The sequence below is a fragment of the Chitinophaga sp. XS-30 genome (genome assembly GCF_008086345.1).
In the GTDB taxonomy this organism is placed as follows: Bacteria; Bacteroidota; Bacteroidia; order Chitinophagales; family Chitinophagaceae; genus Chitinophaga.
Window position 1 is genome coordinate 5,478,793 of the sequence record NZ_CP043006.1, and the last position, 230,686, is coordinate 5,709,478.

The window sequence follows — 230,686 nt, forward strand, 5'->3', positions numbered from 1 at the left end:
GCTCATGTCCGTAAACGGAGGCGTGGGCCGGGTAATGGCATCCACCTTTGACCGCTGCTGCTTTTCCTTTTCCATGGCCGGGTACACGAATACCTCGAACTCATCCCAGGTCACTTCATGTTTACCGATCCAGAACGAATCCAGCATAACGGTATGCACCGGACCTTCATCTTTCCGGTGCCCGCTTTCCTTTTCCGTGCTGCCGATCAGCGCCTTGCCGCCTTTGATGGCTACCATACCGAAGCTGATCTTCGTTCCGGGAATGGTTTCCGTATAAGCGGCAAACAGCTGCTTTTGTGCCTGGCTTTCAGGCTGGTGCAGCGAAAGAAAGGAAAAGAAAGGCAAGATCAGTACGATGGCAATAAGCCTGAGATTCCGTTGCATCTGTTCATCATTTTTACGGGTCAGATGGAATGTTGTTATATTTTTCTACTCGCTCAGCAGATAGATGGCGATCACCGCCACCACCAGTCCGGCAATGATCAGGTAATGCGGGAATACGCTGTAGATCATTAAAGACAGCACGATCGTGATCACGGGCGAAAGGCCTGTCACCGGTATAACAATGATCGCTTTACCGTAACGCATGGCATATACAAGGGTCAGCGCGCCAACGGCATTCAGCACATGTACCAGCGTAGCCAGGTAAGGCCCTTTCAGCCCCCAGTTGATGTTCGCGGAAAAATCCGTCATCCCTATCGCCACCGGCGACAGCAGCACCCCGGAGAGCGCCATATAGAAAAAAATGCTTTCCGCTTTCATGATGTCATTGGAGAACTTCATGAAAAAACCCTGCACGCCCCATAAAAGAAAAACGATGATCGCCAGCACCAGCCAGCCATATCCGCCAGCATGCCCGTTATCCGGCTGCTGATAGGAAAGCAGCAGGATGGCGATAAGGGCCAGGACGATGCCCGTCCAGCTCCGCCGGGTGGTTGTTTCCTTTAAAAACAGGGCGGATAGCAGAATGGTCACGATCGGAAAGAGGGAAATGATCGGGAAAACAATATAGGCGGGGCCTTCCCGAACGGCCTGAAAAAGGATCAGCTGCCCTCCTGCTCCGGTGAGCCCTACCAGCATACCATACAAAACAGGCCTGATGCCGGTGTCCAGCTTCCAGTTTACAAGGTACAGCGCCACCAGTGCGCAGGGTATCATGGTGAGGGACCAGACCACATATCCAAGCGTTGCGGGAAACCCTGCTTTTTCCGGTATTTCGATGAACGCGCCCCAGATACCCCAGAACACGGTCGTAATAAGCGCCAGCAGCAGCCAGGGCTTCTTGTTGTCCCCCATTTTCCTGATTACATTTTAAACAATAATGACTTTTATACCGGCGCTCTCCAGTATCTTATGATCTTCCGGAGGTATGCCATCGTCTGTTACCAGCACATCTATCTCGTTCACCGGTGCAATGAACGCAAAACTCCGTTTATGGAACTTGCTGGAATCCGCTACCACGATCACCTGCTTGGAAATGGACATCATCACCCGGTTCAGATGGGCTTCCTCCACATTGGGCGTTGAAAGCCCAAAGGCAGCACTGAAGCCGTCCACCGCCAGAAATAACTTGTCGCAGAAATAGTTCTTGAAACTTTCCTCCGCGGTGGCGCCGATCAGCGAAAGCGAATTCTTTCTCAGGAAACCGCCCGGAATGATCACATTCACTTTCGGATGTTCCGCCAGCTGGTTCGCAATGTTCAGCGCATTGGTGATCACCGTCAGTTCCCCCATATTGGTGAGGTTCTTGGTGATCTCCATGGTGGTCGTACCGGAATCCAGTATGATCGTATCCCCCGTTTCGATCAGTTCGGCTGCGGCTTTCCCGATCCTTCTCTTCTGATCGTAATTCTGTTTGTTCTTGTCAGACAACGTAAAATCCATCCCCACCCGGTCTACTTTTATCGCCCCGCCCCTGGCGCGGATCAGCGCATTCTTCTGTTCAAGGCGCTTCAGATCGTTACGGATGGTCACTTCGCTCACTTTCAGCGCCTTGCTCAGGGAAACCACATCCACCTGCCCTTTCTCTTCCAGCTTCTCCAGGATGATCACACGGCGCTGAACGGTTGTCTTCTCTTTAGGTTTTCGCATATGATAAATTTTAAATACTTCGAAAGCTAATTGTTTTATACAGTGAAATAAGAATTCGAATGCAAAATAACATTATTAGCCCGTTTCTTTTTGATTCCCAAATGCGAAATTCTACAAATAACCCTTTCGAAAGCATAAAAATAAAATAAAAATTCCAAATTGAAAGGAAATAATTATTTTTGGTTCAACAAACGAAATGAAAAGAAAAATAAAATATGGATACTTTAAAAAATAACCCGTATCAAACTGCTCCCGAAACCCGCAATAAATACCTGGGCTTTTCCCAGGAAGACCTCAAACAAAAAGGAGCGCTGCATACCGCCAGGGAGATCGCCCAGCAACCTGACCTCTGGCTGAAGACCTGGGAACTGGTGAGCCAGCGAAAAGATGAACTGGCCGCGTTCCTGCAGGATGCATTCCGGCATCCTTCCCTTTCCGTGATCCTTACCGGAGCCGGCACTTCCGCTTTTATCGGCGATGTGCTGCAAGGCCCCTTTCACAAGAATACCCGCAAACAAACCGTAGCCATCCCTACAACCGACCTGATCTCCCATCCGGCACATTATTTCAATACAGAGGCTACGCTCCTTATATCATTCGCCCGCTCCGGCGACAGCCCGGAAAGTGTGGCCGCCCTTCACCTGGCCGACAAGTTCTGTGAAAAGGTATTTCACCTGATCATTACCTGCAACCCTGAAGGCAAACTGGCCCGCTCCATGGAAACGAACACCAATCCCACACTGGTATTCCTGTTGCCCAGGGAAGCGGATGACCAGAGCCTGGCCATGACGGGCAGCTTTACCTCCATGCTCCTGTCCGGCCTCCTGATATCGAGAATAAAAGAGATCGATACGCTGCGCGAACAGGTGGAACAGATCTCCCGGTACGCCCGCAACATCCTCGATAATTATCACAACAAACTAAAAGCTGCGGCCAGCCTGGATTTTCAGCGGGCCATCTTCCTGGGCTCGGGCCCGCTGCGCTCCGTTGCCAATGAATCCGACCTTAAAGTACAGGAGCTGACGGACGGAAAGGTGATCTGCAAATTCGATTCCTTCCTGGGTTTCCGCCACGGCCCCAAAGCCGTTATCAACTCCTCTACCCTGCTGGTGTACCTGTTCTCCAACAACCAATACGTTCATCAATATGAAAGCGACCTGGTGAAAGCCATCATATCCGGAGAAAAAGGGCTGTTCAGCATCGGCATCACAGAATCGGCTGACAAGGATTTTGAAGTGGACCTGCTCATTGAATTATCTACCGGCGGAAAAACTGTGGACGAAGAATTTTTGTCCGTATGCAGCGTACTGCCGGCACAGATCCTCGGATTCTATAAATCGCTCGAATTTGGCCTCATGCCGGATAACCCGAGTGAAAAAGCCACCATCACCCGTGTTGTAAAAGGGGTGATCATCTACCCGTTCAGCCCGGAGAACGGTAAAGCCTGAGAAAGAAACACCGCCAAAAGATGATCAAAAGGAAGAAACATGAAAAAAAATGACGTAATCGTAATCGGAGAACTGAATATCGACTTCATTCTTAATCACATCAGCGCACTCCCGCAGCTGGGCAAAGAGATCCTCTCCCGGGAGATGACCCTCACGCTCGGCAGCTCTTCCGCCATATTCGCCAGCAACCTGAGCGTACTCGGCGCCAATGTTGCCTTCACCGGCAAACTGGGAAAAGATGCCTTCGGGGATTTTATCTGTGATACTTTAACCGCAAAAGGCATTGATACTTCCGGCATCATCCGTCAGGCGGACCTGCATACCGGTGCTACGGTGGTATTGAATTATGGGGAAGACAGGGCCATGATCACCCATCCCGGCGCCATGGAAAGCCTGTCCGCCGCCGATATCAACTGGACGCAGGCGGAACAGGCCCGACATCTGCACATCTCTTCCTGCTTCATTCAACCGGCCCTGTGCAAAGACCTTCCCATGATCTTTCAGCGGGCCAGGCAAATGGGCCTTACCACCTCTTTTGATCCGCAGTGGGACCCCGGAGAAAAATGGGACATCCGTCTGCCGGACATCCTCCCGCATGTAGACGTGTTCCTGCCCAACGAAAAAGAACTGCTGCATATCACCCGCTGCAACGATATCACAGAAGCGCTGGCGCAGCTAAGCGGCTGCTGCCACACCATTGCCGTAAAACAGGGCAACAAGGGATCTACCTGCTTCAGCCAGGGGAGGTCCGTTTCACTGCCCGCTTTCCTGAATACCGCGGTGGTGGACGCTATCGGTGCGGGAGACAGCTTCAATGCCGGGTTTATTTACCAGTTCATCAGCAAACAACCGCCGGAAACCTGCCAGCGGTTCGGAAATATGATCGCCGCCCTTTCTACCACCGCAGCAGGCGGAACTGCAGCATTCTCCGACAGACAGGAAGTTTTTTCAATCCTAAAAGAAAGATACCGTTATGAAGACGATCAACCTGAAAGATAAACTGAAGCAGATGCAGCAGCAAAGATCCGCACTGCTGGCCACCAACTTCTACAACTATGAAACGCTTTGCGGTATCATGGAAGCGGCCTCCGCCATGAAGCAACCGGTTATCCTCCAGCTCACCAGGAGCTCTATCGAATACATGGGCATGGCCGTAGCGGTGAACATGGCAAAGACCGCACTGGAACAATACAATGTGGAAGGATGGCTGCATCTCGATCATTCGGATTCCTACGAGCTGGTAGCGCAATGCCTGGAAGCGGGATTTGATTCCGTGATGATAGATGCCAGCGAAAAACCACTGGAGGAGAACATCGCCATCACCCGGAAAGTGGTGGCCCTGGCCGCGAAATACAATGCCAATGTGGAAGCCGAACTGGGCTATGTGGCCAAGCTGGGCCAGTCCACCGAGATCACCGGTTTTACCGAACCGGAGGAAGCCCGCTACTTCGTTGCGCAAACGGGCGTGAACGCGCTGGCGGTAGCCATCGGTTCCGCACACGGCTTCTATAAAAAAGCGCCGGAACTGGATATCGAAAGACTGAAAGAAATTCACCGCCTCACGGACGTGGCGCTGGTACTGCATGGCGGCTCGGGCATTCCCGCAGCCAGCCTGAGAGAATCCATCAACAACGGTATCTGTAAAATCAACCTGGCAACCGAAATAAAAAATATCTTTATACGCACACTCGATAAATGCCTTTCCGCCAAAGAAGAAATTGACCTGCGAAAACTGTTCCCGCCGGCGATCAAGGCGGTATCGGACCTCGTTACGGAAAAACTTGAAATTGTTAAATAGCGCACCGATGAAGAAAAAAAATCATCCCGGCCTTCTGCTGATCTTAACCGGCGTACTGATGCAAAGCTGTATGGAAGTCAAAAAAAAGGAATCATTCTATGGAACGGAAGATTTTGCCCGTGTGAAAAAATACGATTCACATGTGCACATCAACACGTTTGACCCGGTGCTGATCAACTACGCCAGGTCGCAAAACTTCTATCTGCTGAGCCTGAACGTGGCGGCGCCGGATTACGTTCCCCTCCATGAACAGCAGGGATTCACCACTTTTCACCAGGAACGCTTCCCCGGCGCTTTCAACTATGTGACGAGCTTCAATATTGAAGGTATAGGAGAACCGGGCTGGCAGGAAAAGACCATCGCCTACCTGGACCAGTCGTTCAAACAGGGCGCACTGGGCGTTAAAGTGTGGAAGAACATCGGGATGGAATACAAGGATAAGGACGACAAATTTGTGATGATCGATGATCCCCGGCTGGACCCGGTGCTTGATTTCATTACGGAAAATAATAAAACACTCGTTGGCCACCTCGGTGAACCGAAGAACTGCTGGCTGCCGCTGGAGGAAATGACGGTGAAAAACGACCGGGAATATTTCAAACACCATCCGGAGTATCATATGTACCTGCACCCTGAATATCCTTCGTATGAAGATCAGGTGAATGCCCGGGACAATATGCTGAAGAAACATCCGGAAATGCGCTTCGTGGGCGCCCACCTCGCCAGCCTGGAATGGGATGTGGACGAGATCGCGGCGAGGCTGGACAAATACCCGAATATGGCGGTGGATATGGCGGAACGGGTGTCTCACCTCCAGTTCCAGGCCCAAAAGGATCATAAAAAAGTTTACGATTTCTTTGTCCGCTACCAGGACCGGCTGCTGTATTCTACAGACATCGTTATCGACAGCAGCATGGATTCTTCCGCAGTGCTGAAATACGCACATGATACGTGGACGGATCACTGGAAATTCTTTACCTCCGATGAAGAAATGACGGCTTCCGAAGTGGAAGGCCCTTTCCGCGGCCTGCATCTTCCGGTAACCGTAATTGATAAACTGTACCGGGAAAATGCCGAAAAATGGTTTCCCGGTCTTGGCCAAAAATAATCAGCGCATGGGAAGATCTTCATGGCATATCGCCGTCCTGATACTCCTGCTATCCTGCAGGAACATGCCGTCCGGCGACACGCAGGACAAGGTGGTGATCCGCAGGTCCGCCGACTTTGACATTACCGGTGACGGCTCCGCCGCCGAATGGCAGAAAACCGGCTGGATCAGCATCCCGCTGCTGGATACCGGTAAAAGTGGTTACGAAACAAAGGTCAAGCTGTTGTATTCCGCTACCGGCATCTACTGCCTTTACTTTTGTGAGGACAGGAAGCTCACGGCAACCATGCAGCAGGATTTCATGGATCTCTGGAATGAGGATGTCATCGAGATATTCCTGCAGCCGGATGAAAAAAAACCGGCCTACCTGGAATATGAACTTTCCCCGCTGAACTACGAACTGCCGCTGGTGATCTTTAATGAGGACGGCAAACTCAACAGCTGGATACCCTTCCACTATGACGGTCGCCGCAAAACCAGGCATGCCACATCCGTTCGCGGGGGAGAACGTAAAACGCATGCCGCTGCCGACAGCTGGACGGCCGAGTGCTTCATTCCCTATGACCTGATGAAACCCGTACTGGACAAACTCCCCGCTTCCGGCACTACCTGGAAAGGCAACCTGTACCGGATCGATTATGATCAGGGAGAAACCTTATGGGCCCTGAACAGGAACAGCGGGAATTTTCATGAATACAGGAATTTTGGAGACTTCTATTTTGAATAAAAAATGACGATATGAACAAGGACATCGAATCTGCCACAAACGGCCTGCGCGGCCGGCGCGACTTCCTGAAAGGTTCCGCTGCACTGGTTGGCGGAGCTTTGCTCAGCACGGCACTGCCCGCCGGCGCACGATCATGGCGCCTCCACAGTGATCCGATACGCATTGCGCTGATCGGATGCGGCAGCCGCGGCGCAGGCGCCGCCGTGAATGCTTTGAGAACGAAAGCCAATGTAGTGCTGGTAGCCATGGCGGACGTTTTCCGGGACAAGCTCGATGAAACCTGGCAGACGCTGATGCAGATAGACGGCGTCAAAGATGCCGTTAAAGTGCCGGAAGCCAACAAGTTCACCGGTCTTGATGCATATGAAAAAGCCATTGCCGCGGCGGATGCCGTATTGCTGGTAACACCGCCTGCCTTCCGTCCCCTTCATTTTGAAGCCTGCGTAAAAGCAGGGCGGCATGTGTTCATGGAAAAGCCCCTGGCCAGCGATGCGCCGGGCATTCGCAAAATACTCGCCACCGGAGAACAGGCTTCCCTGAAAAACCTCAAAGTGGTGGTGGGCCTGCAGAACCGCTATGATGCCGGATACCGGGAAATGGTGAAACAGCTGCAGGAAAATGCCATCGGAAAGATCGTTTCGGCAACGGACTATTACCTCATCGGCCCGGTACGCATGGTCCCGCGCCGGCAGGGACAGACAGAACTCGAATACCAGCTGCGCAACTGGCGTTATTTCAACTGGCTGTGGGCCGGATCACCGGCGGGATTGCAGATCCATAACACCGATGTGGTGAACTGGGTGAAAGGCGCTTACCCCGTGCGCGCGCAAGGCATGGGCGGCAGGTCTTCCCTCAGCGGTCCCGATACCGGCGATATCTTCGATCACTTTTTCATCGAATACGAATATGCGGACGGCATGAAACTGAACAGCCAGATCCGCCATATCAGCGGCACCTGGAACAAAGGCGGTGCCTACTTCCAGGGGACTAATGGCACCGCCAGCCTGCAATCCGGCATCCGGGACCTGAACGGTGAGAGAATATGGCGGAACAGCAACAAGGATTCGGAGAACGCATACCAGGTAGAACACGATGTATTCTTCGATGCCATCAGGAACAATACGCCGCTCAACGATACGGAATGGGGCGCCATGAGCACCATGACCACCATCATGGGCCGCATGGCCGCACACTCCGGGAAAATGGTGGAACTGGAAGATGCCCTGAAATCCGAACTCGTACTGGCGCCGGAGCATATGGACTGGAACAGTGAAGCGCCTGCAAAACCGGACAAGGACGGGAATTACCCGATACCGATGCCCGGCACGTCAAACATCATCTAGCGAATATATCATGAGATCAGTTTCCATTTTGCTGCTGCCTTTGCTGTGGCTCGGCAGCGCATGCCAATCCACCGGGAAAATTGCCAGGGACATCAGCTGGGTAAATGTGAATGAGGCGCCCGATACCTGGACGGCCGGGCCTGAAGGGATCGTATGCACCGGTAAAATACAAAGCACGCTACGGTCAGCACAGGTTTTCGGGAACTATGAGCTGGAATTTGAATGCCGGCGCGGGCCGGGTAGCGGAGATGCCGCTGTGATCCTACACGCTGCGGAACTGCCGTCTACCGGTTCCGCGATACCGGATGGCATCCGCTTCGGCATCGGAACGGAACAGGAAGGTTTTATTCCCGACAAATGGAATCATTATCGCATTAAAAGCAATAGCAAAGCAGTACAGCTGTCCGTCAACGGCGGACCGGCTACGGTCATCAGCGCAACGGAACAACGCAAAGGCCACATCACCTTTTCTTCCGGCGGGGTGGCTTACCAGGTGCGGAACATCCGCATCAAAGCAACCTCCGCTACCGCTATGGAAAAAAAATTCCGCCCGCTGTTCAACGGTGATGACCTTTCCCAATGGGAGATGAAGCCGGGGCATGCCGGGCACTGGACCGCCGGTAAAGGTGTGATCGATTACGACGGCAACAGCCGGGAAAAAGACAAATGCCTTTGGAGCAAAAAGGCCTTCCGGGATTTTGTACTGGTAGCCGATGTAAGGCTGACCAGACCGCCGGAGATGGCCCGTACGCCGGTCATCCTTCCCAATGGCGACAATGCCCTGAATGCCGATGGCTCCAACCAGGAAGTAGAGATGCTTTACAACGGCGATACCGGCATATATCTCAGGGGCGAATCCAAAAGCCAGGTGAACATCGGTAACCGCTATATCGGCTCGGGAGAGATATACGGTTACCGGGTGGACAAACGCCTGCCGCCTGAAATACGCGCCGGCGCAACGCCAAAGATCAAAGCCGATAATCCTCCCGGGGAATGGAACCGTTTTGTCATCACCATGAAAGGAGAACGTGTAACCGTTGAGGTGAATGGACAGACCGTTATCGACAACGCCCTTCTCCCCGACATTCCCGAACAGGGCCCGATCGCTCTGCAGGACGATCATGCCAGCGACAACCGCTGCCAGTTCGCCAACGTGTACATCATGGAAATCAACTGATATGAAAAAGCATTTATTAACAGGATTGCTGGCAACATTGCTGCTCGGCAGCGATACCGCTTTCTCCCAGACGACGGAAAGCAGGAAGATCGCCGCGATCGTACAACAGGAATACCGGGAACTGTTTGACCTGTACCGGCATATTCACGCCAACCCTGAACTGGCGCAGCAGGAAAAGAACACCGCTGCCCTGATGGCGGCGGAACTGAAGAAAGCAGGTTTTACGGTGACCGAAAATGTGGGCGGGTATGGTGTGGTAGGGATCATGAAAAACGGTCCCGGTCCTACGATCATGGTGCGTACCGATATGGATGCACTGCCCATCCGCGAACAGACCGGCGTGCCGTATGCCAGCACCGCCACACAAACCGGCGCAACAGGGGAACAGATCCCGCTGATGCACGCCTGCGGCCACGATATGCATATGGCCGTATGGACCGGCGTGGCCAGGGTGCTTTCGCAAATGAAAACAAACTGGTCCGGCACGGTGATGCTCATTGCACAACCCGCGGAAGAGAACGGAACAGGCGCCCGGGCGATGCTCGATGACGGACTCTTCTCCAGGTTCCCTGTGCCGGACTATGCCCTGGCCCTGCATGTGAACTCCAGCCTCGAAACAGGAAAGGTAGGTTATGTTCCGGGGTACAGCCTGGCGAACATTGATATGATCGACATCACGGTGAAAGGGAAAGGCGGCCATGGCGCCATGCCGCACTCCGCCATAGACCCGGTGGTGCTGGCGTCCAGGCTGGTGATGGACTTTCAGACGATCGTCAGCCGCGTGATCTCTCCCATGGAACCCGCGGTTGTTACCGTTGGCTCCATTCATGGCGGCACGACCGGCAACACCATTCCAACCGAAGTAAAAATGGAACTGGCGGTGCGTTCACTGAATGATGAAGTACAGCAGCAGATCATCGAACATATCAGAAAGATATGTGAAGGCGTGGCGGAATCCGCCGGCCTGTCCGGTAACGAGCTTCCATCCATCGTCATCAACCCGGGCGGAAGCCCTTCCGTGTACAACGATCCGCAGCTTTCGGAAAAACTTGCCGCGCACTTCACAACGGTCATCGGTAAAGAAAACGTGATCCGGCTGAATCCTGAAATGTATGGGGAAGATTTCGGCCGATACGGCAGAACCGGTGTGCCGGTACCCATCCTGTTATACTCGCTGGGCGTTGTGCCAAAGGAAAAAATGGAAGCGGCGATGCGGGAAAAGAAACCGCTGCCTTCCACACATTCCCCGCTCTTCATCCCGGAAACCACCACCGCCATGCAAACCGGCGTGCTTACCATGTCTTCCGCCGTTATGCATCTGCTCCGTACAAAAAAATGATATGAACTACCAGATAGCCAAAGCAGGCATCATCCTGCTGTTTTCATCCCTTTCCACGGGCTCCGCACAGCACAGGATCATCAGCCGACCGGTTGAATCGGAAAAAGTGCTGATCAACCCGGGGATCGGGTTTACCACTTTCCAGATGTTCAATGGCGATAACCTCCCCTACTACGATGTGATCAACGAAGCGGACATTCGTCAGTATGATAAAAATGAAACGCTGGAGAACGAGGCCCATCCGCCCACCTCGCTTGCCTATTTCAGGATACACTGGCATGTCATTGAGCCGGAGCAAGGCAAATACCGCTGGGATTTTATTGATGACCTGCTAAGGATCGCAAAGAAAAAACAGCAGAAACTCTGCCTGCGGATATCTCCCTATAAAGGCAAACCGGGCGAAGATGTACCGGCCTGGTACCGGGAAATGGTGGGAGAAAAGCGAACGTTCGCACATCCGAAATGGGTAGTAGATCCTGAAGATCCCCGGTACGCAAAATATTTCGGCGGCATGATACGCGCCCTGGCCGCGCGGTACGACGGACATCCGCAACTGGAGAATGTAGATCTTTCCATTGTCGGCTTTGCCGGAGAAGGCGGAGGAACAGAATTGCTGTCTGACGCAACGATGAAAACCCTCGTGGACGCCTATCTCGAAGGCTTCCAAAAAACACCGCTCATCGCCCTGCTGCACGGCAAAAAACAGATCGCATACATCAAGGAAAATGCGGCCACGCCGGTGGGCTGGCGGCAGGACTGCCTGGGCGACCTGGGCTTCTGGGCGGCGGAACAAAACGGATGGACGCATATGTTCGACTACTATCCGCAGACCATTATCGAATACGGGATGCAGGACGCCTGGAAAGAAGGGCATATAAGTTTCGAAATGTGCGGATTGTTCAGGAACTGGGATGTGAAAGAAGGTTATTCTGAAAAGCAGGTGCAATATATCATCGACCAGTCATTGAAATGGCATATTTCCTCCTTCAATGGCAAATCCTCACCGGTACCGGCTAAATGGAACAAACTGATGGACGCATGGCTGAAGAAAATGGGTTACCGTTTTGTGTTGCGGCGGTTCAGTTATCCTGCGTCCATCAAAGCAAATTCCCGGCTTGATGTGGAAACCTGGTAGGAGAACAAAGGCGTAGCGCCCTGTTATAACCGTTACACGTTCGCCATCCGGTTAAAGAACAATAAACACACCGAAACCTTTATGACGAACGCGGATATCCGGAAGTGGCTCCCCGGTGATATTGTGTTTAACGACGCCTGCTATCCGCAGCAGCTCCCGCCCGGCGAGTATGACATCGCTGTGGCCCTGCTTGATCCGCATCTGCTGACGCCTGCCGTACAATTGGCTATTGAGGGGAAACAGGAGGATGGATGGTATCCGATGGGAAAGATTACATTAACGCCGTGACTGGCCCTTTAACCACCGGTCACTGAAAACATCCGGTTTACGCAGCAATCCCTGCAGCCGTTTCACCTCCGCGGCACACTTCTTTTCCCGCGCAAGATTGACAAATTCACCGGGATCATTCCTGTGATCATACAACTCCGTACCTTCGTTACCGTTATCCCACTCCGTATAGCGCCAACGTTCCGTGCGCACGCTTCTGCCGAAAATACCGTTGCGTACCACTTCCGTATAGGCGGGATGTTTCCAGGCCGCCGCCGGATCTTTCAACAGCTTCGTCAGACTTCTGCCCTGCACATGTTCCGGCACCGGCAGATCGCAAAGCTCTGCCAGCGTGGGGTAAACGTCCAGCAATTCAACCGTTCTGCGGCAGGGCGTTCCTTTTGCGCCACCCGGAACGGCAATGATCAGCGGCACGCGCGCTGATGGCTCGAACAGACTTTGCTTTTTCCATTGTCCATGCTGGCCAAGGTTATAACCATGATCGCTCCACAATACAATGATGGTATTCTCCGCGAGACCAAGTTGTTCCAGCGCGTCCAGCAAACGGCCCACCTGGCCGTCCATAAAGGAAACGGCGGCATAGTATGCTCTCTGCGCATCGCGGCGGTCGCTTTCATTCAGCCCCCAGTGGGCGGGGCGCGTGAAAAGCGCTGCTTCGGGGATATCATCCATATCACCGGGCATCTCCTTGGCCAGCGGCACCGTTTCCTTCGGATAAAGATCGAAGTACTTTCCCGGCGCAACGTATGGCGCATGCGGCCTGAAATAACCTACTGCCAGAAAGAAAGGCTCGCCCTTCTTTTGCTGCGCCAGCAACCGGATGGCTTCAGTGGTCACCAACCCGTCCGTCTGCTCTTCATCCGTACCCTCAGACCGGTGCCAGGCCAATGCGGCGCCCAGACCGCGGGCCGGAGTAAGGTTCTTCACGAGATGCTCTTCCGTTTTATCCCGGCCTTTCGGATTCACAACGGTATCCCAGGATGCGGGATCGTCCAGCCCGTTAGTGCCTATTTGTCCGGGTACACCATAATGGAATATCTTGCCGACACGGGCGCTGAAATAATCCGCATTCCTGAACAATTGGGGAAGCGTGATCACATCGGGAAAATGCTTCCGGAAATGTGTTTCCAGATCGTAGATGCCTACTTTATCCGGCCGCATGCCGGTGAGCATGGAGCTGCGGCTGGGGCTGCACAGCGGGTACTGGTTGTATGCCGCATGGAACGCCACGCCGGAACGGGCAAGACGGTCTATCTGCGGCGATTGCACATACCTATTGCCATAACAGCCGAGATCGTTGTTGAGATCATCGGCTGCAATAAACAGCACATTGTACTTTTTCCCCTGCGGCTGTGCTGCGGCCTGCGTGAACAGGCCTGCAGCAAGCACGAGCAGAAGGAGCGGCTTTATTGCGAAAAGAGGTTTCATATCGTTCTATTGTTCAGCGCCCCATTTGTAAAAAGAACGGTGTCATACCCGGGATTTCCGGATATGACACAGCCAGGTAGTATGAGGTTAATAAATCTCGGGAGGAAAGGTCCCCTGCTTGGGATGTAAATACGGTAATCCGGGTTTCGCATCCCACCAGATCCTGCTGGTCATCTTGTCTCCCCCCTGCAGGCGCGAAGCGGCTTCTCTCACATTATTTTCGTTCAGTGAATATTCCGATTGAGGATAAGTGCCTCTTCTGGGAATGGTGCCGTTCGTACTGCCCAGGTCACCACCGGTCCATATTTCAGGATAACCCGTTCTGCGATATTCTGCCCAGCCTTCAGCCCCCATCCAGAAATTGGCGAGGTACTTCTGGATAATGATCTCTCTCAGCTGCTGTTCCTCCGTACCTGTCAGCGATCCGAACGTACCGGCGAGGTAGGTAGTGATATCCGGTTGTGCTACGCTATACTGCAACATGGATTGTTCAATGCCCGTTCTGTACAGCTGCGCTGCATTCTCACTGCTTAAGCCGGCCAATGCGGCTTCAGCGCGCAGAAAATACACTTCGGCCGCATTCATCACCACAATATCATAAGCCGCTACCCGGAAAGGCATAGGCAGGAATGCCGTGGTGTTTTCAGCATAAGGCTGCTTCTCGTCCGTAAACAGGCACATCGGCCGTCCACGGTGCCCTGAAACACCATCGTTTGCGGGGCTGGCGTATTTGGACAAACGGGGATCGCTTCTTTCGAGCAGGTTCTGGGTTACGGTGAAACCCACCCACAGAGGATAACCGTTGGAATTGACAAAACTGTTATACAGCGGGTTGCGGTTGGCAGCCTCGGCCCCATCGATCGTCCTCAGCTTTGCATTGAATGCATTATCATCTATCAGGGGTTTGCCTGCAAGATCAGCAATATGCTGCGCAGCAAGCGATTCATTCGCATAACGCACCCGTATGGCCAGCCGGTAACGGAGCGAGTTCCCGAAACGCACCCAGCGGTCCGCATTTCCGTTGAAAAGAAGGTCCGCACTACCGAAAGACGCCAGGGACGGCTCATTGGTCAGCTGCGCAACAGCTTCCTTCAACTCGTTGAGCATGTGGGTATAAATGGATTCCTGCGTGTCGTATTTCGGCTGGTTGATCACATCTTCAACATCCAGCAGGGATTCGCTGTACGGCACATCGCCAAATACATCCGTCAGCTGATGGAACTGCCAGACCTTCCATATCCTGGCCACGGCCTGCTGATTTTTCAGGGCCGGATCATTACCGGTAAGCCGGATCACTTCCGATATATTGATCAGGTTGCCGGTATAGCTGAAGGAACCGGACCAGTCCCTGTCCTGGAAAATGGTGCCGGAGCCCTGGTTGGAATAGTAGTTGGCGTATTCGTTGAAGGTTCCGGTATTATAGCTGTCGAAGATGGTGTTTTTCAGCACCAGCGTAAACAGCATGGATGGTTTGATGATATCTTTTGTGATCAGTACAGGATCTGTATTGATCTCTTTAAAATCCTTCGTGCAGGAACTTCCCGATAATATCAGAAAAGCCAGGGAAGTTACCTTTATCGCAGTTGCATATAATTTCATATCGCTCGGATTGATTGAATTAAAAAGTGAATGAAAGGTTGACACCGATGCTGCGGGTAGTAGGAACACCCTTTGCTTCGTAGCCCTGCGCCGATATGCTTGTATTGAAGGCGGTTTCAGGACTCAGGCCCATTGTTTTGAACTTCTCGTCCCGGTACAGATAGAACAGGTTCCTGCCTACGATGGAAGCACGGGCATTCCGGAGGAGCGTGTTCTTCAACAGACCAGCGGCGCCGAAGTTATATCCAATGCTGGCTTCACGCAAGGCTGCATAATCCGCATCGATGATCGCATTCGTTGCGATATCTCCCCACGGGCCGGCGCCGGCATAATAATCCTGTGCCAGCAGCACAATATCGCTGGGCGTATATTTTCCATCAGTGCCAAGGATCACCCCGTCAGCGATCAGGTTGGTCCGGTTCTCCGTAAACTTGCCGGTACCTTTGGCGCTCTGATCATCCCATGATTGCGAGAAGATCTGACCGCCTTTCCTGAAATCGATCAACGCGCTCAGCGTAAACCCTTTGTAGCTAAAGCTGTTGGTAAAACCGCCCAGCCAGTCCGGTTGTATATTGCCCAGTATCGTGGTCTCCGTGGCGCGCTGGTATTTACCCTGTTCGTTCAGTACTTTTTCCCCTGCTTCATTCCTCATGAAATCATATCCGATGATATTGCCAAAAGCTTCACCGGGCGTAGCCTGAATGGATGCCCGGGTAATGGTGAACATGCGAAAGGTCGAGATTCCCGGTGCAAGCGATACCACCCTGGATTTATTCCTGGAAAGGTTAAGCGTAAGGTCCCAGTTGAAGTTCTTGCTGCGCACCGGTGTGGCGGACAACAGTATTTCCACGCCTTGGTTCTCTATCTCGCCGGCATTGATGAGACGGGTAGCATAACCGGTGCTGGCGGATAAACCCACGGGCAGGATCTGGTTACGGGTGGAACCGGTGTACCAGGTGAAGTCCAGCCCCAGACGGTTATTCAGAAAGCGCAGTTCCGTTCCCACTTCAAAAGTCCGTGTCAGCTCGTTCTTCAGATCTGTCAGCGGCACACCGGAGCTGATGGCGGCATAAGGCTGGCCGTTATAGTTCTGGTTGGACAGGCTGTAACCGGCGGTTGTCATATATGGACTGGCATCATTGCCCGCTTCCGCATAAGACACTCTCAACTTTCCGTAGTCCAGCACACCCGGCTCTATCTTCAATGCATCCGTAAACACAAAGCTGGTGCTGATGGAGGGATAAAAGAAAGAGCTGTTATTTACGCCAAGTGTAGAGGACCAGTCATTACGGCCCGTAATGTCCAGGAAAAGATAATTGCGGTATCCCAGCTGACCGGTGAAATAAGCGGAGTTCATCACTTTTCTGATATCTGCATTCCGCGTAGCTTTCGTTCTGGCGTTATTGATATGATAGAGGTTAGGTATATTGAAACCTGTTCCGGTGAACCCGACCTGCGTCTGGCGCCTGTTCAGATGATTGGCGCCCACGGAAACGGAACCGGTAAAGTTTTTGGAGAGGTTGCCCGCTGCGGTAAGCAATACATCGCTGTTCTCTTCCTTAACATGATATTCATCATTGGCAATACTGCCATCAAGCGTGCCGGGCGTATTGATGCCCACGCGCACCATCCTTTGTTCGGTGTAAAAGTCCGTTCCCGTGCGGGCCTGTAATGTCAGCCAGTCTGTGAACCGGTACCTGGCCAGCACGTACCCGATCATCCTGTCCCGCCGGTCTTCGCTCAACAGTTCATTCAGCAGCCAGTAAGGGTTACTTGGGCTGCCGGCTTTGAAACCGTACATGGTGCCGTTCGGGCGTTTGTAATCCTTCTGCCAGTCCAGGTCGATGAAACGTGGTGTAGCCATCATACTGGCTATCGGCGAGGTCAGCAATCCGCCAACTTCCGGGCGGTTCTCTCCTTTCTGCCGGATGTAGTTCACTTTTGCTTCCACAGAGAGCCGTTTGGTCACATTCAGGGAAGCCAGCAGGTTGATGTTCTGCCTTTGAACGGAGTTGTTGGGAATGATGCCTTCATTCCGCATATCACCTACGGAAAGGCGGTAGGTTCCTTTTTCGGTACCGCCGGATACGGCGATGGTATTGGTAAATGTTTTGCCGGTGCGGAAGAATTCGCGCTGGTTGTCTTCCGGCTGCGGGTTATAGGGTTTCGGGCCAAGTTCAGGCCATGCGGTCAGCACAATATCCCTGCCATCCATTCTGCCCCCCCAGTTATCTACCAGCCATGTAGGCCAGGCGTCATATTCAACGCCATCTATCGTCATCTTTTCAAAGGAATCATAATTATCATCGTATCCGCCGCCCCATACGTTCTGAAAGGTGGGCATTACATTCGGTGATTCGAATGTGGTATTGGAAGTGATATCGATGGAGGTTTTACCGGCCTTGCCTTTTTTGGAGTTGATGAGAATAACGCCGTTAGCGCCCCTGGCGCCATAGAGCGCGGCAGCAGCAGGACCTTTCAGCACGGATACGCTTTCGATGTCATCCGGACTGATATTCCCGATACCATCGCCGAAATCGCGCTGGCCGCCGAAGGCGGAGGGATTGCCGAGGGTCTGGTTATCTATCGGCACACCATCCACCACATACAAAGGCTGATTATTACCGGTCAGTGAACTGGCGCCGCGGATGACCACAAAGCTGGAACCGGAAGCCCCGCCGGCGGAGGGGTTCACATGTATGCCCGCGATCTTTCCTTTCAGGGAATTGGCGACGTTCAGGTCCTTGTTCTCCGATAATTTCTCACCGGATATGGTTTGCATGGCATACCCCAGCGATTTTTTGTTACGTTCGATGCCCAGTGCGGTCACCACTACTTCAGACAGCTGTTTTTCATCTCCCTCCATCACAATATCTATAACGTTGCCCGCGCCTACCGGTACTTCCTGCGTTTTAAATCCGTAGAAGCTGAAAACAAGCACAGCCCCGTTCTGTGTGCGGAAGGAATATTTCCCGTCCGGTCCTGTTATTACGCCATTGGTCGTGCCCTTTTCTATAACAGACGCTCCGGGCAATGGCTGACCGGCCCCGTCCTTTACAATACCTGTAACAGATTTTGTCTGCCCCGTTGCCGCCACTCCCGTTAGCAGGAGAATACAGCAAAGCGGTACACGGGCGATCAAAGATTTAAGTTTCATTAATAGCGGATTTTGGATTGATAAATAAAGGTTATAAAAGGAAAATCGACAAGGTAAATTTCTTTTCTTTATTAAAAATAGATCAATTCCTTTATTTCTCCAAGTAATATTTTTTCATTTAGTTATAAAATTTCAGTTTTAGGGATGATATATTTTCGAAATCTTTCGGAAGCAGGCAGAAATACCGCCATCCCGGATACCGGCTGACAAAAAAGCGCCGGGGTGATACCCCGGCGCCTGGTCAATAGCAAGCGGCGTCTCCCGTTAATATTCATCAGAAACGGCAAAATCATTCTTCCTGTTCATCCACCGCCCACCGGTAAAATCAGGGAAATCCACCGTCTGGTTCCCGAGATCTATCGATGTTTCACTCAACGGCGTGATCGCACTCCAGCTGGCGGCATCATACACGTCCATTGGCGTCGGCTGCTGACGTTTTGCCGCTTCTATGAAAGCATGCAATACAAAGAAGTCAATACCGTCATGCCCTGTGCGCTTTGCACGCGTGCCCCATTTCTTCCACAGCGGATGCTCGTATTTATCGTACCAGGGATGCGCATCATCCCATTTTTCATGATCGTATTTGCTGATGCCTTCAATGAATATCCCGTTGTTCAGGTTCATCCAGATGCCATTGGTGCCCTGCACCCGGAACCCGAGGGAATAAGGCCTGGGCAGATTGGTATCGTGCTGCAGCAGGATGGTTTCACCATTGGCGCATTTGATCTGCGTGGTCACTACATCTCCCAGTTTAAACAGCTGCTTCGCATTAGGATGGTCCTTCCCGCCTTTTTTCACGATGTAATCGTGCAGGCCTCTTGCCTTGGTTGCAAATGAACTGAGGGACTCAAACCGGTTGCCCCTGTTGATATCTATCATCATAGCCATTGGCCCCACATCATGCGTAGGATACAGATCACCGTTGCGATGCACGGAGTGATTGGTACGCCAGCGGGCTTCTGAAAAACCCTTCTCCCCGAACTCCACCCCGCTATTGTACGGCGTAACACCATCATTGAACTTCACGCCGCGCAGATCATGCTGATAACCGGCCTGCAAATGCACCAGTTCCCCGAAAAGCCCTTTTCTCACCATATTCAGAATAGCGAGAATATCCCTGCGGTAACAGGCATTCTCCAGCATCATCACCTGCGCATTTTTTGCTTCCGCGGCACGTACCACTTCCCAGTGATCTTCCAGTGTTATACCCAACACCACTTCCGTGGCCACATATTTCAACCCGGCATGAATGCTGTCTACGATCATAGGCTTATGCCATTCCCAGGGCGTGGAAATGATCACGGCATCGATCTCCGACGGCTCCAGCATATCCCGGTAAGCGAGATCCCCGCCTTTCACGATCCGCGGCATGGGCTTGCCGGATTTTTGTATCAGCGCCTTGCTCATGCTTATCATCCTGTCATCAATATCACAGATCACTTTTATATCCACATCATCCCTTTCCAGGCACATCTGCAAATGGGATTGCCCGCGCAGCCCTACGCCAATAAATCCTATCCTGAGTTTTTTGTCGGGGAAAGCAGCGCCTGCGGCAAAGGGGCTCAGCAGGCCCAATCCCGCTGAAGCAAGGGATATGTTCTTTACGAAATCTCTTCTGGTAACTGACATTACAATACTTTTGAATGGTGATCAATGGTTATCGGCTCACCGGAAAACGTTCCCGGAAATACTGGTTGTACGCCTGAAGCTCCTGAAGGTATTGCTCCAGCCCAAGTTTCTCTTCATCATAAATGAGATAGTTCATGCCCGGCACTCTGCTGGCAAAGTGGCGCGTGCGCTCCTGCTCGAAGAAGTATTGCTTTTCGGGGGTGGACATCCCCTTCGGCAAACGCGTTTTCTCCCAAACCGCACAGAGGTCCGTAAACATCGCCTGACGTCGTGCAAGACTGGCCTTCACAATACCCTCCGCTTCCTGCAGATGATGATATGCTTTATCATAATCAAGGAAACGTTGCTGATGCGCATTTTTTATGGCCACTTCCAGCTTTGAAAGATCCAGGTACGTTAAGGCGGTATGACGGGCGAGGTTGCATAAGGTGCGGAATACTTCCACATCATACCGGTTACTGATATCTCCTGCCAGGTTTTTATCACAGATGGCGATAGCCGTATCCATTTTGGCAAGATATATCTTCGCTTCCTCCACCCGGTCTGCATACTCCGTGTTCCAGTAAGGATCATATTCCAATGCATCGCCTCTCGGCAGATCGGGCAGATGCGTTTTACCGATCTCCCCCCATGCCCATACCCGCCGTTCAAAACTTTCCATATAGAAGTAAGCGGCTTCATTCAGCAGGCGGTAAAGATCATGCATCCCTGTAGCCTGGCGGCCATACCGGTTAGCGTAAAAGGTCTGCAGGAATTCATCCATGGACAGTCCCGACACATTCCATGCATAAGCAGCAGTAGTCGCAAAACACAGCATCCAGGCCTGCATGGGCAAACCGGAATCATCCCAGGAAGTCCTGATCACCCCGTCAAACACGCCCTTGCCAAGATTGCTGACCAGGAAATCATACGATTGTTCCAGCGCTCCCGTCTCTTTACCCTTTTTACCTTTCACAAAAAAGTAAGGCAGGAACAGCTGCTCTATCCCCGGGTTGGGATCATAGGCATATACCGGATGGCCCAGCGCTTTCGCCTGTTTAGCGTAGGTAAGGTCTTCCGTTTCATAGTTATAGGATTCCGTAAGGATGATCCCTTTCTGCGGCACTACATTAAAATGTTCTTCCTTTTGCCCGCCATGATAAACGCCCAGCCGGCTCTTCGCCCAGCCCATCGGCGCTTCCCAGGTCATCACCCCTCTTCCGGAAGGTTGCAAAAGGCGGGCAGACCTGCCCAGGAACAAATGGAAAAGCCCGCTCTTGCCGATCTCCGTTGCTTTCTTTTTACACTGCTCACATGCCCCCAGCTCATATGTTTCATCTGATCCGATATGAATGAATGCCGATCCGGGCGTGGCTTCCATCGCGTCTTTCCAGAGATCCTCCAGCAGTTCGTAGCTGCCATCCTTAAGCGGACAAAACTCGAAATTCGAGGCCGGTATTTCCCGCAAATGTGCGAACTGCGGCCATTTGAGAATAAATCCCACATGCCCGAGGCCCTGCACCAGCGGCACGATCTGTACATGATATTGCTGCGCATACCGCGTCAGCTCCTGCATTTCCGCCATGGTAAACGCTCCGGGAGCGCCTATTTCAGGATGGCTGGGGTATGCGAACTTGTCTTCCCATTCCCAGATCAGCATATTCATTTTATATCCGGCCAGTTCGCGAATAAATGATTTTACATATGCTTTCGTATCCTGGTGGTGTTTGGTATCGTAATGCGCGGCGCGCTGGCGGGTATCCGGCCAGTCCCGTATCTGCATCCCCTTTACAGCAATGCCTTCCGCTGTCTGCTGAAAGAGCTGTTTGAGCGTCTGCACCCCGTAGAACAACCCTGCCTCCCCTCCGCCGGTGATCACCAGTTTTCCCTCGCCGGCCAGCAGCTCATATCCTTCTTTCCCCAGTTTTTTATCGTTACCCTTACGTTTCAGAAAAATGGCGGCGCCTGATGCTCCTTTGCCAATGACGGCTTTCATACCAAATGCATCGTTCAGGTAACTGATCAGGTCATTGGCAGCGAACCGGTCTTTTTCGGAAGCATTTCTATCCAATACAATTTCAGGTTGCGAAGGCAGTTTGAAATCACTACCTTTTATCAGCACTTCCCTCGGCTGAGGCAGTACCGCCAGCCCGATATCCGGCAAACCGGTTTGCTGCCCGGCCAGCAGGCAGGGCAAAAGCATAAAAACGAACAGTAAAAAGTGTTGCTGGAATACACCTTTCGAATAAGCGAATACGATCTTCATGAACGTCAGAATTTTGGAAAGAATAAAATTACGTAAGTAAGATTATCTTTCAAAATATTTCTTTATCTTGATTTAAACTTTCGTTACATTTCTAAACGCCTTTATCTTCGAGCGACATGGTACAGCTTATTTTTTCCGTTTTATATGGCATTCTGCAGGTAGCGGACATTCCCGCGGCTCCCTGTTTTACCTGTGCCGATGCGCCTGCCGGCACTATTTTCTGCGATGATTTCGAAAGCGAGGAGGATGTGAGCCTCCGGTATTTTGGTTATAATAATGATGATGGCGAGTTTATCCGCATCAAAGGCGTAGGGCGCGACAGCAGCGCGGGCATGCGGGTGAAATGGCAAAAAGGGGAAGTGGAAGCCGGCGGGCTGCAGAAATCCATTGGCCGGTCACCGGACCCGTACATGAAGAAAGCCGCTTTCCCGGAAAAGGATTTCAACGAGATCTACTGGCGCATCGATATTAAACATGAAGCAGGCTGGCAGGGCGGCGGAGGCGACAAACTATCCAGGGCCACCGTGATCGCAGGCAGAAAATGGCAACAGGGCATGATCGCGCACATCTGGTCTGGTGGCAGGAACCACAGCAGCAATCACCTTGTCATGGACCCGGCTACCGGCATCAGCGAGGATGGCAAACTGGTGACCGAAAGGTATAACGACTTCCGCAACCTGCGGTGGCTGGGCAACCAAAGCGGCCCCACCGACATCTTCAGTCCGGATAAAACCGGGGTATGGTATTGCATCGTTGCCCACGCCAAACTCAATACACCCGGAAAAGCAGATGGTGTATTCGAATTCTGGGTCAATGATACGCTGCAGGCAGCCCGGTATGATCTGAACTGGCATGCCGACTGGAACAATGATCCCGGAAGCTATATGATCAACGCTGTTTTCTTTGAAAATTACTGGAATAACGGATCGGTAAAAGACCAGGAGCGGTATTTCGATAACATTGTGATCTCAACAAAACCTATTCCCTGCGGATGCGGCAACTGACGCCGGTAATACCGCCATCACCCGGCAGTGCCCGCAGATCGCAACCGCCTTGCCTGAGTGAAAAGCATGCTGTTCAGAAAGCTCCTTTATGGTTGACCCTGTCCGCTCCTTTCGCCGCACCGGGCATTTCGCCCCGTGTTCCCTTTGCCGGCAATGGCGCTGAAGTGCGCCGGTCATACCAGTCGGGAGTAAGACCTCCCGGCGCAGTGTCCGCCGTTTGTTCCCGCCACAACATCAGTACCTGGCGCAGTGTATGCCGTTGTTGCCGGTAAGCAGGATCGTCAGCAAGGTTGTGTTGGTGAAGGGGATCATTTGCAAGATCATATAATTCTTCCGCTGGCCTGGGTTGAAGAAAAGGGTCACGCTGAAGGCTGGTGAGCGCTCCGGTTTGGGCGGCATTTTTCAAAGCTGTGGCAGCAGGACTTTGATTCACATCAATAGCACCGATGTTATTAAAATCAGGCCGCAGGTTAACCAGATACAGAAAATCCTTCGTGCGAACGGACCTTTCATACGCTTCGTAATCATGCCAGTTGTGTTCCGCAAAAACAAACTCCCGGAAAGCCTGTTCAGGTTTTTGAAGCAGCGACGCGAAGCTGCGCCCCTGGATGGATTCAGCGGGTACTACGCCTGCAAGCTCCAGTAATGTAGGCGCAATATCGATACTGCTGATCATGCTTTGGCAAACGGCGCCGCCCGCGATCACCGCCGGCCATTTGACCAGCATCGGCGTTTTGATGCCCCGGTCGTACAACCTCGTCTTGCTGCCAGGGAAAGGCCGTGCATTGTCGGATATAAAAATGATCATCGTATTGGAAGCAACCCCTTGCTGTTCCAGTGCGTTCATCAACAGGCCGAGGTAGTGGTCGATCCTTCCTATTTCGTTGTAGTAGGATGCGAGATCGCTGCGCGTCGCTTCCTCATCAACCAATGTGGGAGGCACCCACACACTGTCAGGATGATGCGGCCTGCCGAAACGGTCCGCTCCCCAATCGCGATGCGCATCGAACGGCGCCAGCCAGAAAAAGAACGGTTTGTTCACCGGCCGTTGGGCGAGCAGCCGCAACCATTGTTCCTCACCACCATTCCCGTTAAGCTGCTTTCCTGTCAGCAACGTATCGTAAGCGCTTGCGGTATTCGGCCCTTCGTGCCATTTCCCGGCCTGGGCAGTGTAATAACCGGCTGCTTTCAATTGCCCCGGAAAAGTGGCCAGGTGTGCGGGCAACGCGCTGTGCAGCTCTGCTGCGCCGGTATTGTGCGGATATCTTCCGGAGATAATGCTGCAGCGGCTTGGGCTGCAGGAGCTGGATGTTACAAAAGCATTGTTGAATTTCATGCCCTGCCGGGCCAGCAGATCGATGTTCGGTGTGCGGATGGCGGTATTGCCATAACAACCGATATCCTCCTGGCTGATATCGTCCCCGATAATGAAAATGATATTGGGCCGCTCCTGCGCTTTTGCAACCGGCAGCAGAAAAAAGATCAGTGCAGCAATACAACAAATGATATGACGCATCAGCTTCATGATTAATATTTTATCGGCCCGATATATTTTCTGGCCATGACGATGTTGCTGTACCTGATGTGATGCACTTCATTCAGCGGGCTTTCATCGTCATAGAACTCAATGCAAATGTAGGTGATCTTCAGCTCAGGGTCCGTACGCCAGCGAAATCCCGGAAAAGGCGCATCATCCGGATTGTTGAACCAGGAATCCTTCTCCCATCTCCCGTTGGGGAAACCCGGTCCCCAATGCCCCACCAGCACTCCATCCTGCCACACCTTCAACTCCCCGTTATACGCCGTTACCGGATCATTGAGTTTTACCATCATTTCCACGCACATCCATTTGTCCCACGGAAGCTCACGGGCAGTAGGACTTCCGTTCACCATATCATTTCCATAACAGCTGGTGCCGCCATTCCAGCTTTTCATATCGCCCCAATACAGGTACGTATCCATCGATGGTTCGTTTATTGGTTCGTAGGACATGGACATTCTTTTATCACCAAGACCGCATTTTCCGGCCTGCCCGAAATGATAGTCGCTCGGCGGGTTATGCCCGCCCATTCTTACGGATTCATGGTGAATATACCCTTTGGAACTTAAAGGATATTTAACGTAGTAACGGAGGAATATCGTGCCATCAAGACCGGGCGTAAATCTTTTGAACAGGTGGCCGCCATCATTCACGCCGCCCTTGTTGGTGATCATCAGCGAATGGCCGGCGCTTCTTTCCGGCACATCGGCAGCGGAGACGGACATCCCTTCGCCGTTCTTCACATCTGTGTAGCGGCTGAATATTTTCGGCAATCCGTCATCGAACATCTCGGCGAACAACACATCGGGGTCATCCGCTATTCCCGCGTCGCCGGGGTAACGGTCTGCGATCGTTGTGTGCTGCGCATGCGGCAATGGTTTCATCCAGTTGCCCCAGCAAAGGAAGGTAAAGCATAAGATCTTTAAAGCGTTCATAGCCATATCATTGATCAGTATTGAAAAATATCTGCGATACTTTTGATCGCCAGCCCTGTCAGCAGGCACAAGCCCAATATGGCCAGCACATTCTGCAGGCGCGAGTTGCGATACCTGCCCATGATCTGCCCGTCATTGGCGATGAAGAAAATGGCGAAGCCGATGAACGGCACCAGGAATATCGTGATACGCTGGGCGATGATCAGCAGTTCGATGGGCAGCCTTCCGAAAATGAAGGCCACCGCGGCGCCAAGGACCATGATAGCTGCGGTAAAGATACGCACCGGTTTGGCATTGAAATCGCTGCCATATCCCAACGCATCCGCCAGAAATATCCCGCCTACGGAAGCGTTGCCGATCAGCGATGAGAAGGAGGCACTGAACAGTCCGCTCAGGAACAACACGAATGCATACCGCCCGAAAACCGGTTCCAGGGCTTTAGCCATATCCGTGGCACTGGTTACGGCAATACCGCGGGGATACAAAACGGCCGCTGCGCATACCAGTACCGTAACGCTCATCAGGCCGAGGATCAATATACCGAAAAGACTGTCCCGCCCCTTCTGCGCCCCGGCCGGATCGATCCTGCGCCGTTGCTGCACCAGGTAGGCCTGATAACTTGCACCGACAATGGAAAAGCAGGAAGCCACGAACGCAATGCTCAGCCCTTCAGAACCCTGTGGCAGCGATGGCGTCAGTCCGGATGCGATTTCAGCCACTCCCGCCTCCACCATCAGCATAGTGGTCAAAAAGGCAGTCAGCATAAGAACGATCATCAGGATCATGACCTTCTCCAGCACTTTATAAAAAGAGCGAAAGAACAGCAGGCTGATGGACAGCAATGAGCAAATCAGTATCCAGGGTTTTACCGGCGTACCGGTCAATTCCGATAACGATATGCCTACACCCACCGCATTGCCGGCCTGGAACGAAGCAGTCACGAGAAAGACCGCCACACCCGTTGCCACCGCCGTTCTTTTGCCCATTTTTTTCCTGACCGTGCCGATCAGCGACTGGTCCGAAGCGATGCCTATGCGGGTAGCCAGCATGGTGAACACCGCCATAAAGAAAACCGCCACCACCACGATCCAGATCAGCGAGAAACCATACTCGGCGCCCATCTTTGAAGTGATCGTGATCTTGCTCGGCCCGAATACGAGGGCAGCCGTGATGATCCCCGGCCCCAGGGGGCGCAGCGTCCGTGCTATCCAGCCCTCTTTTTTTGCTATCATGTTATTGGTCGTTTCATGGCCGTGTGAGGTTATTCCGCTGCAAAAAAGCCCGCACAAATGCATCATCCATATGTTCCGGATACGCGCGGCATATCCTGTCTATTTCCTCCAGCTGCCCCGGGGACAGTTTCTCTTGCGGGCTGAGGCACCAGATGCCTTCCATCAGCCCCTGCCGCCGCAGCACTTCATGTACACCGGCGATGGAACCTTTGTAGGCGTTGGCGGCATCAAAAATGGCGGCGTTCATATCCGTGACAATGGTGTTGAGCGTTAGCAGACGGTCAACATCTGCATAAGCATTGCCGATGCACTGTTTAACTTCGGCCAGATACTGCACCGCCTTGCCCGTCCAAACCGCCCAGTGGCCAAGTAATCCGCCGGTAAAGCGTTTTTCCGTTACTTTCCCGTTGACAACAAACCGGTATGGCGTCAGCAGGTCGATGATAATGTTATCATCATTACCCGTGTACAGCGCTATCTCCCCGCTTCTGCCGGAATCACATACAGCCCTGACCACGTCAATGGTCTGATACCGGTTAAAGGCAGCGACCTTGATAGCGTGAACATTGGGGATCGATGCGAACTCCCGCCAGAAATCATAGCTCAGGCGGCGGCCGCCTACGGCGGGCTGGAGATAGAACCCGAACAACGGAATGATATCCGCTACCGCCTTCGCCCGTTCGATCAATGCTTTCTCCGAAAGTTCCGCCAGTCCGCCCGTGCTTAGCAGGCCAAGGTGATACCCGTATTTCCGGGCCAGTTCTGCATCCTTCAATGCGGCGTCAACCGGACCGCTGATGCCGGCCACTTTTATAAAAGGGCGTTCCGGCCCGGCTTTGTCGATCTCCTCCGCGGCCAGCCGCAGCACCGGTTCCAGGAGATTGAACGCGGGATCGCGGATCTCGAACTGCGTGGTATGTACGCCTACGGCAACACCTCCCGCGCCGCTGGCCATGTAGTATCGTGTCAATGCCCGCTGCCGCTCCTCGTTCAACATCAGGTCCCTGTCCAGCGCAAGCGGATGCGCCGGGATCACTGTGCCTTCGTGCAGCAGGGAATAAATTCCTTGATTCATATTGTATCAGAATTGCCCTTTCCGCTGCTGGAAATGGGTGGGTTTATTGATGATTTTGCCGCCTTCGGACAGCCAGCGTGCGATGATATCGATCATCACTTTCAGCATCACCTTCGGATAGCCGAAAAGGTGAAAAGCTTCTGCGGCATTGCTGAGCAATGCGGTGGGCTGTTCTTCACCCGTGAACACCGGGCTTTGGCCGAGCCTTTTGCCGAACTCCTCCGCGATCCAGCGGACAGGTATTGTTTCCGGACCGGTGACGTTCAATATTTTCGCAGGAAACGAACAGTGGTGCAGCGCCCTGATGGCCATCTCATTCGCATCGCCCTGCCATATCACATTTACATGCCCCATCGCCAGGTCTATTGCCCTGCCTTCTTTTACAGACTTTGCTATCTCCAGCAATACGCCATAACTCACGTCATTGGCATAATTGAGCCGGAACATCAGCAACGGCGTTTGAAAAAGTGATGAATGATACTGGAAGATGCGTTCACGCCCGAGGCAGGACTGTGCATATTCGCCAATGGGGCCTGTCGCCTCCGTTTCATCCAGTCCGCCCTGAGCTACGGGACTTAGCGGGTACACGTTCCCGGTGGAGAAAACAACGATCCTTGCATCCCGGTATTTCTCCGCCACCTTCCCGGGGAGATAAGTGTTCATGGCCCAGGTGAAGGGTGCGTTGCCGGCGGTGCCGAACTTCGTACCGGCGAGATAAAGGACGTTGGGCACATCCGGCAGCGCTTTCAACTGATCTCCCTTTAAGAGATCGGCCGCAATCGTTTCAATGCCGCAGGCCTGAAGGTCTTCCGCCAGTCCGGCTTCGGAGAACCGCGAAGCGGCAATCACCTTTTTACCGGTTCCTGATTTGTCTATGGCCTGTTTGGCCAGCTTCGCCATGGCCGGGCCCATCTTGCCGCCTGCGCCGAGGATGAGGATATCCCCTTCCAGTCGCGCTACATCATTGATGAGCGCTTCCGAAGGCGTTAACAGGCTGTCTACAATTTGTTCGATATGCTTCATGCCAGATTGATTTATGACAACTATCCGGAAATTATTTTCGTTTCCTGATGATTCAGGTTTAAAAATAATAAAATGATCCGAATTAGTAAGGAAATAAAAATGAATTTATATTTCGTAACATTATTTATCACATGCACGGAGGAACATTTCATTGAATCACCATATGCATACCAAGAACAATCGGTTGTTCCACGGCAACGCACAGATAACCGCTAAAAAACAGGCTTAAACCTTCTTTATTTTCAGCATGAGGCGTTTTTGTTCCAATTATTTCATGCAATCGGTTCCATTTTTACGTTTTTTGTTCGATATTAGCTGGAACAGGGAGCGTATTCCTGGCAAACCCAAAACGAATCGATCACATTCCACATATGAAATATCTTTTTTGCATACTGATAACCGCTTTCGCCTTTACGGCATCCCGCGCGCAAAGAATAGCGGAATTGACCGTTCATACAAACGGGTCAATGCCGGGCACGGATATTCCCGTTAGTATAAACCTGGACGGGATAACGCTTTTGCCCGAAACCGCGATCACACTGGTGGAAGTGAAAAACGGGAAACGGCTGCCGGTGGCCTGCCAGATCGAAAACAAAGGCAGGCGGACCTTGTACTGGATCATTCACCGGGACGATCCAAAGACTTCAAAACGGGTATTTGAATTGGTGAAAGGAACGCCCAGAGAAACGGCCCCATCGGTACAGGTTACAAAAGAAACGGGTGCATTGGTGATCAGCGCCGGTCAAAAAAAATTACTGCAATACAATTACAAAACGCATTATCCCCCTGCGGGAGCAGACACGGCCTTTAAACGCAGCGGGTTTATTCATCCGCTGTGGACACCGCACGGACAGGCTCTGACGCGCATCAATCCCCCCGATCATTATCACCACTACGGATTATGGAACCCATGGACAAAGGTGCTGTTCGAAGGCGAGACGGTTGATTTCTGGAACCTGAAGGATAAAAAAGGGACGGTTCGTTTTGCGGATTTTGTATCTCTCGAACAGGGTGCGGTGTACGGCGGTTACCAGGTCTTGCATCAGCATGTTGTATTTAAAAAGGACGGGAGTGAAAAAATAGCCATCAATGAGCTGCAGTCCGTCCGTATTTATCAGCCTTCAGCTTTTCAGGATTATTACCTGGCCGATGTTACCATACAGCTTAACTGTGCTGCCGGCAGCCCGGTTGTTCTGCAGGAATACCGCTATGGCGGGTTAGGATGGCGGGCCACAGCGGACTGGAACAAGCACAACAGTGAAATGCTCACCTCTGAAGGAAATACCCGTAAAGATGCAGATGGTTCAAAGGCCCGTTGGGTGATCGTTCAGGGAAGCCTCGGCCAGGATTATGGCGGAGCGGTAATGATGTCATATCCCGTCAACTACAATTATCCCGAACCACTTCGGATATGGCCCGAGAATATCATGCCCGATGGCGATGTTTACGCAAATTTTTCGCCTACAAAGGATATGGACTGGACATTGGAACCGGGACATGACTACGTTCTGAAATATCGCTTCCTGGTATTTAATGGCAAATTCGATCAGAAAAAGGCAGAAGCGGCATGGCAATATTTTGCCCATCCTCCTGAAATATCAGTGAAGCAATAGCATCCGTTCACGTATAAAAATTCTGTTACGTTATGAGAAAGCCCGACAAATCAGCCTGCAACCGCAGGGATTTCCTTAAAACAGCTGCAAAAAGCGCATTGGCCGGAACGGTTGCCATAAGCGGATTTCCTGCCATTGTACCTTCGACGGTATTCGGCAAAACGGCGCCCAGCAACAAGATCAATATCGGACAGATAGGCTGCGGCCGGATCGCGAGAGGACATGATCTGCCCGAAACGTTTAAACATGACGCCGCCCGCATTATTGCCGTCAGTGATGTGGATAGCCACCGGCAGGCATCATGTAAAAAACTGATCGAAGGCTGGTACGAAAAGAAAACAGGCAAATCAGATTATATAGCTGTCAAAGCGTATGATGATTACCATGATCTGCTGGCCAATAAGGACATAGATGCGGTGATCATCAGCACACCTGACCACTGGCATGCGCAACCCGCTATTGAAGCCGCACTGGCCGGCAAGCATATTTATTTGCAAAAACCCACTTCTCTCACCATTGAGGAAGGACGGATGATGAGTGATATCGTGCGCAAAACAGGTGTGACCTTTCAGCTTGGCAGCCAGCAACGGTCAGTACAACCCTGGCCCCAGTTCAAAAAAGCCTGCGAGCTCGTAAGGAACGGTCATATCGGGGAATTGCATACCGTCCGGATCGGCCTTCCTTTTGACCCTCCCGGAGGCGATACTACGGAAATGCCGGTTCCGGGGCATCTGCATTACGACAGGTGGCTGGGATCTACGCCTTATATCTATTATACCAGGGACCGTGTGCATCCCGACAATGTAAACGGGCGGGGAGGCTGGCTGCGATGCGAACAGTTTGGCGCAGGAATGATCACCGGCTGGGGCGTTCATCATATAGATATCGCACACTGGGGAATGGATACAGAATACACCGGGCCGATCGAAATAGAAGCCACCGCCGAATTTCCCGAAACAGGATTGTGGAATGTGCATGGCAGGTACGAAGTAAACGCGTTGTATGCAACCGGAGTGAAGATGCAGATCGGAGGAGATAACCCGAACGGGGTCCGTTTTGAAGGCAGCAAAGGATGGATATTTGTAACCAGGGGAAACGTAGGCGTAACCGCAACCGATCCGGGAAGCGGGGATAACAACAAACCTTTCCAGGCAAGCGATCCCGGGATTTTACAGGCAGAAACCGGGCCGAAAGACATCCGGCTTTACAGCAGCGCTGAACAGCATGCCAACTGGCTGGATTGCATCCAGAACAAAAAACAGACGATCAGTCCCGCCGAGGTAGCTCACCGCTCATGCAGCGCCTGCCTTGTAGCGCATATTGCCATGAAAGTGCCGGGCAAGTTGTATTGGGACCCGGAGAAGGAAACGTTCAGGAACAACACAGAAGCCAACAAATGGCTATCCCGGCCGCAGCGCTACCCATATGGCACAAATTATATCCTGCATACGTAACAAGCTATTCTCCCCAGACCGTGATCACCAGCTTCCTTCTGCCGCCATGATCGCGGTGCTCGCATAAATAAACGCCCTGCCACATCCCCAGCGCCAGGCGGCCGTTACGCACCGGTATCATTACCGAGCTTCCCAGTAAAGCCGCCTTGAGATGCGCCGGCATATCATCCGGCCCCTCATCGTTATGCACATAATCGGGATCATTTTCCGGGACCGATTTGGAAAAGTAGGTTTCAAAATCTTTTCTGACGGTGGGGTCTGCATTCTCATTGATCGTCAGCGAAGCGGAAGTATGCTGGATAAATACCTGGCAGATGCCGGTTTTGAATGCGGCGATCTGGGGTATTGCCTGGATGATCTCTGTAGTGATCAGGTGGAAACCTCTGGGCCTTGGGTTCAGTTCAAGTGTTTGCTGATGTATTTTCATGGGCTGCTTTTTAGGAAGCGATCGTGCCGCAATAAATTACGCTGCGTGAAAGGAGAGTCAACCGCCTGCAAAGAAAAAGGCTGAAACACTTATCAGAGCGCTTCAGCCTTGTTGCCTCACCAGGATTCGAACCTAGACAAACAGAACCAAAATCTGTCGTACTACCATTATACTATGAGGCAATCATTCAATTGGGATTGCAAAAGTAGAACTTTTTTCATTTTTGCAAAATAAACTTACGACTTTTTTGCGAAAAACCCTGAGTCTCAATCCCATGGCTACTCAGCGCAGTCCCAGTACAGCTGCGGCACGCTCCGTCACCCGTTCGGGAGCAAGTTGCTCCATACAGGCATGATCTCCACGAAAACAGGGTTTATTGCCGAATACCGAACACGGCCGGCAATACAGATCGATCTGCACAGCATTTTCCTCCGGCTGCCCGAACCCCATAAATCCCGCATAAGGATGCGTAGCGCCCCAAATGGATACAACCGGCACACCAGACAGCGATGCCAGGTGCATATTGGCGGAATCCATACTGACCATCAGGTCCAGCCCGCTGATAATGGCCAGCTCTTCCGCAAGGCTGTAACGGCCCGCCACCACTTCCAGCCGGGGATATTTCCCGGCCAGCGCGGTCAGTTGGGCGGTCTCCTGTTTTCCGCCGCCGAAAAGGCTGATATCCACATCCGGATATTCCAGCAGCCGGCGGATCACGGCTTCCATTTTTGCCAGCGGATAGGTTTTCTCGCGATAGGTAGCAAACGGCGCGATGCCTATCTTCCGGCGGCCGGTAAGGTGCTGTTCCCGCTGCGGCACACGGTCCGAAGGAGCGTATCCCAATAACCGGAACACGTTGCGGTAACGTTGTACTGTTGTTGTGAGCGGCCTCAACACTTTATTGTCCTTGCTTGTCAGTTGTTTCTTCGATGCCCTGCCCTTGTCGATCACCGCCACAGGGATACCTGCCATCCGGTAGAAACTGCGCAGTATGCGGGAACGCAGCACATGATGCAGGTCCGCCACTGCCGATATTCCCGGGTGCGCTTTGCGCAGGGCGGTAAACAGGCGGTACAGTCCAGGCACACCTTTATGAACGCCTTTGAGGTCTGCCGGGTAAAAGATCAGCCGGGGAATACCCTCGCAAAGCGCTTCCCAGTTCCGGTTGGTCACAAACACGATGGTCAGCTCCGGATGGGCTTCCAGCACCTGTTTCATGACGGGAATGGTCATGGCTACATCTCCGAAAGCGGAAAAACGGATGGCCAGGATGGTATGGGCGTTATGGCTTTTGCCCATAGAGTACGGGGTTAAGCGAGGGATCGTTGTACATTTTCATCTGCCGGTACACCTTCATGTACTTGCGGCCCTGGCTGATGTCTTCCAGCAGCTCTTCGATGGCCCGGGAGAGATCGGTCTGCTGGTCCAGCAGAATATCCAGTTTCGCCTGACAGGCAGCGCGGTGTTCCGGTGTGGCATCCGGACGCTGTGCCTCTTCCCGCATATGGTAGATCTTGAGACTGAGAATGGACAGGCGGTCGATTGCCCAGGCGGGGCTTTCCGTATTGATAGAAGCTTCCGGCAGGGGCTTCACTTCTTTATACTTTTCAAGGAAATAACTGTCGATATACTCCACCATATCGGTACGTTCCTGGTTGGAGCGGTCTATCCAGCGTTTGAGCTTCAGCGCTTCCACAGGGTCTATCTCCGGGTCCCGCACCACATCCTCCAGATGCCATTGCACGGTATCGATCCAGTTCTTGGCATACAGCAGATGCTCGATCTTGTTGCCTTCATAAGGATTTTCAATGGGCCGGTAAATGTCATTATTCACATGATAGTCCCGGATGCTCTGTTCGAAAACGTTCTTGGATAGTGCGGTAAACATGCAGCAAAAGTAAAAAAAAAGCACACTGTAGATACAATGTGCCGGGCATAAATCATGTGAATGTTCGAGAATGCAATTGTGTAGGCTTCTAATGGTTCTCTAAAAAGAGGGCTTTTCAAAAACTTTTGCCATTACAACTGGTACAGGCCGTTTCCAGCCAGCAAATATTTTATATATGTAAACAATAAAAACCTTGCGAAGGAATCATTGTCTTTTATGGTCAGGTGTTTGTTCTTGGAATTTCGGGTCACATAGTCATACAGGGTAAGAGGCCGGATTGTTGGCATTACTTAAGCTAAATCTGGTTGTAAATTACAACAGGCAACTGAGATAATTTCGCAGTGGGGGGATTTTTTGACAATTACGAAAAATCCGTTTGCAAGTGCTTAAGAATCAAAAAGGAAGGGACTGTGCGGACAGGCAATTCGGATATCCCGGATACCGGCCGGGCACAAAATCGCGCCCGCGAGCCGGTAAAACAAGGTGAATTACGATCAGCAGCGTCCCTTCCTTTGGGGGTTATTCAGTTCAGCATTATCGCTTCCGGGTCATCTGCAACACGGCTACCACGGGCAAGTGATCGGATGCCAGCTTGCCGGTCACCGGGCCATAACTGATCACCCGGAAGTCTGCGGCAGACCGGTACATGATATAATCGATCGTTCTGTCCGGCTTGTCTGAAGGGAACGTGAAGGCGCAGCTGAGGCATCCGGGGGTAAAAGCCTGTTTGAGCGTGCTGATCGTCCCGCTGGCCGGCAGTGCATTCAGGTCCCCGGCAATGATCAGCGGCCCGGTGATCTGCGGCACTACGGTGTTCACGATCTCGCCGGCTTGCAGCAAACGGTTTTCCTCCCGGGCAAGATGGTCAAGATGGGTGGATGCAAAATGGATGCGCATACCCTCCTTTTCCACGGTCACCATGGCAACGGAACGCAGTTCCGAGCCGGGTATGGCCACGGGCAGGGCGTACCGGGCAGAGTCGAGAAGCGGCAGGCGGGACAGTACGGCATCGCCATATTCACCCCCATCATGTGCGATGGCCCTGGTGAAATAGTGGTACATGCCCGTCAGCCGCCCCAGTTCCTTTGCCTGGTCCACCGTAACGCCGCTGCGCCGGGTGTACCGGTCCACTTCCGAAAGCGCTACCAGGTCCGGCTGAATGGCATTGATCACATCCGCCGTACCCTGCAGGTCAATTTCCGTGCTGTTCATCGGTATGCCGCGCCGGATATTGTAGCTCATCACTTTGATATTCACTTTTACGGAAGCTCCCGTGGTATCCGGCCCCGCAGGGCCCGGCGTTCCGCCCTTTCCTTTGCTGCAGGCAGCTGCCAGCACGGCAACCAGCAATAAACAGGTCATTCTCATCTTAAAAACATTCAGTTGTTCAATAATAGATCTGCATCCGGGAAATAACAGGCAGGTGATCGCTGGTGGAAGCGCCGCCCACTTTGTTCTCTACGATCCTGAATCGCTCCGCGGGTGCATAAATGATGTAATCGGTGTGACTGGAAGGATTGCTTGCCGGGTAGTTGAATGCACAGCCCTCCGTACAAATGAGTGAAAACCTGGTTTTCAGCTGCAGATAGGTATCCCCTGCCAGCTGGTCATTGAAGTTGCCGCCTACGATCAGCGGGCCTTCCACATCTTTCAGGAATTCCAGCAATTGCGCCGGCTGCCCTTCCCTGCGTGCGGCATTGGCGTTGAAGTGTGTACCGGCGAATGTCAGCGTCTGGCCTTCTTTCACCTGTACTTTGATCACAGCCAGCGGGCCGGGCTCGCCTGAGGGAACGGTAAGGATATACCGGGCGCTGTCAATGATCGGGTAACGGGAAAGCACGGCCGTGCCATACTCTCCGCCATCGTAGTTCATGGCCTTTGCAAAGAATTGTTGCATGCCGAGTTTCTCCGCGATCTCGGCGGGCATATCCACGTATCCGCTGCGTTTCGTATTCTTGTCGATCTCACGGATCACGATCAGGTCTGCATTCAGCGGACGCAATACCTCCACCACCGCATTCACGTCCATCACGGAAGATTTCTTGCCAAAGGATACCGCCCGGATATCCAGGCCCTCGCGTTGCGCTTCCACCAGGAAGTAGGCCGTACGGAGGGATTCGTTCACCGGCAGATTCCCGCTCACCTGGTCTATGGACACCGGCAACAGATACTGCTTCAGGGATTCCAGCACGCCGGCTGTTTTCAGCTCAAGTTGCAGCGGCGCCGTGCTTTGCCGGCCTTTGCCGATGGTGCCGCTGGTCTGCAGCAACTCATAACTGCCGGCAGGCAGCGGGTCATACGATGTCCCATGCTGCTGGTTGAATGCTGCTATCAACCCGTTATCTACCTTGAATTTCACCTCGATGTCGCTGCCGGGGGACACGGGGCCGCCGTATGCCGCGCCAAAGATGACCGTCTGCGGCGTGTCCGCCATCACCAGCGATACCTTCGCCGGCATATCCACCGCCTGCGGCATGTAGATCTTCACATACTTTTCCGGCTCGGCTATACCCTGGTCGTATTTGCAGGCAGAGAGGAAAAGCATGATGTTAAGTATGCTGATCAAATATTTCATATCGTCTTGATTTGTCTTTGTGAATGTGTTCTTTTACCAGCCGGTGTTCTGCACGATATTCCTGTCTTTATCCAGTTCATCCTGCGGTATGGGAAACAGGTAATAGTTCTTCCGGAACACCCGTGTTTCGAATACTGTTCTGCGATAGAAGGCCGGGGGATCGGCATCTACGTTCATGCCCCAGAAAGCGCCGTGGTCCGTTTGTTCCGCGATCTTCCACCTGCGTGTATCGAAATAGCGGAGGTATTCGAATGCCAGCTCGATCTGCCGTTCGTGACGGATGGCTTCGCGCATGGCGGCCTGGCCTGATGGTACGGGCAGTGGTGAGGCTCCCGCGCCATATTGCGGCACACCGGCCCTTTCACGGATCATGTTGAGATAGCGGAGAATATCGGAGTGGCCCGGTTCTGCTTCATTCAATGCTTCCACATAATTGAGCAGCACTTCCCCGAAGCGGAATACCACATAAGCCCGTTCTGCATACTTGTTCAGGCGCGGATTGGTCAGCGGAGATACATTCTTGCGGTTGAGATAACCGGTGCGGGAATGGTCCCAGGAACCCTTCTTCCCGGATTCACCGGAGAACCAGGTCTGGATGACCTTGTTGCCTTCGCTGGTATTGATCCAGTAGGAACCGGGGTAGGATACGGTTACATAAAACCGCGGCTCCCTGTTCACATACATATTGGAAACGCCGTTAGGATGGTATTTTCCGGCGGAGGTGGCAAAGCCTGTTTCCCGGTAGCCGGATGCCGGATTAATGATGGGGGAGCCATCTGAATTGTAGCCGGTGATGGGACGCAGACCATTATCCATTTCAAACTGGTCCACCAGTTGCTGTGTGGGACCGGTAGCAGAGAAGCCTGCCGCTATGCCCCGTGGCGTAGCTGTGCGCTCCCATGCTGAAATGGAGCTTTTTGCGCGGGCGAATATCCATTCACTGTTCCAGGTATCGAGGAAAAGATCGCGGCATGAAGCCAGGGGATCGATATTCCCGCTGCCATCGTATTTTTTGTACAGGGAGAAAAGGCCTTCATCAATCAGTGCTTTGGAAGCATCGGCCGCGCGCCGCCACTTGTCCGGGTCCGTAGTCTGACTGATCAGCTGCTTGCCGTCTGCATTCTGCAACCCGGCATAGTCTCTGTTGCCATTGAACAGCGGGCTGGCGGCATACAGCAACAATCTCGCTTTTACGGCCATTGCAGCGGCTTTGGTGGCCCTTCCGTAGTCAAGTTCCGGCTGCACGGTAAAATGATCCGGCAGTTCTGTGGCTGCCTGATCCAGCTCCGCTACCACGTATGCCACACATTCATCAAAAGAACTGCGCGGAAGGTTCATGCGCGGATCACTGGCCGGTACATCGCCGGGGATCAGTTCATCTCCGGCCAGCACAACGGGCCCATACTGCTGCATCAGCAGGAAATAGGCATAGGCCCGCAGGAACCGGGCTTCGCCCGTGTACTGACGGACCAGTTCTTCTCCGTTGCTTTCAAGCAGTATCTGCGGATTGGAACCTACATGCGCCATGAAATAGGTGGCGGACCGGATGCCCTGGTAGTAGGCTGTCCAGAAATTATAATAATTGGAAGATGCATTCCAGTTACCGAGATTCATCTTGTAAGAATTGTAATCCGGCCGGTCGTAGGAAACATCACCTTCATCGGATGAACCGATCCAGGGGATACCGGCTGTTACGCCTGCAGGGTCTTTCATCACCACATTGTAAATGTTGGCGAGATATTGCTCCGTGAGGTCCCTCCGGGAAAATACCTGCTCCATGGACAGCCGGTCATCCGGCACCTGGTCCAGAAAACCTTTCTGGCAGGCCGTGAAGGATAATATTGTCAGCAGAAAAAGGATACCGCCTATGCTGTTCATATACATCATATTTTTAGAAAGTAAAATCAATACCGGCGCTGTATGTTTTGATCATCGGAAATGCAGCGCCGCTGCCATTCCCCAACTCTACATCCCATAATTTGAAAGGCGACATGGTGAACAGGTTCATCCCTTCCAGGAATATCTGCGCATTCCTGATCTTTGCCCTGCCCAGCAGGGATTTCGGCATGTTGTAAGCCAGCTGCGCATTTTTCAGGCGCATATAGCGGCCGTTGCGCAGCCAGAACGTGCTTTGCGCGTAGTTGTCGTTGATGGTGCCGGGCGTGAGCCTTGGATAGAAGGCATCGGGATTGGGGTTTTCGAGTGACCAGCGGTCATCTATGTTGCTGTAGAGGTTGCCTCTTGTCAGCCCCTGCTGGAAAGGGATCATACCTTCTCCGCTGAGATAGATGTCCACATTCCCGATGCCCTGAAATAACCCGGACAGGGAAAATGATTTATAGGAAAAGGTAAAGCCGATGCCATAGATGATCTCCGGTATCTGCCCGTAGCCGATGGCCTTTCTGTCCATCGCATCGATCTTGCCGTCTCCGTTCAGATCTTTGTATTTGATATCCCCCGCACGGGTATCGCCGGTTTGTTTCGGGCTATTGGCCACTTCATGATCGCTTTCAAAAAGACCGAGTGCCACATAACCGAAGGTCTGCTCTACTTTGTATCCTCTTTCTTCAAGCCAGGGATAGGCCCGCGGAGGTTCATCGTTCTCGATCACCTTGTTGCGGGTGAACGTGAAATTCCCGAGCAGCTGGAACCGGAAGTCCTTCCCGATATTACTGTTCCAGGTAACGGAACCGTCAATGCCCTTGTTCTCCACAATACCCACGTTGCCGAATGGCGCCTTGCGGAGCCCTACGTATGCAGGCACGGACACTTTCCGGAGAAAGATACCTTCCCTTCGCTCTCTGAATATGTCCGCCTGAATGCTGATGCCTTTCAGCAGCTGCATATCGATGCCGAGATTGGTCTTGGCAGAGGTCTCCCAGGTCACGTCTGCGGCATATTCTCCAATATCTTTCCCGCCGTAGGTATTGTTCATGTTCCTGCCAAACGTATAACCTGTCGGGGATTCCACCGTTGCGATGTAGGCAAAGCGGCGGCCGTCTATCGTGCTGCTGCCTACAATGCCGTGCGAGAAACGCACCTTCGCCATCTGTACAATATGCTTGAAGCCCTGGAAGAATTTCTCTTCCGACAACAGCCAGCCCGCGCCGATGGAAGGGAAAAAGCCGAAGCGGTTCTCCGGTGCAAAGTTCTCGGAACCGTTATAACCGAAGTTGGCTTCCAGGAAATATTTGTCAGCATAACCATAGGTGGCGCGCCCGCTGACACCCCTGAAACGCTGCGGCAGGGAGATCAGCAGATCATCGGTCTGCGTATCGATCTTGTCGCTTTGGTTATAGATTACCATTGCACCGATGGCATGTTTACCGAATTCATTCATATAGTTGATCGAAGCCTCGTTGTACAAGGAGCGGTTTCCGATCTTGTTGGTGCTGTATCCCAGGTAGTCATCACCCCGCACCACTTCCTGGTAGATTAGGTTGCCGTCCGCATCCCGGCCGGTTGCCCTCCAGGTATTGGGTTTCTTGGTACGGCGCTGGCTCAGGTAATTATAGGCATCAAAGGAGAACATGGCATTGATGGAGAGCCCCTTTGTGATGAAGTCCAGATCCTGCCGCACCTGCAGATTGGAGTACAGCTGGTTGCGCCATTGATTGGCGTATCCCGTTTGCGTAAGCATGGCCCAGGGATTGCTGAGCGCATTGGTGCCTGCGGGAATGTCCGGTATCTTCCCGTCTTTGTACATCACGGGATAGGTGATAGGCGACAGAAAGAAAGCCTTCTCGAATATTTCTTTCGCGCCGGCGCCGGGATAGTTCACATTGGCCAGCCAGCCCTGCAACCCAAGTTTGACATTCGTTGTACGGGTGGGTTGCAGGGTGAGGTTGGAGGTCACGTTGTACCGCTTGAAAGCGATCTCGGAATTGTACGTGGTGAGGGCATCTGTTTTATACATGCCCACTTCATCAAAATAAGTAGCACCTACATAGTAAGTGGCCTTTTCACTGCCGCCGTTGATATTCATGTTCACACGGCGGGTGCGGCCGTATTTATTGAATAGTTCCTTGAACCAGTTAACATCGGGGTAAAGCTCGGGATCGGCCTGCGTACGGGTCATTTCGATCGCCTCATCTGAATAGATGGGTGTTCCGCCGCGGGTCTCCAGCGCTTCATTGGAGGCTTTCATATATGCCACGCCGTCCGCAAAATCAGGGATGCGGGTGAGGCTGGTGATGCCCTCATTATATCTCAGGCGGACCTGCGGTTTGCCCAGCCTGCCGGTCTTGGTGGTGATCAGCACTACCCCGTTTGCACCGCGTACACCATATACGGCTGTTGCGGATGCATCTTTCAGGATGGCGAAGCTCGCCACATCTTCCGGATCTACGTTGTTCATATCGCGCGGCACGCCATCCACGAGGATCAGCGGTTTGCTGAGCGAGCTTTTGAAGGTGGATACGCCCCTGATCCAGATATCCGCCCCCGCGCCGATCTCCCCGTTGCGCTGCACGGAGATGACGCCGGACAAACGGCCACCGATCACGGTGCTGAGGTTCGCGGTGGGAAGTTGCAGCTCCGAGGGTTTTACGGAAGATTGCGCCCCTATGAGGCTGATCTTCTTCTGCTGACCGAAACCGATCACCACCACTTCATTCAGGCCGCCTTCCACTGCTTCCATCACCACATTGATCTCCTCCCTGTTCCGGACGGCGATCACCTGCTGTTTGTATCCGATGTAGGAAAATTCCAGCGAATCCTTAGGCTCGGCGCTGATGGCATACATGCCTTTATCATCCGTCACGGCGCCGGTTGCCTTCCCTTTCACGCGTACGGAAACGCCCGGCAGGCTGTTGCCCATACCGTCTTTCACAAAGCCTTTGATCTCCATGGCAAAACGGGGAGCCGCCGCAGCTGAAGGCTGCAATGGGCCGGAGTTGTAGGCATTACGGATCACAATGGTCTGCCCCACTACTTCCCAGCTCAGTTTTGCCGGCTCCAGCAGATCTTTCAGCACTTCGCCCAGTTTCCTGTCTTTCACAGACAGGTTCACATTGTCTGACAATGCGGAATGGGTGCTGTAAACAAAATCCACATTGACCCGGTTGCCAAGCATTTGCAGCGTGGTTTCCAGCGTTTCATTCCTGACCTGCAGGCGTACCTTTCGGTCTAATACGGTTTGACCTTCCGCGCTGCGCGAAAATGCCAGCTGCAGCGACATCAGTACAAACACAAATCCAATGGCTGATCCTCTCATGATGACAAGGATTGAGTGTTTAGAGAACCGGTAAAAATCCATACATTTGATTGTTTTTAGGAACATTAAACATGGCCCCCATGTGCAGGTTGGCGCTCGCACGGGGGGCTTTTCTTTTATGATAACAGGATGCCCGTTCAGGCATACGTATATGTCTGTCCTTGATCTGTTGCTATGTTGTTATGGAAACTGTCAGTTGCAGGGGCGGTCATTATGAATGACGACCTCATTCCCCTCAATAGTGCATTCCGCGTTAATTGATATACAGATGATTTTTATAATGTCAGCCGGTGTTTGGTTGACGTGGAACCGGCCGTTGATCTCGCATTCGTTTTCATAACTGTTGAGTATCCTGATCCGGATCCCGAAAGTGCGCTCCAGCGCTGCCGTTACATCGCTGAGCGGAGTACGGTAAAAGTTAAGCTGACCTTCCATCCAGGCATTATAAAGCGTATCCTTCGTTCCTTCATGGCTGATCCTGTTTTTTTGCCGGTCATATACGCCCACCTCTCCGGATGCCACCAATACTTTATCTGCTTCCGTTGTTTCTTCCCGGCTGATCTTGTCCTCCTGCCGGTCGTACACCGCCTTTTCTCCGGATGTGACCAGTAATTTATCCCCTGATCTCAACTTGCTGAGCTCCACTTTTCCCGTCATAACGCCAACGCTTATACGCTTATCTCCGGGATATGCCGATATGTTGAAATTTGTGCCCAGCACCCGTGTCTGCAATTCTCCGCTTTTGATCACAAAGGGATGTTCGGGACTGGCCTGCACTTCAAAATAGGCTTCGCCTTCCAGCCGCACTTCCCGGTCTTTCCAGTTTTCCGCATAACTTAACCGGCTGCCGCTGTTCAGCACCACCACGGAGCTGTCCGGCAGCACAATTCTTTTTGTTTCCCGGTATGCCGTGGTCACCGTGTGAAGCTGCTGCGGCATCAGGCTGCCGCGGAAAAGGTAAAGCAGCGTTGCCCCCAGCACAACAAGCAGCACCGCCGCGATGCGCAGCCCGGCATACCAGCCGCGCCTCCGGGCCTTCATGTGAATGACGGCTGTTTCTTCCCCGCCGGCATGTTGCACCCCCTCATCTTTCCCTATCGTCTGTTTCACGTCATGAAACAACCCGGCTAGGTATTCCTGCTGCGCTGCAGCGGACATCGCTTTCCATTCCCCGTCCTGCTGCGGCCTGCTGTCCAGCCAGTGCTGCACCGCCCGCTCTTCTTCAGGTGTACAATTCCCCGCGAGGTATTTATCCAGCAGTTTGCTGATTTGCGCTTGCTCCATGAGTGGACTTTACATATATATTGTCGAATGAAGAAATGTTGTGGTACTATAAACGGAGGAAAAAAATTCAGAAAAGAAAGAACAGCAACTTTTTCAGGGAAAAACGCAAGTGCTTCAATACGGTTGTGAGCTGGTTCTTTACGGTTTGCGAAGAAATATTCAGGGTACTGGCAATTTCATTGACACTCATGTGTTGCTGGCGGCTCAGGCGGTAAATTTCGCGGGCCCGGGGCGGCATCCGGTCCAGTTCGGCGGTGATGGCATTATCCAGGTCCCGGTACACGATCAGCTGACCCGTAGTGTTATCTATTTCCTTTTCAGCCGTATGCATGGCCTCCTTATAATCCTCCCGCAGCATATTCCTGCGCAGGTGATCGATCACACGGAAACGTACGGCCTGCATCAGGTAAGCACGCAGGGACTGGTTCACATGCAACTGCTCCCGCTTCGCCCACAGCTCTACCAGCAGATCATGGATGATATCCCGTGCTTCTTCCAGGGAAACCAGCTTTCCTGCAGCAAAGTCCATCATCTCTTTTGCGTACCGGTTATAGAGCCATTCGAATGCCTCCATATCCCCTGTTCTGAAACGGAGTATCCATGCTGATTCCTCTATGTTAGCTGTACCGTTCATGTTTTCGTAATGGTAAAGGTAGGATGGTCGTTAAATTAGCCAAAAATAGTTAACTATCAAATATTCGCCGGTTTATTGCGCTTTAGCTAATTGTTAACAAATGAAAAGGAGGAATGCAGCGGTTGCATTCCTCCTTTCACATGCAGCATAAAGCCGTTATTTTTTACGCAATGCGATAAAATACAATGGAATACCCAACAGTATGATCCCTAACCCGGGAATAGCATAATTGGGTTCATAGATGAGCAGCAGCACGGCCAGCGCAAACGCCACGAGCATATAAATGGCCGGCAGCACCGGGTAGCCGAATGCCTTGTAGCTTCTGGGCGCATCGGGTTGTTTCTTCCGCAGGATGAAAATGCCGAGGATGGTCAGCACATAGAATATCAGCACGCCGAAGATCACCATAGCCAGCAGATCACCATAGCTGCCGGAGAGGCATAACAGCGACGCCCATACGCATTGTATCCAGAGGCCGTTCCCCGGTACGCTGAAACGGTTCAGGTCACCTACCTTTTTAAAGAACAGCCCGTCCTGCGCCATCGTGTAATAGATGCGTGCGCCGGAAAGTATAAGCCCATTGTTGCATCCGAAAGTGGAGATGATGATCATGGCGGCAATAGCGGCTGCGCCGATGCCGGTACCGAAGATCCTTTCCGCCGCGGCCATCCCTACCCTGCCTTCTTTTGCAAAAGCGATCTCCTGAAAAGGCACTACGGCCAGGTACATAAAATTGGCCGCAAGATAGATGATGGTAACAATAAATGTTCCCAGGAACAGCGCACGGCCGATGTTCTTTTGCGGATTGCGGATCTCCCCGGCAATAAAGGTCACGTTATTCCAGGCATCGCTGGAAAAAAGCGTGCCTTTCATGGAAACGGCCATAGCACCAAACAGGGCCAGGCCGCTGAGCATAACGGGTACGGAAAGCTCCGTTCCGCCACCGGTACCGATCTGCATCGGCACCCAGGCTTGCTGCCAGTTGGCGTCCCATATTTCCTGCCGCGCGCCGATAAGGAAACCGAAAATGATCAGGGCGAACAGGGAAAATATCTTTGTAAAGGTGAATACGGTCTGAATGATCTTCCCGTTTCTTACTCCGCGGGTATTGATATAGGTCAGCAGGATGATCGACGCTATGGCGATCAGCTGGGCCACGGATACATGGAAGCTTCCCAGGGTTAGCACATAACTGCTTTCGCTCAGCGCAGGCTCAAAATACCCGATGTATTTCGCAAAGGCCATGGCTACCGCGGCAATGGTGCCCGTCTGTATCACACCGAACTGCGTCCACCCGAAAAGAAAGGCCACAAAAGGGTTGTATGCCTCTCGCAGGTACACATATTGCCCGCCTGCCCTAGGATACATGCCCGATAATTCTCCATAGCTGAGCGCGGCGATCAGCGTGACCACGCCGGCCAGCAGCCACATGGCCATCATCCACCCGGCGGAGCCCACCATCTGCGCTACTTCTGCGGATACAATAAAAATACCGGAACCAATCATGGAACCGGCTACGATCATGGTGGCATCCACCAAGCCCAGACTGGGCTTAAATGCGTTTTCCTGGTTGACTGACATGCGAGGTTGATGTGAGGTTGATATAATGGTATGGCAAAAAAAATCCCGGTAACTGCGTACCGGGATTAAATGTAGTTATTTTTTTGCGGCAGCGGTGGCATTCAGTTCCCTGATCACCTCCCTGGTGACATCATAGGCTTCATCCTTGTACAGGATATTGCTGGCGCCGCTGCGGTAAGAAAAGATGAAGGAATATTCCTTATCGGCATTGAATTTCCGGATGCACTCGTCCAGCCGCTTCTGCAGATCTTCGTTGAATTGCGCTTCCTGGGTCTGCAGCTGAGCGAACAGATTCTGGCGGTACACTTCATGTTCCTGCGCTTTCTTCTGCAGGCTGGCTTCCGCGGCCTGGCCTTCGGACTGCGTCATGGTAGGGGCTCTCTGCGCCAGTGAATTGTATTCGTTCTGCAGCTTTCTCTCCCTTCCGCTAAGATCATTCTGGGCTCCCTCTTTCTTCTTTTCCAGCTCTGCTTTCTTTTCTTTGAAATAATCGTAGTATGCCTCAAGTGTATCAATATCTACATAGGCCAGCTTTTGGCTAACTGCTGCGATGGATTGTTCTTCGGTCGATTTGTTGTTTCCGGAATTGTTGGCGGCAGTTTTATCATTTTGCTGGCAGGCAGTGAATACTCCGGCTACCGCCGCCAGAAAAAGACCATTTTTCACAAAAAGTTGACGAGTGTACATGTTGATCGGTAGTTTTTTTAACCCTTGAATGTAATAAAATGCTTATGGCGGCTAAAATAAGGTTTTTGAGATGAAAAAAAACGTTAAAATGGGAATATGGAAAGAAAGTATGGGTAAGGCTTTGCGGTCAAAACTTATCAGGTAAACCGCTCTGCGGCGCACAGGGTTTAGCAGTAAAAGCAACCTGACGGCTGAGCCTCTGACCAGGCGCCGGAATAAAAAAGGGACTGCACCAATCACCTGATACAGCCCTTTCCCGGTTCCTTTAGCGGAACAAGTGCCTATTTTACTTTTTCCAGCAATATTTCCGGTTCATTGGTGGTCAGATAATCCACCCCGGCTTTCAGGTACCTGTCCATATCCGCAGGGTCGTTGACCGTCCAGATATTGGTGGTAACACCGGCCTTCTTTGCCGCCTGCAGGATGCTGATATCCTTGTCGATGACCTTGAAGCTGTAGTCCAGTCCCCATATATGATCAGCTTTCAGCTCCGCGGGGCTTTTATCTCCGTTGAGATAAGCTACTTTGGCGAAGGGGTCCAGTTCCACCAGTTTTTTGCAGATATTGTAATCGAAGCTGATGTACAGCATCCAGGCCTGGCACTGATATTTGCGGACCAGATCATAACAGGCCTGCGTCAGTTCAATGGCGCGGCCTGTCTTCGACGGTTTCAGTTCCAGTACCATCCGGGTATTATTCTGTTTCATGGCTTCCAGGATATATTCTTCGAAAGTCGGTACCCGGTCTCCGTTCTTCAGCTTGATCTGCTGGAGTTCCGCCAGCGGCGTTTCCTCCACGGATTTGCCGCCGATGTGCGGATCATGCGACAATACCGGCACGCCATCGGCAGACAACCAGACATCAAACTCTGAACCTTCACAGCCGATACGGATGGCATCTTTGAGAGAGGTCAGCGAATTCTCGCTGCCCGCGTTATTCTTGAATGCGCCACGATGCGCTACGACCTTGTTGCGGTGAAAATCATCCCTTACGAGCGTAAAACGCTCCCGGCTGTTTCCGTTCAGTACGGTAACGGTATACTGGAATCCCGGAGCATCTGCGGGAATGGACTGTTTCTTCCGGAGCCGCAGCTCCCCTTTTTTACTGATCATGAACAGGCCGGAAGTATCTTCCAGCATTGGCCGACGGCTTAGTACGCCGTATTGATCATGTAATTTGCCCACCAGGGCGCCTTTTTTCGCCACGGGGACCGTATAATTATCCAGATGCAGATTGCGGGATTGACCCAAAGCCGCTACAGCAGCTAACATGGCAGGGAGCATGATCAGACTTTTCGTAAGTCGATAACGTACACGCATGGTTTGATATTTTCTGATTGAGATGATAACGCTTACCTTATGTTACAAATGAAGTTTTATAAGATTACAAAATACTTACAGTTACTTACATTTCAAAATCCAGGCAAGGTAAAACGAAACTTTGGATATCGGGAGCGGGCGGAATTAAATTAATATTAAAACAGGCTTTCCGGGAAGGGCTTGCAAAAAGTAAAAGGGGAACACCGCAGCGTTCCCCCTTCTCTATCATTACTGGTTTGATACTACTATTCTTCTTCATCGAACTGGAACACCTCTTTGGAAGATGCCAGGATATCGTATTCTTCTTTGGAACCAACGATCATGTTTTCGAACTCTCTGAGACCAGTACCGGCCGGGATCAGGTGACCTGTGATCACGTTCTCTTTCAGGCCGAGCATGTCATCTGTTTTACCGTTGATGGCTGCAGAAGACAGTACTTTGGTGGTTTCCTGGAAGGATGCGGCGGAGATCCAGCTGTGCGTACCCAGTGATGCTTTGGTGATACCGAGCAACAGCGGGCTGGAGGTGGCAGGATTGGCATCGCGGTATTCCACGAGCTTCTTGTCCGACCGGCGCAGCAGGGAATTCTCTTCACGCACCTGGCGGAGGGTCACGATCTGACCTGCTTTCAGGTTGGCGGATTCTCCTTCTTCAGTGACTACCTTCTTGTCGAAAATATTATCGTTCTCTTCGAAGAATTCAAACTTGTCCGTGGTATCGCCTTCGAGGAAGCGGGTATCTCCCGGATCTTCGATGGTTACCTTGCGCATCATCTGGCGTACGATCACTTCGATGTGTTTGTCGTTGATCTTCACACCCTGGAGGCGGTACACTTCCTGTATCTCGTTCACCAGGTATTCCTGTACGGCGAACGGACCTTTAATGGAGAGGATATCTGCCGGGGTGATGGAACCGTCGGACAATGCAGTACCTGCTTTCACAAAGTCGCCGTCCTGTACCAGGATGTGGCGGGTCAGCGGAACGAGGTACTTCTTGATCTGGCTCTCGCGGCTTTCGATGATGATCTCGCGGTTACCACGTTTGATGTTGCCAAAGGCTACCACACCATCGATCTCGGATACGATCGCGGGGTTGCTCGGGTTACGGGCTTCAAACAGCTCGGTAACACGGGGCAGACCACCGGTGATGTCACGCAGCTTGCCGATCACGCGGGGGATCTTCACGATCACCTGTCCCGCTTTCACGGTTTCGCCTTCTTCAATCACGATGTGCGAGCCAACCGGAAGGTTGTATGATTTGCTTTCCTTGTTCCCGTCGAGGATAAGGGAAGGTATCTTGTTCTTGTCTTTTGTTTCGATAACCACTTTCTCGCGGTGACCGGTCTGCTCGTCAGCTTCTTCGCGGTAGGTGATACCTTCCACGATGCTGTCGAACCGGATCTTGCCGGCGATCTCTGAAACGATAACGGCGTTGAACGGATCCCATGTGCAGATCACATCGCCTTTGGTCACCTTCTGTCCGTCTTTCACGTTCAGCGTAGAACCATAAGGTACGTTGTTGGTGATCAGCAGGCGGTCGTTCTTCACATCCATGATCCTGAGCTCACCGGTACGGCCGATAACCACCTGTACTTTCTCGCCTTCGTTATTTTCGTAAGTCGTGGTACGGAGACCGTCGAACTGAACGGTACCGTCGAACTTGGCGTTGAGGGTAGACTCTACGGAAGCAGAGCCGGCCACACCACCTACGTGGAAGGTACGGAGTGTCAGCTGTGTACCCGGTTCACCGATGGACTGCGCTGCGATGATACCTACGGCATCACCCCGCTGTGCAGTGTACCCGGTAGCCAGGTTCTTGCCGTAACACCTTACGCAAACGCCTCTGCGGCTTTCGCAGGTGAGTACGGAACGGATCTCTACGGTTTCTATCGTGCTGTCTTCGATATGTTTCGCAATTTCTTCCGTGATCTGCTGACCGGCTGCAACGATCAGCTCTTCGGAGAGCGGATCGAATACATCGTGCAGGGAAGTACGGCCCAGGATACGGTCGTACAGCGGTTCTACCACTTCCTCGTTGTCTTTCAGCGCTGAAGTTGCAATACCGCGGAGTGTGCCGCAATCCTCTTCTGTGATCACTACATCCTGCGCCACGTCAACGAGACGACGGGTCAGGTAACCCGCATCCGCCGTTTTCAGTGCCGTATCCGCAAGACCCTTACGGGCACCGTGCGTAGAGATGAAGTATTCCAGTACGTTCAGACCGTCCTTGAAGTTGGAAAGGATGGGGTTCTCGATGATCTCGGAACCGGAGGAACCGCTTTTACGCGGTTTCGCCATCAAACCTCTCAGACCGGCCAGCTGTTTGATCTGCTGTTTGGAACCACGGGCGCCGGAGTCCAGCATCATGTACACGGAGTTGAAGCCCTGCTTGTCGGTAGCCAGTTCACGGATCAGTGTTTCCGTTACTTTGGTATCCACACGGCTCCAGATGTCGATGATCTGGTTATAGCGCTCGTTGTTGGTGATCAGACCCATGTTGTAGTTATCCCACACTTCATCTACCTCACCGGAAGCACCGTCGATCATGAGTTGCTTCGCATCGGGGATGATCAGGTCATTGATATTGAAGGACAGACCGCCGCGGAAGGCTGTACGGAAACCAAGGGTCTTGATATCGTCCAGGAACTTCGCTGTTTTCGGAATGTCTGTAGCTTTAATAATGTCTCCGATGATCTCCCGCAGTGATTTCTTGGTCAGCAGCGCGTTTACAAAACCTGCTTCCCTGGGAACGAACTGGTTGAAGATCACACGGCCTACCGTTGTTTCGATCAGCTTGCGTTCCAGTGTACCGTCAGCCTTGCGCAGATCTGCTTTTACGCGGATTTGCGCGTGCAGGTCCACACGGCCTTCATTATGCGCGATGATCACTTCTTCTGCGGAGTAGAAGGCTTTGCCCTCTCCTTTCACAATTTCCGTCTCGGTAGATTTTTTACCCTTGGAGATGTAGTAAAGACCGAGTACCATGTCCTGTGAAGGCAGGGTGATCGGCGTACCGTTCTGCGGGTTGAGGATGTTGTGGGAAGACAGCATCAGCAGCTGGGCTTCCAGGATCGCGGCGTTGCTCAAAGGCACGTGTACCGCCATCTGGTCACCGTCAAAGTCCGCGTTGAACGCAGAGCACACGAGCGGGTGCAGCTGTATCGCCTTACCTTCTATCAGCCTCGGCTGGAAGGCCTGGATGGACAGACGGTGGAGGGTCGGCGCACGGTTGAGCATTACCGGGTGGCCTTTCAGCACATTCTCCAGGATATCCCAAACCACGGCTTCTTTTCTATCTACGAGCTTTTTAGCTGATTTAACTGTTTTTACAATGCCTCTTTCGATGAGCTTGCGGATGATGAACGGTTTGAACAGTTCCGCAGCCATGTCTTTAGGCAGACCGCATTCATGCAGCTTCAGTTCGGGGCCTACCACGATCACGGAACGGCCGGAGTAGTCCACACGTTTACCGAGGAGGTTCTGACGGAAACGGCCCTGCTTGCCTTTCAGCACATCCGAGAGGGATTTGAGGGCGCGGCCGCCTTCTGCTTTCACGGCATTGGACTTCCTGGAGTTGTCGAACAGGGAATCCACCGCTTCCTGCAACATACGTTTCTCATTTCGCAGGATCACCTCAGGTGCCTTGATCTCGATCAGGCGTTTGAGACGATTGTTACGGATGATCACCCGGCGGTACAGGTCGTTCAGATCGGAAGATGCAAAACGGCCGCCGTCCAAAGGCACAAGCGGACGTAATTCCGGCGGTACCACGGGGATATATTGCATCACCATCCATTCGGGACGGTTATCCACACGGCCGTTGGCTTCGCGGAACGCTTCCACAACACTAAGGCGTTTCAGCGCCTCGGCTTTACGTTGCTGGGATGTTTCTGTGGCAGCCTGGTTACGGAGCTGGTAAGAAAGACCGTCAAGGTCGATACGTGCCAGCATCATCTCTACTGCTTCAGCGCCCATTTTAGCGATGAACTTGTTGGGATCTTCATCCGGCAACAGCTGATTGTCTTTCGGAAGCGTGTCCAGGATATCCAGATACTCTTCTTCTGTCAGCAGATCACCGTAATTCAGCCCCTTTTCCTGTTTCACGCCGCTCTGGATGATCACGTATCTTTCATAATACACGATCGTTTCCAGTTTCTTGGACGACATGCCAAGCAGGTAACCGATCTTATTGGGTAATGATTTGAAATACCAAATATGTACAACAGGCACTACCAGACGAATATGCCCCATTCTTTCACGACGCACTTTCTTCTCGGTCACTTCAACACCACAACGGTCGCACACAATGCCTTTATAACGGATACGCTTGTATTTTCCGCAGTAACATTCGTAGTCCTTAACGGGACCGAATATCCTTTCGCAGAACAAACCATCACGTTCCGGCTTGTAAGTACGGTAGTTGATGGTTTCGGGTTTCAGCACCTCTCCATAAGAACGCTCCAGGATGGTATCCGGAGAAGCGAGACTGATGGTGATGCTGCTAAAATTTGATTTGGGACGATTTTCTTTCTTGATGGCCATTGTATGTTTTTTAAAGAAAACTCACTGTCATAGAAGTGAAGTCCTGCGATTCCCGGGGGCAGCGCCCGAACATTCACTTTAATTTGCTGAATCCTGCATGCTTCAACAGCACTATAAAAAGCAGTACCCGGTCAGCAACACGGGTACTGCATAATTATGTTTAATCGAATTTCAGGTCCAGACCAAGACCGCGAAGCTCATGGATCAATACATTGAAGGATTCAGGCACACCGGCTTTCGGGATGTTGTCTCCTTTCACGATGGATTCGTATGCTTTTGCACGGCCGACGATGTCATCGGACTTGATGGTCAGCAGTTCCTGCAGGATGTTGGATGCACCGTATGCTTCGAGTGCCCATACCTCCATCTCACCAAAACGCTGGCCACCGAACTGGGCTTTACCACCCAGCGGCTGTTGCGTGATGAGAGAGTATGGTCCGATAGAACGGGCGTGCATCTTGTCATCCACCATGTGGCTGAGTTTCAGCATGTAGATGATCCCTACCGTTGCTTTCTGGTGGAAACGTTCACCGGTTTCACCATCGCTCAGGTAAGTGTGGCCGAAGCTTGGCAGCTTGGCTTCATCGATATATGCTGCGATCTCTTCGGTGCTGGCACCATCGAAGATCGGTGTGGCAAATCTTACACCCAGTTTCTGGCCGGCCCAACCGAGCACGGTTTCGTAGATCTGTCCGAGGTTCATACGGGAAGGTACGCCCAGCGGGTTCAGTACGATATCTACCGGTGTTCCGTCTTCCAGGAACGGCATGTCCTCGTCACGTACGATCTTGGCAACAATACCCTTGTTACCGTGACGGCCTGCCATCTTGTCCCCTACTTTCAGCTTACGTTTGCTGGCCAGGTACACTTTCGCCAGTTTCAGCACGCCTGCGGGCAGTTCGTCCCCGATGGAGATATTGAACTTCTCGCGTTTGTAGCGGCCCAGCTCCTCGTTGTACTTGATATTGTAGTTGTGGAGCAGGGTATTGATCTGGTCGTTGGTATCCTGGTCGGTCGTCCAGCCCAGCGGGTTCACATTCTGGAAGTCCACATTCGCCAGGTTCTTGTTGGAGAACTTGGAGCCTTTGGAGATCAGCACTTCACCGTAAGTGTTGGTAATGCCGGCGGAGGTTTTGTCCTTCAGCAATGTCAACAGCTTGCTCATCAGCACTTCCATCAGGTCTTCCTCATTCTTCTGGTGTATTTTTTCCAGTTTTTCCAGGGCCGCTTTTTCGCGGGTCTTGGAATTCTTGTCTTTCTTCGCACGGGAGAACAGCTTCTTGTCGATCACCACACCTTCGGTAGAGGGGGGGGCTTTCAGGGAAGCGTCTTTCGCATCGGAGGCTTTATCCCCGAAGATCGCTCTGAGGAGCTTTTCTTCCGGAGAAGGATCGGATTCACCGCGGGGGGTGATCTTGCCGATCAGGATATCGCCTTCCTTGATATGTGCGCCGATACGGATGATACCGTTCTGATCCAGGTCCTTCGTGGCTTCTTCGCTCACGTTGGGGATATCCGGGGTCAGTTCTTCCTCACCCAGTTTGGTATCGCGTACTTCAAGTTCGTATTCATCAATATGAATGGAGGTGAACCAGTCTTCCTTGGCTACACGTTCGGAGATCACGATGGCATCCTCGAAGTTGTAACCTTTCCAGGGCATGAACGCCACTTTCAGGTTGCGGCCCAGTGCCAGTTCCCCGGCGCGGGTAGCATAACCTTCGGTGAGGAAGTCCCCGTCTACTACCCTTTGCCCTTTCTTCACGGCGGGGCGCAGGTTGATACAGGTGCTCTGGTTGGTCTTGACGAATTTGGTCAGCTGGTAGATCACCAGGTCATCCTCGAAGCTCACCAGTTTCTGCATTTCATCACGCTCGTAGCGGACGTGGATCTCGTTTGCATCAACAAACTCCACCACACCTTTTCCGTTTGCGGTGATCTGCAGGCGGGAGTCCCGTGCAGCCTTTCCTTCCAGACCGGTACCTACGATCGGCACCTGCGGTGCGATCAGGGGAACGGCCTGACGTTGCATGTTCGATCCCATCAACGCACGGTTGGCGTCATCATGCTCCAGGAAGGGGATCAGGGAGGCGCTCAGACCCACGATCTGGTTCGGGGCTACGTCCATATACTCCACCTCTCCCGGTTCCAGGATGGGGAAATCACCGGTTTCGCGGGATTTCACTTTATCGTTCACAAACTGTCCTTTATCATCCAAAGGAGCGTTTGCCTGTGCGATCTTTACAGAATCTTCTTCTTCGGCGCTCAGGTATTCGATCTTGTTCATATCCACTTTACCGTCTTTTACTTTGCGGTAAGGTGTTTCAATGAAGCCCATCTCATTCACCATGGCGTGAACGCACAGGGTGGAGATCAGACCGATGTTCGGTCCTTCCGGGGTTTCGATCGTACAGAGACGGCCGTAGTGGGAATAGTGTACGTCACGTACCTCAAAGCCTGCCCTTTCACGGCTCAGGCCACCGGGCCCGAGTGCGGAGATCCTGCGTTTGTGCGTGATCTCGGACAGCGGGTTGGTCTGGTCAAGGAACTGTGACAACTGCGAGGTACCAAAGAAGGAGTTGATCACGGAAGAGAGGGTCCTCGCATTGATCAGGTCTACCGGTGTGAATACCTCGTTATCCCTTACGTTCATTCTTTCACGGATGGTACGGGCCATACGTGCGAGGCCTACGCCGAACTGGGCGTAGAGCTGCTCTCCTACGGTACGTACACGACGGTTGGACAGGTGGTCGATATCGTCGATCTCCGCTTTACCGTTGGTCAGTTGTACCAGGTATTTGATGATCGAGATAATGTCCGCCTTGGTCAGCACCTTCATATCCAGCGGAGTAGGCAGACCGAGCTTACGGTTGATCTTGTAGCGGCCCACGTCCCCGAGGTCGTAACGCTTGTCGGAGAAGAACAGTTTATCGATGATGCCCCTTGCTGTTTCATCATCCGGCGCATCGGCACCGCGCAACTGGCGGTAGATATGCTGAACGGCTTCCAGCTCGGAGTTGGAGGTGTCTTTGTTGAGGGTGTTATAGATGATGGCAAAGTCGCCGCTCACCTCTTCTTTCTGTACAAATACGGATTTCACGCCCATATCGGTGATCATCTCGATGTTCGCTTCGTCCAGGATGCTGTCGCGCTCCAGTACGATCTCGTTCCTTTCGATGCTCACTACCTCACCGGTATCCTCATCCACGAAATCTTCCACCCAGCTGCGTAAAACGCGGGCGGCCAGCTTTTTGCCGGCGTATTTGTCCAGGGACTTCTTGTCTGCTTTCACTTCGTCAGCCATGCCAAACAGTTCCAGGATGTCCTTGTCCGTTTCGTAGCCGATGGCACGTAACAGGGTGGTAACCGGGAACTTCTTCTTACGGTCGATGTAGGCGTACATCACGTTGTTGATGTCCGTCGCAAACTCCATCCAGGCGCCTTTGAACGGGATCACCCTTGCGGAGTAGATCTTGGTGCCGTTGGGATGGACAGATTGACCAAAGAACACACCAGGCGAACGGTGGAGCTGTGAAACAACTACACGTTCAGCGCCGTTGATAACGAAGGTACCTCTGGGGGTCATATAAGGGATGTTTCCGAGGAATACATCCTGTACAATGGTCTGGAAATCTACGTGCTCCTCATCGTTACAGCTCAGGCGGAGTTTTGCCTTGAGCGGCACGGAGTACGTAAGCCCCCGCTCAATACACTCTTCGATGGTATAACGCGGAGGGTCTACGAAATAATCCAGGAATTCCAGATTAAAGATGTTACGGGTATCCGTAATCGGGAAGTTCTCCTTGAATACTTTAAAAAGGCCTTCGTTGTTTCGCTTGTCTGGTGTGGTTTCTAATTGGAAGAAATCCTTGAAAGATTGGATTTGGATAGCCAACAGATCCGGTGTCTCAGCAACTTGTTTGATCTTTCCAAAATTTACTCTTTCGTTAGTTTGGGCTTTTTTTAGAGACATATTCGAAGTTAGCAGTTAATATGACTTGTAAGAATAGGGGAAATTAAGGATTCTTTGCCAAAATACATCCAATTTATTGTGTTCCAGTCTCAAAGCCAACTCACTTTCCAGTGATTTCCCCATTTATTGACCTTTAAAAAAGACACGTTCCCAAAGGGCTAAGGTCAAAAGTGAAATTTCACTTTTGACCTTAAAAAGATGTATCGTAAACAAAGAATTACTGAATCTCTATTTCAGCACCAGCTTCAGTGAGCTTAGCTTTCAGATCTTCTGCCTCTGCCTTGCTTACGCCTTCTTTAATGGCTTTCGGCGCACCGTCAACCAGTTCTTTGGCTTCTTTCAGACCGAGACCGGTAAGGTCTTTCACTATTTTCACTACGTTCAGTTTGCTGGCGCCTGCAGCTTTCAGAATTACGTTAAATGCAGTTTTTTCCTCAGCAGCAGCGGCACCACCACCACCGTCAGCAGCTACAACAACTGCAGCAGCAGCAGGTTCGATACCGTATTCATTTTTCAGTACGTCTGCGAGTTCCTGAACTTCTTTAACTGTAAGACCTACTAATTGTTCAGCCAATGCTTTTACGTCTGCCATTGTATGATATTTTTGTAATGTGTTTTAAAAATTGTGTGTTTATGTTGTGACTTGGAAGCCTGTTTTGTGTTCCGGACAATATCCGGAATAAAGATGATTACTCGGCTGCAGGAGCTTCTGCAACTTCGCCACCTTCTTTGTTCGCCTTTTCCAGTAAAGCAGCAATAACGCGTTTTGCGGGAGATTGCAGCAGACCGATAACTTCGCCGATAAGCTCGTTCTTGGTCTTGATCTTCACCAGGTTAGCCAGCTGGTTATCGCCCAGGTACACTTCATCAGCAACAAATGCCGCCTTCAGTACGGGTTTTTCCAGTTTTGCATTTTCCTTGCGGAAAGTTGAGATGATCAATGCAGGCTCTTTCGGGCTGTCAGAGAACATCAGGGCCGTTACACCATTGAGGGCTTCGTACACGCCTGCATATTTCTCGTTGTCCAGGCTTTCAAGCGCCTTTTTGATGAGGGTGTTCTTGGCCACCTTCATTTCCACATTCTTGTCGAAACACACCCTTCTGAGGTGGTTCACCTGCGCTACCGACAGAGACTCTGTATTGGTGATGTAGAAGTTGCTGTATTGAGAGAACTTGCCTTTCAGCAGTTCAATTACCTCATTTTTTTGCTCTTTGTTCATTGCTTTTTGTTTGGCATTGATAACTTGTAATCCTACAGGCCTATCAATTAGTTTTGAACAGATTTAGTGTCAATTACAATGCCCGGGCTCATTGTGCTGGCCATAGACAAACCTCTCAGGTAAATACCTTTTGCGGTAGAAGGTTTCAGCTTGATGATCGCGTTGATCAGTTCCTGTGAATTCTGTTCGATCTTTTCAGGAGCGAAAGAAATACGGCCGATAGACGCATGGATGATACCAGCTTTATCTACTTTAAAGGTGATCTTGCCGCCTTTTACCTCATTCACCGCTGCTGCTACATCATTGGTAACAGTACCGGTCTTCGGGTTAGGCATCAGGTTACGGGGACCAAGGATCTTGCCCAGTTTACCGATCTTCGGCATTACGGCCGGTGTAGCGATGATCACATCGATATCCGTCCAGCCGCTTTCGATCTTCTGGATAAATTCATCCAGCCCTACATGGTCAGCACCGGCTTCTTTCGCAGCGGCCTCTTTATCGGGCGTGCAAAGCACCAGCACTTTCTTGGTCTTGCCGGTTCCGTGGGGAAGCGTTACAGATCCACGGATAGCCTGGTCAGCCTTCTTGGGATCAACGCCCAAGCGGATATGTAAATCGACGGAAGAGTCGAATTTAGTGCAGTTAATGTCTTTAACGAGGGTGGAAGCCTCTTTCAGGCTGTAAGATTTGTTTTTGTCCACCTTAACGTCAGCCACCTTTCTATTCTTAGTTGCCATTTGTGAAATGATTTAAAAGTTAACCTGCTTGCACAGGGTGAACAAATTAGTTTTCCCAGGGAGCTTTACCATCTACGGTAATACCCATGCTGCGGGCGGTTCCGGCAACCATTCTCATGGCGCTTTCTACCGTAAAGCAGTTCAGGTCGGGCATTTTGTCTTTTGCAATAGCCTCAACCTGTTCCCAGGTAACTTTACCCACCTTGTTGCGGTTAGGTTCTTTAGAACCACCTTGCACTTTGGCTGCTTCCAGCAACTGTACGGGAGCCGGAGGCGTTTTAATTACAAAGTCAAAGGATTTGTCAGTGTAAACGGTCAGCAAAACAGGCAATACCTTACCCATCTTGTCCTGGGTACGGGCATTGAACTGTTTGCAGAACTCCATGATGTTCACACCTTTGGAACCCAAAGCGGGACCAATCGGAGGTGCAGGGTTGGCTTGGCCGCCTTTCACCTGCAATTTCACGTACGTTGCGATCTCTTTTGCCATGATGTCTGTTTTAATTTGGTGAAACGTTCCCTCCCGTATGACCGGGAAAAAACTCCCAAAACTCAAAAGTCTTTAAAAGACCCTTTAAGGGGGATGCAAAGGTAGGTAAATAATAAATTAATAGCAAAAAATGTTTGGAGTTCGGCATTTTTTTTGCTATTATCCGTGGATTCTGAACAAAAATAATGGATAACGGATTAAAAAAGAATTGATTGTATGAAATCCCGGATCAAACTGACAGCTGTTTTCTACCGCGCCCCTCTCCGATAAATCAGCCGGCCGCAAATTTACGGAATAATCCGGTTCCCGCAACGGCAACACTGCGTCCGTTGATTATGAAACTCAGCCCCTTACGGGCATTAACACTTCCGCAACATTCCCCCATTTTGAAAAACCCCGCAGATGTAGTACTTTTTACATTGCCTAATCCTACATACTTATGCGTAATACTCTTATCCTCCTAAGCATGATGGCAACCGCTCTCCCTGACAGCCTTACAGCGCAACAACCTGCTGATTCCCTCGTCACTTACCTGCTTACCGGCACTTATACGGACACCGGCAGTGAAGGCATCTATGTCTACAGATTCGATCCCGCCACCGGCGAACTCGTTCACATCAGCACCGCTTCCGGGCTGGAGAACCCATCATTCCTGGTGGTTGCGCCGGATCGCAAACATGTATATGCGGTGAGCGAATCCGGCGAGAACGGCAGAGCCTATGCCTTCAGTTTTGATCCGGCTACCGGCCTGCTGTCCCTCCTCAATGAACAGCCTTCCGGAGGGGCAGGGCCCTGCTATATCAATATCGACAGCGCCTCCAAAAACGTACTCGTGGGCAATTATGGCGGCGGCAGCCTGTCCGTGCTGCCTGTAAAGGAAGATGGCAGCCTCGCCGCTCCGGTGCAGACCATACAGCATACCGGCTCCAGCATCGTGGAGTCCCGCCAGCAGGAGCCGCACATTCATGCCGCGGTCTTCTCTCCTGACGGCTGTCAGCTGTTTGTAACGGATCTGGGGATCGACAAGATCGTAGTATATAATTACAACTATGAGAATGCGTTCCAGCCGCTCATGCCCGGCACCCCTCCTGCTGTGGGCATACGCCCCGGAGGGGGCCCGCGCCATTTCGTCTTCCATCCCAACGGCCAGTATGCCTACGTGGTACATGAGATCAGCGGGCATATCACCTGTTTCGATTACGCTACGGGCAAACTCGTTCCTTTCCAGCTGGTAGCTTCCACTCCGGCCTCCTATAAAGGCAACAACGCCAGCGGGGCGGATATCCATATTTCGCCGGACGGCAAATTCCTCTATATGAGCAACCGTGGCGATCTGAATAACCTTGCCATCTTCCGGATCGATGCCCGTAGCGGGAAACTGAGCCTGGTCGGCCATCAGTCCACCAAAGGGAAATCCCCGCGAAACTTCATGATCGACCCCTCGGGCAGTTATCTGCTGGTAGCGAACCAGGACAGCAACAATATCGTGGTCTTCAAACGGAATAAGACCACGGGCCGGCTTACAGCCACGGGCCACGAGGTCAGCGTACCCAAACCGGTTTGCCTGAAGATGGTGGAGTGGGAACCGGATCACCGGATCCAGCCTTCTTCCCCGCCGTTGTAACGTACAAGGTAGTAGTCATCATACGCTCCCAGCACCGCCACTGTTTCCCCGGCAGATAATATGGCCTTCCGGGCGGACAGGGTGTCCGGTATTTCCCACAGCGGTGATGCTGCAGTCAGCCTCCGGTTGCGCACCGGCTTGTCCAGTTCCGTTACCGCCGTGCTGCTGATATAGCCGGTTTGCCTGTCCGGCAGCTGTACCCTCAACCAGTTCCCTGTGGCGGCTTCTACCCTTAAAGGCGTGTATCTGGACAAGGAAATGGACGTTGTATCTGTTTTTGGGGCAGGGTATATCCCCGCTTTTGCGGACAGGATGCGCACGGTCTTCCCGGCAAGGCCTTCCGGGGCCCTGATAGCCGGAGGGTCCTTTATCACAGGGTTCACAAAAGCCAGCGGGTCTACCGCCCCGCCCTGCATATAAATACCGAAGTGCAGATGCGGGGGCGTAGTCCGGGCATTCCCGGTATTGCCCATCAGGCCCAGCGTATCCCCGGCCTTTACCCGCTGCCCCTGTTGTACCAGTTGTTCATCAAGATGCGCATAATAGAGGACAAATGATTTCCCCGCCGGGCGCAACCAAACGGTTTTCCCGCCCAGGTTGCTTTCTCCGACATTGGTCACGGTTCCATCGGCTGCGGCCACCACCGGCGTGCGGAACTTCGCAAAAAGGTCGATCCCCTCATGCCTGCGCGCACCCGCATCGCGCGAAGCGCCCCAATAACTCTGGATATGATTCTTCCCCGGCGCACGGATCGGGTAGGCCAGTGACGGGCCCGTGCGGATGCTGAGCGTATATTCCCCGCTTTCCAGCAACTCCGGCTGAATGCGCAGCAACAGGGAATGATTGCCATCGGCCTCGTATTCAAGGCTGCGGGAAGAGGTATCTGCAGCAGCCAGCAGCTTCAGTTCACTCGTATTGCCATCCACCCGCCAGAGGTCCATATAAATGGTGAAACCGGCCGAAGGCACGGTTTCCAGGCTTATCTGCAGTTTCTCCCCTCTTCTGGCCGGAAAACGCAGGCCGACAGCTCCGGGACGGTCGGCGGCGAAATAGCCGTTCTCACTGTAGGGCGCCGTCACCACGGAGGGCTGGCTCAGGCTTCGGCTGGCGGCCTCCAGCCAGTGACGGCCCAGGGTGGTCCCGTCCAGCCCCGCTGCGCTGAGCCGCGCCGTGTATGCCTCGTGCGGTGTGCGCTTTCCGAAAACGCCGGAAACGGGCGTTTTACAGCCGGCGAGGAAACCTAGCAGCAGCCATACCGCTCCTGTCTGAAAAAGTAGCTGTCTCATACCCAACGGTCATCAAAATATGCGCCACAGCCGCCTGCCGCGACCAAACGCAGGAAATTAGATGTCGCACCGCACAAAAAGCGGCAAAATCATCTATTCCGTAACTTCGTTCCCTCAAAATCACCCCATTATGAAACATACATTGTTCTTTTTGATCTCCATTCTTTGCTCATCCACCGCTGTATTGGCGCAGGACGAGGCGGCGGAAAAAGCCTGGATGGATTACATGACACCCGGCTCCATGCATAAAATGCTGGCTTTGGGCGACGGGGAATGGAAATCTGAAATGAAGTTCTGGATGGCGCCCGGCGCTCCACCCAGCACTCAATCCGGCACCTGTACCAACAAAATGATCCTCGGCGGCCGCTATCAGGAATCCCGGCATGTCAGCAGCTTTGCGGGACAGCCTTTTGAGGGCATCAGCACACTCGGTTATGATAACGCGAAGAAGGTGTTCCAGAGCACCTGGGTGGACAATATGGGTTCCGGTATCATGTTCCTGGAAGGGAAATGGGATGATGCCACCCGGTCCATTACCTTCACCGGCAAAACAACCGATCCGGTTTCCGGCAAGGAACAACTGGTCAGGGAGGTGTTTAAATGGGTAGATGATAATACCCAGTTCATGGAAATGTATATGATGACGGATGGAACAGAATTCAAATCCATGGAGATGACACTCACCCGCAAATAACCGTTCAACCTGACAAAAAAAGCCGCAAACATTACTGCTTGCGGCTTTTTCCAGTTATATGCACAGCGTTAGCTGATCTTTTCTACCTGCATGAAGTTCAGCTCTACCGGGGTGGCGCGGCCGAAGATCTTCACGGTCACTTTCAGTTTCTTCTTGTCTTCCAGCACTTCTTCGATCACACCGTTAAAGTCGTTGAACGGTCCATCGATGATCTTGATGGTTTCGCCAATGATATACGGTTCGCTCATGGTGAGGCCCTGATCGGATATCTCGTCCACTTTACCAAGCATTTTATTGACTTCGGACTTGCGGAGCGCGATGGGCTTTTCCTTTCCGAGGAAGTGGATCACACCGGAAACCTGGCGGATGGACTGGATCACTTCATCGGTCATTTTACCGTCGATGGCTTCGATCATCACGTAACCGGGATAGAAGTTCTTTTCGCGCATCACTTTTTTACCGGCCTGCACTTTATATACCTTCTCCACCGGCAGGAAAATCTGGGTAATGACATTGCCCCAGTCACTGCGGCGGACTTCAATATCCAGGTATTCCTTTACTTTCTTCTCTTTGCCGCTCACTACCCGCAGTACGTACCATTTCGTTTCCTGGGCGGGAGCCTGGGCTTCTTCCTTGTGGATTTCCTCCATTATTGAAACAGTTTATAGTATTGCGTTAATACCAGGTGAGACAGGGTATCCATGCCCCAAACCATCAATGTGATGATAATGGTGGCGATGAGAACGACCATCGTAGATGATTGCAGCTCCCGCCAGGTGGGCCAGGATACTTTATGAACCAGCTCGTGATAGGATTCTCTGAAATAATTCGTGATTTTGTTCATCGTAATAAGTTATCCTGATATGAACGATAAAAATTGCCGTGCGGCTGAATTGTTTGTTGCTGATGACAAAATGCAAACAATTCAAGCTTCCGGCAATTCATTTTTCAGCACGGGTACTAGGATTCGAACCCAGATCAAAGGTTTTGGAGACCCGTATGCTACCGTTGCACCATACCCGTGTGTGTTGTGATGAAAAAACCATTAACTATGGCAGTTCCTCTTTAGCAAAGATAGCTTTCTATTGATTAACCGCCGCCCGGTTAATGGTTTTTTTCAGCTCACAACTATTGTTCAGTATTGCTACTGATTATTTCAGGATCTCGGTAACCTGACCAGCGCCTACGGTACGGCCACCTTCGCGGATCGCGAATTTCAGACCTTTTTCCATAGCGATCGGCTGGATCAGTTTAACGGTCAGGCCGATGTTATCACCAGGCATAACCATTTCAACGCCTGCAGGCAGTTCAACCTCACCGGTAACGTCAGTCGTACGGAAGTAGAACTGAGGACGGTATTTCTGGAAGAACGGCGTGTGACGGCCACCTTCTTCTTTGCTCAGTACATAAACTTCACATTTGAAGTCGGTGTGCGGAGTGATGGAACCGGGCTGGCAGATAACCATACCGCGACGGATCTGGGTTTTTTCAATACCGCGGAGGAGCAGACCGGCGTTGTCACCAGCTTCACCTTCGTCCAGCAGTTTTTTGAACATTTCCACACCAGTGCAGGTAGATTTCAGTGACTCGGGGATCAGACCTACGATCTCAACGTTCTCACCTACTTTGATACGACCGCGCTCGATACGACCGGTGGCAACAGTACCACGACCGGTGATAGAGAACACGTCTTCCACTGACATCAGGAACGGTTGGTCAACCGGACGCGGAGGCATCGGAATGTAAGTATCAACGGCTTCCATCAGTTCGTCGATCTTTGCAACCCATTTTTCGTCGCCGGCGAGAGCACCGGTAGCAGAACCCTGGATGATGGGCACATTATCACCATCGAAACCATAGGAAGACAGCAGGTCGCGGATCTCGATCTCAACGAGTTCCAGCAGTTCCGGATCGTCTACCAGGTCTACTTTGTTCATGAATACTACGATACGGGGTACACCTACCTGGCGGGCCAGGAGGATGTGTTCCTTGGTTTGCGGCATAGGACCATCAGTAGCGGCAACCACCAGGATAGCACCGTCCATCTGCGCAGCACCAGTGATCATGTTCTTCACATAGTCAGCGTGACCAGGGCAGTCAACGTGCGCATAGTGACGTGCAGAAGTCTGGTACTCTACGTGGGCTGTATTGATAGTAATACCTCTTTCTTTTTCTTCAGGAGCCGCATCGATCTCGTCATATCCTCTTTTCTCAGCCAAGCCCTTGTTTGCCAGAATTGTCGTAATGGCAGCAGTCAAGGTAGTTTTACCGTGGTCCACGTGACCGATGGTACCAATGTTAACGTGGGGTTTATCCCGCTTAAAGGTTTCTTTTGCCATTGTATTTTTTTTTAAGATGGTTTGTAAAGATTGTATTATAGTTGTTAAAAAACGTTTTACAAACTTGAGCCCGTCACAGGGATTGAACCCGCTCCTTTCCGCTTACTGGCGAAACGCTCATCCATTGAGCTTACCGGCTTAGTTAAACTTCAAATTTCGGACACCGTACACCGCTTTACCGGTGACCTGTATCCGAAACCTTCGGGATCCGCCGGGAGAACACTTCTCCGGAAATCCCCGAGCTTTTAAACGGGAACCGCTGCTGCAAAACCCTTTTTTAAAATCTCTTTGAGCTGTTGATGAGAATTGAACTCACGACCTCTTCCTTACCAAGGAAGTGCTCTACCCCTGAGCTACAACAGCAGTGGTTCTTTTAGAGCGGGAGACGAGGTTCGAACCCGCGACCTACAGCTTGGAAGGCTGTCGCTCTACCAACTGAGCTACTCCCGCATATGAAAACACTGTACACTTCCTCATTCATCCCCCCCTCCTCATTTTCTTGCACAAGTTTGTTCCGCCCCTGTTGAACAAAAGCGGAACAAAATAAGTTTTGTGGGCAGGACAGGATTCGAACCTGTGAAGTCGAAAGACAGCGGATTTACAGTCCGCCCCATTTGGCCGCTCTGGAACCTGCCCAACTAAAAAAACTTTGCCCGGACCCGTCCGGAACGCCTGAGCCAGCAGAGGGATTCGAACCCCCGACCCACTGATTACAAATCAGTAGCTCTGGCCAACTGAGCTATGCTGGCGCTTTTCTGTCAAGAAAAAGTTTAACAACCTCTCAAAAGGAAGCGCAAAATAAATGGTAATCTTTTTAAGAAACAAATATTTTTTCACTTCAGGACCACAAACTTTTTTACTGATAAAAGTCGGCTAAAATGCCCTACAGTAAAGAACTTTACTACCCTCACCAATCCCTTTTTGAATCGGGATGGCAAAGGTAGTAAAGAGATAATTAATTCCAAAATATTTTTAGGAAATTAATGTAAATTCTTCTCCTTCCGGCGTTTGATCTGGGTAACAAGCGAGTCAAATGCGAGGTCTATTGACTCTTCGAAGGATTTGGATTCGTGCTTTACAAAGAAATCGTGGCGGGGAATGTGTACCTTAATCTCGGCAATCTTGTCCTTGATCTGATGGGCTAACTGATCCAGCTTCAAAAAAACTTCAACGGTAACAATACGGTCATAAAACGTGGAGAGCTTCTGGATCCTTTTGTTCACATGATCAATGAGTTTGGCGTCAGCATCAAAACGCACAGTTTGGATTTGAACATTCATAGCACTTAGTTTTAACTTTTAACAATCTGATTTAAAGTTAGTAACGAACATTCATAGGCTATTTTTTAGATGAGTGTCTCGGCTTTACTAATTTACTGAACTTTCCCACCTTTTTCGATTTCCGCCGGAAAAATTTTGTTAAAATGTATAATACCACAAGGTTACCCCTTCTTCCCGCTTTAACAAATGAGCGCCGTCAACACCGGCACTGTCTTTCGTCAGGAATAATTGTAAATGTTTATATTGATATAATAGAGAGATACTGCAGGCTTGTCAGGGATTTGGGGAACTGATGCCTTACCATATGTAAACTGCCGCGGAAATCACCGGGCTTTGGGGTGTGCCTGCTGATGCACCTTCTTCAGCTTCTCGATCGTGTTATGGGTATAAACCTGTGTGGCGGCGAGACTGGAATGCCCCAGCAATTCCTTGACGGCATTAAGGTCGGCCCCATTATTCATCAGATGAGTGGCAAAGGTGTGACGGAGGATGTGGGGACTTTTCTTCCGGATCGTGGTGACCTGGCTGAGAGCGGCTTTCACCACTTTGTAAACATAGGATTCGTCAAGGGGTTTGCCGTTTGGCTTCACCAGCAGACGTTCGAGGTCTGGACTCCCTATCTCCCGCCGTTTCCGCGCTTCATACGCGGCTATCTGCTCCAGGAGCGGGGAACTTACCGGAACAAAACGTTCCTTGTTGCCCTTGCCCAGTATTTTCAGCTGCCGGTTACCGGTATCCACCTGCTGCATTTTAAGGCCTATCAGCTCCGCACGGCGCATACCGGTCTGATACAACAGGTCCAGGATCAGCCGGGCGGTAGCGCCCTTGAAATCATCGCTAAAAACGGGCTTGCCTGCAGCTGCATTCTCTTCCAGCTGCTGCATGCCTTTCTCTTCCACGAACACCGGCAGGCGCTTGCGGATTTTCGGGCTATTCACCTTGGCCATGGGGCTTTGCTCCAGCAGCTGCTTGCGGACGGCGTATTTGAAAAAGGATTTCAGGGTGGAGATCTTGCGGCGGATCGTGACGGCTGTAGCTGATTTCCCTCCCGGGGCAAGGCCGGTGACCAGCCAGGACTGGATATGGAAATACCGGATATCTTTCAGGGAAATATCCCCGTAAGTGTTTTCCAGATATCCGAAGAACTGCTCCAGATCTACCCTGTAAGCCAGCACAGTGTGCGGGGAATAACGCTTCTCCAGCTCCAGGTAAGCCAGAAAAGCTTGTGCAAAGGCAGGTAGCGGCTGTTCTTCTTTCATAACCAACACAAAAAAATTGATGACTGTAAAGTTATCGAAAACCTTACAATCATCAATCTTATGTATTAGATTTAATGCTGATCGTGATTATACATCAAACTTGCCGGTAGCTACCTGCTGTTTGTACACAGCTTTCAGTACCTGGGTCCGGCGACGGATAGATGGCTTTGTAAATGACTGACGCGCTCTCAGTTGCAGCAGTATTTTCGCTTTCTCAAATTTCTTTTTATACTTTTTGAGCGCCTTGTCAATGTTTTCGCAATCTTTAGAATCGATAATTAACATATTTCTCCTTTATTTTTACGGACGGCAAAGATACATCTAAATTCTCAAAATCCAAATAAAAGTCACTTCTCTTTATCTCCGTCTGTAATTGACTAATTTTGGACCTCAAATATTAAGCAAGAATATGTTTACCGGCATTATAGAAACAATGGGCACGGTCACGGCGGCGGAAAGAACGGGAGGTAACCTGGAGATCACCATCCGCGCTGTGATAGCACCGGAACTGAAGGTTGACCAGAGCGTATCGCATAATGGCGTCTGCCTGACGGTTACCCGGGTGGATGGTCAGCAATATACCACCGTGGCAGTGGCGGAAACCCTGCAGAAATCCAATATAGGGCTTGTCCGCCAGGGCTATTCCGTAAACCTGGAAAGGGCTATGGTCCTCAACAGCCGGGTAGACGGCCACCTGGTGCAGGGGCATGTGGATGGAACGGGCACCTGTGAGTCTGTGACGGAGCAGGACGGCAGCTGGCTTTACCGCATCCGTTTTCAATCGCAGTTTGCGGGATTGATCGTGGAAAAGGGCTCCATCTGCCTGAACGGCATCAGCCTGACGGTGTTCGACATCACGGAAGATGCCTTTTCGGTAGCGGTGATCCCCTACACTTACCAGCATACCAATATCCAATATCTCAAACCCGGCGACACCGTGAACCTGGAATTTGACATCCTGGGCAAATACGTGGCGCGGCAACTGAACCGCTCACCCATCAAATAGATCCGCATTGAACCAGACACTTTTACAGACCCTGGGCATTAAACACCCGCTCATCATGGCGCCCATGTTCCTCGTGAGCAATGAGCCGATGATGCTGGCCGCCATCCGCAGCGGCATTGCCGGCACTTTCCCTTCGCTCAATTACCGCAAGGAAGGCGAACTGCCTGCCCTCCTGGAAAGGCTCAACCAGGCCAAGGCCGGCCATCCGCAAGGCACATACGGGGTCAATCTGATCGTCCAGAAAACAAATCCGCTCTATAAAAAACACCTGGATGCCTGTGTAACGGCCAAAGTGCCGTTTTACATCACCTCCCTCGGAAATCCCCGGGATGTGATCGAGGCGGCGCACAGCTACGGCGCCAGGGTCCTCTGCGACGTGACCAATCTGCAGCATGCGGAAAAAGCGGCCCAGAACGGAGCCGACGGCTTCATTGCCGTATGTGCGGGGGCAGGCGGCCATGCAGGCCCCTACCCTATGCATGTGCTGGTACCGGCCCTGAAAAAAGCCTTCCCGGATATGACCGTCACCGCCGCAGGCGCCATCGCCACCGGTCAGCAGATCGCCAGTGCCATGGTGCTGGGGGCGGACAGCGTGTCCATCGGCACCCGGTTCATTGCCAGCCGGGAAGCCACCGTCAGCGATGAATACAAGAACGCCATTATCAGCCATGGCATGGAAGATATTGTGCTGACCGAGAAACTCTCCGGAACGCCCTGCAATATCATCAACACCCCCGCGGCGCAAAAAATGGGCTACCGGCAAAGCGGATTCGAAAAATGGCTGTCCCGCAACCCGCGTACCCGCAAATACTTCAAGATGATGGTGCAGATGAAAGGCATGAAAAAACTGGAAAAGGCCATCAAACCCAATCATTACAACCAGCTGTGGAGCGCCGGACAAAGCGTGGAAATGGTAGATGAGATACTGAGCGTAGAGGAGATCGTGCAGCGGCTCATGCAGGAATACCAGGAAAGCGTACGGGCATTGCGGTGAACCGGATGGCTCGCGTGCTACACGGAAGACGCGTTGCTGGCATTGCGGTAAACCGGATGGCTCCCTTGCTACGCGGAAGACACCTTGCAGGCATTGCGGTAAACCGGATGCCCTGTACCGGATGGCTCCCACGTTTCGCGAAAGACACCTTGCAGGCATTGCGGCAAACCGGATGCCTGATGATAACGCTCACGACTAAACGGAAGGAAAAATAATATCTTTGCAACATGTCTTTACCCAATAATTACCAGGAAGGCGCTGTGCTGTTGATCAACAAACCGCTGACATGGACTTCCTTTGATGTGGTCCGCAAGATCCGTAATACCACCAAGGCGAAAATAGGCCATGCCGGCACACTGGACCCCCTGGCCACCGGCCTCCTCATCTGCTGCACCGGCAAAATGACGAAGAAAATAAACGAATACCAGGCCCAGGAAAAGGAATACACCGGAACATTCACCCTAGGCGCTACCACACCAACGTACGACCTGGAATCCACCCCCGAGAACCATCAGCCCGTACCCGAACTGGACAAAGCGGCATTACAGGCGTATGCCGACCGGTTCACCGGTGAATTGCAGCAGCTGCCTCCCATCCACTCCGCGATCAAACAAAACGGGAAACCCATTTACCATCTCGCCCGCAAAGGCGTGGACGTGAAGGTGGAGCCACGCAACATTACCATATATGCTTTCGAGATCACTGAGGTGGCCTTACCCATCGTACATTTCAGGGTGCAGTGCAGCACCGGTACCTATATCCGCTCCCTCGCGCACGATTTCGGTGCGGCCATAGGTTGCGGAGCGCATCTGAGCAGCCTCTGCCGCACGAGAATAGGCCTTTTCAAACTGGAAGATGCCATGGAGGTAACGGATTTCATCGAGCAGTATAAACAGGCACATCAGAACGGGTAACCGATCGCTATGTTCCAGATGATGTTCTCCCTGCGCCAGCGCACATCGCCCAGCGCCCATTGGTTCAGGAACCAGCCGCTTTTGTTCTTTTCTGTGGGATAGGGCTTCTTGAGCGGAATGCCCCAGTCGAAACGGATCAGGAAGTAGGTGAAGTCCAGCCGCAACCCCGCGCCGGTACCAATGGCCAGATCATTATACAGATTGTCAAAACGAAAATCCGCACCGGCTCTCAAAGTATCCTGTTTGAGCATCCAGATATTCCCGAAGTCAAGGAATGTGGCGCCTTTCAGGTTCATGCTCCCGCCAAATAAACGGAACAGGTTGAAACGGTACTCCACGTTACCTTCCAGCTTCAGGTCGCCGGTCTGGTCCGGGAATATCTCGGCAATGGAAGAAGTATCCCGGAAAGAACCGGGCCCCAGTGTACGCAGGCGCCAGGCGCGGAGACTGTTGGGGCCGCCGGACGTGAACTGCCGGATGTAAGGCAATACATCGCTTTGCCCGTAAGGGATGCCCACACCTGCGTATGCACGCGTAGCCACGGAGGATTTGCTGTAATTCCAGTAATGCCGGTAATCCAGCTCCAGCCGGAGGAACTGCGAAATATTTACGGTGGACAGGGTCTCCAGGCTTTCCCGGCCGCTGGTCACCCAGTTGGTCAACCCGTTGATCCCTTTCAGCCATAACCCTGATTCTTCAAAGTTGATGCGGAAATAGGAGTTCTGACGTTTATGAAAGATATCGTTATTGCTGAAAGTATAGGTGATCCCCTCTCCGCCAATGAAAGCCGGCTCAAAACTGCGCCGCAGGTAAGGGTTCGGGGTTACGACAGAATCCTGGAATTCCTTCGTCAGCGCCACTCCTACATAATTCAGCATGAACGGCTTCACGATCCATCGTTTGTACAGCGATTCATTCCATTCATATCCCAGCGAAGCTGTCAGCTGCCGGATATCGAACTTCCTGATACGGGTAAGGTTGCTCCAGCCGGCAGAGATACGGGTCCTCGCCGTGGAACGGTAGTTCTGGCGCAGGCGGAAAGGCAACATGAAACGCGGCAGCACCAGGTCCGCATTCACACCATACTCCCGGGCCTGCAGGTCGAACCTGTCGTTTCGCGCAACTTCCAGGCCTCCCTTCAGGGTAATATGCAGCTCATTCGCCGAGCGGCTGACATTGTAATGCCGGTATCCAAGCGTCACGCCGCTACCTACAAGATAATCGTTACTCGTTGTTACATCAATATTGGCGCTCAGTTCCTGCTTCTTCCTGGGCGTGAGCAGCACATAGGCATCCAGCTTCTGCACCGTATCCGTCCGCTCGCGGTATTGTACCGTAACGAACTGCCAGAGATTAAGGTCATACAGCCGGTTAACGGTATTGTTGTAATTCTGGATGGAATATCTTTCGTTCTTCCTGAGCTGTATGGCGCGGGCCAGCACTCTGGGGCGGATGATGTCCTCATGATACTTCACCGTCAGTATCCTTCCCGAGAAGGTTTTGTAGGTGGTATCGTTTACATTCCCGTTGGGTGAAAAGTCAGGATAGATGAAGATATCATGCAGATAGAAAAGTTTGGTAAGATCGGTGGCGGAGTCCTCCGGGTTCCGGATCACCACATCGATCTCCATGGTGGGCTTCTGGTCTGCACTCAATACAGAGGGCATGCTGGAGAAGGGGTTCAGCGGATCGATGAAGAGTGATTTGTTCAGGGTATCTACGGTAAACGTGATCAGGTCGCGGTTGAACTTGAAATACCCTGCATCCCGGATCAATCTGGTCAGCCTTTCGCGTTCGCCATTGAGGTTTTCGGCTTTGTAGGGTTCGCTTACCTTCAGCAGGGAGAACTTCTCTCCTTCCCTGACGATATGGCGAAGGGCTGTATCGGGAATATCGTAATTGATCTTTTTGATGACGAAGTTCTTGCCGGTAGTCACCTCATAGGTAACATCCGTCTTCCTGTTCCGGGTATCCACCTTATGATCTACGGTAGCATAGAAATAGCCCTGGTTATTGAGGTAAGACACCATTCTTGAAACGGATTCGGCCGTCCGCACCGAGTCATAGATCACCGGGGCCTCCAGGTTACGCTCTGCAAGAATGAGGTTCCAGAACCAGTTGCTCTTCTTTTCGTATGACTTCTGGTTGTACAGCCATACTTTCAGGCGGGAGCCCAGCAGCTTGGAATTCGGCTGTTGCAGCATCAGGGATTTGGAGGAGAGGTCGCTTTTCAGGTCTGATTTTTCGGAAGAAGACAATGTGCCGTCGATAACAACGTTCGTTTTGGTCAGCAGCGTCTGGTCCTGCTGCAGATAACGGGTGTTGGAGCAGGCATTTAACAACAGGCATACCATCAGCAACGCGGGCAGCAGCGGCAGAGATGTATATGACGGGTATGACTTTTTCTTCACTTGATTCCTGAATTAACGGGTATTGCCTGCTTGGCCGAATGCCGGATTTCTTGTAGGTTTGATCCTATGTTGTCAAAGGCGCAAATTAAATATATTCAATCATTACAGCACAAAAAATACCGTCAAAAATTTGGCCAGTTTATAGCGGAAGGAGACAAGATCGTGCAGGAACTGCTGGCAGACCGGCGAAGCGTACAAGCCGTCTATGCCACAAGAGAATGGTTACTTGATCATCGTGCGCTGGCTGAAAGCGCTGCTGGTATTGACATTCAGGAAATAGCGCCTCCCGTGCTCAAACAGCTATCCTCCCTGTCTACCCCACATCAGGCCCTTGCACTGGTCAATATTCCTCCCCCTTCCGAGCCGGTGCTGCAGGGGCATGTAACCCTGGTACTGGAAACGATCCAGGACCCCGGCAACCTGGGCACCATCATTCGTATAGCCGACTGGTTTGGTATCCGCCAGATCATCTGCTCACCGGATTGTGTGGATGCGTGGAATGCCAAGACCATCCAGTCTACCATGGGCAGCGCCATGCGTGTACCTGTTATCGTGAAAGACATTCCCGGCCTTCTGACCGCCAATGAGCATATCCCCGCCTATGCCGCCACCCTGCATGGAGAGAATATCGTCCAGACCCCGAAGATCACCGAAGGCCTGATCCTCATCGGCAACGAATCCCGGGGATTGAGCGAAGCTGTATTGAAACTTTGCCACCATCATATCACCATCCCCCGCATCGGCCAGGCAGAATCCCTTAACGCCGCTGTGGCAACCGGTATTATCTGCGGCAGGTTATTGCTATAAAATTCCCGCCCTACGTTCTTCCCGCCCATACGTCCCCTTCAACATGTTATTTGAACTGAATGGCCTTTACCGGCAGGATGTTTCTGGTCAACAGGGTAGGGATCAGGAGGATCAGCAGGCAGATACCGAGCGTAACGGCGTTGATCATCAGCACTTTCCACCATTGCATGGCAATAGGCGCCACGGTCATGTAATACGATTCCTCGGGCAGCTTGAAGAAACCGGTTTGCTGCTGGAGCAGCGCCAGGCCTATTCCCAGGATATTCCCGATAATGATGCCGGCCAGCACGATATAGCCGGCCTGGTAGATGAAAATGCCCTGTATGGCGCTGTTGCGCATGCCGAGGGCTTTCAGGATGCCTACCATGTTGGTACGCTCAAGGATAAGGATGAGAATGGCGGTGGTCATGTTGATGATGGCCACAATGGTCATAATGATCAGGATGATGGCCTCGTTCTTGTTCTGCAAACCCAGCCAGTCGAAGATATTGGGGTATATCTCCTGCATGCTGCGAACGGTCAGCTCATCCGGAAGCCGCTCACCGATGTGGTTACGGGCGCTGTCCATCAGGCGGTAATCGTCCAGGAAAACCTCATAGCCCCCGATCTCCTTTGGCTCCCAGTCATTCAGCCGCCTGACAAGATTGATATCCCCGATGATATAAGCCTTGTCATATTCCTCGATACCGGTCTTGTAAATGCCGCAAACGGTGAGTTTACGCACACGTGGCGGCAGGCCGTCCCCCCGGACAAAATACACGATAACCCCGTCATTCAACTTCAGCTGCAACAACGCGGCCGTGTTTTCTGAAATGATCATTTCGGATGCATACCCGCTGTCTGAAAAGCGGAGCGGGCGCCCTTCCGTCAGGAAACCCAACTGTGAATCCCGGTCTATTCCCTTGAAGATCATGCCCTCGGTTTCCTTTTCCGTTTTTACGATCACCGATTTGGTGGCGAATTTGTTGACGGAGGTGATATGGGGATATTGCAAAAAGCCCGCTTCCAGTGCGGAATCCGCCGTAAAAGGCGTCTGCTCCGTCAAAGGCCCCGCATTCACCTGGAACTGCGTGATATGCAAATGCCCCCAGAAGCTGAAGATCTTGTCCGAGATCACCTGCTGGAAACCGCTGATCAATGCCGTAGCCAGGATCATGACCGCCACACTGAATGCCGTGGCGATCATGGCAATGTTGATAATGAACTTGGAAAAGGAAGAAAAACGGTTAAATGCAATCCTCCCGGCAATAAACATCGATACGCGCATGCCGCTAATTTATGGAATTTAGAAATTCATTGTAAATTACACTTATGAGGAAAGTATTCACCGTGATAGCGTTATTATCTTTTTTCAACGCCCAGGCACAGGAAAACAGGATTTCGCAGGATCACGTCTACAGCCCCACGATCAAGACCGTCAAACTTAATCCCACCGGCGAACCCCTGGCACTCCCCATTGTCACGCTCAACAGCGGAGAGAAACTGGAACTGAACTTCGATGACATGCAATACGAAGTGCGGAACTATTTTTATACCATTCAGCTGTGTAATGCGGACTGGACACCGGTCATGATCAATACCATCCAGTACCTGAGAGGTTATTCCGAGAACCAGATCAGGGATTACCGCTTTTCCGCGGTGGCCTTGCAGAAATATGTGCATTATCACCTGGATTTCCCGAACCAGAACTGCACCCCTACCCTTCCCGGCAATTATGTGCTGAAGGTGTATCTGGACGGGGATACGTCGCAGCTCGCGTTCACCCGCCGCTTTATGGTCATCCAGCAGAAAGCCTCCCTTGGCGGTTATATTTCGCAGCCCACCAACCCGAAGCTCTTCCGCAATTCCCAAAAGATCAATCTTTCGGTGGATACGAAAGGCCTCAATATCCAGAACCCGTTCGATCAGGTGAAGATCGTGATCATGCAGAATTCCCGTTGGGACAATGCCATTACCGGCATCAAGCCCAGGTTCATAAAAGGGGATGTGCTGGAATATAATGCGGAGCAGGACTGCATTTTCCCGGGAATGAAGGAATGGCGGTGGCTGGACCTCCGCAGTCTGCGCCTGCAGACGGAAAGAGTGGAGAGATCGGAGTACGGCCGCACCACGACCGATGTGTATGTATTACCTGACTTTCCGCGGGACAATACGGTATATCAGTATATCAAGGATATTAACGGGCGGTTCATCCCTTCCACGCTGGATGATTACGATCCCAACTTTGAAGGGGACTATGCCAGGGTACATTTTGTCTTTCCCGCAAAGGAGCCTTATGCGGGATATGACCTGTATATCTTCGGGGAACTGACCAGCTACGAATGCAATACCAGCAACAAACTCACCTACAACGGGCCCCGCCAGGCATACGAAGGAACGCTGTTCCTCAAACAGGGCTTTTACAACTATATCTACGCCCTGATAGACCGTACCAATGATCAGTTCAGCACGGAATACACGGAAGGGAATTCCTGGGAAACCGAGAACGACTATACCGTACTGGTGTATTACAAGGCATTGGGCGGGCGGCACGATGAGCTGATCGGAAGGATGCAGCTTAATTCCCTGACGAGCCGCCGCTGATCAGGGTGTCATCAGCGCATCCGTCTGGTTAACGGTTTGCCCCAGTTTTACAATATTGGCAGCGCCCCGTTTAATGATAATGCGTGTGCCGCGGTCGTAGGTAAAGTAACGGTAGAACCAGTTGATGAATACGACCAGCTTGTTACGGAAGCCCATCAGGTTCAGCAGATGGACGATCATCCAGGCCACCCAGGCAATATAACCGCTTAAACGGATACTGCTGAATTCCGCGACCGCCCTGTTCCTCCCTATCGTAGCCATACTGCCCAGATCTGTGTACCGGAACGGCTGCAGTGGTTTCCCTTTCAGCTCATTCGCAATATTCTTCCCCAATTGCTTGCCCTGTTGCATGGCTACCTGCGCCACCATCGGGTAACCTTTGGGGAAACGGCTGTCATTCACCTGCTGCGCAATATCCCCGATCAAGAAGATATTGGAAGCGCCCTGCATGCGGTTCACCTCGTCTACTACTACACGGCCATTGGGAAGGATCAGGTCTTCCGGCAGCCCCTTGAGCGGAAACCCTTTCACACCGGCGGCCCAGAGCAGGGATTGCGTGGCGATGGTTTCCCCGTTGCTGAGCGTGAGCGTACGCCCGTCATAATCCTTCACGGCCGTATTGGTCAGCACTTTTACTTCCAGGAATTTGAGCCCCTCCAGCGTTTTTTGGCTGGATTGTTCGCTCATGGAAGCCAGCACTTTGGGGCCGGCCTCTACCAGGTAGATGTTCATGAGGTGCAGCGGCAGTTCAGGATAGTCTTTCGGCAGGATGTATTTCCGCAGTTCCGCGAAAGCGCCGGCCAGTTCCACGCCCGTGGGGCCGCCGCCCACCATTACAAAATTGAGCTTCGCGCGGATAGCCATTTCATCGTTCATCAGCAAAGATTCCTCAAACTGCTTCAGCACATAATTGCGTATCTGCACAGCTTCGATAAGCGATTTCATACCAATGGCATGCTCCTCGATGACCTTGTTGCCAAAGAAATTGGTATTGCTGCCGGTAGCCACCACCAGGTAGTTATAGCGGATATCGCCGATGTTCGTATGCAGGATATTGTCCGCCGCGTTCACCCCTTTCACGTCCGCCATGCGGAAATAGAAGTTCTTTTGCCGTTTGAAAATGCCTCTGAGCGGGAACGCGATGCTGTCCGGTTCCAGCCCCGCGGTAGCCACCTGGTAAAGCAGGGGCTGAAAAAGATGGTAATTGTTCCTGTCCAGCAGTACTACCTGTACCCGGGCGTGCCTTAAAGCTTTCGCCAGGTTGATGCCTGCAAATCCTCCTCCAACGATCACTACCCTGGGCCGGTCTGTTTCCGGAATGTTCGGTTGTATCATGATTGCAAATTTAAATGCTACGGCATTGAGGCCTCAAATGCCATACCATTGTTAATTATTATCAAAAGTACAAAACTTTCAGGAAAAAATGAAAGATAAGGATAAAATAAAGGCGGCAGTACAAAGTGTAGCACAGCCGCCCTTATCAGATCAGTACTTTTCCGGGTCATCTCCCGCCCGTCAGTGGAAAAAGTGGGCTTTCAACATGCGCCTGCTGCATGTACTGTTCCATTTTTTTAACAATATCCGGATGCCGGGCTGCAATATCCTGCTGCTCACCGGGATCCTCCTGCAAATCATAAAGTTCCAGCGGTTTGTCCGGATCGTTCTTCAGTTGAAGCCGTACAGCTTTCCATTTGCCTGCACGTACAGCCTGACGGCCGCCGCTTTCATGGAACTCCCAGTATAAATACCGATGCTCTTTCTGTCTGCCTTTGCCCAATAGCGTTGGCAGAATGGAAATACCGTCTGTAATGCCTGCCGGCGGTGCACCTGCAATCTCAAGGAAGGTTGGCATCAGGTCCCAAAAAGCGGCCGGGTGCGCCGTTTCCGAGCCTGCCTTTACCTTTCCAGGCCATTTTACAACAAAAGGCACCCGGATGCCGCCTTCATAAAGGTCCCGCTTTACACCACGGAAACCTCCGCTGCTGTTAAAGAATCCGGGATCAGCTCCGCCTTCCTCATGCGGGCCGTTATCACTGCTGAACATGACAATAGTGTTGTCTGACAACCCCAATTCCTCCAGTTTGTCCAGCACCTGCCCCACATAAACATCGAGCCGGCTTACCATAGCGGCAAACGTAGCGCGAGGTTTTGTGACGGAGGCATATCCGGCCACCAATGCTTCAGGGCCATAATCATTCCCCCGATGCGGCGTTTCGCTGAAGCGGTGCTCATACATGCGATACCAGGCATCCTCCGGCCCCTGCAGCTCCGCATGCGGCAGCACAGAAGGTATGAAAAGAAAGAAGGGCCGGTCTTTATTCGTCTCGATAAAAGCCAGCGTTCTTTCCTGTATAAGCGCGGGCGCATAAACCTTTTTTTCATTCAGGTCATTGCCTTCCAATACAACTTTATCGTTGTTGTCCCAAAGATGTGTAGGGTAATAGCGATGGGACTGCCGTTGGCAATTATAGCCAAAGAAGGTATCGAACCCTTTTTTGTCCGGCGCTCCGCTGGTGCCAACCATGCCCAGTCCCCACTTGCCAAAGGCGCCGGTAGCATAACCGGCCCGCTGCAGCATCAGCGCATAACTCTGTACCGAATCAGCCAGCGGTTCCTGTCCTTCAGGCTGTATTTCTTTGTTCCCCCGGATATACGTATGCCCCGTGTGCAATCCGGTCAGCAATGAAGACCGGGAAGGCGCACAAACTGTAGCGCCGGAATAAAAGGAAGTAAAGCGCATTCCCTGTGCCGCAAGACGGTCCAGATTCGGAGTTTTGATCTTTTGTTGCCCGTATGCACCGATATCTCCGTATCCGAGGTCATCTGCAAGAATGAATACGATATTCGGTTTTTGTTGTGCATTTGCGATCGTGCTGCAATTGATGCACAAAAAGAGCATAAGTAATTGTTTCATATATTAGTTTTTTACCATCCTGTATTCTGCTTTATCATGCCACCACTGGCGGTTACTTCCTGATACGGTATCGGATAAAGATATTGTTTGGCTGCAAAGGAAACATAGTCCACCTGCTGATAGCCGTATGTAAAGGTTCCATCGGCATTCCTGGTGATCCTGACACCTGAAACCTGTTTGTTCAGCATTTGCTCCGCTACTTTCCAGCGCCGGAGGTCCCAATACCGGTGTTCTTCAAAAGCCAGTTCCAGCCTTCTTTCCAATCGAATGGCCTCCCTCATTTCCATTTTGTTCATGTTCGCTTTCAGCCCGTAGAGGCCATCTGCTCCTTCCTCCAGGCCTGCTCTCCTGCGAATACTCATCAGCTGTGTATATGCTGCATCACGATCGTCCGTTTCGTTGGCGGCCTCTGCATAATTAAGCAATATTTCTGCGTAACGAAAGATCGGGAAGTTATGGTCCTGGTTGGAATAATCGCTGGCGGTGCCGAAATTCCCCAGGAACTTGCGCAGGTAATATCCCGTCCGCGTACGGCGGGATACACGCACTTCAGCGGCCGGATTATCCAGTCCGCCTTCAAATGTTTCCACAGCACGGCCCAGCCACATCATTCCATTATAAAAAACGGTGGCAGACAGGCGCGGATCACGATTCGCATAGGGATTGGCCGGGTCATAGCCGGCACCCGCATCCGTAATAGCGCTGCCGTTCAGCATGGGAAATGCATCCACCAGTTGTTGTGTAGGGCTAACATATCCCTGGCTCACGTTGGGTTCCACATACCCGATCGGAGCGTTCTGCCGTTCAAGGTTGGAATGCTGTACAGCCTGATAAGCAAGTATCACTTCCGGGCTTTTCCTGTTCGTAAATATTCCGTTGAAATTGGCCGCCAGAGAATATTTGCCAAGGCTGATCACATCCCGCGCAGCCGTAGCGGCGGCCAGCCACCTGGCGCGGTCATCAGCGGGATTATTGAGCGGGCTTGCTGCAAGCAGCAATACCCTGCTTTTCAGTGCCAGCGCTGCGGCCTGCGTGATCCGTCCAAGATTGGTATTATCTATCGGGTCACTACGCAGCGACGGAAAGATGGCATCACATTCCTGAACGATATAAGCCACTACCTCATCAAACGTGTTCCTTGTAAGCCGGATAGGCTCCTCCAGCGAAAAGTACCTGCTCCCGAGAAGCGGTACTCCCCCGTAACGGCGGACCAGTTCAAAATAGCTCATCGCCCTGATAAAACGCACTTCAGCTTTCCAGTATGCTTTGGTAGTTTCATCACGAGGCACTACATCTACCTTGGCAAGAAAAAGATTGGCCCTGCGGATGGCCTCATAGGAAAAGGCCCATTTGTCATCCGGATTGTTGACCGCCGTGAGCCTTGATTTGCCCAATACTTCAATATCATTGCCATAGCCTGAAGCAACGGCATCATCGGTTGCCGCATCCAGTACTACATTATCGATCCGGTTATACCCATTGGGCAGGAAGGCGTAGATGCCGTTAACGACCCATTCCGCATAAGTACCGTTCTTGTCCAGCGAATCATACACAATGTTGTCGGTGATCCGCTCAACAGGATAGGTTTCGTACTTCCGGCAGGAGAATGCGAAAACAACAGCCGCGATCGCCAATATATATATTCTGATATTCATGAGCTTGCAATTAGAATTTGATCGATATTCCTCCGTTTAAAATGCGCTGAAGCGGATAACCCATACTTCTGCTCTCGGGATCAAACCGGTCCTGTCCGCTGAATGTAAGGAGGTTGTAGCCGCTGGCAAATACCCGGCAGCCTTTGATCTTCCAGCGGTCCAGCATACCGCCGCGAAAAGTATATCCCAGGGCCACCGTTTTCAGCCGGAGGAAATCCGCAGATGATAACCAAAAAGAAGAATTTACGTGGTTATTGGGATTGAACCCTGCCGTTAAACGCGGATAAGTAGCGTTGGAAGCTGTTTCCGCTGTCCAGCGGCCATAATGATGCGGAAAAGCTGGTCCTCTTCCTTCGTTCTGGAACTCCCATTCGCCTGTACCTGTAAGGCTGATCGTTCTGTTAGCCAGGCCTGCCAGCTGGAGGGACAAGTCAAACCCCTCCCATGTAAAACCTGCATTGATACCGTAGTATATTTCCGGATCATCGGGACCGATCCTTGTTACATCGTAGAAATTAATCACACCATCCCCATTCAGGTCCCGGTATTTCAGATCTCCCGGTGCCGAGCGGTATCCCTCTACTACAGGCCCTTCTCCTGCAGTGGTCACGAATCCATCAGCAATGTATCCATATAACTGCCCGATGCGGTTGCCCGCAGTTTCCATCCAGGGGTATGCCTGTGCAGGCTGGTCATTATGGGTAATGCGGCCACGTTGTACAGCGATGTTAGCGGCAATGAAATAATTAAAGTTGTTCCCTCCGTCCGCCCAATGTGCAGTAGCTTCCAGGCCGGTGTACAAGCTCTTGCCCAGGTTCTCTGCGGGATATGGTGCACCCAGCATCGCGGAATTGCTCCCCCGCTGTTGCAGGAGATCAAAGAATCTGTTCCGGTAATAGTCTGCCGAAAGTGTAAAACGCTCGTTCAGCATGCTGAGATCCACCCCCAGGTTCCACTTCAGCGCTTTTTCGGTAGTGCGTACATAGGGCAGCTGGCTTTCCGCTGTTCCCTGTACGCCGCCTGCTCCGGTACCAATATAGTAGGCAGACCCATAATTGGAGTAGGTGTACAGATAGCTGAAATAGTTAGCGTCTATACGGCCTGTGAGGCCATAGTTGGTGCGCAGTTTCAGGCGGTCCAGAAAACCCTCGCGGGGGAAGAAGCTTTCGTTGTGCACATTCCAGCCGATACCCGCTGAAGGATATAGTTGGTATTGATGGCCGGGTTTGTACCAGTTATTGCCGCTGTACGAGGTAACCATGTCAAAAATATAGCGGTCGCTCATGCGGTATTGTGCACGAAGGATACCATTTTTGATGACAAAAGGCAGCTGGCTTCCGTAGCGGGCGCTGCTTCGCTGATACTGCACGGCAACATCAAGGTGATGGCTGTCCCAGCTTTTGGAAACTCCGGTGGAAAGGTCTATGAACAGGGAACCATTACGCACGCTTACGTCCGATGCGTTGGCCTGCTCTCCGATGCTCCCGAACTGCCGGTAAGTAGTATCATGAGCGCCTGTTACTTTCATTTCGTATGTGGCGAAATTCTTGTTGCGGATGAGATTATGAATGATCTCCATGGTATAGGACGCCGTTGCCTTTACCCACCATCCTTTCCAGACATCTCCCATATCTCTTTCCAGTAACAGATCAGCGAGTCCATCGTTCATATTGATCTGGGAATATCCGGAACCGGTAGACTGGCCCCGGATATTGTTCGAGAACAGTTGGTTGCCACCGAAAGAACCATCCGGATTGAATACAGGGTAAGCATTTGCCGGCGTATTAAGCATGCTGTTGAAGAGTCCGGATATGCTCCCGGTTGAAATATCCAGCCGGCCGGTGTTGGGCGCAAAACTCAGGGAAGCGGCCCCTCCGGGCGCATTCCTCCGGCGGCTGGAACCATGGATGTTGAGGGACAATATTGTACGGGGAGAAAGATCAATGCTAACGTTCCCGCGAAAACCGAAACGCCGGTAGTCCACATTGGTGCTGTAGCTGTTGAGCGCGCTCTGCGTTAAAAGACCACCCTGTTTGAGGTAGTCAATGGAAAGAAAATAGCCCATGGCATTCGTCTTTCCGTCCGCGCTCAGCACATACCGCTGATATGGCGCCTGCTTTTCCATGATCTGCCCGTACCAGTCATTGTCAGGATGAGTATAGGGCGCACTGCCATCCCTGTATTTTGCGATATCGTCCATGGTGTAAAGCGGTGGTCTGCCATCGTTTATCAAAGCTTCATTGTACAGTTCAGCATAGGCGGCAGAAGACAACTGTTCCCGCAGCTTCAGTGGCTGCGCAATACCTGTATTAACGGAAAAGTCCATATTATGCCCTGGCTGCGCGGCCTGCTTGCGGGTCGTGATCATGATCACTCCGTCCGCTCCTCTCAACCCAAGCGCTGCGGCGGACAATGCATCTTTTAATACCGTGATGGATTCCACCTGCTCGGGCAAAATGGCGTATATATTCCTGGGAATACCGTCTACCAGCACAAGCGGCGTTCTTCCTCTCAGTAAAAAGAAAGGCTGGTCATTGCCGGGCTCACCATTTTCCTGGAAGGTGGCCAGTCCGGGTACTTTCCCGGAAAGCGCATTGCCGATACCGGTCAGGGGCACTGCACCAAGTGTTTTTCCTTCTACAAAACCGACAGCTTCCACCAGATGGTTTTTCGGCTTTTGTGTAAAAAATAAAGGATAAAGGCTGTCCTGCTGCACTATCTGCTTCAGGCTATCCTGGAGGAACGGGCCTTTCTGATGCGCAACTGCCGGAACAGCGGACAATATCAGGAAGAACAGGCTAAATATGATCTTTATATAGTTGTTCATGCTACTCGTTTTTTAATCCGTAGATAAGGGATTACCATCCCGGATTTTGCTTGATGTTACGGTTTACCGCGATCTCTGTTTGCGGGATCGGGAACAGATAGCTGTTGGCCTTGAAGTAACGCGGGCTTCTCACATTGAATCGCGTTTGGCTGAAAGAACCGTCAGAATTGGACGTAATACGGATCCCCTCAATAAACTTTCCATCGTAACGGTCCCCGATACGCCAGCGTCTGAGGTCCCAGTAGCGGTGTTCTTCAAATGCCAGCTCTATGAAGCGTTCATTATGGACCAATTCGCGGGCCTCTTCGGGGCCGGGGTTTGCGGGAAGGCCATAGAAACCATCTGCCCCCGGTTCTATGCCGGCCCTTTTCCTTAATTCAACAAGCTGCATTCTTGCCCTCGGCCAGTCTCCCGTTTCAACCGCAGCTTCCGCGAGATTCAGCATGATCTCGGCATACCTCAAAATGGGCGGGCAGCGGAGGGTATTCGCAGAGCTGGCGGCGCTGAGATTTTCGTCCGCAGCTTTTCTCACATAATAGCCGGTATTCGTACCCGTATTGTTGGAGGCCGGTTTGAGGCCGTCAAGGTTTGCCCCCTGGTAAGTATAAACGGGTGAGGCAGCATTCGTCCTGTGATCAAAATATAACGCGCCATTGTAGACAACCGTGAAGTAAAAACGGGGATCGCGGTTGGCATACATATCATTTTCATTATAACCCGAACCAGGTTCGCTGATGACTTTGCCATTTTTCATCGGGAAGGCATCTACCAGTTGCTGCGACGGGTAACGCAGGAAATTGCCGTTGCGGGAGGGCGGGTTGCAGGCTGCTTCAATGATCTTGTTAGCTCCGACCATTTCCGCAAGAATGTACTCATTGTTCACTCTTTCCAGAAAGAGCTGGTAGAATCCATTGCCTGGACGTGTGGTATTGTCTGTGTGGAGGGAATACCTGTTCATCTCCATTACATCCTGCGCAGCCTGCAGCGCTTTGCCCCACCGGCTTTCGTCCGCAGAGGGATATGCGGTGAGCGATATCACTTCCGGGTCTGTAGCGAAGCTGCCGCCATTGAATAATGGGCTGGCTGCAAACAGGAGCACGCGGGATTTTAGCGCAAGCGCAGCACCGCGGGTGATTCTTCCATAATTGATGCCGTTGTAATTTAAAGGAAGTGGCAGGGCAATAGCGTCTAATTCGGAAACAATATAGTCCACACACTCGGCATATGTATTTCTGCCCGCCTCATTCGGCGCATCAAGGGCGAAGACCTCATCCCCCACCAGCACCACTCCGCCCCAGTATTTTATGAGATTGTGATAGAAGTATGCTCGCAGAAAACGTGCCTCCAGTGCCGTTCTGGCTTTGAGTTGAGGAGAAAGCGGCATATTCGGCAGGTTTTTCAGATAGATATTCACATGCCGGATGCCGGTATAAAGGTAACTCCATGAGTTATCCGTTTTGGCATAGAAATTTGGCCCGAAGGTTCCGCCGAATATCTGGTTGGGCACATTATGCGCCCCTGGCCAGCGGGTTTCCGCTTCATCAGTGCATTCACTGAATCCGGCTCCTACCGTATTCACTTCCTTACCTGCGTTGTTCCCAAACTCCAGGCGGCTGTAAATGCCTGAAAGAAAATCCATGGTACGTGCACTGTCTATAAAAACGGCAGCTTCGTTCAGTTCATTCGTGGACTTCGGGTCCAGGAAATCCCTGGCATCCCTGCAACTGAAAATACAGGTCAGCATGCAGGCAGACAGGATGTATAATATCGTAGTGTATTTGTACATAGCTGGTTGATAATTTAGATGAAGACTGATATCAAAGGCTGATGCTGACGCCTGCATTGAATATCCTGGTAACGGGATATACATAGGTGCCGATATTGGCGGCAACTTCCGGATCGTACTGGTATTTATTGAAAAAACTGGACCAGGTGAAGAGATTGTAACCGTTCGCAAACAGTCTTAACGAAGACAGTTTTAACCGCTGTGCGATGTGAGACGGGAAAGTGTACCCCATTTCCACCGAGCGAAGGCGGATGTAGTCTGTGCTTTGCGTCCAGAAGGTAGACAGGTTGCCGTTCGGATTCATATAGGTACCCACAAAATTGGATGTCAATGCGGGGAATTCTGCCGTAGCAGCGGTTTCCGGTGTCCATCGTTTCAGATGTAACGGCTGCAGCGCTGCTTTGAAAGGTACAGCCATGTCAAAACTGGTATGTGAATCTGCTCCGAGATTAGACTGGAAGAGCGCAGCAATATTGAACCCTTTATAATTGGCTCCGAGCGTAATGCCCAACACGGTGTTTGGAAGATTGGGCCGGCCGGTATAGGCCATATCGTCTACATTGATAATTCCGTCCCCGTTCAGATCTTTATACCTGAGGAAGCCTTCACGTACGGTCCCCGCAGGTTTGGGCACATCCGGCTTATTAAGGTCGTCCGCAGAATAGAACGCCCCTTCCCAAATGTACTGGCGGTTGGTGCCAATGGGCATTCCAGTACGGTCTTGCCAGGGATAGAGTGCCGGTGGGTCATCACGGAAAATCACCTTGTTTTTCGCAAAGGTCATCATACCGCCGATGTTGTATCCAACTTTTCCTATCGTGCCATTGTGCCGGATATTCAGCTCGTATCCCGCGTTCTCCACTTCCCCGAGGTTCACATAAGGAAGTGTGGCTGTTTGCACACCGAAGGAACGGGGAATGGTCTGCCGCCTTGTAAGGATATCATAGCGGTAATTGTGAAAGTAATCTGCGGTAACATTGAGCTTGTTATTGAACAAAGCCAGATCAATCCCGAAATTCCACTTCCTTTCGGTCTCCCAACTTACATCATCATTCCCCTGATCGCTTTCAATAATAGCCGTGACGGCATTCGGTGTTTCTCCGAATGCATATCCACCACTCCGCACATATCTCTCTTCAAAAAAATACTGGTTAACACTTCCAATGTTGTCATTACCCACAATGCCCACAGAACCGCGAAACTTCAATTGCTGTACAAAAGGCAGTTTATCTTTGAAAAAGTTTTCGTTGTGTGCATTCCATGCCAATGCAAAAGCGGGGAAAAGATTAAAGCGCTTCTGTGTAACAAAACGGTCTGAGCCGTTGTATGCGCCAGAAGCACTGAACACATAACGTTCCTTGTAATTGTAACCGAAACGATAGGTGTACCCCCGGAAATTAAAAGGCAACGCTGCTCCCTCGAAATAACTTGTCTGGTTGTAGAGCAACAGCACATTAACGTTATGTCCGCCACCATAATTACCGTTGTAATTTACGCTTGCCTGCAGGTTGAGCCGGTGGTTGGGCGTTCCGCCGTTGTATCCCAGCGTATAAGGCGCAACACGGTAGATATTGACATCACGCGGTGTGTAGGAGCCGTCCTCCGGATTGTAATAATAAGCTGGAATACCGCTACGGGTCTGGGAGCGCGTAGCTGTATTCGCATAGGAATAAGTGGCCATTCCCTTGACAGACAGCCCTTTCAGCATCGAACTCAACTGCTGTTCCGCAGTAAAGCCTGCATTCATGAAATTGTTGTAGTCACGGGAGTACCCTCCCAGCGACATCAGCCCTGCAATATTGTTGAATTTGTCCCTTGGCTGGTACAAGGCCGCGTCCGGATACCCGAAACTGCCATCCGGATTATAAACCGGGTAGCCGTAAGACCGGGTAAAATCATACTGAAATACCTGGAATGCGACACTGGGTGAAGGTTGATTGGTTTCTGCAAAAGTGCCGGTCAGATCAAGTTTTACTTTCAGCGATCTGGTTACATCAATATCCAGGTTGGAGCGGAACTTGTAGCGATGGAGGTAGTAGTTATTATTGACCTTGCTGCTATTCGGCTCCGGTTCCCTGCCTTTATAGGGAATGTCTTTCAGCAGGCCGCCCTGGTTCAGGTATCCCATGGACAGGAAATAGCGTACCCGGTTACTGCCGCCTGAAAAATTCAGATTTGTCTGGGTCATGGGCGCCAGGTCCCGGTAAATAGTTTTGTACCAATCCACATCCGGATGCCCGTACGGGTCCGCGCCGGTGCGATACAATTCCAGGTCCTCATCGTCAAACAAACGAGCCAGGCCATCGTTTACCAGGGCCTCATTAGTGAGCACGGCTGCATCGTAAGCGCCCAAGGTCCGCAATGTTCTTACCGGCACCTGTACTCCCGCTTCCGAGCGGATCTCTATGGAAGGTTTCCCCGTCCTGCCGCGTTTTGTAGTAACCAGTATCACACCGTTCGCTCCTTTTACGCCATAGATGGCCGTAGCTTCCGCATCTTTCAGGATGGAGATAGACGATACTTCATCCACATTGATAAACTGGAATTGTCCAAGATTATATTCCACATCATCTACCAATATCAGCGGGGATACGCCACCGTTGTAGGTAGCTACACCCCGAATGGTCATTTCGGCGGCATCGCCTCCCGGTTGGCCGCTGCGCTGCTGTGAAAAATAGCCGCTTACTTTGCCTGTGAGCAGATTCTGCAAGCTGGCGCCCGGTGTCTCCCGGATGGTTTTCTGATCAACCGTACTGATGGCAGCGGTGACGAGCGATTTCTTCTGGGTACCGTATCCGACTACGACCACTTCATCAAGCCCCTCGCTCTGCTCCCGCAATACTACATTCCATGCAGAACGCCCGTCCAGCCGTACCTCCAGCGTGGAATACCCGATATAGTTGAACATGAGCGTGTCCGCTTTTTCCGGAACGTTAAGCGTGAAATTCCCATTCTCATCCGTTGTGGTACCAAGCGCAGTGCCTTTTATCCTTACAGTCACGCCGGGCAGCGTTTCACCTCTGGAATTAACGACCCTGCCTTTTATGATTTTCTGCTGGGGTGGCCCCGGTTCCTCAAGCAGTGGCGGCGGCTGCAACCTGACGGTGATAAGTATGATCCTGTTTTCCAGCCGGTAGCTAAGCGGCTGGCCTTGCAGCGCAGCTTTCAGCGCTTGTTCCAAACTGGCGTTTTGCATGCGCAGTGTCACCGGATAGGTTCCTTCCAGCATTTCGGTACTGTAAAGCACCTGATAACCCGTCTGCTTCCTGATCTCGGAAAATACCTTGCGTAAAGAAGCATTTTCAAGATCAAGGCTGATTTGCTGGAGATAAGCTGCACTTGAGATCTGTACAAGAAAAATGGTGAGCAACATCGCTATCAGCTTCATAACCCGGAAGATTTTAGTTAGATTCTGGTAGGGGAACAGGATTCCCTTGCATCGAATGATGAAATTCATACATTTGCACAATTAGGTTAAGGAAATAAGTTATCCGAACGGCCTGTTTTGATAACCGAAAAATTGACCTGTAGAACCGGTTACGTGGCTGCGTAACCGGTCATTTTTTTGGTTGAATGAGATTTGCTTGTTTTTCAGTGTTTTATTGTAATTGTATTATTCACCAGGTGGAATTTTATGTTGCCTGTTTCCTCCAGCATTTTCAGTACATCGGAAAGTTGCATGGAACGCGGGATACCTCCGTTATAGCGGATACGCGGAATGTCTTTTTCAATTACCTCTACATCGTACCAGCGGGATAATTGTTTCATAATATCAGGTAAATAGGTATCGTTAAACAAAAAATTGCCATGCTTCCAGGCCATGACCTGCTCAATATCTGCTTTGGTTTTGTATATGGAGCCGGAGCGCATGTTCAGCTGCGATTGCTCACCCGGCATCAGTTTATTACTGTTCTTCTCTCCATGCACCAGTACGCTCCCTTCCAGCAAGGTCGTTCGCACCAGGCCGTCGTCAGCGTAAGCATTAATATTAAAATGCGTACCCAGTACCTGTATCGTTTGTCCGGATGATTTCACAAGAAAAGGATGGGCCTTGTTTTCCGCCACTTCAAAATACCCTTCACCTGTCAGTTCTACTTTTCTTTCAAGTCCGTCAAAAAAGGTGGGGAATCTTAGCGAAGAAGCGGAGTTGAGCCAGACCTTTGTGCCGTCCGGCAAACGTATCTGGAACTGCCCTCCTCTTGGTGTAGTGATCGTATTAAATACGATCGCCGGTATATCTTTTCCCGTGGCGGGCGGCGCTGACTCATACACGATCTCGTTACCGGCAGACTTTCTGATGCGGGCACCTCCCTGCAAAGCAAGGTTGCCCGCTGCCGCATCATCCAGCGCAATCTTCCGTCCGCCACCAAGCGTCAATACAGCCCGGTTGCTCCCTGGTGCTTTGTCTTCAGCCAAGGCTGCGACCTGTGAAGAATGGTCGCCTTTATTGCCGGTGAACAATAACCAGGTCAACGCAATGCCTGTGAGCAATGCTGCGGCGGCCATCGAAGCCAGTACCAACCGTCTCCTCCGGCGACGCAGGAAAAGCCGGTCATTAATCCTCCGCTTGATTTCCCTGCCGGTATTCTCCTGTACCATTTTTATCTCTGCTTTTGCCGCAATCGCGTCAAGATATGCGTTATACCATGCGATTTCCTCATCGGAAGCCGTACCATCGCTAATTCTGCCAGCCAGTTTAATAAAATCCGAGTCGTTCATGTACCAGGTGTGTACATATAAGGCACTTAAAAAAGAAGATACCCCCTATGCCTTATAAAAAAATTCAGAAAAAGATCAGCAGGGAAGAGAGGTTGCCAAGTTTCATCCGGAGGCGTTTCAGGGCGGTAGTGATCTGATTTTCCACTGTTTTTTCAGAAATGCCGAGCTTTTGCGCAATTTGCCGGTTAGAAAGGTATTCGTTCCTGCTTAACAGAAAAATTTCTTTGCAACGTCCGGGCAGGCCTTCTGTAAAATGGATGACGAGTGCTTTCAGTTCTTTCAGTTCAACAGACAACTCGCCCTCGGCTGGAACTGGTGAGGGTACTGTCACTTGTCCGTAAAAAGCTCTTTGCTGGTTCAGACGGCGAATGTAGTTCGACACTTTGTATTTAACAGCCATCGTAAGATAGCCGCGCACAGAGGTTAGCACAAGGTGTTCGTGATGTTCCCATAGCCAGACAAATATGTCCTGCAGAATATCCATGCAGGCGTTTTCATCGCGCAATATGTAATAAGCAGTCTGGTAAAGGGCTTTCCAATGGCGGTTATACAATTCATCGAAAGCGCGGTTATCGCCGGCCTTCAACAAGTCCAGCAATACAGTATCAGCATATGTGGAATACTCCGTCATTCATTAACCGTGGAAGGGGCAGTTGAAGATAAAGATAGTCAAAAAATAAAAAAGGCAATCTCCTCATACCAGAGACTGCCTTTATACTTATCAACAAACGTACTTACTTTAATGCCAGGTGCAAAGCGGCCGCCAGCAAAGCGCCGATTATCGGCCCCACTATGGGTATCCAGGCATATCCCCAGTCGCTGTCCCTTTTCCCTTTGATGGGCAATATAAAATGGGCAATACGGGGGCCGAGGTCACGGGCGGGGTTGATGGCGTAACCGGTAGGCCCACCCAGGGAAAGCCCGATGGCCAGTACCAGCAAGGCTACAGGCAGTGCATCCACTGCACCCAGACCTACTTCTGCCTTGGCAATATAAAACACGCCGAAGATCAGCACAAACGTACCGATGATCTCCGTCAACAGGTTGGGTATTGTGCTGCGGATAGCCGGGCCGGTGCAGAATATAGCCAGTTTGCCATCGGGATCGTCCGTGGCATCGAAATGCTGTTTGTAGGCGACCCATACCAGGCACGCGCCCAGGAAAGCGCCCAGCATCTGCGCCGAGATGTATGTGGGCACCTGCGCCCATTCAATACTGCCGGCAGTAGCCAGTGCAATGGTCACCGCGGAATTCAGGTGAGCGCCGCTGTAAGCGCCTACGGCAAATACGCCGACAAATACGGCCATGGCCCAGCCCATGGTGATCACGATCCATCCGCCGTTCTGCCCTTTGCTTTTATTCAATATACAGTTGGCCACAACGCCATCCCCAAGAAGGACGAGCAATGCGGTACCGATCATTTCTGCCAGGAATGTGGACATCTTTATATCAGTTTTTTAGTAGCGTGTAGATGGATTATTGTTCGGCCCAGACTTTGGCAGCGCGGATGGCGCGTTCCCAGCCTTTTGTGAGTTGCTCCCGTTTGGAGGTTTCCATTTCCGGTGCGAAACGCGCATCCTCCTTCCACTGGCTGCGGATGGTCTCAATGCTGTCCCAGAACCCGGTGGCCAGGCCGGCGAGGTAAGCCGCGCCAAGAGCGGTCGTTTCCGTCACCTTCGGGCGTACCACGTTGGTTTCCATAATATCTGCCTGGAACTGCATCAGCAGGTTGTTGGCCGTTGCCCCGCCATCTACGCGAAGTTCCGCGATCTTCATCCCGGCATCGGCTTCCATCGCTTTTAAAACATCCATGGTCTGATAAGCGATGCTGTCCAGCGCTGCACGGGCTATGTGAGCATCCTTTGTGCCCCGTGTCATCCCAACAATGGTGCCCCGCGCATACTGGTTCCAATGCGGCGCTCCAAGGCCGGCAAAGGCAGGCACCAGGTACACCCCGTCCGTATCTTTGACTGACAGCGCCAATGCTTCCACATCAGCGGAATGGCGGATAATGCCCAGACCGTCCCGCAGCCATTGCACTACGGCGCCGCCGATGAAAATGCTGCCTTCAAGCGCGTATTGGGTTTTACCATCGATGCGCCAGGCGATAGTCGTCAGCAGATTGTTGCCGGACTCAATGGCTTTATCACCGGTATTCAGCATCATAAAGCAACCGGTACCATAGGTGTTTTTTACCATGCCCGGCTCAATGCACATCTGGCCGAACAATGCTGCCTGCTGATCCCCGGCAATGCCCGCAATGGGAATCTCATAAGGGGTAAGCGTAGCTTCCGTATGGCCATATATCTCGCTGGATGCGCGTACTTCCGGCAGCATGCTGGCCGGAATGCCCATCAGTTCAAGGAGGCTTTCGTCCCATTGCTGGGTATGAATATTATACAACATGGTACGGGAGGCATTGCTCACATCGGTGATATGCAATTTCCCTTTGGTAAAGTTCCAGATGAGCCAGGTGTCTACCGTGCCGAATGCCAGTTCCCCGGCTTCAGCGCGCTGGCGGGCGCCTTCCACATTATCGAGTATCCATTTCACTTTGGTGCCGGAAAAATAAGCATCCAGTATCAGCCCGGTACGGGAACGGATGTCCTCCGCCAGCCCCCGGTTGCGCAGTTCGTCACAGAAGGCAGCCGTACGCCTGTCCTGCCACACGATAGCATTATATAAAGGTTTGCCTGTTTTACGGTCCCATACAATAGTGGTTTCCCGCTGGTTGGTAATGCCGATGGCCGCGATATTGTCCCCGCTGGTACCGGCTTTTACGATCACTTCGGCGGCAACGCCTGCCTGGGTGGACCAGATCTCGTTGGGATCATGCTCTACCCATCCCGGTTCAGGGAAGATCTGTCTGAACTCCTTCTGGGCTACGGCTACAATGTTTCCTTCCTTGTCAAAAATGATCGCCCGGGAGCTGGTGGTTCCCTGGTCCAGGGCCATAATGAATTGTGCTTCCATTCGTACTTATATTGTTTAACGTGGTACCTAGGTTTACGAGGTAGTAAGATAGGGAAGAAAATGTAAAAAATAAAAAATTAAAAGTAAAAAAGAAATGCGGAACGGGCGTCAATGGTGGAAAAAATACCGTGGCCACGGGGGCACGGCACTATAAAAAGAGGGCTGCCCCGGTCTTTTGGTGCAGCCCTCTTATATCTTTTCCTGTTGTTTCGTTTACATTTTCTTGGCATCTTCCAGGAACTTGGCCAGGCCAATGTCCGTCAGGGGATGTTTCAGCAGGCCGAGGATGGAGTCCAGCGGGCAGGTACATACATCGGCGCCAACTTCCGCACATTTTACAATGTGGAGGGCATTGCGGATGGAAGCTGCAAGGATCTCCGTTTTGAAGCCCTGAACGCTGTAGATCTGTGCGATCTGCGCGATGAGTTCCACACCATCCCAGCTGCCGTCGTCAATACGCCCGATGAACGGCGATACGTAGGATGCGCCGGCTTTTGCCGCCAGAATGGCCTGACCTGCGGAGAACACAAGCGTACAGTTGGTACGGATACCGTTGTCAGTAAACCATTTGATGGCTTTCACGCCGTCTTTTATCATGGGCACCTTCACCACGATGTTCGGGTGAATGGCTGCAAGTTTCTTCCCTTCTTCCACCATGCTGGCGTAATCGGTGGAGAGCACTTCAGCGCTCACATCGCCACCTTCTACCACTTCGCAGATGGCTTCATAATGTTTCATGATGGCAGCTTCACCTTTAATACCTTCCTTCGCCATGAGAGAAGGGTTGGTCGTAACACCGTCGAGGATACCAAGGTCGTGCGCTTCCTTTATCTGCGCAAGGTTTGCTGTATCTATAAAGAATTTCATAAAGAGAGATTAAGTATTGTTTAAGTTCAAAAACGTGCATTTGTACCCCTGGTCCGAAAGAAGCTCCGGGCAATTTAAACAAACATCAAACTGGTTCTGAAAAAAAGGGGGAAGAACTTTCGGCCATTCATAAAATAAAAAATGGCAAGTTACTTATATCGCACCGCTTCAACCGCCTACCCTTGCTACATTCCTGTCCTGGGGGAGTTCAGCAGGAGCTGGTCGTATAAGACTTGCCACTGCAAAGGTATATCAATGGATATTAATTTGCAAATATTATAGTTGAATTGTTGATTTTGCAAGCGGGGCCTGGGTCTAAAGGAGTAAGTCGCAGACGCGCGTGGCGATCTTCCGCTATTCCTTTCGCTTCTTTTTGGCCGGTTTCCGGTAAAGGTCCTTTTCATTCTCGATAATGAGCGATTCGTCATCCGCACCCTGCTTCACGGGGATGACGGACGCCGCATTGATCTCCCGGTTGCCACGGTACACGGCACTGACGGAAATAGCTTTGGTAACACTGTCTTCCTGCGGTATCAGCAGGTCCTGCCCGATGATCCGTCCCTCGCTGGCGTATAAACGCACCCGGGTGGTATCCAGCGGGTAGATCTTCCCTGTATTGTAGATCCCTTCCACATTCAGGTAAAAATGAATGCCGCGTTTCAGGCTGTCCGTATAATGCCGGAAGCGGATAGCAGTGAGGAACGGCAACTGCAGGTCAACTTCGTGCTGCTTGTTTCCCGGCTCGTCCTGCAGGCTTACCAGCAGGCGGATACGGTAATTGTCCGGCCGGATATTGTTCCTGGAAAAACGCAGTACCCCGTTGCGGCATTCGCCGTCCGGCGATTCAACCTTTATCCTGCTCCAGCTGTAATCTCCCTTTAAAAGCCCGCTGGTCCGGCGGACACTGCTGTCCGTGTACCTGATCTCCAGACCGATGGGTGTACTGCTGTACAACTCCGCAACCGCGGCGGAATCAAATACTGCTGTTATCCGCGCCACTTCCTTCTGCTGCGCCAGGGCAGGCAGGGAACACAACATCAACATCATCCATTTTACCATGATCTTCATTTTGCTAAAACTGTTCCAAATTTAACGATTGCCGGCCGCGAATGCGGACACTTGAAAAAAATTTCTATTTTCACGGAATTTTCAGAACCATATGTCACTACCACAACATTCGGATGCCACCCTTCGCTACCAACAGCAGGTAGAGAATTCCAGGAATTACGTTTTGCCCTTCATTGCGCAGGAATTCCCGGATATGAACGGACTGCGCGTAATGGAGATCGGTTGCGGCGAAGGCGGGGTACTGACGCCTTTCCTGGAAAAAGGCTGCCATTGTGTGGGTGTTGACCTGTTCCCGGAACGCATCGCGCTCGCCACCGGTTTTCTGGGTGACTATGTCAATAATGGCCAATTGCAGCTGATCGCCAAAAACATCTACGATGTGGATTTCTTCGGCGAGTTTCAGCATGCCTTTGATCTCATCATCCTGAAAGATGCCATTGAGCACATTCCGGAGCAGGACAAGCTGGTCGCCTACCTGAAGAATCTGCTTTCCCCGCGCGGACAGGTGTATTTCGGTTTCCCGCCCTGGTATATGCCGCACGGCGGGCACCAGCAGATCTGCCAGAGCAAGGTGCTGAGCTTCCTGCCGTACATCCACCTTCTCCCCCGCCCGCTGTACCGCGGCCTGCTGAAGGCCTTCGGGGAGCATGAGGGAACGGTCAGGGAGCTGATGGAGCTGGTGGATACAGGCATTTCCATCGAGCGGTTCGAGAAGGTCGTGAAAGCGGCGGGATTCGATATCACCCAGCGTAAATATTATCTCATCAACCCCATCTACAAATATAAATTCAAGCTGCAGCCCAGGGAGCAATTCGGATGGATGAAAGGCATTCCTTTTGTGCGGAATTTCTTTACGACGTGCATGTACTATATGATCCGGCCGGAAGCGGAGAGATAAAAGTGGTTGCTGATCTACCCTTCATTCCATATCTCCCAGGATGCCTCCGCCTGCAGCACCAGCATCTCATGCCCGTTCTTCACCGCCGCGCCACGCGCAGCGCCGTGCTGCAAAAACTGTGTTTCAGCCGGATTGTAGATGAGGTCGTACAGCAAATGATCTTTACTGATCAGATCGTAAGGGATCGGCGGAGCATCGGCAATATCCGGGTACATGCCGAGGGGGGTGGTATTGACGATCAGGGAGTGGGTTTTCATGATCTCCGGGGTAACGGCCTCATAGCCAATGGTGCCATCTGTGTATTTGCGGCTCACTTCGGTATAGGTAATGCCCAGTTGCCGCAGTGCGAACTTTACAGCTTTTGCGGCGCCGCCCGCACCCAGGATCAGGGCTTTGGTATGATGAGGGCGCAACAGGGGCTCCAGCGACCGCCGGAAACCGATCACATCGGTGTTATATCCTTTCAGGCGGCCATGCTGCCGGCGGATGCAGTTCACGGCCCCGATCTCCTTTACGGCTTCGCTGAGCTCATCCAGGAAAGGGATCACTGCCTGCTTGTATGGAATAGTGACGTTCAGGCCTTCAAGGCCCGGGGTTTCTTCCCATAAGCGGGGAAACTGTTCGATCTCCGGAATGGGAAAGTTTTCATAACGGCATCCTGTGATGCCTTCTTTTTCAAACTTCTCTGTAAAGAAGCCTTTTGAAAAAGAATGGGAAAGCGGAAAGCCGATGAGACCGAATAATCGCATGGTGTGCTGTTACAGGCGGAACACAGGGCGCATATCCCCGGTGTTCCGCCGGATGGATATATTATGCTTTGTCCAGGAAGAGGTGGAAGGTATCGCCGCGAAGGCCTACCCTCATGGCTTCCAGGGAAATGATCTCATTCGGGGCCAGGTTGCCGAGGTTGGCGTTGCAGCCTACCAGTTCCAGGAAATAGAGTTGCTGATCTTTCTGCGGCGCTTCCCAGATGATCTTTTCAGCGGGGATCTGTGTGAGTATCTCCTGCACCAGGCCTTCCCTTACTTCACCCGAACCGCGGTAAATACCTACGTTACCGCCTTCGCGGGCTTCGGCGATTACATAAGTGGCGCCGGCGGCAAGTTCTGCACGCATCAGCTCGATCCATTTATAGGGGGGAATGATATGCTCCGCATCTTTTGAACCTACTTCACTGAGCACCAGTCCATGTTTGGTCAGCTTTTCGATGTACCCGCATTTTTCAGCATGCGGAATGGTGATAGAGCCGTCGGATACTTCCATGTAGCTGATCCCGTAATCCTTTATCGTTTTTACGTATTCATCGAACTGGTTGCGGATCAGGAAGGCTTCAAACAAAGTACCGCCAAAGTAAACAGGGATGTTGGCCGACTGGTACAATTCGATTTTCTGACGGAGGTTGGGCGTTACGAACGAGGTGCCGAAGCCCAGCTTGATAATGTCTACGTGAGGCGATGAAGCAGATAAAAAGTTCTTTGCTTCTTCTACGCTCAAGCCTTTGTCCATGACCATGGTCAATCCATGAGCCCGGGGCTTGGTGGTCCTTTCAGGAATTTGCGTCAGATTAAAATTCATTTTGCACGGTTTTATTCTTCTTAATGGTCATTTCCACCAAACTAACATACAAAGCTATGCCTACCTGTAATCGGATTGGTTAAGTTGGCCTTTTTTTTAAAATGTTGAACAATTTAGAAAACCGCCGCAAAAATAAGAAGTAATCTTTTAGAAAGTGAATTTTAACGTTTCCGTCTGTACCGGCTGATCAGTTCCACCACGCTGGTATGCTGAAGGATGGACGGATCAAGGTCCACCAGCTTCTTCACCTGCCTGGGATGCAGTTGCAGCGCGGTTTCCAGGTGAAGCAGCCCTTCTTTTGTCCTGCCCATGGCTATCAGCATGGCGGCCCTGTAGAAAATAAATACCGGCTTCCGCCCGATCTTGGCTTCCGCAGCTTCCAGCTGGGTGAGGGCTTCTTCCACATGCCCGGCCACATAGAGGCCGCGGACCAGTTCTTTCCATGCCTGGGCGCTGCTGGGACGCAGCCGCACGGCATTCAGGAAATACACCAGCGCTTCCTTGTCGCTCCCAACCTGGAGGTAGCACTGGCCAATGGTTACATTGTATTCCACACTTTGCTTGTTGATGCGGAGCGCGGACTGGAGGGACTTGATAGCGCATTCCCAGTTCTCTTCCGTCATATACGCCTTCGCGATCTTGAGGTAAAGCTTGTCGTCATTCGGACTGAGGTGGGATGCCTTGCGGTAGTAGTAACGGGCCTGTGTGAACTTGCGCATTTTTTCGTAGCAATGCCCGATGGCCTCATAGATCACATCTTCCGGCTTGGCTACTTCCAGGTGCCTTTGCAGCACTTCAATAGCTTCGTTGTACTTGCGCAGGTGAATATACGCATCGCCCATATTGCGATAGGCGTAATCGAATTTTTCATCGATCACTACGGCATACTGGTAGGCGTCAACGGCCTTTTCATAGAGTTTCAGGCCCTGATATGCCGTACCCAGATTGAACCAGGCCAGCTGATTATAAGGATGTTCATTGATGATCCGGGTATGCAGCCGGATGCTTTCCTCATTTCTGCCGGTAAATTCCGTCCAGAAACAGATCTTGTGCAGGGCTTCCTCGTTATTTGCATCATAATCCAGCAACATCTTCAGGCAATCGAACACCTTTTCGAACTCCTCCCAGTCGTCATATACATCCGCCAGTTCCAGCAGCAGGTCTGTACGGTCCTCCCCTTCAAACATGCCGATCTGCTCTTCCAGCAGCGCCGCCGCCTTTTCATGCTGGTTCATGGCCAGGTACACATCTGTTTTGAGTATGTAGAGATTGATATCGTTGCTATCCAGGAGCGCGGCCTTTTCCAGTAAGGCCAGGGCCTCCCGGTATTTCTTTGTCTCAATAAGCAACGCTGATTTCTTGAGGAGCAGGGCGGAGGAGAAGGGGAACTGCTCAATGGCGATCTCCACCGCCTGAAGAGCATTGTTCAGTTCATCATGCTCATCATAATAGTCGATGATCTGTTCAAAGGAATCCTCATCCAGAAAGGAATGAGAGCGTCCCTCCTTTAGATTCTCAAATTGCTGAAGCAAGTCCCTCAAATCTTCAAAATCCTCGTTAAACTCATTAAATGATGGGAAGTCGTGATTCATTACTGTAAATATATGGGATTTTAGGGCTGTCACCAAACCGCCACCCGCTTACCGTTTATGTATTTTTTAACATTTTATTAAGAGAAGTTTGTATTTTGCATTAAGATTCCGTTATGATAGATAATTTTTTCGTATATTTGCAGTACAATGAAGAAGATAAATAACATAAAACGAAGATTTTCATTGTCTTGCCTCATGGTAAGTGCTTTATTCGTGCTTGCATTGAGCGTGAAAGCCAATGATCCGGGCTTTAGTGTTGATGATAATAATGATGACAAGGTTAAAAAAACGGAAAACCGTTTCAACCTTACCACCAATACCACAATGCCCAAGACAAACCTGAGCCTTGATGCCGGGTTTATTGCCAGCGGTGTATTGAAGACCTCCTTCAACCTGAGTTCCAAAAATACCGTAAATGTCAAGTCTGTAATGACTTACAAGAAAGGTAACGTTACTTACGTTGTTCCTTACAACGTTAATGTACGTGTTCAGACGCCTGAGCCCACCATGCGGTATCACCAGGTGCAGATCAAATTGCCCTTCAGAAAAGGTTAATTATAGTTTGAAAAGAGATTTTTTGTAAAGAGCGCCTTGAATGGGCGCTTTTTTATTGGAAAAACAACAACACCAGGCAGGTCGTCAGGTCCGTAAGCCCAACCCGCAATATCTTCAGCGCTTTCGTGATATGGTTTTCCACGGTTTTTTCAGAGATCCCCATAATAGCGGCAATCTCTTTATTACTCTTATAGGCTTTCCGGCTTAATTCGAATGCTTCCCGGCATTTGGTTGGCAGCTGTCTCACACTTCTCTCGTAACTGGAGCGGAGGTCTTTGACCATCACGGTTTCTTCAGCGGAATTATCGTAGTCTTTAGCCGTCACTTTCAGGGCCGATCTATAGCTGTTCCTGACCATCTCCCTGCGGATCTGGCTGATCACCAGGTAACGGATGGAGGTATGCATGTAAGCCTTCAGTGAAGTATGCACTTTCAGGGTATGCCGGTTGCTCCACATGCTGGTAAAAAAATCCTGCACGGTCTCTTCCGCACCCTCCCTGGCCCCCAGCCTCTTGTAAGCCGCAGCAAAACATTCTGCCCAATAGCGGTTATATATTTCCTCGAACGCAGAAATATCACCCTGACCCATCAGTTCCAGTAGCGCTTCATCCGAAATTTTGTAACGGTTCCGCATAACAGCTTTAGTTTCTGTGGAATTTCAAAACTAGCGGTTAACCACAATATTTTCAATTTCATCCTGCCGGACAAGGTGAAATTAACAATTAATTGATGTGCGCACTAATCATTTTTCCCATAGTAGGGGTTCGCGGTATTTATGCCGACTCTATTCATGTAAACTGTCTGAAGAACATGAAAAAGGAAATATCCCCTGCGCTCCTGGAAAAATATCTGAATGGAGCCTGTGACCCCGAAGAAGAAGCCTTCATACTTGCCTGGTACGATTCCTTTGAGGAAAAAAGCGGGTTGTTGGAGGAGCTGCCGCATGCCAGTCAGCAACAGGTAAAGCAGCAGATGATGAACCGCATCCGGTCGCGCATCACGGACTCCCGCAGGAGCCGGGGCCGCCGTATCCGCATTTTTGCATATGCCGCAGCAGCAGCCGTGTTATTATTGGGGATTGTAAGATTTGCAGGGCTGTACCAGGTCAGCCCCCCAGGTATAGAAACGATCCGTGTACAGGCCCCGCTGATGGTGACCAATCTCACGAAGTCTATCCGTTACCTCTCCCTGCCGGACGGCAGCAGCGTTTGGCTGAGCCCCGGATCCCGGCTGGAATATGACAGCGCATTCACCCAAAGGGAGATCAGCATGAGCGGGGAAGCTTTCTTTGACGTAAGCCCGGATCCCGACCGGCCATTCGTGATCTACAGCAGCGAAACCGTAACCCGGGTACTTGGCACCAGCTTCCGCATCAGGGCGCATGACAACGCACCCGCTACGGAAGTAACGGTAGCCACCGGTAAAGTATCCGTGGAAACCCGCCGGAAAAACGGCTCCCCGGGCATTACACTGCTGCCTAACCAGCAGGCCGTTTATCTGAAAGAAACCAAAGAACTGAAAAAAACGGAAAACAGGCAGGCTGAACTGCGCATCTGGCAAAAGGCCAGCCTGTCATTCGATAATGCATCCATGCGTGAAGTCATGGCTGCCCTGAACAAACATTTCGGGGTGAAGGTCCGCACCGCGGACCCCGGCCTGAACGACTATCTGCTCAAAGCGGATTTTACAGACCAGAATCTCCCGGCTATTCTTGAAATGCTGGAAAAGTCCCTGAATATCAGCTACGAGATAGACGATGAAAACATCCTTTTAAAACTGCAATAAATGAAACCGTTATGAATGATTAATCGATCCATGCTCCGCTAAAAAAAGATTAGAAGTGGTCGCGCACTTCTAATCCGGGTAACTCCCCCTGGTAAGGTCATCTGTAAACAGATGATACGGGGGTGTATTGTCTCATTTTCTCAAAAGAAACAAACCTAATTTATGAAATTTTATTTACAAACCTCTATTGACTGGCGTAAAATTATGAGGATCACAATAAGTCAGTTGTTTTTAAGCGTAATGCTGACAGGGGTTGTTTGCGCAGAATCGGGCAAAGCGCAATCGGTATTGAACCGCCCTGTTGACATGTCTTTACGGCAACTACGGCTCCAGGATGCCCTGGACGCACTGGAGAAAAAGGCGGATGTGAAATTCGTCTACAGTAAAAGTATTATTGAAACCGGGCAGCTGGTGGTCATCCGGGCGCAGCAGGACAAGCTTTCCGCTGTGCTGGACAGGTTGCTGACGCCGATCGGCATCTCTTATGCGGTGGTGGATGACCGCATTGTGTTGAACCGGGCACGGGACGCTATCCGAAGTGTACCGGAGATATTGCGGGAATTGCCGTCGAAGGTTACGGAAACACCCGAGCCCAGGCTGACCGTCACGGGGCGGGTAACCACTGCCGCAGGTGAGCCGCTGACCGGTGTTACCGTAAAGCTGAAAGGCACAAATGTAGGCACGGCCACGGACGAAGACGGCAGGTATGCCCTGACCCTGCCCGACGAAGGCGGCATACTGGAATTCTCTTTCATCGGATTTACCACACAGGAAGCGGCAGTGGAAGGCCGTAGGGTGATCAACATCACCATGAGCGAAAGCAATGATTCGCTCGATGAAGTAGTCGTAGTGGCGTACGGCACACAGAAAAAAGCGACCATGACGGGCGCCGTTTCCGCCATCAATGCAAAGGAACTCAAAACATCCACCCAGTCCAACCTCACCAATATGCTCGCCGGCAAATTACCCGGCCTGCGCGTGGTTCAGCGCACCAGCGAACCGGGGAACTACGAATCCTATTTCGACATCCGGGGCATGGGCAGCCCGCTGATCGTAGTGGATGGCGTGGTACGGACGGACTTCAACAAGATAGATCCGAACGAGATCGAAAGCATCTCCGTGCTGAAAGACGCATCCGCCGCCATATACGGCGTAAAATCCGCCAACGGTGTGATACTGGTGACCACCAAAAAAGGCCTTGCCGGGAAGACGGAGATCTCCTACTCCGGCGTGTACGGATGGGCCAATGTAACCAGCACGCCCGAAGTAGGCAATGCGGTGGACTGGATGACGCTCACCAATGAAAATGTGCAACTGAACAATATCATCAACAACCGCAGCGATGCCCTTCCCTTCTCCGATGCCGATATCAATGAATATGCCAGCGGCGCAAAGCAGAGCACGGACTGGCAGGGACTGGCGCTGCAGGAATTTGCCCCCCAGCAGCAGCATAACCTCAACCTCCGCGGCGGCACCGAAAAAACAAAATACTTCGTATCCCTGGGGTATTTCGATGAGATGGGCATCTGGAAATCAGGCGACCTGAACTACAAACGGTACAACTTCCGCTCCAACCTCTCCGTGCAGATCCGGAAAGACCTGGAAGCGGAACTGCATGTAGACGGGATCTTTGATGAAAAGAACGAGCCGGGCGGTACGCAGGACAGGGTACTGATGTTCAAATCCATGTGGATGCAAATCCCTACCCTTTCTGTTTATGCCAACGACAACCCGGAATACCTGAACGCCGCAGTGGCCGATGGCACGCACCCGCTGGCGATCACATCTACCGCCATGTCCGGCTACATCCGTACACAGAACAGGGCATTCCAGGGTTCTTTTGCGCTGAACTATACACCGGAATACCTTCCCGGCCTGAGAGCCAGATTCCTGTACAGCCACTACAACCTGGCGCGGAACGTAAAAACCTACAAAAAGAAATATCCGCTGTACACATACGACCAGGTGAATGATACCTATACGCCAACGTACATGCAAAGCCCCTCGTATCTCCGCCAGGAATACGGGCTGAACTACAAACACCTGGTGCAGACCTCCCTCAACTACGAACGCAATTTCAATAAACACGGCGTAAAGGGATTGCTGATGTACGAGCTGCGGACCGATGCCGGTGATAATTTTGCGGCCCGCCGCGATCTTGTGCTGGAGGTTGACCAGCTTTATGCCGGCGATCCCTCCACACAACAGGCCACGGCCAATGCAGGCGCCATCATTGATGATGCGAACCTCGGCCTCATAGGCAGGCTGAACTACGATTATGACGGGCGTTATCTGCTGGAATATGCATTCCGTTACGATGGTTCCTCCAAGTTCATGGCCGGCAGCCGCTGGGGCTTTTTCCCCTCCGTTTCCGCAGGCTGGCGTATATCGGAGGAGAAATTCTTCCGGGACAACATAACCTTTGTAGACAACCTGAAGCTGCGCGCTTCCTGGGGCAAGATGGGTGACGATGCGGCATCCAGCTTCCAGTTCGTGGACGGGTTCTCCTATCCCAGCGGCTACTATTATTTCAACAACGGCCTTGTTTCCGGGCTCGGATTCCAGCGCCTGCCGAACTACCATCTCACCTGGTTCGAAGCAACCACTACGGACATCGGGCTGGAAGGCAGCCTCTGGAAGAATAAACTGCGCTTCGAGTTCGATGTATTCCAGCGACACCGTACCGGCCTCCTGGCCACCCGTAACCTCACACTGCCAGGCACTGTAGGCGCAGGGCTGCCGCAGGAAAACCTGAACAGCGACCTTACCCGCGGTTACGAACTGACGCTGGGCCATTCGGGCAAGATCCGCGATGTGCAGCTAAGCATAACCGGGAATGTGGCCTATGCGCGCACAAAGAACCGTTATATAGAAAGAGCGCTGCCGGGGAATGCATACGACAACTGGCGCGGCAATCCCAACGAAAGATGGAACAATATCATCTGGGGCTACCGCGTGATCGGCCGTTTCCAGACAATGGACGAGATCTACAATGCTCCCGTGCAGGATGGCAACGGCAACCGCTACCTCCTCCCCGGCGACCTGAAATACCTGGATGTGAATAATGATGGCGTGATAGACAGCGGCGATGAAACGCCCATCGGTCGCGGTACCACCGCCACCTCCGGTTACGCCAGCCCGAACCGTTTCCCGGAATACACCTTCGGCCTCACGCTGAATGCGGGCTACAAGGGATTCGATCTTTCCATACTGATGCAGGGTGCGGCCAACTTCGATGTGATATACGGCGGCGCCCTTCAGACGCCGCTCCGCTGGGGCAGGAACAGCCTGGCCATATTCAACGACAGATGGCATCTTGCCGATATGAATGACAAGAACAGCGAATGGGTGCCCGGAAAATACCCGGCTTACCGCACCACCACCAATTCCAACTACAAGGTATCCGATTTCTGGCTGCAGGATGCTTCCTTCCTCCGCCTGAAAAGTGTGGAGGCCGGATATACCTTCCCGCAGCGCATCCTGGGCAGAACAGGCATCCGGAACCTGCGCGTGTATGTGAACGGCTTCAACCTGCATACCTGGACGAAGATCAAATTCATCGACCCGGAACAAACGCCGCAGGACAACAGTTCCCTGTATCCGATCACCCGGAACTTCAATTTTGGTGTAAACATTTCACTCTGAGGGCGCGATCACGGAGGCTCTGTATGACAAACATCCGAGGCTCCATCCGACCCGAAAAAAAATAAAAAATAAACGGATGAAAAATAAAACAAGACTGGCAGGCTTCACACTGCTGCTTTGCATAGTGTTCCAGTCATGCCTGAAAATACTGGACAAAAGTCCGTTCAACATTCTGCCGGAAGATGAGATACTGTTAAGTGAATCCGGTGTGGAAGCCTATATGGCAAGCCTGTACAACCTGTTGCCGGTTGAGGACTTCAACTTCAGCCCCCGGGCGGGTTTCAACGTATGGAACTCCGGTACTTTCCTGAGCCACCTTACGGAAGAGGCACTGGCCAGTTCCGGTGATGCGCAGACCACCATCGGGAATGGTGAATGGCTATCCTACTGGCCTTACAATGGTGTGCGCAACGTCAACAACCTGATCTCCAAACTGCCATCCGCCAACCTTTCCACCACCGCCAAAAACACCTTCATGGGCGAAGCGAAGTTCGTGCGCGCCTACTACTATTTCGGCATGGTAAAACGTTATGGCGGTATTCCCCTGATCACACAGGTACAACAATTCACGCCGGGCGACATTGCATCTTTACAGGTGCCGCGCAATACGGAAAAGGAGATCTATGATTTTATTGCGAAGGAACTGGATGAAGCCGCGGAACTGCTGCCTGCCGTGAATGGAAAAGGTAAAGCCAACAAAACCACGGCATGGGCGCTGAAATCCCGGGCCATGATCTATGCGGCATCTATTGCAAAATACGGAACTCCGGACCTGGATGGCCTTGTAGGTATTCCGCCGGGTGACGCCAACACTTACTGGACAGCCGCCTTCAATGCCGCGGAAAAAGTACTGGAAGACACCCGCTACGCACTTTACAACGGCCGGCCGGACAAAGCGGAGAATTTCCAGCAGCTTTTCCTGGACCAGAATAACAGTGAAGTGATCTTTGCCAAATACTTCGTATATCCTGAAAAAGCGCATTCTTACGACCTGTGGAGACTGCCCTTTGCGGTCCGTTCACCTGACGGCTACGGCTCCAGGGAAGGCCCCACACTGGAAATGTGCGAAGCTTTCGAATATGTGGATGGTACGCCCGGCACCCTGAAGCTTGTGGACAACAGCGGTAATCCCATTCACTATGCCAACCCCGTGGATATCTTCGCAAACAAAGACCCGCGTTTCTTCGCCACCATCCTGCATCCGTTCGCGGACTGGCGCGGAACCGCCATCGAAGTGCGGGCCGGCCTGATCGACGGCGGCGCGGAAGTGACGGCGGGAAATTACAACACGCTTTACAATCCTGCTACCCACCAGATCGATAACGTGAACGGCACCATCCATATCATCGGGCTGAACGGCATTGGTGGCGGAACGGAGCTGTCGCAAACAGGGTTCTACATCAAAAAATACATGAACCCGGCCTATGAACGCTCTACCGTTCGTGGCTGGACCTCCACCCAGGCCTTTATCGATCTCCGGCTGGGCGAAGTGCTGCTGAATTATGCAGAAGCGGCCATTGAACTGAATGACGTTCCTTCCGCCAAATGGGCCGTTAACGAGATCCGGGACAGGGCCGGCATCCGGCTGCTCAACGATGCAGAAGTGACACGCGACAGGGTGCGGCATGAAAGGATGGTAGAGCTGGCCTTTGAGAGCCACCGCTACTGGGACCTGCGCCGCTGGAGACTGGCAGACCAGGTACTGAACAACACCTCTTTTTCCGCCATACTCCCTTACCTTGACCTGGATGCGAACGCCTACATCTTCCGCAGAAAACCCGTGGGCTACGCCAAAACGTTCCACGCAAGGATGTACTATGAAAAGATCAGCAACGGGGAAAGAGAAAAAAACCCAAACCTGGAGCAGAATCCGAATTATTAAACCGTCAGCAGATCATCAGGATGAAACTTGGCATGATACATTTTATCACACCGAATCATGTTAATGCGAGGTTTATCTCGAGTATGTTTAAATCTTATTGGGCTCGATGCATCTTCGATGTCATCTGACCCGTAAAAAAATAAAATATTAACGGATGAAAACAGGAATATTTGCTTTGATAACATGCGGGATATGGATGCTGCTCGGCGCATGCTCCGACCTGGACAATTACGACCCGCCCACCGGCACCATTTACGGCCGGCTGATAGACGAGACCAGCGATGAACCGTTCGAAACGGAACAACCGAACGGTTTCCGCATCCGCTACATAGAACAGGATTATATCAATCCCAACGTTGCTGTACAGAATTTTCACGGCAAACCGGACGGCAGTTTTGAACGGGGTTATGTTTTCCCCGCTACCTACAAGGTGATGCCGATAGAAGGGGCTTTCTTCCCGCTGACCGATACGGCCACCGTGACCGTTTCCGGCAGAACGGAAGTGAACTTCAATATCATTCCCTACCTTCACCTGAACGCTACGGCAGAAGCATATAACGGCAACAATATCATCGTGCGGTACAAGATCTCCCGCAGCCTCGCCGGGCCGAAGATCATGGAAAGAAAAGCCCTCTGCTCCCATATCCCTACCGTGAACAACACGGTATGGCTGAAACAGGCGGCTACAAACCTTTCCCCGCTCAGTGATGAAGCAATACTGGCGGAAAATTATATTGATACCATCAAAGCGCTGGAAACCGGCAAGACCTATTACATCCGAGCTGCGGCCAGAACGGCCAATGCCAATAACCGGTTCAACTACAGCAAAACCATTACCATCACGCTTCCATAGTTTGCAAACGATAGATATGATCCAACAGTTTCCAAAAAGCATAACCCGGGCAAAAAAAAGCCCGGGCTATGCTTTACTTCTCCTTCCGCTTTTCATCATGTTTTCCGGCTGCGCCGCGAAACCTTTCCGCCTTGTATTGCTGCCGGATACACAAAGCTACAGCCGCGCTTATCCTGCCATCTTTCATGCCCAAACGGAATGGATCGCGCGGCAGGCGGACAGTATCGCCTTCGTGCTGCACCAGGGAGATATCACCGATGACAATGTACCCGCCCAATGGGAAGTAGCCCGCGCCGCCATGCAAAAAATGGACGGCAAGGTGCCTTATTCCTTCGTGCCGGGCAATCACGACCTCGGCCGCAATTCAGACGTGCGGGATTCGGAGCTGCTGAACCGGTATTTCCCCTATGATCATTACAGTCGCTTGCCCCACTTCGGCGGTGCATTCGAACCCGGGAAAACGGACAATACCTGGCATACTTTCTCCGGCGGCGGAAAAAAATGGCTGGTATTATCACTCGAATTCGGGCCACGCAACGAAGTGCTGGAATGGGCCGATACTGTTATAGCCGCACATCCGCGCCACCTGGTGATCATCAACACCCATGCGTACATGTATTCTGACAGTACGAGAATGGGAGAAGGAGACAGCTGGCTGCCGCAGGGTTACGGGCTGGGGAAAGACACCGGGGCCAAAGCCCCGAATAACGGTGAACAGATGTGGGAAAAGCTGGTCAGCCGCCACCCTGGCGTGTTGATGGTCTTCAGCGGCCACGTATTGCATGGCGGAACGGGTACGCTGATCAGTGAAGGCAAACATGGGAATAAAGTGTACCAGATGCTGGCGAACTACCAGCAGGGCGTAAAAGGGTCGGAGAACGGCGGGAACGGATTTCTGCGGATACTGACGGTGGATGTAAAAAGGAAAGAGATCAGGGTACAAACCTATTCTCCCTATCTGGACCGTTTTATGACGGATGCCGGGCAATCATTTATTTTTCGGGAATGTTCGATTCAGGTAAAAACAAAACTGCCTCAAATTGTGCCGCTGATCCGCTAATGGCGTTACAATGCGTTACGCCAGATGGGATACCGGTCAATTTGAGGCAGTTTGTTTTTATATTTTTAACCCCTGATCTTTTTCAATTCCTCCGCGGTGATCTCCTTATACCCGCCCGGCACATCAAATACCGATGCGGGAACGGGGCTCAGGTCCACTTTCGTAGCCACCGCCCTCATTTTGGAGCCAGCCCGCATAACGATCTCATATTCCAGGGGAATGCCCTTTAAATTCACAAACCGGCTGTTATAGCCTCTGTTCTCCGGCACCAGGTCGATGGTATAGAATACTTCGAAGGTTGTGCCGTCTTCCATTTTACCGATAGCCTTGCGGCATTTGTAGCCGGCTATTTCGCGGACCTCTTCCTGGTCGGTAAACTGCGTGGCCTCATATTTTTTCATCTCCGCTTTATACGCTTTACGGTCGCTGCGGATCAGGTATTTGTCGCCATGGATATCCATCAGTGTGATGACGGACTGCTCCCTGGCATTAATGAGATAGATGTAGTTCACCACATTGAAAGTCATGTCAATTCTGCTGCGGTCTCCCCGGATGTACTGCACCATATGGCTGCCGGCAAGCATAGCTTCCATCTGGAGCTGCTCAGGCGGCATTTCGATGGTATAGGTGATCCGGGCATCCGAAACGGTACGCTGGGCCAATAGCGGCGCTCTAAGGCCTGTTAAAAGCACCATCAGCCATCCCCCTGTTCTTAACAATTTTCGCATAATGGTTTCAGTTAATTCATAGGTATGTGTGAAAATTCTGTGCCAAATGTGCTAAATCCGCTACCACGCTGGTTTTGACTTGCCCAAAAAGGCGCCAATTCCCTTGCGGCAGTCCGGGTGCTGCCGGGTTTCCGCATTGATGCGTGCTGCTGATTCCAGTGCTTCCGTCAGGGACTGATCCAGTGCGGTGCGAACCAGTTGCTTGGTGACTTTCAGGGAGTTGGCGGATGCATCCCGGCAAAGGTCATTCGCCAGACCGTCCACAAAAGCCCGGATATCTCCGGCGGGAACAATCCCGTTGATCAATCCGTACGCCGCAGCCTGTTCCGCCGTGATCAGCCCGCCGGTCAGCAGCAATTCCCTGGCCCTTCCCTCGCCTGTTTTCCTCACCAGGAAAACGCTCACCAGCGCCGGCACAAACCCTATCCTCACTTCGGTATAACCAAACTTTGCCGTGGGTACGGCATAACTGAGGTCCGCTACGGTGGCCAGCCCGCAACCTCCGGCAATGGCATCCCCTTCTATCTGCGCGATCACGACCTTTTCCAGGGTATAGATCTCCTGCATCAGCAGCATCAGCTCCCGTGAATCGGCCAGGTTCTCCTCAAAATTGTTTTGCTGCAACTGTTGCAGGTATTCCAGGTCCGCCCCTGCGCAAAAGGCTTTGCCATTCGCTGCCAGCACAATCACTTTTACGTTTTCATCCGCCTCCGCTTTTGCAAAAGCTTCCCGTAATGCGCGCACCACCTCGCCGTTGAGCGCATTGCGCTTGTCCGGCCGGTTAAGGGTGATGGTGGCGATCCTGTTCCCGGTATGATACGTTACAGCAGACATCATCCAAATGTAAGTGAATTATTTTTATTGCATAAAGCCCTGCGCAAGTGTCTGTAAACTAGCGGCTGATCAAAAAGAAAAATGAAGACTTTGAGGATTGCCTGAACGGAGACAGGTCTTCATCAGGCACCCGAATAAATCAGGGGCTGACCAAAAAATAATGGCCAGCCCCTGACAAGTATTATTCCGTGCAATTATTTGGTTATTTCTTCGATCACATGACCAACGTTGCCATTAGGCATTTGTATGCGAAGCATCGCCGCAATGGTGGGCGCAATATCCGTCATCCCCATGGTGCGGTTGGATTTGCCTTTCTGAATGCCCCAGCCCATCCATACCAGCGGGATATGTGAATCATAGGGATTCCAGAGGCCGTGCGTGGTGCCTGTGGCGCCGCCATCCAGCCACCCGGGGTGGAGCACCACCATAATATCGCCGCAGCGCATCGGGTAATAGCCATTCGTTACCATGGTTTTCTGCGGCTCAGGTAAAGCCTGAGCGCCCAGTTTCTGCAGGTCGAACGCATTGGACACGCCGGGATATTTCAGGCATTCCTCGATGATGAGCGCCTTGATCTCTTCGGCCTTGCCGGAAGCTTTCAGCTTCTGCTGATCGAAGGTGAACTGATAATTATATGCAGCGGTGAGGACTTTTTCCACACCGAACTCCTTTTGTACTGCTTCATTCAGCGTTTTCATCATGCCGCTGCCTTTCCAGATGCCGTTCGGGAATTTTTTCTCTTCCAGGAAACCCGGCACATGGCCCACGCCATGGTCCGCCGTGATGAAGAAAAGCCATTGCCCTTTGCCCACATGCTGGTCCAGGTAACTGAAAAAACCCGCCAGGTCCTTGTCCAGCCGGAGATAAGTATCTTCTATCTCGATGGAATTAGGGCCGTGCTGATGACCGATATAATCTGTGGAAGACAGGCTCACCGCCAGGAAATCCGTGAAGTCGCCTTTTCCGAGCGCATAGTTATCCAGCGCCTTTTTGGCAAATTCCAGCGTAAAGGTGTTCCCGTAAGGGGAAGAAGCGAGCACACCGAAACCGTCGCCCATGGTGCCTGCCAGCACATGCGGGAAAGCGGCGTTTTTCGCCCCTCTGAAGCGGCCTTCATAGGGTTTATCGTCCTCCGTGCTTTGCTTGTATGTTTCAATGGGATACAGGGTATTCCAGGGTTGCGACAGGTATTTTGCCGGCAGCCGCTGTGCATTGAAATCGCTCACCCAGGAAGGCAGTTCTTTCATGTAATAGTCGCTGGTAACGAAGTTACCCGTAGATCCGTCATACCAGTAAGCAGCATTGGCGCTATGGCCTGCAGGCAGAATGGCGCCGCGGTCTTTGATCGCAATCCCCACCACTTTGCTGCGGAAATTGGTGGCCAGGCGCAGTTCATCCCCGATGGTGGACACATGCATGTTGCGCGGGCTCATTTTTCCGGCGGAGGATGGCGTTCCCACGGAACGGGCGCTGGTATCTTCCGTGCAGTACATGCTGCGGCCCAGCAATTTGTCGTACCAGTTATTACCGGTGATCCCGTGAACAGCGGGAACGGAGCCGGTGTATACGCAGGTGTGGCCGCAGGCGGTGTAAGTAGGCATGTAATTGATGAAAGTGTTCTCACAGGAAAATCCTTCATTCAAAAGACGTTTGAACCCGTTACTGGTGTAACGGTCAGCGTAGCGGTAAAGATAATCCCATCTCATCTGATCTACGACCATTCCCACCACCAGTTTGGGGCGGCTGATCGCCTGTGCGCCCTTTCCGTTGGCAGATCCGGCTTTTTGTGCAAAAGCGGCAGATCCCAACATCAGTAAGGTGACAGTCAGAAATTTAATACGGCTCATATAAACTATTGGTTTGTTCCTTAATTTACATTCTCTTTCAAGACAGAAAAAAAAGATCGGTAAAAGTAACCTAAGTTTACAAAAAATAATATTTTAATACCTTTGTGGGCAAATTTTAATTTCATTTTAATTATCACATGGACATATTCGAGAAACTGCTGAAGCATATGGGTCCGATCGGGGAACACTCCAACAGGGCTCACGGTTACTTCGCTTTCCCAAAGCTGGAAGGCGAGATCGGCCCCCGCATGACATTCCGGGGCAAAGAAAAGATCGTCTGGAGCCTGAACAACTACCTGGGGTTGGCGAACCACCCCGAAGTACGATCGACCGATGCGAAGGCCGCGGCGGACTTCGGACTGGCTGCACCCATGGGCGCCCGCATGATGAGCGGTAATACCAATTATCATGAGCAACTCGAAAAGGAGCTGAGCGACTACATGCAGAAAGAAGACACTACCCTCCTGAACTATGGTTATCAGGGTATTATGAGCGCTATAGATGCCATTTGCAACCGCCGGGATGTGATCGTCTATGATGCCGAATGCCACGCCTCCATCATCGATGGCCTGCGGCTCCACCAGGGGCACCGCTATGTGTTCAAGCACAACGATATCGATGACTGTGAAAAACAGCTCAAACGCGCCGTTGAACTGACTAAAACCACCGGTGGCGGCATTCTCGTCGTAACCGAAGGTGTATTTGGCATGGCCGGGGACCAGGGCAAACTCAAAGAGATCGCCGCGCTGAAAGACCGGTACGAATTCCGCTTCCTGGTAGACGATGCCCACGGTTTCGGCACAATGGGCAAAACCGGCGCCGGTACAGGGGAAGAACAGGGCGTTCAGGACAAGATCGACCTGCTGTTCAACACCTTTGCCAAATCCGGGGCCTCCATCGGAGCCTTCATGAGCGGCGAAAAAGCGATCATCAATTACCTGCGCTACAACATGCGCTCCCAGATCTTCGCCAAATCCATCCCCCTGCCCATCGTGATCGGCCACCTCAAACGGGTGCAGCTGATGCGCCAGCAGCCGGAAATGAAAGCAAAACTCTGGGAAAATGTCAATAAACTGCAGCAAGGCCTCCGCGAAAGAGGCTTCAACATCGGCAAAACCAACTCACCGGTAACGCCCATCTACCTGCAGGGAGATATTCCCGAAGCCACTGCCATGTGCCTGGACCTGCGCGAGAACTATCATATCTTCTGCTCCATCGTGGTGTATCCCGTGATACCCAAAGGACAGATCATCTACCGCCTGATCCCCACTGCCGCGCATTCGGACGAAGAAATAGCACTGACGCTGCAGGCATTCACAGAAACAAAAGCAAAACTGGACCAGAAAGTTTACGCCGTAGCGGAAATTCCTATGGTATAAGTTTTTTATTAGAGCATGGGCGTATCGAAATGATCGATACGCCCATGCCATATATTCGCCCCGCCATCCCGGTTCAACCGGTTTTCCCCGGTACTGCCACCCCCGCCCTCCGTTGCGATATCAGCAACCCGGTCAGTATCAATATGCCGGAAATAATATGAAAACCTTCTATTTCTATTCCGAACATCATCCCCGTTACCGCCGTTGAAAGGGGAACCATATTCATAAAAACCCCGGCCCTGCCGGCACCAAACTCTCCAACTCCTTTATTCCATAAAGCATAGGTCAATGCTGTTCCGGCAAATCCGAGGACGATCGCAGCTATCCAGAACCTCTTGCCGTAATCCGCAGCGTGGAAACCAGTAAAAAAAGGGGAAACGATCATAAAAGCAACCAGGCACACCAGGCTGGTCAGCAACGTAAAGTGACCATTGGGCAACTTTGAAGCGTACTTATTTACCCAAATATGATAAGATGCGGACAGAAGCATGGCTGACAACACCAGCAGATCTCCTTTGGAGAAAATAATATTCTTCACGGCTGTTAAATTACCCCCTGCAAGCAGGTATAGTACGCCGATCATTCCAAAACACGCTCCCCATGCCTGCCGGGAATTTATTTTTTCTCCGAGGAAAATATACGCCAGGCCTAGGGTAGCCAAGGGGCTCAGGCTAACGATCAACGATGCGTTCATGGATGAAGTGAATTTCATTCCCCAAAACAACAGTACATTAAAACTGAATAACCCCAGCACACCAACTGTTAAAATGCCGCTGCAATTTTGCACAAAACCTTTCCAGGTCAACCCTGCTTTTCTTACACATATGAATAAAGCTCCTGCTCCAAACAAATAGCGCCAGAACCCGGCTTCGATAAAATGCACATCAGCCAGCAGTATTTTCAATAAATGGAAATTAAGTCCCCACATGAACGCTGGCAATAGAAGATATGCTATCGCTTTCATCCCGCTTTATGTTCATGATAAATTTTCGAAACGATCTTCCATTCGCCACCTATCCTGATCAGCAGCAGAAAATCCGTGTACACGACCTTCCCGTCAAGCAGCAATTCAAGCATCACATGAGCCTTGTCTCCGGCAATTGCCACGGTTTTAAATACGGGTACAAATGCAACGGAAGAATAGTCAAAGTCCTTGTTTTCCAGCCTTTGTTTCAGCACCTCCTCCCACATATCCCGCGTGAACCTGAAGAACGACCCGTCTTCCTGAATGTTGATAATGGAAAAATCGGGATGGAAAATGCTATTGAATGCCTCCAGATCAGTTTCATTAAACGCTCCATGGACATATTTTTCACTGATGACTTTCTTTAATGCTGTTGTTCCCATTTTATTGTTTTGAACAAAGGGTTAAAAGTTAATATCAGGGTTTATTGATAATATTCGGGAGAAAGCTTCAGGGTATCAAAGCGCGCTTTGTCGTGCTGTATCCACAACTGAGCCTGGTAGAGTTCCACCAGCTTCCCGACTTTTTCAATTGATGCCAGACTGTCCTCCTTATTGGTGTTGAACACAGGGACGCCTTTTTTCTGATAGTTGTCCGCATAGTAACTTATATCCCCGGAGATCAGTACATAACCGGTTTCCTTTAATTTCAGCAGCAGGGATTGATGGCCGGGTGTGTGACCGGGAGTGGAAATAAACCGTATGGCGCCATCGCCAAACAAATCGAAATCACCATTGAGTTTGATGGCCTCCGATTGTTTCAACACTTCGTAATCACCAAAATTATGCGGCTTTTTTTCCTGATGAAATGCGAGGTCGTACTCCTTTTCCTGCATTATCAGCCTGGCCGATTTAAAGTAACGGGCATTTCCGGTATGGTCATTATGCACATGCGAGAAAGCAAAATAATCGATATCATCAGGCGCTACTCCCAGTTCGTGCAATTGCTCCAGCACCGTTCTTTTCATCTTTAAATGAAATATCCAGGCCTCTACCCCTTCGGGACGGTGCACCAATTCATCGGATAATCCCGCATCCCACAGGAGCCAGCCTTTGGGATGTTGTACCAGGAAAACAGGGTTTGCCAATTCGATCTCTCCTTTATCCGGAAAACCATCATTGAGTTGGGAAATATCCCTGCAAATGATATCTCCGGCATATAAAACGTATAATTTCATCTTGATCTTTTTATAAGAATTTTTAACCGCGTATCAGAATCCGTAGGCTTTCATCTGCTGCTGCGCCAGTGCTGACAGGTCATCCGCTACTTTCCGGGCAAAAACTTCCCCGGATATCTGATCTACAGGGTTTCTCAACGGGCGGGTCCCTTTTTCCATGTCAATAAGCTGAATGATCTTGCCCACTACAGCCCGGGGATCAGGCTTTTTCTCCTGGATGGCCTGATAGACCGCATTATTGGCATATTCCGCCATCTGTTCCGCCATTCCATTATACGCGCGGGTTACCTCGGGCAGATCCGCCTTTATTCCGGCTTTTTGATAGAGTTCCGTGGGGAATGAACCTGGTTCAACCAGTATATTTTCCACCCCTTGCTGAATAAGCTCGGCATATGATCCTGTCACCAAAGCCTCCAGTGCAAATTTTGAGGCGCAATACACGGCGTTTAACGGGATGGAGAAGAAGCCCAGCATACTGGAGAGGTTGATAATCAACCCTTCCTGCTGCTTCCTCATAGCGGGCAAAACAGCCTTCATCAAACGCAGGGGAGCATACACATTGGTATTGAACAGCTTTTGGACCTGTGCTATGCTATGCGCTTCCAGCAATCCGCCGCCGAAAACACCGGCATTGTTAACCAGGATATCGATCGATTGGTATTGCTCCAATATCCGGCTGGTGATGCTATCGACCTGTTCATCGCTGGTGACATCAAGCTCCGCCAGTGAAACATTGGGAAGTCCCGCGAGGTGGGCCTCTACCCCATGGCCGAGATCGCCGATGCTGCGCACTGACGCGATAATGTTATACGCTGATCGGGCGGAAAGCTGTTCTGTGAGGAGTTTTCCAAAACCGGAGCCGGCCCCGGTGATTAAAATAGTCTTCATACCTGAATACATTTTTGATTCCGGCATAAAGCTATGGAGAAAGGGTACGGGGGCTTTGTCTGGAAAGTCTTATTTACTTGTCTGTAAGGACTTGCTGAGCGTTGATGGATTAACTCCGAATTGGCTTTTGAACGATTTGCTGAAGTGCGCCAGATCTTCAAATCCGCTTTCTATGTAAACTTCCGAGGCTTTGCGCCGGGTAGTGCTCAACAACCGGTAAGCATGCTCCAATCGTCTATTTTTCAACCATTTGGCAGGGGTGGTATTAAAGGTGGACCTGAAATCCTTTTTAAAAGCGGAAATGCTCCTCCCGGATCCTCTGGCAAACTCGGCCAGCGGTTTGTTTTCCAGGTAATGGAAATTCATGTACTGAAACAGGTCCGCATTGCTCTTGACGGAGAAATGCGCCAACTGGTGCGCCAGTGCCGCATCTGCCTGAATGACGCCTATCAGCGCTTCCGTTGTCTTTAACCGGGCCAGTTGGCTGTCCATTTCCAGTTCCGCTTCAAAGAACGGCTGTAATGACCGGATGAAATGGTTTAAAACCGGGTTGGGCGCTATACCGATGATGTTTTCAGAGAGCGGTCCCTGGTTGGCAGCGGATGGGTATCGAAGGTGATGCAGCGCATCGGTAACGATGTCCTCCTGGAAAGTAAAAACAATGCTCGAAAATTTAAGATCTCCGTTGTCCCAGGTTTTTGTAATGGTCGCGGGGGTATATTTTTTGAAGAGAACAAACTCCCCTTTTTTGAAACAGTTCCCGGCATTGCCCTGCTTTACTTTTAACATGCCTTCCCTGATATAGGTGAGAAGGTGGTTTGAGGGATATATGTCCAGTATCACCTTTTTCTCTCTTTCGTGGGAGAGGATGATCCTGTTGTTGTTGTATGAAATGATCTGGTTATTCATTTGTACAGATTACCTGGCCCTCAAATATACGAAACGCGCATGGTGGCATCCGGTAAATGCTGGCAGGTTTTGCGGAAAAATTACAGACGGGAGGTACCCTGGCGGGCCGGAAAAGGATATATAAAAAAAGAGGGCTGATGGTTAGTCAGCCCTGGCAAACAAATCGTTCTTTCACTAGGTGTAATACATGATCTCAGAATCGATCGTTCAGTAGGACATGGTAATCTAAAAAGTTAAGGTCATCATAGAACATGGAATACCATGATTCCACAAATACCTTTATATCAGTCAGTTTTAATAAATGTCGTAAGGGGATTCAAAGATAGCGCCTGCTCACAGCGCCTGCTTTTCTCGAAACAATATTCTCGTTATTCAATGTTAACCAAAAGTAACGTAGTTCTACGTATCTGCCATCACACTAATGTTGTATTTTGTTAACGCGGTGTTAAAATACATTGAAAAGCTTCGATACGATCATGCTGTCCACTTTCCCGGGGGGCATTGATCCTGCCCGATTTAGCTTAATTCGCGAATGGAAGCAAAGCGAAAAAATAGCACTATCGTGACTTTCCGGCGATATCGTTCATTAACAATTTCGGGCACGGATTCACACAATCCATTAACAATTGAAATAGCCGCTCCGCACATTCTTTCACAAAAGTTATCCACACTGCTTTGATTTTCACCGTAAACGCCATTACGGGGACGGAAACAACCGGTTCAACATGCACGTAAGGGTTATTGCATGCATAAAAAAAAGCAGCCGGAAGGGGCTGCTTTTGCTATTTACAGTGATCTGATCACAGGTGATTCTCCAATGCGGTATCATATTTACCTTTCCATTCTTCCACAGCGCCCCAATCCTCACCGTCCACCACGAGGGTTTCGGTAGTGACGGTACCTATTCTTTCGTACCGCACGGAATGGTCTGATGCATCTACAAGGCCATGCAGCAGTGCCTCGAATTTCTCCTGGTCTGCCGGATTAACGCTCACCACCACGCGGCTTTGCGCTTCTCCGAACAGGTAGGCATCCTTGCGGAATGCGCTGTTGGTGGTCACGTCAAAACCGGTTTTGCCGGCCATGGCGCTTTCCAGCAGGGTAATGAACAGGCCGCCCTCGCTAACGTCGTGGGCGGACTGGATAAGGCCGGCCTTTATCAGTTTCGTAATGGCTTGCTGCAGCTGGAACTCTTCTTCCATGCTGAAGTGCGGAGCGGGGCTGTATTCCACTCCCAGCAGCTTGTGAAGGTATTCGGAGCTGCTGATATCGTTATAGCTGCGGCCAACGAGATAAATGATATCTCCCTTCTGCCGGAAGCCGAGGGTCATGCGCTGGTCCATGGAATCCAGCACGCCCAGCATGCCGATGGTCGGCGTGGGATACACCGGGCCGTCAGGGGACTGGTTGTAGAAACTCACATTACCGCCGGTAACCGGGGTATTGAACTTGCGGCAGGCTTCTCCCATGCCTTTGATGGCATGTACGAACTGGAAGTACACTTCGGGGTCGTAGGGATTGCCGAAATTCAGGCAGTTGGTGATGGCTACCGGTTCGCCGCCGCTGCACACGATGTTGCGGGCGGCCTCGGCTACGGCTATCTGCCCCCCCGCATGCGGGTCGGCATATACATAACGGGAGTTGCAATCTGTTGTAACAGCCAGGGCCTTGCGGGTGCCTTTCACGAGCACAATGGCCGCATCGCTGGGGGCATTCGTGCTGGCATTGGCGGTACCTACCATACTGTCGTATTGCGTGTACACCCAGCGTTTGGAGGCTATATTCGGCAGTTGGGCGATCTTTTCCGCGATGACCTTTGCCTGGGTGATATCCGGATAGTCCTGGATATCGTATGCCTTTATCTTCCCGAAATATTTCGGCTCAACATAGGCGCGGTGGTACTGGGGAGCGCCGCCGCCCAATACCAGGCTTTCCGCCGGCACTTCAGCTTCCAGTTCCCCGTTCATATAAAAACGCAGTACGGGTTCTTTGGTAACTTCCCCGATCTGCACGCAGTGCAGGTCCCATTTATCGAAAATGTCCAGCACTTCTTTCTCGCGGCCTTTATGCACCACTATGAGCATGCGCTCCTGGCTTTCGGACAGCAGCATTTCCCATCCTTTCATGTTCGCCTGGCGGGTGGGCACTTTATCCAGGTGGATATTCATGCCATGTTCGCCTTTGGCGCTCATTTCCGCGGTGGAGCAGGTGATGCCTGCAGCGCCCATGTCCTGCATGCCTACCAGTGCACCGGTCGTTACCACTTCGAGGCAGGCTTCCAGCAGTTTCTTTTCCTGGAAGGGGTCACCTACCTGAACGGCCGGCAGGTCCTTCGCGCTTTCTTCCGTGATGTCGGCCGAAGCAAAGGAAGCGCCGCCGATACCGTCTTTACCGGTAGCGGAACCAACGATGAACACCGGGTTACCGGGACCGTATGATGTGGCGGACACCATGGTGCCGACCTTCAGCACGCCAACGCTCATGGCGTTCACCAGGGGATTGGTGCTGTAGCAGTCCTCGAAATATACTTCGCCGCCAACGGTGGGCACACCAAAGCAGTTGCCGTAGTGGCCAATGCCGTTTACCACACCTTTCAGCAGATGCTGTGTTTTTTTGTCCTTGATATTACCGAAGCGCAAAGAGTTCAGCGCTGCAATGGGACGGGCGCCCATGGTAAATATATCGCGGTGGATGCCACCCACCCCCGTGGCCGCTCCCTGAAAAGGCTCCAGCGCGGAAGGGTGGTTGTGCGATTCGATCTTGAATACACAGGCCCAGCCATCACCGATATCTACAAGGCCGGCATTCTCCTCTCCCGCTTTTACCAGCAGCCGGCCACCTTCGCGGGGCAGGCTCTTCAACCATACTATGGAGTTCTTGTAGCTGCAATGCTCACTCCACATAACTGAGTACATGCTGAGTTCTGTAAAATTGGGCGTGCGGCCCAGGATGGTCTTTATACGTTCGAATTCGTCTGCGGTGAGTCCTAACTGCTCGGCGGTTTCAACTGTAGTTTGCATGTATCGATGAAGGTTTAAAAAGAAGATGCAAAACTACATAGTTTTCTATCAATTGACAAGAACGGAAAAGATATGCCGATATACGTATTAGTTTATTTTAAATACATCAGATTTCCGACCTTCAAGTCATCGATATTTACTCAAAAATTAAAAATATCAGGTTTTTTCGGGCCAAATGGAATATTTTGACCAAAAACAACAAAAGATGTTGCATTTTCCCTCAAACTGGCGTTCTTTTGTAAAAAATTTTCCACATCATGCAATCGTTACGCTTTCAAGCGCTGGAGAAAGTTACCGGCGTAGATTTCAAAGTTAAGCCCGAACTGAATGGTAAGATCACTGACGTGTTCGGGAGCAATGTGTTCAATGGCAAGGTAATGCGTGAACACCTGAGTGATGAGGCTTACAAGAGCCTGATGAACTCTATCAAGGGCGGTAATAAGATCGAGCGTAAGATGGCCGATCAGATCGCTTCAGGCCTGAAATCCTGGGCCATGAAAAAGGGCGTAACCCACTATACCCACTGGTTCCAACCCCTTACCGGCACTACTGCTGAAAAACATGACTCCTTCTTCACGATTAAAAGTGATGGTTCCAGCATCGAAACCTTCGACGGTGACGCGCTGGTACAACAGGAGCCGGATGCTTCCAGCTTCCCTAACGGTGGTATCCGCGCTACTTTCGAAGCACGCGGTTATACTGCATGGGATCCCTCCTCTCCTGCTTTCATTATTGATCAGGGCGCGGGCAAAACGCTTTGCATCCCTACTATCTTTGTTGCTTACACCGGCGAATCCCTGGATTACAAGGCGCCCCTGCTGAAAGCATTGTCCGCACTGGACAAAGCGGCAGTTGACGTGTGCAACTATTTCGACAAGAATGTTACCAAAGTTACTGCTACCCTTGGATGGGAACAGGAATATTTCATGATCGACGAAGGTCTGGCTAACGCCCGTCCTGACCTGGTGCTTGCCGGCCGTACCGTTGTTGGCCACGCTCCCGCCAAAGGTCAGCAACTGGAAGACCACTACTTCGGTGCGATCCCCGAGCGCGTATATGCATTTATGCGCGACTTCGAAGAAGAATCCTACAAACTGGGCATTCCTTTAAGGACCCGTCATAATGAAGTGGCGCCTGCACAGTTCGAGTGCGCTCCCATCTTCGAAGAAGTGAACATTGCAGTGGATCACAACTCCCTGCTGATGGACGTGATGAGCAAAGTGGCCAAACGCCACAAACTGAAAGTGCTGCTGCATGAGAAACCTTTTGCCGGCATCAACGGTTCAGGTAAACACAACAACTGGTCACTGGCTACCGATACCGGCGTTAACCTGCTGGCTCCCGGTAAAACACCGAAGACCAACCTGATGTTCCTCACTTTCTTTGTGAACACCATCAAGGCCGTACATGATTATGCCGATCTGATGCGTGCTTCCATTGCTTCTCCGAGCAACGACTTCCGCCTGGGCGCCAACGAAGCGCCCCCGGCTATCATCTCCGTATTTACCGGCAAATACCTGTATGAAGTACTGCAGGAAGTAAAAAGCCGTGTGAATAACAAATTCGACGAGCAGGACGAAGCGATCCTGAAACTGGACCTGCACCGCCATATTCCGGAGCTGCTGCTGGACAATACCGACCGTAACCGTACCTCTCCGTTCGCCTTCACCGGCAACAAGTTCGAGTTCCGCGCCGTAGGTTCCTCCGCAAACTGCGCTTCCGCAATGACCGTACTGAACTCCATCATGGCCAAAACACTGGCTGAGTTCAAGAAAGAAGTGGACGGCCTGATCGAAAAAGGCGAAAAGAAAGAGATCGCTATCATGCAGACGCTCCGCAAATACATCGTTGATTCCGAGAAGATCCTCTTCGAAGGCGACGGTTACAGCGAAGAGTGGACCAAGGAAGCGGAAAAACGCGGCCTCCCGAACGTGAAAACCACACCGAAGGCCCTGGACGCCATGGTGAGCAAAAAAGCGACCGAACTGTTTACCAGCACCGGCGTTTACAACGAAAAAGAACTGCATGCCCGTCACGAGATCCTGCTGGAAGACTACGTGAAAAAAGTGCAGATCGAAGCCCGCGTGATCGGCGACCTGGCTACCAACCATGTGCTGCCCGCTGCCGTTAAATATCAGAACGAGCTGCTGACCAACATTAAAGGTCTGAAAGAAGTAGGACTGAAAGAAGATGCGTATAAAGCGCAACTGCAAATTGCCACTAAGATATCTGAACATATCAATGTCATCAGTGAGAACGTACAGGCTATGATCGAAGCGCGTAAAGTAGCGAACAAGCTGGAAGACAGCCGTCAGAAAGCGATCGACTACTGCGAGAAGATCAAAGAACCGTACTTTGATGTGATCCGTTACCACTCCGACAAACTGGAGTTCCTGGTAGATGACAAAATCTGGGGTCTCCCCAAGTACAGAGAGCTGCTTTTCTTGCGATAAAAACCGTAAGATTGTTTTGGTGTATGATGGCCCCCGGTATTCACCGGGGGTTTTTTATTTTTGCCCTCCGTTAAACCCTGGATATTTCCGCCAGTCTATCTTCTAAACAGATATTTATGAAAAGGATCTTAATGTTGTTTTTCCTGACCGGCGCGCTCAGTACAGCATTTGCCCAGGAAAAGAAGAAAGTGAAGCCGCTGGAGGATCTGCAACTGACGGAACAGCAGGATAAACAGGTAAAAGAGATAAACAGATCCTATATGACCGGCATGCAGGACATCCGCAAGGATCAGGCACTGAGCCGGGAAGACAGGAAAAGCAAACTGGATGCCCTGAGCACCGAACGTACCGAAAAGCTCAAATCCGTGCTGGATGCGGAACAGTTCGCCAAACTGCAGCATAACCGCACCGCCGCCGCTGAACGGATGAAACATGGCCATAAAAGGGGCATGCACAAGAAAAATGGCAGTGACGCGTTAAAAGAGATCGGGCTGAGCGAAACGGAAGGCAAAGAACTGATGTCCATTAACAAAGATTTCAAGTCCAAAGCCGTAGCTTTAAGAAGCAATAGCGGAATGACGAAGGAACAGCGGACGGAAGAAATGAAGAAACTCAACGATGAAAGGCTGACAAAGATCAGGACAACATTAGGGGAAGAGAAATATGCCCGCTACGATGAATGGAAGAAGAAGGAAAGGGAGCAGATCAGGGCCATGCGCAAGCACAAAGCCGATAAAAAATCGATCCAATAGTTTTTCATTAGCATACATACCATAATTTTTCAAGGTTTTAAGGTTTACAGGTCGCTTTTCCAGGCGGCCTGTTTTTGTATTATTTTACCGGCTTTCGCTAAACGTTTAGCTTGTGTTCTCCTTGTGTCAGACCTTTGGGTGAATATGGCATAAGCAAAGCCTCCGGGGGTACCGGAGGCTTTGCGTTATTGTAAAGTATTTTGTCATCGTTGCTGATCGCAGTTCAGCCTTACGCTGCACTGAAATGTTACTGCAATTTAAATGTTTCCGTGAATTTGGTGGTGAAATTCCCTTTCCTGAAATTCTCATCCTGCATCAGCTGCTGGTGGAACGGAATAGTGGTTTTCACGCCTTCGATCACGAACTCGCTCAGTGCCCTTTCCATGGTATTGATGGCTTCTTCCCGGGTTTGCGCTACTGCAATGACCTTGGAGACCATGGAATCGTAGTACGGCGGGATCACATAGCCGGCATAGATATGCGAATCCACACGCACGCCATGACCGCCGGGGGTGTGCAGCACCGTAATGCGGCCCGGGGACGGGCGGAAGTCGTTATAAGGGTCTTCCGCATTGATGCGGCACTCGATGGCATGCATCTGCGGTGTATAGTTCTTCCCGGAAATGGGGATACCGGCGGCGATCTTGATTTGTTCCTTGATCAGGTCGAAATTGATCACCTCTTCGGTTACACCGTGCTCCACCTGGATGCGGGTGTTCATTTCCATGAAATAGAAGTTGCGGTGTTTGTCTACCAGGAACTCGATGGTGCCTACGCTTTCATAATTGATGGCACTGGCTGCCTTGATGGCGGCTTCCCCCATTTTTTCCCGCAGTTCGGGCGTCATGAAAGGAGAAGGTGATTCTTCCACCAGTTTCTGATGACGGCGCTGAATGGAGCAGTCCCGCTCACTGAGGTGGCAGACTTTCCCATACTGGTCTCCCGCGATCTGGATTTCAATATGCCGGGGCTCTTCCACGAATTTTTCCATGTAAATGCCATCGTTGCTGAAAGCAGCTTTGGCTTCTGTTTTGGCCATGGTATAGGCGTTCTCGATCTCGTTCTCGTCCCATACCACGCGCATGCCTTTACCGCCGCCGCCGGCAGTGGCTTTCATGATAACGGGCAGGCCCATTTCCTTTGCCAGGGTTTTGGCCTGTTCCACGCTTTCCAGCAGGCCTTCGGAGCCGGGGATCACGGGTACGCCGGCTTTGATCATGGTTTCCTTGGCGGTCATTTTATCGCCCATTCTGCGGATCATTTCCGGAGTGGGGCCGATGAATTTGATGCCGTGCTCGCCGCAGATCTCTGCAAAACGGGCATTTTCCGCCAGGAAGCCGTAACCGGGATGGATCGCGTCTGCATTGGTGATCTCTGCAGCCGCCATCAGGTGCGGGATATTCAGGTAGGAATCTGAGCTCTGCGGTTTTCCAATACATACGGCCTCGTCTGCAAAACGGACGTGCAAACTGTCCTTATCCGCTGTAGAATATACTGCCACCGTTTTGATGCCCATTTCCTTACAGGTACGGATGATCCGCAGGGCAATCTCGCCACGGTTGGCGATCAGTATCTTTTTGAACATGTTTTTCTTATAGGTTAAAGAAACTAAAGGAAAAAGGTTGCAAGCAACCTTACAACCTTACCCTGTCAAAGTGTTTACGGTTCTACCAGGAATAGCGGCTGATCGTATTCCACAGGAGAAGCGTCATCTACCAGCACCTTCACGATCTTTCCACTCACTTCGCTCTCTATCTCGTTGAACAGCTTCATGGCTTCAATGATACATACCACCTTGCCCGATGTTACATCATCGCCCACATTTACGAACGGCGGCTTATCCGGGCCCGCGCTGCGGTAGAAAGTGCCGATCATGGGGGATTTGATGGTAAGCAGGTTGCTGGCAACGGGAGCAGCAGGAGCAGCTGCGGGGGCAGCGGCTTGTGCAACGGGCTGGGGAGCTGCCACTACTGGCTGAACCGCAGTTACTGCCGGTACTGTTACGATCTGCTGTACTTCGTTTTCCTTCTGTTTTATTGTAATCTTGAACTTGTCCTGCTCAATGCTCAGTTCGCTGATATTGGATTTGTTGACCATCTTAATCAGCTCCTGAATCTGTTTAAAGTCCATGTAGACAGTTTTTGGTTTTAGAAATTGCTGGTTCTCGGTGATAGAAAAGAAAGTATATGGTTATTCTTTTACGCGTTCGATGTATTCACCTGTTTTGGTGTTCACACGGATCAGTTCTCCCTCATTCACGAACAGGGGCACCATGACTGTAGCGCCGCCTTCAACAGTGGCAGGTTTCAGGGTACGGGTGGCAGTATCGCCTTTCATACCGGGCTCGGAGTAGGTTACTTTCAGCACGATCTTGTCCGGCAGCTCAACGCCCATGGGCAATTCGGTTTCCGTATTGATGGAAATGGACACTTCATCCCCGTCTTTCAGGAACTGGGGGGAATCTATCAGCTGCTCGCTGACAACGATCTGCTCGAAGCTCTCCTTGTCCATAAAGTTATATCCGCTTTCATCCTTGTACAGGAACTGGAAAGCTTTTTTCTCCACGCGCACGGGGTAAATGGTATCGCCGGAGTTCCAGGTATGCTCTATTGAACGGCTATTGTCAACCCCTTTCAATTTTGCCCATACTTTGGCCGCGGCACGGGCGGTTTTATTCTGACCAAACTCTACAACAGAATACAAGCTGTTATCCAGCTTAATGATCAATCCTGTTCTGATATCTGCAGTGGAAGCCATAAAAGGTCAATTGATTTAAAGTTAAAAATTTACATTAGGATTGCAAAAGTAAAAATTTTCGCATATGAACAAACAAAACTTACCGGATTTCCTTTAAAAGCGGTATAATTTTAGCTGAACAATGGCGACCTGCATATCACTTTAACGAATAAAAAATATAATGATGAGAAGATGGATGTTCCTGTTTTTATGCCTGCCTGCCTTGCTGAAGGCCCAGTCCAACACCAATTCCACCACAGCTGTTCCTCCGTACAAGCAATATTCGATCATCTCCCCCGCCCCGCTCACTTTGTATGACGGCCATGTCATCACCAAAAATGATCTTCCCCGCAACCGGCCCGTGATCGTTTTCCTGTTCAGCGTGGAATGCGATCACTGCGCTCATATGACGGAGGAGATCCTTCAGAACATCGACAAATTCAAACAGGCTACCCTGCTGATGGTCACCCCTTTCAAGCCGGACCGGATGAAGGCCTGGTACGACCAGTACAACATCGGAAAGTACCCCGGGATCATCATGGCAGCCGAGCCAACCCGCCAGATCGTGTACTATTACGACCTGGAAAACTTCCCCGGCGTGTACATCTATGATAAAAAGCACAAACTGGTGGCAGACTACGAAGGTACCGTTAAACTCGAAACTTTGTTAAAGCACTTGTAAATTTCTGGCCGGCCTCCGGCAAAACCGGAATTTTTACGGGAATATCGGAAAATTCACGATCCGATATCCTACTTTTGTTTTCCAAATAATTCTTCACCTTATTAAAATATTCAGATACGATGAAAGTTACTGTTGTAGGAGCCGGCAATGTAGGTGCAACTTGCGCTAACGTACTGGCCCACAGGGATTTCCTGCAGGAAGTGGTGTTACTTGACATCAAGGAAGGCACTGCGGAAGGAAAGGCATTGGACACATGGCAGCAGGCGCCGATTGACTATTACAGCACCAAGGTTACCGGTGTAACGAACGATTACGCCAAAACCGCCGGCAGCGACGTAGTGGTGATCACTTCCGGCCTGCCCCGCAAACCGGGCATGAGCCGTGACGACCTGATCTCTACCAATGCCAACATCGTGAAATCCGTAACGGAGAACGTCACCAAATACTCCCCGGACGCAATCATCATCGTAGTATCCAACCCGCTGGACGTAATGACCTACTGCGCATTCCTGAATGCAAAGAAGGACAGCAGCAAAGTGTTCGGCATGGCCGGCATCCTGGATACCGCCCGTTACCGCGCATTTCTGGCAGACGAGATCGGCTGCTCCCCGAAAGACATCCAGGCCATCCTCATGGGCGGCCACGGCGATACCATGGTTCCCCTCCCCCGCTTCACCACCGTTGCCGGTATTCCGGTGACAGACCTGGTAGCGAAAGACAAACTGGAAGCCATCATCCAGCGTACCAAAGTAGGTGGTGGCGAGATCGTGAACCTGCTGGGTACCTCCGCATGGTATGCTCCCGGCGCTGCCGCCGCTCAAATGGTGGAAGCCATCCTGAAAGATGAAAAACGCATTTTCCCGGTTTGCGCATGGCTCACCGGAGAATACGGCCTGAAAGACATCTATCTCGGCGTACCCGTTGTACTCGGCAAGAACGGTATCGAAAAGATCATCGAGCTGAACCTGAACAGCGATGAAAAGGCACTCCTCGCTACTTCCGCCACACATGTGAAAGAAGTAATGGAAGTACTGGACAATATGAAAACACCCGCCTAAGGGAATACCGATATGTACAAAGGGGGCGCACCAGTCAAACGGTACGCCCCCTTCTTTCGCCAATACCTTCCCTGTCAACCCCGGAAATCCCCTGAAATTCAGTACAATTAATTTTAATATATCTGGAAATTCTCTATATTAGATATTAAGTATTAATTCGAAGACGCATGCCATTCTACCTTAAATATGCCTTTACCTACAAACTTCCGGATGATTCGGGTTTCTCCGCTATTGTGAATGCGGACAAATACCCTTCGTTTGTAAAACGGGACTGGCATTTTAATGACCTGAAGCAGCATTTTACCGAGGCCATGAACAACGAAACCCTCATCATCTGGGGCACCGGCATGGAAGGCGACTGGTCGGTTAAATTCGTGGAGCAGCCTTCCCCGCAGCAGGCCTTCCGTGAATTTCAGAAGATCATCCGCGTAACCACCGGCGGATTGTACCTCACCAATTATGAAGACCTTACCCTGGCGGCCCAGTTTGAGGACCGCAAGATACCCGCCATGCACCGGTCGGACCTCTTTGTGCCCATGAACAACGGCCGGTACAATCTCACCATCCGCCAGATGTTCCACCCCGGCAGCAGCTATGCCGCCCTGGCCGGGCAGATCAACTTTGAAGTAGTGGTACAGAAAGCGCCCGAGAACGGCGTGCAGAAAGTAGAATCCATCTTCTGGTGCGAACAGTAGCGAACAATGCGCTGAAGGGAGTGACACAACGGCGGCCGGGCCAGCAGCCGGATGCCGGCTAAAAAATATTCGCCTTACAACCGGGTTGACCTTTTTATATGGCGGTTCTTCGTAACTTTATCATCGTGTAGAGCTAACAGTTTGTCAATCACACCGCTGGAACGGAGCATTGCTGTATTACATCTCATCCCAAAAAACCATATCATGAAAACGCTACTGCTGGCGGCATGGATATGCAGCCCCCTGAGCGTGAGCGCACAGGCAGCAACATGGAAGGTAGACAGGGATCACTCATCCGTTAATTTTTCAGTAGAACACCTGGTGATCTCGGAAGTAGATGGCAGTTTCAGGAATTTTGATGGCACGATCATTTCCTCCAGACCGGATTTTTCAGATGCCCGTGTCAATTTTACCATAGTGGTATCCAGCATCAATACAGGCAACGATCCGAGGGACAACCACCTGCGATCGGACGATTTTTTCAATGCGGAGCAATACCCTGAAATGACCTTTAAAAGCACGGCGCTGACCAGGACCGCAGACGGCAAATACCTGATGGAAGGAGACCTGACGATCCGTGACGTAACCAAAAGCATAAAATTCAACGTTGCGTACGGCGGCACGGCAAAAGACAGCGAAGGCCGCCAACGGGCAGGCTTCAAAGCCAACACCTACCTTAACCGGTTTGACTACGGCCTGAAGTGGGACAAAATGACCGAAGCCGGCGGCATGGTAGTGGACAAAATGGTGAACATCGAGCTGAAACTGGAGTTTATCAAACAATAACCGCAACAGCATGAATACGTTGCAGGGTGTTTAATATGATCTTATCACGTAAATTGCGCAATATTTCTTACCATTTATGTCTAACATCGAAAAGCTGATTTCCATTAAAACGTTTACCAGTGAGCACCACAAAGGCCTGATCAGCCTCATTTTCGTCGGTAACTGGATCATATCAAAACACCAGCAGTTCTTTAAACAATATGACATCACGATGCAGCAGTTCAATATCCTGCGCATCCTCCGCGGTCAGCATCCGAAAGCCGCCAGTATCAACACGCTGAAGGAAAGGATGCTGGACAAGATGAGCGATGTCTCCCGCCTTGTGGAAAGACTGCGCAAGGCCGGGCTTGTAGAGCGGAAAAACAGTGAAATGGACCGCCGCGCGGTAGACGTGATGATCACCGCAAAGGGGCTGGAGTTGCTGCGTGTTATTGACGACCAGATCGGCATACTGGAAAGCACCCTGAAAGACAACCTGAACGAAAAAGAAGTTGTGCAGCTGAACCGCCTGCTGGACAAGATGCTGGATGCCTACTGACCCGGGCTTTCTTCCACATAATCGAGGTCCTTGCCAAAAGTTTCCGTCATCATGAACGCAGCCGCAAAGGCCAGGCAGATACAAAGGATACCGGTAACAAACCCGCTTTGCAGATAGCTGAGTCCGAAAGCCGTCTGCAGGCCGCCGAATACGATAGATATCAGGGGAAGCAGGCCCCGCGCAAAATTGGGGACTGTTGTAGCGGCAGTGGCCCTGAGATTGGTGCCGAACTGTTCCGCCGCTACCGTCACGAATATCGCCCAGAAACCCACGCTGAAACCTATCAGTCCGCATATCGTGTAAAACGCCGCCGCGCTAACGCCGTGCGCATTGAAGTACAGGACCACCGCGCCGCACAGCAGCGTGTAAAATATATATAACACCTTTTTCCGGCTTCGTATCAGCTGGCTGAGATACCCGCTGGCAAAATCCCCCACCGTCAGCGCCGCATAACAGATCATAATAGCTTTGCCCGGATCGATGTTTCCCTGTACGCCCATCTTTGTTGCGAACGCATTGGAAAAGGTCACCAGGATGCCTACGGCATACCAGGTAGGCAGGCCGATGAGAATGCATTTCAGATAACGGAAGAACCGCTCCCGGCTGGTAAAGAACAGGAGGTAATTTCCCCGGCTCACGTTGCGTTCTTTTATGGTATTGAACATGCCGGACTCCGCCACACTCACCCGCAGGATCAGCAAGGCCAGGCCCAGCGCGCCGCCGATATAATAACATACCCGCCAGTTGTCCCCAAAGTATTCCGACACGAAGTAGGCCGCTACGGCGCCGGAGATGCCCACACTGGCCACGATCATGGTGCCCAGGCCGCGTTTCTCCTTCGGAAGGATCTCGGATACCAGCGTAATGCCCGCGCCCAGCTCTCCTGCAAGCCCAAGCCCCGCCACAAAACGCCAGATCATATACCAGCCGATGGCATTGTCTCCGCTGATCATCCCGTTGGCAATATTGGCCACCGAGTACAGCAGAATGGAACCGAACAGCACAGACAGGCGCCCTTTTTTGTCGCCCAGCACCCCCCAGATAACACCGCCGATCAGCATACCCGTCATCTGGATATTGATGAGCCACATGCCCACGGTATCGATCTCCTGGCCGCTGAGACCAAGTGATGTCAGGCTTTTGATACGGATAATGCCGAATAGCAGCAGGTCGTAAATGTCAACGAAGTAACCCAGTGATGCTACGATCACGGCTGCGTTCAGCAGTTTGACGGGCTTTGTGGAATTCATGGGTGCCAGACAGTTTGGTTGATACGGAAAAGAGACGCCTTTCGTGCGTCTCTTCCTAAAAATATGAAAATAAATCTATGATTCTTTTTCTTCCTGTTTGACCGGTTGCTCTATCGGGTTGCCGAACTCGTCAAAATGAGAGTGAATGGTGGATTTCCCGAAGATAAATTTGGCCGCCACCGGTATAGTGGTAATCACCACGATGATAACAATGATCCACTCCAGGTGGTCTTTCAGGGTGGGGAAAGCTTTGTCCAGATAATGCCCCGCCAGCATCATGGAAAATACCCAGGAAAAGGAGCCGATGATGTTCCAGAACATGAACTTCTTCCTTTCCATGGCCACGATACCTGCTACGATCGGCGCAAAGGTACGTACCACAGGTAAAAAACGGGCAACGAAAATAGCGCCGCCGCCATATTTGTCATATACTTCCTTCGCCTGCCAGAGATGCTTTTTCTTGAAGAAGAAAGTATCCTTTCGTTTGAACAGGATAGGACCGGATTTCCGGCCGAACCAGTAGCCCACCATATTCCCGAGCACACCGGTGGTGGCGATCAGGGTCATGATGACCAGCAGGGGCATATTGAAAAAACTCTCGCCCAGCTTTTCCCCGTAAATGCCGGCAATGAAAAGTAAAGAATCTCCGGGCAGAAAAAAGCCTACGAATAACCCGGTTTCTGCAAAGATGATAGCCAGGATCAGGTAAAATCCGCCATTGTTAATAATCCACTCGGGGTTGATTAAATGCTTGAAAAACTCAATAATTTGATCCATGCTGTTGTGAAATGAAAAATTAGAACGCCTAAAAATAGGCCATTATATGTCAAGACGAAGTTAAATATTTGATAAACCCTTGCTAGGCCTTTGTTTCAGGCGGAAGGGCTTTAAAATCCACTTCCCCTTCCCATTTGCCGATCACGGCTGTAGCCAGGCAGTTGCCGATCACATTAATGGAAGTACGGGCCATGTCCATCAGCTCATCGATGCCGAGGATGAGGAACACCGGCCATACGGGTAGATGGAAAGAAGCTACGGTGCCCAGGATGATCACCAGCGTGGCTCTCGGTACGCCGGCTACGCCCTTGCTGGTCAGCATCAGGGTAAACACCATTAAAAGCTGCTCCCAGATGGAAAGCTGTATCCCGGCGGCCTGTGCCACGAAAACGGAGGCCAGCGCGAGGTAGAGTGTAGACCCGTCGAGATTGAAGCTATATCCGGTAGGCATCACAAAAGCGATCACCTTACGCGGAACGCCCATTCTTTCCATCGCTTCCATGGCTTTGGGGAGGGCGGATTCAGAACTGGTGGTAGCAAAAGCGATCGATACGGGCTCGGATATCTCCTTGATAAAACGACGGATCGGCAGGCCGATGATCAGTGCTACCGGTACGAATACCAGCAATACGAATACAAACAGGGCAACATATAAGGTGATCAATAACTGCAGCAGGTTCCCCAGTACGGAAAGGCCGCCGTGGCCAACGGTATAGGCAATGGCCGCCCCCACCCCCACCGGCGCGAAATACATGACGATATTGGTGAACTTGAACATGACCTCGGAAAGGCTCTCGCAGAAACCCAGCATAGGCCCCCTGAACTTGTCTTTCACCAGCAGCAATGCTATCCCGAAAATCACGCTGAATACCACGATGGGCAATATCTCGCCATGATAGATGGATTTGGCGATATTTTCCGGAAATATGTGCAGTATAACATCCTGCCAGCTCTGCGGTTTTGTTTCCGGCAGCTTCTCATGCAGCGCTTCCGGCGGCATGGGAATACCTTCTCCCGCTTTGCTGATATTGATGGCGGCCAGACCGATGAACAGGGCGATGGTGGTAACGATCTCGAAATATAATAACGACTTCCAGCCCATCCGGCCTACCTGCTTGATATCGGAGTGACCGGCGATACCCACTACCAGCGTGGCGAAAAGCAACGGCGCGATCACGGTTTTGATCAGTTGGAGGAAAACCTTGCTGAGTACCTGGAACTGTACGGCAATACCCGGATAGTCATGCCCCAGTTCACCGCCGATCACCATGCTTACCAGTATCCAGGTAGTAAGCGACCTTTTCTTTACCGCAAACCAGACCACCCCGGCAACCGCTATCCAGCGGGCTACCATCAGCACAGGACCGGCAATACCCACCAGGTTAAAGTGATCGAGTGTATGAAGGATAGCTACTAAAGTAAAGAGAATGAGGGCAATAAGGGCAGCCTGCTTTTTAGTCATAGCGGTGGTTTAGTTAAATGAAAGGCAGGGAACAATACCAGCCCTGGTCCTCCCTGTGTAAAAAATCGCTCAAAAATAAGGTTCTCGCTGCAAAATCCGCAGAATTCTTGATCAAAACCGGTCATAATTACGTCACTGCCCAATAGCAGCAGGCATTTAGCGCGCTCTTCACTGGTAAAATAAAACATATGCCTTTCCGATATAGATACTATATTTGACGATCTGTAAAATCTAAACAACGCTTAATATCAACCACAACCTTATCATCGTATGAGTAGACTCTTCGCAAAAAAATCTCTGTCGATATTATTAAATGAAGCATCTGATTCAGAAAAGGGATTAAAAAGGACGTTAAGCTCTCCGGCATTGGTGGCACTTGGCATTGGCGCCATCATCGGGGCCGGTCTGTTTTCACTGACGGGTATTGCCGCGGCGGAAAATGCCGGGCCGGCAGTGACCATCTCCTTTGTGCTTGCCGCTGTAGGCTGTGCCTTTGCCGGCCTGTGTTACGCGGAATTTGCCTCCATGATCCCCGTGGCCGGCAGTGCTTATACCTACTCCTACGCCACCATGGGCGAGTTCATTGCCTGGATCATCGGGTGGGACCTGGTACTGGAATACGCCCTCGGCGCCGCTACCGTTGCCGTAAGCTGGTCCCGCTACCTGATGGAGTTCCTGCAAAAATTCGACATCCATATCCCTCATCAGCTGGCGGTATCCCCCTGGGAAACCGTTACCATGAGCAATGGCACCGTGGTTGAAGGCGGCATATTCAATCTGCCCGCCGTGATCATCGTACTGCTGCTGTCATTGCTGCTGATCAAAGGCACCAGGGAATCCGCCGGGATGAACAACTTCCTGGTGATCCTGAAAGTAGCCGTAGTACTGGTTTTCATCATTCTGGGCTGGAGCCATATAGACCCTGCCAACTACGAACCTTACATTCCTGCCAACACCGGTCAATACGAGCACTTCGGTTGGACGGGCATTGCCTCGGGCGCAGCTGTTGTGTTCTTTGCCTTCATTGGGTTCGATGCGGTTTCCACTGCCGCGCAGGAAGCCAAAAACCCGCAAAAAGGCATGCCCATCGGTATCCTCGGCTCACTGGTGGTCTGCACCATATTATATGTGCTGTTCGCCCATGTGATGACGGGGCTGCTCAATTATAAACTGTTTGCCGGAGATGCCAAACCGGTAGCCACCGCATTCGCACAAACGGGATACGATTTCCTGCAAACGGGGCTGATCGTGGCCATCCTGGCGGGATATACTTCGGTAATGCTGGTGATGCTGATGGGGCAAAGCCGTGTATTCTATTCCATGAGCCGCGACGGGCTGCTACCGAAATTCTTCAGCGATGTGCATCCCAAGTTCCGCACTCCCTGGAAAACCAATATTTTCTTCATGGTATTCGTGAGCCTCTTTGCGGGCCTCGTGCCGGTAAGCGACCTCGGGCATATGGTGAGCATCGGCACCCTGTTCGCGTTCTCGCTGGTGTGCATCGGCGTGATCATCATGCGCAAGAAAATGCCGGAGATTCCCCGGGCTTTCAAAACGCCTTTTGTACCGGTAGTACCGATCCTGGGTGTTGTTGTCTGCGTGTACCTCATGTACTCCCTGCCTAATGAAAGCTGGCTGCGGCTGGCGGTATGGCTGGCGCTGGGGCTGCTGATCTACTTTACGTACAGCCGGAAGAACAGCAAGCTGAATAAAGAAAAATAATACCTGATCACATCGTATAACGGGGCTGACCAAAAAGTAATGGTCAGCCCTGATTTATGCTGGTACCTGATGGAGACCTGTTATCGTTTCAGCCATCCTCAAAGCCTTCGTTTTTCTTTTGGGTCTCCCCCTTTTGTTTACAGAATAACGCGATGATCGGCAGAATTTAATATTTTTGCACCCGAATTGACGGATACTGCTGTCCGTCGTGACAATTTGCAATTCATTATGGGACGTATATTCGAAGTAAGAAAACATACCATGTTCGCCCGCTGGGACCGCATGGCCAAACAATTCACCCGCATCGGGAAAGAAATAGCGATCGCCGTTAAACAAGGCGGCCCTGATCCCGACAATAACCCTGCCCTGCGCCGCTGCTATCAGAACGCCAAAGGAGTGAACATGCCGAAGGACCGTGTGGAGGCCGCCATCAAACGTGCCATGGGCAAGGATATAACCAATTATGAAGAAGTCGTGTACGAAGGATATGCGCCGCATGGCGTAGCCGTGATGGTAGAGACGGCAACGGACAATCCCACCCGTACCGTTGCCAATGTTCGCATGCACTTCAACAAATGCGGCGGCAGCCTCGGCAACAGCGGCTCGGTAGGCTTCATGTTCAACCGCCTCGGTGTGTTCAAGATCAAAAATGAGGGGCAGAACCTGGAGGAACTGGAACTGGAGCTGATCGATTTCGGTCTGGAAGAGATCGGGGAAGATAGTGAAGGGAATATTATCATCCGCGCCACTTTCACGGAATTCGGCAATATGGCGAAAGCGCTGGAAGACAAAGGTATCACCCCCATCAGTGCAGATCTGCAGAGAATACCCGCCACAACCGTGGAACTGGGTGAAGAGCAGGCCAAAGAAGTACTGGAGCTGATCGACAGGCTGGAGCAGGACGAAGACGTGCAGCAGGTGTTCCACAATCTGAAATAATTACCGGCAACATATAAAAAAGCGGATGGGCATCAATGTCCATCCGCTTTTTTTGCCTGTATCTGCCAGGCTTGCTTGTCCATTCAGCGGTTGACCACATTCTCCGGCCGGCCGTCCAGGAACGCTTTCAGGTTGCTGACCAGTTTATCCATCAGTCTTTTCCGGGCGTCGATGGTGGCCCAGGCAATATGCGGAGTGATCAGGCAGTGCTTTGCGGTGAGCAAGGGATTGTCCGCGTCCGGCGGTTCAACGGAAAGCACATCGAGCCCCGCACCTGCTATTACGCCGTTATTCAGCGCGGCGGCCAGGTCTGCTTCCCGGACGAGGGGGCCGCGGCTGGTATTGATAAGAAATGCGGAAGGTTTCATAGTAGCCAGCAAGGCAGTGTTGACAAATTCCCTGTTCTGTTCGTTGAGGGGGCAATGCAGGGAAACGATATCCGATTCCCGGAAACAGCTGGCCTGGTCTGTAAATCTCACACCCTCCATCCTGTCCCGCTCCGGGGTGTTTATGGCTGACGATCACCTGCATGCCAAAGGCCAGTGCGATGCGGGCGACTGCCTTCCCTATCTGCCCGAAACCGATAATGCCCAGCGTTTTGTCATTTAATTCATTCAGCGGCATTTTCCAGTAGCTGAAATCTTTGCTGGCGGCCCATTCACCGTTCCTGACGCTTTCCGCATGCAGGCCAACGCCCTGGCATAATTCCAGGATCAGTGCAAATGTGAGCTGGGCAACAGAAGCAGTGCTGTATGCGGGAACATTGGTGACTACGATACGCTGGTCAGTGGCTGTTTTGACATCCACAACATTGTAGCCGGTAGCCATTACCCCGATGTATTGCAGGGATGGGGAGCCGAGGATGGCGTCCGCATTCACGATGGCTTTGTTGGTGAGGATGATGGCGGCGTCCCTGATACGTTCCGCGACCTGTTCCGGAGGTGTCCGGTCATATATCTCCACCTGGCCAAGTGCTTTTAAAGGCTCCCAGCTGAGGTCACCGGGATTAAGGGCGAAGCCGTCAAGTACAACTATTTTCATGGGTCTGAAGATGATAAGGGATAAATTTACAGGATTCGGCCAGATATGCAATGCCTGTTCAACAGGCATGTTGTTTTATATCTGCGTTAAGGCCGTGCTTTTCCTTATCCCGCCGGCATCTCCGGAGCGGCACCCGCAAACATCATGAGCTGTCACTGCAATGCCTGTTGTCAGTACGCTGTAGCAACTCTTTGAAGGCGGCACCCGCAAACATCATGAGCGTAGCACCGTTGCCATTACGCCGTATCAGCCTTTGAGGAATGCCGCCGGAATACCCATGGAAGTCCCCTATGACATATCCACCCGTTTAAAGGTATTGTTCACCCTGTCTATGATAAAATTACCGTACACAGAACGGTAAGTCCCATAACACAATTTCCCGTTCAGCTCTATGTTATGTTCCTTGCCGAGCGGATGCATACCTTCTATCAAACGGATGAACCGCATCCGCTGTAATTGTCCGCCGCACTTGCAGCGTGTCTCGGAAATCTTTTTGTGTGAATGCACAATGTTGCTGCATCTGATACATCTTGTTTCCATAATAGGCTCTTTAACGCTATACAGAATTAATTAGACAATGGCGCGCAGTTGCACTTTTATGTTTCAAATGTCTAATGCATGCATATATCTATGGCGGGTGGCCTGAGGCCGGGCTAACGGTTTGAATATGGAAAGCTAACAGGAGAATGAAAACAGGAACCAAAGCTGAACCTGATTGAACGGATAATGGTAAACTCCGTTACGCAAATTTACATGATCTCTATCTCAAAGAAAAAAATATCTGCCATGATATTATACATCGTAATGGTAAACTGAAGAGGCCGCCTCACTGAGAACGGCCTCCATTTTCAGCCTATTTGAACCGTCTAAGCAATTTTATTCCTTGTTAATGTATCATGGATACAACTGCAAGATATACCATAACCTTTTCGGGTACAACCAGGCATGCATAATGAACAGGAAATGAACAGAACAGAAAAATGAACAAACAAGTGGTTAAAAAACAATTATTTACATTGTTAAATGAACAGACATATCTATAGCGGCAGTTGTATTGAACTGCCGCGGGCTTTCATTGCGACCTGTTAACGGGCTGTTATGACGACTTCCTCATCTTCGATAAACGGGTAAACAATTGCAACTCTTCCTCCGACAGGTTTTGAGGCACCGTAATGCGTACCCTGACGTAGAGATCCCCGGCCGCTTCCCCGCTGCCTTCCGGCGCCGGCAGGCCCTTCCCTTTGAGGCGGAACAACCGGCCGCCATCCGTTCCTGCGGGGATGCTCAGCTGCAAAGTACTGCCCGGTACCGCCACCGGGAGCTTTCCGCCAAGTACAGCGGTATAGAGATCCAGCGGCAATTCCAGGTGCACATCCTTTCCCTTCAGTTCATACCTCGGATCAGCTGCGATACCTATCTCCAGCAGCAGATCTCCGGCTTCTCCACCGTTTCTCCCGAGATATCCCTTGCCTTTGAGCCTTAACACCTGCCCCTGGTAGGTACCGGGCTTTATTTTGAGATTGAGGCGCTGACCGTTGACCTCTATCTGTTTCGTGGCGCCGGTGAATACATCTTCCAACGCCACCTGCATGCTGGCATGCAGGTCTGCCCCCTTGCGGTTGCGCGCACGCCCCTGCTGTTGTCCGCTCCTCCGGAAACCGCCGCCAAACAGATGCTCAAAGAAATCAGAGAACTGTCCTCCTTCACCGAATACATCCTCATACTGCTGCTGACCACCGCCCTGCCCACGCCAGCGGCTCCAGTCAAAATCACCTGTGTTTTGGCCGGCCTGTTCGTAATACTTCCAGTTTTCGCCAAACTCATCGTATTTCTTCCGTTTTTCTTCATCACCCAGCACTTCATAGGCTTCGTTCAGCTCCTTGAACTTTTCTTCGGCCAGCTTGTCATCCGGATTTTTATCCGGATGGTATTTTACGGCCAGCTTGCGGTATGCTTTCTTGATATCTGCGGCGCTGGCTTTCTTGTCCACGCCAAGTATCTTGTAATAATCCTTGTATTCCATATATGTCTTATGATCGCTAAAACAACACACCCCCTGTAATGCATACAGGGGGCGCTCCTTGATTAAAAATTCGCTGAGGAGGCTACTCCCTGATCATGTCTGCTACCAGCTTCACAACATCCTCCACATTAGGTTTGGAAAAATAGTCCCCGTCTGTTCCATACGCCGGCCGGTGCGCCTGTGCCGCCAGTGTACGCGGAGCTACATCCAGCCAGCGATAACCGCCCTGCACTTCCATCACCTGCTGGAACATATATGCTGTTCCGCCACCCGGTACATCTTCATCCACAAAGAGGATCCGGTTGGTCTTCTTCAGCGATTCCAGTATGGCATGATGAATATCAAAAGGCAACAGCGTCTGTACATCTATCAGTTCACAGGAAATATTCATCTGCTCGAGCGTTTCCATTGCCTCTTCAATGATCCGTAAAGTGGACCCGTAGGAAACGATGGTGATATCTGAGCCGCTGTGCAGCACTTCCGGGATGCCCAGCGGTACGGTGAAATCTTTCAGGTTCTGCGGCTGCCGCTCTTTCAGGCGGTAACCGTTAAGCGATTCAATCACGATAGCCGGTTCTTTTTGCCTGCAACAGGGTATTGTACATGCCCGCGGCCTGTACCATGTTCCGCGGCACACAAACATGCAGCCCCCGCAGGGAGTTGATGATCATGCCCATCGGTGAGCCGGAGTGCCAGATGCCTTCCAGCCGGTGACCACGGGTACGGACGATAATGGGGCAGAATTGCGTGCCTTTGGTGCGGTATTGCAGCGATGCTACATCATCGCTGAGCGGCTGCAGCCCGTAAAGCAGATAGTCCAGATACTGGATCTCGGCGATAGGCCGGAGCCCGCGCAAGGCCATACCGATCCCCCTGTCCCATGATGGTCAGCTCCCGGATACCGGTATCGGCTATACGTGTTTTTCCATGTTTCTGCTGCAAACCGGCAAACCCCTGGTTCACATCCCCTATTTTGCCTACATCTTCGCCAAATGCGAACACCAGCGGATGATCGCTGAAAAGCTGGTCGAAATACCGGTTCAATATTTCGTATCCGTTCATTACCGGCGCATCATCCGCATATATAGCGGGCACTTCCGGCACTTCGAGTGCGGAATTCGGGCCGGTGGCATGAAGGAAAGTATTGTAATTCTCTTTTTCCGCGGCCAGCTGCTGGTCGTAATAAACCTGCAAACCGTCCATCGCTTCGGAAAAGTTGCGCGGATGTTTGAACAGAATGCCTGCGGCGGCCTTCAGTATATCCCGGCGCTGCGGCTCGCGGTTGGCGGCCAGTTCGCGCATTTGCTGCGCTACATATTCCGTGTCTCCCCGCCCTTCGTCTAAAATGGACTGGCAAACAGCCGTGAATGCCTGCACCTGCTCCCGGATGGGCGCAATATATTTATCCCAGGCCTTTTTGCGACTTTCCTGTGCGATCACTTTGGCTTCCACTTCAATGGCCCGGAGCTCCGACTCTTCGGCCAGCGCGTTTTCCAGCAGCCACTGGCGCATTTTTACATTGCAGTCGAATTCCTTTTCCCAGGCCAGGCGCTCCTTGCTTTTATACCGTTCATGCGAACCGGAGGTGGAGTGGCCCTGGGGCTGCGTGATCTCCTCCACATGAAAAAGTACCGGTACATGGTTTTCCCTTGCCTTGCGGATACCTTCTTCGAAAGTCTCGCACAGCCCGGCGTAATCCCATCCCTTTACATTATATATCTCTATGCCGTTGGAATGCCCGTTTTTTCTGAACCCTTCCAGCGCTTCGCTGATAGAGCCTTTTGTGGTTTGATATTTCCGGGGAACAGAGATCCCGTACCCATCATCCCAGACAAATATGGCCAATGGCACCTGCAGAACGCCGGCGGCATTGACGGTTTCCCAGAAATGCCCTTCGCTCGTAGAGGCATCACCGATAGTAGCGAAACACACCTCGTTGCCGTGGTTGGAAAGATGGCTGTACTGCTCAAGCTCCGGCAGTTCCCGGAAAAGCTTTGACGCATAGGCCAGTCCCAGCGCCCGGGGCATCTGTGCCGCGGTGGGCGCCATGTCCGCCGCCGTATTCTTCATACCGGCGATATTCAGCCAGTTACCCTCCATATCCACATTGGGCGTGGCAAAATGCGCATTCATCTGCCGCCCGGCGGAAAACGGATCGTTCGTAATATCCGGATCAGCGTATAACTGAGAAAAAAACTGCTCCACAGTAGCAATGCCGCTGGCGAAAGCAAAGGTCTGGTCCCGGTAATATCCCGAACGGAAGTCACCCGGTTTGAAATACTTGGCCATCGCGATCTGCGCCACTTCCTTTCCATCACCAAAAATGCCAAACTTTGCCTTGCCGGTCAATACTTCCCGGCGACCCAGCAAGCTTACTTCCCTGCTGATACAGGCTTGCCTGAAATCACTTAAAACTTCCTTCCGGAACTCTTCAAATGATAACTGGCTCTGCATATTCATAGCTAATTCGTTGTTTTCGATCATGCTGTACCTGGTTAAAGCACAAATGTAGGGGAAAATGATGAATGGGTAAATCCCAATACCGTTTCCGGAAATAAATTAAGTTTTTAAGAATTTTTTAATATCTTAATACCTCCGGCTCGGATTTTGGCCGTAAATTTGTTTGTAAACTGGCAGGAAGCCGATATGATTAAGATTGCCATTAATAAGACCGCGAAATGATCATTTTAATCATCGAAAGCTCCACCTGACCCGTAAAAATTAAATTTGAACAGTTGACCATACTGTTTTAACCAAATCGTTTTAAAACCAAATTATACAAAGATGAAAAAGTTTATCTTATCCCTATTTGCAAGTTTGCTGATAACCACTGCCGTTTGGGCACAGGCCCAGGGTTCAGGTTCAACCAATGCCGTTGATCTGAAAGTGAAGTTCAAACAAGAAACCGTTGATTTTGGCACCACCAAATTCAACAAACCTGTTACGGTAACATTTGAGTTCACCAACATATCCAAGGCGCCCGTACTGATCGAATCGGCGAAAGCCAGCTGCGGCTGTACTGTGCCCAATTGGACAGTAGAGCCGGTATTGCCGGGCAAATCGGGCAAGATCACCGCCACTTATAGCGCGAATGCGGTGGGCAAACCGACCAAAACGGTATATCTCAAATTGAAAGGAGTAGACCAGGAAAAAGAATTGATCCTCACCGGTACGGTAGAGAACTAATTATAAAAGCTTAAAAAAAGCCTCCTGATCAGCGGTCAGGAGGCTTTTTTTGTTGTAATGCACTCACTTGCCTTACCTTTGCTTCGCAAAAATCAACTAACCAAATGCCCAACATCAGTCAACGCGGACAGGTTATGCCGCCCTCTCCCATCCGGAAGCTGGTACCCTATGCGGAAGCCGCAAAAAAGAAAGGAGTAAAAGTCTACCATCTCAATATCGGCCAGCCGGATATTGAAACGCCCAGGCCTGTACTGGACGCGGTAAGGCAATCCGAATTCACCATACTGGAATACAGCCACAGCGCCGGTAATGAAAGCTACCGCCGCAAGCTGACCGGTTACTACAAAAAATTCGATATCACGGTAGACCACACGGAGATCATTGTTACCACCGGCGGTTCCGAAGCCATCCTGTTTGGCCTTATGGCCTGCCTGGACCCGGGCGACGAGGTGATCATCCCGGAACCTTTCTATGCCAATTACAACGGCTTTGCCGTGGAAGCCGGCGTAAAAGTAGTGCCGGTGACCGCCACCATCGATAACGGTTTTGCACTGCCGCCGATCGGGGATTTTGAAAAGCTCATCACCCCCCGCACCAGGGCCATCCTGATCTGCAATCCCAATAACCCTACCGGCTACCTGTACAGTCCAGCCGAAATGGAAATACTGAAAGATATCTGCCTCAAACATAACCTCTTTCTCTTTTCAGATGAAGCTTACCGGGAATTCTGCTACGATGGCCAGAATATTTCCGCGCTGAACCTGAGCGGAATGGAAAACCATGTGGTGATATTCGATACTATCTCCAAGCGGTACAGCGCCTGTGGCGGCCGTATCGGCGCTATTGTGACCCATAACCGCGCCATACTGGATTCCGTCATGAAGTTCGCCCAGGCGCGCCTCAGCCCGCCCAGCTTTGCACAGATCGCTGCTGAAGCGGCGGTAGATCTTCCGGATGATTATTTCGACGGGATCAAGGCTGAATACCAGAGCCGCCGCGACCTGCTGGTAGATCTGCTGAACAAGATCCCGGGCGTGTACTGCCCCAATCCGGGCGGCGCATTCTACGCCATTGCGCGTTTGCCTATCGATGATGCCGACAGGTTCTGCCAATGGTTGCTGGAATCCTTTGTTTATGAGCAGCAGACCGTTATGCTGTCTCCCGCTACCGGCTTTTATGCCACTCCCGGGCTTGGACTGCAGGAAGTACGGCTGGCCTATGTGCTGAACAGGGAAAGCATTGCCAGCGCCATGGAGGTACTGGCAAAAGCGCTGGAGGTGTACCCCGGCAAACAATAGCGGCTCCACGTTTTTTCTGCGGCTGATCCGGCGCAATGCGGCCATGAAGTGCTATGGCGATGACCGCTGGCGAGAGCGCTTTTATTCATCTGAATGCAATACATTTTATGAGCGCTCCTGCTGATACGGCAGGGAACCGTGGAAAACGCCTCCGTATACGTCTTATGACGCGAGTTCGCTGATACAGCCGGTTAAAAATATCTGTTCATCTAAAAGTAACACCCGGAGAACAATAAAGAAGGGCGTGATAACGCTTATAACACGACAATGTTTTTTCTGCAGCATTGTATTTTTCGCGGAATATTAATACTGTAGCGGGTTTACCCTAAGAGATGCCCACACTGGCGGCCATACTGATGCAGAATTGCTATAGTTGTTGAAATTCGTACCTGGCAGAAAACAGCAGATCCCGATGCTCTTTTTGTTAAAATCAGGCAGTGAATAGCAGAAAACGGGAAAGGTTGTTATATCAATTCAGCAAAAAACCGACAAATTCATGTTAAAAAAACATTACCCTTTAAAAACATGACAAAAATCATATTTCAAAAAAGATCGGCCGTAAGCCTTGTCAATACCCGATATTTGCATTAAAATAAATTCTATATGAGTTATTTTAACCGTAAACCGCATTTTTTAATGAAATAGAGTTTTGAAATTTAAATTTATTCCCTACTTTTACTGTGTAATTGATACGCAAAGGAACTGAAAAGAATAAATAGTAAAAATTACAATACATGTTGAACAAAATTCTAAACCTGCTTAGCAAAAATTTAACTTGTATAATTTTGACAAATGGGAAAATGGCGCGACCTTTGCATTATAAACATCAGATAAAAAGACGGCGACAAACTAAAACGTTTTAGCTAAATAACATATTTTTGTATCAGTTTTTCATAACGTGGAATTTATAAAGGCAAACGGCTCTGTTCACAGAGCCGTATTTTTTTTTCCTGATCTCCCAACTTCTTCCCCACTCCAACCGATTGCAGGTTGATCGCCTGCATATTACGGGAAAATTTCCCGAAGATGCCGGCAGTTGACAATCCATTTTTTTCCTAATATTGCTTTGTAATGAAAAGACAAGGGTGGGGTATTGTGTTTGCAATACCTTAACGCTAGTTTTCATAACGTGGAATTTTAAAATGCAAACGGTCCCGATTCCTCGGGACCGTTCCTTATTTATAAGAAGATCAGAGAACAGGATCAGGCGGTTGCTGCCTTCTCTTTCACTTTTTTCATGTCTGCCTTTATCATTGTAAAGAAATCATCGAATAGATAGCGGGAATCGTGGGGGCCGGGTGTTGATTCCGGATGGTATTGTACGGAGAACGCCGGCTTACCTTTAATACGGATGCCTTCCACCGAATTGTCATTCAGATTGATATGCGTTACCTCCACGTTCTGCGATGCCGCCACCGCTTTTGCATCAATGGCGAAACCGTGATTCTGGGTAGTTACCTCACATTTGCCGGTCAGCAGATTTTTCACGGGATGATTCAACCCGCGGTGCCCGTGGTGCATTTTATAAGTGGGAATACCGTTGGCCATGGCCAGCAGCTGATGCCCGAGACAGATGCCGAATAAAGGCCGCTCCGCATCCAGTACTTTTTTAATGGTATCTACCGCATAGGCCAGCGGCGCCGGGTCACCGGGACCGTTGGAAATGAAATAAGCATGCGGCTGAAAGGTTTCGCACTCCTCAAAGGAAGTAGCTGTCGGGTGTACTTTCAGGTACGCTCCTTTCTCAGAGAGGCATTTCAGCATATTGCGCTTTACGCCATTGTCCAGCACCGCTATCCTGATATCGGCATTGGGATCACCCACGAAATAGGGTTCCTTTGTAGACACTTCCGCACAAAGCGCAAGCCCTTCCATAGACGGCACTTTGTTCAGCCTGGCTTTCAGTTCAGCCTCATCCAGTATCTCGGAAGAAATAATACAATTCATAGCTCCTTTGCTGCGGATGTGCGATACCAGCGCACGGGTATCCACCTCGTGGATAGCCACCAGGTTATTCCCGGCTAAAAACTGCTCCAGGGATTCATCCGCCATTTTGCGGGAATAATTGTATGCGATGTTTTTACAGATCAGTCCGCTGATCTTCACATCACTACTTTCCACATCCTCTTTTTTTGTTCCGTAGTTACCCACGTAACAATTGTTCATGATCAGCACCTGGCCTTTATAGGAAGGATCCGTAAAAACTTCCTGGTAGCCGGTCATACCCGTATTGAAACAAAGCTCACCGGCTGCGGTGCCTATTTTCCCGAACGCTTTACCATGAAAAACGGTGCCATCTTCTAACAACAGTATGGCTGGCTGTGTGGATCTGGTGGTTTGCGGCATTTCTTCTTACCCTTTCTTTTTTTATGTTCCCGGAGAAACGGTTAAAACTGTGCAAAGTTAGGGCATGAAGATGAATTTTGAGCAGAAAATTATGATCAATTCAAACGGGCGGACTGCATGACCTTCCCGGCCACCTCCCTCCCGTTCCGGTCCTGCCCCCGATGGGTCACCAGTACCTGTACTCTTGTTCCGCCCTTTACTACCACCAGGCTGTTGAACTCCATTTCCACGGTTTGCTGATAGACATAAGTGCCGTGCTGCCAGATGGCGCGCTGGCCGGAGACATCCAACAGTTGTTCTTTCATCGTGAAACGGGAGGTATTGGGGAGATTGCTCAGCATTTCCGCCAGTTCACCGGCAGCAGACGCCAGCTCGATGTCGGGATCAGAAAGATGAACGGCTTCCTGCATCTGGATGACCAGGCCATCCGCCCTTGAGCCTCCTTTGAACGTCTTGATCCGCATGCCCGGCGTTTCCCGGGCATTGACCGGGGAAAGCGAGAAGGGGGTCTGCAGTCTGATCACATTCCCCCGGAAGGTCCGCCAGTTGGAGGCTTCCAGCAATGCCGGCGAAACGGCGGGCTCCCGCAGCATTTTGACGAGCGCGGGGCCATAATAAGCACCCAATGCACTGAACGTCAGCAACACCACCAGGCCCGTGATCAATGCAGCTGTCTTCCGCATATCAAAAGCCCTGCGGTACTGCTTCTTCATAATGGCTTGGTATTCAGCGGCGGAGATACCCTCCGCTTTCCGGAAGGCGTCAAAATCCTCACGGGGATGCCGTGCTTTCCAGTCGGCATACGAAACCGGCAGTTTTTTCCCGCAATGGTCGCAAAAAGTAATGTATTCAGATTTTAATGAGCTGTAAGCTGCGCAATGGCCGCATTTGAGGTAATACATAGGATACAGGCTTGGTGACTATATCGCTAAATTATAATTTTATTTTATATATTCTTCAACTTGACCGAATTAATTATCCGTTCGGCGACTTTTTCCGCCACGGCATCCTTCGCAGCATATATTACCACCACCTGCACAAGATGCTGCTCTTTCAGAATATAAATGCTTCTGAAAAAACAACGCTGGAAAAGCCGTACCCTGTATTTCCCTGACTGGCGAATCGCCTTTTGCCCTGATATTTCTACATCCACCTCCTCATAATCAAAATCGCTTATCCCCGGTTTATTCCGGGCAGCGTTGATCCCACCGTCAGCGCCCCCTTGCAGGGATACCTGGACTTCCGGCCGGTACTCAAGTTCACTGGCGAGAACTTGTATTGGCATGGATGAATCTGATTGGCAAGATTCCGCCCATGCCAGAAATTGTGCCGCTTCCGGCGGGAAAGGCAACGTGAAGGATTTCAATTCAATGGGGATCAGGAATTCCGCGATGCCCCGGGGTGTGCTGAAAGGCTTCCATTCCCGGGTCATCCATTCCTCCGGAACTTTCCCGCCAAACATCTTTACACTTCTTTCTACCAGCAGACCTGCAATGGACGATACCAATATAGCGGCTACCCCGATCACCACTTTCCGGCGATCCCAGTAAAACCGCTTCTTTTTCACCGACTTTCCCCCGGCCGCTTCATTTGCAGTGACACCCACTGCTTCGCAATAGGATGCAAAATCTCCGGCGGGATTCCGCAGTTTCCAGTCGGAATAGTTATTGGCCATTTTCTTTGAACAGGATGCGCAAAAGGTGACGTATTCGGACTTCAGGGCGTTGGCATGGCCGCAGTGGTTACATTTCAGGGAGTACATGTTCCGGGTTTACAGGGATAAAAAAAGGGATAGCGCTTGGCACGCCATCCCTCAAATATAATCAGTTTTGGAAAACTATTCAGCAGCAGGAACTTCTCCGGCAGCGGGTGCCTCGGGAGCTGCAGCTTCAGTTTTTTCTTCTGCTTTCTTCTTGCCACCACCTGCACGGCGTGTTTTCTTAGCCGGTGCTTTCTCTTCGGTAGCGGATTTACCGTAGATCTCGTTGAAATCCACCAGTTCGATCAGGGCTACTTCAGCATTGTCACCAACACGTTTGCCCAGTTTGATGATACGGGTGTAACCACCGGGACGGCTGGCGATCTTTTCAGAGATCACGCCGAACAATTCCTTGATGGCCTCTTTATCCTGCAGGTAGCTGAATACGATACGACGGTTGTGGGTATCGTCAGTTTTAGCGCGGGTCAACAGCGGTTCGATGTAAACGCGCAGTGCTTTTGCTTTTGCGAGGGTGGTTTGAATACGTTTGTGGCTGATCAGTTCAATCGCGAGATTGCTCATCAGGCTTTTACGGTGAGCGGAAGTACGGCTCAGCCTGTTTAATTTTACTCCGTGACGCATGACTATGTTTGTTTGTGTTCCCTTGCACCGTGTCAGGAATTACAAGGTACTTGTTATAAAATACAAATCACGGGAGCATGCCGCCGCCGTGATTTGAGTTATACTGTTACTATTCTTCGTCCAGTTTCAGTTTGGACAGGTCCATACCGAAGTGCAGACCTCTTTCGCCGAGCACCTGTTCGATCTCGCTGAGTGACTTCTGGCCGAAGTTCCTGAATTTCATCAGTTCCTCCTGTTCATACTGTACCAGTTCGCTCAGGGAGTTGATCTTGGCGGCTTTCAGACAGTTGAATGCGCGTACGCTCAGGTCCAGATCTTCCAGCGGGGTTTTCAGGATCTTGCGCAGCTGCAGGGTCTGTTCGTCCACTACATCTTCTTTCTCGGTGTCTTTGGTATCGAAGCTGATATTTTCATCGGTGATGATCATCAGGTGCTGGATCAGGATACGGGATGCCTGTTTCACGGCTTCTTCCGGATGGATGGTACCATCGGTGATCACTTCCATGATCAGTTTCTCGTAATCCGTTTTCTGTTCAACACGGGTATTTTCGATGCTATACTTTACGTTCTTGATGGGTGTAAATACAGAGTCGATGGCGATGTAACCAAAGATCGCATCCTTGGGCCTGTTCTCTTCAGCCGGAACATAACCGCGGCCTTTGCCGATGGTCAGTTCGATATCCAGCTTTGCAGAGGGGTCAAGGGTGCAGATCAGCAGTTCAGGGTTCATGATCTGGAAAGAGTTGGTCGCTTTCTCGATCATGTCCGCACGAAACTCTGTTTTACCTTTGATAGAGATCTGGATCTTTTCGCTGCCTACTTCCTGCTCAACGATCTTCTTGAAACGTACTTGTTTCAGGTTGAGGATGATCTCGGTAACGTCTTCCGTAATCCCTTTCAATGTAGCAAACTCGTGATCGGCGCCTTCAATCTTTATTCCCACAATGGCATAGCCCTCCAGAGAAGACAACAGTACACGGCGGAGCGCGTTACCAATTGTCACACCGTAACCTGGTTCTAATGGACGGAATTCGAATTGAGCTTCAAAGTCTGTTGACTTCTGCAAAACGATCTTGTCAGGCTTTTGGAAATTAAGAATTGCCATTGATATGCTTGATTTATGAGTTTTAACTAATGTTTAGTTATATGGTTATAGCCACCGGCTGGTGGCTATAATGTATTACTTGGAGTACAATTCTACGATCAGCTGTTCCTTGATGTTCTCCGGAACGCTTTCCCTTTCGGGATATGCAATGAACACGCCTTTCATATCTTTCTCATTCCAGTCCAGCCAGCTGAACTTCGGATTCTTTCCGCGGATGTTGCTGGTCAGGGAAGTATTACCGGCAGTCTTGTCTTTCAGGCCGATAACATCACCCGGTTGCAACTGGTAAGAGGGGATGTTCACTACCACACCGTTCACGGTCACATGTTTATGTGCCACCAGCTGACGGGCAGCGGGGCGGGACGGAGCGATACCCATGCGGAACACGGTATTGTCCAGACGGGCTTCGAGCAGTTTGATCAGTACCTCACCGGTAACGCCTTTTCTGCGGTTCGCTTCATCGAACAGGTTGCGGAATTGTTTTTCCAGCAGACCGTAAGTGTATTTCGCCTTTTGCTTTTCTCTCAGCTGCAGCGCATACTCACCCAGTTGTTTACGCTTGCGCTGTGCGCCATGCTGACCGGGAGGGTTGCTGTTCTTGCCTAAATACTTTCCGTTGCCTAAAATCGGCTCTCCAAAGATTCTGGAGATCTTGGTCTTTGGACCTGTGTACCTTGCCATGTTATCTGGTTCAGATTTTTAAGTTCCGGTGTACGCTCATTTAAAAATCTTAAAATTCGATCGTACACCCACTCGTGAATAATAAATATATCAAAATATACATTACAAATACGAATTATCCCATACAAATGTTTAATTGTAAGGACAATTCGTACGATAAATGCGTTGACTATACCCTTCTTTTCTTGGGAGGACGGCAACCGTTGTGGGGCAGCGGCGTCACATCTTTGATCAGGGTTACCTCGATGCCGGAGTTAGAGATGGCGCGGATAGCGCTCTCACGGCCGGCGCCGGGACCTTTTACAAATACGTCTGCTCTTTTCAGACCAGCGTCAAAAGCAGTTTTGGCAGCATCGGAAGCGGCCAGCTGAGCTGCATAAGGCGTGTTCTTCTTGGAACCCTTGAAGCCCATTTTACCGGCGGAAGACCAGGAAATAACCTGTCCCTGTTTGTTCGTAATGCTGATAATGATGTTGTTGAAACTGGCGGAGATGTGTACATCCCCGTAGTTATCTACCTTTACTACCCTCTTTTTAGCGGCAGCTTTTGTATTAGTTGCTTTTGCCATAATTCGTTATAATTCCAACTATGAAATTCCAAATCCCTGTTGATATAAAAACCCTTTATGCTGCCTGTTCCCGGATCTGGATGAAGGGATACCTGCAAAGGGAATTTACTATTTCTTCGGCGCCTTCTTCTTGCCGGCAACCGTTTTACGCTTACCTTTCCTGGTACGGCTGTTGGTACGGGTACGCTGACCTCTAACCGGCAGACCTTTCCTGTGGCGAAGACCACGGTAGCAGGCGATATCCAGCAAACGCTTGATGTTCATCTGAACCTCGGAACGCAGCTGACCTTCTACTTTGAATTCGCTGTTGATGATATTCCGGATGGCGGCCTGTTCGTCGTCGTTCCAGTCTTTCACTTTTTTATTAAGATCTATGCCTGCTTTCTCCAGGATATACTGTGAGGTAGAGTGACCAATACCGAAGATATAAGTCAGACCAATTTCACCTCTTTTGTTTTTAGGAAGATCAATACCGGCTATACGTGCCATATCAATTGTTTAATTTATAATTCTTAAATGTGTAAAATGCAGATTAACCCTGGCGTTGCTTGAAACGGGGATTCTTTTTGTTGATCACCAGCAGTTTACCTTTGCGGCGAACAATTTTGCAGTCTGCACTTCTTTTCTTGATGGAAGCTCTTACTTTCATGAGTCAAATGTTATAAATCTGTCAGCGTTTTTGGCTTATTTGTACCTGAAAATTATACGACCCCTGCTCAAATCATAAGGGCTCATCTCAACCCCCACCTTGTCACCGGGCAGAATGCGGATATAGTGCATTCTCATTTTCCCAGAAATGGTCGCCAGAATCTCGTGACCGTTTTCCAGCTTTACCCGGAACATCGCATTTGATAAGGCTTCTAGAATAATACCATCCTGTTTAATGAGTGCCTGTTTCGCCATAAAAATTTTTAGGAATGCAAAGATACCACAAAAGTTTATTAAACTGAAAAAATTACGTCAAATTATCTTTGAAAAAGCACAATGATGTGGATAACTTTCGAAAATCACCAAGCGGCCTTTCGAAAGCGCCTCATTATCAAAACTTTACAAAGTGAATTATTTTGAAATTCCGATACAGGGAAATTCTCCGGGTAACTCAGTTTTTTCAAGTAGAATGCAAAGATAGGCATTTTACCCCGGAAATCCGCGCCCTTTACAAAGCTGCTGTCAGGTTCGGGTTCTCCCGTTCTGCCGCTTCGATAGGCTCAAAGGTGGACAATATATCCGGCTTCCCTTTCGCTACCGCCACATTATGCTCGAAATGCACGGACACCTTGCGGTCCCTCGTCACTACGGTCCAGTTATCCTCCAGGTACTCCACTTCCCGGGTACCGAGGTTCACCATCGGCTCTATGGCTATCACCAGCCCTTCTTTCAATACCGCCCCGCTGCCGCGGCGCCCGTAGTTAGGGACCTGGGGGTCCTCATGCAGGTTACGGCCCAGGCCATGCCCTACCAGCTCCCGTACAACACCATATCCCCTTTCTTTTTCCACATACTCCTGTATGGCATAGGCGATGTCTCCGATCCTGTTGCCCACCACGGCCTTTTCCACACCTTTAAGCAGGGCGGTCTTCGTAGCGGCAATCAGTTTCTGCACATGCGCCGGCACCTCCCCTACTGCAAATGTATATGCGCTGTCACCATGAAAGCCGTTGCTATACACCCCCACATCAACAGAAACAAGATCTCCTTCCTTGATGATATATTGGTCAGGAATACCATGTACGATGGCTTCATTTACGGAAATGCAGCATGTGGCGGGAAAGCCCTTGTAATTTTTGAAGGAGGGCACCGCTCCGTGATCACGAATGAAGGTTTCGGCTATGGCATCCACCTGCAGGGTACTCATGCCCGGTTTCAGCTGCCGGGCCACTTCCGCCAGTGTGGCACTGACCAGTTGAGCGCTCTGGCGGATCAGCTCTATTTCCTCTTTTGTTTTATAATGGATCATAACCTGCGAAATTAATAAATCCGGATGACTCTACTGCCATTTAAGGCAACAGCCATCAGGAGGCTGTCCCGATGGCTGTTGCAATGAATTTATTGAATGTTGTTCTACTAAGCGTTTGCGGGGGTGGTCCTGCCTTTGATACGGCCGGAGCTCATGAGGCCATCGTAATGGCGCATCAGCAACTGGCTTTCTATCTGTTGCAGGGTATCCAGGATCACACCTACCATGATAAGCAGTGAAGTACCGCCGAAGAAGGTGGCAAAAGCACTGTTGATACCTGCTGCGGCAGCGATACCGGGAAGGATGCCGACCAGGGCGAGGAACATCGCGCCGGGAAGGGTGATACGGTCCATTACGGCGCCGATATAATCAGCGGTAGCCTTTCCGGGTTTTACACCGGGGATAAAGCCGTTATTCCGTTTCATCTCGTCCGCCATCTGCGTAGGATTGAAGATCAATGCGGTATAGAAGAACGTGAACACGACTACCAGCACCGCGTAGATCACATTATAATACGGGTTGGTATGGTCGCTGAATATGCGGATGAACCCGGAGGCCCCTTCGCTTTGTGTGGCGAATCCGATAGCCGTTGCCGGAATGAACATGATGGCCTGGGCGAAGATGATAGGCATTACACCGGCTGCATTCACCTTGAGGGGAATGAACTGGCGCACACCGCCATATTGCTTGTTGCCGACGATGCGTTTGGCGTAGTTCACCGGTATCTTGCGGGTACCCTGTACCAGCAGGATAAGGCCGATGGTGATCAGGATAAAGAATGCGATCTCTATCAGGAAGAGGAGCAATCCGCCGCCGGCACCTGTTGTTTTGAGCGAAAGCTCCTGCAGCAGGGATTCGGGAAGACGGGCGAGGATCCCCATCATGATGATGATGGAAGTACCGTTGCCTATACCTTTGTCTGTGATCTTTTCACCGAGCCACATCACGAACAAAGTACCTGCGGTGAGCACTACGGTGGTGGAGAGCCAGAACATGAAATTACCATATTCAGGGATCAATGCACCGCCTGACTGCCCTCTGAGATAGGCCACATAGGCGCTCGCCTGGAAGGCGGTAACCACAACTGTGAGCAGACGGGTGTACTGGTTGATCTTTTTGCGGCCGCTATCACCTTCCTTTTGTAATTTCTGGAAATAGGGAACTGCGATCGTCAGCAGCTGAATGGCGATGGACGCCGAGATATAGGGCATGATACCCAGGGCGAAAATGGATGCGCGGGAGAACGAACCACCGGCAAACATATTAAACAGGCCAAGGATACCTTGCTGGGAAGTCTCGGAGAAATTAGCCAGGGCATTGGGATCGAGACCGGGAAGGGTGATATAGGAACCGACGCGGTACACCAGTACCAGCAGCAACGTGGTGATAATGCGTTTACGCAGGTCCTCGATGCTCCAGATGTTCTTTATGGTTTCGATAAATTTCTTCACAGGAAGACAAGAGTTTAATAGAGCGTGTAAAATCCGAAAAGACGCACTACTCCGTAGGCGCCTTTTCTATCGTAATTTCTTAAACCAGTTCTACTGATCCACCAGCTGCTTCGATAGCCTGCTTTGCCTTTTCACTGATCGCGTTTACCTTGAGCGCTACTTTGCTTTTCAGTTCACCATGACCCAGTACTTTCACCTTGGCAGTTTTGCTGATCAGGCCGTTCATGTAGAGGTTCTCCAGGGAGAACTCCTGCAGCCCGTATTTTTCTATGATCTGATCCAGCTGACCAACGTTGAATACTTTATATTCAGTACGGTCGATCGGAATGAACCCGCGTTTGGGCAGACGGCGCTGAATTGGCATCTGACCGCCTTCATGACCTCTTTTGCTGGAATAGCCGGTATTGGACTGAGCACCTTTGTTACCTTTCGTAGCGGTACCACCTTTACCGGATGCTTCACCGCGGCCAAGACGTTTTTCTTTATGTACGGCGCCTTTTGCGGGCCTTAAATTCTGTAAGTTCATAGCTTTGAATTGTTTTACTTACGCGGAAATCAACCGCTCGCTTTACAATGATAATTCAAAAATGTAAGATGCCAAATGTAAAAATAATATTTCTACATTATGCATTTACTTCTTCCACTTTTACCAGGTGGTTCACGGCGCGCACCATACCCAGTACCTGGGGGGTCGCTTCTACTTCTACGGAAGCATTCATCTTCTTCAGACCAAGGGCCTTCAGCGTCAGTTTCTGCTTTTCCGGACGATCGATACCGCTTTTTACCTGAGTGACTTTAATCTTTGCCATTTTGCTTTATATATTTCCAATTAGGAATACCGTGCCCCGGCGCGAAGCACCGGAACGGGGATTTGGAACCAGGTGCTTAACCGTTGAATACTTTCTTCATAGACACGCTGCGTGTCCTTGCGATCTGGATCGGCTCGCGCAACATGCCCAAAGCTTTGAATGTAGCTTTAACCACGTTGTGCGGGTTAGCGGAACCCAGGGATTTTGCCAGCACGTCGGTGATACCGGCGCTTTCCAGCACTGCGCGCATGGAACCACCAGCGATCACACCGGTACCATGAGCAGCCGGTTTGATCAGCACCTTGGCTGCACCTTCCTTGGCCAGCTGGTCGTGAGGAATAGTACCTTGATGAACAGGAACCTTGATCAGGTTCTTCTTGGCATCATCGATACCTTTGGTAATGGCTTCCTGCACTTCCTTGGCTTTACCCAGGCCGTGACCAACGACGCCGTTTTCATTACCTACCACAACCAGAGCGGAGAAACTGAAGGTACGTCCGCCTTTGGTAGTTTTGGTAACCCTGTTGATCGTTACAACCTTTTCTTTCAGTTCCAGATCACCAGCTTTTACTTTATTGAATGAATTCTTTGCCATTTTTATTTAATAAGAATTACGATATCAGATTGTTTATATGCCCAATCCCCCGGGATCAGAATTGCAGTCCGCCTTCGCGTGCGCCATCGGCAGCTGCTTTTACGCGGCCGTGGTACAGGTAACCACTTCTGTCGAATACGCAGGTAGTGATGCCCAGCGCGGCGGCCTTCACAGCCAGCGCTGCACCTACGAGCTTTGATTTCTCGCTCTTGGTACCTTGCTGCGCTGCAATATCCTTCTGACGGGAAGAAGCGGAGGCCAGGGTGGTGCCATTGGTATCGTCAATCAGTTGCACATAGATGTCACCATTGCTGCGATATACGGCCAGCCTTGGTTTTTGTGCAGTTCCGCTGATCTTTTTACGGATACGGAAGCGGATATTCTGTCTTCTGTCTGTTCTTGTACTCATTACTAAGTGTATTTAAGGTCCCGATGCTGCCGGGACTATATTCAGGATAAAGACCCTGTGTTATTTACTAATCCGGTTTCAGTTCAGCCCGGGCCATCAGGCGGCCCGGAATAACCTGTTATTATTTACCGGCAGATTTACCTGCTTTCTTGCGTACCACTTCATCGCTGTAGCGAACACCTTTACCTTTGTACGGCTCCGGTTTGCGCAGGCTGCGGATCTTGGCGGCTACCTGGCCGAGCAGCTGGTTGTCGATACCTTCCAGCATGATCTTCGGATTCTGGCCTTTTTCAGTAACCGTGGCTACTTTCAGCTCTTTGGGCACTTCGAAGATGATGTTGTGCGAATATCCCAAAGATAAGTCCAGCAACTGCCCCTGGTTCGCAGCCTTGTAACCTACACCTACGAGCTCAAGCTGTTTTTTGAACCCCTCGGTCACACCGGTCACCATATTTGCTATCAATGCGCGGTACAGACCGTGCATGGCGCGATGGCGGATCTGGTCGGTAGGGCGGCTGACAATCAGTTCACCATCCTTTGTTTCCACTTTGATATCGCGGTCGATCATCTGTTTCAGTTCACCCTTGGGGCCCTTTACCGTGATCTCGTTAGCCGGGGATACGCTGATGGTAACACCGCTGGCCAATTTAATAGGAGCTCTTCCTATACGTGACATAATCAGTCAGTTTAATTGTTGTGATTCCGGTACTCCGTGTTCAGCGCCGTATAGAACGCTTAATTGTCAGATATACCATAATCCCGCCTTTATGCAAGGCGGGATAAAAATTTATTAATAAACGAAGCAAACTACTTCGCCACCTACATTCTGCACTTTAGCTTCCTTATCGGTCATTACACCTTTGGAAGTGGAGATGATAGCGATGCCCAAACCGTTCTTCACGCGGGGGAATCCGTCAGGCCTTGAATACTGGCGCAGACCGGGACGGCTGATGCGCTGCAGGTCCTGGATGGCCGGTACCTTTGTTTGCGGATCGTATTTCAACGCTATCTTGATGAGGCCCTGTTTCTTGTCCTCTTCGAATTTGTACTTCAGGATATAACCTTTGTCGTACAAGATCTCGGTAATGCGTTTCTTCAGTTTTGAAGCGGGGATTTCCACGATCCTGTGATTTGCCATCTGGGCGTTACGGATGCGTGTTAAAAAATCTGCTATTGGATCAGTAACCATTGTTTAAAAAAATTTGCTAAATGAGTACAATGCGATATCCAATCGATATAGAAAGGAATCAATTAAATGTCTGCCTGCCGGACCTGTTCTTACCAGCTGGCTTTTCTTACACCAGGGATCTTGCCTGCCAGTGCCATGTCGCGGAACATGTTACGGCACATGCCGAACTGACGGATATATCCTTTAGGACGACCGGACAGTTGACATCTGTTATGCAGGCGAACGGGAGAAGCGTTCTTGGGCAGTTTGTCCAGTTCAGCATAGTTGCCTTCTGCTTTCAGCGCAGCGCGCTTTTCAGCAAATTTGGCTACCATGGCTTCTCTCTTTCTTTGTCTGGCTTTTACGGATTCTTTTGCCATAATTGATGATAGATATTAATATTAGTTTTCTTTTCTGATATTCTTGAAAGGCATGCCCATTTCCTTCAGCAACTCATAAGCCTCTTCATTGGTAGAGGCGGTGGTTACGAAAGTGATATCCATACCGGTGATGCGGGTCACTTTATCGATATCGATCTCCGGGAAGATGATCTGCTCTGTAACGCCCAGGGTATAGTTGCCACGGCCGTCGAAAGCTTTTTCACTGATGCCTTTGAAGTCACGCACACGGGGCAGGGATACGGAGATCAGCCTGTCCAGGAACTCGTACATGTTCACGCCACGCAGGGTCACACGCGCACCGATGGGCATGTTCTTACGCAGTTTGAAGTTGGAGATATCCTTCTTTGACATGGTGGCAATAGCTTTCTGACCGGCAATACGGGTCATTTCGTCTACTGCGATATCCACCAGCTTTTTATCACCAACCGCACCGTTGATGCCCTGGTTCAGGCAAATTTTGGTGAGGCGGGGCACCTGCATGGTGCTTTTATAGTTGAATTTCTTTTGCAAAGCAGCCACCACTTCATTGCGGTATTTGGATTGCAGTCTGGGTTGATATGTTGTGTTTGCCATTATTTGATTACCTCCCCTGATTTTTTAGCGATACGAACTACTTTACCGTTTTCTCTCTGGCGTCCTACGCGCGTAGCTTTGCCAGCCTTTGCATCCCACAACATCACGTTGGAGATAGCGATAGGCGCTTCCTGCTTGACAATACCGCCTTTGGTATTCTGGGCAGAAGGTTTGGTGTGCTTGGTGATGATATTAACGCCTTCCACTAATACACGGGACTTGTCGATAATCACCTCCAATACCTTGCGGGGCTTGGTCCGGTCTTTGTCATCACCGGCAATTACCACAACCAGGTCGCCTTTCTTAATGTTGAACTTAGGCTTAAATCTAGTTTTCATCTGTTTGTTTATTTAAAACGCCAAGCGAAAACCCTTTTCGCTTGATTATTATTTTATGTCGTTTTTAAAACGGGCTGCAAAGATACGCTTAAAAAGCAAAAAACTAAAAAGTAAATATTGAAAGGCGTTTCCGGTTACTTTTCATCTCCATCACTCCTTTCAATTATCTAATTTCTTAATCTTTTACTTCTTACGTTTCACTACCTTAAAGCACTTCAGGTGCCAGGGAGATGATCTTCATGTATCCTTTATCGCGAAGCTCACGGGCAACCGGACCGAAAATACGGGTACCGCGGGGCTCATCAGCGTTATTCAGCAATACAACGGCATTGTCATCGAAGCGGATGTAAGAACCGTCACGGCGACGGAGTTTCTTCTTTGTTCTTACAATAACAGCTTTGGTTACCGTACCTTTCTTCATACCACCACCGGGGATGGCATCTTTCACCGTCACCACAATCTTGTCGCCCACACCTGCATAGTCCTGGCCGGAGTTACCGAGTACGCGGATGCAGAGCACTTCCTTGGCACCACTGTTATCAGCTACGTTCAGCCTTGATTCTTGTTGTATCATCGTAATACGTTTGTTAATTGTTTTAGCAGCGGCTGCAGGTCATTATAATTACCGGCAGCTTGAAACAAATGAATAATTACTTTACTTTTTCGATCACTTCCACCATACGCCAGCATTTGTTTTTGCTCAGGGGGCGTGTTTCCATGATCCTTACGGTATCACCAATGCTGCACTCGTTCTTTTCATCGTGTGCCATGAACTTGGTGGTCTTTTTTACGAACTTACCATAGATCGGGTGTTTCACCTTACGTTCAACGTTTACGGTAACTGTCTTATCCATTTTATTGCTGGATACGACGCCGATCCTGATTTTTCTTAATTTTCTTTCGGTCATTTTGAAAGTTATTTTACTTCCGGGCCTCCGGACCGGAGGCTATTGAATTGTTTATTGAATTGCTGGCGACAGCTTCATTACGCTCCCTTTCCTTGTTGAGGGATCAGAATCCCAGCTCTCTTTTGCGCAGTTCAGTCTGAATGCGGGCGATCTCCCTTCTCATGAAGCGGATGCTCATGGGATTTTCGATCGGTGTTACCGCGTGGCTGAACGTGATCTTTTTCAGGCGCAGTTGCTCTTCAGACAGTTTGTCTTTGAGATCCTGATCATTCAGGCCTTTAAGATCCAGTTTTGCTTTAGGCATTTGTTTAAGTTTTGTTCTGGTTATCAGGTTTTGTTAAATTCCGCGAAGCGGCTGTTAAGCAACGTAATCGCGGCGCACTATGAATTTCACCTTGATCGGCAGTTTCTGTGCGGCCAGTTCCATAGCTTCTTTGGCTACTTGCATGGATACACCGTCTGCTTCGAACAGGATGCGACCGGGCTTTACAACGGCTGCCCAATGGTCTGGAGCACCTTTACCTTTACCCATCCTCACTTCCAACGGCTTAGCAGTGATCGGTTTGTCGGGGAAAATACGGATCCACACGTTACCTTCACGCTTCATATGCCTGGTCAGCGCCACCCGTGCAGCTTCTATCTGACGGTCCGTGATCCACTTAGGTTCCAATGCTTTAAGGCCGAATGAACCGAAAGAAAGGGTTGCGCCTCTCTTTGCGTTACCTTTGATGCGGCCTTTGTGCATCTTCCTGTGTTTCGTTCTCTTGGGCTGTAACATCGTTTATGTTGTTAAAAAGTTTGTTTAAATGATATTTTCAAGGGCTGAGTGATTATTTACGGGGACCACGGTCTCCACCGCCTCTTCTGTCTCCGCCACCACGGTTATCCCTTCTATCTCCACCACGATCGCCACGATGATCACCGCCACGGCCACCGCCGGTACGTCCTTCACCTTCCTTGCCGGAAACGGCGTTCGGGTTCAGATCACGTTTACCCAGCACTTCACCTTTACAGATCCACACCTTGATACCGATCTTGCCGTAAACGGTCAATGCGAACAGGGATGCGTAATCGATATCCATACGGTAAGTATGCAGGGGCACACGGCCTTGTTTCATTTCCTCTGAACGGGCGATCTCGGCACCACCCAAACGGCCGCCTACTTTCACCTTGATCCCTTCCGCACCCATACGCAGCGCGGTAGCGATCGCCATCTTGATCGCACGTTTATAGTTGATACGGCTTTCGATCTGCTTTGCGATCGTTTCCGCAACGATAGTGGCATCTATTTCCGGACGGCGGATCTCCAGGATATTGATCTGTACATCCTCCTTACCGGTCAGCTTCTTCAGTTCTTCCTTGATGCGATCCACTTCGTTACCGCCTTTACCTATGATGATACCAGGTTTGGAGGTATGAATGGTAATGATGAGCTTACCGAGCGTCCTTTCGATCACTACACGTGAAATGCCGCCTTTGTTGATACGTGCATTCAGGTAAGTCCTGATCTTGTTATCCTCGATCAGCTTGGCTGCATAGTCTTTCTTGCTGCCATACCAATTAGAGTCCCATCCTCTGATGATACCTAACCTGTTACCAATAGGATTTGTTTTCTGACCCATGTTCTGGTTTTATTTGTCTATGAGTTTAAATATATTTTTTTCCTGCAGTTCGTTCGTTTATTGCTGAGGGGCTTCAGTGCGGCCATCTACAACAATGGTGACGTGATTGCTTCTTTTGCGCACACGGTAACCTCTACCTTGCGGAGCAGGGCGCATCCTTTTGAGAACACGGCCGCCGTCTACAAAAACGGTTTTGACGAACAGGTTGGCATCTTCTACCCTGGCTCCTTCGTTCTTCACTTTCCAGTTAGCCACTGCGGAGAGCAGCAATTTCTCCAGCGGAGTGCTCGGGTGTTTGGGATGGAATTTCAAAATATTCAAAGCTTTCTCTACTTCCATGCCGCGGATCAGGTCTGCAAGCAAACGCATTTTGCGGGTGGAGGTAGGATTATTGTTCAGCTTAGCTACTGCTTCCATTGTTATTTGTTTCTGTGTTATATAAGTTTCTTGTTACAGTTTCCGGTCCTGCTGTTTCCAACGTACTTCCGATGTTCTCTTTCCTGAACCGAAAACGGGAAACTTTAAAACGGATGACTACATTTTCTTGTTAGCGTGTCCTTTAAAGTTACGGGTAGGTGCAAACTCTCCCAGTTTGTGACCCACCATGAACTCGGTTACGTAAACCGGGATGAACTTGTTACCGTTATGCACAGCAAAAGTATGGCCCACAAAGTCGGGAGTAATGGTAGAGCGGCGGCTCCAGGTTTTGATAACCGTACGCTTGGTGCCCTCATTCTGTTTTTCTACCTTCTTCTCTAATTTGAAGTCTACGTAAGGACCTTTTTTAATGGAACGACCCATATTCTTGTTTATTTAAGATTTCAACCCCGGTATCAACGGGAAAGAAACTTGTTAAGCGTTATTATATTTTCTTACCGTTTTTCCGCGTAATGATCAGTTTATCCGAGCTCTTATGCGATTTCCTGGTTTTCAGACCTTTCGCATATTTGCCAGTTCTTGATCTCGGGTGACCACCGGAAGAACGGCCTTCACCACCACCCATCGGGTGATCTACAGGGTTCATCGCTACACCGCGGTTGCGGGGGCGAATACCTCTCCAGCGATTGGCTCCGGCCTTACCGATGGACTGCAGTGCGTGATCAGAGTTGGAAATGGTCCCTACGGTTGCCATACAAGTGCTCAGCACTTTGCGCAATTCGCCGGAGGGCATTTTCAGTACTGCGTATTTTTCTTCCTTGTTGCTCAGCTGTGCATAGGTACCGGCACTGCGTGCGATAGCGCCGCCTTTACCCGGCTGCAGCTCGATATTATGTACAACAGTACCCAAAGGCATGTTTCTCAGCGGTAATGCATTACCCAGTTCAGGCGCAACTTCGGGACCGCTGATAACAGTGGTGCCAACCTGCAGGCCCTGGGGGGCAAGGATGTAACGTTTTTCACCATCTGCATAGCTCAGCAGGCAGATGAATGCGCTGCGGTTCGGATCGTATTCGATCGTTTTAACCGTAGCCGGGATGTTTATCTTGTCCCGTTTGAAGTCGATGATACGGTATTGCTTCTTGTGTCCGCCGCCGATATAGCGCATGGACCTTCTACCCTGCACGTTCCTGCCGCCGGTTCTTGGAGCGGGGGCCAGCAGGCCCTTCTCCGGGGTGTCGGTGGTCAGCTCTGCGAACGCATTGCCGATTTTCCAACGGGTACCGGCTGTCATCGGTTTGTACTTTTTCAGTGCCATTTTCTACTTAATTCAAAATGATTTAATAGACTATTTATAAGTTGATCTGCATATACATCCAGGTTAACGGCTTACACCGCTAACGGCACTTATATGTTAGCATACAGATCAATGGTTTCTCCTGCAGCCAGTGTGATCACGGCTTTCTTGTAGGAAGGCTTGCGGCCGGAAATAAAGCCTGCTTTGGTAAAGCGGGTCTTGTTCTTGCCGGGCATCACCTGTGTATTCACTTCCGCAACGGTTACGCCGTAGAAGTCTTCCACTGCCTTTTTGATCTCCAGTTTGTTGGCTTTCTTGTCAACAATGAAGTAAAAACGGTTGAACTTTTCAGTTGCCTTGTTTACTTTCTCTGAAATCACCGGCTTGATTAAAACATCAGACAGTTTCATCTTAATTAATATTTGTTACGGGATCCGATCCAACATCCCCCGCATGCATTTTAAATTTGTTACGCTTCAACTACGTCAGCAGGCTCTTCTGTAAAGATCTTTGCTGCGCTTTCCGTGAAAATCACGTAGTTGCTGTTCATGATCTCGTAAGTGTTCACATCGCTCAGCACCGTACCGTCAACGGTAGGGATATTGCGGAGGGACAGATAAACGTTATCATTATATTCGGGCAGTACCACAAGGGTTTTCTTGCCGGCTACGTTGATATTCAGTTTACCGAGGATGCTCTCGAAAGTTTTGGTTTTAGGAGTATCCAGGTTGATATCCTCAACGATGATGATACTGTTTTCCTTTGCTTTCGCAGACAGTGCGGAGATCTTGGCCAGGTCCTTCACTTTACGGTTCAGTTTGATGTCGTAAGCGTGGGGCTTGGGGCCGAAGATGGTACCACCGCCTTTATACAGCGGGTTACGGATGTTACCTTTACGGGAACCGCCGGTACCTTTTTGTTTGTGCAGTTTACGGGAAGCACCTTTCACTTCAGCACGGGTCTTTACCTTGTGCGTACCCTGACGTTGTGCAGCCAGGTATTGCTTTACAGCGAGGTAGATCACGTGATTGTTCGGTTCAACACCAAAGATCTCTTCAGGAAGCTCGATGGTCCTGCCGGTTTTCTTACCTTCTATATTTAAAATATCTAGTTGCATACTATTTCTGGATTAAAACGATTGAACCAATGTGGCCGGGAACGGAACCACTTACCAGGATGTAATTCTTCTCAGGGAATATTTTCAGCACTTTCAGCCCTTTCACTTTCACTCTTTCGTTACCCATCTGACCGGCCATGCGCATACCTTTGAAAACACGGGAAGGATAAGATGAACCGCCAACGGAACCGGGCGCTCTCTGACGGTCATGCTGACCGTGGGTAGCTTCACCCACACCACTGAACCCGTGACGTTTTACAACACCCTGGAAGCCCTTACCTTTGGAAGTGCCTACAATGTCAACAACCTCACCTTCAGCGAAGATCTCGCAGGTGATGGTTTCACCGAGGGCTTTAGCCACGGCAGCGTCAGGATTGCGGAATTCTTTTACGTAACGTTTAGGGGAGGTCTGTGCTTTTGCGAAGTGATTTTGTTCTGCTTTGGTAGCGTGCTTTTCTTTCTTGTCACCGAATGCTACCTGTACAGCGTCATACCCGTCGGTGGATTGGGATTTCACCTGGGAAACAACGTTGGGACCGGCTTCGATAATGGTGCAGGCTGTCTGCTTTCCATTGGCCTCGAAGATGCTGGTCATACCAATCTTTTTACCAATAATACCTTTCATTTGTTATATGATTTAGCCCAGCGCCTGAGGGATCTCTAGCTATCCTCAGGATGAGCGGTTTAAATACTGTTTATTGGGCGGTTACCCAGAAGGCGTAACCTGTTGTTTGCTGTCGTCATAAAACACCACAGGCGGGCCTTATGCCCACCCTGCCGATGTCCTTTCTGTTACTACGCTTTGATCTCCACTTCCACACCAGAAGGCAGATCCAGCTTGCTCAGCGCATCTACGGTTCTGGAAGAAGATGTGTAAATGTCCAACAAACGCTTATGCGTACACAGTTGGAATTGCTCACGCGCTTTCTTGTTCACGTGCGGAGAACGCAGTACCGTAAAGATTTTCTTCTCTGTAGGTAAAGGAATAGGACCTGTTACCACGGCACCCGTGTTACGCACGGTTTTAACGATCTTCTCGGCCGATTTATCAACCAGATTGTGATCGTAGGACTTCAGCTTGATTCTAATTCTCTGAGACATATGCAATGAACTTCTTCTAATTTACCCCTTACAATTTGGGAGGGCAAAGGTATGTTTTATTTTAATTACAGCAAACATTTTAGGGGTATATTTCTGGAGATTGTTGGATTATATTGACTTTATGCCGTTCTTCCTGTAGCTTTATATGGTCATGGCAAGGTACGAAAATCGTTTAAAATACTTGTTTCCAATAGGTTACCGCCCGTCTATGCGCTTTCTCCCTGCCCTCATATTACTTTTCCTCGGCTTCCCGGTTTTTGCCCAGGATTCCACCGAAAGACCGCTGACCCCGGCGGAAATGGAGGAAGAATTCCAGCGCGGCGTGGAGGCCCTCAAAGCGGACGTGCTCCCGGAATTCCCCGGCGGCCAGGCCAACCTGGAACGCTGGCTCACCTCCAACCTGAACGTTCCCTACATCCGCCTGCGGGAAGATACGGTCGTCACCGTGTATGTGGACTTCACCGTAGACGAGAATGGTAACGTGGCGGACACCAGGATCCGGTATCCGGGCTTCCGGCAGCTGGACAAAGAAGTGCTGAGCATGTTCCACCGGATGCCCAGATGGAAACCCGGCTTCCTGAACTACAAACCCGTTCCCCTCAATCTCACGATCCCCATAAAAGTAGCCCTGGCCAACAGCATGCGCAAGCCCCTGGATGTTCCGGCCCCGGAACTCAGCAGGCTCCCCCGCTACCACGGCGGCGGTAAAGCCCTGGCCTATTTTATCCGGAGAAACCTCCAATATCCCCCTGAAGCCAGATCCGCCGGCATCGGCGGTGCGGTGATCGTGGAATTCCTGATCATGTCCAACGGCAGGGTAGACAATGCTGCTACCATTGGCAGCGCTATCGGATACGGACTGGAAGAAGAGGCCATCAGGATCGTGGAAAAAATGCCCAAATGGATACCGGCGCAGCTGGATGGTAAACCTGTCACGGCCAGGCACCAGTTGGTGATCTCGTTTGAAACACCGAAAGCAGCGAAACAATGACGCCATGACTGCCGGAAAAAATAAACGGGCCTCACCCGTCCGAAGACGTGCAAAACCCGTTCTATCATCGTTTGCGTAGGAAACTAACTAATTACCTTCTGCCCTCTTCCCGGATGATCTGCTTCGCTTTTGCCGTGGGCAGATAGATCTGGAAACCGACATTCAACCCTACGCGGTGCGCCGTGGTGGAACTGCCGAAACCTACCGTAAGGTCATACTTCAACAGCGCTTCCAGCCCCACATTGGGCGTAATGAAATAAGCGATACCGGGGCCGAAACCAATGCCCAGGCCGTTGGTATTGGTACTTACATCTCCAGACTTGGTATTCACACCGTTGATGCCAGCACTGGCTTCCAGGAACCAGCGGGCCCGTTTAGATACCTCAATGCTTTTATCCTTGATAAAATAACGACCGAAGGCGCCAATGCCGTAACTGATATCAGTCCGGTCATTCCCGGTGCCAAGTCCGAGATTCACCTCCCCGCCTATCGCCAGATCGTCTTTGATGAACCAGCCCAGCTTGGGCGTGAGGTTAAGGTTAAACCTGCTGCCTCCATCCTGAAAGGTGCCCCCGATATTACCAAGGTTCGCCCCTACCATCATATTTCCTTTCTCGGTCTGCGCATAAGATGTGGTGGAAAACAGCATTGCTGTCACAACAAGGGTTAAGTAGCCAATTTTTCTCATATGATTTGTTTTGATGTTACTGCTCCGGACATTCACAGGTAAGGAGGGGTAAACAGGAAGCGACTGATTATGAATACAATAAACATACCAACTAACATCCGGTTCAAAAAAAAGTTGCATGCATCGCCTGTTTTTTTTTAACATGGCAGCAAATTTGATCCCTATTTAAAAACGCTCCCATGAAACCACTGACCATATCTGCCTGCCTGTTGGCATTTTTATGCATGGCCTTCTCCTGTAAAAAGAATACAAATAATCCTCCTGTTGAGGACCCCGACTGGCCGACGGACAGCGTAAGGATGGTGGTCAGCCAGGGTATTTCACGCCCCTGGGAGATCCTCTGGGGGCCTGATGATCACATCTGGATGACGGAAAGGAACGGCAGGATCAGCCGCGTAGACCCCAAAACGGGCACTGTCAAACCATTGCTGACTGTCCCGGATGTGGTAGCCACGGGCGAAGGCGGACTGCTGGGCATGGTGTTGCATCCGGATTTCGGGCAAACGCCGGATGTGTACATCGTCTACAATTACAACAGCGACAATGGCTACCGCGAGAAAGTGGTGCGGTACCGGTATGCCGACAGTGCGCTGGGCTCCCCTGCGGTGATCATTGACAACATTCCCGCTGCGGGTATCCATAACGGCTCCAGGTTGGTGATCAGTCCGGATAACAAGCTCTTCATCACCACCGGCGATGCCAATACGGCTTCCAATGCACAGCTGCCGGCATCCCTGAGCGGAAAGGTACTGCGGCTGAACCTTGATGGCACTGTTCCGGCTGACAACCCCTATCCCGGCAGTCCCGTCTGGAGCATAGGCCACCGCAACCCCCAGGGGCTGGTGTATGTGAACGGCACACTGTATGCCTCCGAGCATGGCGCGGGGGTGGAAGATGAGGTGAACATCATCGAAAAACAGCGCAACTACGGATGGCCGACCGTGGAAGGGCCCTGCAATGGCGGAGAGACGGTGTTCTGCACGGCCAATAACATAAAAGAGCCGATCTGGTCTACCGGCAACGGGACCTTTGCCTTATGCGGGCTGGACTTCTACAATAACGACCGTATTCCGCAGTGGAAAAACTCTCTCCTGCTGCTGAGCCTGAAAAATACCACCTTGTACCAGCTGAAGCTCAGTACAGACGGTCAAACCGTTGCCAGCACAAAGAACTACTTCACCGGCGCCTTCGGCCGGCTGCGGGACCTTTGTGTTTCCCCGGCAGGCAGGGTGTACATTTGCACGGATGAGAATAATGCGAAGATCATCGAGATCAGCAAGCCGGAATGATGGTTACGGGCTGCAGCGGCATGCTATAGCTATTATTTGTCCCCGGCCCTGATCGCCCCGGCTTTCAGCGGCCGCCAGGCACATTCATGCAGCAACATGCGGTCGCCGGCAGTATCTATGGAGGCGGATACCCAGCCGATGTATTCCTGATCCCCTTCCCTGAACTGAACGCCCAGGTATTTCCTGTCCGCAGCCACCCAGGCGCCCCGCCAGGTGGTGTCCGCGGGGTTGGCGGCGGGAAGCAGCAGCTCGCACATGAAATTGGCGTAGCTGTTCCACTGCCGCGGATAATCCGGAACGAGGGGCAGCATCCCGCCTTTATCCAGTTTCACCACGGAATCTTCCCCAGCCAGGATCTTGGCGGAAACCAGGGAAACAGCGTAAAATCGTGCATGGGTGCCTTCAGTGTCGTTAACGAGCCCGACGGTAAAGTACACTTCATCTTCGCCTTCTTCATTGATATCAAGACTAAAAGGTTTGAGGTACTTCACTTCCGCTTCTCCAAGGGAGCGGTGCTGGAAAGGGGGCTGATCTGGTTCTTTGGTGGACTTGCGGCAGGCGGCTACCAATAGCAGGCTGCCGAATAAAAGGGGCATAGATCTGTAAAAATGCATGGTTGAGGTATTTGAGGTTTGGGATTAAACGGGAAAACAACCGTAAAAGTTACACGATAAAAAAAGCCCCCCGGAATCCGGAGGGCCTTTCTATTCTATCTATCAACTTGTGCTAATCAGGCATTCACTTTACCTTTTACCTTTGCCACCACTTCTTCAGCGATGTTGTTCGGTGCAGGGCTGTAGTGAGAGAACTCCATGATGGAGGTAGCGCGGCCGGAAGACAGTGAACGCAGCTGCGTTACGTAACCGAACATTTCGCTCAGGGGCACTTTGGCTTTGATCACCTGTGCGCCATTGCGGGACTCCATACCTTCCAGCATACCACGGCGGCGGTTAAGGTCACCCGTCACATCACCCATGTACTGGTCGGGTGTGGTCACTTCCACTTTCATGATAGGTTCGAGCAGTACGGGTTTCGCTTTTCTGCCGGCTTCACGGAAGGCTTGCTTGGCGCAAAGCTCGAAAGACATGGCATCGGAATCCACTGCGTGGAAAGAACCGTCGAACAAACGGACTTTCAGGCTGGTCAGCGGGAAGTTGGCCAGCACACCATTGTTCATGGACTGTTCAAAACCTTTCTGTACCGCGGGGATGAATTCTTTGGGGATAGCACCACCGAAGATATCATTCACGAACTGGAAGGATTTGCCTTCGTTTTCTTTCAGCCATTCTTCTTCAGCAGGGCCTATTTCCACCTGGATATCGGCGAATTTACCACGACCACCGGTTTGTTTCTTGAATACCTCGCGGTGTTCCACCGGTTTGGTCAATGCTTCTTTATAAGCTACCTGGGGAGCGCCCTGGTTTACTTCCACCTTGAATTCGCGGCGCATACGGTCTACGATGATCTCCAGGTGAAGCTCACCCATACCGGATAATACGGTCTGGCCGGTTTCTTCATCTGTTTTTGCTTTCAGCGTAGGGTCCTCTTCCACCAGCTTGGCGATGGCCATCCCCATTTTGTCTACGTCTGCCTGTGTTTTAGGCTCGATAGCGATGTGGATAACCGGTTCAGGGAAGGACATGGATTCCAGTACGATCGGATGATCTTCGTGGCAGAGCGTGTCCCCTGTTTTGATATCTTTAAAACCAACAGCAGCTCCGATATCACCGGCTTCGATGAAGTCGATCGGGTTCTGCTTGTTAGCGTGCATCTGCATGATACGGCTGATACGCTCGTTCTTGCCGGTACGGGTGTTCAGTACGTATGAACCACCGTCCAGGCGGCCGGAATAAACCCGGAAGAATGCCAGACGGCCTACGAACGGGTCGGTAGCGATCTTGAACGCCAGGGCTGCGAAAGGCTCTTTCGGGTCGGGGTGACGTTCGATCTCCTCTCCATTATCAGGGTTAACGCCTTTTACGGCTTCAACGTCCATCGGAGAAGGGAGGTAGCGACAAACACCGTCCAGCATTTTCTGCACACCTTTGTTCTTGAAGGAAGAACCGCACAGCATCGGGATGATCGCCATATCGATAGTGGCTTTGCGGATCGCTTCATGAATTTCAATTTCGGAGATGGAATTCGGGTCTTCGAAGAATTTCTCCAGCAATTTGTCATCGTAGTCAGCTACTGCTTCCACGAGTTTTGCTCTCCATTCTTCAGCTTCCGCCTGCATATCCGCAGGGATCTCGATCTCTTCGAAGGTTGCGCCTTTGCCGGCTTCATCCCAGATGATCCCTTTCATGGTGATCAGGTCTACCACGCCTTTGAAGTTATCTTCAGCGCCGATGGGGAGCATCAGCGGAACAGGATTCGCACCGAGCATTTCCTTCACCTGTTTTACCACGTTCAGGAAGTCCGCACCGGAACGGTCCATTTTGTTCACAAAACCGATACGGGGCACCTTGTATTTGTTAGCCTGGCGCCATACGGTCTCAGACTGGGGCTCAACACCGGATACGGCGCAAAACAATGCCACCAGACCATCCAGTACACGCAGTGAACGCTCCACCTCTACGGTAAAGTCCACGTGCCCCGGGGTATCAATGATATTGAATTTATACTGTTTGGTATCAGGCGTACTTGTGCCCTGCAAGGTCGGGAAGTTCCAGAAACAGGTAGTAGCCGCAGATGTGATGGTAATACCTCTCTCCTGCTCCTGGGCCATCCAGTCCATGGTAGCTGCCCCTTCGTGAACCTCACCGATTTTGTGGGTCTTTCCTGTATAATACAGAATACGCTCTGTGGTAGTGGTCTTACCGGCATCGATGTGCGCCGCAATACCAAAGTTTCTTTGAAATCTTAAGTCTGCCATAAAAGTAAAATGACTTATAAGTAATGCAATTTGGGGGGCAAAGGTAATCTATTTCCATCAATAAATAAAGCCGGAATTATTTGTGAAATTGTTAAATCATGTGCTGCCGGGCGGGAAAGATTTTCTACCGCTCATCCTTCAAAAACCGCCAGAAATGAAATCAAGCCCTGAAAGCCTTTGTCCGCATCGTTTTTTATATATCTTTATGTTGTCTTTGAGCTAATTGAACCCATAAGCATTTCAAGTATCCAGAAAACTTTGATAATAACCGGCTGGGGAAGCCAAAAATGAGATTCTCCCGGAGAGGGGAAAGTATTGTCCGTGATAAGCATTCTTTTGTCGAGAATGAACCCATCTGATGCTCAGCAGTACTGCTGAAGGCATGAGGCTCTCCTGTTATTTTTATGCATTCCATAACCATCACATAACCCATCTCTCATGAACCATTATTCTACAAAACTCCTGTTACCTGCCATCATGCTGGCCATGGCCTGGCTTCCGGCCAGATCGCAGCTGGTACTGGTGCGGCAGGCTGTAGCTTCCGGCGGCGGCAGCGGCCCGGCCGGCGCGGTCAATTTCGACTTTACCATCGGCGAAACGATGGTCACCACACTCAGCGGGGGCATCATGCTTACCCAGGGCTTCCAGCAGCCTGAAGTACTGCCCCCTGTTACACAGGGAGCCAGCCCCATACTGGATTTCATGCTTTTTCCGAATCCTGCCGTGACGACGGTAAAAATGGAATTTGACCTGTTGACGGAGGCCACGGTCGTCTATATGATCGTGAACACGGCCGGGCAGGTGATCTTCCAGGATATCAAGCCCTTCGGCCCCGGGAAGGTGACCATTCCCACACCGGTCGACCGGCTGGCGGCGGGCATCTATACGGTCATCATCAAGGTGAACGGGCACGTCAGAACGGAAAAGCTGATCGTACAGTAAAGCACCCTCTGTTTAATCCAAAAATCATTACACATGAAGCAAAAGCACCTGCTGTGCATGCTTTGCTGCATCCTGGCCATACATCCGCTATTTGCCCAGAAATCGCAGCAGCAGCCTATGAACATAGGCGCAGCATTCCTGCTCGTCAATCCCGATGCGCGGAGCAGCGCAATGGGAGATGCTGTGACGGGTATTGAGCCGGATGCCAATGCCCTCTTCGGGAATGCTGCCAAGATCCCGTTCGCGGGGGACTGGGGCGTCAGCGCATCCTACTCCCCCTGGATGTGGGACCTGAATGACAGCAAAACCCACATGGGCTACGTTTCCGCCTTCAAAAGCTGGAATAACCGGGAAGGCGTTGGCCTGTCCGTGAAGTACTTCGACCACGGGGAGGTGACTTTCCGGGACGATAACGGTATGGAACTGCAGCAGTATCGCCCCCGGGAATACGCCATAGATGGCACTTATGCCCGAAAACTCGGGCAACACCTGGGCATGGCGGTATCGCTGCGCTATATCCGCAGCGAACTCGGTTCCGGCACCTACAACGGCCTGGTACAAAAACCAGCATCGGCCGTTGCCGGGGATGTGGGACTGTACTACCAGAATTATGCGGACCATATCGAATACGGTAACCGCTACAGCTGGGGGATCAGTTTTACCAACATCGGCTCCAAACTGAAATACACGGAAGATAACAACCGCAAGACCTTTCTTCCCATGAATCTGCGGATTGGCGGCGGCTACACTTTCGTGCATACGGAAGACCACCAGTTTTCCCTGGCGGTGGATATCAACAAATTACTGGTACCCACTCCCCCGGTGTACAAACTGGATGCCGGCGGCTTCCCCACGGACGAGATCGAAAGCGGCCGGGACCCTGATCGCGGTATCGTGGAATCCATCTTTTCCTCCTTCGGAGATGCTCCGGGTGGATTCGGCGAGGAGATCCGCGAATTCACGATCGGCAGCGGCATGGAATACGCTTACCAGCACAAATTCTTTGCGCGGGCGGGGTATTTCTATGAGCATCCGAACAAGGGCAACCGCCAGCATTTTGCAGCAGGCGTTGGCGTGAATATTTCCGGCTTCCGGGTGGATATGGCTTATCTCATGCCTACCGGCACCAGCCTGTTGCAGCGCAAGAGCCTGCGATTCACGCTGATGTACAGCCCCCGGTTCGGCGAAAACTGACCTTCTTTATTTCATACTTATACTTAATGTCAACAGTCATGAAAACACTTCTTTGTATAGTCATTCTTGTACTCACGGGCCTCGTATCCGTACATGCCCAGTCTCCCGAAAAGACCCATGATGTTTCCAAAAAAGGCCGGGACCGGCTTTTCCCGGATTTTGCGCAGGATATTGCGCGCCTGGAGGCTGCGGGCAAGACCAACTCCGTAAAACCGCCCCAGGCACTGGCTACCAGCCCCAGGGCGGTGCGTGACCTGATCTTTTTGAAAAGCAGCGGCGCCCGGTTATCAGGCGCAGCCCCTGCCACAGCCCTTCAGGTGGCCCCCGAGCAGCGGCAACTCCCTTCCGCGCTCAGCAGCGCCGAAACGGCCAAAGCCGTTGAGGAGGATAATGCTGCCGCCAGGGCAAAGATCAAAATCCCCAATACTGACCAGGGATCGGAGAACGGTCAGCCAGCCCCCAAACCTAAAAACTGAGCACAATGAAAAAAATACTATATCCGGTTATACTCCTCCTGTTGCTGTCGCTGCAGGACACTTTCGCACAAAACGGGCTTTCCGGCATCAACTACCAGGCTGTTGCCCGGAATGCCAACGGCACCGTGTTCGCCAACAAGGCGGTATCGGTCCGTTTTACCATTCGCGGCGGCGCGGCTGCCGGCCCTGTTCAATACCAGGAAACACATAATGCCAATACCAACAACCTCGGCCTCTTCACTTTGCAGATCGGGCGCGGCACCCCGGTGACGGGTACCTTTGCCGGCGTTCCCTGGGGCGATGCCAACCAGTACATCCAGGTGGAAGTGAACCCCGGCAGCGGGTATGCCGACCTCGGTACTGCCCAGCTGATGAGTGTGCCGTTTGCACAATTTGCGGCGAACGGGGTGGCTGGACCGGTTGGTCCTGCCGGCCCTGCCGGGCCCGTTGGTCCCGCCGGACCTGCCGGTGCTGATGGCGCGACTGGCCCCGTTGGGCCAGCTGGACCTGCTGGTGCTGTTGGCGCGGCTGGCCCTGTTGGTCCCGCCGGACCTGCCGGTGCTGATGGCGCGACTGGTCCCGTTGGGCCTGCGGGTCCCGTTGGCCCTGCTGGCCCTATTGGTCCCGCTGGACCGGCGGGTGCGGATGGAGCTGTTGGTCCGGTTGGGCCTGCCGGACCCATTGGCCCCATTGGACCTGCCGGCCCTGCAGGGCCTGCGGGTTCCATCGCCGGAGCGCCTGCCGGCGGAGATCTGAGCGGTACATACCCCGATCCCACGGTCGCCCAAATTCAGGCCATACCGGTATCCGCTGCAGCGCCAGCGGCCGGGCAGGTGTTGAAATTCGATGGAACAAGCTGGGCTCCTGCCACAGATAATGCAGGAGGCGGAACGTTCACCCTGCCTTACAGCGCTACGGAGAATAATGCAGCCACGCTTTTTTCCATTACCAATGATGGTGACGGCACATCGCTGGAAGGCGTGAACAACACCGCTACAGCCAGTATCAGCGCGATCAGGGGTATTGTGAGCTCCACCAGCCCCGGCGGATTTTCTTCCGCTGTGCGGGGCATCAATAACGGTACAGGCGGCCTGGGTGTTGGCGTATGGGGCTCCCAAGCGGGTTCCGGATGGGGCGTTTACGGTACAACGCCTAACGGTTTGGGCATTTACGGCAATTCATCAGGAGGCGGCACAGGCGTGTATGCCAACAGCAATACAGGTACAGGGCTTACGGCCACCAGTAATAACGGCATTCCTGCCAGCATCTCCATTTTCAACAATGCCAATGCGAACCATGTACTGGAAGCCAATACCGTGGGAAATGGCACGGTCATCAACGTTACTTCATCCGGCAACGGAGCAGGTGTTCGCAGCTCTACCGGCTCCGGTTTTGCAGTGCACGGCATTACCAGCGCGCAAACTTCAGCCGGTATTATCGGGGATAACAACGGCGGCGGTGAAGCGGTGGTAGGCCGTACAACAAGTGATATTGCCGGGGCGGTTGTAGGCCGGAATGATGGAGGAGGATATGGTGTGCGCGGGTTCATTTCAACCAATACCAGCGGCACCGGAGTTGGTGTACTCGGGCAAGTAGGTCTGAACAACAGCACCGGCAGGGCCGGCCGTTTCGAGAACCTTAATCAGACCAATACCACCGGCAATACCCTGGAAGTGGAAACAAACGGCAACGGTAATATCCCGGACAATACACAGGGCAATGCCGCTTCCTTCCTCGTGAACAATACCAATAGCGTAGGTGCGGCCGTAAGAGGGGAAGTAAAAACGATCTTCGGCAACTTCGGGGCTGCGGGGCTGTTTGGTATTTCTTCCGGTACCGGTGGGTTAGCCGGGCTTTTCCATGCCTCCAATGTAAACGGTAACGGCGCGGCGCTGGTGTCTATCACGGAGGGCAATGGCAATGCCATCACGGCTAATGCGGGAAAGGACGGCAATGCGATAGAAGCGAATATAGACGGAAGCGGCAACGCGCTGTATGCCTGGGTACCTACTTTCGCAACGGGCCGCGCGGGCCGGTTCAATATCTTCAACGAGAATAGTACCAGCGACGCAATCACTGTGACCACTGTAGGGAACGGTATAGCCGGCAATTTCAAGGTAGACAGGACTACAGGCACTTCCCCGGCGGTAAAAGGTGAAGTAAATTCCATCTTCGCCAATTTCGGAACGGCGGGCGTATATGGCCTGTCATCCGGCACCGGTGGTTATGCCGGCTTGTTCTATGCTTCCAATCCGGCTGGCAACGGCCCGGCTGTTCTGGCCCTTACGGAGGGTAACGGCAACGGCGTCACCGCTAACGCAGGCGGAAGTGGGGATGGCGTGGAAGCCAGCGCTGACGGCAGCGGAAATGCCGTTTATGGATGGATACCCAACTTCGGATCAGGCCGTGCCGGCCGTTTTGCCAACTTCAACACCGGTAATACCAATCCTGTTGTCCATATCAGCACCACTGGCACAGGATCCACATTGCTGGCCAACCACGGAGGCGCTTCGGGCAACATCGCCGTTTTCCAAAGCAGTGGCACTAACGTGGCCAGGGTGAACAAGGCGGGAAGGGGATTTTTCAACGACGGTACCCAGAACAGCGGAGCAGATATTGCCGAGTCCTTTGATGTAAGCGGGGGAAAAGCGGCGTATGAACCGGGAGATGTGTTGGTGATCGCTACGGATGCGGACAGGATGATGGAGAAATCCAGCACTCCCTATTCCAGCCTCGTTGCCGGTGTGTACGCTACCAAACCGGGCGTATTGCTGACGGAAGCGGGTATTGACGAGAATATCGACCACCAGGTGCCGATGGGCGTTGTGGGCGTGATCCCCACCAAAGTTTGTGACGAAGGCGGGCCCATCAAACGGGGCGATATGCTGGTGACTTCCGGCAAACCGGGTTATGCCATGAAAGCAGACCCCGAAAAGGTAAAACCCGGCCAGGTGATCGGCAAGGCGCTGCAGGAACTCCGTTCCGGCGAAGGCATGATCAAAGTGCTGGTCAATGTAAAATAAGAGCAGGGCGATGTCTGGCCAGTGCGAAAACGTCTCTGGCCGGACAAGGCCCGCAATGTATAAACAGCTTCAATGCAAAAAGCCGTCTTCATGGGTTGATAAAACCAGGGAGGCGGCTTCTTTATTGGAGGCTTTCCCACCAGCTTCCCTGCAACCGGAAAAGATGGGTAGGGACAAAACAAGAACATCCCCGGAAAGACCGGAGATGTTCGGAAATTATATCTATTCCGCCGAAGCGGGAATATGCTATATTTTGAAGTGGGAGAAAGCTTTGTTAGCTTCAGCCATACGGTGGGTATCTTCTTTCTTTTTGTAAGCGGCACCTTCACCTTTGCTGGCAGCGATGATCTCGTTGGCCAGTTTTTCAGCCATGCTCTTGCCGTTTCTTTCGCTTGCGTAACGTACGAGCCATTTGATGCTGAGGGATACTTTTCTGTCCGCACGAACTTCCGCGGGGATCTGGAAGGTAGCACCACCGATACGGCGGCTGCGTACTTCTACGGCAGGCGTTACGTTGGATAATGCTTTTTTCCAGATATCGTAACCGTTTTCGTTCGTCTGAGCGCTTACGCGGTCTACGGCATCATAGAAAATTTTATAGGCAATGCTCTTTTTTCCTTGTTCCATGATATTATTCACGAAACGGGTCACCAGTTTATCCTGAAACCTGGGGTCCGGGGCCAGTGGTAATTTTTTCGCAGCTTGCTTTCTCATTTATTTGAAAAATTTCGACTTTTATAATTTGTTATTTCTTGGCCTTTTCCTTCTTGGTACCGTATTTGGAACGGCTTTGTTTCCTGTCTTTCACACCAGCAGTATCCAGGGAACCACGAACGATGTGGTAACGTACGCCCGGCAGATCTTTTACCCTTCCGCCACGGATCAGTACGATGGAGTGTTCCTGCAGGTTATGGCCTTCACCTGGAATATACGCGATAACTTCCACTTTATTGGTCAGACGCACTTTGGCAACTTTACGCAAAGCAGAGTTCGGTTTCTTCGGAGTGGTAGTGTACACACGGGTACAAACGCCACGACGCTGCGGACAAGCATCCAATGCTCTGGACTTGGATTTGGCCCGGATAATTTCTCTTCCTTTTCTTACTAATTGTTGTATAGTAGGCATTCTTACCTAGTTTATTTTCTGCTGGTTTATAATCTGGCCCGGATATCCCATTATGGGAATTTGGGAGGGCAAAGGTATCACTTACTAATTAGAATACAAAATTGTAGGAAAGAAAATTTCCAAAAAAAGCAGGCTTATCCTGCATTCTCTCCCAATAGCACGGTCACCATCTGCTCCCACTCCGCATCCAGGCTTCCCCCGGGCATCACTTTGCCCGCCCTGGCGTACCAGTAGGCTGCATTGTGTCGGTCTCCTTCCTTACGATGCAAATAAGCATGCACCCAGGACCCTGCGGCCGAATGTATCTCCTGCGCAATATCATGCGATCGCTCCCAGTTCCCCTTCCCGTCCCACCACATGGCTTCCAGCACCGGGCTGAGACCGGCGGGCGGATGATCGTTCCTCAGGGTATCTTTAAATACTGAAATGGTCATACCCGCAAAGATAATATCAGCGGAGGACTTTTGTATCCATGGGTATACCATGGGTATGCTATGGGTATGCCATGGGTATGCTATGGATATGAGGTGGAGATGATCCGGCGTTGATCCGGCGTATTGCTGATCAAAAGCAACTTATATATACTTTTCAGAAATAATAAAAGGCCTCCCGCGGAAGGCCTTTTATCACTATTAATATAATATTACCCTAAATTTTAAAATTCCATCCTTTGTCATCCTCCGCCTTGCCGGTGCGGATCGCATCCAGCCGGTTGATGACCTCTGCGCTAACATCATATTTGGCAGTATCCAGCCTGATCTGGTGGTCTTTATAGTCCAGCTGCTCCACATACGCCACGCTGGAGGCGGTACCGGTGCCGAAAACTTCCCGCAGGCTGCCGTCTTTCCAGGCTTTCACCACATCATCTATGGATACCGGCCCTTCCACTACTTCCAGCCCCATATCCCCCAGTATCTCCATCACGCTGATACGGGTAACCCCGGCCAGGATGGTGCCATTGGTCAGATCCGGCGTAAAGACGCGGCTCCCGATGACCACAAATACGTTCATCGTACCGCATTCCTGCAGGTATTTATGTTCGGCTCCATCCACCCACAATATCTGGTCGTACCCCTTTTTACGCGCCTGCATGGTGGGGTACATGGTCCCGCCGTAGTTGCCCGCGGCTTTGGCATAGCCTACCCCGCCGGGGAAGGCCCTGATATATTTGTCCTGCACCAGCAGGTGGATAGGCTTGTTGAAATAAGGCCCCGAAGGGGAATTGATGATCATGAACTTATAGGTATCGGAAGGCCGTACCCCGATGAACTCGTCTGCTGCGATCATAAAAGGCCGCAGGTAGAGGGAACAGCCGGGATTGCCCGGCACCCAGCCGCGATCCAGGTCCACCAGCATGGCCATGCCCCCGATAAAGAGCCATTCCGGCACATCGGGCATGCCCATTCTTTCCGCACTGATATTAAAACGGGCGTAATTGTCGTATGGACGGAAGATCATGGGATTGCCCTCCTGGTCCTGGTAAGCCTTGATGCCCTCAAAGATCGCCTGCCCGTAATGCCAGGCGGCATTGGAAGGGCTGATGCTCAGATGCCCGAAAGGCAGAATTTCCGCATTCTTCCATTCTTTTCCATCAAAATCGGCCACAAGCATATGGTCCGCATACTTTTTACCAAACACCAGATTATTAAAGTCCACCTCGCTGAGCCGGCTTTTCGGGGTCCTGGTTACCTTAATCTTCTTCATCGCTTCTTCCATTATTACAGATTTAGCGGCGGGATAGTCAACTGCCATCATGGTTAATCAATTTTATCTCAATATTTTTACATTTTCCAAGCAGGTACCGTTCCTTCCGGACGATCCGCAAATAAACGTTTTTTCCCCAACATGGGGACCGTTGTATTAATCATTAATTATATATTTATGAGCCTTGACCGACTTCAGCTGGACCCCTATTTGCTGGCGCAAATGTACGACCAGCCTATCATCCCGGAGGAGCACAGGGCGCAACCCGCGGTGGCAAAAGCTTTGCCTAAAGTCAAATATTTAGGCGAAAATCAAAAAAACATCCTGCTGCTGATACAAAATGAAAGCGAAGCGTATTTGAACGACGAATTATTCAATCTCCTCGCCAATATATTGAATGCATGCAAACTGGGCATGCAGGATGTTGCATTGATCAATATTGCGCTTTATCCCGGCCTTACCCTGGCAGATTACCAGCAGGCCGTATCCGCAAGGCAATGCATCATTTTCGCCATTCCCCCTGCCATCCTGGGTTTGCCACCAATGCAACCCTATCTGCCGGAAACACACGGCCAGGTGGTGGCCGTCCATTCAGATGACCTGCAACTGATTGCAACCGACAAGCAGCTCAAAGGCCGTTTATGGCAGGGATTGAAACAACTTTTCGGGATTTGATTAACTTGCGCGGCTATGACGCTAGTATTTGCTACGAATAATGACAATAAGGTCCGGGAGATCCGCTCCATGCTTGGCGATGCCTTTCACATCGTCACCCTTCAGGAAGCAGGCATCGATATCGATATACCCGAACCGCATGACACCCTGGAGGCCAATGCCCTGGAAAAATCAGCCACCATCCACCGGATGACGGGCAAAAACTCCTTTTCCGAAGACACCGGCCTGGAAATTGACGCCCTGAACGGCGAACCCGGCGTGCTTTCCGCCCGTTATGCGGGAGAACAGAAAAGCGCGGAGGACAATATGACCAAAGTGCTGCAGCTTCTGGAAAACCAGCCCAACCGGAAAGCCCGCTTCAGAACGGTGATCTCCCTCATTCTGGAAGGACAGGAATACCAGTTCGAAGGGATCGCGGAAGGCAGCATCCTCCCCGCCCGCAAAGGTGGCAAAGGCTTCGGTTACGACCCGATCTTCCAGCCGGAAGGCAGCACCAAAGCTTTTGCTGAAATGGACCTTGCGGAAAAGAACCAGTTCAGCCACCGCGGCAAGGCATTCCGGAAACTCATCGATTTTTTACAACAACAACAGCATGGCAAGAGTTAAAATAGACATGCCCTCCGCCTACGGTTTCTCCTGTATCATCCCGGTACGTATCGGCGATGTGAACTACGGCGGGCATGTGGGGAACGACGCGATCGTTTCCATCCTTCATGAATCCCGCCTGCAATACCTCGCTTCCATCGGCTGCACGGAACTGGATGCCTTCGGCACCTCCATGATCATGGCGGACCTGGCGGTATTGTATAAAGGTGAGGGTTTCTACGGCGACCAGCTTACAGTGGAGATAACCGCTGATGAACTGAGCAGTGCGGGATTTGACCTGTTTTACCGTATCAGCACGGTGCGCGACGGAAAAAACAGCGTTATTGCGGAAGCCAAGACCGGCATGGTCTGCTTCGATTATGAACAGCGGAAGGTGGCCAGGCTGCCGGAAGCACTGAAACAAAAACTGATATGAATATAAAGGAGATCATACAGCTTCGCCGGACGGTGAAGCCTACCAGCATGAACGGAAAGAAGATCGATGATGCTGTTGTGCAGGAGCTTTTGCAGCTGGCGGACTGGGCGCCGACCCACGGGCTGACCGAGCCCTGGTATTTTGCCGTATTCGGCGGGGACAAGGTGAAAACGTTCTGTACAGATCATGCGGAGCTGTATAAAGCCTATACGCCGGCGGCCAGTTACATACCCGGCAATTATGAAAAGCTGCAAACGCAGGGGGACCTGGCTTCCCATGTGATCGCCATCTGCATGAAACGCGGCAGCAACCCCAAGATCCCGGAGGTGGAAGAGATAGCGGCGGTGGCTTGTGCCGTGCAGAACATCTGGCTCGCGGCAACTGACCAGCAGATAGCGGTGTACTGGGGCTCCGGGGGCATGACCTATACGCCGGCCATGCAGGATTACCTCGGGCTGCGTGATGAGGATAAAGTGCTGGGCTTCCTGTATCTCGGATATTCCGAAGAGGCCCCACGCCCCGGACGGCGCCTGAAGCCTCTTGATGAAAAAGTTAAATGGATGTAGATCACTTATGACAACTGGTACGTTTGGGCCAGCTCCCGGAACGAACGTACCTGTTGTTCTTCCCAGTGTTTGTCTTTCCCCAATTCTCCCGCCATGATGGCCGCTACTTTCGGCGCAATGCGCACCGCCTCGTCCGAATCCAGGAACAGGGCGCGGGTCCTGCGGGCCAGCACATCTTCCACGGTGAAAGCCATTTCCGTACGTACTGCCCATACCGGCTGGGCATCTGTGATCCCGAGGGATTCGCTCAGCACTTCCTTTCCCAATGCTTTAACGGCAGCCGCATCAGACCCATAATAATATAAGGGGTCATCCTGCCCGATCTTTACCGCCGATCCGTGAACGGGCAGCTCGCGGGTAACGGAAGGTTTATGCGGCCATTGTTTGACCTGCTCCAGTTTGTCCACTACGTCCTCCCCCATTTTCCGGTAGGTCGTCCACTTGCCGCCAAGGATGGTCACAAGGCCGGAAGGCGATACCATGATCTTGTGGTTGCGGGATATTTCCTTTGTTTTTTCGCTTTTCTCCGGCTTGGCCAGTGGCCTTAGCCCGGCCCAGACGCTTTTCACGTCTTTGCGGGATGGCGGGTGCGCGAGGTATTGCTGCGCGGTGGAAAGGATGAAGTTGATCTCTTTTTCCATGGCCACAGGGTCCAGGCTGATCTCCTTTACGGGGTTATCCGTGGTGCCCACCACTATCTTGTTGTGCCAGGGCACGGCGAACAGCACGCGGCCGTCGCTGGTCTTGGGGATCATGAGGGCATTGTCTCCCGGCAGAAAAGAGCGGTCCAGCACCAGGTGCACGCCCTGGCTGGCTACTATGCTGCGTTTGATATCGGGATTGTCCATTTCCAGGATATCGTCCACAAAAACACCTGTGGCATTGATGATCCCTTTGGCTTTGAGTGTGTATTGTTTGCCGGTTTCCACGTCTTCCGCCGTCACAACGGACAGTTGGCCATTGCCGTTTTTCTGCAGGGCTTTTACTTTCATATAATTCAGCGCCACACCGCCCTGTTCGAAGATGGTCTGCATAAGGTTCACCGCCAGCCGGGCGTCATCGAACTGCCCATCATGATACAGGATACCGGCGGACAGCCGGTCTGCTTTCAGGCCGGGCAGTTTTTCCAGTGTTTTCTTCCTGGAGATGTGCACGGAACGGCCAAGGCTGAGCCTTCCCGCCATCCAGTCGTACAGTTTCAGTCCGATGGTATAGTAAATACCTTCCCACCAGCTATAGGCGGGAATGATAAAGGACAGGTTGCGGGAAAGGTGTTTGGCATTCTTCAGCAGCAGGCCTCTTTCTATGCTGGCCTCCCTGACAAGCGCTATATCGCCCTGGGCGAGATAACGGACGCCGCCATGCAGCAGTTTGGTGGCTTTACTCGAGGTAGATTTGGCAAAATCAGATTGCTCCAGCAGCAGTGTCCGGTACCCTCTTGTGGTGGCTTCCAGTGCCGCACCGAGGCCGGTAGCGCCTCCCCCGATAACGATCACATCCCAGTCCTGCTGCCTTTCGATAGTTCCCAGTTGTTCTGAACGGTTCATTGTCTCTTATGTTCAAGCATTATTATACAATATACATCGCATTCCGATACTCGCAAAAATACATGGATTTTTTTGCTATTCACGGGTTATTTGTGTCATATGCATATCCTTAACGGATTGATTACTGGCTAAAAGTCCCAGTTCTTCACGCGTGCGATGGCTTTTTGCCATTTTTCACGCAGCACGGTCTGTCCCGGGGCGGGCGGGTTCGGTTCAAAGACCCTGGCAATGGTGTACTGGGCCCTGACTTCCTCCATCGTCCAGAAATCGGTGGCCAGTCCTGCCAGGTAGGCCACGCCGGTAGCGCTGGCGGGCATTACCTTCGGGCGCATGACGGGATATCCGAGGATATCGGTCTGCATCTGCATGAAAAACTCATACGTGGCAGAAGTTCCGGCAACGCGCAGGGCGGTGATGGCCCGGCCGCTTTCTTTTTCCATGGCCTCGAGTGCATCGGCAATACCGAGCGCTACCCCTTCGAGGGCGGCGCGGGCGATATGGCCGGAGGTGGTGCCCCGGGTGATACCGATGATCATGCCGCGGGCGTAGGGGTCCCAGTACGGTGTTCCCAAACCCGACAAAGCAGGCACAAAAAGCACGCCGCCATTGTCCGGCTCCGTTTGGGCGAGGGCTTCTATCTCGGCTGTTGATTCTATCAGCCCGAGGCCATCGCGGATCCAGCGGAATACGGAGCTGCCGCCGAAAACGCTGCCTTCAAGGGCGTAGGTCACCTCTCCCCCGATGCGCCAGGCTACGGTGGTCAGCAACTGCTGTTCCGGAATGATGGGTTTTGACCCAATATTCATGAGGGCAAAACATCCGCTGCCATAAGTGTTCTTCACCATGCCCGGCTCCAGGCACATCTGCCCGAAAAGGGCGGCCTGCTGGTCACCGGCCATGGCCGCTATGGGAATAACCGCTTCCAGGATAGAAGGTTCGGTTTCCGCAATGATCTCGCTGTTGGAGCAGATATCAGGCAACAGCTGATGCGGGATATTGAAAAGGCGCAGCAGCTCTTCATCCCACTGCAGGGTATGTATATTGAAGAGCATGGTGCGCGAAGCGTTCGTTACATCGGTCACATGCGTTTTACCGGCGGTAAGCTTCCATACCAGCCAGGCATCGATGGTACCGAAAGCCAGTTTGCCCTGTTCCGCGCGAATGCGGCCGTCCTTAATATGATCGAGTATCCAGGATATCTTGCTGGCGGAGAAATAAGCGTCGAGGATGAGACCTGTCTTCCGGCGGATAAGGCTGGAAAAGCCCTGGTACCGGAATTCATCGCAGCGTTTGGATGTGCGGCGGTCCTGCCACTGGATCGCATTATAAACAGGTTCTCCTGAACTGCGGTCCCAGATCACAGTGGTTTCCCGCTGGCTGGCTATGCCAATGCCCGCTATTTCCGCTGCCTGTATCCCTGCACGTCCGATCAGCTCTTCGATGGCGGACAGCATGGTGAACCATATTTCGTTGGGGTCTACTTCTATCCAGCCGGGTTGGGGATAATATTTCTCATATTCTTTCTGCACCTGCATGACCACCTGGCCCTGTCGGGAAAATAAAACAGCGCCTGCTGCACTGGAACCAAGATCGAGGGAGAGGATATATTTCTTTTGACCGTTCATTTGCTGCGACATTTACACATTTTTCAGATCTGCGATGGCCTGCATCAGCTCACCGAGGTATTGATACATGGTTTCGAGATATTCATTGCCAAGCTCCGTGAGCTTGTAATATTTCCGGGGAACACCTTCATCCATCTCCACCCATCGGGAATCCACCAGCTTCTCTTTTTTAAGCCGGCTGAGCAGGGGGTAGATCGTTCCTTCGGCAATATCCATGTCCGCCATCTGCTTGATCTCGCTGATCAGCTCATATCCGTACCGCTCCTTTTTCTGCAGGAGCAGCATAATGATATATTCGAACAGTCCTTTTTTTATCTGGGATTGCCACCGGGTGATGAAATAGGCATTTGGCTTATTCTCCATAAGGGAATTTGGTACATTAAGATGAATAAAAATAAGCAATTAATTCAATTCCGCCGGAAGAATGACAGGACGCAGGTCCCGGCCAATAAGCGTATATACATGTTAGTTAGGATTCCTTATTTTTTGATAAAAATTCTGCTAAAATGAGAATTTATTTAGCAGGAAATACTTATTATTGCACTGTTGTTTTTGTTGACTGTTTAAGCAAATTGTTTACCCGTAAAACCATACTTATGATCCATTCAATTTCCAGTTTCTTTTTTGCGGCCCGGAAGATCCGGAGCCAGTCTGCGGTGATATCTGCGCATATCAGCCGGTAGCCTTTCATTCTACTGATCCCGGTTTTGTTAGCCCGTGAATGGCGTTAGTAAATACATGAAGAAAGGCTGACCGTGATGTGGTCAGCCCTTCAAAAAAAATTATTCCGGATCATGTGATCATTTCAGCAGATGCGGCCTTTCGTTGAAGACCTTCCAGACAAATTCTCCAAACAGCGTATTGGCCCATGCGAACCATGACCGGGTGAATTCTGCGGGATCGTCCTGATGGAAAGATTCATGCATAAAACCTTTGCCGGCATGGCATTTCTGCAAGGTCTGCAGGCATTGACGGATCTCTGCTTCGTTGTTGCTGGTCAGCCCCTGCATGGTAATGCTGATGGGCCAGATGCGGTCTACACCGGTATGCGGACTTCCGATCCCTTTTGCGGCCTTGCCGGAAAAGAAGAAAGGGTTCTCTGAAGAAAGGATCAGTTTGCGGGTGTTCGCATATACCGGATCATTGGGCTTTATGGCGCCGAGATACGGGAGGGACAGCAGACTTGGCACGTTGGCGTCATCCATGAGGTTGAAGCTGCCGAAGCCGTTCACTTCGTATGCATATACCTTTCCGAATTGCGGATGGGTAACTACAGCGTATTGTTTCAATGCGTTCTCCACTTCGGTGGCCAGCGCACGGCATTCGCCGGCGAGGGCGGCGTCTTTCTGCAGCGCCTGCAGCATTTCCGCTGCCTGCCGGAGGCTGATTACTGCAAAGAAGTTGGAGGGAATGAGGAAGTTATAGATGGTGGCATCATCGCTTGGGCGGAACGAAGAACAGATGAGACCTACGGGTTTTACGGGATAACCGTAGCCCGCCAGCGGCACGCCGTCCGTTGCCCAGGAAGTCTTCCGCTGGAAGTGATAAGGGCCGGGGCCGTCTTTCCGTTGCTGTTCCCGGAATGTTTTCAGCGTAAGCGCTATGGATTCTTTCCAGGCGGTATCGAAAGGTGCGGTATCGCCGGTGATCTTCCAGTATTGATAGGCCAGGCGGATCGGGTAACAAAGGGAATCGATCTCCCATTTGCGCTCGTGAATGCCCGGTTTCATGTCGGTAAGGTCCGTGGCCCATTCGCCGCGTTTGTTCTCGTCCTTGTAAAAGGCATTGGCATAAGGATCTTTATGGATGCATTTTACCTGGTGGTTGATCACACCGGCTATCAGATGCTGCAGGTCCTTATCTTCTTTTACCAGCGGCAGGTACGGCGATACCTGTGCGGTGCTGTCACGCAGCCACATGGCATCGATATCTCCGGTGATCACGTAGGTATCCGGGCGGCCGTTCTTCATTTCATATTCAACGGTGGTGTCCAGCGTATTCGGGAAACAGTTCTCGAAAAGCCAGGCCAGTTCCTGGTTGCCGCTTTTGCTTTTTACAGCGGCGATGGCTTTTTCAACAGCTTCGCTGCGGAATTTGCGCTCCGCTGCGGGAATACGCACAACAGGAAAATCAGCAGTGTTTGCCCAGGACAATACCGGGCGCAGGAGTACTGCGGAGGAAAGTAACGCGGATTGTTGCAAGAATTTTCTTCTGATCATAATGTAGACGGAATGCAATGATAAAATACTGTTATAGAAGTGGAAAAAATACGACATTTCAACCACTCCAACAGCATTTTAACAAATAAAATGTACCGGCTACCCTGCTAAAATTTAGCAACAGGAAGGTCCTGCTAAAACGATTTTCACGGGAGATCGCGGCGGAGCGCGACAATTTCCCCGAAGTCTTTCACCTTCGGTTTCAGGAATATCAGCAGCATGCCGACCGCAGCAATGATCACAACAGACATCCAGGCAAAATCCCGTGCCAGATTACCCGCATCGGAAGATCTGCCGAGGAAGTTGGTGATGAATGCACCGGAAAAAACGCCGGCCATATTCATGAGCCCATAAGCCGTAGCTCTGTACCTCGCGGCTACGAACTGGCAAAGGATAGGCATATTGTTCGCATCGAACATACCGAAACCGAAACCGAAGCAAAACGCCGAGGCTACGAGATAGTAAGTGGACTGTTCTACGCCCAGTAAAAACAAAGCGGGTATGGTCAATCCCAGTCCTATGGCGCTGGTAAATATCCGGCCCCTGACGTTGCGCTGCACCCAGCGGTCTGACATAGTACCGCCAACGATGACGCCAATAAACGAGGATATGGCAATAGTGACCGTTGCAATGGGACCGGCTTCGCTCATCGGCACATGCAGGCTGCCCGCAAAAAGTGTCGGCAACCAGTTCTTGATCGCCCATCCCGGCAAACTGGGGATAGCGAAATACAGCAGGATGATCCAGAAGGGAAGTAAAGTGAGCAAGCCCTTCACCCCTTTGAAAAGCGGCACTTTCTCACGACTGCCGCCGTCCGCAACGCCCGGGGCATCCGGACGTTTTTCGCGCAGGAAAAGTATCAGCACAACGGCATACACCACACCAAGCAGACCAATCCAGTGAAAGGTGGCCTGCCAGGAATATGCGGCGGCAATGGTAGCACCAAAACCACCCAGTGCCTGGCCCATGTACAGCCCGGTCATATGCACTCCCACGGCAAGGGAACGGGTTTTTGACCCGTGATAATCCGCAATGAGCGACAAGGCCGCAGGGAGATATAGTGCTTCGCTCACGCCCATTAAAGCCCGGAGCCAGTAAAGCTGTTCAAAGTTCTGCGCAAACCCCATCAGCAGCGTAACGGCAGACCATACAAAGAGGCTGCCTACGATCAGCCATTTGCGGCTCAGCTTGTCCGCGATCATACCGGAAATAGGTGACATGAGGCCGTATATCCACAGGAACACCGCCATTAAACGGCCAAAGTTGGTTGCGCTTTCCAGGGCGCTGATGTCCCCTTCAATGGAAGGCTTCATCGTGGAGAGCATCTGCCGGTCCAGGTAATTGAGCATGGCTACGAACCAGAGCAAAGCAACGACTAACCATGGATAATATTTCTTGTCTTTCATGATCGTGGATCCCTCCATTGATTTATGGCGCAGCAACAGCTGCGGTTAAAACATTAGGCGTTCTTGTACCCGGGCGCACCTCTCCACCGGGAATCACCAGCATGCCGTTCCAGACTACAGCGGGAGCTGTGACCGGCGCCCATATGCTGTTGTTGGGATGTGCAACAGCGTCTTCCTCCATACGGGTATGGACCTTCCCCTGCTGCACCCATTTATTTTCCTCCCGGTCATAGGCGATGATATCATCGGCAAAGCCGGGATGTTTTTCCCGGAGCACAGCCGCACTGTCCGCATCCTCTCCTGTATCTCCGCCAAAGACGGACAGCATATGGCCGTTATACCGGAACGCCGGTGTGGGCGCCGCCACCGCAGCACGGGGCAGGTCCGCACATTTCTCCCATCCGCTGACCGGATGATAGCGGTAGGCATCTTTCAGATAAATTCTTTTTCCCTTCTGCAATTCCGCCCCGCTGAACAGGTAGAATGCGCTATCCAGCGAACCGGCCACCGCCAGCATCCTGGAAGGGCCGGGCCAGGGTGGCAGGGAATGCCAGGCGCGCAACTGTTCCGCTTCCTTCAGGTCCAGCATATAAAAAACCTGCTCCGTTTCCGTGGCATCCGGTGCGCTCAGTCCCCCTGCAATATAAATGCAACTGTCCGTCATCGCGCCGCTTGCATTTGCCAGCGGAACAGGAAGCGGAGGCAGATCGGTTATGGCGATCTCCCCGTTGGCATATCTCAAGAGGAAAGCATCCGGGTAGTGCCCTTCCGCATTGCTGCCGCCGACGCACAAGAGGCCGCCGGCCGTTGTGATGGAAACACCGTAACCCAAAGGCCGGGGCAACTTTCCCGCTACTTTCCAGGGGCCGCCGGGCTGCTCCAGTACAAATACCTGGTCATACCAGGTTTTCTTTCCGCCATTCCAGGGCGTTCCTCCGTCCGGGAAATTGGCCCCTCCGGCCACGATCAGCGCATTATTCGAAATACCTGCAAACGATCCTGCAAAACCGGTGCTATCCGGTACAGGAGGCAAAGTACCCCAGTGATACTTTGCCTCCGTATGCGTCATACAACTCTCCAACATACACAAGGATGAAAAAATCAATATTAAAAAAGATATCTGCTTCACGAAAACTTTATAAATTAAATAATGCAGTGATCTCCGTTTCACTCAGTGCCTTCCTGTAAATGATCACATCATCTATATTACCATTAAAGAAAGAGGAGTTGGACGTTGCGCCCTCCTGAAACCCGATCTTGAAATCCTGCCCGTTGGATACCGTCTTCAGGTTGCTGGCATTGGCTGAACCCATCAGTTGCCCGTCAATATATACGGAAGTGGTCTGGCCCTGTCTTACACAAACCATGTGATGCCAGGCATTATCGGACACTTTTGCCGGCGCGCCCAGATTCACAAAAGCCGATCCCGTGTTATCCTCCACATTGAACCTTGTCTGGCGACTTGTGGTATTGTCCCCTATTCGCAGCCAGGTTTGATTGTCGTTCATTCCGTTTTTCCCGGATTCCTGCCAGATCATCATCTTGCTGGTCAGCGATGTTTTTACCCAACAGGAAATGGAATAATTCTCCGTTCCGAAATTCGTAGCGGCATCATCGGCTACCAGTACACCGGTTGCTCCGCTGAAGACGCCGGTATTGCCCTGTTTCCCGAAACGGTCTGCCCCGCTGTAAGTCACACCTCCGCCAATGGTACTGGTAGAAAGACCGTTGGGGCCCGCATCGGCTATGTTGCTGTTAAAGGGAAAGAACGCGGCAAGGTCCGCACCCGGTATAACGAGAATGTAATCTTCCACGGTTTTGACGGCAGTATTCGCCGGATTGGCGATCTCCAGGGTCACTTTGTACCGCCCCGCCGTATTGAAGGTCTGTACCGGGTGCTGGCCGGTCAATGTATAATTCTCCGGGCCTTCGATCGTCCATTCCCAGCTGTTGATGTTGCCGATGGAAATATCTTTGAACTGAATGGAACCGCCGGTGTAGGTGGCTGACTGTTCCGCGGTGAAATCAGCGCTGAGGGAACTGGCATCCAGTATCCGGATAAAATTGTTCTTCGTCACCTGGTCTGAATACTTGTCATTGGCAGCCGTAAGGCTGACGTTATAGTAGCCTGTATCGGTGAATGTAATGGCTGGATTACGTTCCGTGGAAGTAATAGCAGCACCGCCGCTTACCGGCACAAATTCCCATTGCCAGGACACCGGCCCGCCGCTGCTGGAATCCTTGAAAGTAACTGCTTCCCCGTTGAAGACAACATCCGCCGCCGTAGAAAAGTCCGCCTTCACCCGGTTATAATCGACGTTGATGTATTCTTTCAAGGTGTGCACTTTCTGCGTATGGCTGTTCATTACTTCCAGTGTTACTTCGTAAATACCCGGCGTGCTGTACACCACTGTCGGACTGGATAAAGCGGAAGATTCCGGCGCACCGCCTTCGAACGTCCACTTCCATTTTGTAACATATCCCGCGGTCAGATCTTTAAAGACGATGCTGTCCCCGGCGCTGATCTCCACTTTCTCCGCTTCAAAGATCACTTCCCCGATAGCGGCATCTGCAGAAGTCTTATCCTTCCTGCAGGAAAAATGGATCATGTTCAACAGGCATACGAGAATACAAAAAAATCTTTTCATCCGTTTAAGTTTTAATTTTTACGGGCCGGATGGAGCCTCAGATGTTTGGCATAATCATTTTCCGTGTGTTTAATGATTATGCCAAACATGCCGGATTCATCCGTTTAAGTTTTAATTTTTACGGGCCGGATGGAGCCTTTGTGCCGGCTTCATCCGTTATAATTTTTAATGGTGAGCAACCGGATGAAAACAACCGGTCAATTCACCGTTTATTGCTTCAGACTTGCATATTGCTTGTAACGGTTCCATTGGCCGGTGTCAGCCCTGATGAAGCGGCCTCCAGCACATTCCTGAAATCTATGGCATCCAGGTAGCTGCTGATGTCCTGTTGCTCGGCGGCAGACAGGTTCGTCAGTGGCAGGCGGCAGGGGCCGAGGTCCATGCCCAGTATTTTCATGATACTTTTTTGTGTGGGTATGGGTGCGTACCTGGAAAGGCACTGGATCATTCTTACAGCATGGAACTGCATCTGGCGCGCTTCTGCGATCTTCCCCTGCCGGAAATATTCCATCACCCGGAGATACAGCGGCGCCGCAAAGGTATAGGTGCTGCCGATAGCGCCTTCCGCGCCTACTGCCAATGCCGGCAGCAGCAGTTCATCATATCCGTACAGGATGTCGAACTTGCCGTCTTTGTAGTTCAGGCATGCCTGGTATTCATGCAGGGTAGAAGCGGTATATTTGATACCGGCCAGGTTGGGTATCTGTTCTTCGCCAAGCCTTAAAAATTCCAGCAGATCGATTGCTACGCCGGTAATGACGGGGATATGATAGTAGTAGAAGGGTATTTCCGGGGCTGCCGATGCGATCTCCGCCATGCAATCCACCAGGTTCTCCACAGAACGCGGTTTGAAATAAAAGGCCGCAACCGCGGAAATGGCGTCCGCACCGATCTTTTGCGCATGTGCCGCCAGCTTCCTCGCTTCTGTAATGGAGGGATGGCCCACATGCACCAGCACCAGGCAACGCTTGTTCACCACTTTTATAAATTCTTCAGCGATCTGCATCCGCTCCTCTATCGTAAGATTGGGACCTTCGCCATTGGTGCCGCAGATAAAAACGCCTTTAACCCCGTCCTGCAGGAGCTTTTCCACCAACGCGGGGATGAGGGCCAGATTCAATTTACCGTCTTCATTAAATGTGCTGAATGTCGCAGCTATCAATCCTTTAATACGCATTGTCTTCATGTTTATTTTCTATTTTTTTAGTAACTGCCCGACGTTGAATTTCTTCAGCACGAGACTGTAGTTGAATCCTTTGTTGCCATTGGTATTGGTCTCATATAAACAATATACCTGCCCGTTCTTCCCCACGGCCACATCACTGTAACCGGAGGCGCCGCTATCCAGCACCATCTGCGCCGGCCAGGTTTCGCCATTGTCGAAAGAGAGTTTGGCGGTGAGATTTTTCCGCGGGGTTTTCTCGATGTCCCGGCTATCCGGATTAATGAACAGCAAAGCCTGCTGCCCTTTTTTGCCGGCCGGTACACTGATGATGCTGGCCATGCATACCGGATCAAAAAGTTCCTCTTCGAACCTTGCAGGGCTCCAGTTGCTGATCCCGTCGCTGCTGGTGCTGAAGGCCCTTCTTTTTACCGGCGAGGGATTACGGATGCTGAGCAGCACTCTGCCGTCCGGCAGCTGCACGGGCATGCTTTCATTGGGATTCGCGATCTCGGGGGAATTGTCCGCTACCATTTCACCCAGCTTCCAGGTCTTTCCCAGATCATCGCTGTAGATGGTTGTTACACAGGACGGATGATGGCTTCTCCTTGGTGTGAGCTTGGCGGAATTTGCCAGCCATACGGCGGACAACAGTCTACCGTTCTGCAGCTGAATGCCATGACCAGGACCGGGGGCCAGCACCTTCCAGTCGTACCGCGGCCTGAAATCTTCGTACACCTGGGTAATATTGACCGGGGCAGACCAGGTAAGGCCGTCATCGGTGGAAAAGGTGTAAAACGCTTCATTATAATCCTTCTGGTACAGCAGGTGTACGGTTCCCCTGTCATCAACGATCGGCACAGGATTACCCACGGGGGCTTTCTTGTTGCTGTCGATGATCACGATGTTGCTCCAGGTTTTCCCATCATCCGTGCTCCGGCGCATAACGAGGTTCATATCCGCCCAGTCGCTCGCGCTGCCGATCCGGCCTTCGCAAAACGCCAGCAGGGATTGTTTTTTTGTCATCACCAGCGCGGGTATCCTTGCGGAGGCGTACACACTGTCCGGCTCAAAGACCACCACGCTTTCTTCCGCAGTACTGCCGGCCGCATGCTTTGTGGATTGGCATGCCTGCCCGATCAATGCTGCGGCAAAAAAGAATAACGCTAAAAATTTCTTGTGCTCCATGTCCATGCTCTTTTTATTTGATATCAGTGATCGCTACGGATTTAAAGGCGATGCCTCCATTATAATGCCCTACGCCTGCTTCATAGAATAATCCTACTTTTTCGTCGGACAGCAATACCAGGTCTGAATACGCGGAAGGGCCGTTGAACACCTGTTTCTTTTTGCTCCAGGTCAGCCCTTCATCCATGCTCAATTTGATGGTCATACTGGTACGGGTGGTGCTGGCAGGATTGGAAAAGAACAGCATGAACGTTCCATTGATGGTGGCGTTCAGCAAGCTGCCCTGGCAAACGGGGTCTGTCAGCGAAGGCTCCTGTACGGGTGGTGTCCAGGTCATACCGCCATCTGTGCTCGTGCTGGATAAACGCTGATTGTTATTGTTGCCTACCCGCATGTTCAATATCAATTTACCGCCGGGAAGCTCCGCAATGGTGCTTTCATTGGGGTTCAGGCCGGGCACTACCGGAACAATACCGCCCAGTTCCCAGGATGCACCGGCATCGTCAGAATAGATGATATGCGAGTTACCCCTTCTCCCCGCTCCTACCTCAATATAATCACAAGGCACGATCATCCTGTTCTTATGCGGACCTTCGGCAACCTGGATACCGTGACAGGGGCCGGTGGCATACCATCCCCAGTTGGATTGTTTCACGGTGGAAGTGATCTCTTTGGGCGCATCCCAGCTCAGCCCATCATCCGAAGAAGCGGTCAGGTACACCCGTCGCGTATCAACGCTGGTGCCGGCGTTGATCTTTCCGATATCATCCTCACCCTTGTTCCAGGTCATCAGCAGATGGATCTTGCCGGTAGCCTGGTCGATCACCGGAGAGGGATTGCCGCAGGTGTTCTCCCCATCGCTCCATACAACGCTGAGTTTGCTCCAGGTCTTCCCGGTATCAGCGGAGCGTTTCAGCACCAGGTCTATATCACCTTCGTCACTGCAATCATTCTTTCTTCCTTCCGCAAAAGCCAGCAGTGTGCCGGACTTCGTCATCACGATAGCCGGGATGCGGAAGCAGCTGTAGCCCTCCGTTCCTTTCTGAAAAACGTGGGGCAACACCGAGCCGGGCGCCTCCAGTTTGGGAAAAATACGTTCATTATTATCATCATTGCATGCGCTGGCAGCATGAAAGATCAGTAAAAGAGAAATGAGTTTTTTTATACCGGATTGCTTCATGATTACTTTCTTTTTTTAGTACCCGTCCGTTTGGCCGATGTTCGGGTTATTCGCAAATACAGTGGTGTTCAGAGGCCAGAACAGCGGTGTGGTCTTTCCCGCCAGGTTGGGCACATAGGTGTACACATCGATGGTGCCGCCCAGGTGGAACCGTACCAGGTCGAACCAGCGCTTGTTCTCAAAGAACAGTTCGCGGCCGCGTTCGTTCAGTATTTCTCTTTCCACATCAGCTTTATTCATAGAGCCGGTGTAAGCGCCTGTTTCCGCGCGATCCCTTACTTTATCCAGGTATTCCACGCTATTGGGGATATCGGACATTGCAGCATAGGCTTCTGCTTTCATCAGGTACACATCCGCCAGGCGGTAAAGGATCAGGTCATTGTCCGGTATCCGGTCATCTGCATATTTGGTGCCGGGGTATTTGGTGATCCAGGAAACTTTAGGGCCGGTGGCCTGCATTTCCAACACCCAGGTGCCGGGAATACGTTTGTCCGCCGGGTTAGTGAATAATGATCTGGACAGCGGACTGATCTGGTAAGCGCCCTGCCCGTTACCTGAGGAAACCGCATACGGGATCTGGTCCAGGTTCAGCGCTCCCTGAACGATGGACAGGAAGGGCAGTGCATTTTTCGCGTAGTTGCCGCCCGGAGTTTCATCCCGCTGATAATAGGCCGCCATCAGCACTTCTTTGTTGCCTGCCGCCCTTACACCGGATACATCAGTAAAATCATCATTAAGGTCCAGGCCGGTAGCTTCGATCTCGTTGATCGCCGTTATCGCCTTTTCAAGATCGGCATTTCCGCCGCCCAGCACTTTCGCGCTCCACAGCAAAGCATCCGCCTTCAATGCCTGTACCGAGCCATAGGCAAAACGGTATTTCGAGGGATAACTGCTTTTCGAGAACTGGGTCATTGATGTGAACTGTGCTATCGATGCATCCAGGTCAAGCTGAATCTGTTCCATCACATCGGCGGCCGGTGAGCGGGAAAGCAACGGCACATTTTCATCCACTACCGCCTCCAGCATGATCGGTGCATCACCAATGACCCTGATCAGATGGAAGTAAAAGAATGCCCTCAGTGCATAGGCTTCTGCCAATATCTTCTTTTTCAGATCGGGATTGGAACTGAAAGAAAAGTCCTGGATCTTGTCCAGCAGCAGGTTGCAATGCCCGATACCGCGATACCATTCCGCATAGTTAATAGCACCTGATGAAGGAGACAACGTATGCGACCAGGCTACGGTGAACCTGGAATTGGAGGCGGAGATCAATTCTTCCCCTCTTTCCGTTCCATATGTTACGTTGTTGGCAAGACTGCGCAATACAGTGTAAATGCCCACCACGTTCGGTTCAAAATCGCTTTCATTCTTGAAAAAAACCTGCTCTGTGATGCTGGACTGCGGTTTGACATCCAGTATGGCATCACATCCGGAGATGACAGATGCCGAAAAGGCCACCATCAATATATTTAAAAAAAGACGCTTCATATCGCTTCTGTTTTAATAACCAAAATTCTAGAACTTCAAATTTGCACCCAGGGAATACTGGCGGGGCCTGGGATATCCACCCGGATCAAAACCGCTGTAGATCTCCGGGTTAAGCCCCTGGTATGCCGTAAGGAAGCCTACGTTGTAAACGCTGGCAAACACATTCAGCCCCGTGGCCCTGAACTTGCTGGTAATGGCGGAAGGAAAATCGTATGACAGCGTGATCTCGCGCAGTGCCAGGAAGTCGCCTTTTTCGAACATCACGGATACATCGGAATTGTAGCTGCTGTTATTGCCCAGAGAACCGTTGCGCAGGTAGTTCCGTTGCCCGAAATCATAGTCCGCAAAAGAGAAACGCGCGTACTTTTTACCCTGATCTCCCTGATTCTTCCATACATCCGAACCTAAAGCCTGGGAAGGTGCGCCTTCGTTGAAAGCCCTGCCCTGCCCCATAGAACGGGCCAGCGCGCCATTACTGATCAGGTGGCCAAGCGCATAATCCGCATTCACACGCAGCGAAAATCCCTTGTAGGTGAAGGTGTTCTGGATACCGCCCATTTTATCAGGGTTCCGGTAGCCCATGAATACCTGGTCTTTCGAATCGATCACCCCATCGTTATTAACATCTTCGAAGATGAAGTCGCCCCCTTTCTTGCCAACGATGATACCTTGCGGAGAAGCCAGGTTATCCTTGATGCGGGAGTTCCACTCCGCCGCTTCTTCATCCGAGGCAAATACCCCGAGCACATTATAAGCATAGATGGCATAAGGGCGTTCCCCTTCGGCAAGGCCACCCGCTTCCATTTCTTTCCCGGTATTTTTGTCAAAAACAATATCCCCGCCCTGGCGGTTCTTTAAACGGCCGTTGTCAGGCAGTTTGGTGATCGTTGTTCTGTTAAAGGCAAATGAGAAATTGGCATGCCAGTTAAAGGAAGCGGTCTGTACCACCGTTCCGCCGATCGCCACTTCAATGCCGCGGTTCTGCAACTCTCCGTTGTTATACGCGATGGAGGTAAACGGTGATTCCGAGGGAAGCGGCTTGGATGTCAGCCGGTCTTTGGTGAGTTTGTTATAATAATCAACGGACAGGTTGATCCTGTTCCGGAAGAAAGATGCATCCACCGCCAGGTCCGTAGTAACGGTGGATTCCCATACCAGGTTGGGGTTGGACAACCCGGAACGGAGGATGCCCGCATACATGCCGTAGCTCACTGCGGAGTACCGGCCGTAGGTATCAGCGAGACTGAGGCCGCTCAGGCCCGCGGCGCCCCAGCTGCCCCGGAGCTTCAGGCCGCTCACCACATTATTGGGCTTCCAGAAATCTTCCCGGTCGATATTCCAGCCTGCGGACAGTGAAGGGAAGAAGGCATATTTATTATCAGGCGCAAAATTGGAGAAGCCATCATAACGCAGTGAACCACCAAGCAGGTACTTCATTTTATAATCGTAGCTGAACTGGCCGAACATACTGGCAGATCTTGTTTCTCCGAGGTTGGTCGCAAAATCCACCACATTGCTGAATACAGATCCGTTGATATTGGTGGTAGTGGGTTCATCGATCGTGAAGATGTAGTCGTTGGTGGCCCGTTGGGAGCCCATATCTTTTACGTGGTTGGTATTTCTGGTGTAATTCACACCCGCAAGCACGGAGAAGTTGTGGTCTTTCTGCACGCTGAAATCATACTGCAGCACCTGGTCTATCATCAGTTGGCGGGAGTTGTTGGTGTAGTCATCTTTCCAACGCTGCATGGAAGGTTGTATCTCGTCCTGCGGCGTGGCTTTTCTCATGAACAGCTCCGTATAATCATCGATCACATAGGAAAGGGAAGGTTTGAAATGCAGCCCTTTGATGATCTTCAGGTCCGCCGCTACCCGGGTGACCATCCTTTCGGTGCTGGTCCTCATTTCGTCATATTTCAGGGTGTGGAAGCGGTTCCTTACAGTGTACAACTCTCCCGGCGCCGGATTGCCGTCATCCTTGAATATCCTGATCAGTGGCGTAATACGGACGCCCCTTACCAGGTCATTCTGGTAGGCATCAACATAGTTGGGCTTCACCTGCTGGTAGTTCACCATGAAATCCAGCTTGAGGTTTTCGGAAGCCTGGTAACCGAAGTTGCCGAGTGCATTGTAACGTTTGTAGGCCGTTCCCACCAGGATGCCTTTCTGGTCAGTGTACCCCATGGAAAAGTTATAATCCGCTTTATCCGTACCACCGCTGAGCGTAACGTTCTCCGTGTTGCTGACACCGGTTTTCCAGAGCATGTCCTGATAATTGTTATCCGCATACAACAGCTTGGTACCGGGATTGATGGGATCGTCCATTACCCGCCATCCGTTGGCGAGGAGATTGTTGACATAATCGGCCCCTTCCACCTGCATGATGTTATCGTACAGGGCCGTGAGATATACGTTTTTCCCGTAGTCGCCCGGCCTGGTGTAGATGCGGGTGCCGGCGGAAAAACCGCCGTTGTAGAGCAGATTGTTCTTGTCGATATTATCGGAAGTGTTGGCCACGGTGATACGTGCCAGACGGAGGTATTCCTCGGCGGACAGGTAGTCGTAGTCCCGGGCCTGTGTTTCCCAGGTGGTCCTGTGGCTGAGTGTGATGCTGGACCGGGAGTTCAGCTTACCTCTTTTTGTTTTGATGACGATAACGCCGTTGGCGCCGCGCGCGCCATAGATAGCGGTAGAAGCCGCATCTTTCATGACCTGCATGGATTCGATATCATCCGGGTTCACGTCGTTGATCGATCTGAACACGCCATCCACGACCACGAGCGGATTGCTCCCCTCAGAAGCGCCTACGGAGGCGCCGTTGTTATTGCCCAGGCCGGAACCATACACATTCGGTTTGGTACCGCCGCGGATAATGATATTGGTAGCGCCGATGCCCGGCTGGCCCTGTGTAATGGGAATGGACACGCCCGCAACTTTCCCCTGCAGTGCCTGCACGGGGTTAGGATTGGGATTGTTCTTCAGCTCCGCCACATCCAGCCTGGAAATGGCTGCGGTGTTCTTTTTGGTAGATTGTTCCGTGTACCCCACGATCAGCACTTCCCCCAGTTCGGAGAACGATTCGGACAGCACGATGTTATGCTCCGCCACTTTGTTGACAGGGATTTCTTTTGTGGCATAGTTCATCATTCTGACCTGCAGGACCTCATTCCCGGTAGCTACCTGCAGGCTGAACCTCCCTTCAGAATTGGTGACCGTCCCCTTGGTGGGATTGCCTTTGACGGAGATGCTCACGCCGATCAGGGGTTCATTGTTAGCCGAGTCCCGCACACTCCCGCGGACAGTAAATCCCGGGGTCTGGCTGTAGCATTCATGCATTCCGAAGAGGAATAGAAAGAAGCAACAAAATCTAAATAATGTCATCTCAGTATGTTTATAAATGAAAATATCAGCGATGGATTGTTTTTCGTTTTATGCAGCGGATGTTGGTGTTTATCCGCGGTTGAGCGATAGTATGTTATGGTTCCGGGTTGCCGTTGAGCATCCAGGGCAGATTGAATTTGTGAAATTCTATGGAACGATGGCTGGTGCTGTTGTTGCCGGTATCTTCATTGATCTCGATCAGTGCGCCGACGTGATAGTCCGCCGTTTTGATCATGCTGGAGTATCCGCCTTTGCCCTGCGCCTGTGCCTGTGCTTCGGTCAGCCAGTCGTATATCCGGCGGCTGATGGGCCAGGTCTGTCCGTTATCATAGCTGATGCGTACTCTCATTTTCCCGCGGGTGACGGTGCTGGCGGAATTGAGGAAAACGATGCGGTTCGGGCTGTCGGTATTATACCGGAGGATGGAGCCCTGGCATTTAGGGTCCAGCAATGTGCCGTCTGAGGTGAAGCTGGAGAAACCGCCTTCGATGGTGCCGGTGGAGATCCTTCTGCGTTTGGACGCTTCCCACTGGCTGGTAGTAGGGCGGTCGTTACGCATCAGTGTACCGTTCATGCGTTCTATGATGGTGCCTTCATCCGTTCCGCCGGGGATCAGCTGATATTGCCAGGTAGCGCCGTGATCGTCGCTATAGATATTTCGTCTGAGCGCCGGGATGATGAGCCTTCCCGGGTTGTTGAACTGTGTGACGATGCCGATGCCCGGGCCCATCGCGTCCCAGGCATAGCCCGGAGGAAGAAGGGTGGATGTTCTGTCAACCGGGGCAGACCAGGTGGCGCCGTGGTCGTCGCTATAGCAGGAATATACTTTTCTGTCTCCCCAGCTATCTATTGTGCTCATGGAGGTGTGGGTGCCGTCGTTCCAGGAGAGGAATACCCATACCCTTCCGTTGGAGCCCTGGGCAGGGTCGTACACGGAAGTAGGGTTTCCCCAGGTACCGTTCCCGGAAGCTGCGATCTCTCCCATCTGCGTCCAGGTGGCGCCATTGTCGAATGAGCGTTTGAACACGACGTTGATGTCTCCCCAGTCGGAGTTATTCCAGCGCCGGCATTCGCACATGGCGATGAGGGTACCGTTCCTGGTTTTAACGATGGAAGGTATTCTGAAGGAATGCTGGCCGGAGGGGCCGCCGTCGAACAGTTTCAGATAAGAATGGGATTGGGGTGCTGCGGCAGCCGCTACTACAGACATACTTTCATCTTCCAGGCCGATCCGGGTATTTTGCTCGAGCTTTTTAGTGCAGGCGGGAAGCAGGAATAAAGCTGCTGCCAGCAGGGAGCAGCCCGCTGTTGATTGGTATGTGAATTTCATAACGGAAGAATTATGATAATTAGTAGTTATGTTCTACATAACAAATGTAGGTATTGTTTCTAAAAATCAAAAGTTTTAGGTGTTTTTTATTTGGAGGGGGATGGAGATGCGGCGGTGGAGGTTGATGTGGATATGGGTGGCTGTGGATGGATAACCGTGTTCGGTTACAGCATAACGGCCGCGCAAAAAATGAAACAACCGGAAGCAGCTATTAGGACCGAAATAGAAAAATGTGTGGAGCCGCCGCTTCATTCTCTACTGTCCTATCGAAGCTTACCTTCTATTACTTTTCGGATTAGCGGGATTTATAAGCCCCGGTTTTTGTCAATTTTATTTTAAGGGTATAGCCTTAAAATAAATATTGATATTTAAGGCTATTACCTTATATTTGTGTAATAATTTTAAGGGCATAGCCTTATGAAACTACAAAACAGCTTATTGGTCATCCGGCAATTGGATAAGAAAATGGAAGGGTTACAGCCCTTGCAGGGCTTCTCTATGCCGCAAGATGGCTGGATTCGCACGATTCGCAAAACGTTGCAAATGTCACTCCGGCAACTCGGCAAACGTATGTCGATGACACCGCAGAGCGTACTCGAAGTCGAAACCCGTGAGAAAGAAGGTTCTATCACACTCAAATCCTTAAGGGAAGCGGGGGAAGCCTTGAATATGACACTGGTTTACGGTTTTTTACCGAAAGACGGCTCGCTGGAAAAGATGATCGAATGGCATGCCCGTGAGCTGGCGCTTAAAATCATTTATCGTACTTCCACAACGATGAAGCTGGAAGATCAAGAAAACAGTTCAGTGCGGCTGAATCAGGCCGTGGAAGAAATGATGGAAGAACTTAAACGCGAACCAAAAAAATTATGGGATTAGCGGTTGAATACCAAGACGGACAGACCCCGCTCGATGAAGATGAAAAAGAAGGGCTGCTTATTCCATCCGTCACCACAAGGGGTGAACTGGATGAAGTGGAGCAGCGCAACATCGAAGAAGCGATCCGGTGGACCGTTCAGCGCCGCAAGAAATTCACTGCTAATGAAGTTCTGACCGAAGCATTCGTGCAGGAGCTTCATGTAAAAATGTTGGGTGAGGTTTGGCGCTGGGCCGGATCATTCAGAAACTCGAATAAGAATATCGGAGTGGATAAATACCAGATCGGTATCGAATTGCGCATCTTACTGGATGACTGCAAATACTGGATGGATAATAATATATACGGCTCTGATGAAATCGCCATTCGCTTCAAGCACCGCATCGTCAGCATCCATTGCTTTGCAAATGGAAACGGGCGGCATTCGCGCCTGATTGCAGATGTGATAATAGAAAAGATTTTCGGCGGAGAGGTGTTTACTTGGGGACGGCAGAATCTTGTCAGCCATAATGAATATCGCGCTTTATATCTTGCCGCGTTGCGCGCAGCAGATCGCGGAGATTTCGAACCGTTGATACGCTTTGCGCGATCATAAGATTGGTTGGGCAGGTTTAACAGCATGATAATTGAAAATACCCTTCCCCAACGGCTCCCGGCCGCTCCCATACCATACAGCTCCACGAACGTCCGACACCGCCGCTCAGGGCTTCTTGAGCTTCCTGACCCGGTCGAAATGCGGTTGCAGGTGAGATACCATTCCCTGCTTGAATTCCTCCGGCGTCCCTTCCCGCAGTATCTTCACCAGCCCCTGATGGGTCACTTTCCCGGAGATATATTTCTTGTTCTCCAGTTTCATTACATAGCCGAAAATAGGCAGCAGCAAGGTCTGAAATCTTTTCAGGGTATTGTTGCCCGTCATTTCATAGAGTTTTCCATGAAAGGCAATCTCATTACTGATGCGGAAATTATTGCCTTTTACTTCCCTCGCGGCGATCTCTTCCAGCTCATCCAGGTCCTTCTTCGTCTTGCGGATAAACAGCAGGTCGGCAATACCCGTTTCCAGCACCAGCCGCAGCTCGAACAGGTCCTGCAGGGTAGCCTCATCCATGATCTCGGGGTTCAGTACCTTTTCAAAGGTGCCTACAATATCAGGATTGGAAATGACCATGCCGGTCTTCTTTTTCGTTTCAATAATCCCTAACATTTTAAAACGGCTCAATGCTTCTCTGACCACATTCCGGCTCACTCCTAACGCAGCTGCCAGTTCCAATTCTGTGGGGAGGGGGTCTCCGGGTTTGAAAGACTCCCTGGCGAAATATTCTCTGAGGCTTGTCTCCACACGCTCAGCCATCGATTTGGAGGAAAGGGGTTTTATTCCGTTAACCATAGATTCCAAGTTTTGTACTACAAAAGAACAAATATAGATGATTTATTTCATCAAAATAATATTTGGAAACTATTTCGTCAACACCCCCTCACCTTGTCAGCAAAGCGATCAGCCCCTTGTGCTGCGGGAAGAGGGCAGACAGCGCCGCTCTGTCCGCCAGTTCAAAATCAGCAAAATCAAAGCCCGGCGCCACCGTGCAGCCTGCCAATGCAAAACCGCCCGTTTCCTCCACACAGGAGGCAAACCAGCTGCCCGCCGGGATCACCAGCTGCAATTGTTCCCCCTGCTCCGGGTTACGGCCAAGTTTATGTACCTGCAGGTCCCCGTCCGGCCTGATCTCATAAATATACAGCGTGGTCCCGTCATAAAAATGCCACATCTCATCGGCGGCAATACGGTGAAAAGCGGAGAAGTCCCCATCCTCCAGTAAAAAATAAATGCCTGTGGATGCGTTGCGTGGCCCGGAAAAGCCTGCAGGCAATGCCTGATGGCCGATCGTTAACGGCGCGCGGTAAGTTTCCCGGAAAGCGCCACCCTCTACATGACTGGTAAGCTGGAGCTGCTGCTTCCAATATTCGGCGGTTGTGTTTTTCATAGGCGAAAAATAAGCACAGTCAGGCAAATTCCCCAATGCTAAAAGGACTGCCTCCTGCGTAATGTATCCGGTCTTCGGACAGCCCGGTAGAGCGTTGCGTTTCCACTGAACGCAAACCGGCCAGGTTGCAAAGGACGGCCTCCTGCGTAGTATATCCGGTCTTTCGGACAGCCAGTAAAAACACTACGTTTCCGCTGAACGCAACCGGCCAGGCTGCACTGAGGCAGCCCTTTCCAATTATGGAGCATTAGTAATCAACTCAATACGGGTTCGGGGCGAACGCTGGCCACCGGTACAGATCTTTGCTGCTGTCTTTGCTTTTTCTTCCTCCCGAGCCAGATCATGGTTCCGGTAATGGGCAGGCTGGCACATATCAGGCTGGCGCAAAACATCATGATCTTGCCGGCCAGTCCCCATATAGCCCCGGTATGAATATCATAATTCATTTTCCGCAGCTTGTCCCCCGCTCCGGCGTCTGCATATTTGCCGCTATAAGGGCCGGTAGCCTGCAGTGGCTGCAGGGTGTATTGATCGAAAGTATAATTATCCCCTTTGTAATAAGTGCCGGGGCGAAGGTTAACGAATATGTTGAGCGCCTCAGCTTTGGTCTGCGGCGTGTACACGAACATGCCGGCGGTTTCCGGCATTTGTTGCTGAATACCTGCCCAGGCCCGGTCTACCGCCATAACCCTGGCGGCTTCCGTGGTATATCCGGTGGTGTCGGATACCGGAATTTTCACGTCCTTGAGGGATTTTCCCGTAGTGGCGTAATAAGTGGCATTGCTGAACCATTCAAAGCCCCAGACGAGACCGGTGAGCGCCAGTACCATGGCGATGATCATCACATAAAAGCCCAGCACATTGTGCAGGTCGTAGTTCTTCCGCCGCCATCTTGCATTCCATTTGATGGAGAACCGCTGTTTGGCCGCCCCTTTGTTCTTCGGCCACCAGAGGACCAGTCCGGATATCAGCATCACCAGAAAAACAAGCGTCGCCGAAGCCACCACAGGCTGCCCGATCTTCGGTGGCAGCCAGAGGTAAAAATGGCCATGAAGGATAAAATGGAAGAAATCTTCCTCCTCGCTCCATACCTTCAGCACTTTTCCGGTATAGGGGTCCATAAAAACCTGGTAATAATAATCGGGGTCCGCACCGTAATACATAACGGATGCACTTCTGCCCGGACCGGGGTAACTGACGCCGTTGGGCGCTTTGTCCGTAATATGTTTACCGGCTATCGCTATCAGCCGGGAAGGGGCAAGCGGTTCCTTTCCTTCCTGCACTTCCGCATGCAGATACGGGAATAACATGCTTTTGAACTCCTGTTCGAAAGCCAGTATGCATCCCGTAACACTAATCACAAAAACCACCAGCCCGGAGGTCAATCCAAGCCAGAGGTGTACTTTCCCTACTATTTTTTTCATTTTACCTGATCAGGGTGAGTTGCAAAGATGCGACCGGGGCAGGAAAAACCTTGCTCGAATCGGGAAAAAAAATTGCGGGAACGGGAAAAAAGGCCTTCCCGTTCAACAGCTATTGTCATGGATAAAACGCATTCATCAAATAATGTTTATAAATGAGCGATCGCTCATTTATCTTTGCGGACGTTATGCGAACAAGGGATGAGAACAAGGTTGATCTGATCTACCGGAAAGCCATTGAAATGATTGTGCATGAGGGGCTTGACGGTTTCGGGGTGAATAAACTGGCCAAAGCCGCCGGCGTTTCTCCTGCCACGATCTACATCTATTACAAAGACCGGGAAGACCTCATCATGCAGGTGACCCTGCGGGCGTCCAATCATATGCTGGAAGAAAGCATGAAGGATTTTGACCCGGACATGAGCTTTGATGAAGGCATGAACATCCAGTGGCGCAACCGCGCCAGGTACTTCCTGAAGTATCCGCTGGAGACCCAGTTTATCGAAAAAATGCGCTATACCCGGCATTACGACCGGATCTTTGAAGAGCTGCACAAGACCTTCAAGGAAAAAATGGGGCGATTCCACCATAATGCACTGGAACGCAAGGAGTTGATCAAACTCCCGTTTGAGGTATTCTGGTCGGTTGCCTTTGCCCCGCTCTACCAGCTGATCAAATTCCATACACAGGAAGGCAGCTGGGGGCACAAGAAATATGCATTCAGCGACGAAACCATGCAACAGACGCTTTCCCTTGTGCTGAAAGCGTTGAAACCTTAAAACCGCTTTTTATGAACAATGGCTTCTCCATGGAAACGGGTGTGGAAGTGCTGATCTTCCGTACCAATATCCGGTTCAAGAAAGACCTCCGGCCCGTAAGCGCGGTGCTGGACAAGATGCCCGGTATCCTGCGCTGGAATGTGGACCGTGAGGATACGGACAAGGTGCTCCGCATCGAATCCCGAAGCATCCCGCCGGCAGATATCATTAAAAATATTACCAGTGCGGGATTCCATTGTGAAGAACTGCCGGACTAAATTAAAACAACAATAACGAACCATGCGACCCAAGAAAGAAAGGCTTTTTACCCGGTACCAGGTATTCATGATCGCCCTGATCGCTTTGCTGCAGTTCACGGTGATCCTGGATTTTATGGTGCTGAACCCGCTCGGGGAGATCCTCCTGTCGGAAATGAACATCAAAACGGAACAATTCGGCCTGGTTGTTTCCGGTTACGCCTTCAGCGCCGGCATTTCGGGCATTCTGGCCGCAGGGTTTGCGGACAGGTTTGACCGGAAAAAGATGCTGATGGTCTTTTACACCGGTTTTGTGGCCGGCACTTTCCTTTGCGCCCTGGCCCCCAGCTACCTGTTCCTGCTGGGCGCGCGCATCATTACCGGTCTTTTCGGAGGGGTAATGGGCGCCATCGGGATGGCCATCATTGCGGACCTGTTTCTTCCGGAAGTACGCGGCCGCGTGATGGGCTTTGTGCAGATGGCCTTTGGCCTGAGCCAGGTGGTGGGCATCCCCATCGGCTGGGAACTGGCGAACCGCTTTTCCTGGCATGCGCCTTTCTGGATGATCGGGATATTCGGCGTAGTGATAGGCATCATTATGATGGTCTATGTAAAACCCATCACCGGCCACCTCACGGGGCAAACAGACAAGAACGCCTTCCGGCACCTGCTCCATACGCTCAGCAACCGCAATTACTTCCTGGCCTTCGGCACCACCATGGTGCTGACGGTAGGCGGATATATGATGATGCCTTTCGGCAGCACATTCTCCCGCCACAACCTCGGCCTCTCCGAAACGGACGTCACCATCCTTTTTGTAGCCAGCGGCCTGCTTTCCTTTATCCTGGGCCCGATCATCGGGAAGCTGAGCGACAAATTCGGCAAGGCGAACATGTTCTATGCAGCCAGCCTGCTGACGGCCGTGATGGTGTACATTTATACCAACCTGGGCATTACGCCGCTTTACATGGCTATCATTATCAGCGGCATCATGTTCGTTGGGGTTTTCGGCCGGGTGATCCCCTCCCAGGCCATTATGACCTCCATGCCTGCGATGCATGACCGCGGCGCCTTTATGAGCGTCAACTCCTCCCTGCAGCAGCTTTCCGGCGGCATCGCCGCTTTTGTGGCCGGCAGAATAGTGGTGCAGACCTCAAGCGGGGCGTTGCTGCATTACGACCGGTTAGGGTATGTGATGATCGTTGCTTTTGCCATCACAACCGTCATGATGTACCTCCTGAACCGGCAGATTATGGCTAAACAGACGCAACAGCCGCCGGTAGTGGCAGCTGCCTCCTGATTGATCAGGCCGGAATAACACAAAACGGGTGAACCGGGCAACCGGCGCACCCGTTTTGCATTTGGCAAATATTTAACAAAACAATACGGTACAGCTGATCCTCGTAACCCCGCATGGCGTAAATTTGCAGTACCCCGCTATTCACCCACTAAAACGGAGCTATTATGGAAAAGCAACCTATCCGCGAAGCATACAAACGCTATTGGCTGGAAAATGGCAAAAGACCCGTTTCTGTTTTCGCGCTCTGCAAAATACTGGACGTTCCTGAAGACTCCTTCTACGAATGCTACAGTTCCATGGAAGGCGTTGAGAACGATGTCTGGCTGGACTATTTCCAGCGCACGATCGACCAGTTACATGAGGATGAAACCTATCAGCAATATTCCGCGCAGGAAAAGTTGCTGGCCTTTTACTTTCTCTGGGTGCAGCAGCTGAAGCAGGACAGAAGTTACATCCTCCTGCAAAAAGAACGTTTCCAGTTCCCGGGTTCCCAGTTCCGCCAGTTGTCCACTTTCAAAAAAGCATTTTACGATTATGCCGCTAACCTTATCCGGGAAGGGTACCTCAGTTCCGAGATCAAAGAGCGGAAATATATCTCCGATCAGTATGTACATGGTTTCTGGATGCAGGCGCTGTTTGTACTGAAATACTGGAGCGATGATACCAGCGTCAATTTTGAGATGACCGATGCGGCGATCGAAAAAGCCGTGAACCTGAGCTTTCAGCTCATACATTCCAACACGCTGGACAGCCTGCTGGATTTCGGGAAATTCATTCTTGCCAGGAAATAAGACAAGCAGGGAACAACAATAACATGAAGGAACAAACGAATATCCCCACCGGAAAAGTGGAAAGGGCAGGCAGGTTTGTGACCACCGGCCTGAAAGTAGGCACCAATTATATCAAACATTATACCCGCAGGCTGATGGACCCATCCATCACCAAAGACGCGCTTCACCAGGAAAATGCGGAAGATATCTACGATACGCTGAGCAACCTGAAAGGCAGTGCGCTCAAAGTGGCGCAGATGCTGAGCATGGACAAAGGCATGCTGCCCAAAGCCTATACGGAACGCTTCGCCATGAGCCAGTACAGTGCGCCGCCCCTCTCCGGTCCGCTGGTAGTGAACACCTTCATCAAAACACTTGGCAAATCACCCTCCCAGCTCTATGACCAGTTCGATATGAAGGCCTCCAATGCCGCATCCATCGGGCAGGTGCATAAAGCCGTGAAAGACGGCAAACAGCTGGCCGTGAAAATACAGTATCCCGGTGTGGCCAATAGCGTGAAATCGGATCTCCGCCTCGTCAAACCATTTGCCATCCGCATTGTAGGCATGAATGAAGTGGATATGGATAAATATTTCGAGGAGATCGAATCCAAACTGCTTGAGGAAACGGATTATGCGCTGGAACTGCGCCGCTCCCAGGATCTGTCCGCCCGCTGCGCGCACATTCCCAATCTTGTTTTCCCCGTCTATTATCCCGGAATGTCGTCCGACAGGATCATTACGATGGACTGGCTCGATGGCAAACACCTGAAAGAATTCCTGCTCACCGATCCTTCGCAGGAAGTACGGAACCGGATCGGACAGGCGCTGTGGGACTTCTACCAGTTCCAGGTGCACCAGCTGAAACAGGTGCATGCAGACCCTCACCCCGGCAATTTCCTGCTTCGGGAAGACGGCACCGTGGGCATATTCGATTTCGGATGTGTGAAAGAGATCCCCGAGGATTTTTACGTCAATTATTTTCTGCTGACCGACAAGGAAGTACTGAAAGACGAGGTCCGCCGCAAAGAAATATATACCAATCTGGAGATGATCCATCCTTCAGATACGGAAAAAGAGATCGTTTTCTTCTCCGGCCTCTTCCAGGAAATGATCCGCCTGCTGACCCTGCCCTTTACGGTAGACCGTTTTGATTTTGGCGATGAGGAGTATTTCAATGAGATCTATGCTTATATGGATTACCTGTATAACCTGAAGGAAGTGCGCGAGTCCAAAGTAGCCCGCGGCAGCCGGCACTCCCTCTACATCAACCGTACTTACTTCGGGCTCTATTCCATGCTGAGCGACCTGAAAGCGGATATTGTAACAGCCATTTGATACAATTGGTTTTCCGGTTCAAAAGCGCTCTGCAATTTCTCCCGGTGCAAACAAGGCCTGCACAGCTGCAAAGTGCAGTCTCTTGCGTTTCCATTATCGTACCATTTCCCGTATAACCAATAGAAGCACCGGTAACATTGCCATACCCCCTATTTCCATTATTATCGTACCATTCCTCGAATAACCAATAGAAGCACCGGCAACATTGCCATACCTCCTATTTCCATTATTATCGCACCATTTTCCCGTATAGCCAATAGAAGCATCGGCAACATCGCATCATTTCCCCCTATCCTCATTTGCAATGAACCGGACAAGCTCACCTCCCGGCACACCACTGCTCATTCAAAAAATAAAAAGCGTCCTTTATACCCTTATTTTTACCAATTGTGTATATTGGCAGGATAGAACAGATAATTTGCAATATCTTTTCTTTTTCCACTTGGCTAAATCGATTTAGCCTATGAAAAACTGATAAAAAAAATAAAGAGACACGTCACAGTCATGAAGCAATTATTATTCATCCCCCTGGGCGCCCTGGCCCTCGGTCAGGCAACCGCCCAGGCACCTGTCCGCCAGGCAGATCCGGTCAACTTCTCGCAGGTGCAGATCACTGACGCTTTCTGGAAGCCCAAACTGGAAAAAGTGGCTACGGTCACCATCCCCGTATGCATCGAACAATCGGAAGTGAAAACCCGCCGGATCGATAATTTTGAACGGGCCGCCCGGAAAAAAGGCGAAAAGCACGAGGGCATGTATTACGACGATTCCGATGTGTACAAAGCCCTGGAAGCCATCGCCTATTCCCTCAAGAACCATCCGGACCCCGCCATCGAAAAAAAGGCGGATGAATGGATCAGCAAGATCGCAGCGGCACAGGAACCGGACGGGTATCTCAATACTTATTATACGCTGACGGGACTCGACAAGCGCTGGAAAGATATGGAGAAACATGAGGCCTACTGCGCCGGTCATCTCATCGAAGCAGCCGTTGCCTATTATAATACTACCGGAAAAAGAACGCTGCTGGATGTGGCGATCCGTTTTGCGGATCATATCGACCGGTATTTCCGGGTACCGGGCAAGCCCTGGGTGACCGGGCACCAGGAGATAGAACTGGCCCTTGTTAAACTTTACCGCACCACAAAGGATGAAAAATACCTCGGGCTGGCGGACTGGCTGTTGCAACAGCGGGGGCACGGCCATGGTGTGGGCAAGATATGGGACGACTGGAAGAGCCCGCAGTATTGCCAGGACGATCTGCCGGTGAAAGACCAGCGCGAGATCAGGGGGCATGCGGTGCGGGCCATGTACCTCTACACCGGTATTGCGGACGTTGCCGCCGTCAACAACGACCCTTCTTACCTCCCGGCCATGCAAAGCATCTGGGAGGATGTCGTGCACCGCAATATGTACATCACCGGAGGCATCGGATCGTCTTCGCACAATGAAGGTTTTACGGTGGATTACGATCTGCCGAACGAAAGCGCTTACTGCGAGACCTGCGCTTCCGTGGGGATGGTGTTCTGGAATCAGCGGATGAACCTGCTGACCGGTGACGCGAAATTTGCCGATGTGCTGGAACGCAGCCTCTACAACGGCGCGCTGGACGGTCTGTCTTTGAGTGGCAACCGTTTCTTTTATGCCAATCCACTGGCTTCCCGTGGCAAACATGAACGCAGCGAATGGTTCGGCACGGCCTGCTGCCCTTCCAATATTTCCCGGCTGATCGCCTCCCTTGGCGATTACATCTATGCAAAATCAGACGAAGCCATCCTGGTCAATCTCTTTGTGGGCAGCAACACCACCATCCCGCTGAAAAAAGGGAAGGTGCATATTTCGCAGGAAACGAACTATCCCTGGGAAGGTGGCGTGACCATTCATATATCCCCGGAACGCCGGATGAAAAGCAAACTGATGGTACGCATTCCCGGATGGGCGCAGCATGAACCCGCTCCCGGCAGCACCTATTTCTATCTTGCCACATTCAAAAAAACTTTTTCACTGACCATTAACGGCCAGCCTGCGGCTTACACCATGCAACAGGGATATGCCACGATGGAACGGGAGTGGAAGAAAGGCGATGTGGTGCAGCTGGAACTGCCGATGGATGTGAAACGTGTGCTGGCGACAGACAGCATAAAAGAAAACAGGAACAGGGTTGCCCTGCAGCGCGGCCCGCTCGTGTATTGCGTGGAACATCCGGATAACGGCGGAAGGGTGAGCAACATCCTGCTGACGGACGATGTGCAGTTTTCCACGAGTTATGATCCCGCGCTGCTCAATGGCGTGGTAAAGATCCAGGGCGAAGCGCCGGTGGTGAAACCGGGCACGGACGGTATTTCCATACAGACCAGCCGGCAGCAGATCACCGCTATTCCTTATTATGCCTGGGCCAATCGAGGGCCCGGGGAAATGCAGGTATGGATGCTGCGCAAAATATCCGATATCACCTTACAGTAAACAGTATATCAAAATTCAACTACGCTATGAACTGGCAAAATGTCAAAAAACTATTCGCATGCCTGCTGATCTCTCCCGCTGCATTTGCACAGGTAGAGCAATTACCGGCTTATCCGCTGATCACCCACAACCCTTACTGGTGCATCTGGTCTTTCGGGGACACCTTGAACTCGGCTCCCACCCGGCACTGGACGGGCACCAATCATTCCATGATCGGCATCCTTAAAGTGGATGGGAAAAACTACCGCTTCCTCGGAAAGGAAGAAAGACCGCTGAACACCCTTGTGGCCACAACCGATGAAAAGCCTTACGAATTCAGCTACACGGAATCGCAACCGGCGGGTGACTGGATGAAGGAATCATTCAACGATGGCCAGTGGAAAAAAGGCGCGGCACCTTTCGGGGACGACAAGCGTACGGCAAAAACTCCCTGGACCAGCAGGAATCTCTGGGTAAGAAGAGCATTCACCCTGAACGGTCCCGTACCGGAAAAACTGTATCTCAAATTGCAGCATGATGATAATATCAAAGTATATCTCAATGGTGAGCTGGCCTACACGCATAGCGGCTGGAACCACCGCTTTGATTATATCCCGGTGACTGATGCCATCAGGAGCAAACTGAAAAAAGGCAGGAACATCATGGCCATCCATGTGGAGAACACCGCAGGCGGCCAGCACCTGGACGCGGGCCTCAGCACAGAACTGAAAAGCTCCGGCCAGCCGGTACTGCAGGCCATCCAGCGGAAAGTAAATGTTACGGCTACCCAAACTGCCTACGAATTTACCTGCGGCGATGTGGACCTTTCCCTTACTTTCACATCCCCCCTGCTGATCAAAGAACTGGATGTACTGGCAAGGCCGGTATCCTACGTTTCTTTCTCCGCAAAATCGAACAATAACAAAGCACATGCGGTGCAGCTGTATTTCGGCGCATCCTCGGATATTGCTGTAAATATGCCGTCCCAGGAAGTCACCGCGGAAAAATATGCTTCCGGTCAGCTGACGGTATTGAAAACCGGCACAAAAGAACAGCCGGTATTACAGAAAAGAGGGGATGACCTGCGTATCGACTGGGGTTACCTGCACGTAGCGGCGCCCGCTTCCGCACAGGTGAAACAAAGCATCGGCAACGCACATGCATCCATTCAGCAATTCACCTCCAACACAAAGGCCACTGCGGTAAACAGCGGCAGGTCCCTCATGCTGAATACCGTATTCGATCTGGGTAAAACCGGCAACACGGCCAAAGAGGCTTTTGTGATGCTGGGATACGATGATGTGCTGGGCATCCAGTACTTCGGACAAAACCTGAAATCATGGTGGGCCATGGAGCCTGGCACGACTATGGAGAAAGTGCTGACACAGGCGCACCAGGAATATAAAAGCGTGCTGGCAAAATGCGCGGCGCAGGACAAGGAGATCTACCAGGATGCCGTAGCGGCAGGCGGTGAAAACTATGCCAAACTCTGTGTTGCCGCATACCGCCAGAGCATTGCGGCACATGCCCTGTTGAAAAGTCCTGATGGAGAGATCCTCTTCCTCTCAAAAGAAAACTACAGCAACGGCTCCATCAATACGGTGGATGTTACCTATCCCTCCGCTCCGCTTTACCTCGCCTATAATCCGGATCTGCTGAAAGGCATGCTGAACGGCATCTTCTATTACAGCGAAAGCGGCAAATGGAAAAAACCTTTCCCGGCGCATGACCTCGGCACATACCCGCTGGCTAACGGCCAGACTTATGGAGAAGATATGCCGGTGGAAGAATCCGGCAACCTGATCATTCTCACCACGGCCATTGCACAGGCGGAAGGCAATGCTGAATACGCGCGCAAGCATTGGAAAACGCTGACCACCTGGACGGATTACCTGGTGAAAGAAGGGCTTGATCCCGCCAACCAGCTCTGTACGGACGATTTCGCGGGCCATCTTGCGCGTAACGCGAACCTTTCCATAAAAGCCATTGTTGGCGTTGGCGGTTATGCGAAGATGGCAGGCATGCTGGGAGACAAGGCCACGGCGGCAAAATATGCAGCCATTGCCAGAGAAATGGCCACAAAATGGCAGCAGCTGGCAGATGCGGGCGACCATTATGCCCTGACGTTCGATAACAAGAACACCTGGAGCCAGAAATACAACCTGGTATGGGACAGGATACTGCACCTGCAGCTCTTCCCGAAATCGGTGTATGACAAGGAAATGGCCTATTACCTTAAAAAGCAGCAGCCATACGGCCTGCCGCTGGACAGCAGGAAGACCTACACCAAATCCGACTGGATATTGTGGACGGCCAGTCTTGATAACAACCCCGCACACTTCAAGGCCCTGACCGATCCGGTGTATAAATTCATGGAAGAAACGCCGGACCGCGTACCTTTGAGCGATTGGCATGAAACAACAAACGGCAAAAAGATCGGTTTCCAGGCCAGAAGCGTAGTGGGTGGATATTTCATCAAGGTGATGGACGATAAATGGGCAAAATAAAAACGATGGGATGCCACGGTCGCCGGTAGCGGCAGGCGTGGCATCCCCGGATGAAAAATAAAAACAAACGGATGAAAAGATGGATTTTTATCGCGCTCCTGGCATGCAGCATGACGGGATGGGCGCAGGAAAAGAAAACGGCTGGCAACCCGGTTTTCCCGGGATGGTACGCTGATCCGGAAGGCATTGTGTTCGGCAAACAATACTGGATATTCCCCACGTATTCCGCGCCTTATGAGCAACAGGTTTTCTTTGATGCCTTTTCTTCCCCTGACCTGGTGAACTGGACGAAGCACTCCCGCATCCTGGATACACAGCGTGTGAAATGGGCGAACCGCGCGATGTGGGCGCCTGCCATCATCAAAAAAGGTAAAAAATACTTTCTCTTTTTTGGTGCGAATGATATGCATAAAAAAGGAGAAGGCGGCATCGGCGTAGCCGTGGCATCAAAGCCCGGCGGCCCTTACAAAGACTACCTGAAAAAACCGCTTATCGATGAGGTCGTGAACGGCGCCCAGCCTATCGACCAGTTCGTGTTCCGCGATAAAGACGGAGAATATTATATTTATTACGGTGGATGGGGGCATTGCAACATCGGGCATCTGAAGAAAGATTTTTCCGGTTTCATTCCATTTGAAGATGGCAGTACGTTTAAGGAAGTAACGCCAAAGGGTTATGTGGAAGGCCCCTTCATGTTCATCCGTAACAACAAATATTATTTCATGTGGTCTGAAGGTGGATGGGGCGGCCCCAACTACCGGGTAGCCTATGCGATCGCAGATTCTCCGATGGGCCCGTTCGAGCGCATCGGCACTATACTGCAGCAGGATACAACCGTAGCCACAGGCGCCGGTCACCACTCCGTGATCCAGGTGCCGGGCAAGGACGAATACTACATTGTGTACCATCGCCGCCCGTTGGGGAAAAAAGGCGCCAATGAACGGGAAACATGTGTGGATGTGATGAAGTTTGATGAAGAGGGAAAGATCATCCCGGTGAAAATGACCTTTGAAGGGGTAGCGGCAAGACCGCTGTAAGAAAGCATTTCAGAAAAAATCCCGGTAGCCGCTGGTTGCCGGGATTTTTTTATCTCCGCTCCTGATGCTGCCATACGATCAAAGCCTTTCGGGCATGGTATCTGTTGAAGAAAGATAACCAAAACGATCTGCCATGCAGGAAATCCTTATTGCTGTTATAGCCATAGTTGTATTGCTCGGCGTCTACATCGCCATTCAGGGCGTTAAAAAGAAAAGGAAGGGGGATGACAAGCTGATCAACCGCTCGGTTCCTCCGTTGGACCCTGACAATAAAACGGCCGGTGGCGGTACCCCACGGGAAACGTATCCCGGAAGCAATTAAAAATAACACCGGGTATTTGTAAAATCATCAGGTTTGTTTACATTTGTAACCATATGGTTTCATATTAATTATTCTTTTATGGCTACACCCGGACATCTACAATTAAACGCTGATGGTTACAGCGTTCAGTTTGAAAGACATTTTCCATTTGATCTCAAAACCGTATGGGAAGCTATTACCGACCCGGCTAAAATGGCGGTATGGTTCCTGGAAGTGGAAATGGATTTTACACCGGGTGGGAAAATGACCATGCGTTTCCCCGACGAGCATCATACTGAAACCTACGGCCGCATCCAGCGTATTGAACCGCAGCGGTTATTTGAGTTTGTGTGGCTGAATGATGACGGTCCGGATGAGTTGGCCACCTGGCAACTTTTCCCCGAAGGCCCTTCCCATACAAAACTGGTGCTGACTTACAGCAGGCTTGCAGAGAAATACGCCATCAACGTACCAACCGGCTGGCATGTAATGCTGGACCATCTTGCCGAAGTTATAGCCGGCAGAACCGAACCCTACCCTCCACAAAACGGGCCATCACCGGAAGAAAAACACGTAGGCGCCCTATATGCTGCGTTATGGCACAGACAGTTCCCTGTATTTGAACTATCCGGTCACTATGGTACTTTCATCAGAAAAGATCATTTATTTGATATACGTTTTGAGCGGGTGCTGCGGCATCCTGTAAAGCGCGTATGGGAAGCGATCACGAAGCCTGAGCTACTTGCCCGCTGGTTTGGTGGTGAGGCCGAAATGGACCTGCGCCCGGGGGGCAAAGTACGCATTACGTTGCTGATGACGACAGTGGAAGGTGAGATCATCGCGCTGGAGCCGCAACGCCTGCTGGAATATACCTGGGGTGACAAGAATACGGTACGGTGGGAGCTATTTGAAGAAGGAGAAAACACCACCAGACTTGTCTTCACCGAAACAGCGGTGGACCCGGCGCATTTCCCGGACGCTGCTCCCGGCTGGCATGGCTATCTGGACCGGCTTGCCTATGTGACAGATGGTAAAAAAGTTCCCGCTTTTCCGCTGGAAGCCTGGCCCGAGATATCGAAAGAAGCCACCGCAAAATACCGGGGGATGCTGGAAGGTTGAATAACGGCCGTCCTATCCTTGCACAACCTCCCCGTCCCCGCAACAAATTTGCAGCGTGTGGAAAACGGGTAGCCTGATTTAATATTCAGTTTACATCCAACCGGTAAGTTTGCTGCTGATATGGACAAGTTTCCAGACAACCGGCTGATCGCGCTCATCAGGGAGAACAACCAACTCGCATTCACCGCACTGGTGAACCGGTACTGGGAGGGGCTGTACAGGCATATTCACGCAAGGATAGGCCATGAAGAAGATACAAAAGACATCCTGCAGGAAATTTTCATCTCCGCCTGGAAAAGCAGGGAAACGATATACACCGATGCTAACGGTACAATAGCCTCTTATCTTTTCAAAGCCGCCCGTTATGCCATCATCAACTATTTCAGCCGTCCGCAGCAAACCATCTGCAACGAGGCGTTGCTGGAAAGCCTCCTGCTGCACCAGTCCACCGGCTCCGCACTGGAAATGCTGGAAACAAAAGAACTGGAGCAACAGGTGATCGACGAACTGGACCGAATGCCGGAAAGATTGCAGCTCCCCTACCGCCTCAGCCGCTACGGCCAGCTGTCCACCAAGGAAATAGCCGCACAGCTTTCCTTATCCGAACAAACCGTCAGGAACAATATTTCCCTTACGCTGCACCGTTTACGGGCTTTCCTGCAAAAAGATCTTTTGCTGATCATATTCTTCTTCATAATTCCTTAACACCAAACAGCAGTACAGCCGGGCCGGCTACGTGATATATACGGTGTTATGGACAACGAACGCCTTTCTTCACGCCAGCTAAAAGCCATTCTGAAAAAGTATCTGCACGGAACTGCCACCGCAGATGAAGCCCGTCAGGTGGAACGCTGGTATGCAGCATTCTCCGAAGCGGAAACGGAAGACAAGCTGAAAGATCCGCATTACAAAAGTGCGCTGCAACAAGAGGTCATGGCCGGTATCCTCCATCATACCGCCCCGCGTTCCGGAATGCGGTTACGGATCGCTGCAGCGGCAGCATTGCTGATAGCGGTATGTACAGGATTATATCAATATACATTCCGCGCATCGTCTCCCCGGCAGGAAGCGCAGGTGATAGCAGTACCTTTCGGTGAACGGAAAAGCATCACGCTGCCGGATGGCTCGCAGGTATATCTCAATGCCGGTTCAACACTCACGATAGAGGAAAACTACGGCAAAAAGGAACGGCTGATCAGGCTTTCCGGTGAGGGTTTCTTTGAAGTGGCGGCTGACCCTGAGCATCCGTTCATCATTCATACCGGTGATATCTCCACTGTTGTACTGGGCACTTCTTTTAATATCAGATCGTACCCGGACCAGGAAGAATGGCACATCACGATGGCCAGTGGCGGCGTAAAAGTGCTCCGGCGGCAGGAAGTGCTTTCCGGCAATCTCACCGCCAACCGGCAATTATCCTATCACCATGCATCCGGGAAAGTAGCGCTGAGCAACACCGGAGCCAGCCTTCCCGGCGAATGGCGCAACAACATGCTCAACTTCCGGAACAGTTCACTCAAAGAAATTGCCGGAGAACTGGAGCGCCAGTACAACGTTCCGGTCAGGGTCAGCGGTCACGATGAAGGCCACTACAGGATCAGCTTCCACCGGCAGCCGCTGCCCGAAGTGCTGAACATACTTTCCGGTCTTACCGGAACTACTTATACAGAACAAAATGGTGCCATAATTATTCACGCAAAAAAAGGACAAGCTAATGATGAGACCATAACGCAAGAATAAAAAAACCGGAAGCGTTTGCAGCACTTCCGGCGGACCTGTCCGGTTAACGGACAGCATTTTTAACGGATTCCAGTCACATTAAAAACATATCAAAGATGCAAAAAAAATTTGCAGGTTGTTGCAACCTGCTCGAACCTCTTTTTTCGCTAAAAATGAGAATCACCACCTTTCTGGTATTATTTTCCTCGATGTTGTCCTTCGCCACTACCAGCACCGGACAGTCCATGTACGAAAAGAAAATAAGCCTCAACGTAAGGAACGGCTTGTTAAAAGATGTGCTGACGCTCATTGAGCAGCAATCTTCATTCGTGATCGGTTACAACCGGGATAATATCCCTGACAGCAGCCGGATCAGCTATTCCGCGGTGAACAAGCCTGTCGGCAATATACTGGACGACCTGCTGGCAGGTTACCCGGTGATCGCCAGGCAGATCGCGGAAAAATATATTGTGCTGAATAAAGTATTGCCTGCCGAGAAAATATTATGGCAGCAGGAGCTGGTGATTTCCGGAAAGGTGACGGACAGGGCCTCCGGAGAAGCTTTACCGGGCGTAAGCATCAGTATAAAAGGAACTTCCTCCGGTACGGCTACAGGTACGAACGGCACTTTTTCAATCCGGTTCCCGCAGGGAAAGGATGAAATTATACTGGCTGTTTATTACCTCGGCTACAAAAGGCAGGAACTGACCATTACCCGGGCAAATGCATCGCAGGTAAGGAGCATTATGCTGGATGCGGACCGGCTGGGCCTTGATGAAGTGGTGGTAACAGGCCAGGGGCTGGACATCAGCAAAAGAAGATTATCCACCAATGTGGTCAGTATCGGCACAAAGGAACTGGACGAAGCGCCATCCGGCAGGATAGACCGGATGCTCCAGGGCAAACTGCCCAATGCGCAGATCAGGCTTACCGGCGGGCAGGCAGGCGCCACTTCATTGATCCGGGCAAGAGGGGTGAATTCCGCTTTTGTGAACTCTACTCCTGTTATTTATGTGGACGGTGTGCGGATGGACAATCTCAACACCGTGTCCGCCCTCGGTGGCGGAAGTGCCCAGGGCGCAGCCATCAGCGCGATAGCGGATATCCCTACCGACAATATTGAAAGGATAGAATACATCAACGGCGGAGCGGCCACTACCCTTTACGGATCAGATGCCGCCAACGGCGTGATCCAGATCTTCACCAAAAAAGGCGGGTCGGACAGAACTTCGCTCACGTTCGAGACGCAAATGGGTATTGAAACGCCTACTGCGGATTTCCTGCATTTTTCCCGCACCAAAGAATTGTTATTCCAGAACGGGATGTACCAGAAGCACCACATTGCGGTAAATGGCGGGCAAGGCGATTTCGGGTACAGCTTTTCCGGCAATTACAGCAACAGCGAGGGCGTGCAGCTGTATGATCAGAACCGCAACGAACGCATCGATTTCTCCAGCGGTTTCCGGGCAGCGCTCAGCAGCAAGATCACCTATGAAAGTTCCTTTACTTTCGTGAGCAACTCCTTCAAACGCAACCGGAACGGTAACCAGGGTGGTTACACGGGCCTCTGGTTTGCTGAAAGCGGCGCATCCTCCATTACCGGCCCAAGGTTCAACCCGGTGATAGACACCCTGTCGGAAGAGGCTTTTGCGCAAATGAAAGCGTATGTGAACGAAGCAGAGCGCCTGCAGGACAACAGCATCAAAGTAAAACGCTTCCAGACCTCCCAGGTGTTCAAATATATGCCGTTGAAAAACCTGGTGTTCAAAGCTACCGGCGGGATCGACTACCGGGTGCAAAAGAACCAGGTGATCCAGACCAATCAGTACCTTTCGTTTACCACCAATACCAATGTAAAAGACCAGGGCAGCATCACCAATGCAGACCGGAAATATATGGGTATTACACTGGAGCTGAACGGCCAGTACGAAGCAAAGGCCGGAGACTTCTCTTTCATCACCACGGCAGGCGGGCAGCTCTTCCGTAACGAAGACCAGCAGATCGCCTACACCGGCAGCAATATCCGGGACGGCGCGCGCACCATCCGTGATGCCGCCACCAGAACAAGTGATGAATATTATATCGAGATCGTGAACTATGGCATGTATATCCAGGAAAATATCGGCTTCCGGAACAAGCTGTTCCTCGACCTTGGATTGAGAGGAGACGGTAACCCTGCTTTCGGCAGCAATATCGGCATTCAATACTATCCCAAAGCAGGCATCTCCTATATTCCCTCTGCGGAACCCTGGTTCGAAAGCATTTCCAGCGTGATCTCGTCCGCCAAGGTGCGCGGCAGCTTCGGTGTTGCCGGCAACCTGCCAACAGCTTTCACTAATCAGCGCACCATTGCCTTCCAGGGTTATCAGAACGAACAGGCGGCATTTTTCGGGCAACCCGGGAATGAGGACCTGAAGCCGGAGAAAACACAGACCGCCGAAGGCGGCCTGGAGCTGGGCTTTCATCATGACAGGTTCCTGCTGTCCGCCGGATACTATCATTCCACTACGCGTAATGCCCTGTTCTATGTACCGCCCACCCCTTCCACCGGGCAATCGCAATCACAGTTGTACAACGTCGGGAAGATCCTGAACAAAGGATTCGAGTTCAATATCATCGCTATCGCCATTCAAAAAAAGGATGTTACCCTGCGGCTGAATGCATCTGTCAATACCCTGTATAACAAGGTGCTCAGCTCAGGCGGTGTAGCTCCTTTCAATATCAACGGGTTCAGTGCAAGAACGATCCAGACGGTTGTGCAGGAAGGGTACCCGATAGGCTTCCTCCGCGGCAACTACGGAGTGTTTGGTGACGACGGCACTTTGTTGAGCACTACCGCGCAGCAGAACCTCGGCACCACTATTCCCGATCTGTTTGGCAGCATGGGACTGAATTTCCGTTACAAGCAGTTCGATCTTTATGCCAGTGCGGATTACCAGAAAGGCGCCTATGCCAATTCCTTCGACAGGCAATTCCGTTTCAACTATGGTGCGGATAATGAAGGCATCCCCCAGGCGGAGATCGACAAGAACAAACGCACCAACTGGCTGAACTTCACCAATATGTTCGTGGAAAAAACCGATTTCATCAAAGTAAGAACGATCGGCGCCAACTACGCCGTAAAGCAGGGCTTGCTGGGTAAAGCTGTGAAAAGCCTTACGGTAGGTGTGATGGTGGTCAATCCCCTCAACTTCACTTCATCCAGCTTCGATCCCGAGGCCACCATCAGTGGTGCTGCACAGGGACAAGGCGGCGCTACCACCGGCGGCATTTCCTACGCCACCTATTCCGCGCCCCGCCAGTTCCTGGGATCACTAAGGTTTAACTTTTAAACGCTGAAAAATGAAAAAACTGTTCGCATATTTCCTGCTGGCGGCCGTTATGGCTTCCAGCGCCTGCAATATTCTGAATCCGAACGTAACCGACCAGGTGTACCTGGACAATCCGGATGCGGCCAAAAGCTGGGTGAACGGGCTGCGCCGGCAGCTGGCGCTCACCATGAACCAGGTAGTGGTGAGCACAGAGCTGGTTTCCGACAACTACTTCAATAACCGCACATTAAGCAGCAAAGTATTCGACATTCCGCAGATCGATTATTTTGATCTGGATGTCAATAACCTCCAGGTGCATATACAACGCCTGCGGGAGATGGCAGACTACGGGCTGGAAAAGGTACTGCCGGCAGACCATTCCGCTACAGCCAATGATTCCGCAGAGATCTATTTCAGCAAGGCCTTCGCACATCTGCTCAGCGGCGAACTATTCGTGGCATTACCGGGCAGCAGCACCGGTCCGGTGCTTACACCGGCCGGTCACCTGGATATCGCGATCGAAAATCTGGATAAAGCCATTGGGCTGACCACCGATGTTAACGAGAAGGATGCGTATATCCTGTTGAAAGCCCGGGCCTGGTATGCCAAAGGCAATGCCGCCAATGCCGTACAATTTGCTACAGCAGTATCGGGGAATAAAACCCTGCTCCGCCAGGCAAAATATGATGGTATCAACGGGGTTTCGAATGATATGCAGACCTTTCTTTTCTCCTCCGTCAACAATGAGTTTGCGCCTTTGCCGCGGCTGGACTTCCTGGACCCCAAGTACTATCACACCGGCCTTGCCAGTGGGGACCAGAAGCCGGTAACGATCGCAAAGGCGGAAGAAGCCGCGCTGATCATTGCAGAAGCACAGGCATCGGCGAATGAATTGCCCGCCGCCCGGCAGACGCTGAAAGATATGCTGACGGAGATCGTAGCCCTCCGGCCGGTAGTCATGCTGGACGACAGCAAAGAAACCCGTAACGGCGGCAATCGTACAGATTACCCCCTGACGGCCGTGCAGGTGAAATTCGACGCACAGGATGCGCCCCGCAGCAATTATGTGCTCGACAGGAAAGCAGGTAACGTAAAGGCATATACGGTTTCCGGGACCATGGTGACCGCTGCCGATATTGATGCCGCTACCGATCAGGACGCTGTGTTGTACATCCTGTACCGCCTGCGCCAGGAAATATTCATGGCGGAAGGCCGGCGGATGAAGGACCTCGGCATACGGCTCCCGGTATCGCAGACGGAACAGCTGAATAACAGCCACGTCCTGCCGGAGCATATCAAAGCACAGATTCCCGCTTTCATCCCGTTGAACCGCGGCATGGATGACTTTACCTATGACAAGGACAACGGTATCGTGACCATGGCATACGACATGAACAAAGTGCTCGTAGCAAACAAACTGGCTGCGGAAATTTTCCCATTCATCCATCAATAAACACTATTCATGAAAAAAAAGATCTTTCTATACTGCGCCATACTCCTTCTGTCCATACCTGTATTTGCGCAGAAAGCAAAATACGTGGTACTGGTGAGCGTAGACGGGTTTCGCCCGGATTTCTACCTGGACCCTTCCTGGCCAGCCCCCAACATGCAGCAGATGCTGCAGAATGGCGTGTATGCCCAGGGGGTGAGAGGCGTTTTCCCTACGGTCACCTATCCTTCACATACCACATTGATCACCGGCGTGATGCCGGGGAAGCACGGCATCGTGTACAATACCCCCTTTGAGCCGGGCGGCCAGACAGGCCGCTGGTATATGGAAGCAAAGGAAATCAAGGCGGAGACCCTGTGGGACGTTCTGCATAAAGCCGGTCTTGCTTCCGCGGCCGTATCCTGGCCGGTATCCACCGGAGCGCCGATCACCTACAACCTCCCGGAAACCTGGTCGTCCGCCACGCCCGGCGACCGGAGAGGCGCTACCAGTGAACATGCTACACCAAAAGGACTGTTTGAGGAAGTACAGGAATTTGCCACGGGTAAACTCGAAGCCAACGACCTCAGCCTGAAATATAACGGCATGAATGAGAACCTTGCGAGGATGACCGCGTACATCATCAAAAAATACAAGCCACGCCTGACGGCCGTACACCTTCCCTGTACCGATGGCGCCCAGCATGCAGAAGGAAGGGAAGGCAAGGGCGTAAGGATCGCCGTAGCATCTGCAGACCATGCCATTGGCACCATACTGGAAGCACTGGACAAAGCAGGCATCAGGGACAGCACTGCAGTGATCATTACCGGCGATCATGGTTTTGTTGACACCCATACGGGCATCTCCCCGAACGTATGGCTGCAGCAGGCGGGACTGACCGGCAAGACAGCGGACCGCGGCAACTGGAAAGCCACTTTTCTTTCCTCCGGCGGTGCGGCTTTTCTGCATCTGAAAGATCCGAAGGATAAACAGACATTGCAGCAGGTCAGGAACATCCTGGCCGCGCTTCCCCCGGCGCAACAGGCGCTTTTCCGGATACTGGACCGCAGTGAGCTGGACAAAGCGGGTGCAAACCCGGAAGCAGCGTTGGCGCTCACGGGGAAACAGGGCATCCGTTTCAATAATTCAGCGGACGGACCTGTATTCAGCGCCGCGCCCGGCGGAGCACATGGCTATTTCTCCGACTTCGACGAAATCCGCACCGGATTCATCGGCAGCGGGGCAGGCTTCAGCAAACACGGCGTGTACCCGGAGATCGGGCTGGAAGATATTGCGCCGCTTGTGGCGGAATTGCTGGGGGTTCGGCTGGAACAGGCTGATGGGGTGGTGTACCCGGGGATGTTTGTTTCGGAGAGGAAGTAAGGATGATGGAAAGGGCGGTTATGCGGTGATACGGATAGCCGCCTTTTTTTGGATAAAATTAAGTAAGGGCCGCATCCTTCCGGATACGGCCCGCTTTTTTGGGGTGGATGCAAGTTACCGGCAGGCTGTGCCTTGAGGTAACGGCTGCGCTTTTCTGGTTGATGACTCGCGGCTTTAGAGGAGCGGATCAATATTTTCGTGAACTTTCTATTTTCATGTCGGCCCATTGCCAGGCTTTTTTAAACCGGGCGTTAACGGCCCTGGCCTCAGCATCTTTCCCCTGCCCTTTCAGACTGTTGAACAATCCTTTCAGCGCCCACCCGTTCTCTTTGAACGTTTCCAGGTCGTTCCGGAATACGGTTTCCGCTTCCGCGAATTTCCCTGCTTTCACAAGCCAGTGGCCCAGCGAGAGGCGGACGGAGAAAAACCAGTCCGGCGGCTCTGTATAGGTCAGCTGGTCTTCTATAGCGATCGCTTTTGAAAAGCGGTCCACTGCCGTTGCGTAATCGCCCTTGTGCCCTGCTATCTCTCCTTCGAGGTTGTAAGCAGCAATATTCACGAGGTCTTCCACGGTATTCATGTCCCAGACAGACAGTTCTTTCAGTTCATCTTTCGCAGCGATCTTTTGCAGCGCTTTCATTTCTGTGCCGGCAGCCTGCAGATCGCCTTTGGCGGCGTATGCCATTCCCCGGGCATAGTGCCAGATGGCGGAGGGATACAGCAGCGGCTCTCCGGGATGCGGCTCCTGCAATATTTCATCCCAGCGGCCCAGGTGTACCATCACATACAAAGGGATGATATAGAAATGTTGTACACCGGCAAGCTCCGCGAGGTATTTCCTGTCGGCTTTGCGGGACACCATTCTGGCGGCATCCAGCGCCTTCTGGCCGCTGCCTTCCAGGAATGCACAGGCGGCGAGGAAATGGATGTTATGCGGATAAAGCACCAGGGGATAGAACCCTTCCGCGCGGCACTGCGCAATATAGGTGCTGTCTGCCTGCGACGCCTTTTCATTCGCCACCACACCTTTGTGATATTGCCCGGTACGGATGTAGGTGTGGGAAGGCATATGCACCAGGTGCCCTGCGGCGGGCATCGCCGTTCGCAGTTTATCAGCGTACGGCAATGCTACTTCGGCATGCTTCGATGCTTCCGTGGCATGGATGTAGTAATGCATTGCTCCGGGGTGCGATGGCGCTTTCTGCAGGATACTTTCGATCACTGCCAGTATCTCCGGGGTCCAGGGTTGAGGGGTGCCGTCCTTCATCCAGAGGTCCCAGGGATGGAGGTTCATCAATGCATCTGCATAGATGGAAGCAATATCCATGTCTTCCGGATATTGCAGGTGCGCTTCTTTCAGCGCCTGTGCATAAGCCTCGTAGTATGGGGCGATATCTTCCACTTCTTCCTGCGGGAAACGGACGGTCATGGTATGAATGAGCGCTTTTTCCTTCGGGGTTGTGCCGGCGGAGTATTTGACGGCGTTGCCGATCGCTTCGTTGATGTCCGCCAGGCTGGAGGGGTTTAGTGGAACATTGTAATTCGGGCCAAGCACCATCGCTATTCCCCAATATGCCATAGCGCAGGTGGAATCATGTTTCAGGGCGGTCCGGAAAGACCGGAATGCCTCGCCGTGGTTGAAACCATAGGTCAGCGCCAGCCCCTGGTCAAAGAACTTTTGCGCACTGTCTGAACCCGTAGTGATCTTGTAATGCAGGTTGCCCAGCCCTTTCAGCAAAGGGGCATCACCGTTCTTCCAGATATCCGGATCAAAAGACGGGGCACAGTAAATAAAGGTCCTTTTCTTCGCCGCCGGCACTTCCCTGGAAGAGATGGCCTTCCAGATGCCCAGTGTCAGCAAAGTGGTCAGTAATAGATAAATTTTCATGACGTGTATTTATTTAAGCTGGGTGTTCAGCGTTTCTATAAAGGCAAGCAGATCTTCCGCAAAGCGTTCCGGTTCTTCCCAGTGGACACCGTGGCCCGCATCGGGGTAAGTGATGAATTTCACATTCCTGATGGCGGTTGCCAGCTCTTCCTGGTCGCTCATCGGAATGATCACGTCTTTGCCGCCATAAACGATGAGGGTAGGCAAATCTGCTTTTTTCAGCTCGTGCAGATAATCTGCAGGCATCATTCCTTTTATGGCTTCGATCCATACCCTTGCGGGTACTTTCCTGCTTTCGGAAACGTAACGGTCCAGCTCGGCCTGATCCAGTTCCCTGGCCAGTGTGCTTTTCTGGAATTCCAGGACGAATGTCGAATCAACTGGGTCTTTCAGTTGTTTGACGATCTCGCAAAACTCCAGCAGGCCCGGATTGTTCCTGAAGCAGGCGATGGCCCCGGCCAGTACCAGTCCTTTTGTTCTTTCAGGATGATCGATCGCGAAACGTTGCGCGATGAGCGACCCCATCGAATGCCCGGCAATGATGGCGGAAGGAATTTGCAACTGGTCCATGAAAGCAGCCAGGTCCGCCGAGAAATCCGCCGGAGCATATCCGTTAATGGGACGGGAGGACAGGCCGTGGCCACGCTGGGAGAGTGAAAAAACGTGTACTGACGGCGGGAGATGGCGCATGACCTGCTCATAGGAGTACCAGGAATCTGTGTACCCGTGCAGAAAGATCACCGGCGTTCCCGAGGCTGCGCCCTGTTCCGCATATTGTATATCCACTCCCGCAGGAAGGCTGATGGTTTTGACAACCGGCGCTATCACGGGCGGCTGCCCGCCGGCCTGTCCGGCCCCGACCGTAGCCTGACCCAGAGAAAAATGGCAGCTGACCAGGCCAATGGCCAGCAGCAGAAAATCACGATTTTGCATGGTGTTCATTTGAAGTCAACAATAATGCAAAGCTACCCTCATGAACAAAGGGTAGCAATCCCGCAAGCAGGTAATCTGTATCCCCGAATGCGGGGAGTAGATAAGTTTACCGTCTGGAACGGTATTATACAATGCGGTTATGAATGGCTTTTGCCACTACTTCGGTGAGAGAAGCCACATGCAATTTTTCGTAAATCTTTTTTACATGGGAGCGTACGGTTTCATAGCTGATGGACAGCTCCGCGGCGATCATCTTGTAGCTCAGGCCGTTCACCAATGCCGCCAGCACTTCTTTTTCGCGGGGAGTGAGCTGGTAATCAGTTTTTACTTCCGGGCGTATATGAGCGGCCACGGTCTGCATTTTGCCCAGCACTTTACGGGCGATGGAGGGGCTCATGGGGGAGCCGCCATGTTGTAATTCCCGGATGGAATCCAGGAGCCGGGTATGCAGGAAGCTTTTGAGGATATAACCGGAAGCGCCGCCACAGATCGAATCGAATACCCGGTCATCATCTTCAAAAACAGTTTGCATGAGTATCTGTATCTGCGGGAATTCTCTTTTTATTTTCACAACGGCCTCTATACCCGTCATGCCCGGCATTTCGATGTCCATCAGAATGATATCGGGGCGGCATTCCCGCACGTCCTCCACACAATCCAGCACATGTGAAAAGGAGCCCGCGACTTCAAATTCGGGGGCGGTGGAAAGCAGCAGGGCGATGCTTTCCCGGATATTCTTGTTGTCATCGAATATGGCGATCCGCAGGCTCATGGACAGATTTGGTTGTTTATATAAAGTTCCGTTAAATTAACGGGAATAACATCCCCAAATCAGGGGATAGGGAATGTTAATGTAAGGCAGGTGCCCGCACCGGGAACACTGGTGACCGTGCAACTCCCCTGCATTTCAGCAGCCCTGCGCTGCATGTTCTGCAAGCCGTTGCCGGAGAGCGTACTGGTTTTCCCCATCTGCTGCGGGTCAAAGCCCTGCCCATCATCCTTCACCTCCAGGCGCAGCATGCGGGGCGCTCCCTTTATTTCCGCCACTTCCACCCAAAGATTGCGGCATTGCGCGTATTTATGGGCATTGTTCACCGCTTCCTTGAAAATGAGATAGAAGTTCTTTCTCTTTGTCATCTCCAGGTTCAGGTGCTGTACACCGGCGCTGCAATGCATGTGAAAGCTCACGCCCTGGGCGGTGAGCAAGGGCCGGGCAAAGGAATCCATTCTTTGCAGGATGGTGTGCATATGGTCGTTACGCGGGTTGATGGTCCAGACGGTATCGCTCAGTTCCCCGATCATCTCCCCGCAGGTATCACGGATCTTTTCCAGTGTACTGCGGAGGTCCGCCGTCTTGTGCTGCTGCAGATAGATCTGCGCCACCTCGCTGTACACTCCTATGCTGCTGAGGGTAGAACCAACATTATCATGCAGGTCCTGCGCAATCTTGTTACGGATGGCCTGCTTCTCCAGCAGTACATTGATCCGGTACCGGTACGCCATATATGCAGCAGCGGCTACGGCAACAGCACACAGCAGGAAAAACCACCATGATCTCCAGAATGGCGGAATGATGTGTATGCGGATGGCCGAATACGTCTCGCCCCAATCACCTTTCCTGTTGCTGGCCTTCACCTTCAGTGTGTAGTGCCCTCCAGGCAGATTGGAATAGCTGGCAAAATTGCGGTCACCAGCTTCTGTCCAGCTGTTATCGAAACCCTCCAGCATGTAGGCATAGCTGGTATTGCGCTGTATGAACTCCGGCGCGGAAAAAACGAACGTAAAATAATTCCTGTTGAATGGAAGCCTGATCTCCTTTTCCAGCAGGTATTCACTGAAGGAAGTATTGAAGATGCGGAAATCCGTGAAACAAACACCGGGGTAACCGGTATCTTCACCGATATCTTCCGGCCGGAAGGCTACGAGATAGTTATTCCCGGCCACATACATCCGTCCCTCCGCATCCCCGAATATATTGCCGCTCACACCGCCGGACCTTTCGATATCCGGCAGGCGGAAAACGGAATACCGCTGCCGTGCCGGATCATATTTATGGAGAAGGCCGTTGCTGACCATCCAGATATGCTGCTGTGCATCCAGCCGGAGGCCTTCCAGCAGATTGGCGGATGCGGCAATATGGGTGAATGTTCCGGATGAAGGATCGAAGCGGTTCAATCCACCGCCATAAGTGCTGACCCAAAGATAACCCCGGGCGTCTTCCGCGATATCGTACACGTTGTTGTTGCTGAGGGTGCCACGGGCGGAGGGATCGTTGCGGTGATAACGCAGGTACGGATGAGGGTTCTTTTGCCACTCCCCCAGGCCGGTTTTTCCGGTGGCCATCCAGATGCGGCCGGCGGCGGTTTTGTACAGCTTCCGGATCAGGTGGTCCTGCAGGTTAAAACGGCGGATGATTCCGGCGGACGAGTCTGCCCGCGAGGTCCAGCGCCGCGTGACGAGATCGTACCAGGCAATGTAATGCCCGTATGGCACAACGATCAGTGCGGGGTGCCCCGCTATCTCATCTTTGATGATAGATGTGATCCTGGAGTCGATGATATTATGAATGACCGGATCTTTTTCAGTGCCGGGCAGCAGGGTCAGTGAAAAATCCCGGGGATCGCAGCGGAACAGGGAAAAGCTGGTGCCGAGATAGACGATGCCGTCATCATCCCGGAAAATTTTTGAAACGGCCAGCCGTTGCCCTTTATAAATCAGCGGAACATGCCGGAAGCTGCTGCTGCCAGGTTTCCTGACATACAGCCCATCGCTTGTACCGGCCCAGAGATCTCCGTTCACAGACCGGAGGTCGTATATCTTCAGTTCCTTCCCGTCAGGGTCCAGGAACTGTTGTGTGAACGGTTGCCTGCCGGGATGGCAGATGCTTACGCCCCGGTTGGTCCCCAGCCATACAAGGCCATCGCGCCCCTGGTAGATGCAGTTGATCCGGTTATCCGCTATAGTGCCTTCCCGCGCGGGGTCATAACGGAAATGGCTGTACGTATTCCCGCGGGTATCGAAGATCGTCAGTCCGCTGCTTTTCCCGCCCATCCAT

At 51.4% G+C, this 230,686-nt stretch carries 202 protein-coding genes, 6 tRNA genes, 1 other RNA gene and 2 pseudogenes (2 of these 211 running past the window's edge); 66 read left to right on the forward strand and 145 right to left on the reverse strand.

Going from position 1 to position 230,686, the window contains the following annotated elements:
* The 3 genes in view from FW415_RS21900 to agaR are tightly spaced (at most 45 nt apart) and all read right to left on the reverse strand, a layout consistent with a single transcriptional unit that may run on beyond the window.
* A protein-coding gene (locus tag FW415_RS21900) for an SUMF1/EgtB/PvdO family nonheme iron enzyme (protein ID WP_148389263.1) crosses the window boundary here: on the reverse strand, positions 1–384 show its 5' portion. 609 nt of this gene lie to the left of the window's left edge; 384 of the gene's 993 nt are visible here — the first part of the coding sequence; its start codon is at positions 382–384; the stop codon falls past the left edge of the window.
* Positions 385–429: 45 nt separating this feature from the next.
* Positions 430–1,296, reverse strand: coding sequence for an EamA family transporter (locus FW415_RS21905; RefSeq protein ID WP_148389264.1), 867 nt, complete (start codon positions 1,294–1,296; stop codon positions 430–432).
* Between the two features lie 15 nt (positions 1,297–1,311).
* Positions 1,312–2,091 carry a transcriptional repressor AgaR gene (gene agaR, locus FW415_RS21910; RefSeq protein WP_148389265.1) on the reverse strand — a complete coding sequence of 260 codons (780 nt, stop codon included), beginning with the start codon at positions 2,089–2,091 and terminating at the stop codon, positions 1,312–1,314.
* Positions 2,092–2,306: 215 nt separating this feature from the next.
* Between agaR and FW415_RS21915 the strand changes: the two genes are divergently transcribed.
* From FW415_RS21915 to FW415_RS21960, 10 genes and pseudogenes are all read left to right on the forward strand, one after another.
* Complete coding sequence (locus tag FW415_RS21915; RefSeq protein ID WP_148389266.1) at positions 2,307–3,539, forward strand: SIS domain-containing protein; 1,233 nt, start codon at positions 2,307–2,309, stop codon at positions 3,537–3,539.
* Between the two features lie 39 nt (positions 3,540–3,578).
* The gene (locus tag FW415_RS21920; protein ID WP_148389267.1) at positions 3,579–4,538 is read left to right on the forward strand and encodes a carbohydrate kinase family protein; all 960 of its coding nucleotides are present in this window, start codon (positions 3,579–3,581) and stop codon (positions 4,536–4,538) included.
* Entirely contained in the window at positions 4,513–5,337 is an 825-nt protein-coding gene (locus FW415_RS21925; RefSeq protein WP_246858830.1) for a class II fructose-bisphosphate aldolase, read from the forward strand. Before FW415_RS21920 ends, FW415_RS21925 begins: the two co-directional genes overlap by 26 nt.
* 7 nt (positions 5,338–5,344) lie before the next feature.
* Positions 5,345–6,445, forward strand: coding sequence for an amidohydrolase family protein (locus tag FW415_RS21930; protein WP_210420770.1), 1,101 nt, complete (start codon positions 5,345–5,347; stop codon positions 6,443–6,445).
* A gap of 7 nt (positions 6,446–6,452) precedes the next feature.
* A complete protein-coding gene (locus tag FW415_RS21935) occupies positions 6,453–7,172 on the forward strand; it encodes a carbohydrate-binding family 9-like protein (RefSeq protein ID WP_210420771.1) in 720 nt (239 codons plus the stop codon).
* An 11-nt stretch (positions 7,173–7,183) separates the two neighbouring features.
* Positions 7,184–8,515 (forward strand): Gfo/Idh/MocA family oxidoreductase, encoded by a 1,332-nt coding sequence (locus tag FW415_RS21940; protein WP_148389268.1) that lies wholly within the window; start codon positions 7,184–7,186, stop codon positions 8,513–8,515.
* A gap of 10 nt (positions 8,516–8,525) precedes the next feature.
* Positions 8,526–9,692 carry a family 16 glycoside hydrolase gene (locus tag FW415_RS21945; protein WP_148389269.1) on the forward strand — a complete coding sequence of 389 codons (1,167 nt, stop codon included), beginning with the start codon at positions 8,526–8,528 and terminating at the stop codon, positions 9,690–9,692.
* A 1-nt stretch (position 9,693) separates the two neighbouring features.
* Positions 9,694–11,031: a M20 family metallopeptidase gene (locus FW415_RS21950; protein ID WP_148389270.1), complete on the forward strand. Its 1,338-nt coding sequence runs from the start codon at positions 9,694–9,696 to the stop codon at positions 11,029–11,031.
* 1 nt (position 11,032) lies between these two features.
* Complete coding sequence (locus FW415_RS21955) at positions 11,033–12,166, forward strand: beta-galactosidase (RefSeq protein ID WP_148389271.1); 1,134 nt, start codon at positions 11,033–11,035, stop codon at positions 12,164–12,166.
* 12 nt (positions 12,167–12,178) lie between these two features.
* Positions 12,179–12,454, forward strand: a pseudogene (locus tag FW415_RS21960) (DUF4832 domain-containing protein); the annotation flags it as partial.
* Here the strand turns inward: FW415_RS21960 and FW415_RS21965 are convergent.
* The 5 genes from FW415_RS21965 to FW415_RS21985 form a co-directional block, all read right to left on the reverse strand.
* Positions 12,443–13,882 carry a sulfatase gene (locus FW415_RS21965; RefSeq protein ID WP_148389273.1) on the reverse strand — a complete coding sequence of 480 codons (1,440 nt, stop codon included), beginning with the start codon at positions 13,880–13,882 and terminating at the stop codon, positions 12,443–12,445. The pseudogene FW415_RS21960 and the gene FW415_RS21965 overlap by 12 nt on opposite strands.
* Positions 13,883–13,969: 87 nt before the next feature.
* The gene (locus FW415_RS21970) at positions 13,970–15,481 is read right to left on the reverse strand and encodes a SusD/RagB family nutrient-binding outer membrane lipoprotein (RefSeq protein WP_148389274.1); all 1,512 of its coding nucleotides are present in this window, start codon (positions 15,479–15,481) and stop codon (positions 13,970–13,972) included.
* A 19-nt stretch (positions 15,482–15,500) separates the two neighbouring features.
* Positions 15,501–18,638: a SusC/RagA family TonB-linked outer membrane protein gene (locus FW415_RS21975; RefSeq protein ID WP_148389275.1), complete on the reverse strand. Its 3,138-nt coding sequence runs from the start codon at positions 18,636–18,638 to the stop codon at positions 15,501–15,503.
* 264 nt (positions 18,639–18,902) lie between these two features.
* Positions 18,903–20,267, reverse strand: coding sequence for a Gfo/Idh/MocA family protein (locus FW415_RS21980; RefSeq protein WP_148389276.1), 1,365 nt, complete (start codon positions 20,265–20,267; stop codon positions 18,903–18,905).
* A gap of 28 nt (positions 20,268–20,295) precedes the next feature.
* Positions 20,296–22,512: a beta-N-acetylhexosaminidase gene (locus FW415_RS21985; RefSeq protein ID WP_148389277.1), complete on the reverse strand. Its 2,217-nt coding sequence runs from the start codon at positions 22,510–22,512 to the stop codon at positions 20,296–20,298.
* Positions 22,513–22,628: 116 nt separating this feature from the next.
* Between FW415_RS21985 and FW415_RS21990 the strand changes: the two genes are divergently transcribed.
* Positions 22,629–23,516, forward strand: coding sequence for a hypothetical protein (locus FW415_RS21990; RefSeq protein WP_148389278.1), 888 nt, complete (start codon positions 22,629–22,631; stop codon positions 23,514–23,516).
* Positions 23,517–23,589: 73 nt separating this feature from the next.
* On the opposite strand, the gene FW415_RS21995 is transcribed toward FW415_RS21990, so the two are convergent.
* Genes FW415_RS21995 through FW415_RS22015 form a run of 5 tightly spaced genes read right to left on the reverse strand, consistent with a single transcriptional unit; the run spans position 23,590 to position 29,321 of the window.
* Positions 23,590–25,041, reverse strand: a complete 1,452-nt coding sequence (locus FW415_RS21995) for a sulfatase (protein WP_148389279.1) — start codon at positions 25,039–25,041, stop codon at positions 23,590–23,592.
* 2 nt (positions 25,042–25,043) lie between these two features.
* On the reverse strand, positions 25,044–25,991 hold the full coding sequence (locus tag FW415_RS22000; protein ID WP_148389280.1) for a hypothetical protein: 948 nt from the start codon (positions 25,989–25,991) through the stop codon (positions 25,044–25,046).
* A gap of 14 nt (positions 25,992–26,005) precedes the next feature.
* Positions 26,006–27,223 (reverse strand): Nramp family divalent metal transporter, encoded by a 1,218-nt coding sequence (locus tag FW415_RS22005; RefSeq protein WP_148389281.1) that lies wholly within the window; start codon positions 27,221–27,223, stop codon positions 26,006–26,008.
* Between the two features lie 13 nt (positions 27,224–27,236).
* Entirely contained in the window at positions 27,237–28,298 is a 1,062-nt protein-coding gene (locus FW415_RS22010; RefSeq protein WP_148389282.1) for a dihydrodipicolinate synthase family protein, read from the reverse strand.
* A gap of 6 nt (positions 28,299–28,304) precedes the next feature.
* Complete coding sequence (locus FW415_RS22015; protein WP_148389283.1) at positions 28,305–29,321, reverse strand: NAD(P)-dependent oxidoreductase; 1,017 nt, start codon at positions 29,319–29,321, stop codon at positions 28,305–28,307.
* Positions 29,322–29,692: 371 nt separating this feature from the next.
* On the opposite strand from FW415_RS22015, the gene FW415_RS22020 reads away from it, so the two are divergent.
* Together FW415_RS22020 and FW415_RS22025 are read left to right on the forward strand one after the other, a co-directional pair.
* Positions 29,693–30,934, forward strand: a complete 1,242-nt coding sequence (locus tag FW415_RS22020; RefSeq protein WP_148389284.1) for a PmoA family protein — start codon at positions 29,693–29,695, stop codon at positions 30,932–30,934.
* Positions 30,935–30,966: 32 nt separating this feature from the next.
* Positions 30,967–32,388 carry a Gfo/Idh/MocA family protein gene (locus FW415_RS22025; protein ID WP_148389285.1) on the forward strand — a complete coding sequence of 474 codons (1,422 nt, stop codon included), beginning with the start codon at positions 30,967–30,969 and terminating at the stop codon, positions 32,386–32,388.
* A gap of 4 nt (positions 32,389–32,392) precedes the next feature.
* Here FW415_RS22025 and FW415_RS22030 read toward each other — a convergent pair whose 3' ends face one another.
* The 19 genes from FW415_RS22030 to rplK form a co-directional block, all read right to left on the reverse strand.
* Entirely contained in the window at positions 32,393–32,809 is a 417-nt protein-coding gene (locus FW415_RS22030) for a secondary thiamine-phosphate synthase enzyme YjbQ (protein WP_371417066.1), read from the reverse strand.
* A gap of 117 nt (positions 32,810–32,926) precedes the next feature.
* Positions 32,927–32,997, reverse strand: a tRNA-Gln gene (locus FW415_RS22035).
* 100 nt (positions 32,998–33,097) lie between these two features.
* Positions 33,098–34,114 (reverse strand): glycosyltransferase family 9 protein, encoded by a 1,017-nt coding sequence (locus tag FW415_RS22040; RefSeq protein WP_148389287.1) that lies wholly within the window; start codon positions 34,112–34,114, stop codon positions 33,098–33,100.
* Positions 34,098–34,703, reverse strand: coding sequence for a DUF4254 domain-containing protein (locus tag FW415_RS22045; protein WP_148389288.1), 606 nt, complete (start codon positions 34,701–34,703; stop codon positions 34,098–34,100). The genes FW415_RS22040 and FW415_RS22045 overlap by 17 nt, the downstream gene beginning before the upstream one ends.
* Positions 34,704–35,237: 534 nt before the next feature.
* Positions 35,238–36,071, reverse strand: a complete 834-nt coding sequence (locus FW415_RS22050) for an endonuclease/exonuclease/phosphatase family protein (RefSeq protein WP_148389289.1) — start codon at positions 36,069–36,071, stop codon at positions 35,238–35,240.
* 19 nt (positions 36,072–36,090) lie between these two features.
* Complete coding sequence (locus tag FW415_RS22055) at positions 36,091–37,278, reverse strand: BT_3987 domain-containing protein (protein WP_148389290.1); 1,188 nt, start codon at positions 37,276–37,278, stop codon at positions 36,091–36,093.
* A gap of 33 nt (positions 37,279–37,311) precedes the next feature.
* Entirely contained in the window at positions 37,312–39,156 is a 1,845-nt protein-coding gene (locus FW415_RS22060) for a RagB/SusD family nutrient uptake outer membrane protein (RefSeq protein WP_210420772.1), read from the reverse strand.
* A gap of 13 nt (positions 39,157–39,169) precedes the next feature.
* Positions 39,170–42,493 (reverse strand): SusC/RagA family TonB-linked outer membrane protein, encoded by a 3,324-nt coding sequence (locus FW415_RS22065; protein WP_168208942.1) that lies wholly within the window; start codon positions 42,491–42,493, stop codon positions 39,170–39,172.
* Positions 42,494–42,685: 192 nt separating this feature from the next.
* Positions 42,686–43,777, reverse strand: coding sequence for a FecR domain-containing protein (locus FW415_RS22070; RefSeq protein ID WP_148389292.1), 1,092 nt, complete (start codon positions 43,775–43,777; stop codon positions 42,686–42,688).
* Positions 43,778–43,844: 67 nt separating this feature from the next.
* Positions 43,845–44,411: an RNA polymerase sigma-70 factor gene (locus FW415_RS22075; protein WP_148389293.1), complete on the reverse strand. Its 567-nt coding sequence runs from the start codon at positions 44,409–44,411 to the stop codon at positions 43,845–43,847.
* Between the two features lie 156 nt (positions 44,412–44,567).
* Entirely contained in the window at positions 44,568–45,992 is a 1,425-nt protein-coding gene (locus FW415_RS22080) for an APC family permease (protein WP_148389294.1), read from the reverse strand.
* A gap of 75 nt (positions 45,993–46,067) precedes the next feature.
* A complete protein-coding gene (locus FW415_RS22085) occupies positions 46,068–46,679 on the reverse strand; it encodes an OmpH family outer membrane protein (RefSeq protein WP_148389295.1) in 612 nt (203 codons plus the stop codon).
* Positions 46,680–46,960: 281 nt separating this feature from the next.
* The gene (locus FW415_RS22090) at positions 46,961–47,998 is read right to left on the reverse strand and encodes a glycerophosphodiester phosphodiesterase family protein (RefSeq protein WP_148389296.1); all 1,038 of its coding nucleotides are present in this window, start codon (positions 47,996–47,998) and stop codon (positions 46,961–46,963) included.
* A gap of 245 nt (positions 47,999–48,243) precedes the next feature.
* On the reverse strand, positions 48,244–52,539 hold the full coding sequence (gene rpoC / locus FW415_RS22095; protein WP_148389297.1) for a DNA-directed RNA polymerase subunit beta': 4,296 nt from the start codon (positions 52,537–52,539) through the stop codon (positions 48,244–48,246).
* A gap of 160 nt (positions 52,540–52,699) precedes the next feature.
* Positions 52,700–56,509, reverse strand: a complete 3,810-nt coding sequence (gene rpoB / locus FW415_RS22100) for a DNA-directed RNA polymerase subunit beta (RefSeq protein ID WP_148389298.1) — start codon at positions 56,507–56,509, stop codon at positions 52,700–52,702.
* 217 nt (positions 56,510–56,726) lie between these two features.
* The gene (gene rplL / locus FW415_RS22105; protein ID WP_148389299.1) at positions 56,727–57,101 is read right to left on the reverse strand and encodes a 50S ribosomal protein L7/L12; all 375 of its coding nucleotides are present in this window, start codon (positions 57,099–57,101) and stop codon (positions 56,727–56,729) included.
* Between the two features lie 97 nt (positions 57,102–57,198).
* Complete coding sequence (gene rplJ, locus FW415_RS22110; RefSeq protein ID WP_148389300.1) at positions 57,199–57,729, reverse strand: 50S ribosomal protein L10; 531 nt, start codon at positions 57,727–57,729, stop codon at positions 57,199–57,201.
* A gap of 47 nt (positions 57,730–57,776) precedes the next feature.
* Positions 57,777–58,466, reverse strand: a complete 690-nt coding sequence (gene rplA / locus FW415_RS22115; RefSeq protein WP_148389301.1) for a 50S ribosomal protein L1 — start codon at positions 58,464–58,466, stop codon at positions 57,777–57,779.
* Between the two features lie 46 nt (positions 58,467–58,512).
* Entirely contained in the window at positions 58,513–58,956 is a 444-nt protein-coding gene (gene rplK, locus FW415_RS22120) for a 50S ribosomal protein L11 (RefSeq protein ID WP_146862159.1), read from the reverse strand.
* Between the two features lie 466 nt (positions 58,957–59,422).
* Here rplK and FW415_RS22125 point away from each other — a divergent pair, with 466 nt between their 5' ends.
* On the forward strand, positions 59,423–60,580 hold the full coding sequence (locus FW415_RS22125; protein WP_210420773.1) for a lactonase family protein: 1,158 nt from the start codon (positions 59,423–59,425) through the stop codon (positions 60,578–60,580).
* Here FW415_RS22125 and FW415_RS22130 read toward each other — a convergent pair.
* Positions 60,547–61,866: a peptidoglycan DD-metalloendopeptidase family protein gene (locus tag FW415_RS22130; protein WP_148389302.1), complete on the reverse strand. Its 1,320-nt coding sequence runs from the start codon at positions 61,864–61,866 to the stop codon at positions 60,547–60,549. The genes FW415_RS22125 and FW415_RS22130 overlap by 34 nt on opposite strands.
* 130 nt (positions 61,867–61,996) lie before the next feature.
* Between FW415_RS22130 and FW415_RS22135 the strand changes: the two genes are divergently transcribed.
* Positions 61,997–62,560 carry a DUF1579 domain-containing protein gene (locus FW415_RS22135; RefSeq protein WP_148389303.1) on the forward strand — a complete coding sequence of 188 codons (564 nt, stop codon included), beginning with the start codon at positions 61,997–61,999 and terminating at the stop codon, positions 62,558–62,560.
* Between the two features lie 68 nt (positions 62,561–62,628).
* Here the strand turns inward: FW415_RS22135 and nusG are convergent, their stop codons facing one another.
* From nusG to rpsU, 11 genes are all read right to left on the reverse strand, one after another.
* Positions 62,629–63,210: a transcription termination/antitermination protein NusG gene (gene nusG / locus FW415_RS22140; protein ID WP_148389304.1), complete on the reverse strand. Its 582-nt coding sequence runs from the start codon at positions 63,208–63,210 to the stop codon at positions 62,629–62,631.
* Positions 63,210–63,404, reverse strand: a complete 195-nt coding sequence (secE, locus tag FW415_RS22145; protein ID WP_148389305.1) for a preprotein translocase subunit SecE — start codon at positions 63,402–63,404, stop codon at positions 63,210–63,212. Before secE ends, nusG begins: the two co-directional genes overlap by 1 nt.
* Positions 63,405–63,512: 108 nt before the next feature.
* Positions 63,513–63,583: transfer RNA gene (locus tag FW415_RS22150), tRNA-Trp, on the reverse strand.
* 128 nt (positions 63,584–63,711) lie between these two features.
* Positions 63,712–64,899, reverse strand: coding sequence for an elongation factor Tu (gene tuf, locus FW415_RS22155; protein WP_148389306.1), 1,188 nt, complete (start codon positions 64,897–64,899; stop codon positions 63,712–63,714).
* A gap of 291 nt (positions 64,900–65,190) precedes the next feature.
* Positions 65,191–65,262: transfer RNA gene (locus FW415_RS22160), tRNA-Thr, on the reverse strand.
* Positions 65,263–65,276: 14 nt separating this feature from the next.
* Positions 65,277–65,349 (reverse strand) — tRNA-Gly (locus FW415_RS22165).
* Positions 65,350–65,452: 103 nt separating this feature from the next.
* Positions 65,453–65,535, reverse strand: a tRNA-Tyr gene (locus FW415_RS22170).
* A 39-nt stretch (positions 65,536–65,574) separates the two neighbouring features.
* Positions 65,575–65,648, reverse strand: a tRNA-Thr gene (locus FW415_RS22175).
* A gap of 231 nt (positions 65,649–65,879) precedes the next feature.
* On the reverse strand, positions 65,880–66,179 hold the full coding sequence (locus tag FW415_RS22180) for an HPF/RaiA family ribosome-associated protein (RefSeq protein ID WP_148389307.1): 300 nt from the start codon (positions 66,177–66,179) through the stop codon (positions 65,880–65,882).
* 323 nt (positions 66,180–66,502) lie between these two features.
* Positions 66,503–67,438, reverse strand: a complete 936-nt coding sequence (locus tag FW415_RS22185; RefSeq protein ID WP_148389308.1) for a tyrosine-type recombinase/integrase — start codon at positions 67,436–67,438, stop codon at positions 66,503–66,505.
* Between the two features lie 87 nt (positions 67,439–67,525).
* The gene (gene rpsU / locus FW415_RS22190; protein ID WP_148389309.1) at positions 67,526–67,723 is read right to left on the reverse strand and encodes a 30S ribosomal protein S21; all 198 of its coding nucleotides are present in this window, start codon (positions 67,721–67,723) and stop codon (positions 67,526–67,528) included.
* A 124-nt stretch (positions 67,724–67,847) separates the two neighbouring features.
* On the opposite strand from rpsU, the gene FW415_RS22195 reads away from it, so the two are divergent.
* From FW415_RS22195 to truB, 3 genes are all read left to right on the forward strand, one after another.
* Positions 67,848–68,444, forward strand: coding sequence for a riboflavin synthase (locus FW415_RS22195; protein ID WP_148389310.1), 597 nt, complete (start codon positions 67,848–67,850; stop codon positions 68,442–68,444).
* A 7-nt stretch (positions 68,445–68,451) separates the two neighbouring features.
* On the forward strand, positions 68,452–69,438 hold the full coding sequence (locus FW415_RS22200; RefSeq protein ID WP_246858832.1) for a nitronate monooxygenase family protein: 987 nt from the start codon (positions 68,452–68,454) through the stop codon (positions 69,436–69,438).
* A gap of 227 nt (positions 69,439–69,665) precedes the next feature.
* Positions 69,666–70,352 (forward strand): tRNA pseudouridine(55) synthase TruB, encoded by a 687-nt coding sequence (truB, locus tag FW415_RS22205; RefSeq protein ID WP_148389311.1) that lies wholly within the window; start codon positions 69,666–69,668, stop codon positions 70,350–70,352.
* Here truB and FW415_RS22210 read toward each other — a convergent pair.
* Complete coding sequence (locus FW415_RS22210; RefSeq protein ID WP_148389312.1) at positions 70,340–72,763, reverse strand: BamA/TamA family outer membrane protein; 2,424 nt, start codon at positions 72,761–72,763, stop codon at positions 70,340–70,342. The genes truB and FW415_RS22210 overlap by 13 nt on opposite strands.
* A 66-nt stretch (positions 72,764–72,829) precedes the next feature.
* Here FW415_RS22210 and FW415_RS22215 point away from each other — a divergent pair, with 66 nt between their 5' ends.
* On the forward strand, positions 72,830–73,570 hold the full coding sequence (locus FW415_RS22215) for an RNA methyltransferase (RefSeq protein ID WP_148389313.1): 741 nt from the start codon (positions 72,830–72,832) through the stop codon (positions 73,568–73,570).
* Positions 73,571–73,616: 46 nt separating this feature from the next.
* Here the strand turns inward: FW415_RS22215 and FW415_RS22220 are convergent, their stop codons facing one another.
* Positions 73,617–74,837, reverse strand: coding sequence for an ABC transporter permease (locus FW415_RS22220; protein ID WP_148389314.1), 1,221 nt, complete (start codon positions 74,835–74,837; stop codon positions 73,617–73,619).
* A gap of 44 nt (positions 74,838–74,881) precedes the next feature.
* Between FW415_RS22220 and FW415_RS22225 the strand changes: the two genes are divergently transcribed.
* Positions 74,882–76,153 carry a DUF5103 domain-containing protein gene (locus FW415_RS22225; protein ID WP_148389315.1) on the forward strand — a complete coding sequence of 424 codons (1,272 nt, stop codon included), beginning with the start codon at positions 74,882–74,884 and terminating at the stop codon, positions 76,151–76,153.
* On the opposite strand, the gene FW415_RS22230 is transcribed toward FW415_RS22225, so the two are convergent.
* The 13 genes from FW415_RS22230 to FW415_RS22290 all read right to left on the reverse strand — a co-directional run bounded on the left by FW415_RS22230 (position 76,154) and on the right by FW415_RS22290 (position 94,953).
* Positions 76,154–77,488: an NAD(P)/FAD-dependent oxidoreductase gene (locus FW415_RS22230; protein WP_148389316.1), complete on the reverse strand. Its 1,335-nt coding sequence runs from the start codon at positions 77,486–77,488 to the stop codon at positions 76,154–76,156. It lies immediately after the preceding gene.
* 166 nt (positions 77,489–77,654) lie between these two features.
* Complete coding sequence (locus tag FW415_RS22235; protein ID WP_148389317.1) at positions 77,655–79,067, reverse strand: arylsulfatase; 1,413 nt, start codon at positions 79,065–79,067, stop codon at positions 77,655–77,657.
* An 11-nt stretch (positions 79,068–79,078) separates the two neighbouring features.
* Positions 79,079–80,722 (reverse strand): RagB/SusD family nutrient uptake outer membrane protein, encoded by a 1,644-nt coding sequence (locus tag FW415_RS22240; RefSeq protein ID WP_148389318.1) that lies wholly within the window; start codon positions 80,720–80,722, stop codon positions 79,079–79,081.
* Between the two features lie 10 nt (positions 80,723–80,732).
* The gene (locus FW415_RS22245; protein ID WP_148389319.1) at positions 80,733–83,549 is read right to left on the reverse strand and encodes a SusC/RagA family TonB-linked outer membrane protein; all 2,817 of its coding nucleotides are present in this window, start codon (positions 83,547–83,549) and stop codon (positions 80,733–80,735) included.
* 31 nt (positions 83,550–83,580) lie between these two features.
* Positions 83,581–85,335 carry a RagB/SusD family nutrient uptake outer membrane protein gene (locus tag FW415_RS22250; RefSeq protein WP_168208943.1) on the reverse strand — a complete coding sequence of 585 codons (1,755 nt, stop codon included), beginning with the start codon at positions 85,333–85,335 and terminating at the stop codon, positions 83,581–83,583.
* Between the two features lie 31 nt (positions 85,336–85,366).
* Positions 85,367–88,723, reverse strand: coding sequence for a TonB-dependent receptor (locus FW415_RS22255; RefSeq protein WP_168208944.1), 3,357 nt, complete (start codon positions 88,721–88,723; stop codon positions 85,367–85,369).
* A gap of 203 nt (positions 88,724–88,926) precedes the next feature.
* Complete coding sequence (locus FW415_RS22260) at positions 88,927–90,054, reverse strand: FecR family protein (RefSeq protein WP_148389322.1); 1,128 nt, start codon at positions 90,052–90,054, stop codon at positions 88,927–88,929.
* Between the two features lie 64 nt (positions 90,055–90,118).
* On the reverse strand, positions 90,119–90,643 hold the full coding sequence (locus FW415_RS22265) for an RNA polymerase sigma-70 factor (protein WP_168208945.1): 525 nt from the start codon (positions 90,641–90,643) through the stop codon (positions 90,119–90,121).
* Positions 90,644–90,788: 145 nt separating this feature from the next.
* Entirely contained in the window at positions 90,789–91,496 is a 708-nt protein-coding gene (locus FW415_RS22270) for an MIP/aquaporin family protein (protein WP_148389324.1), read from the reverse strand.
* A gap of 34 nt (positions 91,497–91,530) precedes the next feature.
* A complete protein-coding gene (gene glpK, locus FW415_RS22275; protein WP_148389325.1) occupies positions 91,531–93,027 on the reverse strand; it encodes a glycerol kinase GlpK in 1,497 nt (498 codons plus the stop codon).
* 213 nt (positions 93,028–93,240) lie between these two features.
* The gene (gene fsa / locus FW415_RS22280; RefSeq protein ID WP_148389326.1) at positions 93,241–93,894 is read right to left on the reverse strand and encodes a fructose-6-phosphate aldolase; all 654 of its coding nucleotides are present in this window, start codon (positions 93,892–93,894) and stop codon (positions 93,241–93,243) included.
* 139 nt (positions 93,895–94,033) lie between these two features.
* Positions 94,034–94,133, reverse strand: an RNA gene (gene ffs, locus FW415_RS22285) — signal recognition particle sRNA small type.
* Between the two features lie 115 nt (positions 94,134–94,248).
* Entirely contained in the window at positions 94,249–94,953 is a 705-nt protein-coding gene (locus FW415_RS22290) for a hypothetical protein (protein ID WP_148389327.1), read from the reverse strand.
* Positions 94,954–95,053: 100 nt separating this feature from the next.
* Here FW415_RS22290 and FW415_RS22295 point away from each other — a divergent pair, with 100 nt between their 5' ends.
* The gene (locus tag FW415_RS22295; RefSeq protein WP_148389328.1) at positions 95,054–95,860 is read left to right on the forward strand and encodes a bifunctional 2-polyprenyl-6-hydroxyphenol methylase/3-demethylubiquinol 3-O-methyltransferase UbiG; all 807 of its coding nucleotides are present in this window, start codon (positions 95,054–95,056) and stop codon (positions 95,858–95,860) included.
* 14 nt (positions 95,861–95,874) lie between these two features.
* On the opposite strand, the gene FW415_RS22300 is transcribed toward FW415_RS22295, so the two are convergent.
* The 3 genes from FW415_RS22300 to FW415_RS22310 all read right to left on the reverse strand — a co-directional run bounded on the left by FW415_RS22300 (position 95,875) and on the right by FW415_RS22310 (position 98,976).
* Positions 95,875–96,609, reverse strand: a complete 735-nt coding sequence (locus FW415_RS22300) for a shikimate dehydrogenase (RefSeq protein ID WP_148389329.1) — start codon at positions 96,607–96,609, stop codon at positions 95,875–95,877.
* 61 nt (positions 96,610–96,670) lie between these two features.
* A complete protein-coding gene (locus tag FW415_RS22305; RefSeq protein ID WP_148389330.1) occupies positions 96,671–97,435 on the reverse strand; it encodes a phosphosulfolactate synthase in 765 nt (254 codons plus the stop codon).
* 161 nt (positions 97,436–97,596) lie between these two features.
* Positions 97,597–98,976, reverse strand: coding sequence for a tetratricopeptide repeat protein (locus FW415_RS22310; RefSeq protein ID WP_246858833.1), 1,380 nt, complete (start codon positions 98,974–98,976; stop codon positions 97,597–97,599).
* 246 nt (positions 98,977–99,222) lie between these two features.
* Between FW415_RS22310 and FW415_RS22315 the strand changes: the two genes are divergently transcribed.
* Positions 99,223–99,582, forward strand: a complete 360-nt coding sequence (locus FW415_RS22315; protein ID WP_148389332.1) for a hypothetical protein — start codon at positions 99,223–99,225, stop codon at positions 99,580–99,582.
* A 52-nt stretch (positions 99,583–99,634) separates the two neighbouring features.
* On the opposite strand, the gene FW415_RS22320 is transcribed toward FW415_RS22315, so the two are convergent.
* Positions 99,635–100,216, reverse strand: coding sequence for an RNA polymerase sigma-70 factor (locus FW415_RS22320; protein ID WP_148389333.1), 582 nt, complete (start codon positions 100,214–100,216; stop codon positions 99,635–99,637).
* A 176-nt stretch (positions 100,217–100,392) separates the two neighbouring features.
* On the opposite strand from FW415_RS22320, the gene FW415_RS22325 reads away from it, so the two are divergent.
* The 5 genes from FW415_RS22325 (at position 100,393) to FW415_RS22345 (ending at position 108,807) form a co-directional block, all read left to right on the forward strand.
* Positions 100,393–101,367 carry a FecR family protein gene (locus FW415_RS22325; protein WP_168208946.1) on the forward strand — a complete coding sequence of 325 codons (975 nt, stop codon included), beginning with the start codon at positions 100,393–100,395 and terminating at the stop codon, positions 101,365–101,367.
* A gap of 306 nt (positions 101,368–101,673) precedes the next feature.
* Complete coding sequence (locus tag FW415_RS22330; protein WP_168208947.1) at positions 101,674–105,012, forward strand: TonB-dependent receptor; 3,339 nt, start codon at positions 101,674–101,676, stop codon at positions 105,010–105,012.
* A 76-nt stretch (positions 105,013–105,088) separates the two neighbouring features.
* Positions 105,089–106,894 (forward strand): RagB/SusD family nutrient uptake outer membrane protein, encoded by a 1,806-nt coding sequence (locus FW415_RS22335; RefSeq protein WP_148389336.1) that lies wholly within the window; start codon positions 105,089–105,091, stop codon positions 106,892–106,894.
* 154 nt (positions 106,895–107,048) lie between these two features.
* Positions 107,049–107,747 carry a DUF3823 domain-containing protein gene (locus tag FW415_RS22340; protein ID WP_148389337.1) on the forward strand — a complete coding sequence of 233 codons (699 nt, stop codon included), beginning with the start codon at positions 107,049–107,051 and terminating at the stop codon, positions 107,745–107,747.
* Between the two features lie 97 nt (positions 107,748–107,844).
* Entirely contained in the window at positions 107,845–108,807 is a 963-nt protein-coding gene (locus tag FW415_RS22345; RefSeq protein WP_148390047.1) for a metallophosphoesterase, read from the forward strand.
* A gap of 65 nt (positions 108,808–108,872) precedes the next feature.
* Here FW415_RS22345 and FW415_RS22350 read toward each other — a convergent pair whose 3' ends face one another.
* The 3 genes from FW415_RS22350 to pafA all read right to left on the reverse strand — a co-directional run bounded on the left by FW415_RS22350 (position 108,873) and on the right by pafA (position 112,216).
* On the reverse strand, positions 108,873–109,535 hold the full coding sequence (locus FW415_RS22350; protein ID WP_148389338.1) for a hypothetical protein: 663 nt from the start codon (positions 109,533–109,535) through the stop codon (positions 108,873–108,875).
* A gap of 60 nt (positions 109,536–109,595) precedes the next feature.
* The gene (locus FW415_RS22355; protein WP_210420774.1) at positions 109,596–110,372 is read right to left on the reverse strand and encodes an enoyl-CoA hydratase/isomerase family protein; all 777 of its coding nucleotides are present in this window, start codon (positions 110,370–110,372) and stop codon (positions 109,596–109,598) included.
* Between the two features lie 191 nt (positions 110,373–110,563).
* Positions 110,564–112,216, reverse strand: coding sequence for an alkaline phosphatase PafA (pafA, locus tag FW415_RS22360; RefSeq protein WP_148389339.1), 1,653 nt, complete (start codon positions 112,214–112,216; stop codon positions 110,564–110,566).
* Positions 112,217–112,353: 137 nt separating this feature from the next.
* Between pafA and FW415_RS22365 the strand changes: the two genes are divergently transcribed.
* Positions 112,354–113,595: a pyridoxal phosphate-dependent aminotransferase family protein gene (locus tag FW415_RS22365; protein ID WP_148389340.1), complete on the forward strand. Its 1,242-nt coding sequence runs from the start codon at positions 112,354–112,356 to the stop codon at positions 113,593–113,595.
* A gap of 73 nt (positions 113,596–113,668) precedes the next feature.
* On the opposite strand, the gene FW415_RS22370 is transcribed toward FW415_RS22365, so the two are convergent.
* The 6 genes from FW415_RS22370 to purL form a co-directional block, all read right to left on the reverse strand.
* On the reverse strand, positions 113,669–114,559 hold the full coding sequence (locus tag FW415_RS22370) for a DMT family transporter (RefSeq protein ID WP_148389341.1): 891 nt from the start codon (positions 114,557–114,559) through the stop codon (positions 113,669–113,671).
* A complete protein-coding gene (locus tag FW415_RS22375) occupies positions 114,556–114,942 on the reverse strand; it encodes a nuclear transport factor 2 family protein (RefSeq protein ID WP_148389342.1) in 387 nt (128 codons plus the stop codon). The genes FW415_RS22370 and FW415_RS22375 overlap by 4 nt, the downstream gene beginning before the upstream one ends.
* 41 nt (positions 114,943–114,983) lie before the next feature.
* Complete coding sequence (locus tag FW415_RS22380; protein WP_148389343.1) at positions 114,984–115,736, reverse strand: N-acyl homoserine lactonase family protein; 753 nt, start codon at positions 115,734–115,736, stop codon at positions 114,984–114,986.
* 33 nt (positions 115,737–115,769) lie between these two features.
* Positions 115,770–116,624 (reverse strand): SDR family NAD(P)-dependent oxidoreductase, encoded by an 855-nt coding sequence (locus tag FW415_RS22385; protein ID WP_168208949.1) that lies wholly within the window; start codon positions 116,622–116,624, stop codon positions 115,770–115,772.
* Between the two features lie 69 nt (positions 116,625–116,693).
* The gene (locus tag FW415_RS22390; protein ID WP_148389345.1) at positions 116,694–117,533 is read right to left on the reverse strand and encodes an AraC family transcriptional regulator; all 840 of its coding nucleotides are present in this window, start codon (positions 117,531–117,533) and stop codon (positions 116,694–116,696) included.
* Positions 117,534–118,333: 800 nt separating this feature from the next.
* Positions 118,334–120,553 carry a phosphoribosylformylglycinamidine synthase subunit PurL gene (gene purL / locus FW415_RS22395; RefSeq protein WP_148389346.1) on the reverse strand — a complete coding sequence of 740 codons (2,220 nt, stop codon included), beginning with the start codon at positions 120,551–120,553 and terminating at the stop codon, positions 118,334–118,336.
* A gap of 257 nt (positions 120,554–120,810) precedes the next feature.
* Between purL and FW415_RS22400 the strand changes: the two genes are divergently transcribed.
* Positions 120,811–123,006: a glutamine synthetase III gene (locus FW415_RS22400; RefSeq protein WP_148389347.1), complete on the forward strand. Its 2,196-nt coding sequence runs from the start codon at positions 120,811–120,813 to the stop codon at positions 123,004–123,006.
* 116 nt (positions 123,007–123,122) lie between these two features.
* On the forward strand, positions 123,123–123,758 hold the full coding sequence (locus FW415_RS22405; RefSeq protein WP_148389348.1) for a hypothetical protein: 636 nt from the start codon (positions 123,123–123,125) through the stop codon (positions 123,756–123,758).
* Between the two features lie 247 nt (positions 123,759–124,005).
* Here FW415_RS22405 and accC read toward each other — a convergent pair whose 3' ends face one another.
* From accC to efp, 3 genes are all read right to left on the reverse strand, one after another.
* Positions 124,006–125,343, reverse strand: a complete 1,338-nt coding sequence (gene accC, locus FW415_RS22410; RefSeq protein ID WP_148389349.1) for an acetyl-CoA carboxylase biotin carboxylase subunit — start codon at positions 125,341–125,343, stop codon at positions 124,006–124,008.
* A 74-nt stretch (positions 125,344–125,417) separates the two neighbouring features.
* A complete protein-coding gene (gene accB / locus FW415_RS22415) occupies positions 125,418–125,888 on the reverse strand; it encodes an acetyl-CoA carboxylase biotin carboxyl carrier protein (protein WP_148389350.1) in 471 nt (156 codons plus the stop codon).
* A gap of 60 nt (positions 125,889–125,948) precedes the next feature.
* Positions 125,949–126,515 (reverse strand): elongation factor P, encoded by a 567-nt coding sequence (efp, locus tag FW415_RS22420; RefSeq protein WP_148389351.1) that lies wholly within the window; start codon positions 126,513–126,515, stop codon positions 125,949–125,951.
* Between the two features lie 160 nt (positions 126,516–126,675).
* Between efp and FW415_RS22425 the strand changes: the two genes are divergently transcribed.
* The 5 genes from FW415_RS22425 (at position 126,676) to FW415_RS22445 (ending at position 130,253) form a co-directional block, all read left to right on the forward strand.
* Entirely contained in the window at positions 126,676–127,176 is a 501-nt protein-coding gene (locus tag FW415_RS22425) for a peroxiredoxin (protein WP_148389352.1), read from the forward strand.
* Positions 127,177–127,295: 119 nt separating this feature from the next.
* Entirely contained in the window at positions 127,296–128,234 is a 939-nt protein-coding gene (gene mdh, locus FW415_RS22430; protein WP_148389353.1) for a malate dehydrogenase, read from the forward strand.
* Between the two features lie 167 nt (positions 128,235–128,401).
* Positions 128,402–128,929, forward strand: a complete 528-nt coding sequence (locus FW415_RS22435; RefSeq protein WP_148389354.1) for a hypothetical protein — start codon at positions 128,402–128,404, stop codon at positions 128,927–128,929.
* Positions 128,930–129,133: 204 nt separating this feature from the next.
* The gene (locus FW415_RS22440) at positions 129,134–129,715 is read left to right on the forward strand and encodes a YceI family protein (RefSeq protein ID WP_148389355.1); all 582 of its coding nucleotides are present in this window, start codon (positions 129,134–129,136) and stop codon (positions 129,713–129,715) included.
* A gap of 76 nt (positions 129,716–129,791) precedes the next feature.
* Positions 129,792–130,253, forward strand: a complete 462-nt coding sequence (locus FW415_RS22445; RefSeq protein ID WP_148389356.1) for a MarR family winged helix-turn-helix transcriptional regulator — start codon at positions 129,792–129,794, stop codon at positions 130,251–130,253.
* On the opposite strand, the gene FW415_RS22450 is transcribed toward FW415_RS22445, so the two are convergent.
* The 3 genes from FW415_RS22450 to FW415_RS22460 form a co-directional block, all read right to left on the reverse strand.
* Positions 130,247–131,503 (reverse strand): MFS transporter, encoded by a 1,257-nt coding sequence (locus FW415_RS22450; protein WP_148389357.1) that lies wholly within the window; start codon positions 131,501–131,503, stop codon positions 130,247–130,249. The two genes, FW415_RS22445 and FW415_RS22450, sit on opposite strands and share 7 nt — an antisense overlap.
* A gap of 75 nt (positions 131,504–131,578) precedes the next feature.
* Positions 131,579–132,280, reverse strand: coding sequence for a DedA family protein (locus tag FW415_RS22455; protein WP_148389358.1), 702 nt, complete (start codon positions 132,278–132,280; stop codon positions 131,579–131,581).
* 82 nt (positions 132,281–132,362) lie between these two features.
* Entirely contained in the window at positions 132,363–133,742 is a 1,380-nt protein-coding gene (locus tag FW415_RS22460) for a dicarboxylate/amino acid:cation symporter (RefSeq protein WP_148389359.1), read from the reverse strand.
* A gap of 369 nt (positions 133,743–134,111) precedes the next feature.
* On the opposite strand from FW415_RS22460, the gene FW415_RS22465 reads away from it, so the two are divergent.
* Positions 134,112–135,464 carry an amino acid permease gene (locus FW415_RS22465; RefSeq protein WP_371417015.1) on the forward strand — a complete coding sequence of 451 codons (1,353 nt, stop codon included), beginning with the start codon at positions 134,112–134,114 and terminating at the stop codon, positions 135,462–135,464.
* 228 nt (positions 135,465–135,692) lie between these two features.
* The gene (locus FW415_RS22470) at positions 135,693–136,403 is read left to right on the forward strand and encodes a YebC/PmpR family DNA-binding transcriptional regulator (protein WP_148389361.1); all 711 of its coding nucleotides are present in this window, start codon (positions 135,693–135,695) and stop codon (positions 136,401–136,403) included.
* Between the two features lie 83 nt (positions 136,404–136,486).
* On the opposite strand, the gene FW415_RS25605 is transcribed toward FW415_RS22470, so the two are convergent.
* From FW415_RS25605 to FW415_RS22490, 7 genes and pseudogenes are all read right to left on the reverse strand, one after another.
* Positions 136,487–136,891, reverse strand: a complete 405-nt coding sequence (locus tag FW415_RS25605) for an NAD(P)-dependent oxidoreductase (protein WP_256378896.1) — start codon at positions 136,889–136,891, stop codon at positions 136,487–136,489.
* Positions 136,892–136,961: 70 nt separating this feature from the next.
* A pseudogene (locus FW415_RS25610) lies at positions 136,962–137,513 on the reverse strand (NAD(P)-dependent oxidoreductase); the annotation flags it as partial.
* A gap of 219 nt (positions 137,514–137,732) precedes the next feature.
* The gene (locus FW415_RS22480; RefSeq protein ID WP_148389362.1) at positions 137,733–137,984 is read right to left on the reverse strand and encodes a hypothetical protein; all 252 of its coding nucleotides are present in this window, start codon (positions 137,982–137,984) and stop codon (positions 137,733–137,735) included.
* Between the two features lie 556 nt (positions 137,985–138,540).
* Positions 138,541–139,467 (reverse strand): DnaJ C-terminal domain-containing protein, encoded by a 927-nt coding sequence (locus tag FW415_RS22485; protein ID WP_148389363.1) that lies wholly within the window; start codon positions 139,465–139,467, stop codon positions 138,541–138,543.
* A gap of 82 nt (positions 139,468–139,549) precedes the next feature.
* Complete coding sequence (locus FW415_RS25465) at positions 139,550–140,032, reverse strand: transketolase C-terminal domain-containing protein (protein ID WP_246858834.1); 483 nt, start codon at positions 140,030–140,032, stop codon at positions 139,550–139,552.
* Positions 140,025–140,330, reverse strand: coding sequence for a hypothetical protein (locus FW415_RS25470; protein WP_246858835.1), 306 nt, complete (start codon positions 140,328–140,330; stop codon positions 140,025–140,027). The genes FW415_RS25465 and FW415_RS25470 overlap by 8 nt, the downstream gene beginning before the upstream one ends.
* Positions 140,248–141,951: a thiamine pyrophosphate-dependent enzyme gene (locus tag FW415_RS22490; protein ID WP_246858836.1), complete on the reverse strand. Its 1,704-nt coding sequence runs from the start codon at positions 141,949–141,951 to the stop codon at positions 140,248–140,250. The genes FW415_RS25470 and FW415_RS22490 overlap by 83 nt, the downstream gene beginning before the upstream one ends.
* 300 nt (positions 141,952–142,251) lie before the next feature.
* Here FW415_RS22490 and FW415_RS22495 point away from each other — a divergent pair, with 300 nt between their 5' ends.
* Positions 142,252–142,653 (forward strand): DUF1573 domain-containing protein, encoded by a 402-nt coding sequence (locus tag FW415_RS22495; RefSeq protein WP_148389364.1) that lies wholly within the window; start codon positions 142,252–142,254, stop codon positions 142,651–142,653.
* A gap of 104 nt (positions 142,654–142,757) precedes the next feature.
* Complete coding sequence (locus tag FW415_RS22500; RefSeq protein WP_148389365.1) at positions 142,758–143,951, forward strand: pyridoxal phosphate-dependent aminotransferase; 1,194 nt, start codon at positions 142,758–142,760, stop codon at positions 143,949–143,951.
* Between the two features lie 1,203 nt (positions 143,952–145,154).
* On the opposite strand, the gene carA is transcribed toward FW415_RS22500, so the two are convergent.
* The 33 genes from carA to rpsJ form a co-directional block, all read right to left on the reverse strand.
* Positions 145,155–146,297 carry a glutamine-hydrolyzing carbamoyl-phosphate synthase small subunit gene (gene carA, locus FW415_RS22505; RefSeq protein ID WP_148389366.1) on the reverse strand — a complete coding sequence of 381 codons (1,143 nt, stop codon included), beginning with the start codon at positions 146,295–146,297 and terminating at the stop codon, positions 145,155–145,157.
* 95 nt (positions 146,298–146,392) lie between these two features.
* Positions 146,393–147,199: a hypothetical protein gene (locus FW415_RS22510; protein ID WP_148389367.1), complete on the reverse strand. Its 807-nt coding sequence runs from the start codon at positions 147,197–147,199 to the stop codon at positions 146,393–146,395.
* A 44-nt stretch (positions 147,200–147,243) separates the two neighbouring features.
* Complete coding sequence (locus FW415_RS22515; protein WP_148389368.1) at positions 147,244–148,059, reverse strand: hypothetical protein; 816 nt, start codon at positions 148,057–148,059, stop codon at positions 147,244–147,246.
* 75 nt (positions 148,060–148,134) lie between these two features.
* The gene (gene rplQ, locus FW415_RS22520; protein WP_148389369.1) at positions 148,135–148,638 is read right to left on the reverse strand and encodes a 50S ribosomal protein L17; all 504 of its coding nucleotides are present in this window, start codon (positions 148,636–148,638) and stop codon (positions 148,135–148,137) included.
* A 109-nt stretch (positions 148,639–148,747) separates the two neighbouring features.
* Positions 148,748–149,743, reverse strand: a complete 996-nt coding sequence (locus tag FW415_RS22525; protein ID WP_148389370.1) for a DNA-directed RNA polymerase subunit alpha — start codon at positions 149,741–149,743, stop codon at positions 148,748–148,750.
* Positions 149,744–149,818: 75 nt separating this feature from the next.
* Entirely contained in the window at positions 149,819–150,424 is a 606-nt protein-coding gene (rpsD, locus tag FW415_RS22530) for a 30S ribosomal protein S4 (protein ID WP_148389371.1), read from the reverse strand.
* 169 nt (positions 150,425–150,593) lie between these two features.
* Positions 150,594–150,992 (reverse strand): 30S ribosomal protein S11, encoded by a 399-nt coding sequence (gene rpsK, locus FW415_RS22535; RefSeq protein WP_148389372.1) that lies wholly within the window; start codon positions 150,990–150,992, stop codon positions 150,594–150,596.
* A 108-nt stretch (positions 150,993–151,100) separates the two neighbouring features.
* Entirely contained in the window at positions 151,101–151,481 is a 381-nt protein-coding gene (gene rpsM / locus FW415_RS22540; protein ID WP_148389373.1) for a 30S ribosomal protein S13, read from the reverse strand.
* Positions 151,482–151,524: 43 nt separating this feature from the next.
* On the reverse strand, positions 151,525–151,641 hold the full coding sequence (rpmJ, locus tag FW415_RS22545; RefSeq protein WP_072360626.1) for a 50S ribosomal protein L36: 117 nt from the start codon (positions 151,639–151,641) through the stop codon (positions 151,525–151,527).
* Between the two features lie 35 nt (positions 151,642–151,676).
* Entirely contained in the window at positions 151,677–151,895 is a 219-nt protein-coding gene (gene infA, locus FW415_RS22550) for a translation initiation factor IF-1 (protein WP_012789309.1), read from the reverse strand.
* A 253-nt stretch (positions 151,896–152,148) separates the two neighbouring features.
* Complete coding sequence (gene map, locus FW415_RS22555) at positions 152,149–152,949, reverse strand: type I methionyl aminopeptidase (protein ID WP_148389374.1); 801 nt, start codon at positions 152,947–152,949, stop codon at positions 152,149–152,151.
* Positions 152,950–153,056: 107 nt separating this feature from the next.
* Entirely contained in the window at positions 153,057–154,400 is a 1,344-nt protein-coding gene (gene secY / locus FW415_RS22560) for a preprotein translocase subunit SecY (protein ID WP_148389375.1), read from the reverse strand.
* 79 nt (positions 154,401–154,479) lie between these two features.
* On the reverse strand, positions 154,480–154,926 hold the full coding sequence (gene rplO, locus FW415_RS22565; RefSeq protein ID WP_148389376.1) for a 50S ribosomal protein L15: 447 nt from the start codon (positions 154,924–154,926) through the stop codon (positions 154,480–154,482).
* A gap of 97 nt (positions 154,927–155,023) precedes the next feature.
* On the reverse strand, positions 155,024–155,209 hold the full coding sequence (gene rpmD, locus FW415_RS22570; protein ID WP_146861950.1) for a 50S ribosomal protein L30: 186 nt from the start codon (positions 155,207–155,209) through the stop codon (positions 155,024–155,026).
* 76 nt (positions 155,210–155,285) lie between these two features.
* Entirely contained in the window at positions 155,286–155,804 is a 519-nt protein-coding gene (gene rpsE, locus FW415_RS22575) for a 30S ribosomal protein S5 (protein ID WP_148389377.1), read from the reverse strand.
* A gap of 55 nt (positions 155,805–155,859) precedes the next feature.
* Positions 155,860–156,213, reverse strand: a complete 354-nt coding sequence (gene rplR, locus FW415_RS22580) for a 50S ribosomal protein L18 (protein WP_148389378.1) — start codon at positions 156,211–156,213, stop codon at positions 155,860–155,862.
* A gap of 121 nt (positions 156,214–156,334) precedes the next feature.
* A complete protein-coding gene (gene rplF / locus FW415_RS22585) occupies positions 156,335–156,889 on the reverse strand; it encodes a 50S ribosomal protein L6 (RefSeq protein WP_148389379.1) in 555 nt (184 codons plus the stop codon).
* 114 nt (positions 156,890–157,003) lie between these two features.
* A complete protein-coding gene (rpsH, locus tag FW415_RS22590; RefSeq protein ID WP_148389380.1) occupies positions 157,004–157,402 on the reverse strand; it encodes a 30S ribosomal protein S8 in 399 nt (132 codons plus the stop codon).
* An 89-nt stretch (positions 157,403–157,491) separates the two neighbouring features.
* Positions 157,492–157,761 carry a 30S ribosomal protein S14 gene (rpsN, locus tag FW415_RS22595; protein ID WP_148389381.1) on the reverse strand — a complete coding sequence of 90 codons (270 nt, stop codon included), beginning with the start codon at positions 157,759–157,761 and terminating at the stop codon, positions 157,492–157,494.
* Positions 157,762–157,782: 21 nt separating this feature from the next.
* Positions 157,783–158,355, reverse strand: coding sequence for a 50S ribosomal protein L5 (gene rplE, locus FW415_RS22600; RefSeq protein ID WP_148389382.1), 573 nt, complete (start codon positions 158,353–158,355; stop codon positions 157,783–157,785).
* Positions 158,355–158,693 carry a 50S ribosomal protein L24 gene (rplX, locus tag FW415_RS22605; protein WP_148389383.1) on the reverse strand — a complete coding sequence of 113 codons (339 nt, stop codon included), beginning with the start codon at positions 158,691–158,693 and terminating at the stop codon, positions 158,355–158,357. The genes rplE and rplX overlap by 1 nt, the downstream gene beginning before the upstream one ends.
* Before the next feature lie 205 nt (positions 158,694–158,898).
* Positions 158,899–159,267 carry a 50S ribosomal protein L14 gene (gene rplN / locus FW415_RS22610; RefSeq protein WP_148389384.1) on the reverse strand — a complete coding sequence of 123 codons (369 nt, stop codon included), beginning with the start codon at positions 159,265–159,267 and terminating at the stop codon, positions 158,899–158,901.
* A gap of 76 nt (positions 159,268–159,343) precedes the next feature.
* A complete protein-coding gene (rpsQ, locus tag FW415_RS22615) occupies positions 159,344–159,601 on the reverse strand; it encodes a 30S ribosomal protein S17 (protein ID WP_148389385.1) in 258 nt (85 codons plus the stop codon).
* A gap of 103 nt (positions 159,602–159,704) precedes the next feature.
* Positions 159,705–159,905 carry a 50S ribosomal protein L29 gene (rpmC, locus tag FW415_RS22620; RefSeq protein ID WP_148389386.1) on the reverse strand — a complete coding sequence of 67 codons (201 nt, stop codon included), beginning with the start codon at positions 159,903–159,905 and terminating at the stop codon, positions 159,705–159,707.
* A gap of 54 nt (positions 159,906–159,959) precedes the next feature.
* Entirely contained in the window at positions 159,960–160,379 is a 420-nt protein-coding gene (rplP, locus tag FW415_RS22625; RefSeq protein WP_148389387.1) for a 50S ribosomal protein L16, read from the reverse strand.
* A 52-nt stretch (positions 160,380–160,431) separates the two neighbouring features.
* Positions 160,432–161,223, reverse strand: a complete 792-nt coding sequence (rpsC, locus tag FW415_RS22630) for a 30S ribosomal protein S3 (protein WP_148389388.1) — start codon at positions 161,221–161,223, stop codon at positions 160,432–160,434.
* A gap of 57 nt (positions 161,224–161,280) precedes the next feature.
* The gene (rplV, locus tag FW415_RS22635) at positions 161,281–161,640 is read right to left on the reverse strand and encodes a 50S ribosomal protein L22 (RefSeq protein WP_148389389.1); all 360 of its coding nucleotides are present in this window, start codon (positions 161,638–161,640) and stop codon (positions 161,281–161,283) included.
* A 117-nt stretch (positions 161,641–161,757) separates the two neighbouring features.
* Entirely contained in the window at positions 161,758–162,024 is a 267-nt protein-coding gene (gene rpsS / locus FW415_RS22640) for a 30S ribosomal protein S19 (RefSeq protein ID WP_120516921.1), read from the reverse strand.
* A gap of 61 nt (positions 162,025–162,085) precedes the next feature.
* Entirely contained in the window at positions 162,086–162,919 is an 834-nt protein-coding gene (gene rplB / locus FW415_RS22645; RefSeq protein WP_148389390.1) for a 50S ribosomal protein L2, read from the reverse strand.
* A gap of 89 nt (positions 162,920–163,008) precedes the next feature.
* The gene (gene rplW / locus FW415_RS22650; protein ID WP_146861906.1) at positions 163,009–163,308 is read right to left on the reverse strand and encodes a 50S ribosomal protein L23; all 300 of its coding nucleotides are present in this window, start codon (positions 163,306–163,308) and stop codon (positions 163,009–163,011) included.
* Between the two features lie 59 nt (positions 163,309–163,367).
* Positions 163,368–164,015, reverse strand: a complete 648-nt coding sequence (gene rplD, locus FW415_RS22655; protein WP_148389391.1) for a 50S ribosomal protein L4 — start codon at positions 164,013–164,015, stop codon at positions 163,368–163,370.
* A 1-nt stretch (position 164,016) separates the two neighbouring features.
* Positions 164,017–164,640: a 50S ribosomal protein L3 gene (rplC, locus tag FW415_RS22660; RefSeq protein ID WP_148389392.1), complete on the reverse strand. Its 624-nt coding sequence runs from the start codon at positions 164,638–164,640 to the stop codon at positions 164,017–164,019.
* Positions 164,641–164,810: 170 nt separating this feature from the next.
* A complete protein-coding gene (rpsJ, locus tag FW415_RS22665; RefSeq protein ID WP_012789286.1) occupies positions 164,811–165,116 on the reverse strand; it encodes a 30S ribosomal protein S10 in 306 nt (101 codons plus the stop codon).
* A 208-nt stretch (positions 165,117–165,324) separates the two neighbouring features.
* Between rpsJ and FW415_RS22670 the strand changes: the two genes are divergently transcribed.
* The gene (locus FW415_RS22670; RefSeq protein ID WP_168208950.1) at positions 165,325–166,107 is read left to right on the forward strand and encodes an energy transducer TonB; all 783 of its coding nucleotides are present in this window, start codon (positions 165,325–165,327) and stop codon (positions 166,105–166,107) included.
* Positions 166,108–166,198: 91 nt separating this feature from the next.
* Here FW415_RS22670 and FW415_RS22675 read toward each other — a convergent pair whose 3' ends face one another.
* A complete protein-coding gene (locus FW415_RS22675; RefSeq protein ID WP_148389394.1) occupies positions 166,199–166,795 on the reverse strand; it encodes an outer membrane beta-barrel protein in 597 nt (198 codons plus the stop codon).
* Between the two features lie 179 nt (positions 166,796–166,974).
* On the opposite strand from FW415_RS22675, the gene FW415_RS22680 reads away from it, so the two are divergent.
* Positions 166,975–168,084, forward strand: coding sequence for a sorbosone dehydrogenase family protein (locus FW415_RS22680; RefSeq protein ID WP_148389395.1), 1,110 nt, complete (start codon positions 166,975–166,977; stop codon positions 168,082–168,084).
* Between the two features lie 32 nt (positions 168,085–168,116).
* Here FW415_RS22680 and FW415_RS22685 read toward each other — a convergent pair whose 3' ends face one another.
* Entirely contained in the window at positions 168,117–168,698 is a 582-nt protein-coding gene (locus FW415_RS22685; RefSeq protein ID WP_148389396.1) for a hypothetical protein, read from the reverse strand.
* Between the two features lie 116 nt (positions 168,699–168,814).
* Positions 168,815–170,959, reverse strand: a complete 2,145-nt coding sequence (gene fusA / locus FW415_RS22690) for an elongation factor G (protein WP_148389397.1) — start codon at positions 170,957–170,959, stop codon at positions 168,815–168,817.
* A 438-nt stretch (positions 170,960–171,397) separates the two neighbouring features.
* On the opposite strand from fusA, the gene FW415_RS22695 reads away from it, so the two are divergent.
* The 4 genes from FW415_RS22695 to FW415_RS22710 are packed head-to-tail and all read left to right on the forward strand — an operon-like array spanning position 171,398 to position 176,594.
* Positions 171,398–171,901 (forward strand): T9SS type A sorting domain-containing protein, encoded by a 504-nt coding sequence (locus tag FW415_RS22695; RefSeq protein ID WP_148389398.1) that lies wholly within the window; start codon positions 171,398–171,400, stop codon positions 171,899–171,901.
* Between the two features lie 33 nt (positions 171,902–171,934).
* A complete protein-coding gene (gene porV, locus FW415_RS22700; RefSeq protein WP_148389399.1) occupies positions 171,935–173,095 on the forward strand; it encodes a type IX secretion system outer membrane channel protein PorV in 1,161 nt (386 codons plus the stop codon).
* 38 nt (positions 173,096–173,133) lie between these two features.
* Positions 173,134–173,571, forward strand: coding sequence for a hypothetical protein (locus FW415_RS22705; RefSeq protein ID WP_148389400.1), 438 nt, complete (start codon positions 173,134–173,136; stop codon positions 173,569–173,571).
* A 5-nt stretch (positions 173,572–173,576) separates the two neighbouring features.
* Complete coding sequence (locus FW415_RS22710; protein WP_210420775.1) at positions 173,577–176,594, forward strand: collagen-like protein; 3,018 nt, start codon at positions 173,577–173,579, stop codon at positions 176,592–176,594.
* Positions 176,595–176,840: 246 nt separating this feature from the next.
* Here FW415_RS22710 and rpsG read toward each other — a convergent pair whose 3' ends face one another.
* The 4 genes from rpsG to FW415_RS22730 all read right to left on the reverse strand — a co-directional run bounded on the left by rpsG (position 176,841) and on the right by FW415_RS22730 (position 179,475).
* Positions 176,841–177,308 carry a 30S ribosomal protein S7 gene (gene rpsG, locus FW415_RS22715; protein ID WP_148389401.1) on the reverse strand — a complete coding sequence of 156 codons (468 nt, stop codon included), beginning with the start codon at positions 177,306–177,308 and terminating at the stop codon, positions 176,841–176,843.
* Between the two features lie 31 nt (positions 177,309–177,339).
* The gene (gene rpsL / locus FW415_RS22720) at positions 177,340–177,720 is read right to left on the reverse strand and encodes a 30S ribosomal protein S12 (RefSeq protein WP_026751391.1); all 381 of its coding nucleotides are present in this window, start codon (positions 177,718–177,720) and stop codon (positions 177,340–177,342) included.
* A gap of 134 nt (positions 177,721–177,854) precedes the next feature.
* Positions 177,855–178,154, reverse strand: a complete 300-nt coding sequence (locus tag FW415_RS22725) for a hypothetical protein (protein WP_148389402.1) — start codon at positions 178,152–178,154, stop codon at positions 177,855–177,857.
* A gap of 214 nt (positions 178,155–178,368) precedes the next feature.
* A complete protein-coding gene (locus FW415_RS22730) occupies positions 178,369–179,475 on the reverse strand; it encodes a branched-chain amino acid aminotransferase (protein WP_246858837.1) in 1,107 nt (368 codons plus the stop codon).
* A gap of 126 nt (positions 179,476–179,601) precedes the next feature.
* Between FW415_RS22730 and FW415_RS22735 the strand changes: the two genes are divergently transcribed.
* Genes FW415_RS22735 through FW415_RS22750 form a run of 4 tightly spaced genes read left to right on the forward strand, consistent with a single transcriptional unit; the run spans position 179,602 to position 181,686 of the window.
* Entirely contained in the window at positions 179,602–180,099 is a 498-nt protein-coding gene (locus tag FW415_RS22735) for a hypothetical protein (protein ID WP_148389403.1), read from the forward strand.
* Between the two features lie 15 nt (positions 180,100–180,114).
* Positions 180,115–180,705 carry an RdgB/HAM1 family non-canonical purine NTP pyrophosphatase gene (rdgB, locus tag FW415_RS22740; protein WP_148389404.1) on the forward strand — a complete coding sequence of 197 codons (591 nt, stop codon included), beginning with the start codon at positions 180,115–180,117 and terminating at the stop codon, positions 180,703–180,705.
* Positions 180,692–181,120 carry a thioesterase family protein gene (locus FW415_RS22745; RefSeq protein ID WP_148389405.1) on the forward strand — a complete coding sequence of 143 codons (429 nt, stop codon included), beginning with the start codon at positions 180,692–180,694 and terminating at the stop codon, positions 181,118–181,120. The genes rdgB and FW415_RS22745 overlap by 14 nt, the downstream gene beginning before the upstream one ends.
* On the forward strand, positions 181,117–181,686 hold the full coding sequence (locus tag FW415_RS22750; RefSeq protein ID WP_148389406.1) for a nitroreductase: 570 nt from the start codon (positions 181,117–181,119) through the stop codon (positions 181,684–181,686). Before FW415_RS22745 ends, FW415_RS22750 begins: the two co-directional genes overlap by 4 nt.
* Before the next feature lie 5 nt (positions 181,687–181,691).
* Here FW415_RS22750 and FW415_RS22755 read toward each other — a convergent pair whose 3' ends face one another.
* From FW415_RS22755 to FW415_RS22815, 13 genes are all read right to left on the reverse strand, one after another.
* Positions 181,692–183,233 (reverse strand): glycerol-3-phosphate dehydrogenase/oxidase, encoded by a 1,542-nt coding sequence (locus FW415_RS22755; RefSeq protein WP_148389407.1) that lies wholly within the window; start codon positions 183,231–183,233, stop codon positions 181,692–181,694.
* 128 nt (positions 183,234–183,361) lie between these two features.
* Positions 183,362–184,870: a glycerol kinase GlpK gene (gene glpK, locus FW415_RS22760; RefSeq protein ID WP_246858838.1), complete on the reverse strand. Its 1,509-nt coding sequence runs from the start codon at positions 184,868–184,870 to the stop codon at positions 183,362–183,364.
* Complete coding sequence (locus FW415_RS22765) at positions 184,871–185,221, reverse strand: PadR family transcriptional regulator (protein ID WP_148389408.1); 351 nt, start codon at positions 185,219–185,221, stop codon at positions 184,871–184,873.
* Positions 185,222–185,658: 437 nt separating this feature from the next.
* Positions 185,659–187,077, reverse strand: a complete 1,419-nt coding sequence (locus tag FW415_RS22770) for a glycoside hydrolase family 125 protein (RefSeq protein WP_148389409.1) — start codon at positions 187,075–187,077, stop codon at positions 185,659–185,661.
* Between the two features lie 146 nt (positions 187,078–187,223).
* Positions 187,224–188,501 carry an MFS transporter gene (locus FW415_RS22775; RefSeq protein ID WP_246858839.1) on the reverse strand — a complete coding sequence of 426 codons (1,278 nt, stop codon included), beginning with the start codon at positions 188,499–188,501 and terminating at the stop codon, positions 187,224–187,226.
* Between the two features lie 4 nt (positions 188,502–188,505).
* The gene (locus FW415_RS22780; protein WP_246858840.1) at positions 188,506–189,567 is read right to left on the reverse strand and encodes a galactose oxidase; all 1,062 of its coding nucleotides are present in this window, start codon (positions 189,565–189,567) and stop codon (positions 188,506–188,508) included.
* 52 nt (positions 189,568–189,619) lie between these two features.
* Positions 189,620–191,131, reverse strand: coding sequence for a LamG domain-containing protein (locus FW415_RS22785; protein ID WP_148389410.1), 1,512 nt, complete (start codon positions 191,129–191,131; stop codon positions 189,620–189,622).
* Between the two features lie 217 nt (positions 191,132–191,348).
* Positions 191,349–192,317 (reverse strand): dihydrodipicolinate synthase family protein, encoded by a 969-nt coding sequence (locus FW415_RS22790; RefSeq protein WP_246858841.1) that lies wholly within the window; start codon positions 192,315–192,317, stop codon positions 191,349–191,351.
* 9 nt (positions 192,318–192,326) lie between these two features.
* Positions 192,327–193,481, reverse strand: a complete 1,155-nt coding sequence (locus tag FW415_RS22795; RefSeq protein WP_148389411.1) for an exo-alpha-sialidase — start codon at positions 193,479–193,481, stop codon at positions 192,327–192,329.
* Positions 193,482–193,494: 13 nt separating this feature from the next.
* A complete protein-coding gene (locus FW415_RS22800) occupies positions 193,495–194,661 on the reverse strand; it encodes an exo-alpha-sialidase (RefSeq protein ID WP_148389412.1) in 1,167 nt (388 codons plus the stop codon).
* A gap of 15 nt (positions 194,662–194,676) precedes the next feature.
* Positions 194,677–196,149, reverse strand: coding sequence for a RagB/SusD family nutrient uptake outer membrane protein (locus FW415_RS22805; protein WP_148389413.1), 1,473 nt, complete (start codon positions 196,147–196,149; stop codon positions 194,677–194,679).
* A 27-nt stretch (positions 196,150–196,176) separates the two neighbouring features.
* A complete protein-coding gene (locus tag FW415_RS22810; RefSeq protein ID WP_246858842.1) occupies positions 196,177–199,485 on the reverse strand; it encodes a SusC/RagA family TonB-linked outer membrane protein in 3,309 nt (1,102 codons plus the stop codon).
* Positions 199,486–199,624: 139 nt separating this feature from the next.
* Positions 199,625–200,860, reverse strand: coding sequence for an exo-alpha-sialidase (locus tag FW415_RS22815; protein ID WP_148389415.1), 1,236 nt, complete (start codon positions 200,858–200,860; stop codon positions 199,625–199,627).
* A gap of 417 nt (positions 200,861–201,277) precedes the next feature.
* Here FW415_RS22815 and FW415_RS22820 point away from each other — a divergent pair, with 417 nt between their 5' ends.
* Positions 201,278–201,739, forward strand: a complete 462-nt coding sequence (locus FW415_RS22820; RefSeq protein ID WP_148389416.1) for a mobile mystery protein A — start codon at positions 201,278–201,280, stop codon at positions 201,737–201,739.
* Positions 201,730–202,332 (forward strand): mobile mystery protein B, encoded by a 603-nt coding sequence (locus FW415_RS22825; RefSeq protein ID WP_148389417.1) that lies wholly within the window; start codon positions 201,730–201,732, stop codon positions 202,330–202,332. Before FW415_RS22820 ends, FW415_RS22825 begins: the two co-directional genes overlap by 10 nt.
* Before the next feature lie 105 nt (positions 202,333–202,437).
* On the opposite strand, the gene FW415_RS22830 is transcribed toward FW415_RS22825, so the two are convergent.
* The 3 genes from FW415_RS22830 to FW415_RS22840 all read right to left on the reverse strand — a co-directional run bounded on the left by FW415_RS22830 (position 202,438) and on the right by FW415_RS22840 (position 205,143).
* Complete coding sequence (locus FW415_RS22830; RefSeq protein ID WP_148389418.1) at positions 202,438–203,124, reverse strand: FadR/GntR family transcriptional regulator; 687 nt, start codon at positions 203,122–203,124, stop codon at positions 202,438–202,440.
* A gap of 88 nt (positions 203,125–203,212) precedes the next feature.
* Complete coding sequence (locus FW415_RS22835; RefSeq protein WP_148389419.1) at positions 203,213–203,719, reverse strand: cupin domain-containing protein; 507 nt, start codon at positions 203,717–203,719, stop codon at positions 203,213–203,215.
* A gap of 254 nt (positions 203,720–203,973) precedes the next feature.
* A complete protein-coding gene (locus tag FW415_RS22840; RefSeq protein ID WP_148389420.1) occupies positions 203,974–205,143 on the reverse strand; it encodes a PepSY domain-containing protein in 1,170 nt (389 codons plus the stop codon).
* A 152-nt stretch (positions 205,144–205,295) separates the two neighbouring features.
* Here FW415_RS22840 and FW415_RS22845 point away from each other — a divergent pair, with 152 nt between their 5' ends.
* From FW415_RS22845 to FW415_RS22915, 15 genes are all read left to right on the forward strand, one after another.
* On the forward strand, positions 205,296–205,919 hold the full coding sequence (locus FW415_RS22845; RefSeq protein ID WP_246858843.1) for a TetR/AcrR family transcriptional regulator: 624 nt from the start codon (positions 205,296–205,298) through the stop codon (positions 205,917–205,919).
* A gap of 11 nt (positions 205,920–205,930) precedes the next feature.
* Positions 205,931–206,176: a hypothetical protein gene (locus FW415_RS22850; protein ID WP_210420777.1), complete on the forward strand. Its 246-nt coding sequence runs from the start codon at positions 205,931–205,933 to the stop codon at positions 206,174–206,176.
* Between the two features lie 22 nt (positions 206,177–206,198).
* Entirely contained in the window at positions 206,199–207,455 is a 1,257-nt protein-coding gene (locus FW415_RS22855; protein ID WP_148389421.1) for an MFS transporter, read from the forward strand.
* A 164-nt stretch (positions 207,456–207,619) separates the two neighbouring features.
* On the forward strand, positions 207,620–208,246 hold the full coding sequence (locus FW415_RS22860) for a TetR family transcriptional regulator C-terminal domain-containing protein (protein WP_148389422.1): 627 nt from the start codon (positions 207,620–207,622) through the stop codon (positions 208,244–208,246).
* 23 nt (positions 208,247–208,269) lie between these two features.
* The gene (locus tag FW415_RS22865; protein WP_148389423.1) at positions 208,270–209,562 is read left to right on the forward strand and encodes an AarF/ABC1/UbiB kinase family protein; all 1,293 of its coding nucleotides are present in this window, start codon (positions 208,270–208,272) and stop codon (positions 209,560–209,562) included.
* 504 nt (positions 209,563–210,066) lie between these two features.
* Positions 210,067–212,025 (forward strand): glycoside hydrolase family 127 protein, encoded by a 1,959-nt coding sequence (locus tag FW415_RS22870; protein WP_148389424.1) that lies wholly within the window; start codon positions 210,067–210,069, stop codon positions 212,023–212,025.
* A gap of 26 nt (positions 212,026–212,051) precedes the next feature.
* A complete protein-coding gene (locus tag FW415_RS22875) occupies positions 212,052–214,511 on the forward strand; it encodes a glutaminase family protein (protein ID WP_148389425.1) in 2,460 nt (819 codons plus the stop codon).
* Positions 214,512–214,582: 71 nt separating this feature from the next.
* Positions 214,583–215,548 (forward strand): glycoside hydrolase family 43 protein, encoded by a 966-nt coding sequence (locus tag FW415_RS22880; protein ID WP_148389426.1) that lies wholly within the window; start codon positions 214,583–214,585, stop codon positions 215,546–215,548.
* Between the two features lie 133 nt (positions 215,549–215,681).
* Positions 215,682–215,870, forward strand: a complete 189-nt coding sequence (locus FW415_RS22885; protein WP_148389427.1) for a hypothetical protein — start codon at positions 215,682–215,684, stop codon at positions 215,868–215,870.
* A gap of 78 nt (positions 215,871–215,948) precedes the next feature.
* Positions 215,949–216,968: an SRPBCC domain-containing protein gene (locus FW415_RS22890; protein ID WP_148389428.1), complete on the forward strand. Its 1,020-nt coding sequence runs from the start codon at positions 215,949–215,951 to the stop codon at positions 216,966–216,968.
* 120 nt (positions 216,969–217,088) lie between these two features.
* Positions 217,089–217,673 (forward strand): RNA polymerase sigma factor, encoded by a 585-nt coding sequence (locus tag FW415_RS22895; protein WP_148389429.1) that lies wholly within the window; start codon positions 217,089–217,091, stop codon positions 217,671–217,673.
* 48 nt (positions 217,674–217,721) lie between these two features.
* A complete protein-coding gene (locus tag FW415_RS22900) occupies positions 217,722–218,708 on the forward strand; it encodes a FecR family protein (RefSeq protein WP_148389430.1) in 987 nt (328 codons plus the stop codon).
* Between the two features lie 95 nt (positions 218,709–218,803).
* Complete coding sequence (locus FW415_RS22905) at positions 218,804–222,019, forward strand: TonB-dependent receptor domain-containing protein (protein WP_148389431.1); 3,216 nt, start codon at positions 218,804–218,806, stop codon at positions 222,017–222,019.
* A gap of 10 nt (positions 222,020–222,029) precedes the next feature.
* Positions 222,030–223,451, forward strand: coding sequence for a tetratricopeptide repeat protein (locus tag FW415_RS22910; RefSeq protein WP_148389432.1), 1,422 nt, complete (start codon positions 222,030–222,032; stop codon positions 223,449–223,451).
* A 9-nt stretch (positions 223,452–223,460) separates the two neighbouring features.
* Positions 223,461–224,810 (forward strand): alkaline phosphatase family protein, encoded by a 1,350-nt coding sequence (locus FW415_RS22915; protein ID WP_148389433.1) that lies wholly within the window; start codon positions 223,461–223,463, stop codon positions 224,808–224,810.
* Between the two features lie 187 nt (positions 224,811–224,997).
* On the opposite strand, the gene FW415_RS22920 is transcribed toward FW415_RS22915, so the two are convergent.
* The 4 genes from FW415_RS22920 to FW415_RS22935 all read right to left on the reverse strand — a co-directional run.
* On the reverse strand, positions 224,998–226,698 hold the full coding sequence (locus FW415_RS22920; protein ID WP_148389434.1) for a M48 family metallopeptidase: 1,701 nt from the start codon (positions 226,696–226,698) through the stop codon (positions 224,998–225,000).
* A 9-nt stretch (positions 226,699–226,707) separates the two neighbouring features.
* Entirely contained in the window at positions 226,708–227,631 is a 924-nt protein-coding gene (locus tag FW415_RS22925) for an alpha/beta fold hydrolase (RefSeq protein ID WP_168208951.1), read from the reverse strand.
* 124 nt (positions 227,632–227,755) lie between these two features.
* The gene (locus tag FW415_RS22930) at positions 227,756–228,403 is read right to left on the reverse strand and encodes a response regulator transcription factor (RefSeq protein ID WP_148389436.1); all 648 of its coding nucleotides are present in this window, start codon (positions 228,401–228,403) and stop codon (positions 227,756–227,758) included.
* 59 nt (positions 228,404–228,462) lie between these two features.
* On the reverse strand, positions 228,463–230,686 hold the 3' portion of the coding sequence (locus FW415_RS22935) for a sensor histidine kinase (RefSeq protein ID WP_148389437.1). 827 nt of this gene lie beyond the right edge of the window; 2,224 of the gene's 3,051 nt are visible here — the last part of the coding sequence; its start codon lies beyond the right edge, outside the window; its stop codon occupies positions 228,463–228,465.

Excerpts from the sequence above, each read along its gene's own strand:
- FW415_RS21905 (WP_148389264.1), bottom strand. The coding sequence starts at position 1,296 with ATGGGGGACAACAAGAAGCCCTGGCTGCTGCTGGCGCTTATTACGACC.
- agaR (WP_148389265.1), bottom strand. The coding sequence starts at position 2,091 with ATGCGAAAACCTAAAGAGAAGACAACCGTTCAGCGCCGTGTGATCATC.
- FW415_RS21915 (WP_148389266.1), top strand. The coding sequence starts at position 2,307 with ATGGATACTTTAAAAAATAACCCGTATCAAACTGCTCCCGAAACCCGC.
- FW415_RS21920 (WP_148389267.1), top strand. The coding sequence starts at position 3,579 with ATGAAAAAAAATGACGTAATCGTAATCGGAGAACTGAATATCGACTTC.
- FW415_RS21925 (WP_246858830.1), top strand. The coding sequence starts at position 4,513 with ATGAAGACGATCAACCTGAAAGATAAACTGAAGCAGATGCAGCAGCAA.
- FW415_RS21930 (WP_210420770.1), top strand. The coding sequence starts at position 5,345 with ATGAAGAAAAAAAATCATCCCGGCCTTCTGCTGATCTTAACCGGCGTA.
- FW415_RS21935 (WP_210420771.1), top strand. The coding sequence starts at position 6,453 with ATGGGAAGATCTTCATGGCATATCGCCGTCCTGATACTCCTGCTATCC.
- FW415_RS21940 (WP_148389268.1), top strand. The coding sequence starts at position 7,184 with ATGAACAAGGACATCGAATCTGCCACAAACGGCCTGCGCGGCCGGCGC.
- FW415_RS21945 (WP_148389269.1), top strand. The coding sequence starts at position 8,526 with ATGAGATCAGTTTCCATTTTGCTGCTGCCTTTGCTGTGGCTCGGCAGC.
- FW415_RS21950 (WP_148389270.1), top strand. The coding sequence starts at position 9,694 with ATGAAAAAGCATTTATTAACAGGATTGCTGGCAACATTGCTGCTCGGC.
- FW415_RS21955 (WP_148389271.1), top strand. The coding sequence starts at position 11,033 with ATGAACTACCAGATAGCCAAAGCAGGCATCATCCTGCTGTTTTCATCC.
- FW415_RS21965 (WP_148389273.1), bottom strand. The coding sequence starts at position 13,882 with ATGAAACCTCTTTTCGCAATAAAGCCGCTCCTTCTGCTCGTGCTTGCT.
- FW415_RS21970 (WP_148389274.1), bottom strand. The coding sequence starts at position 15,481 with ATGAAATTATATGCAACTGCGATAAAGGTAACTTCCCTGGCTTTTCTG.
- FW415_RS21975 (WP_148389275.1), bottom strand. The coding sequence starts at position 18,638 with ATGAAACTTAAATCTTTGATCGCCCGTGTACCGCTTTGCTGTATTCTC.
- FW415_RS21980 (WP_148389276.1), bottom strand. The coding sequence starts at position 20,267 with ATGTCAGTTACCAGAAGAGATTTCGTAAAGAACATATCCCTTGCTTCA.
- FW415_RS21985 (WP_148389277.1), bottom strand. The coding sequence starts at position 22,512 with ATGAAGATCGTATTCGCTTATTCGAAAGGTGTATTCCAGCAACACTTT.
- FW415_RS21990 (WP_148389278.1), top strand. The coding sequence starts at position 22,629 with ATGGTACAGCTTATTTTTTCCGTTTTATATGGCATTCTGCAGGTAGCG.
- FW415_RS21995 (WP_148389279.1), bottom strand. The coding sequence starts at position 25,041 with ATGAAGCTGATGCGTCATATCATTTGTTGTATTGCTGCACTGATCTTT.
- FW415_RS22000 (WP_148389280.1), bottom strand. The coding sequence starts at position 25,991 with ATGAACGCTTTAAAGATCTTATGCTTTACCTTCCTTTGCTGGGGCAAC.
- FW415_RS22005 (WP_148389281.1), bottom strand. The coding sequence starts at position 27,223 with ATGATAGCAAAAAAAGAGGGCTGGATAGCACGGACGCTGCGCCCCCTG.
- FW415_RS22010 (WP_148389282.1), bottom strand. The coding sequence starts at position 28,298 with ATGAATCAAGGAATTTATTCCCTGCTGCACGAAGGCACAGTGATCCCG.
- FW415_RS22015 (WP_148389283.1), bottom strand. The coding sequence starts at position 29,321 with ATGAAGCATATCGAACAAATTGTAGACAGCCTGTTAACGCCTTCGGAA.
- FW415_RS22020 (WP_148389284.1), top strand. The coding sequence starts at position 29,693 with ATGAAATATCTTTTTTGCATACTGATAACCGCTTTCGCCTTTACGGCA.
- FW415_RS22025 (WP_148389285.1), top strand. The coding sequence starts at position 30,967 with ATGAGAAAGCCCGACAAATCAGCCTGCAACCGCAGGGATTTCCTTAAA.
- FW415_RS22040 (WP_148389287.1), bottom strand. The coding sequence starts at position 34,114 with ATGGGCAAAAGCCATAACGCCCATACCATCCTGGCCATCCGTTTTTCC.
- FW415_RS22045 (WP_148389288.1), bottom strand. The coding sequence starts at position 34,703 with ATGTTTACCGCACTATCCAAGAACGTTTTCGAACAGAGCATCCGGGAC.
- FW415_RS22050 (WP_148389289.1), bottom strand. The coding sequence starts at position 36,071 with ATGAGAATGACCTGTTTATTGCTGGTTGCCGTGCTGGCAGCTGCCTGC.
- FW415_RS22055 (WP_148389290.1), bottom strand. The coding sequence starts at position 37,278 with ATGAAATATTTGATCAGCATACTTAACATCATGCTTTTCCTCTCTGCC.
- FW415_RS22060 (WP_210420772.1), bottom strand. The coding sequence starts at position 39,156 with ATGAACAGCATAGGCGGTATCCTTTTTCTGCTGACAATATTATCCTTC.
- FW415_RS22065 (WP_168208942.1), bottom strand. The coding sequence starts at position 42,493 with ATGAGAGGATCAGCCATTGGATTTGTGTTTGTACTGATGTCGCTGCAG.
- FW415_RS22070 (WP_148389292.1), bottom strand. The coding sequence starts at position 43,777 with ATGGAGCAAGCGCAAATCAGCAAACTGCTGGATAAATACCTCGCGGGG.
- FW415_RS22075 (WP_148389293.1), bottom strand. The coding sequence starts at position 44,411 with ATGAACGGTACAGCTAACATAGAGGAATCAGCATGGATACTCCGTTTC.
- FW415_RS22080 (WP_148389294.1), bottom strand. The coding sequence starts at position 45,992 with ATGTCAGTCAACCAGGAAAACGCATTTAAGCCCAGTCTGGGCTTGGTG.
- FW415_RS22085 (WP_148389295.1), bottom strand. The coding sequence starts at position 46,679 with ATGTACACTCGTCAACTTTTTGTGAAAAATGGTCTTTTTCTGGCGGCG.
- FW415_RS22090 (WP_148389296.1), bottom strand. The coding sequence starts at position 47,998 with ATGCGTGTACGTTATCGACTTACGAAAAGTCTGATCATGCTCCCTGCC.
- rpoC (WP_148389297.1), bottom strand. The coding sequence starts at position 52,539 with ATGGCCATCAAGAAAGAAAATCGTCCCAAATCAAATTTTAGCAGCATC.
- rpoB (WP_148389298.1), bottom strand. The coding sequence starts at position 56,509 with ATGTCTCTAAAAAAAGCCCAAACTAACGAAAGAGTAAATTTTGGAAAG.
- rplL (WP_148389299.1), bottom strand. The coding sequence starts at position 57,101 with ATGGCAGACGTAAAAGCATTGGCTGAACAATTAGTAGGTCTTACAGTT.
- rplJ (WP_148389300.1), bottom strand. The coding sequence starts at position 57,729 with ATGAACAAAGAGCAAAAAAATGAGGTAATTGAACTGCTGAAAGGCAAG.
- rplA (WP_148389301.1), bottom strand. The coding sequence starts at position 58,466 with ATGGCAACTAAGAATAGAAAGGTGGCTGACGTTAAGGTGGACAAAAAC.
- rplK (WP_146862159.1), bottom strand. The coding sequence starts at position 58,956 with ATGGCAAAAGAGATCGCAACGTACGTGAAATTGCAGGTGAAAGGCGGC.
- FW415_RS22125 (WP_210420773.1), top strand. The coding sequence starts at position 59,423 with ATGATGGCAACCGCTCTCCCTGACAGCCTTACAGCGCAACAACCTGCT.
- FW415_RS22130 (WP_148389302.1), bottom strand. The coding sequence starts at position 61,866 with ATGAGACAGCTACTTTTTCAGACAGGAGCGGTATGGCTGCTGCTAGGT.
- FW415_RS22135 (WP_148389303.1), top strand. The coding sequence starts at position 61,997 with ATGAAACATACATTGTTCTTTTTGATCTCCATTCTTTGCTCATCCACC.
- nusG (WP_148389304.1), bottom strand. The coding sequence starts at position 63,210 with ATGGAGGAAATCCACAAGGAAGAAGCCCAGGCTCCCGCCCAGGAAACG.
- secE (WP_148389305.1), bottom strand. The coding sequence starts at position 63,404 with ATGAACAAAATCACGAATTATTTCAGAGAATCCTATCACGAGCTGGTT.
- tuf (WP_148389306.1), bottom strand. The coding sequence starts at position 64,899 with ATGGCAAAAGAAACCTTTAAGCGGGATAAACCCCACGTTAACATTGGT.
- FW415_RS22180 (WP_148389307.1), bottom strand. The coding sequence starts at position 66,179 with ATGAATGTTCAAATCCAAACTGTGCGTTTTGATGCTGACGCCAAACTC.
- FW415_RS22185 (WP_148389308.1), bottom strand. The coding sequence starts at position 67,438 with ATGAAAGAAGAACAGCCGCTACCTGCCTTTGCACAAGCTTTTCTGGCT.
- rpsU (WP_148389309.1), bottom strand. The coding sequence starts at position 67,723 with ATGTTAATTATCGATTCTAAAGATTGCGAAAACATTGACAAGGCGCTC.
- FW415_RS22195 (WP_148389310.1), top strand. The coding sequence starts at position 67,848 with ATGTTTACCGGCATTATAGAAACAATGGGCACGGTCACGGCGGCGGAA.
- truB (WP_148389311.1), top strand. The coding sequence starts at position 69,666 with ATGTCTTTACCCAATAATTACCAGGAAGGCGCTGTGCTGTTGATCAAC.
- FW415_RS22215 (WP_148389313.1), top strand. The coding sequence starts at position 72,830 with ATGTTGTCAAAGGCGCAAATTAAATATATTCAATCATTACAGCACAAA.
- FW415_RS22220 (WP_148389314.1), bottom strand. The coding sequence starts at position 74,837 with ATGCGCGTATCGATGTTTATTGCCGGGAGGATTGCATTTAACCGTTTT.
- FW415_RS22225 (WP_148389315.1), top strand. The coding sequence starts at position 74,882 with ATGAGGAAAGTATTCACCGTGATAGCGTTATTATCTTTTTTCAACGCC.
- FW415_RS22230 (WP_148389316.1), bottom strand. The coding sequence starts at position 77,488 with ATGATACAACCGAACATTCCGGAAACAGACCGGCCCAGGGTAGTGATC.
- FW415_RS22235 (WP_148389317.1), bottom strand. The coding sequence starts at position 79,067 with ATGAAACAATTACTTATGCTCTTTTTGTGCATCAATTGCAGCACGATC.
- FW415_RS22240 (WP_148389318.1), bottom strand. The coding sequence starts at position 80,722 with ATGAATATCAGAATATATATATTGGCGATCGCGGCTGTTGTTTTCGCA.
- FW415_RS22245 (WP_148389319.1), bottom strand. The coding sequence starts at position 83,549 with ATGAACAACTATATAAAGATCATATTTAGCCTGTTCTTCCTGATATTG.
- FW415_RS22250 (WP_168208943.1), bottom strand. The coding sequence starts at position 85,335 with ATGTACAAATACACTACGATATTATACATCCTGTCTGCCTGCATGCTG.
- FW415_RS22255 (WP_168208944.1), bottom strand. The coding sequence starts at position 88,723 with ATGAAGCTGATAGCGATGTTGCTCACCATTTTTCTTGTACAGATCTCA.
- FW415_RS22260 (WP_148389322.1), bottom strand. The coding sequence starts at position 90,054 with ATGAACGACTCGGATTTTATTAAACTGGCTGGCAGAATTAGCGATGGT.
- FW415_RS22270 (WP_148389324.1), bottom strand. The coding sequence starts at position 91,496 with ATGTCCACATTCCTGGCAGAAATGATCGGTACCGCATTGCTCGTCCTT.
- glpK (WP_148389325.1), bottom strand. The coding sequence starts at position 93,027 with ATGGAAGCACAATTCATTATGGCCCTGGACCAGGGAACCACCAGCTCC.
- fsa (WP_148389326.1), bottom strand. The coding sequence starts at position 93,894 with ATGAAATTCTTTATAGATACAGCAAACCTTGCGCAGATAAAGGAAGCG.
- FW415_RS22290 (WP_148389327.1), bottom strand. The coding sequence starts at position 94,953 with ATGGTAAAATGGATGATGTTGATGTTGTGTTCCCTGCCTGCCCTGGCG.
- FW415_RS22295 (WP_148389328.1), top strand. The coding sequence starts at position 95,054 with ATGTCACTACCACAACATTCGGATGCCACCCTTCGCTACCAACAGCAG.
- FW415_RS22300 (WP_148389329.1), bottom strand. The coding sequence starts at position 96,609 with ATGCGATTATTCGGTCTCATCGGCTTTCCGCTTTCCCATTCTTTTTCA.
- FW415_RS22305 (WP_148389330.1), bottom strand. The coding sequence starts at position 97,435 with ATGAATTTTAATCTGACGCAAATTCCTGAAAGGACCACCAAGCCCCGG.
- FW415_RS22315 (WP_148389332.1), top strand. The coding sequence starts at position 99,223 with ATGGTAAGTGCTTTATTCGTGCTTGCATTGAGCGTGAAAGCCAATGAT.
- FW415_RS22320 (WP_148389333.1), bottom strand. The coding sequence starts at position 100,216 with ATGCGGAACCGTTACAAAATTTCGGATGAAGCGCTACTGGAACTGATG.
- FW415_RS22325 (WP_168208946.1), top strand. The coding sequence starts at position 100,393 with ATGAAAAAGGAAATATCCCCTGCGCTCCTGGAAAAATATCTGAATGGA.
- FW415_RS22330 (WP_168208947.1), top strand. The coding sequence starts at position 101,674 with ATGTCTTTACGGCAACTACGGCTCCAGGATGCCCTGGACGCACTGGAG.
- FW415_RS22335 (WP_148389336.1), top strand. The coding sequence starts at position 105,089 with ATGAAAAATAAAACAAGACTGGCAGGCTTCACACTGCTGCTTTGCATA.
- FW415_RS22340 (WP_148389337.1), top strand. The coding sequence starts at position 107,049 with ATGAAAACAGGAATATTTGCTTTGATAACATGCGGGATATGGATGCTG.
- FW415_RS22345 (WP_148390047.1), top strand. The coding sequence starts at position 107,845 with ATGTTTTCCGGCTGCGCCGCGAAACCTTTCCGCCTTGTATTGCTGCCG.
- FW415_RS22350 (WP_148389338.1), bottom strand. The coding sequence starts at position 109,535 with ATGCGAAAATTGTTAAGAACAGGGGGATGGCTGATGGTGCTTTTAACA.
- FW415_RS22355 (WP_210420774.1), bottom strand. The coding sequence starts at position 110,372 with ATGATGTCTGCTGTAACGTATCATACCGGGAACAGGATCGCCACCATC.
- pafA (WP_148389339.1), bottom strand. The coding sequence starts at position 112,216 with ATGAGCCGTATTAAATTTCTGACTGTCACCTTACTGATGTTGGGATCT.
- FW415_RS22365 (WP_148389340.1), top strand. The coding sequence starts at position 112,354 with ATGGACATATTCGAGAAACTGCTGAAGCATATGGGTCCGATCGGGGAA.
- FW415_RS22370 (WP_148389341.1), bottom strand. The coding sequence starts at position 114,559 with ATGAAAGCGATAGCATATCTTCTATTGCCAGCGTTCATGTGGGGACTT.
- FW415_RS22375 (WP_148389342.1), bottom strand. The coding sequence starts at position 114,942 with ATGGGAACAACAGCATTAAAGAAAGTCATCAGTGAAAAATATGTCCAT.
- FW415_RS22380 (WP_148389343.1), bottom strand. The coding sequence starts at position 115,736 with ATGAAATTATACGTTTTATATGCCGGAGATATCATTTGCAGGGATATT.
- FW415_RS22385 (WP_168208949.1), bottom strand. The coding sequence starts at position 116,624 with ATGAAGACTATTTTAATCACCGGGGCCGGCTCCGGTTTTGGAAAACTC.
- FW415_RS22390 (WP_148389345.1), bottom strand. The coding sequence starts at position 117,533 with ATGAATAACCAGATCATTTCATACAACAACAACAGGATCATCCTCTCC.
- purL (WP_148389346.1), bottom strand. The coding sequence starts at position 120,553 with ATGCAAACTACAGTTGAAACCGCCGAGCAGTTAGGACTCACCGCAGAC.
- FW415_RS22400 (WP_148389347.1), top strand. The coding sequence starts at position 120,811 with ATGCAATCGTTACGCTTTCAAGCGCTGGAGAAAGTTACCGGCGTAGAT.
- FW415_RS22405 (WP_148389348.1), top strand. The coding sequence starts at position 123,123 with ATGAAAAGGATCTTAATGTTGTTTTTCCTGACCGGCGCGCTCAGTACA.
- accC (WP_148389349.1), bottom strand. The coding sequence starts at position 125,343 with ATGTTCAAAAAGATACTGATCGCCAACCGTGGCGAGATTGCCCTGCGG.
- accB (WP_148389350.1), bottom strand. The coding sequence starts at position 125,888 with ATGGACTTTAAACAGATTCAGGAGCTGATTAAGATGGTCAACAAATCC.
- efp (WP_148389351.1), bottom strand. The coding sequence starts at position 126,515 with ATGGCTTCCACTGCAGATATCAGAACAGGATTGATCATTAAGCTGGAT.
- FW415_RS22425 (WP_148389352.1), top strand. The coding sequence starts at position 126,676 with ATGATGAGAAGATGGATGTTCCTGTTTTTATGCCTGCCTGCCTTGCTG.
- mdh (WP_148389353.1), top strand. The coding sequence starts at position 127,296 with ATGAAAGTTACTGTTGTAGGAGCCGGCAATGTAGGTGCAACTTGCGCT.
- FW415_RS22435 (WP_148389354.1), top strand. The coding sequence starts at position 128,402 with ATGCCATTCTACCTTAAATATGCCTTTACCTACAAACTTCCGGATGAT.
- FW415_RS22440 (WP_148389355.1), top strand. The coding sequence starts at position 129,134 with ATGAAAACGCTACTGCTGGCGGCATGGATATGCAGCCCCCTGAGCGTG.
- FW415_RS22445 (WP_148389356.1), top strand. The coding sequence starts at position 129,792 with ATGTCTAACATCGAAAAGCTGATTTCCATTAAAACGTTTACCAGTGAG.
- FW415_RS22450 (WP_148389357.1), bottom strand. The coding sequence starts at position 131,503 with ATGAATTCCACAAAGCCCGTCAAACTGCTGAACGCAGCCGTGATCGTA.
- FW415_RS22455 (WP_148389358.1), bottom strand. The coding sequence starts at position 132,280 with ATGGATCAAATTATTGAGTTTTTCAAGCATTTAATCAACCCCGAGTGG.
- FW415_RS22460 (WP_148389359.1), bottom strand. The coding sequence starts at position 133,742 with ATGACTAAAAAGCAGGCTGCCCTTATTGCCCTCATTCTCTTTACTTTA.
- FW415_RS22470 (WP_148389361.1), top strand. The coding sequence starts at position 135,693 with ATGGGACGTATATTCGAAGTAAGAAAACATACCATGTTCGCCCGCTGG.
- FW415_RS25605 (WP_256378896.1), bottom strand. The coding sequence starts at position 136,891 with ATGGAGGGTGTGAGATTTACAGACCAGGCCAGCTGTTTCCGGGAATCG.
- FW415_RS22480 (WP_148389362.1), bottom strand. The coding sequence starts at position 137,984 with ATGGAAACAAGATGTATCAGATGCAGCAACATTGTGCATTCACACAAA.
- FW415_RS22485 (WP_148389363.1), bottom strand. The coding sequence starts at position 139,467 with ATGGAATACAAGGATTATTACAAGATACTTGGCGTGGACAAGAAAGCC.
- FW415_RS25470 (WP_246858835.1), bottom strand. The coding sequence starts at position 140,330 with ATGGCCTTGCGCGGGCTCCGGCCTATCGCCGAGATCCAGTATCTGGAC.
- FW415_RS22490 (WP_246858836.1), bottom strand. The coding sequence starts at position 141,951 with ATGATCGAAAACAACGAATTAGCTATGAATATGCAGAGCCAGTTATCA.
- FW415_RS22495 (WP_148389364.1), top strand. The coding sequence starts at position 142,252 with ATGAAAAAGTTTATCTTATCCCTATTTGCAAGTTTGCTGATAACCACT.
- FW415_RS22500 (WP_148389365.1), top strand. The coding sequence starts at position 142,758 with ATGCCCAACATCAGTCAACGCGGACAGGTTATGCCGCCCTCTCCCATC.
- carA (WP_148389366.1), bottom strand. The coding sequence starts at position 146,297 with ATGCCGCAAACCACCAGATCCACACAGCCAGCCATACTGTTGTTAGAA.
- FW415_RS22510 (WP_148389367.1), bottom strand. The coding sequence starts at position 147,199 with ATGTATTACCTCAAATGCGGCCATTGCGCAGCTTACAGCTCATTAAAA.
- FW415_RS22515 (WP_148389368.1), bottom strand. The coding sequence starts at position 148,059 with ATGTACTCCCTGAAATGTAACCACTGCGGCCATGCCAACGCCCTGAAG.
- rplQ (WP_148389369.1), bottom strand. The coding sequence starts at position 148,638 with ATGCGTCACGGAGTAAAATTAAACAGGCTGAGCCGTACTTCCGCTCAC.
- FW415_RS22525 (WP_148389370.1), bottom strand. The coding sequence starts at position 149,743 with ATGGCAATTCTTAATTTCCAAAAGCCTGACAAGATCGTTTTGCAGAAG.
- rpsD (WP_148389371.1), bottom strand. The coding sequence starts at position 150,424 with ATGGCAAGGTACACAGGTCCAAAGACCAAGATCTCCAGAATCTTTGGA.
- rpsK (WP_148389372.1), bottom strand. The coding sequence starts at position 150,992 with ATGGCAAAAGCAACTAATACAAAAGCTGCCGCTAAAAAGAGGGTAGTA.
- rpsM (WP_148389373.1), bottom strand. The coding sequence starts at position 151,481 with ATGGCACGTATAGCCGGTATTGATCTTCCTAAAAACAAAAGAGGTGAA.
- rpmJ (WP_072360626.1), bottom strand. The coding sequence starts at position 151,641 with ATGAAAGTAAGAGCTTCCATCAAGAAAAGAAGTGCAGACTGCAAAATT.
- infA (WP_012789309.1), bottom strand. The coding sequence starts at position 151,895 with ATGGCGAAACAGGCACTCATTAAACAGGATGGTATTATTCTAGAAGCC.
- map (WP_148389374.1), bottom strand. The coding sequence starts at position 152,949 with ATGATCCATTATAAAACAAAAGAGGAAATAGAGCTGATCCGCCAGAGC.
- rplO (WP_148389376.1), bottom strand. The coding sequence starts at position 154,926 with ATGAACTTACAGAATTTAAGGCCCGCAAAAGGCGCCGTACATAAAGAA.
- rpmD (WP_146861950.1), bottom strand. The coding sequence starts at position 155,209 with ATGGCAAAGATTAAAGTCACTCAGGTAAAAAGCGGTATCGATCGTCCG.
- rpsE (WP_148389377.1), bottom strand. The coding sequence starts at position 155,804 with ATGGCAAAGAATTCATTCAATAAAGTAAAAGCTGGTGATCTGGAACTG.
- rplR (WP_148389378.1), bottom strand. The coding sequence starts at position 156,213 with ATGAGTACAAGAACAGACAGAAGACAGAATATCCGCTTCCGTATCCGT.
- rplF (WP_148389379.1), bottom strand. The coding sequence starts at position 156,889 with ATGTCACGTATAGGAAGAGCTCCTATTAAATTGGCCAGCGGTGTTACC.
- rpsH (WP_148389380.1), bottom strand. The coding sequence starts at position 157,402 with ATGGTTACTGATCCAATAGCAGATTTTTTAACACGCATCCGTAACGCC.
- rpsN (WP_148389381.1), bottom strand. The coding sequence starts at position 157,761 with ATGGCAAAAGAATCCGTAAAAGCCAGACAAAGAAAGAGAGAAGCCATG.
- rplE (WP_148389382.1), bottom strand. The coding sequence starts at position 158,355 with ATGGCAAACACAACATATCAACCCAGACTGCAATCCAAATACCGCAAT.
- rplX (WP_148389383.1), bottom strand. The coding sequence starts at position 158,693 with ATGAAAACTAGATTTAAGCCTAAGTTCAACATTAAGAAAGGCGACCTG.
- rplN (WP_148389384.1), bottom strand. The coding sequence starts at position 159,267 with ATGATACAACAAGAATCAAGGCTGAACGTAGCTGATAACAGTGGTGCC.
- rpsQ (WP_148389385.1), bottom strand. The coding sequence starts at position 159,601 with ATGACCGAAAGAAAATTAAGAAAAATCAGGATCGGCGTCGTATCCAGC.
- rpmC (WP_148389386.1), bottom strand. The coding sequence starts at position 159,905 with ATGCCTAAAGCAAAACTGGATCTTAAAGGCCTGAATGATCAGGATCTC.
- rplP (WP_148389387.1), bottom strand. The coding sequence starts at position 160,379 with ATGTTACAGCCCAAGAGAACGAAACACAGGAAGATGCACAAAGGCCGC.
- rpsC (WP_148389388.1), bottom strand. The coding sequence starts at position 161,223 with ATGGGTCAGAAAACAAATCCTATTGGTAACAGGTTAGGTATCATCAGA.
- rplV (WP_148389389.1), bottom strand. The coding sequence starts at position 161,640 with ATGGAAGCAGTAGCTAAGCTGAACAATAATCCTACCTCCACCCGCAAA.
- rpsS (WP_120516921.1), bottom strand. The coding sequence starts at position 162,024 with ATGGGTCGTTCCATTAAAAAAGGTCCTTACGTAGACTTCAAATTAGAG.
- rplB (WP_148389390.1), bottom strand. The coding sequence starts at position 162,919 with ATGGCACTGAAAAAGTACAAACCGATGACAGCCGGTACCCGTTGGAAA.
- rplW (WP_146861906.1), bottom strand. The coding sequence starts at position 163,308 with ATGAAACTGTCTGATGTTTTAATCAAGCCGGTGATTTCAGAGAAAGTA.
- rplD (WP_148389391.1), bottom strand. The coding sequence starts at position 164,015 with ATGCAACTAGATATTTTAAATATAGAAGGTAAGAAAACCGGCAGGACC.
- rplC (WP_148389392.1), bottom strand. The coding sequence starts at position 164,640 with ATGAAAGGTATTATTGGTAAAAAGATTGGTATGACCAGCATCTTCGAG.
- rpsJ (WP_012789286.1), bottom strand. The coding sequence starts at position 165,116 with ATGTCTCAGAGAATTAGAATCAAGCTGAAGTCCTACGATCACAATCTG.
- FW415_RS22670 (WP_168208950.1), top strand. The coding sequence starts at position 165,325 with ATGCGCTTTCTCCCTGCCCTCATATTACTTTTCCTCGGCTTCCCGGTT.
- FW415_RS22675 (WP_148389394.1), bottom strand. The coding sequence starts at position 166,795 with ATGAGAAAAATTGGCTACTTAACCCTTGTTGTGACAGCAATGCTGTTT.
- FW415_RS22680 (WP_148389395.1), top strand. The coding sequence starts at position 166,975 with ATGAAACCACTGACCATATCTGCCTGCCTGTTGGCATTTTTATGCATG.
- FW415_RS22685 (WP_148389396.1), bottom strand. The coding sequence starts at position 168,698 with ATGCATTTTTACAGATCTATGCCCCTTTTATTCGGCAGCCTGCTATTG.
- fusA (WP_148389397.1), bottom strand. The coding sequence starts at position 170,959 with ATGGCAGACTTAAGATTTCAAAGAAACTTTGGTATTGCGGCGCACATC.
- FW415_RS22695 (WP_148389398.1), top strand. The coding sequence starts at position 171,398 with ATGAACCATTATTCTACAAAACTCCTGTTACCTGCCATCATGCTGGCC.
- porV (WP_148389399.1), top strand. The coding sequence starts at position 171,935 with ATGAAGCAAAAGCACCTGCTGTGCATGCTTTGCTGCATCCTGGCCATA.
- FW415_RS22705 (WP_148389400.1), top strand. The coding sequence starts at position 173,134 with ATGAAAACACTTCTTTGTATAGTCATTCTTGTACTCACGGGCCTCGTA.
- FW415_RS22710 (WP_210420775.1), top strand. The coding sequence starts at position 173,577 with ATGAAAAAAATACTATATCCGGTTATACTCCTCCTGTTGCTGTCGCTG.
- rpsG (WP_148389401.1), bottom strand. The coding sequence starts at position 177,308 with ATGAGAAAGCAAGCTGCGAAAAAATTACCACTGGCCCCGGACCCCAGG.
- rpsL (WP_026751391.1), bottom strand. The coding sequence starts at position 177,720 with ATGCCTACTATACAACAATTAGTAAGAAAAGGAAGAGAAATTATCCGG.
- FW415_RS22725 (WP_148389402.1), bottom strand. The coding sequence starts at position 178,154 with ATGACCATTTCAGTATTTAAAGATACCCTGAGGAACGATCATCCGCCC.
- FW415_RS22730 (WP_246858837.1), bottom strand. The coding sequence starts at position 179,475 with ATGATGGCAGTTGACTATCCCGCCGCTAAATCTGTAATAATGGAAGAA.
- FW415_RS22735 (WP_148389403.1), top strand. The coding sequence starts at position 179,602 with ATGAGCCTTGACCGACTTCAGCTGGACCCCTATTTGCTGGCGCAAATG.
- rdgB (WP_148389404.1), top strand. The coding sequence starts at position 180,115 with ATGACGCTAGTATTTGCTACGAATAATGACAATAAGGTCCGGGAGATC.
- FW415_RS22745 (WP_148389405.1), top strand. The coding sequence starts at position 180,692 with ATGGCAAGAGTTAAAATAGACATGCCCTCCGCCTACGGTTTCTCCTGT.
- FW415_RS22750 (WP_148389406.1), top strand. The coding sequence starts at position 181,117 with ATGAATATAAAGGAGATCATACAGCTTCGCCGGACGGTGAAGCCTACC.
- FW415_RS22755 (WP_148389407.1), bottom strand. The coding sequence starts at position 183,233 with ATGAACCGTTCAGAACAACTGGGAACTATCGAAAGGCAGCAGGACTGG.
- glpK (WP_246858838.1), bottom strand. The coding sequence starts at position 184,870 with ATGTCGCAGCAAATGAACGGTCAAAAGAAATATATCCTCTCCCTCGAT.
- FW415_RS22765 (WP_148389408.1), bottom strand. The coding sequence starts at position 185,221 with ATGGAGAATAAGCCAAATGCCTATTTCATCACCCGGTGGCAATCCCAG.
- FW415_RS22770 (WP_148389409.1), bottom strand. The coding sequence starts at position 187,077 with ATGATCAGAAGAAAATTCTTGCAACAATCCGCGTTACTTTCCTCCGCA.
- FW415_RS22775 (WP_246858839.1), bottom strand. The coding sequence starts at position 188,501 with ATGGAGGGATCCACGATCATGAAAGACAAGAAATATTATCCATGGTTA.
- FW415_RS22780 (WP_246858840.1), bottom strand. The coding sequence starts at position 189,567 with ATGTTGGAGAGTTGTATGACGCATACGGAGGCAAAGTATCACTGGGGT.
- FW415_RS22785 (WP_148389410.1), bottom strand. The coding sequence starts at position 191,131 with ATGAAAAGATTTTTTTGTATTCTCGTATGCCTGTTGAACATGATCCAT.
- FW415_RS22790 (WP_246858841.1), bottom strand. The coding sequence starts at position 192,317 with ATGAAGACAATGCGTATTAAAGGATTGATAGCTGCGACATTCAGCACA.
- FW415_RS22795 (WP_148389411.1), bottom strand. The coding sequence starts at position 193,481 with ATGGAGCACAAGAAATTTTTAGCGTTATTCTTTTTTGCCGCAGCATTG.
- FW415_RS22800 (WP_148389412.1), bottom strand. The coding sequence starts at position 194,661 with ATGAAGCAATCCGGTATAAAAAAACTCATTTCTCTTTTACTGATCTTT.
- FW415_RS22805 (WP_148389413.1), bottom strand. The coding sequence starts at position 196,149 with ATGAAGCGTCTTTTTTTAAATATATTGATGGTGGCCTTTTCGGCATCT.
- FW415_RS22810 (WP_246858842.1), bottom strand. The coding sequence starts at position 199,485 with ATGCATGAATGCTACAGCCAGACCCCGGGATTTACTGTCCGCGGGAGT.
- FW415_RS22815 (WP_148389415.1), bottom strand. The coding sequence starts at position 200,860 with ATGAAATTCACATACCAATCAACAGCGGGCTGCTCCCTGCTGGCAGCA.
- FW415_RS22820 (WP_148389416.1), top strand. The coding sequence starts at position 201,278 with ATGAAACTACAAAACAGCTTATTGGTCATCCGGCAATTGGATAAGAAA.
- FW415_RS22825 (WP_148389417.1), top strand. The coding sequence starts at position 201,730 with ATGGGATTAGCGGTTGAATACCAAGACGGACAGACCCCGCTCGATGAA.
- FW415_RS22830 (WP_148389418.1), bottom strand. The coding sequence starts at position 203,124 with ATGGTTAACGGAATAAAACCCCTTTCCTCCAAATCGATGGCTGAGCGT.
- FW415_RS22835 (WP_148389419.1), bottom strand. The coding sequence starts at position 203,719 with ATGAAAAACACAACCGCCGAATATTGGAAGCAGCAGCTCCAGCTTACC.
- FW415_RS22840 (WP_148389420.1), bottom strand. The coding sequence starts at position 205,143 with ATGAAAAAAATAGTAGGGAAAGTACACCTCTGGCTTGGATTGACCTCC.
- FW415_RS22845 (WP_246858843.1), top strand. The coding sequence starts at position 205,296 with ATGAGCGATCGCTCATTTATCTTTGCGGACGTTATGCGAACAAGGGAT.
- FW415_RS22850 (WP_210420777.1), top strand. The coding sequence starts at position 205,931 with ATGAACAATGGCTTCTCCATGGAAACGGGTGTGGAAGTGCTGATCTTC.
- FW415_RS22855 (WP_148389421.1), top strand. The coding sequence starts at position 206,199 with ATGCGACCCAAGAAAGAAAGGCTTTTTACCCGGTACCAGGTATTCATG.
- FW415_RS22860 (WP_148389422.1), top strand. The coding sequence starts at position 207,620 with ATGGAAAAGCAACCTATCCGCGAAGCATACAAACGCTATTGGCTGGAA.
- FW415_RS22865 (WP_148389423.1), top strand. The coding sequence starts at position 208,270 with ATGAAGGAACAAACGAATATCCCCACCGGAAAAGTGGAAAGGGCAGGC.
- FW415_RS22870 (WP_148389424.1), top strand. The coding sequence starts at position 210,067 with ATGAAGCAATTATTATTCATCCCCCTGGGCGCCCTGGCCCTCGGTCAG.
- FW415_RS22875 (WP_148389425.1), top strand. The coding sequence starts at position 212,052 with ATGAACTGGCAAAATGTCAAAAAACTATTCGCATGCCTGCTGATCTCT.
- FW415_RS22880 (WP_148389426.1), top strand. The coding sequence starts at position 214,583 with ATGAAAAGATGGATTTTTATCGCGCTCCTGGCATGCAGCATGACGGGA.
- FW415_RS22885 (WP_148389427.1), top strand. The coding sequence starts at position 215,682 with ATGCAGGAAATCCTTATTGCTGTTATAGCCATAGTTGTATTGCTCGGC.
- FW415_RS22890 (WP_148389428.1), top strand. The coding sequence starts at position 215,949 with ATGGCTACACCCGGACATCTACAATTAAACGCTGATGGTTACAGCGTT.
- FW415_RS22895 (WP_148389429.1), top strand. The coding sequence starts at position 217,089 with ATGGACAAGTTTCCAGACAACCGGCTGATCGCGCTCATCAGGGAGAAC.
- FW415_RS22900 (WP_148389430.1), top strand. The coding sequence starts at position 217,722 with ATGGACAACGAACGCCTTTCTTCACGCCAGCTAAAAGCCATTCTGAAA.
- FW415_RS22905 (WP_148389431.1), top strand. The coding sequence starts at position 218,804 with ATGCAAAAAAAATTTGCAGGTTGTTGCAACCTGCTCGAACCTCTTTTT.
- FW415_RS22910 (WP_148389432.1), top strand. The coding sequence starts at position 222,030 with ATGAAAAAACTGTTCGCATATTTCCTGCTGGCGGCCGTTATGGCTTCC.
- FW415_RS22915 (WP_148389433.1), top strand. The coding sequence starts at position 223,461 with ATGAAAAAAAAGATCTTTCTATACTGCGCCATACTCCTTCTGTCCATA.
- FW415_RS22920 (WP_148389434.1), bottom strand. The coding sequence starts at position 226,698 with ATGAAAATTTATCTATTACTGACCACTTTGCTGACACTGGGCATCTGG.
- FW415_RS22925 (WP_168208951.1), bottom strand. The coding sequence starts at position 227,631 with ATGCAAAATCGTGATTTTCTGCTGCTGGCCATTGGCCTGGTCAGCTGC.
- FW415_RS22930 (WP_148389436.1), bottom strand. The coding sequence starts at position 228,403 with ATGAGCCTGCGGATCGCCATATTCGATGACAACAAGAATATCCGGGAA.